General features: G+C 71.3%; 206 protein-coding genes, 6 tRNA genes and 2 pseudogenes (2 of these 214 running past the window's edge). 126 read left to right on the top strand and 88 right to left on the bottom strand.

The features are described from left to right. On the top strand, positions 1 to 1,193 hold the 3' portion of the coding sequence (gene clpX / locus JO379_RS11685; protein ID WP_130877734.1) for an ATP-dependent Clp protease ATP-binding subunit ClpX. It extends 94 nt beyond the left edge of the window; the window shows 1,193 of its 1,287 coding nt (coding positions 95-1,287); its start codon lies off the left edge, out of view; the stop codon is at positions 1,191 to 1,193. Between the two features lie 71 nt (positions 1,194 to 1,264). On the opposite strand, the gene JO379_RS11680 is transcribed toward clpX, so the two are convergent. The 3 genes from JO379_RS11680 to JO379_RS11670 all read right to left on the bottom strand — a co-directional run bounded on the left by JO379_RS11680 (position 1,265) and on the right by JO379_RS11670 (position 3,872). Continuing rightward, a complete protein-coding gene (locus tag JO379_RS11680; protein WP_209514864.1) occupies positions 1,265 to 1,867 on the bottom strand; it encodes a hypothetical protein in 603 nt (200 codons plus the stop codon). A 4-nt stretch (positions 1,868 to 1,871) separates the two neighbouring features. Further along, entirely contained in the window at positions 1,872 to 2,843 is a 972-nt protein-coding gene (locus JO379_RS11675) for a hypothetical protein (RefSeq protein ID WP_130877732.1), read from the bottom strand. A 117-nt stretch (positions 2,844 to 2,960) separates the two neighbouring features. Further along, entirely contained in the window at positions 2,961 to 3,872 is a 912-nt protein-coding gene (locus tag JO379_RS11670) for a hypothetical protein (RefSeq protein WP_209514863.1), read from the bottom strand. Positions 3,873 to 4,017: 145 nt separating this feature from the next. On the opposite strand from JO379_RS11670, the gene JO379_RS11665 reads away from it, so the two are divergent. Further along, positions 4,018 to 6,681, top strand: coding sequence for a valine--tRNA ligase (locus JO379_RS11665; RefSeq protein WP_130877730.1), 2,664 nt, complete (start codon positions 4,018 to 4,020; stop codon positions 6,679 to 6,681). Here JO379_RS11665 and JO379_RS11660 read toward each other — a convergent pair. From JO379_RS11660 to JO379_RS11640, 5 genes are all read right to left on the bottom strand, one after another. After that, positions 6,647 to 7,834, bottom strand: coding sequence for a hypothetical protein (locus tag JO379_RS11660; protein ID WP_209514862.1), 1,188 nt, complete (start codon positions 7,832 to 7,834; stop codon positions 6,647 to 6,649). The two genes, JO379_RS11665 and JO379_RS11660, sit on opposite strands and share 35 nt — an antisense overlap. 170 nt (positions 7,835 to 8,004) lie before the next feature. Continuing rightward, positions 8,005 to 9,369 (bottom strand): XrtP-associated glycosyltransferase, encoded by a 1,365-nt coding sequence (locus JO379_RS11655; RefSeq protein ID WP_130877728.1) that lies wholly within the window; start codon positions 9,367 to 9,369, stop codon positions 8,005 to 8,007. Positions 9,370 to 9,463: 94 nt separating this feature from the next. Further along, a complete protein-coding gene (wecB, locus tag JO379_RS11650) occupies positions 9,464 to 10,588 on the bottom strand; it encodes a non-hydrolyzing UDP-N-acetylglucosamine 2-epimerase (protein WP_307841962.1) in 1,125 nt (374 codons plus the stop codon). A gap of 162 nt (positions 10,589 to 10,750) precedes the next feature. After that, on the bottom strand, positions 10,751 to 11,479 hold the full coding sequence (locus JO379_RS11645; RefSeq protein WP_130877726.1) for a response regulator transcription factor: 729 nt from the start codon (positions 11,477 to 11,479) through the stop codon (positions 10,751 to 10,753). After that, on the bottom strand, positions 11,476 to 12,654 hold the full coding sequence (locus tag JO379_RS11640) for a PAS domain-containing sensor histidine kinase (protein WP_209518653.1): 1,179 nt from the start codon (positions 12,652 to 12,654) through the stop codon (positions 11,476 to 11,478). Before JO379_RS11640 ends, JO379_RS11645 begins: the two co-directional genes overlap by 4 nt. 251 nt (positions 12,655 to 12,905) lie before the next feature. Here JO379_RS11640 and folC point away from each other — a divergent pair, with 251 nt between their 5' ends. From folC to obgE, 15 genes are all read left to right on the top strand, one after another. Further along, positions 12,906 to 14,444, top strand: a complete 1,539-nt coding sequence (gene folC / locus JO379_RS11635) for a bifunctional tetrahydrofolate synthase/dihydrofolate synthase (RefSeq protein ID WP_130877725.1) — start codon at positions 12,906 to 12,908, stop codon at positions 14,442 to 14,444. Between the two features lies 1 nt (position 14,445). Next, entirely contained in the window at positions 14,446 to 14,778 is a 333-nt protein-coding gene (locus JO379_RS11630; RefSeq protein ID WP_209514861.1) for a DUF4233 domain-containing protein, read from the top strand. 240 nt (positions 14,779 to 15,018) lie between these two features. After that, positions 15,019 to 15,432, top strand: coding sequence for a nucleoside-diphosphate kinase (gene ndk, locus JO379_RS11625; RefSeq protein ID WP_130877723.1), 414 nt, complete (start codon positions 15,019 to 15,021; stop codon positions 15,430 to 15,432). Positions 15,433 to 15,717: 285 nt separating this feature from the next. Beyond that, entirely contained in the window at positions 15,718 to 16,737 is a 1,020-nt protein-coding gene (locus JO379_RS11620; protein WP_130877877.1) for a rod shape-determining protein, read from the top strand. Between the two features lie 260 nt (positions 16,738 to 16,997). Beyond that, entirely contained in the window at positions 16,998 to 17,930 is a 933-nt protein-coding gene (mreC, locus tag JO379_RS11615; protein ID WP_130877722.1) for a rod shape-determining protein MreC, read from the top strand. A gap of 5 nt (positions 17,931 to 17,935) precedes the next feature. Beyond that, a complete protein-coding gene (gene mreD, locus JO379_RS11610; RefSeq protein WP_130877721.1) occupies positions 17,936 to 18,595 on the top strand; it encodes a rod shape-determining protein MreD in 660 nt (219 codons plus the stop codon). A gap of 40 nt (positions 18,596 to 18,635) precedes the next feature. Next, positions 18,636 to 20,912: a penicillin-binding protein 2 gene (gene mrdA / locus JO379_RS11605; RefSeq protein WP_130877720.1), complete on the top strand. Its 2,277-nt coding sequence runs from the start codon at positions 18,636 to 18,638 to the stop codon at positions 20,910 to 20,912. Then, complete coding sequence (gene rodA / locus JO379_RS11600) at positions 20,909 to 22,108, top strand: rod shape-determining protein RodA (protein WP_130877719.1); 1,200 nt, start codon at positions 20,909 to 20,911, stop codon at positions 22,106 to 22,108. The genes mrdA and rodA overlap by 4 nt, the downstream gene beginning before the upstream one ends. Positions 22,109 to 22,147: 39 nt before the next feature. Then, entirely contained in the window at positions 22,148 to 23,692 is a 1,545-nt protein-coding gene (locus JO379_RS11595; RefSeq protein WP_209514860.1) for a CYTH and CHAD domain-containing protein, read from the top strand. Between the two features lie 98 nt (positions 23,693 to 23,790). Then, the gene (locus JO379_RS11590) at positions 23,791 to 25,716 is read left to right on the top strand and encodes a TIGR03960 family B12-binding radical SAM protein (protein WP_209514858.1); all 1,926 of its coding nucleotides are present in this window, start codon (positions 23,791 to 23,793) and stop codon (positions 25,714 to 25,716) included. Between the two features lie 177 nt (positions 25,717 to 25,893). Further along, entirely contained in the window at positions 25,894 to 26,670 is a 777-nt protein-coding gene (locus JO379_RS11585) for a TIGR03936 family radical SAM-associated protein (protein WP_130877716.1), read from the top strand. A 221-nt stretch (positions 26,671 to 26,891) separates the two neighbouring features. After that, the gene (locus JO379_RS11580; protein WP_209514856.1) at positions 26,892 to 30,872 is read left to right on the top strand and encodes an Rne/Rng family ribonuclease; all 3,981 of its coding nucleotides are present in this window, start codon (positions 26,892 to 26,894) and stop codon (positions 30,870 to 30,872) included. Positions 30,873 to 31,097: 225 nt separating this feature from the next. Further along, positions 31,098 to 31,418 carry a 50S ribosomal protein L21 gene (rplU, locus tag JO379_RS11575; protein ID WP_130877714.1) on the top strand — a complete coding sequence of 107 codons (321 nt, stop codon included), beginning with the start codon at positions 31,098 to 31,100 and terminating at the stop codon, positions 31,416 to 31,418. Between the two features lie 11 nt (positions 31,419 to 31,429). Continuing rightward, positions 31,430 to 31,687, top strand: coding sequence for a 50S ribosomal protein L27 (gene rpmA / locus JO379_RS11570; protein WP_116211787.1), 258 nt, complete (start codon positions 31,430 to 31,432; stop codon positions 31,685 to 31,687). A 127-nt stretch (positions 31,688 to 31,814) separates the two neighbouring features. Beyond that, on the top strand, positions 31,815 to 33,251 hold the full coding sequence (obgE, locus tag JO379_RS11565) for a GTPase ObgE (RefSeq protein WP_130877713.1): 1,437 nt from the start codon (positions 31,815 to 31,817) through the stop codon (positions 33,249 to 33,251). 112 nt (positions 33,252 to 33,363) lie between these two features. Here the strand turns inward: obgE and JO379_RS11560 are convergent, their stop codons facing one another. Continuing rightward, entirely contained in the window at positions 33,364 to 35,427 is a 2,064-nt protein-coding gene (locus tag JO379_RS11560) for a hypothetical protein (RefSeq protein ID WP_209514854.1), read from the bottom strand. A 304-nt stretch (positions 35,428 to 35,731) separates the two neighbouring features. On the opposite strand from JO379_RS11560, the gene proB reads away from it, so the two are divergent. The 5 genes from proB to JO379_RS11535 all read left to right on the top strand — a co-directional run bounded on the left by proB (position 35,732) and on the right by JO379_RS11535 (position 41,147). Then, complete coding sequence (gene proB / locus JO379_RS11555) at positions 35,732 to 36,811, top strand: glutamate 5-kinase (RefSeq protein ID WP_242626054.1); 1,080 nt, start codon at positions 35,732 to 35,734, stop codon at positions 36,809 to 36,811. 370 nt (positions 36,812 to 37,181) lie between these two features. After that, on the top strand, positions 37,182 to 37,667 hold the full coding sequence (locus JO379_RS11550) for a DUF8830 family protein (protein WP_130877710.1): 486 nt from the start codon (positions 37,182 to 37,184) through the stop codon (positions 37,665 to 37,667). A 203-nt stretch (positions 37,668 to 37,870) separates the two neighbouring features. Beyond that, positions 37,871 to 39,157 (top strand): glutamate-5-semialdehyde dehydrogenase, encoded by a 1,287-nt coding sequence (locus tag JO379_RS11545; protein ID WP_130877876.1) that lies wholly within the window; start codon positions 37,871 to 37,873, stop codon positions 39,155 to 39,157. A 50-nt stretch (positions 39,158 to 39,207) separates the two neighbouring features. Continuing rightward, complete coding sequence (locus tag JO379_RS11540; RefSeq protein WP_130877709.1) at positions 39,208 to 39,870, top strand: SCO2584 family spore wall biosynthesis protein; 663 nt, start codon at positions 39,208 to 39,210, stop codon at positions 39,868 to 39,870. 164 nt (positions 39,871 to 40,034) lie between these two features. Further along, positions 40,035 to 41,147, top strand: coding sequence for an SCO2583 family membrane protein (locus JO379_RS11535; protein WP_209514852.1), 1,113 nt, complete (start codon positions 40,035 to 40,037; stop codon positions 41,145 to 41,147). Between the two features lie 197 nt (positions 41,148 to 41,344). Here the strand turns inward: JO379_RS11535 and JO379_RS11530 are convergent, their stop codons facing one another. Then, positions 41,345 to 42,496 (bottom strand): M48 family metallopeptidase, encoded by a 1,152-nt coding sequence (locus tag JO379_RS11530; protein ID WP_242626029.1) that lies wholly within the window; start codon positions 42,494 to 42,496, stop codon positions 41,345 to 41,347. A gap of 91 nt (positions 42,497 to 42,587) precedes the next feature. Between JO379_RS11530 and JO379_RS11525 the strand changes: the two genes are divergently transcribed. The 8 genes from JO379_RS11525 (at position 42,588) to JO379_RS11490 (ending at position 47,353) form a co-directional block, all read left to right on the top strand. Next, on the top strand, positions 42,588 to 42,758 hold the full coding sequence (locus tag JO379_RS11525) for a hypothetical protein (protein WP_165451509.1): 171 nt from the start codon (positions 42,588 to 42,590) through the stop codon (positions 42,756 to 42,758). A 109-nt stretch (positions 42,759 to 42,867) separates the two neighbouring features. After that, on the top strand, positions 42,868 to 43,029 hold the full coding sequence (locus tag JO379_RS11520; protein ID WP_184729837.1) for a hypothetical protein: 162 nt from the start codon (positions 42,868 to 42,870) through the stop codon (positions 43,027 to 43,029). 55 nt (positions 43,030 to 43,084) lie between these two features. Further along, positions 43,085 to 43,696, top strand: coding sequence for a nicotinate-nucleotide adenylyltransferase (gene nadD / locus JO379_RS11515; protein ID WP_130877707.1), 612 nt, complete (start codon positions 43,085 to 43,087; stop codon positions 43,694 to 43,696). Positions 43,697 to 43,737: 41 nt separating this feature from the next. Further along, positions 43,738 to 45,417 (top strand): LCP family protein, encoded by a 1,680-nt coding sequence (locus tag JO379_RS11510; RefSeq protein ID WP_209514851.1) that lies wholly within the window; start codon positions 43,738 to 43,740, stop codon positions 45,415 to 45,417. Between the two features lie 121 nt (positions 45,418 to 45,538). After that, positions 45,539 to 45,979 carry a ribosome silencing factor gene (gene rsfS / locus JO379_RS11505; protein WP_130877705.1) on the top strand — a complete coding sequence of 147 codons (441 nt, stop codon included), beginning with the start codon at positions 45,539 to 45,541 and terminating at the stop codon, positions 45,977 to 45,979. Continuing rightward, positions 45,976 to 46,653 carry a histidine phosphatase family protein gene (locus JO379_RS11500; protein ID WP_130877704.1) on the top strand — a complete coding sequence of 226 codons (678 nt, stop codon included), beginning with the start codon at positions 45,976 to 45,978 and terminating at the stop codon, positions 46,651 to 46,653. The genes rsfS and JO379_RS11500 overlap by 4 nt, the downstream gene beginning before the upstream one ends. A 126-nt stretch (positions 46,654 to 46,779) precedes the next feature. Beyond that, positions 46,780 to 46,852 (top strand) — tRNA-Ala (locus JO379_RS11495). Positions 46,853 to 47,119: 267 nt separating this feature from the next. After that, positions 47,120 to 47,353, top strand: coding sequence for a hypothetical protein (locus JO379_RS11490; protein WP_130877703.1), 234 nt, complete (start codon positions 47,120 to 47,122; stop codon positions 47,351 to 47,353). Here the strand turns inward: JO379_RS11490 and JO379_RS11485 are convergent. Beyond that, a complete protein-coding gene (locus tag JO379_RS11485; protein WP_242626028.1) occupies positions 47,332 to 48,603 on the bottom strand; it encodes a glycosyltransferase 87 family protein in 1,272 nt (423 codons plus the stop codon). The two genes, JO379_RS11490 and JO379_RS11485, sit on opposite strands and share 22 nt — an antisense overlap. Before the next feature lie 166 nt (positions 48,604 to 48,769). On the opposite strand from JO379_RS11485, the gene JO379_RS11480 reads away from it, so the two are divergent. From JO379_RS11480 to JO379_RS11450, 7 genes are all read left to right on the top strand, one after another. Then, positions 48,770 to 48,842 (top strand) — tRNA-Ala (locus tag JO379_RS11480). A gap of 538 nt (positions 48,843 to 49,380) precedes the next feature. After that, complete coding sequence (gene leuS / locus JO379_RS11475) at positions 49,381 to 52,227, top strand: leucine--tRNA ligase (RefSeq protein ID WP_209514850.1); 2,847 nt, start codon at positions 49,381 to 49,383, stop codon at positions 52,225 to 52,227. A 155-nt stretch (positions 52,228 to 52,382) separates the two neighbouring features. After that, a complete protein-coding gene (locus JO379_RS11470) occupies positions 52,383 to 53,114 on the top strand; it encodes a hypothetical protein (protein WP_130877700.1) in 732 nt (243 codons plus the stop codon). Between the two features lie 62 nt (positions 53,115 to 53,176). Continuing rightward, positions 53,177 to 54,022: a DegV family protein gene (locus JO379_RS11465; protein ID WP_130877699.1), complete on the top strand. Its 846-nt coding sequence runs from the start codon at positions 53,177 to 53,179 to the stop codon at positions 54,020 to 54,022. A 461-nt stretch (positions 54,023 to 54,483) separates the two neighbouring features. After that, complete coding sequence (locus JO379_RS11460) at positions 54,484 to 55,176, top strand: ComEA family DNA-binding protein (protein ID WP_307841959.1); 693 nt, start codon at positions 54,484 to 54,486, stop codon at positions 55,174 to 55,176. 248 nt (positions 55,177 to 55,424) lie between these two features. Next, a complete protein-coding gene (locus JO379_RS11455; protein WP_130877874.1) occupies positions 55,425 to 57,806 on the top strand; it encodes a ComEC/Rec2 family competence protein in 2,382 nt (793 codons plus the stop codon). Positions 57,807 to 57,891: 85 nt separating this feature from the next. Further along, on the top strand, positions 57,892 to 58,662 hold the full coding sequence (locus tag JO379_RS11450) for an arylamine N-acetyltransferase family protein (protein ID WP_130877697.1): 771 nt from the start codon (positions 57,892 to 57,894) through the stop codon (positions 58,660 to 58,662). 37 nt (positions 58,663 to 58,699) lie between these two features. Here the strand turns inward: JO379_RS11450 and JO379_RS11445 are convergent, their stop codons facing one another. Then, positions 58,700 to 58,975 (bottom strand): hypothetical protein, encoded by a 276-nt coding sequence (locus JO379_RS11445; protein ID WP_242626027.1) that lies wholly within the window; start codon positions 58,973 to 58,975, stop codon positions 58,700 to 58,702. A gap of 71 nt (positions 58,976 to 59,046) precedes the next feature. Between JO379_RS11445 and holA the strand changes: the two genes are divergently transcribed. Further along, entirely contained in the window at positions 59,047 to 60,033 is a 987-nt protein-coding gene (gene holA / locus JO379_RS11440) for a DNA polymerase III subunit delta (RefSeq protein WP_165451526.1), read from the top strand. Between the two features lie 374 nt (positions 60,034 to 60,407). Here the strand turns inward: holA and rpsT are convergent, their stop codons facing one another. Further along, on the bottom strand, positions 60,408 to 60,674 hold the full coding sequence (rpsT, locus tag JO379_RS11435) for a 30S ribosomal protein S20 (protein WP_087928167.1): 267 nt from the start codon (positions 60,672 to 60,674) through the stop codon (positions 60,408 to 60,410). 203 nt (positions 60,675 to 60,877) lie between these two features. On the opposite strand from rpsT, the gene lepA reads away from it, so the two are divergent. The 3 genes from lepA (at position 60,878) to hemW (ending at position 66,238) form a co-directional block, all read left to right on the top strand. Further along, positions 60,878 to 62,749, top strand: coding sequence for a translation elongation factor 4 (lepA, locus tag JO379_RS11430; protein WP_130877695.1), 1,872 nt, complete (start codon positions 60,878 to 60,880; stop codon positions 62,747 to 62,749). A 307-nt stretch (positions 62,750 to 63,056) separates the two neighbouring features. Further along, entirely contained in the window at positions 63,057 to 64,946 is a 1,890-nt protein-coding gene (locus tag JO379_RS11425) for an AMP-dependent synthetase/ligase (protein ID WP_130877694.1), read from the top strand. 59 nt (positions 64,947 to 65,005) lie between these two features. Continuing rightward, a complete protein-coding gene (gene hemW / locus JO379_RS11420; protein ID WP_130877693.1) occupies positions 65,006 to 66,238 on the top strand; it encodes a radical SAM family heme chaperone HemW in 1,233 nt (410 codons plus the stop codon). 91 nt (positions 66,239 to 66,329) lie between these two features. On the opposite strand, the gene JO379_RS11415 is transcribed toward hemW, so the two are convergent. Next, positions 66,330 to 67,151, bottom strand: a complete 822-nt coding sequence (locus tag JO379_RS11415; RefSeq protein ID WP_209514848.1) for a DUF3097 domain-containing protein — start codon at positions 67,149 to 67,151, stop codon at positions 66,330 to 66,332. A 100-nt stretch (positions 67,152 to 67,251) separates the two neighbouring features. Further along, positions 67,252 to 67,989, bottom strand: coding sequence for an MBL fold metallo-hydrolase (locus JO379_RS11410; protein ID WP_209514847.1), 738 nt, complete (start codon positions 67,987 to 67,989; stop codon positions 67,252 to 67,254). Positions 67,990 to 68,163: 174 nt separating this feature from the next. Between JO379_RS11410 and hrcA the strand changes: the two genes are divergently transcribed. The 8 genes from hrcA (at position 68,164) to JO379_RS11370 (ending at position 75,686) form a co-directional block, all read left to right on the top strand. After that, positions 68,164 to 69,180, top strand: coding sequence for a heat-inducible transcriptional repressor HrcA (gene hrcA, locus JO379_RS11405; RefSeq protein ID WP_130877872.1), 1,017 nt, complete (start codon positions 68,164 to 68,166; stop codon positions 69,178 to 69,180). Further along, complete coding sequence (gene dnaJ / locus JO379_RS11400; RefSeq protein WP_130877690.1) at positions 69,181 to 70,317, top strand: molecular chaperone DnaJ; 1,137 nt, start codon at positions 69,181 to 69,183, stop codon at positions 70,315 to 70,317. Positions 70,318 to 70,691: 374 nt separating this feature from the next. Further along, the gene (locus JO379_RS11395) at positions 70,692 to 71,798 is read left to right on the top strand and encodes a nitronate monooxygenase (protein ID WP_130877689.1); all 1,107 of its coding nucleotides are present in this window, start codon (positions 70,692 to 70,694) and stop codon (positions 71,796 to 71,798) included. Continuing rightward, positions 71,795 to 72,547, top strand: a complete 753-nt coding sequence (locus JO379_RS11390; protein WP_209514846.1) for a 16S rRNA (uracil(1498)-N(3))-methyltransferase — start codon at positions 71,795 to 71,797, stop codon at positions 72,545 to 72,547. Before JO379_RS11395 ends, JO379_RS11390 begins: the two co-directional genes overlap by 4 nt. Before the next feature lie 169 nt (positions 72,548 to 72,716). After that, a complete protein-coding gene (locus JO379_RS11385) occupies positions 72,717 to 73,481 on the top strand; it encodes a helix-turn-helix transcriptional regulator (RefSeq protein ID WP_165451525.1) in 765 nt (254 codons plus the stop codon). Between the two features lie 192 nt (positions 73,482 to 73,673). Beyond that, positions 73,674 to 74,240 carry a hypothetical protein gene (locus JO379_RS11380; protein ID WP_209514845.1) on the top strand — a complete coding sequence of 189 codons (567 nt, stop codon included), beginning with the start codon at positions 73,674 to 73,676 and terminating at the stop codon, positions 74,238 to 74,240. Positions 74,241 to 74,375: 135 nt separating this feature from the next. Next, positions 74,376 to 74,735 (top strand): histidine triad nucleotide-binding protein, encoded by a 360-nt coding sequence (locus JO379_RS11375; RefSeq protein WP_130877685.1) that lies wholly within the window; start codon positions 74,376 to 74,378, stop codon positions 74,733 to 74,735. Between the two features lie 42 nt (positions 74,736 to 74,777). Continuing rightward, the gene (locus JO379_RS11370; RefSeq protein WP_209514843.1) at positions 74,778 to 75,686 is read left to right on the top strand and encodes a ribonuclease Z; all 909 of its coding nucleotides are present in this window, start codon (positions 74,778 to 74,780) and stop codon (positions 75,684 to 75,686) included. 25 nt (positions 75,687 to 75,711) lie between these two features. On the opposite strand, the gene JO379_RS11365 is transcribed toward JO379_RS11370, so the two are convergent. Further along, the gene (locus JO379_RS11365) at positions 75,712 to 76,536 is read right to left on the bottom strand and encodes an HAD family acid phosphatase (RefSeq protein WP_209514841.1); all 825 of its coding nucleotides are present in this window, start codon (positions 76,534 to 76,536) and stop codon (positions 75,712 to 75,714) included. A 191-nt stretch (positions 76,537 to 76,727) separates the two neighbouring features. Here JO379_RS11365 and JO379_RS11360 point away from each other — a divergent pair, with 191 nt between their 5' ends. Further along, positions 76,728 to 77,813 (top strand): S-(hydroxymethyl)mycothiol dehydrogenase, encoded by a 1,086-nt coding sequence (locus tag JO379_RS11360; protein ID WP_209514839.1) that lies wholly within the window; start codon positions 76,728 to 76,730, stop codon positions 77,811 to 77,813. 203 nt (positions 77,814 to 78,016) lie between these two features. Here JO379_RS11360 and JO379_RS11355 read toward each other — a convergent pair whose 3' ends face one another. Then, positions 78,017 to 79,342 (bottom strand): family 4 glycosyl hydrolase, encoded by a 1,326-nt coding sequence (locus tag JO379_RS11355; RefSeq protein ID WP_209514837.1) that lies wholly within the window; start codon positions 79,340 to 79,342, stop codon positions 78,017 to 78,019. Between the two features lie 72 nt (positions 79,343 to 79,414). Between JO379_RS11355 and JO379_RS11350 the strand changes: the two genes are divergently transcribed. The 7 genes from JO379_RS11350 (at position 79,415) to era (ending at position 86,003) form a co-directional block, all read left to right on the top strand. Beyond that, entirely contained in the window at positions 79,415 to 80,572 is a 1,158-nt protein-coding gene (locus JO379_RS11350; protein ID WP_130877680.1) for a PfkB family carbohydrate kinase, read from the top strand. Positions 80,573 to 80,780: 208 nt separating this feature from the next. Beyond that, positions 80,781 to 81,773 carry a PhoH family protein gene (locus JO379_RS11345; protein WP_130877679.1) on the top strand — a complete coding sequence of 331 codons (993 nt, stop codon included), beginning with the start codon at positions 80,781 to 80,783 and terminating at the stop codon, positions 81,771 to 81,773. Between the two features lie 12 nt (positions 81,774 to 81,785). Continuing rightward, on the top strand, positions 81,786 to 82,283 hold the full coding sequence (gene ybeY, locus JO379_RS11340) for an rRNA maturation RNase YbeY (protein WP_130877678.1): 498 nt from the start codon (positions 81,786 to 81,788) through the stop codon (positions 82,281 to 82,283). Next, on the top strand, positions 82,280 to 83,587 hold the full coding sequence (locus JO379_RS11335; protein WP_130877677.1) for a hemolysin family protein: 1,308 nt from the start codon (positions 82,280 to 82,282) through the stop codon (positions 83,585 to 83,587). The genes ybeY and JO379_RS11335 overlap by 4 nt, the downstream gene beginning before the upstream one ends. 209 nt (positions 83,588 to 83,796) lie before the next feature. Next, positions 83,797 to 84,573: a hypothetical protein gene (locus JO379_RS11330; RefSeq protein WP_130877676.1), complete on the top strand. Its 777-nt coding sequence runs from the start codon at positions 83,797 to 83,799 to the stop codon at positions 84,571 to 84,573. Positions 84,574 to 84,659: 86 nt separating this feature from the next. Beyond that, positions 84,660 to 85,013, top strand: a complete 354-nt coding sequence (locus JO379_RS11325) for a cytidine deaminase-like protein (RefSeq protein ID WP_130877675.1) — start codon at positions 84,660 to 84,662, stop codon at positions 85,011 to 85,013. A 48-nt stretch (positions 85,014 to 85,061) separates the two neighbouring features. Continuing rightward, positions 85,062 to 86,003, top strand: coding sequence for a GTPase Era (gene era, locus JO379_RS11320; RefSeq protein WP_130877674.1), 942 nt, complete (start codon positions 85,062 to 85,064; stop codon positions 86,001 to 86,003). Positions 86,004 to 86,167: 164 nt separating this feature from the next. Here era and JO379_RS11315 read toward each other — a convergent pair whose 3' ends face one another. After that, complete coding sequence (locus tag JO379_RS11315; RefSeq protein WP_130877673.1) at positions 86,168 to 86,440, bottom strand: protealysin inhibitor emfourin; 273 nt, start codon at positions 86,438 to 86,440, stop codon at positions 86,168 to 86,170. Between the two features lie 29 nt (positions 86,441 to 86,469). Then, positions 86,470 to 87,528 carry a M4 family metallopeptidase gene (locus JO379_RS11310; RefSeq protein ID WP_209514835.1) on the bottom strand — a complete coding sequence of 353 codons (1,059 nt, stop codon included), beginning with the start codon at positions 87,526 to 87,528 and terminating at the stop codon, positions 86,470 to 86,472. 327 nt (positions 87,529 to 87,855) lie between these two features. Between JO379_RS11310 and leuA the strand changes: the two genes are divergently transcribed. From leuA to JO379_RS11290, 4 genes are all read left to right on the top strand, one after another. Further along, entirely contained in the window at positions 87,856 to 89,619 is a 1,764-nt protein-coding gene (gene leuA, locus JO379_RS11305) for a 2-isopropylmalate synthase (protein ID WP_245381441.1), read from the top strand. A 245-nt stretch (positions 89,620 to 89,864) separates the two neighbouring features. Beyond that, positions 89,865 to 90,602: a TerB family tellurite resistance protein gene (locus JO379_RS11300; RefSeq protein ID WP_130877871.1), complete on the top strand. Its 738-nt coding sequence runs from the start codon at positions 89,865 to 89,867 to the stop codon at positions 90,600 to 90,602. 243 nt (positions 90,603 to 90,845) lie between these two features. Continuing rightward, complete coding sequence (gene recO / locus JO379_RS11295) at positions 90,846 to 91,592, top strand: DNA repair protein RecO (RefSeq protein WP_130877670.1); 747 nt, start codon at positions 90,846 to 90,848, stop codon at positions 91,590 to 91,592. Positions 91,593 to 91,617: 25 nt separating this feature from the next. After that, positions 91,618 to 92,454, top strand: coding sequence for an isoprenyl transferase (locus JO379_RS11290; protein WP_209514831.1), 837 nt, complete (start codon positions 91,618 to 91,620; stop codon positions 92,452 to 92,454). A gap of 72 nt (positions 92,455 to 92,526) precedes the next feature. Here the strand turns inward: JO379_RS11290 and JO379_RS11285 are convergent, their stop codons facing one another. The 4 genes from JO379_RS11285 to JO379_RS11270 form a co-directional block, all read right to left on the bottom strand. After that, positions 92,527 to 92,946, bottom strand: coding sequence for a Fur family transcriptional regulator (locus JO379_RS11285; RefSeq protein WP_130877668.1), 420 nt, complete (start codon positions 92,944 to 92,946; stop codon positions 92,527 to 92,529). Positions 92,947 to 93,075: 129 nt separating this feature from the next. Then, the gene (locus JO379_RS11280; RefSeq protein WP_130877667.1) at positions 93,076 to 93,966 is read right to left on the bottom strand and encodes a metal ABC transporter permease; all 891 of its coding nucleotides are present in this window, start codon (positions 93,964 to 93,966) and stop codon (positions 93,076 to 93,078) included. Further along, positions 93,966 to 94,775 (bottom strand): metal ABC transporter ATP-binding protein, encoded by an 810-nt coding sequence (locus JO379_RS11275; protein ID WP_130877666.1) that lies wholly within the window; start codon positions 94,773 to 94,775, stop codon positions 93,966 to 93,968. Before JO379_RS11275 ends, JO379_RS11280 begins: the two co-directional genes overlap by 1 nt. Before the next feature lie 26 nt (positions 94,776 to 94,801). Continuing rightward, positions 94,802 to 95,818, bottom strand: a complete 1,017-nt coding sequence (locus tag JO379_RS11270) for a metal ABC transporter substrate-binding protein (RefSeq protein ID WP_209514829.1) — start codon at positions 95,816 to 95,818, stop codon at positions 94,802 to 94,804. 154 nt (positions 95,819 to 95,972) lie between these two features. Here JO379_RS11270 and JO379_RS11265 point away from each other — a divergent pair, with 154 nt between their 5' ends. Then, positions 95,973 to 97,355, top strand: coding sequence for a glycine--tRNA ligase (locus JO379_RS11265; protein WP_130877664.1), 1,383 nt, complete (start codon positions 95,973 to 95,975; stop codon positions 97,353 to 97,355). Between the two features lie 65 nt (positions 97,356 to 97,420). On the opposite strand, the gene JO379_RS11260 is transcribed toward JO379_RS11265, so the two are convergent. The 4 genes from JO379_RS11260 to JO379_RS11245 form a co-directional block, all read right to left on the bottom strand. Further along, entirely contained in the window at positions 97,421 to 98,041 is a 621-nt protein-coding gene (locus JO379_RS11260) for a Uma2 family endonuclease (protein WP_242626026.1), read from the bottom strand. 111 nt (positions 98,042 to 98,152) lie between these two features. Further along, entirely contained in the window at positions 98,153 to 98,734 is a 582-nt protein-coding gene (locus JO379_RS11255; protein WP_130877663.1) for a TetR/AcrR family transcriptional regulator, read from the bottom strand. A gap of 272 nt (positions 98,735 to 99,006) precedes the next feature. After that, positions 99,007 to 100,011, bottom strand: coding sequence for an aldo/keto reductase (locus JO379_RS11250; protein ID WP_130877662.1), 1,005 nt, complete (start codon positions 100,009 to 100,011; stop codon positions 99,007 to 99,009). A 146-nt stretch (positions 100,012 to 100,157) separates the two neighbouring features. Beyond that, positions 100,158 to 101,678 carry an MFS transporter gene (locus tag JO379_RS11245; protein ID WP_307841957.1) on the bottom strand — a complete coding sequence of 507 codons (1,521 nt, stop codon included), beginning with the start codon at positions 101,676 to 101,678 and terminating at the stop codon, positions 100,158 to 100,160. A 152-nt stretch (positions 101,679 to 101,830) separates the two neighbouring features. On the opposite strand from JO379_RS11245, the gene JO379_RS11240 reads away from it, so the two are divergent. The 4 genes from JO379_RS11240 (at position 101,831) to JO379_RS11225 (ending at position 108,541) form a co-directional block, all read left to right on the top strand. Next, complete coding sequence (locus JO379_RS11240) at positions 101,831 to 102,721, top strand: helix-turn-helix transcriptional regulator (RefSeq protein WP_443742808.1); 891 nt, start codon at positions 101,831 to 101,833, stop codon at positions 102,719 to 102,721. Between the two features lie 78 nt (positions 102,722 to 102,799). After that, positions 102,800 to 103,930, top strand: coding sequence for a tRNA dihydrouridine synthase DusB (gene dusB / locus JO379_RS11235; RefSeq protein ID WP_130877661.1), 1,131 nt, complete (start codon positions 102,800 to 102,802; stop codon positions 103,928 to 103,930). A 381-nt stretch (positions 103,931 to 104,311) separates the two neighbouring features. Continuing rightward, positions 104,312 to 107,026 (top strand): pyruvate, phosphate dikinase, encoded by a 2,715-nt coding sequence (gene ppdK / locus JO379_RS11230; RefSeq protein ID WP_130877660.1) that lies wholly within the window; start codon positions 104,312 to 104,314, stop codon positions 107,024 to 107,026. 450 nt (positions 107,027 to 107,476) lie between these two features. Continuing rightward, positions 107,477 to 108,541 carry an ArsR/SmtB family transcription factor gene (locus tag JO379_RS11225; RefSeq protein ID WP_130877659.1) on the top strand — a complete coding sequence of 355 codons (1,065 nt, stop codon included), beginning with the start codon at positions 107,477 to 107,479 and terminating at the stop codon, positions 108,539 to 108,541. A gap of 256 nt (positions 108,542 to 108,797) precedes the next feature. Here JO379_RS11225 and JO379_RS11220 read toward each other — a convergent pair whose 3' ends face one another. The 3 genes from JO379_RS11220 to JO379_RS11210 are packed head-to-tail and all read right to left on the bottom strand — an operon-like array spanning position 108,798 to position 111,881. Then, positions 108,798 to 109,634 carry a carbohydrate ABC transporter permease gene (locus tag JO379_RS11220; RefSeq protein WP_209514825.1) on the bottom strand — a complete coding sequence of 279 codons (837 nt, stop codon included), beginning with the start codon at positions 109,632 to 109,634 and terminating at the stop codon, positions 108,798 to 108,800. Continuing rightward, the gene (locus JO379_RS11215) at positions 109,635 to 110,582 is read right to left on the bottom strand and encodes a carbohydrate ABC transporter permease (protein WP_245382001.1); all 948 of its coding nucleotides are present in this window, start codon (positions 110,580 to 110,582) and stop codon (positions 109,635 to 109,637) included. Between the two features lie 39 nt (positions 110,583 to 110,621). Further along, positions 110,622 to 111,881, bottom strand: coding sequence for an ABC transporter substrate-binding protein (locus JO379_RS11210; RefSeq protein WP_209514822.1), 1,260 nt, complete (start codon positions 111,879 to 111,881; stop codon positions 110,622 to 110,624). Here JO379_RS11210 and JO379_RS34105 point away from each other — a divergent pair. Further along, positions 111,765 to 112,055: pseudogene (locus JO379_RS34105) on the top strand (hypothetical protein); the annotation flags it as partial. The gene JO379_RS11210 and the pseudogene JO379_RS34105 sit on opposite strands and share 117 nt — an antisense overlap. Here JO379_RS34105 and JO379_RS11205 read toward each other — a convergent pair. Then, complete coding sequence (locus JO379_RS11205) at positions 111,978 to 113,948, bottom strand: APC family permease (RefSeq protein WP_209514820.1); 1,971 nt, start codon at positions 113,946 to 113,948, stop codon at positions 111,978 to 111,980. The pseudogene JO379_RS34105 and the gene JO379_RS11205 sit on opposite strands and share 78 nt — an antisense overlap. Before the next feature lie 277 nt (positions 113,949 to 114,225). On the opposite strand from JO379_RS11205, the gene JO379_RS11200 reads away from it, so the two are divergent. Beyond that, positions 114,226 to 114,834 (top strand): hypothetical protein, encoded by a 609-nt coding sequence (locus tag JO379_RS11200; protein ID WP_245381438.1) that lies wholly within the window; start codon positions 114,226 to 114,228, stop codon positions 114,832 to 114,834. A 58-nt stretch (positions 114,835 to 114,892) separates the two neighbouring features. Here JO379_RS11200 and JO379_RS11195 read toward each other — a convergent pair whose 3' ends face one another. After that, positions 114,893 to 115,810, bottom strand: a complete 918-nt coding sequence (locus JO379_RS11195; RefSeq protein WP_209514818.1) for an oxidoreductase — start codon at positions 115,808 to 115,810, stop codon at positions 114,893 to 114,895. Between the two features lie 218 nt (positions 115,811 to 116,028). Here JO379_RS11195 and JO379_RS11190 point away from each other — a divergent pair, with 218 nt between their 5' ends. Both JO379_RS11190 and JO379_RS11185 read left to right on the top strand, forming a co-directional pair. Further along, complete coding sequence (locus JO379_RS11190) at positions 116,029 to 116,814, top strand: sulfite exporter TauE/SafE family protein (RefSeq protein ID WP_242626023.1); 786 nt, start codon at positions 116,029 to 116,031, stop codon at positions 116,812 to 116,814. 126 nt (positions 116,815 to 116,940) lie between these two features. Continuing rightward, entirely contained in the window at positions 116,941 to 117,915 is a 975-nt protein-coding gene (locus JO379_RS11185) for an LPXTG cell wall anchor domain-containing protein (protein WP_209514816.1), read from the top strand. Positions 117,916 to 118,234: 319 nt separating this feature from the next. Here the strand turns inward: JO379_RS11185 and JO379_RS34100 are convergent, their stop codons facing one another. Beyond that, positions 118,235 to 118,579 (bottom strand): ATP-dependent DNA ligase, encoded by a 345-nt coding sequence (locus tag JO379_RS34100; RefSeq protein WP_209514814.1) that lies wholly within the window; start codon positions 118,577 to 118,579, stop codon positions 118,235 to 118,237. Positions 118,580 to 118,819: 240 nt separating this feature from the next. On the opposite strand from JO379_RS34100, the gene JO379_RS11175 reads away from it, so the two are divergent. The 3 genes from JO379_RS11175 (at position 118,820) to JO379_RS11165 (ending at position 120,755) form a co-directional block, all read left to right on the top strand. Further along, positions 118,820 to 119,662, top strand: a complete 843-nt coding sequence (locus JO379_RS11175; RefSeq protein WP_209514810.1) for a hypothetical protein — start codon at positions 118,820 to 118,822, stop codon at positions 119,660 to 119,662. 218 nt (positions 119,663 to 119,880) lie between these two features. Beyond that, positions 119,881 to 120,174 carry a hypothetical protein gene (locus tag JO379_RS11170; protein WP_209514808.1) on the top strand — a complete coding sequence of 98 codons (294 nt, stop codon included), beginning with the start codon at positions 119,881 to 119,883 and terminating at the stop codon, positions 120,172 to 120,174. Between the two features lie 260 nt (positions 120,175 to 120,434). Then, positions 120,435 to 120,755 carry a hypothetical protein gene (locus JO379_RS11165; protein WP_209514806.1) on the top strand — a complete coding sequence of 107 codons (321 nt, stop codon included), beginning with the start codon at positions 120,435 to 120,437 and terminating at the stop codon, positions 120,753 to 120,755. 18 nt (positions 120,756 to 120,773) lie between these two features. On the opposite strand, the gene JO379_RS11160 is transcribed toward JO379_RS11165, so the two are convergent. Beyond that, on the bottom strand, positions 120,774 to 121,625 hold the full coding sequence (locus JO379_RS11160) for an LLM class flavin-dependent oxidoreductase (protein ID WP_209514804.1): 852 nt from the start codon (positions 121,623 to 121,625) through the stop codon (positions 120,774 to 120,776). Between the two features lie 376 nt (positions 121,626 to 122,001). On the opposite strand from JO379_RS11160, the gene JO379_RS11155 reads away from it, so the two are divergent. Then, complete coding sequence (locus tag JO379_RS11155; RefSeq protein WP_209514802.1) at positions 122,002 to 122,613, top strand: hypothetical protein; 612 nt, start codon at positions 122,002 to 122,004, stop codon at positions 122,611 to 122,613. Positions 122,614 to 122,688: 75 nt separating this feature from the next. On the opposite strand, the gene JO379_RS11150 is transcribed toward JO379_RS11155, so the two are convergent. Then, positions 122,689 to 123,066, bottom strand: coding sequence for a peptidoglycan-binding domain-containing protein (locus tag JO379_RS11150; protein ID WP_130877646.1), 378 nt, complete (start codon positions 123,064 to 123,066; stop codon positions 122,689 to 122,691). A 542-nt stretch (positions 123,067 to 123,608) separates the two neighbouring features. On the opposite strand from JO379_RS11150, the gene melC1 reads away from it, so the two are divergent. From melC1 to JO379_RS11135, 3 genes are read left to right on the top strand one after another with little or no spacing between them, the layout of a single operon-like run. After that, entirely contained in the window at positions 123,609 to 124,025 is a 417-nt protein-coding gene (gene melC1, locus JO379_RS11145) for an apotyrosinase chaperone MelC1 (protein WP_307841955.1), read from the top strand. 40 nt (positions 124,026 to 124,065) lie between these two features. Further along, entirely contained in the window at positions 124,066 to 124,884 is an 819-nt protein-coding gene (gene melC2, locus JO379_RS11140; RefSeq protein ID WP_209514799.1) for a tyrosinase MelC2, read from the top strand. A 37-nt stretch (positions 124,885 to 124,921) separates the two neighbouring features. Further along, positions 124,922 to 125,845 (top strand): aminoglycoside phosphotransferase family protein, encoded by a 924-nt coding sequence (locus JO379_RS11135; protein WP_209514797.1) that lies wholly within the window; start codon positions 124,922 to 124,924, stop codon positions 125,843 to 125,845. 18 nt (positions 125,846 to 125,863) lie between these two features. Here JO379_RS11135 and JO379_RS11130 read toward each other — a convergent pair whose 3' ends face one another. From JO379_RS11130 to JO379_RS11115, 4 genes are all read right to left on the bottom strand, one after another. Next, on the bottom strand, positions 125,864 to 126,766 hold the full coding sequence (locus JO379_RS11130; protein ID WP_209514795.1) for a hypothetical protein: 903 nt from the start codon (positions 126,764 to 126,766) through the stop codon (positions 125,864 to 125,866). 305 nt (positions 126,767 to 127,071) lie between these two features. Next, positions 127,072 to 127,215: a DUF397 domain-containing protein gene (locus JO379_RS11125; protein ID WP_307841953.1), complete on the bottom strand. Its 144-nt coding sequence runs from the start codon at positions 127,213 to 127,215 to the stop codon at positions 127,072 to 127,074. Between the two features lie 40 nt (positions 127,216 to 127,255). After that, the gene (locus JO379_RS11120) at positions 127,256 to 127,450 is read right to left on the bottom strand and encodes a DUF397 domain-containing protein (RefSeq protein WP_307841952.1); all 195 of its coding nucleotides are present in this window, start codon (positions 127,448 to 127,450) and stop codon (positions 127,256 to 127,258) included. Further along, complete coding sequence (locus tag JO379_RS11115; protein WP_209514793.1) at positions 127,451 to 128,302, bottom strand: helix-turn-helix domain-containing protein; 852 nt, start codon at positions 128,300 to 128,302, stop codon at positions 127,451 to 127,453. Between the two features lie 188 nt (positions 128,303 to 128,490). Between JO379_RS11115 and JO379_RS11110 the strand changes: the two genes are divergently transcribed. From JO379_RS11110 to JO379_RS11100, 3 genes are all read left to right on the top strand, one after another. Continuing rightward, complete coding sequence (locus JO379_RS11110) at positions 128,491 to 128,934, top strand: ATP-binding protein (RefSeq protein WP_209514790.1); 444 nt, start codon at positions 128,491 to 128,493, stop codon at positions 128,932 to 128,934. A gap of 78 nt (positions 128,935 to 129,012) precedes the next feature. Next, entirely contained in the window at positions 129,013 to 129,900 is an 888-nt protein-coding gene (locus JO379_RS11105; RefSeq protein ID WP_307841951.1) for a trypsin-like serine peptidase, read from the top strand. Positions 129,901 to 130,168: 268 nt separating this feature from the next. Then, positions 130,169 to 130,492 carry a hypothetical protein gene (locus JO379_RS11100; protein WP_130877640.1) on the top strand — a complete coding sequence of 108 codons (324 nt, stop codon included), beginning with the start codon at positions 130,169 to 130,171 and terminating at the stop codon, positions 130,490 to 130,492. A gap of 50 nt (positions 130,493 to 130,542) precedes the next feature. Here the strand turns inward: JO379_RS11100 and JO379_RS11095 are convergent, their stop codons facing one another. From JO379_RS11095 to JO379_RS11080, 4 genes are read right to left on the bottom strand one after another with little or no spacing between them, the layout of a single operon-like run. Then, the gene (locus JO379_RS11095; protein ID WP_209514788.1) at positions 130,543 to 130,869 is read right to left on the bottom strand and encodes a YqfO family protein; all 327 of its coding nucleotides are present in this window, start codon (positions 130,867 to 130,869) and stop codon (positions 130,543 to 130,545) included. A gap of 10 nt (positions 130,870 to 130,879) precedes the next feature. Then, on the bottom strand, positions 130,880 to 131,905 hold the full coding sequence (locus JO379_RS11090; RefSeq protein ID WP_130877638.1) for a bile acid:sodium symporter family protein: 1,026 nt from the start codon (positions 131,903 to 131,905) through the stop codon (positions 130,880 to 130,882). Between the two features lie 3 nt (positions 131,906 to 131,908). Beyond that, positions 131,909 to 132,307 carry a hypothetical protein gene (locus JO379_RS11085; RefSeq protein WP_130877637.1) on the bottom strand — a complete coding sequence of 133 codons (399 nt, stop codon included), beginning with the start codon at positions 132,305 to 132,307 and terminating at the stop codon, positions 131,909 to 131,911. Beyond that, entirely contained in the window at positions 132,304 to 133,167 is an 864-nt protein-coding gene (locus JO379_RS11080; protein ID WP_130877636.1) for an isocitrate lyase/PEP mutase family protein, read from the bottom strand. Before JO379_RS11080 ends, JO379_RS11085 begins: the two co-directional genes overlap by 4 nt. A 299-nt stretch (positions 133,168 to 133,466) precedes the next feature. Here JO379_RS11080 and JO379_RS11075 point away from each other — a divergent pair, with 299 nt between their 5' ends. Then, complete coding sequence (locus JO379_RS11075) at positions 133,467 to 134,447, top strand: adenosine deaminase (RefSeq protein ID WP_245381996.1); 981 nt, start codon at positions 133,467 to 133,469, stop codon at positions 134,445 to 134,447. A 191-nt stretch (positions 134,448 to 134,638) separates the two neighbouring features. Here JO379_RS11075 and JO379_RS11070 read toward each other — a convergent pair whose 3' ends face one another. Next, a complete protein-coding gene (locus JO379_RS11070; RefSeq protein WP_209514786.1) occupies positions 134,639 to 135,337 on the bottom strand; it encodes a SanA/YdcF family protein in 699 nt (232 codons plus the stop codon). A 278-nt stretch (positions 135,338 to 135,615) separates the two neighbouring features. On the opposite strand from JO379_RS11070, the gene JO379_RS11065 reads away from it, so the two are divergent. The 6 genes from JO379_RS11065 (at position 135,616) to JO379_RS11040 (ending at position 142,901) form a co-directional block, all read left to right on the top strand. Further along, positions 135,616 to 135,780: a hypothetical protein gene (locus JO379_RS11065; RefSeq protein ID WP_209514785.1), complete on the top strand. Its 165-nt coding sequence runs from the start codon at positions 135,616 to 135,618 to the stop codon at positions 135,778 to 135,780. A gap of 112 nt (positions 135,781 to 135,892) precedes the next feature. After that, entirely contained in the window at positions 135,893 to 137,236 is a 1,344-nt protein-coding gene (locus tag JO379_RS11060) for a deoxyguanosinetriphosphate triphosphohydrolase (RefSeq protein ID WP_130877632.1), read from the top strand. A gap of 206 nt (positions 137,237 to 137,442) precedes the next feature. Next, positions 137,443 to 138,705, top strand: a complete 1,263-nt coding sequence (locus tag JO379_RS11055) for an NAD(P)/FAD-dependent oxidoreductase (RefSeq protein ID WP_130877631.1) — start codon at positions 137,443 to 137,445, stop codon at positions 138,703 to 138,705. Between the two features lie 44 nt (positions 138,706 to 138,749). Further along, entirely contained in the window at positions 138,750 to 139,208 is a 459-nt protein-coding gene (locus tag JO379_RS11050; RefSeq protein WP_209514784.1) for a GNAT family N-acetyltransferase, read from the top strand. 40 nt (positions 139,209 to 139,248) lie between these two features. Then, positions 139,249 to 141,153 (top strand): DNA primase, encoded by a 1,905-nt coding sequence (gene dnaG / locus JO379_RS11045; RefSeq protein ID WP_130877629.1) that lies wholly within the window; start codon positions 139,249 to 139,251, stop codon positions 141,151 to 141,153. Between the two features lie 536 nt (positions 141,154 to 141,689). Then, the gene (locus JO379_RS11040) at positions 141,690 to 142,901 is read left to right on the top strand and encodes a sigma-70 family RNA polymerase sigma factor (protein WP_372449066.1); all 1,212 of its coding nucleotides are present in this window, start codon (positions 141,690 to 141,692) and stop codon (positions 142,899 to 142,901) included. Positions 142,902 to 142,917: 16 nt separating this feature from the next. Here JO379_RS11040 and JO379_RS11035 read toward each other — a convergent pair whose 3' ends face one another. Both JO379_RS11035 and JO379_RS11030 read right to left on the bottom strand, forming a co-directional pair. Then, complete coding sequence (locus JO379_RS11035; protein WP_130877628.1) at positions 142,918 to 144,354, bottom strand: FGGY family carbohydrate kinase; 1,437 nt, start codon at positions 144,352 to 144,354, stop codon at positions 142,918 to 142,920. A gap of 42 nt (positions 144,355 to 144,396) precedes the next feature. Continuing rightward, complete coding sequence (locus JO379_RS11030; protein ID WP_130877627.1) at positions 144,397 to 144,684, bottom strand: YtxH domain-containing protein; 288 nt, start codon at positions 144,682 to 144,684, stop codon at positions 144,397 to 144,399. A 264-nt stretch (positions 144,685 to 144,948) separates the two neighbouring features. Here JO379_RS11030 and JO379_RS11025 point away from each other — a divergent pair. From JO379_RS11025 to JO379_RS11015, 3 genes are all read left to right on the top strand, one after another. After that, a tRNA-Asn gene (locus JO379_RS11025) sits at positions 144,949 to 145,021 on the top strand. A gap of 5 nt (positions 145,022 to 145,026) precedes the next feature. Beyond that, positions 145,027 to 145,099 (top strand) — tRNA-Asn (locus tag JO379_RS11020). 179 nt (positions 145,100 to 145,278) lie between these two features. Continuing rightward, a tRNA-Ile gene (locus JO379_RS11015) sits at positions 145,279 to 145,355 on the top strand. A 130-nt stretch (positions 145,356 to 145,485) separates the two neighbouring features. Here the strand turns inward: JO379_RS11015 and JO379_RS11010 are convergent. After that, complete coding sequence (locus JO379_RS11010) at positions 145,486 to 147,150, bottom strand: APC family permease (protein ID WP_242626019.1); 1,665 nt, start codon at positions 147,148 to 147,150, stop codon at positions 145,486 to 145,488. A gap of 535 nt (positions 147,151 to 147,685) precedes the next feature. Between JO379_RS11010 and JO379_RS11005 the strand changes: the two genes are divergently transcribed. Both JO379_RS11005 and JO379_RS11000 read left to right on the top strand, forming a co-directional pair. Next, complete coding sequence (locus JO379_RS11005; protein ID WP_209514783.1) at positions 147,686 to 149,305, top strand: FAD-binding oxidoreductase; 1,620 nt, start codon at positions 147,686 to 147,688, stop codon at positions 149,303 to 149,305. Positions 149,306 to 149,461: 156 nt separating this feature from the next. Further along, on the top strand, positions 149,462 to 151,918 hold the full coding sequence (locus tag JO379_RS11000) for a tetratricopeptide repeat protein (protein WP_209514782.1): 2,457 nt from the start codon (positions 149,462 to 149,464) through the stop codon (positions 151,916 to 151,918). Between the two features lie 300 nt (positions 151,919 to 152,218). Here JO379_RS11000 and JO379_RS10995 read toward each other — a convergent pair whose 3' ends face one another. Beyond that, positions 152,219 to 153,964: a hypothetical protein gene (locus tag JO379_RS10995; protein ID WP_209514780.1), complete on the bottom strand. Its 1,746-nt coding sequence runs from the start codon at positions 153,962 to 153,964 to the stop codon at positions 152,219 to 152,221. 348 nt (positions 153,965 to 154,312) lie between these two features. Here JO379_RS10995 and trxA point away from each other — a divergent pair, with 348 nt between their 5' ends. From trxA to JO379_RS10980, 3 genes and pseudogenes are all read left to right on the top strand, one after another. Next, a complete protein-coding gene (gene trxA / locus JO379_RS10990) occupies positions 154,313 to 154,723 on the top strand; it encodes a thioredoxin (RefSeq protein ID WP_130877623.1) in 411 nt (136 codons plus the stop codon). After that, positions 154,716 to 155,303: pseudogene (locus tag JO379_RS10985) on the top strand (histidine phosphatase family protein); the annotation flags it as partial. The gene trxA and the pseudogene JO379_RS10985, both read left to right, overlap by 8 nt. 235 nt (positions 155,304 to 155,538) lie before the next feature. After that, the gene (locus tag JO379_RS10980; protein ID WP_209514778.1) at positions 155,539 to 155,964 is read left to right on the top strand and encodes an OsmC family protein; all 426 of its coding nucleotides are present in this window, start codon (positions 155,539 to 155,541) and stop codon (positions 155,962 to 155,964) included. 75 nt (positions 155,965 to 156,039) lie between these two features. On the opposite strand, the gene JO379_RS10975 is transcribed toward JO379_RS10980, so the two are convergent. Further along, a complete protein-coding gene (locus JO379_RS10975; RefSeq protein WP_130877620.1) occupies positions 156,040 to 156,606 on the bottom strand; it encodes a class F sortase in 567 nt (188 codons plus the stop codon). 161 nt (positions 156,607 to 156,767) lie between these two features. After that, positions 156,768 to 157,376 (bottom strand): hypothetical protein, encoded by a 609-nt coding sequence (locus JO379_RS10970; RefSeq protein ID WP_130877619.1) that lies wholly within the window; start codon positions 157,374 to 157,376, stop codon positions 156,768 to 156,770. Between the two features lie 228 nt (positions 157,377 to 157,604). Between JO379_RS10970 and JO379_RS10965 the strand changes: the two genes are divergently transcribed. Next, complete coding sequence (locus tag JO379_RS10965) at positions 157,605 to 158,120, top strand: isochorismatase family protein (protein ID WP_209514776.1); 516 nt, start codon at positions 157,605 to 157,607, stop codon at positions 158,118 to 158,120. A 51-nt stretch (positions 158,121 to 158,171) separates the two neighbouring features. Here the strand turns inward: JO379_RS10965 and JO379_RS10960 are convergent, their stop codons facing one another. Continuing rightward, a complete protein-coding gene (locus tag JO379_RS10960) occupies positions 158,172 to 158,621 on the bottom strand; it encodes a MarR family winged helix-turn-helix transcriptional regulator (protein ID WP_130877617.1) in 450 nt (149 codons plus the stop codon). An 88-nt stretch (positions 158,622 to 158,709) separates the two neighbouring features. Here JO379_RS10960 and JO379_RS10955 point away from each other — a divergent pair, with 88 nt between their 5' ends. Next, positions 158,710 to 159,729, top strand: a complete 1,020-nt coding sequence (locus tag JO379_RS10955) for an NADP-dependent oxidoreductase (protein WP_130877616.1) — start codon at positions 158,710 to 158,712, stop codon at positions 159,727 to 159,729. 129 nt (positions 159,730 to 159,858) lie between these two features. Then, complete coding sequence (locus tag JO379_RS10950) at positions 159,859 to 160,659, top strand: EI24 domain-containing protein (protein WP_209514774.1); 801 nt, start codon at positions 159,859 to 159,861, stop codon at positions 160,657 to 160,659. On the opposite strand, the gene JO379_RS10945 is transcribed toward JO379_RS10950, so the two are convergent. Both JO379_RS10945 and JO379_RS10940 read right to left on the bottom strand, forming a co-directional pair. Further along, positions 160,652 to 161,377 carry a carbon-nitrogen hydrolase family protein gene (locus JO379_RS10945; protein ID WP_130877614.1) on the bottom strand — a complete coding sequence of 242 codons (726 nt, stop codon included), beginning with the start codon at positions 161,375 to 161,377 and terminating at the stop codon, positions 160,652 to 160,654. The genes JO379_RS10950 and JO379_RS10945 overlap by 8 nt on opposite strands. 7 nt (positions 161,378 to 161,384) lie before the next feature. Then, the gene (locus JO379_RS10940; RefSeq protein WP_245381437.1) at positions 161,385 to 162,695 is read right to left on the bottom strand and encodes a PA0049 family protein; all 1,311 of its coding nucleotides are present in this window, start codon (positions 162,693 to 162,695) and stop codon (positions 161,385 to 161,387) included. A 90-nt stretch (positions 162,696 to 162,785) separates the two neighbouring features. Here JO379_RS10940 and JO379_RS10935 point away from each other — a divergent pair, with 90 nt between their 5' ends. The 3 genes from JO379_RS10935 (at position 162,786) to JO379_RS10925 (ending at position 165,554) form a co-directional block, all read left to right on the top strand. Next, positions 162,786 to 163,550 (top strand): MgtC/SapB family protein, encoded by a 765-nt coding sequence (locus JO379_RS10935; RefSeq protein WP_130877613.1) that lies wholly within the window; start codon positions 162,786 to 162,788, stop codon positions 163,548 to 163,550. A gap of 94 nt (positions 163,551 to 163,644) precedes the next feature. Next, positions 163,645 to 164,454, top strand: coding sequence for a VOC family protein (locus tag JO379_RS10930; RefSeq protein ID WP_130877612.1), 810 nt, complete (start codon positions 163,645 to 163,647; stop codon positions 164,452 to 164,454). A 128-nt stretch (positions 164,455 to 164,582) separates the two neighbouring features. Continuing rightward, the gene (locus JO379_RS10925) at positions 164,583 to 165,554 is read left to right on the top strand and encodes an AraC-like ligand-binding domain-containing protein (RefSeq protein ID WP_242626017.1); all 972 of its coding nucleotides are present in this window, start codon (positions 164,583 to 164,585) and stop codon (positions 165,552 to 165,554) included. 233 nt (positions 165,555 to 165,787) lie between these two features. Here the strand turns inward: JO379_RS10925 and JO379_RS10920 are convergent, their stop codons facing one another. Continuing rightward, the gene (locus JO379_RS10920; RefSeq protein ID WP_130877611.1) at positions 165,788 to 166,072 is read right to left on the bottom strand and encodes a DUF6355 family natural product biosynthesis protein; all 285 of its coding nucleotides are present in this window, start codon (positions 166,070 to 166,072) and stop codon (positions 165,788 to 165,790) included. 254 nt (positions 166,073 to 166,326) lie between these two features. On the opposite strand from JO379_RS10920, the gene JO379_RS10915 reads away from it, so the two are divergent. Then, entirely contained in the window at positions 166,327 to 168,741 is a 2,415-nt protein-coding gene (locus tag JO379_RS10915; protein WP_209514771.1) for a glycoside hydrolase family 3 protein, read from the top strand. 56 nt (positions 168,742 to 168,797) lie between these two features. On the opposite strand, the gene JO379_RS10910 is transcribed toward JO379_RS10915, so the two are convergent. After that, positions 168,798 to 169,670: an SGNH/GDSL hydrolase family protein gene (locus tag JO379_RS10910; RefSeq protein ID WP_130877609.1), complete on the bottom strand. Its 873-nt coding sequence runs from the start codon at positions 169,668 to 169,670 to the stop codon at positions 168,798 to 168,800. Between the two features lie 330 nt (positions 169,671 to 170,000). On the opposite strand from JO379_RS10910, the gene JO379_RS10905 reads away from it, so the two are divergent. Together JO379_RS10905 and JO379_RS10900 are read left to right on the top strand one after the other, a co-directional pair. Then, positions 170,001 to 170,495 (top strand): DUF3145 domain-containing protein, encoded by a 495-nt coding sequence (locus tag JO379_RS10905; RefSeq protein WP_130877608.1) that lies wholly within the window; start codon positions 170,001 to 170,003, stop codon positions 170,493 to 170,495. Between the two features lie 98 nt (positions 170,496 to 170,593). Continuing rightward, the gene (locus JO379_RS10900) at positions 170,594 to 172,096 is read left to right on the top strand and encodes an outer membrane protein assembly factor BamB family protein (protein WP_130877607.1); all 1,503 of its coding nucleotides are present in this window, start codon (positions 170,594 to 170,596) and stop codon (positions 172,094 to 172,096) included. Positions 172,097 to 172,193: 97 nt separating this feature from the next. On the opposite strand, the gene fabF is transcribed toward JO379_RS10900, so the two are convergent. From fabF to JO379_RS10875, 5 genes are all read right to left on the bottom strand, one after another. Continuing rightward, the gene (gene fabF / locus JO379_RS10895) at positions 172,194 to 173,456 is read right to left on the bottom strand and encodes a beta-ketoacyl-ACP synthase II (RefSeq protein WP_130877606.1); all 1,263 of its coding nucleotides are present in this window, start codon (positions 173,454 to 173,456) and stop codon (positions 172,194 to 172,196) included. A gap of 67 nt (positions 173,457 to 173,523) precedes the next feature. Further along, positions 173,524 to 173,772, bottom strand: coding sequence for an acyl carrier protein (locus tag JO379_RS10890; RefSeq protein ID WP_130877605.1), 249 nt, complete (start codon positions 173,770 to 173,772; stop codon positions 173,524 to 173,526). A 102-nt stretch (positions 173,773 to 173,874) separates the two neighbouring features. Next, positions 173,875 to 174,879 carry a ketoacyl-ACP synthase III gene (locus tag JO379_RS10885; protein WP_130877604.1) on the bottom strand — a complete coding sequence of 335 codons (1,005 nt, stop codon included), beginning with the start codon at positions 174,877 to 174,879 and terminating at the stop codon, positions 173,875 to 173,877. A 13-nt stretch (positions 174,880 to 174,892) separates the two neighbouring features. After that, a complete protein-coding gene (locus tag JO379_RS10880) occupies positions 174,893 to 175,846 on the bottom strand; it encodes an ACP S-malonyltransferase (protein WP_207303888.1) in 954 nt (317 codons plus the stop codon). 89 nt (positions 175,847 to 175,935) lie between these two features. Then, the gene (locus tag JO379_RS10875) at positions 175,936 to 177,120 is read right to left on the bottom strand and encodes a PucR family transcriptional regulator (protein WP_130877602.1); all 1,185 of its coding nucleotides are present in this window, start codon (positions 177,118 to 177,120) and stop codon (positions 175,936 to 175,938) included. Between the two features lie 56 nt (positions 177,121 to 177,176). On the opposite strand from JO379_RS10875, the gene JO379_RS10870 reads away from it, so the two are divergent. After that, positions 177,177 to 177,860 carry a pirin family protein gene (locus tag JO379_RS10870; RefSeq protein ID WP_130877601.1) on the top strand — a complete coding sequence of 228 codons (684 nt, stop codon included), beginning with the start codon at positions 177,177 to 177,179 and terminating at the stop codon, positions 177,858 to 177,860. Positions 177,861 to 177,896: 36 nt separating this feature from the next. On the opposite strand, the gene JO379_RS10865 is transcribed toward JO379_RS10870, so the two are convergent. Then, on the bottom strand, positions 177,897 to 178,715 hold the full coding sequence (locus JO379_RS10865; protein ID WP_209514769.1) for a serine hydrolase domain-containing protein: 819 nt from the start codon (positions 178,713 to 178,715) through the stop codon (positions 177,897 to 177,899). Positions 178,716 to 178,861: 146 nt separating this feature from the next. Between JO379_RS10865 and JO379_RS10860 the strand changes: the two genes are divergently transcribed. Continuing rightward, complete coding sequence (locus JO379_RS10860; RefSeq protein ID WP_130877858.1) at positions 178,862 to 179,332, top strand: MerR family transcriptional regulator; 471 nt, start codon at positions 178,862 to 178,864, stop codon at positions 179,330 to 179,332. After that, the gene (locus JO379_RS10855; RefSeq protein ID WP_209514767.1) at positions 179,329 to 180,345 is read left to right on the top strand and encodes an aldo/keto reductase; all 1,017 of its coding nucleotides are present in this window, start codon (positions 179,329 to 179,331) and stop codon (positions 180,343 to 180,345) included. The genes JO379_RS10860 and JO379_RS10855 overlap by 4 nt, the downstream gene beginning before the upstream one ends. A gap of 75 nt (positions 180,346 to 180,420) precedes the next feature. Here the strand turns inward: JO379_RS10855 and JO379_RS10850 are convergent, their stop codons facing one another. The 4 genes from JO379_RS10850 to JO379_RS10835 all read right to left on the bottom strand — a co-directional run bounded on the left by JO379_RS10850 (position 180,421) and on the right by JO379_RS10835 (position 184,677). Next, positions 180,421 to 181,113, bottom strand: a complete 693-nt coding sequence (locus JO379_RS10850) for a response regulator (protein WP_130877598.1) — start codon at positions 181,111 to 181,113, stop codon at positions 180,421 to 180,423. Further along, positions 181,110 to 182,378, bottom strand: coding sequence for a sensor histidine kinase (locus tag JO379_RS10845; RefSeq protein ID WP_209514763.1), 1,269 nt, complete (start codon positions 182,376 to 182,378; stop codon positions 181,110 to 181,112). The genes JO379_RS10850 and JO379_RS10845 overlap by 4 nt, the downstream gene beginning before the upstream one ends. 98 nt (positions 182,379 to 182,476) lie before the next feature. Next, positions 182,477 to 183,349, bottom strand: coding sequence for a DUF4429 domain-containing protein (locus JO379_RS10840; RefSeq protein ID WP_130877596.1), 873 nt, complete (start codon positions 183,347 to 183,349; stop codon positions 182,477 to 182,479). A 110-nt stretch (positions 183,350 to 183,459) separates the two neighbouring features. Then, positions 183,460 to 184,677, bottom strand: coding sequence for an alpha/beta hydrolase (locus JO379_RS10835; protein WP_242626016.1), 1,218 nt, complete (start codon positions 184,675 to 184,677; stop codon positions 183,460 to 183,462). A gap of 375 nt (positions 184,678 to 185,052) precedes the next feature. Between JO379_RS10835 and JO379_RS10830 the strand changes: the two genes are divergently transcribed. After that, positions 185,053 to 185,451, top strand: coding sequence for a peptidase inhibitor family I36 protein (locus tag JO379_RS10830; protein ID WP_242626015.1), 399 nt, complete (start codon positions 185,053 to 185,055; stop codon positions 185,449 to 185,451). Between the two features lie 105 nt (positions 185,452 to 185,556). On the opposite strand, the gene aceE is transcribed toward JO379_RS10830, so the two are convergent. After that, on the bottom strand, positions 185,557 to 188,289 hold the full coding sequence (gene aceE, locus JO379_RS10825) for a pyruvate dehydrogenase (acetyl-transferring), homodimeric type (RefSeq protein WP_130877595.1): 2,733 nt from the start codon (positions 188,287 to 188,289) through the stop codon (positions 185,557 to 185,559). Between the two features lie 470 nt (positions 188,290 to 188,759). On the opposite strand from aceE, the gene JO379_RS10820 reads away from it, so the two are divergent. From JO379_RS10820 to JO379_RS10795, 6 genes are all read left to right on the top strand, one after another. After that, positions 188,760 to 189,182 (top strand): DUF3052 domain-containing protein, encoded by a 423-nt coding sequence (locus JO379_RS10820; protein WP_130877594.1) that lies wholly within the window; start codon positions 188,760 to 188,762, stop codon positions 189,180 to 189,182. 185 nt (positions 189,183 to 189,367) lie between these two features. Further along, positions 189,368 to 189,826: a peroxiredoxin gene (locus JO379_RS10815; protein ID WP_130877593.1), complete on the top strand. Its 459-nt coding sequence runs from the start codon at positions 189,368 to 189,370 to the stop codon at positions 189,824 to 189,826. Positions 189,827 to 190,056: 230 nt separating this feature from the next. Continuing rightward, a complete protein-coding gene (locus JO379_RS10810) occupies positions 190,057 to 190,632 on the top strand; it encodes a TerD family protein (RefSeq protein ID WP_130877592.1) in 576 nt (191 codons plus the stop codon). A gap of 138 nt (positions 190,633 to 190,770) precedes the next feature. After that, entirely contained in the window at positions 190,771 to 191,346 is a 576-nt protein-coding gene (locus JO379_RS10805; protein WP_130877591.1) for a TerD family protein, read from the top strand. A 49-nt stretch (positions 191,347 to 191,395) separates the two neighbouring features. Next, positions 191,396 to 192,538: a DUF475 domain-containing protein gene (locus JO379_RS10800; protein ID WP_130877590.1), complete on the top strand. Its 1,143-nt coding sequence runs from the start codon at positions 191,396 to 191,398 to the stop codon at positions 192,536 to 192,538. Between the two features lie 115 nt (positions 192,539 to 192,653). Next, complete coding sequence (locus JO379_RS10795) at positions 192,654 to 193,397, top strand: TerD family protein (RefSeq protein WP_130877589.1); 744 nt, start codon at positions 192,654 to 192,656, stop codon at positions 193,395 to 193,397. 66 nt (positions 193,398 to 193,463) lie between these two features. On the opposite strand, the gene JO379_RS10790 is transcribed toward JO379_RS10795, so the two are convergent. Further along, a complete protein-coding gene (locus tag JO379_RS10790) occupies positions 193,464 to 194,582 on the bottom strand; it encodes a TerD family protein (RefSeq protein WP_130877588.1) in 1,119 nt (372 codons plus the stop codon). A 206-nt stretch (positions 194,583 to 194,788) separates the two neighbouring features. On the opposite strand from JO379_RS10790, the gene JO379_RS10785 reads away from it, so the two are divergent. From JO379_RS10785 to JO379_RS10770, 4 genes are all read left to right on the top strand, one after another. Then, positions 194,789 to 195,982 carry an HpcH/HpaI aldolase/citrate lyase family protein gene (locus JO379_RS10785; protein ID WP_130877587.1) on the top strand — a complete coding sequence of 398 codons (1,194 nt, stop codon included), beginning with the start codon at positions 194,789 to 194,791 and terminating at the stop codon, positions 195,980 to 195,982. A gap of 35 nt (positions 195,983 to 196,017) precedes the next feature. Continuing rightward, on the top strand, positions 196,018 to 198,597 hold the full coding sequence (locus JO379_RS10780) for a phosphoribosyltransferase (RefSeq protein ID WP_209514761.1): 2,580 nt from the start codon (positions 196,018 to 196,020) through the stop codon (positions 198,595 to 198,597). Next, positions 198,594 to 199,415, top strand: a complete 822-nt coding sequence (locus tag JO379_RS10775; RefSeq protein ID WP_130877585.1) for an HAD family hydrolase — start codon at positions 198,594 to 198,596, stop codon at positions 199,413 to 199,415. Before JO379_RS10780 ends, JO379_RS10775 begins: the two co-directional genes overlap by 4 nt. A 107-nt stretch (positions 199,416 to 199,522) precedes the next feature. Beyond that, complete coding sequence (locus tag JO379_RS10770) at positions 199,523 to 200,179, top strand: O-methyltransferase (protein ID WP_130877584.1); 657 nt, start codon at positions 199,523 to 199,525, stop codon at positions 200,177 to 200,179. A gap of 112 nt (positions 200,180 to 200,291) precedes the next feature. Here the strand turns inward: JO379_RS10770 and JO379_RS10765 are convergent, their stop codons facing one another. The 3 genes from JO379_RS10765 to JO379_RS10755 form a co-directional block, all read right to left on the bottom strand. Then, on the bottom strand, positions 200,292 to 200,510 hold the full coding sequence (locus JO379_RS10765; RefSeq protein WP_130877583.1) for an FmdB family zinc ribbon protein: 219 nt from the start codon (positions 200,508 to 200,510) through the stop codon (positions 200,292 to 200,294). 75 nt (positions 200,511 to 200,585) lie between these two features. Then, entirely contained in the window at positions 200,586 to 201,845 is a 1,260-nt protein-coding gene (locus JO379_RS10760; protein ID WP_245381983.1) for a hypothetical protein, read from the bottom strand. Positions 201,846 to 202,036: 191 nt separating this feature from the next. Beyond that, a complete protein-coding gene (locus JO379_RS10755) occupies positions 202,037 to 202,816 on the bottom strand; it encodes a DUF4097 family beta strand repeat-containing protein (protein WP_130877581.1) in 780 nt (259 codons plus the stop codon). Between the two features lie 170 nt (positions 202,817 to 202,986). On the opposite strand from JO379_RS10755, the gene JO379_RS10750 reads away from it, so the two are divergent. Beyond that, positions 202,987 to 203,058: transfer RNA gene (locus tag JO379_RS10750), tRNA-Val, on the top strand. 89 nt (positions 203,059 to 203,147) lie between these two features. Here JO379_RS10750 and JO379_RS10745 read toward each other — a convergent pair. The 6 genes from JO379_RS10745 to JO379_RS10715 all read right to left on the bottom strand — a co-directional run bounded on the left by JO379_RS10745 (position 203,148) and on the right by JO379_RS10715 (position 210,445). After that, positions 203,148 to 204,770: an alpha/beta fold hydrolase gene (locus JO379_RS10745; protein ID WP_245381435.1), complete on the bottom strand. Its 1,623-nt coding sequence runs from the start codon at positions 204,768 to 204,770 to the stop codon at positions 203,148 to 203,150. 13 nt (positions 204,771 to 204,783) lie between these two features. Next, positions 204,784 to 206,316, bottom strand: a complete 1,533-nt coding sequence (locus JO379_RS10740; protein ID WP_209514757.1) for an alpha/beta fold hydrolase — start codon at positions 206,314 to 206,316, stop codon at positions 204,784 to 204,786. A 180-nt stretch (positions 206,317 to 206,496) separates the two neighbouring features. Beyond that, positions 206,497 to 207,078 (bottom strand): hypothetical protein, encoded by a 582-nt coding sequence (locus JO379_RS10735; protein WP_209514755.1) that lies wholly within the window; start codon positions 207,076 to 207,078, stop codon positions 206,497 to 206,499. Further along, entirely contained in the window at positions 207,075 to 207,452 is a 378-nt protein-coding gene (locus JO379_RS10730) for a DUF6415 family natural product biosynthesis protein (protein ID WP_130877578.1), read from the bottom strand. The genes JO379_RS10735 and JO379_RS10730 overlap by 4 nt, the downstream gene beginning before the upstream one ends. A gap of 107 nt (positions 207,453 to 207,559) precedes the next feature. Then, complete coding sequence (locus JO379_RS10725) at positions 207,560 to 208,783, bottom strand: helix-turn-helix domain-containing protein (RefSeq protein ID WP_209514753.1); 1,224 nt, start codon at positions 208,781 to 208,783, stop codon at positions 207,560 to 207,562. 699 nt (positions 208,784 to 209,482) lie between these two features. Further along, a complete protein-coding gene (locus JO379_RS10715; RefSeq protein ID WP_130877575.1) occupies positions 209,483 to 210,445 on the bottom strand; it encodes a helix-turn-helix transcriptional regulator in 963 nt (320 codons plus the stop codon). A gap of 63 nt (positions 210,446 to 210,508) precedes the next feature. Here JO379_RS10715 and JO379_RS10710 point away from each other — a divergent pair, with 63 nt between their 5' ends. The 4 genes from JO379_RS10710 (at position 210,509) to JO379_RS10695 (ending at position 215,043) form a co-directional block, all read left to right on the top strand. Then, positions 210,509 to 212,020: an MFS transporter gene (locus JO379_RS10710; RefSeq protein ID WP_209514751.1), complete on the top strand. Its 1,512-nt coding sequence runs from the start codon at positions 210,509 to 210,511 to the stop codon at positions 212,018 to 212,020. A 139-nt stretch (positions 212,021 to 212,159) separates the two neighbouring features. Continuing rightward, positions 212,160 to 213,005: a VOC family protein gene (locus tag JO379_RS10705; protein WP_209514749.1), complete on the top strand. Its 846-nt coding sequence runs from the start codon at positions 212,160 to 212,162 to the stop codon at positions 213,003 to 213,005. Positions 213,006 to 213,080: 75 nt separating this feature from the next. Next, positions 213,081 to 214,025: a Gfo/Idh/MocA family protein gene (locus JO379_RS10700; protein WP_209514746.1), complete on the top strand. Its 945-nt coding sequence runs from the start codon at positions 213,081 to 213,083 to the stop codon at positions 214,023 to 214,025. A gap of 178 nt (positions 214,026 to 214,203) precedes the next feature. Beyond that, positions 214,204 to 215,043, top strand: coding sequence for a M23 family metallopeptidase (locus tag JO379_RS10695; protein ID WP_209514744.1), 840 nt, complete (start codon positions 214,204 to 214,206; stop codon positions 215,041 to 215,043). On the opposite strand, the gene JO379_RS10690 is transcribed toward JO379_RS10695, so the two are convergent. The 10 genes from JO379_RS10690 to JO379_RS10645 all read right to left on the bottom strand — a co-directional run bounded on the left by JO379_RS10690 (position 215,031) and on the right by JO379_RS10645 (position 225,045). After that, positions 215,031 to 215,879: a nuclear transport factor 2 family protein gene (locus JO379_RS10690; RefSeq protein ID WP_130877570.1), complete on the bottom strand. Its 849-nt coding sequence runs from the start codon at positions 215,877 to 215,879 to the stop codon at positions 215,031 to 215,033. The genes JO379_RS10695 and JO379_RS10690 overlap by 13 nt on opposite strands. Beyond that, complete coding sequence (locus tag JO379_RS10685) at positions 215,876 to 217,360, bottom strand: phytoene desaturase family protein (RefSeq protein ID WP_209514742.1); 1,485 nt, start codon at positions 217,358 to 217,360, stop codon at positions 215,876 to 215,878. Before JO379_RS10685 ends, JO379_RS10690 begins: the two co-directional genes overlap by 4 nt. Beyond that, positions 217,357 to 219,087, bottom strand: a complete 1,731-nt coding sequence (locus JO379_RS10680) for an ABC transporter ATP-binding protein (RefSeq protein ID WP_209514740.1) — start codon at positions 219,085 to 219,087, stop codon at positions 217,357 to 217,359. Before JO379_RS10680 ends, JO379_RS10685 begins: the two co-directional genes overlap by 4 nt. Further along, positions 219,084 to 219,839 carry a class I SAM-dependent methyltransferase gene (locus JO379_RS10675; protein WP_130877567.1) on the bottom strand — a complete coding sequence of 252 codons (756 nt, stop codon included), beginning with the start codon at positions 219,837 to 219,839 and terminating at the stop codon, positions 219,084 to 219,086. Before JO379_RS10675 ends, JO379_RS10680 begins: the two co-directional genes overlap by 4 nt. Positions 219,840 to 219,889: 50 nt before the next feature. After that, positions 219,890 to 220,468 carry a hypothetical protein gene (locus JO379_RS10670; RefSeq protein ID WP_130877566.1) on the bottom strand — a complete coding sequence of 193 codons (579 nt, stop codon included), beginning with the start codon at positions 220,466 to 220,468 and terminating at the stop codon, positions 219,890 to 219,892. Beyond that, positions 220,465 to 222,198 carry an alpha/beta fold hydrolase gene (locus JO379_RS10665; RefSeq protein WP_209514738.1) on the bottom strand — a complete coding sequence of 578 codons (1,734 nt, stop codon included), beginning with the start codon at positions 222,196 to 222,198 and terminating at the stop codon, positions 220,465 to 220,467. The genes JO379_RS10670 and JO379_RS10665 overlap by 4 nt, the downstream gene beginning before the upstream one ends. A 344-nt stretch (positions 222,199 to 222,542) precedes the next feature. Further along, positions 222,543 to 222,734: a hypothetical protein gene (locus JO379_RS10660; protein ID WP_130877564.1), complete on the bottom strand. Its 192-nt coding sequence runs from the start codon at positions 222,732 to 222,734 to the stop codon at positions 222,543 to 222,545. 38 nt (positions 222,735 to 222,772) lie between these two features. Continuing rightward, positions 222,773 to 222,964, bottom strand: a complete 192-nt coding sequence (locus tag JO379_RS10655; protein ID WP_130877563.1) for a hypothetical protein — start codon at positions 222,962 to 222,964, stop codon at positions 222,773 to 222,775. Between the two features lie 651 nt (positions 222,965 to 223,615). Further along, the gene (locus JO379_RS10650; protein ID WP_130877562.1) at positions 223,616 to 223,876 is read right to left on the bottom strand and encodes a DUF6332 family protein; all 261 of its coding nucleotides are present in this window, start codon (positions 223,874 to 223,876) and stop codon (positions 223,616 to 223,618) included. Between the two features lie 128 nt (positions 223,877 to 224,004). Beyond that, positions 224,005 to 225,045 carry a LysR family transcriptional regulator gene (locus tag JO379_RS10645; RefSeq protein WP_209514735.1) on the bottom strand — a complete coding sequence of 347 codons (1,041 nt, stop codon included), beginning with the start codon at positions 225,043 to 225,045 and terminating at the stop codon, positions 224,005 to 224,007. Positions 225,046 to 225,252: 207 nt separating this feature from the next. On the opposite strand from JO379_RS10645, the gene snpA reads away from it, so the two are divergent. From snpA to JO379_RS10630, 3 genes are all read left to right on the top strand, one after another. Continuing rightward, positions 225,253 to 225,909 (top strand): snapalysin, encoded by a 657-nt coding sequence (gene snpA / locus JO379_RS10640; RefSeq protein ID WP_130877560.1) that lies wholly within the window; start codon positions 225,253 to 225,255, stop codon positions 225,907 to 225,909. Positions 225,910 to 226,174: 265 nt separating this feature from the next. Beyond that, positions 226,175 to 226,399 (top strand): hypothetical protein, encoded by a 225-nt coding sequence (locus JO379_RS10635; RefSeq protein ID WP_130877559.1) that lies wholly within the window; start codon positions 226,175 to 226,177, stop codon positions 226,397 to 226,399. Positions 226,400 to 226,407: 8 nt separating this feature from the next. Further along, positions 226,408 to 226,932: a DUF1990 domain-containing protein gene (locus JO379_RS10630; RefSeq protein ID WP_307841947.1), complete on the top strand. Its 525-nt coding sequence runs from the start codon at positions 226,408 to 226,410 to the stop codon at positions 226,930 to 226,932. 407 nt (positions 226,933 to 227,339) lie between these two features. Here the strand turns inward: JO379_RS10630 and JO379_RS10625 are convergent, their stop codons facing one another. Together JO379_RS10625 and JO379_RS10620 are read right to left on the bottom strand one after the other, a co-directional pair. After that, positions 227,340 to 227,981, bottom strand: a complete 642-nt coding sequence (locus JO379_RS10625; RefSeq protein ID WP_130877558.1) for a DedA family protein — start codon at positions 227,979 to 227,981, stop codon at positions 227,340 to 227,342. A 257-nt stretch (positions 227,982 to 228,238) separates the two neighbouring features. Continuing rightward, on the bottom strand, positions 228,239 to 228,535 hold the 3' portion of the coding sequence (locus tag JO379_RS10620; RefSeq protein WP_130877557.1) for a DoxX family protein. The gene runs 183 nt beyond the window's last position; 297 of the gene's 480 nt are visible here — the last part of the coding sequence; the start codon falls outside the window, past its right edge — the gene reads right to left on this strand; it ends in the stop codon at positions 228,239 to 228,241.

The raw sequence follows: 228,535 nt of genomic DNA, 5'->3' as shown, positions 1-228,535 counted from the left end.
TGTACATCTGCGACGAGTGCATCGACCTCTGCAACGAGATCATCGAGGAAGAGCTCGCGGAGACCTCCGAGGTGCGCTGGGAGGAGCTCCCCAAGCCCCGCGAGATCTACGAGTTCCTCGAAGGCTATGTAGTGGGCCAGGAGGCCGCCAAGAAGGCCCTCTCCGTCGCGGTCTACAACCACTACAAGCGCGTGCAGGCCGGCGAGAACGCCGGAAACCGCGACGACGGCATCGAGTTGGCGAAGTCCAACATCCTGCTGCTCGGCCCCACGGGCTCCGGCAAGACCCTGCTCGCGCAGACGCTCGCCCGGATGCTCAACGTCCCGTTCGCCATCGCCGACGCGACCGCGCTGACGGAGGCGGGCTATGTGGGCGAGGACGTCGAGAACATCCTGCTGAAGCTGATCCAGGCCGCCGACTACGACGTCAAGAAGGCCGAGACCGGCATCATCTACATCGATGAGATCGACAAGGTCGCCCGAAAGAGCGAAAATCCGTCGATCACACGAGACGTCTCCGGCGAGGGCGTCCAGCAGGCCCTGCTGAAGATCCTGGAAGGCACGACGGCCTCCGTCCCGCCGCAGGGCGGCCGTAAGCACCCGCACCAGGAATTCATCCAGATCGACACGACGAACGTCCTGTTCATCGTGGGCGGCGCCTTCTCCGGCCTGGAAAAGATCATCGAGTCGCGGGCCGGCGCCAAGGGCATCGGCTTCGGCGCCACGATCCGCTCCAAGCGCGAGATCGAGGCCAGCGACCAGTTCCAGGAGGTCATGCCGGAGGACCTGGTGAAGTTCGGGATGATCCCCGAATTCATCGGCCGCCTCCCGGTCATCACCTCCGTCCACAACCTGGACCGCGAGGCGCTCCTCCAGATCCTCGTCGAGCCGCGCAACGCCCTGGTGAAGCAGTACCAGCGCCTGTTCGAACTCGACGGCGTGGAGCTCGACTTCGACCGCCCGGCCCTCGAGGCCATCGCCGACCAGGCCATCCTCCGTGGCACGGGCGCGCGAGGCCTGCGCGCCATCATGGAAGAGGTCCTGATGTCGGTGATGTACGAGGTCCCGTCCCGCAAGGACGTGGCCCGCGTCGTCATCACCGAAGACGTCGTCCACTCGAACGTCAACCCCACCCTGGTGCCGCGCGAGCCGCGCATCGTGGGCAAGGACGAGCGACACGAGAAGAGCGCGTAGCGCGCGCTGCTTTCCGCATACGTGAAAGGGGGCGGCCCGGCCAACCGGCCGGGCCGCCCCCTTTCGTTGCCTCAGGCAGGCTTGCGTACGTCCCGGTAGATGCCTGCCGTGGTCTTCGCGAAGGCCGCGAGGTCCACGGAGTCCGTCGAGACGCGTCCGGGATCGAAGTCGATGACCAGCATCACGTCCGACGTCTCCGCCCACGCGCAGGCCGGGGCGTAGGCGCGGTCGTACATCTTCACCAGCTCACAGGTGATGGCCGGACCGTCGGGGCCCTCGGGCACGAACGTGCGTCGCTCGCCCGCCACGGACGGTTTCCCGGGGCCGCTCTCGAAGCCCTTGAACATGCCGTCCAGGACGGCGTCCGGCTCCCCGATACCGCCGTACGCGCCCGACAGCGACAGCGTCACCGCGTGGTCGGACACCCGCTGGTAGCGGCCCAGTACGGAAACGGCGCCCTTGGGCATACCACCCTGGACGCCGATCCCTTCCTTCTCCAGTTCCTTCGTCCCGGCGTCGAGCCGGTACGCCCCGCCGACCAGCGTCGGCGGGGTGACGAGCGCGACCCCCGGGCCTTCGTCGCCCGGGACCAGCAGCAGAACGGCCGCGACGACGGCCGCCGCGACGCCGAGTGCGACGGCCGCGGCGGGCAGCAGGAGCCGGCGCCCGGTCAACGGACTAGTTCTTGAGTTCCTTGCGCGAGTCCGTGCGCACCTTGGCCGTGGCCTCGGACAGCTCCTTGGGGGTCATGACCGGCCCGGTGGCGCCGCTGGAGCCGGTCATGCCGCCTTGGGCCTTGGTGACCTGGTGCTCGATGATGCCGATCGCGCTGCTGTCTCCCCAGACGCAGTAGCTGGTCTCGGAGGTGGTCTGGATGGTGCCCATGTCCACGTTGGCCTTCTGGGCCTCGCACTTCATCACCGCGCCGTCGAAGCCACTGGGGTGGTACTCGGTGACCTCGGAGACGGTTTCCAGCTTGGCCTTGCCCTTGTACCGCTCCTTGGCCTTCTCCTGGTTCTCCTTGATCTTCGCGATCATCGCGTCGACCGACTTGTTCGGATCGGCGACATCGCCGTAAACGGCCGTCACGCGCATGTTCTGCTTCTCGGGGCTGGAGTAGGCCCCCTTCACGCCCGTGCCGTTGACGATGCCCATCGCCTTGGCGTCCTTGTCGTTGGCGAGGTTCTCTTTCTCCTTGGCCGAGCCGAGCGACGACTTGGTGTACTTCCCGTCGAGCAGGGTCTGCGGCAGTACGACCTCGTACGGCGCCACCTTCCCGTCGCTCCCGCTCCCACCGCTCCCGCCCATGAAGAACACCGCGCCGCCCACGATCGCGCCCACCACGACCAGCGCGCCGATCACGATGCCGACCGTCTTGCCCTTGCCGCCGCCCTGCGGGGGCATCGGCGGCGGGTACTGGCCCGGGACGCCCGGCTGGCCGTACGGCGGCTGCTGGCCGTAGGGGCCCGGCTGCTGGGGGGCGCCGTAGGGGGCCTGGGGCTGGCCGTAGGGGGGCTGCTGGCCGTACGGGGCCGCGGGGGGCTGCTGGGGGTAGCCGTAGCCGGGCTGTCCGGGGGCGCCGCCCTGGCCGTAGGGGTTGGGCTGCTGGGGCGGCTGCTGGCCGTAAGGGCCCGGCTGGGGGTAGCTCATCGTGTCTCTCTTCGAATGCGGGGGGACTCTCGCGTCAGATGCCCGTCATCCTTCCCGATGACTTACCCACGCTTTACCGCGGGGCCGCAACGGTTTCGGAACAGTTGACGTCCGCCCTCACCCGCCGGTCTCGACACGTACGTCCTGGCGGAGCCTCGCCGTCCGGGTTGCCGCCTCCTCCAGGCCGAGGTCCTGGCCGCTCGCGAGCAGCGCCGCGTCCATGGCGAACACGGTGCCGACCGTGTGCTTGTCGGCCCAGATGCACAGCGGCATCCTGATGGTCCGCGCGCCCTCGTTGCTCCACTTGCTCATCTGGCACTTCATCACGGCGCCGGCGTCGGCGCCGAGCCCGGCCGGCGACATCCGCTGCGGCGTGCCCTCGAACTCGGTCTTCGCGTCGGGGTTCTTCTCGTTCACGGTCGCCCGGGTCACGCTCAGGAACAACCCGTCCACCATCACCTCGGGGCTCCGTACCTCATCGCCCCACGCGCCGGTGAACCGGAGCAGCTTCTGGGAGAGTTTGTCCTCACCGGACTTGTACGCGCCCGTGACGCTCCGCGGGTTGGTGATTCCCAGGAGCTTGAGATCCTCCAGCTCCTTCGAGCCGAACCCGCCCCCGGACTCGCTGAGGTCCTTCTTGTACTCGCCCGCGACCGTCTCGGGCGCGATGAGCTTGTAGCTCTTCCCAGCCGGGGTCGCGGAAGCGCTGGGGGAGGGGCTCGCCGGGGCGGTGGGCGAGGCCTGGCCGTCCGCCTTGTCGCTCTTCTCCCGTCCGCTTCCCGTGAGGAGGACGATGCCGCCCACGATCGCGCCGACCAGGACGACCGCGCCGACCGCGAGGACGACCGCCTTGCCCTTGCCGCCGCCCCGCGGAGGTATCGGCGGCGGGTACGGGGGCGGCATGCCCGGACCCCAGCCGCCCGGCTGCTGGGGCTGGTACGGCGGCTCGCCGTAGCCGTACCCCGGCCGGCCGTACGGATCCGGCTGCTGTGGTGGTGTCCCGTACGGGCCGGGCTGGTGCTGGGTCATCGTCGTCCCCTGCGTCTACGGATGTGTCTACGGATGCGGCTGTGGAAGATCGGTTCGCGACATCCTTACGGATCGCCCCGCCGCGCCCCGCCCCGGGGCGTAAACGGGTTCGTGAGCGGGCGGCGCGGCCCCGTAGAATCTCCCCGTGACCGAGAACACTCAGCAGAGCCCCGACCGCGGGCCGACGAACAGCAACCCCGAACTGCCGACCCAGTACGCGCCGGCCGAGGTAGAGGGGCAGCTGTACGAGCGCTGGGTAGAGCGCGGTTACTTCACCGCCGACGCCAAGAGCGAGAAGCCGCCGTACACCATCGTCATCCCCCCGCCGAACGTCACGGGCTCGCTGCACCTGGGCCACGCCTTCCAGCACACCCTGATGGACGCCCTCACCCGGCGTAAGCGCATGCAGGGCTTCGAGGCGCTGTGGCTGCCCGGCATGGACCACGCCGGCATCGCCACCCAGAACAAGGTGGAGCAGCAGCTCGCCGAGGAGGGCAAGTCCCGCCACGACCTGGGGCGCGAGGAGTTCGTCTCGCGCGTGTGGAAGTGGAAGGAAGAGTACGGCGGCAAGATCCTGGGCCAGATGCGGCGGCTCGGTGACGGCGTCGACTGGTCCCGTGAGCGCTTCACCATGGACGAGGGCCTGTCCAAGGCCGTCCAGACCATCTTCAAGAAGCTCTACGACGACGAGCTGATCTACCGCGCCGAGCGCATCATCAACTGGTGCCCGCGCTGTCTGACGGCCATCTCGGACATCGAGGTGGAGTACCAGGAGGACGCGGGCGAGCTCGTTTCCATCCTGTACGGCGAGGGCGAGGAGACGCTGGTCGTCGCCACCACCCGTGCCGAGACGATGCTGGGTGACACCGCCGTCGCCGTCCACCCGGACGACGAGCGCTACCGGCACCTGGTCGGCAAGCAGATCAAGCTGCCGCTGACCGACCGGACCATCCCGGTCGTCGCCGACACGCACGTCGACCCCGAGTTCGGTACGGGCGCGGTCAAGGTGACCCCGGCCCACGACCCGAACGACTTCGCGATCGGCCAGCGCCACGGCCTGCCGTCGCTGACGGTCATGGACGAGCACGGCGTCATCACCGTCCACGGCCCGTTCCTCGGCCAGGACCGCTTCGAGGCCCGCTCCGCGGTCGTCGGCGCGCTGCGCTCGCAGGGCCGCATCGTCGCCGAGAAGCGCCCGTACACGCACTCCGTCGGGCACTGCTCGCGCTGCAAGACCACCGTCGAGCCGCGCCTGTCGCTGCAGTGGTGGGTCAACGTCAAGCCGCTCGCGCAGGCCGCCGGTGACGCGGTCCGCGACGGCCGGGTCGCGATCCACCCCGAGGACATGTCGAAGCGCTACTTCGACTGGGTCGACAACATGCACGACTGGTGCATCTCGCGCCAGCTGTGGTGGGGTCACCGCATCCCCGTCTGGTACGGCCCCGACGGCGAGGTCGTCTGTGTCGGCCCCGACGAGCAGCCGCCCGTCGGCGAGGGCTGGCACCAGGACACCGACGTCCTGGACACCTGGTTCTCCTCCGGCCTGTGGCCCTTCTCGACCCTCGGCTGGCCGGAGCGCACCCCGGACCTCGAGAAGTTCTACTCGACCGACGTCCTGCTCACCGGCCACGACATCATCTTCTTCTGGGTCGCCCGGATGATGATGTTCGGCCTGTACGCGATGGACGGCGAGGTCCCCTTCAAGACGATCTCGCTGACCGGTCTCGTCCGCGACGAGCGCGGCAAGAAGATGTCGAAGTCCTTCGGCAACGTCGTCGACCCGCTGGACTGGATGGACAAGTACGGCTCCGACGCCGTCCGCTTCACCCTCGCCAAGGGCGCCAACCCCGGCACCGACGTCCCGATCGGCGAGGACTGGGTCCAGGCGTCCCGCAACTTCGCCAACAAGATCTGGAACGCCACGCGCTTCGCGCTGATGAACGGCGCCACGGTCGAGGGCGACCTGCCGCCCGTCGAGCAGCTGTCGGCCACCGACCGCTGGATCCTGTCGCGGCTGAACAAGACGGTCGCTCAGGTCGACGCGTACTACGAGGACTTCCAGTTCTCGAAGCTCAGCGAGGCGCTCTACCACTTCGCGTGGGACGAGGTCTTCGACTGGTACGTCGAGCTCTCCAAGACCACGTTCATGGCGGGCGGCGAGCAGGCGAAGGTCTCCGGCCGCGTCCTCGGCGAGGTCCTCGACGTCCTGCTGCGCGTGCTGCACCCGGTGGTCCCCTTCGTCACCGAGACGCTGTGGACGACGCTCACGGGCAAGGAGTCGGTCGTCGTCGCCGACTGGCCGAAGGCTGTCTTCGTTCCTGGGGCGGACGCCCCGGGCGGCTTCCGCGACGCCGACGCCGAGCGGGAGATCGAGAACCTCCAGCAGGTGATCACCGAGGTCCGCCGCTTCCGCTCCGACCAGGGCCTCCAGCCCGGTCAGCGGGTCCCGGCGCAGCTCGACCTGAGCGGTACGACCCTCGCCGCCCACGAGGGCGCCATCCGCCAGCTGCTGCGGCTCCAGCCCGCCGGGGACGGTTTCCACGCCACCGCGACCCTGCCGGTCGCCGGCGCCACCGTCGCCCTCGACCTCTCGGGCACCATCGACGTCGAGGCCGAGCGCAAGCGGCTGACCAAGGCGCTGGCCGCGGCCGAGAAGGACAAGGCGCAGTGCACGGCGAAGCTGGGCAACGAGGCGTTCCTCGCCAAGGCCGCCGACGTGGCCGTGGAGAAGATCCGTAAGCGGCTGGAGACGGCCGAGGCCGACATCGAGCGGCTCACCGCGCAGCTGGCGGGCCTGCCCACGGCCTAGTCCGGTCCGGGTCCCACATGGGACCCCACGGCCCTTCCACAGGCCCCTCTTCCATCCGGTCGAGGGGCCTGTTCCGGTTCCGTCGGTCGCGCATAGGCCAGAACAGCACGTACGCCGTCGACACGGCCACGAAGCCGAGCCGGACGAGGCCCTTGGCCGACTCGTCGGGCACGACGAACACGCTGCCGTAGAGCGTGATCAGCGCGATCCAGCTCCACCACGGCACCAGCCGCCGTTGCCCGCACACGTCCCACAGCAGGGTGCCGAGCAGCACCGACGCCGTGTAGTAGGTGTAGACGCTCGGGTCGAGGACGATCCGGGCGTTCGCGCCCAGCAGCACGACCCCCGCCCAGCGGCCCCGCCACACCGCGACCGCGCCGAGCGTGAGACCGAGCGCGGCCTGGGCCGGCCGGGCCCAGTCGGGCGTCTCCGGATCGTTCGCCCCCAGCCAGCGCAGCGCGGACGCCGGGTTGTTGGGGATCGTGAACTTCGCGGCGGCGAAGGACTGCGGGTCGGCGAGGAAGAACGGCAGCCAGGCCACCGCCACCAACCCCGCGCACCACAGTCCCGCACGCAGCCACTGCTGCTTCGGCAGGGTGAGGATCAGCGGCAGGAACGCCAGCGCGGTCGGCTTGGAGTCCATGGCCAGCGCCAGACAGGCGCCGCCGGCGGCGGCGTTGCCCCGGGTCAGGAACCACACGGCCAGCGCGGTGAAGAACAGCGCGAGCACGTCGTCGAGGTGGCCGAAGCGGACCGAAACCTCGATCCACATGGGGATGAAGGCGAGCCCCGCGATCAGGACGCGCTGCCGCAGCCGCTGGTGGTTGGTGCCGGTGCCGAGGAAGTACGTCGCGGCACTGCGCCCGGCGAGCACCAGGATCACCAGGCCCAGCAGCGACATGAACGCCGCCGCCAGGAACTGGCCCGTGTGCTCCGAGAAGGGGTTGAACAGGCCCGCCACCAGGAAGCTGATAGGCCCCATCTGGAGCTCGGGGTGGTGGGCGTAGAGATTGAGCCCGCCGGTGCCGTCGCCCGACGAGCCCTGGTAGATCAGCTCGCCGCCGGTGCGCAGGTAGTGCCAGGAGAACCCGCCGTTCGGCTCCACCACCGCGAACCACAGGACGGTCCACGCGGTGAGCAGCAGCAGGTGCATCCTTGTGCTGACTTCAGGTATCCGCACAACGCTCCCGTGTCCGCCGCCCGGAACGGCTCCGGGCATGAGTCCCCGGCCGTCAGATGGCTACGGGGGACGGGAGGTTGTGCTGTGCGCGGGCTGTGTGACCCACCTCATGGTTTGCCGGTGACGGTCCGCAGAACGGTTCGTCAGCTCTCCACGGCCACCGGGCCGGAGAGGACCTGCTCGGCGTTGCGACGCGTCTTGGCCCAGCCGTTGCGCCCCCGCAGCATCCGGACGAACCCCCGGGCGGACGCCGGGAACAGGTGGTACGCGTACAGCCACAGCGCGAGGCCCCACAGCAGCGCGACGAGCAGCGAGCGGCCCGGCGCGCGGTCCCGGCGGTAGACCGGGCCCCACAGCACGAACGGCAGCACGGAGACGACGGCCAGGGCGAGCACGAGCGGCCACAGCGCCAGAATGCCGCCGAGCGTCTCGCCCGCGCCCTCGTCGGCGATGGACAGGCCCAGGAAGACGAACATCACCGCGCACAGGGCCAGCGTGACCAGGTGGGCGACCGGCTGGAGGAAGGTGTAGAGCGTCTCCAGGACGCCCTTGCCGCTGTAGTGGCGCGAGGAGACGATGCGCGGCGCGTAGCGGACGCACTGCAGGTTGCCCTGCGCCCAGCGGGTGCGCTGGGTGAGGAACCGGCGGCCGTGCGGCAGCCCCTCCTGGGAGACCCAGGTGTCGGCTATGTGGGCTATCCGGTCACCGTTGAGGATCATGTGCAGACCCAGCTCGTAGTCCTCCAGCAGGGCACCGCGCTGCCACGGGCGGCGCTCGGCGGCCGCGATGCGGTCCAGGGCCGAGAGACGGGTGAACTGGCCGTTACCGCCGAGACCGACGGAGCCGGTGCGGCCGCGCAGCAGCTGCATCCCCGCGTTGGACACGGAGAACTCCATGTCCTGCATGCGCACCAGCAGCCGGGCGAAGGCATTGCGGACGCGACCGCGGTCGGGCAGCGGGCGCGGGTCCTCGGTGTTCCGCATCCGGACGCTGACCTGCACGCCGCCGATCTCCGGGTCGCCGAAGCCGCTCGGGCCGCTGACCCGGGCCAGGGCCTGCGGGTCGAGCTGGCCGTCGGCGTCGATGACGCACACGACGACCCGCTCGCGGTCGGCGTCCTCGCCCAGGAACTGGTTCAGCTCGTCGTACGCGGCGTTGAGGGCCGCGCCCTTGCCGGTACGGGCGTTCGGGCGGTGCCGGCGTACGAGGTGGACCCGGCGGTCCGTCTCGGCCAGCTCCGCGACGATGGAGCCGGTCCGGTCGTCGCTGTCGTCGTCGATGACCCAGACGTGCGCGCCGGGGAAGTCGCTCCGCATCCGGCCGACGGTCGTGGCCACGACGGCCTCCTCGTCACGGCACGGCACGAAGAAGTGCCAGTCGTGGCTCGCGGGGTCGCCGATGCCGGCCTCGGCGCGGCGCGTGTACGCGTGCCGCGCGCCGGCCCAGTACAGCAGGAAGCAGAGCAGGAGGAAGAAGGGGAAGACGAGCAGGAAGGGACTGTCGAACATGAGGGGAAGCTCCTGAGGGATCCAGCCCGTCCGGCGATTGAGGACCGGGGTCCGGGGCGGAGCCCCGGTTACGGGAAGGGGCGGGGGAGAAGGCCTAGGCCGCGGCGGCGAGCTGACGCGGCGCGGTGACCGCCGCCAGCAGCGCGACGATCCGCTCCGAAGCCGACCCGTCCCCGAAGGGACTCGGCAGGGCCGCCAGGCGCGCAAGGCCCGCCGGGCCCTCCGCCAGGCGGCGCCGGGCGACGCGCCCGATCTCCGCCCCCGGCTCGACGAGGTCCGCGAAGTCCGCCATCGCCTCCGGGCGCTCGGTCGAGCGGCGGACGACCACCAGCGGGCGGCCGAGGACCGTGCACTCCTCCTGGATGCCGCCGGAGTCGGAGACGAGCAGCGCGGCGTGCGCGGCCAGCGCCAGGAACTCGGCGTAGCCCAGCGGCGCGGTCACCAGCAGCGGGGCCAGCAGCTCCGCCAGCCCGGCGGAGGCAATCCGGGCCCGGGTGCGCGGGTGCAGCGGCAGGACGACCGGGGTGTCGGCCGCGAGGGCGCCCAGCTCACCGAGGATCGCGCGCAGCGCCTCGGGGGAGTCGGTGTTCTCCGGGCGGTGCACGGTGGCCAGGACGTAGCCGTCGGGGCTCAGCCCGTGGCGGGCCAGGAGCGCGGCCCGCTCGGGGCCGTCGGGGAGCTGGTTGCGCACGGCCTCGACGACGGTGTTGCCGGTGACGGCGATCCGCTCGTCGGCGATGCCCTCGGCGAGCAGATTGGCGCGGTTGTCCCCGGTGGCCGCGCACAGCACGTCCGCGATCCGGTCGATGAGGACGCGGTTGTGCTCCTCGGGCATGTTCCGGTCGTGGCTGCGCAGCCCGGCCTCGACGTGCAGCAGGGGAATGTTCCGGGCGTTGGCGGCGAGCGCCCCGGCGAGGGCGGCGTTGGTGTCGCCCTGCACGACGACGGCCAGCGGCGGCTCGGTGGTGAAGAGGGTGTCGAGCTGAGCCAGCGCCGCGGAGATCTGCACGGCCCGGGGGCGGCCGCCGATGCCGGTCAGGAAGGTCGGCTCGGGCAGGCCCAGCTCGGTCAGGAAGCGGCCCGACAGCTCCTCGTCGTAGTGCTGCCCGGTGTGGACGAGGTGCGCGGCGGGGCCGAGGAGGCGCACGAGGTCGGTGAGCTTGACCAGCTCGGGGCGGGTACCGAGGACGATGGCGATGCTGCGCGGGGGCAGGGACACGAGAGAACTCCTGGGGCTGTCAGGCGGTGACAGCTCCAGAGCCTGTGGTGCGTCGGTTGCGCGTCGGGACGGTCGTCGGTTGCCGGACGGTTGCGAGTGCCGCGGGGGAGGCGAGTGGTGACTTCGGGCCCCCACGGGCCCGGGACGTACGGCCCGCGGCGGTCAGGGACCTTCGGCCCCCTCCCGGTCCGGGTCGCCCTCGCCCTCCCCGTTCGCGCGGTAGCGGTAGCCGAGCCCCCGGACGGCCTCCAGCGGGTCCGCCGCCTCGTCCCCGGCCGCCTGGCGCAGCTTCCGCCGCAGTCGCAGCACCGCGAACTTCACCCGCTCGCGGCCCGTGCCCTGCGGGTCGTCCCACACCCGGTCGAGCAACTGATCGGTGGTGATCACCCGGCCCCGGTTGCGGACGAGCACCTGGAGCAGCCGGTACTCGATGTCGCTGAGCCGTGCCTCGTGGCCCTGCCAGACCGCCGAGCGGCGGTCCGGCACCAGCCGCAGCCCGTCGTCGAAGGAGTCGCCGGCCCAGCGGGTGGGCGCACTGCGGCGCAGCAGCGCCTCGACGCGGGCGAGCAGCTCGTCGTTGCCGAAGGGCTTGGGCAGGTAGTCGTCGGCGCCCGCCCGCAGGCCCCGGACCCGGTCGCTCTCGGCGCCGCGGGCGGTGAGCAGCAGCACGGGCAGATCGCTCAGGTCCCGGGTGCGCTCCAGCACCTCCCAGCCGTTGAGCTGTGGCAGCCCGATGTCCAGGACCATCAGCGCGGGCCGCTCGGCGAAGAGCAGCCGCAGCCCGTCGCGGCCGTTGTCGGCGTGGATGACCTCGTGGCCGGCCTGGGTGAGGAGGGTCCGCAGGGCGAGTGCGAGGTCGGCGTCGTCCTCGACGACGAGTACGCGGGTCATGCCGGTGCCTCTCCGGTAGCGGCCCCTCCGGCGGCAGCCCCTCGGGCGGCGGCCGGGGCGGGGCCGGGCCCGGCGACGGGCAGCCGGATCAGGAACGCCGCCCCCTCGCCCTCCCGGCCCCCCGCCGTGATCGTGCCGCCGTGCAGCTGGACGATGGTGCGGCTGATGGCGAGCCCCAGGCCCGTGCCGGGGTAGCCGCCGTGCTGCGCGTTGGGGGCCCGGACGAAGCCGGTGAAGATCTCCTCCCGGTACTGCTCGGGAATCCCGATGCCGGTGTCGGCGACCTCGATCTCCCAGTGGTCATCCCGGGGGGCCGCCGTGACGGTGATCCGGCCGTCCGGCGGGGTGAATTTCGCGGCGTTCTCCAGCAGATTGACGAGCACGTGCCGCAGCCGGTGCCGGTCGCCGCGGAGGGCGGGGCCCGGGGCGCAGTCCACCACGGTGAAGACGCCGGGCCCCGCGCCCGTGCCGATCCGGTCCAGCACGGCGTCCTCCAGCATCCGGTCCACCTCCACGGGGCCGAATTCCAGCTGCGGCCCGGCGGCCCGCATCCGGGTCGTGAGCAGCAGATCGGAGATCACCCGCTGCATCCGCTCGGCGTTGCGCCCGATGGCGTCGAGGAAGGAGCGCTGGTCCTCGGTCAGTTCCCCGAAGGCCGGGTCGGTGAGCAGCTCGCAGAAGCTGCTGATGGAGGAGAGCGGGGTGCGCAGTTCGTGGGAGGCGGCGGCGGTGAAGGCGTTGCGCTGCCGGGCCAGCTCGGTGAGGGCCAGATTGTCCCGTTCGAGATCGCGTTCGCGCCGCTTGCGTTCGCTGATGTCGTCGAAGAGCCACAGCGCCCCGAGGTAGGCACCCTCGTGGCGCAGCGGTTCGACCTCGCGGCGGATGACGCGTCCGTCGTCGAGGGGGATCTCGGCCACCCGGTGGATGCGGCGGTGCGCCGGCAGCCCGTCGAGGGCGCGGGGGCCGGTGTGGTCGGCGGTGAAGAAGGCCCGTACGAGGGGGAGGAGCGGGCCAAGGGGGGCGCCGGGGGAGAGGTCGGCCCGGCCCGCCAGGTCGAACATGCGGACGAACTTCTGATTGACCGCGAGCACCCGGTCGTCCGGGCTCTGCAGCAGCGCGCCCGGGGGCAGCGCCTCCAGGACGGCCCCGAGCCGCTCCCGGTCCTCGGACGCCATGTCGCTCACCCAGCTCTCAGCGCCGCTCGCTGATCCACTAAGACCGCGGACAGGCCCTGGCGGGGGCCCGCACTGCGGTCTCCGGAGATTTCGGGAAAACCGTATGTCACGGATCCCGGCCCCGCTTGGCGTGAACCGGCCCCCGGCGGCGGCCAGTCGGGGGGCGCGGGGCGCTCCCGGCGAGTGTGACCCCTGCCGCGCCAGCCCGTCCCCGGCCCCGCGCGCCGCCCCGGCTCCGTAGACTGGTCGGCGTGAGCGAGCGCCCCCTGAACGACGACCATGGCGACACGGAACCCGGTGAAACTGGCGGAAACGACCAGTTCGCCGAGATCGTCGAAGCCGAGACCGACCGCGACCCCGACCTCGCCGTGATCGAGGCGGGCAGCCGTACCCTGCGCGCCCAGGGCGGGCAGCCGCAGGGCGACGGCGTACCGGCCCGCCCGGCCGACCCGGAGGTGGACCGGGAGCTCCGCGAGGTGGAGGCCGAGCTGGCGGGACGCTGGGGTGAGACCAAGCTCGACCCGTCACGGGTGCGCATCGAGGCCCTGATGGACATCCTGGGCCAGCCGCAGCGCGCCTACCCCTCGATCCACATCACCGGCACCAACGGCAAGACCAGCACCGCCCGCATGATCGAGGCCCTGCTGGGCGCCTTCGATCTGCGGACCGGCCGCTACACCAGCCCCCACGTCCAGTCCGTCACCGAGCGGATCAGCCTCGACGGCGCACCGATCGCCGCCGAGCGCTTCATCGAGACGTACCGCGACATCCAGCCGTACGTCCAGATGGTCGACGACCGCGAGGAACACCGGCTGTCCTTCTTCGAGGTGCTCACCGCGATGGCCTACGCGGCCTTCGCCGACGCGCCCGTGGACGTGGCGGTCGTCGAGGTCGGCATGGGCGGCACCTGGGACGCGACCAACGTCATCGACGCCGGTGTCGCCGTGGTCACCCCCATCTCCCTCGACCACACCGACCGGCTCGGATCGACCCCCGGTGACATCGCCGAGGAGAAGGCCGGGATCGTCAAGACCGACGCCACCGTCGTGCTGGCCCAGCAGCCGGTCGACGCGGCGCAGGTGCTGCTCAAGCGCTCGGTCGAGGCGGACGCCACGGTCGCCCGCGAGGGCATGGAGTTCGGCGTCACAGCCCGCGAGGTGGCGGTCGGCGGGCAGCTGCTGACCCTGCGCGGCCTGGGCGGCGAATACCCGGACGTCTTCCTTCCGCTGTACGGGGCACACCAGGCGCACAACGCCGCGGTCGCCCTGGCCGCGGTGGAGGCCTTCTTCGGGATCGGTTCCCAGCACGCCCGCACGCTCGACGTCGACACGGTCCGCCGGGCCTTCGCCTCGGTCACCTCGCCGGGCCGCCTGGAGGTCGTGCGCCGCAGCCCCACCGTCGTGCTGGACGCCGCGCACAACCCGGCGGGCGCGCGCGCCGCGGCCGAAGCGGTCACCGAGGCGTTCGGATTCAGCCGACTCGTCGGGGTGGTCGGCGCCAGCGCCGACAAGGACGTCCGGGGTCTCCTGGAGGCCTTCGAGCCGATCTTCAACGAGGTCGTGGTGACCCGGAACTCCACCCCGCGCTCCATGGATCCGGACGAGCTGGCGGGCGTGGCCGTCGAGGTCTTCGGCGCGGACCGGGTGCAGGTCGAGCCCCGGCTGGACGACGCGCTGGAAGCGGCGATCACCCTCGCGGAGGAAGAGGCCGAGTACGCCGGCGCCGGTGTGCTGGTGACCGGCTCGGTGATCACGGTCGGCGAGGCCCGGCTGCTGTTGGGAAAGGGCTGACATGAGAACGCTCTGCGCGAGCACCCTGATCGGTGAATTCTTCGTCATCGGTTTCGCCGGTCTGGTCGCCATGCAGACCTCCGACCTGTCCACCGGCACGGTCTGGGCGGTCAGCGGCACCGCGATGCTGCTGAGCGTGCTGCTCTGCGGCATGCTCACCCGGCCCGGCGGCGTGCAGCTGGGCTGGCTGCTGCAGATCGGCCTGATCGCGAGCGGTTTCGTGGTCCCGACGATGTTCATCCTCGGGGTGGTCTTCGCCGGTCTGTGGTGGGCCTCGGTGCATTTCGGCCGCAAGGTCGACGAGGCGAAGGCCCGCTTCGCGGCGCAGGCCTGACCGGCGGATCTTCAGCTACGGGCCGTAGGTGCCGCCTGCGGCGGCGAGCGCCCTGCGGGCGCGTCCTCAAGCGCCGGACGGGCTTGATGTGGCTGAGCTCAGCCGATTCGAGCCCGTCCGGCGCTTGAGGACAACGCCAGCCGCCGGCCGGCACCCGGGCAGGCCCGGGCCTGGTTCGGGAGCGCTCCCGCGCCCCTGTACTCTCTGCCGCACCACACCCTGCCTGCAAGGAGCCGCATTATGAGCCAGCGCACCCTCGTCCTTCTCAAGCCCGACGCGGTCCGCCGCGGCCTGATCGGCGAGATCGTCGGCCGGATCGAGCGCAAGGCGAACTGGACGATCAGCGCGCTGGAGCTGCGGACCCTGGACCGGGCGACGCTGGAGCAGCACTACGCCGAGCACGTCGGCCGTGAGTTCTACGAGCCGCTGATGGGCTTCATGGCCTCCGGCCCGGTCGTCGCGCTGGTCGTCGAGGGCGAGCGGGTGATCGAGGGCGTGCGCGCGCTGGCCGGTCCCACCGACCCGATCGCGGCGGCCCCGGGGTCCATTCGTGGTGACTTCGGCACCATCACCCGGGAGAACCTCATCCACGCCTCGGACTCCGAGGAGTCCGCCCAGCGGGAAATCAAGATTTTCTTTCCCGGCCTCGCCTGATACCGCATCAGGCCCGCGCCCATTCTGATCAGGGGCGACCGATTTCTTTTCGGTCGCCCTCTGGCATATGCGCGGCGAACGAGGGAACCTCTCACTCCGACACGACGTCACCATTACGGGGGCGCGCTCGTGTTCCGCCGACAATGGCGGAGGAACCCTCGCACCGCGTTCGAGCGGTCGAGACTACGATGAAGCTTCCGCGCCCCGCAGCGCACCACACCTGCCGACCTCAAGTAAGCATTCGCTCCAGCTGGGAAGGCCAGACGTATCCTCATGGGGAACAACATGTCGTTCATCGGCCGTGACATGGCTGTCGACCTCGGGACCGCCAACACGCTGGTGTACGTCAGAGGCCGCGGAATCGTCCTCAACGAACCGTCCGTCGTCGCCATCAATACCAACACCGGCGGTATCCTCGCGGTCGGCTCCGAGGCGAAGAAGATGATCGGCCGCACCCCGGGCAACATCGTCGCCGTCCGCCCGCTGAAGGACGGCGTCATCGCCGACTTCGAGATCACCGAGCGCATGCTCCGGTACTTCATCCTCAAGATCCACAAGCGGCGCTGGATGGCCCGCCCGCGCGTCGTGGTCTGTGTGCCCTCCGGCATCACCGGCGTCGAGCGGCGCGCCGTCATCGAGGCCTCCACCCAGGCCGGCGCCCGGCAGGTGCACATCATCGAGGAGCCCATGGCCGCCGCGATCGGTTCCGGCCTGCCGGTCCACGAGGCCACCGGCAACATGGTCGTCGACATCGGCGGCGGCACCACCGAGGTCGCCGTCATCTCGCTGGGCGGGATCGTCACCGCGCAGTCCATCCGCGTCGCGGGCGACGAGCTGGACAACGCGATCATCCAGCACATCAAGAAGGAGTACAGCCTCCTCCTGGGCGAGCGCACCGCCGAGCAGATCAAGATCACCATTGGTTCGGCGTACGACCTGGAGCAGGACGAGCACACCGAGATCCGTGGCCGCGACCTGGTCAGCGGGCTGCCGAAGACCGTGGTGATCTCCGCCGCGGAGGTCCGCAAGGCCATCGAGGAGCCCGTCAACTCCATCGTCGACGCGGTCAAGACCACCCTCGACAAGTGCCCGCCCGAGCTGTCGGGTGACGTCATGGACCGCGGCATCGTTCTCACGGGCGGCGGCGCCCTGCTGCGCGGCCTCGACGAGCGGCTGCGCCGGGAGACCGGCATGCCGATCCACATCGCCGAGGACCCGCTGGACTCCGTCGCTCTCGGCTCCGGCAAGTGCGTCGAGGAGTTCGAGGCGCTCCAGCAAGTGCTCGACGCCCAGCCGCGCCGCTGACGCCCGGCTGAGACCTCCCCCGCCCGGGAGCGGGGGAGGAACGTTGCTCCGCCCCTCGGAGCGGCTTCCCGGACCCCTCTGCCGGGGGCCACCGGGGACCCCCGGGGGATTCGCCCCGAAGGCGTCGGCGGTCTTTGGCCGACCGCGCCCCGGCGCACCGGCACCGCCGGGAAACAACCTGATATACAGGCAGAACGCTCCCGATGACCGGCCCGGACCCGCAGCCCGGCCGGTCCGATGAGAAGGGCACGCCGCCGCACGTGAGGGACACACGAGAGAGCCGGCTGCTGCTGGTGCTGCTGGTCGCCATCGCTTTCGCGCTGATCACGGTGGACATCCGTGGTGGCGAGCGGTCCCCGCTCGACGGTGCCCGGCATGCCGCCGCCTCGGTCTTCGGCCCGGTCGAGGAGGGCGTCGCCTCCGCCGTCGACCCGGTCGGCAACGCCGTCGCCGCCGTCCGCGACTCCGGTGAACGCCACACCAGGATCAGCGAATTGGAGCGCGAGAACACCGCCCTGAAGCAGCGGCTCGGCAGTGACGACCGCAACCGCGGGCGGGTCCGCGACCTGGACGCCATGCTCAAGACCGCCGGAGCCGGCCAGTACGGCATCAAGGGCGCCCAGGTCATCGCCATAGGAGCGGCCCAGGGCTTCTCCTGGACCGTCACCATCGACTGCGGCGCCCACGACGGCATCAAGCGCGACATGACCGTCCTCAACGGCGACGGACTCGTCGGCCGGGTCACCACCGTCGGCCCGTCCACCGCGACCGTCCTCCTCGCCAGCGACCCCAAGTTCACCGTCGGCACCCGGATGGAGAAGACCGGCGAGATCGGCTTCGCCAACGGCCAGGGCGACCGTTCCCTGCGCGTCGAACTCCTCAACGGCAAGGCCGCCGTGCGCGAGGGCGACCGCCTCGTCACCTTCGGCTCCAGCAAGGACAAGCCCTTCGTGCCCGGCGTCCCCGTCGGCGAGGTCACCCGCGTCGAGCCCGCCGGCGGCGGACTGACCCGCACGCTCCAGGTGAGGCCCTTCGTCGGCTTCAGCAAGCTCGACGTCGTCGGCGTCGTCGTCCAGCCGCCCCGCACCGACCCGCGCGACACCGTCCTGCCGCCCAAGCCGGAAGCCCCCAAGCCGGCCCCCACGGTGACCGTCACGGTCACCCCCTCCGCGAGCGCCAAGCCCAGGGACTGAAGACGATGCGCCTCAACCGGATCCTGCTCTCCACCGTGCTCGTGGTGGTCGCCCTCGTCGTCCAGGTCAGCGTCTTCGCCCGGCTCCACCTGCCCGGAGCCGTCCCCGACCTGCTGCTCCTCGTCGTCATCGCCCTCGCCCTGGTCTACGGCCACACCAGCGGCGCCCTCATCGGCTTCTTCGCGGGCCTCCTCGCCGACCTCGCACCGCCCGCCGACCACGCCACCGGCCGCTACGCCCTCGTGCTGTGTCTCGTCGGCTACGTGGTGGGCCTCGCCCGGCCCGAGAACGGCCGGATGCGGTCGGCCACCGTCCCGATGCTCGTCGTCGTCGCCGCTGCGGTCGGCTCCACCCTGCTCTACGCGGGCGTCGGCTCCCTCGTCGGCGACACCGCCGCCCGCCACGTGGGACTGACCGGCCTTGTCCTCACCGCCGCCGTGTACGACCTGCTGCTCGCGCCCTTCACCGTGCCGCTGATCATGGCGCTGGCGCGCCGCACCCACAACGACCCGCTCGCCGGCGACGGCTCCCCCGCGGGCGGCGAGGGCTCCTACGGCTGGCTCTCCGGCGGCCGCGCGAACCGCATCGGCAGCCAGCGCGGCGGTCTGCTCACCAAGTCGGCGAAGAACAAGTCCGGACGCATCAAGGGGGTCAAGCGACTGTGACGCAGCGATTCACCGGCAGCCGGCGGGAGGCGGGGACCCCATGAGCAACCTCCCCGAGACCGGGCGCACCTCGCGCGTCACCATCCGGCTCATCGTCATCCAGGTCCTCGTCTTCTCCCTGCTGTTCACCCTCGGCGGGCGCCTCTGGTACCTCCAGATCCGCAGCGGCGACCAGTACACGGCCGAAGCCGCCAACAACCACATCCAGCAGGTCGTCGCCCCCGCCACCCGCGGCTCGATCCTCGACGCCCGCGGCGTGCCGCTCGCCGACAACGAGACCCGCCTCGTCGTCTCCGCCAGCCGCACCGACCTGATGAAGATGAAGGACAAGGGCAAGGGCGTCCTCACCCGCCTCGCGGGCATCCTCGAACTCAAGCCCGAGGACGTCGCCGCCAAGGTGCGGCTCTGCGACGCCAAGACCCCCCAGCCCTGCTGGGCCGGCTCGCCCTACCAGCCCATCCCCATCACCGACGAGGCCACCACCCAGCAGGCCCTGCAGATCCGCGAGCGCGCCGAGGACTTCCCCGGCATCACCGCCGAGCCCACCGCCGTCCGCCGCTACGCCGGACCCGGCGGCTCCAACACCGCCCAGGTCCTCGGCTACCTCTCGCCCGTCACCGACGACGAGATCACCAAGGCCAAGGACAGCCGCTCCCCGCTGCTGCGCTCCGACCAGATCGGCCGCTCCGGCCTGGAGCGCCAGTACGACACCGAGCTGCGCGGCAAGGCCGGTGTCACCCGCTACGAGGTCGACAACCTCGGCCGTGTCATCGGCAAGGCCAAGAGCGACAAGGCCGAGCCCGGCGCCAACATCGTCACCAGCGTCGACGCCCGCGTGCAGGCCATAGCGGAACGAGAACTGGACCAGGCGATGAAGGACGCCCGCAAGGAGATGGACCGCAACACCGGCGTCAACTACAAGGCCGACGCGGGCGCCGTCGTGGTGATGGAGTCCAAGACCGGCCGCGTCGTCGCCATGGCCTCCAACCCGACCTACGACCCCAACGCCTGGGTCGGCGGCATCTCCGCCAAGGACTACCAGGGGCTCACCGGCAAGGACTCCAACTTCCCGCTGCTCAACCGGGCGATCCAGGGCCAGGCCGCCCCCGGCTCGGTCTTCAAGGTCATCTCCGCGACCGCCGCCGTCAACGCCGGCTACTCCTTCACCGACAACTACAACTGCTCCAGCTCCTACAGCATCGGCAACCAGGTCTTCAAGAACTTCGAGTCCAAGGGCTACGGCCCCATCGACCTCGGCCGGGCCCTGGAGGTCTCCTGCGACACCGTCTTCTACGACCTGGCCTACCGCCAGTGGCAGAAGGACGGTGGCAACAACCCCAAGCACCCGGCGGACTGGTTCTACAAGACCGCCCACCAGTTCGGCCTCGGCAAGCAGACCGGCATCGACCTGCCCAACGAGGTCCGCGGCCGCGTCCCCGACCGCGACTGGAAGAAGAACTACTGGAAGTCCAACAAGGACTCCTGGTGCAAGCAGGGCAAGAAGGACGACAGCTACGCCGGGAAGATCGCCAAGGAGAACTGCGAATCGGGCATGCGGATGCGCGCCGGTGACTCCGTCAACTACTCCATCGGCCAGGGCGACACGCTCGTCACCCCCGTCCAGATGGCCACCATCTACGCCGCGATCAGCAACGGCGGCACCCTCTACAACCCCACCGTCGGCAAGGCCATCGTCAGCCCCGACGGCAAGCGGGTCGAGGAGATCAAGCCCCGGGCCCACGGCAAGCTGCCCTTCGACCGCAAGACCCGCGACCAGCTCGACCGCGCCCTGGCCGGCGTCGCCACCCAGGGCAGCGCCGCCTGGCGGTTCGGCGGCTGGCCGCAGAAACAGATCCCGATGCACGCCAAGACCGGTACCGCGGAGGTCTACGGCAAGCAGACGACCTCGTGGTTCGCGACGTACACCGAGGACTACACCATCGTCATGACGATCTCCCAGGGCGGCACCGGCTCCGGCGCCTCCGGCCCGGCCGTCCGCAAGATCTACAACGCGCTCTACGGCGTCGACGAGAAGGGGAAGATCGACGCCAAGAAGGCGCTGCTGCCCAGGCCCGAGGCGAAGCTCCCGAGGATCCAGAAGGACGGCACCATCGAGGCCCAGGCGATCCCGAGCCCGCCCGCCCGCAAGGAGGACCAAGAGGACCAGGCGGCCCAGGAGAGCGCCGGCGCCCGGCAGCCCGGCACGGCGGACTCCTCCGGGAAGCCGGACGACCCGGACTCCACGGAAAAGCCGGACGGCGGCCCCGACTCCACGGAGAAGCCCGACCCGGCAGCGGCAGGGGGGCAGGACGAGTGACCACCACCGACGGCTACAAGGTCCGCCGCTACAGCCCCGAGCGCGGCGCCTGGGGCAAGCTCACCGCCCGCGACTCCGTCGTCCGCAGGCTCGACTGGGTCATGCTCTTCGCCGCCCTCGCCCTGTCCGGCATCAGCACCCTGCTCGTCTACTCCGCCACCCGCGGCCGCACCGAGCTCAACCACGGCGACCCGTACTACTTCCTGCTGCGCAACATCCTCAACACCGGCATAGGGCTCGCGCTCGCCGTCGGCGCGGTCTGGCTCGGCCACCGCGCCCTGCGCGGCGCCGTCCCCATCCTGTACGGCATCTCCGTGCTGCTCACCGCCGCCGTGCTCACCCCGCTCGGCGCGACCATCAACGGCGCCCGGTCCTGGATCCAGCTCGGTGGCGGCTTCTCCATCCAGCCCTCCGAATTCACCAAGATCACCATCACGCTCGGCATGGCGATGCTGCTGGCCTCCAAGGTCGACGCCGGCGACCGGCTGCACCCCGACCACCGCACCGTGATGGAAGCCCTCGGCCTCGCCGCGCTGCCCATCGTCATCATCCTGCTGATGCCCGACCTCGGCTCGGTCATGGTCCTCGTGGTGATCGTGCTCGCCGTGCTGCTGTCCTCCGGCGCCTCCAACCGCTGGATCGCCGGACTGCTCGGCACCGGCGTCGTCGGCTGCGTCCTCATCTGGCAGCTCGGCGTGCTGGACGAATACCAGATCAACCGCTTCGCCGCCTTCGCCAACCCCGCCCTCGACCCGGCGGGCGTCGGCTACAACACCAACCAGGCCCGCATCGCCATCGGCTCCGGCGGCCTCACCGGCTCCGGCCTCTTCCGCGGCAGCCAGACCACCGGCCAGTTCGTCCCCGAACAGCAGACCGACTTCATCTTCACCGTCGCGGGTGAGGAGCTCGGCTTCGTCGGCGCGGGACTCATCATCGTCCTGCTCGGCGTCGTCCTGTGGCGCGCCTGCCGCATCGCCCGCGACACCACCGAGCTCTACGGCACGGTCGTGGCCGCCGGCATCATCGCCTGGTTCGCCTTCCAGTCCTTCGAGAACATCGGCATGACGCTCGGGATCATGCCCGTCACCGGCCTGCCCCTGCCCTTCGTGTCCTACGGAGGCTCGTCCATGTTCGCCGCCTGGATCGCCGTCGGACTCCTGCAGTCCATCAAGGTGCAGCGCCCCGTGTCCGCCTGAGGTCTGTCGGCCCGGCCATCCGCGCATTAGATTCGCTTCATGGCGGAAACCGTGCGAGAGATCGAGCGGAAATACGAAGCCGGAGACAGCGCGGACGCGCCCCCGCTGCCCGACCTGAGCGGGGTGGCGGGCGTCGCGAGCGTCGCGGACCAGGAACCGGCGGAGCTGGACGCCGTCTACTACGACACCGCCGACCACCGGCTGGCCGCCGCGGGCATCACCCTGCGCCGCCGCACGGGCGGCACCGACGCGGGCTGGCACCTCAAGCTCCCCGTCGCCCCCGGCACCCGCGACGAGATCCGCGCCCCCCTGTCACCCGACGTCCCCCGCACCCTCGCCGCCCTCGTCCGCTCCCGGACCCGCCACGCCCGGCTCACCCCGCTCGTGCGGATCGTCTCCCGCCGCGAGGTCCACCTCCTCCTCGACGAGCACGGCGGAGTCCTCGCCGAGGCGAGCACCGACGAGGTCACCGCCGACCGGCTCACCGACGGCGGCCGCACGGCCCACTGGACGGAATTCGAGCTGGAGCTCGGCAAGGACACCGACCCCGGCTTCCTCGACACCGTCGAGCCCCATCTGCGCGCCGCGGGCCTGCGCCCCTCACAGGCCCCCTCCAAGCTGTCCCGCGCGCTCACCGAGACCGACCCCGAGCCCGCGGGGCGCGGGAAGCGGAAGCGGCGCCGGGCCGGGCCCGGCAAACCCACCGCCGGCGAACACGTCCTGGCCTACGTCCGCGCCCAGGCCGAAGCCGTCGTCACGGGCGACCTCGACGTCCGGCGCGACGTCGACGACTCCGTCCACCAGATGCGCGTCGCCACCCGCCGGCTGCGCAGCGCCTTCCGCACCTTCGGCAAGGTCCTCGACCGCGAGGTCACCGACCCGATCGGGGCCGAGCTCAAATGGCTCGCCGGCGAACTGGGCGTCGACCGGGACCGCGAGGTCCTCTCCGCCCGCCTGCGCGCACGCGTCGACGAGGTCCCGGACACCCTCGTCCTCGGCCCCGTCCGCGCCCGGCTGCGCCGCTGGGCCGCCGCCCGCCACGCGGGCGCGCGCAAACGCCTGGTCTCCGTCCTCGACAGCGAGCGCTACCTCACCCTCCTCGACACCCTCGACGCGCTCCTCGCCGACCCGCCCCTGCTCCCCGCCGCCGCCGACACCCCGCGCAGGACCATCGCCAAGGCCGTCCTGCGCGACTACCGCCGCCTCGCCCGCCGCCTCGAGAGCGCCCTGGCCACCGAGGCCGGCCCCGCCCGCGACACCGCCCTGCACGAGGCCCGCAAGGCGGCCAAGCGCGTCCGCTACGCCGCCGAGGCCGCGAAACCGGCCCTCGGCAAGCCCGCGAAGCGCTTCGCGCGGCGGATGAAGTCCGTCCAGAGCCTGCTGGGCGAACACCAGGACAGCGTCATGGCCCGCGAAGCCCTGCGCGCCCTCGCGATCCAGGCACACGCCGCGGGGGAGAGCACCTACACGCTCGGACTGCTGCACGGCCGCGAGGAAGCCCTCGCGGCCGCGTACGAACGCGAGCTGCCGGACGTGTGGGAGAAGGCGTCCGCGAAGCGGCACCGGACCGCGCTGCGGGGGTGAGCCCCTCCCGAAGTGCCGTCCGAATTCGCCGTGGGACAGGGGACGGCCCTCCTCGCGTACGCTAGAGAGTCGCCCCCTGCCAGCTCCCGAAGGTCGAGATGTCTGTCGAGTCCGTCTTCCCACAGCTCGAAGCGCTGCTCCCGCACGTGCAGAAGCCCATTCAGTACGTCGGTGGAGAGCTGAACTCCACCGTCAAGCCTTGGGACAGCTGTGACGTCCGGTGGGCGCTCATGTACCCCGACGCCTACGAGGTCGGACTGCCCAACCAGGGCGTCATGATCCTTTACGAGGTCCTCAACGAGCGCGAGGGCGTGCTCGCCGAGCGCACCTACAGCGTCTGGCCGGACCTCGAAGAGCTGATGCGCGAGCACAAGGTCCCGCAGTTCACCGTGGACGCGCACCGCCCGGTCAAGGCCTTCGACGTCTTCGGCCTGAGCTTCTCCACGGAGCTGGGCTACACCAACATGCTCACCGCCCTGGACCTCGCGGGCATCCCGCTGGACGCCAAGGACCGTACCGTCGACGACCCGATCGTCCTCGCGGGCGGCCACGCGGCCTTCAACCCCGAGCCGATCGCGGAGTTCATCGACTGCGCGGTCATCGGCGACGGCGAGCAGGCCGTCCTGGAGATCACCGAGATCATCCGGGACTGGAAGGCCGAGGACCGCCCCGGCGGCCGCGAGGAGCTGCTGCTGCGCCTCGCCAAGACCGGCGGCGTCTACGTCCCGGGCTTCTACGACGTGGAGTACCTGCCGGACGGCCGCATCGCCCGTATGGTGCCCAACCGCTCCGGCGTGCCGTGGCGGGTCTCCAAGCACACCGTCATGGACCTCGACGAGTGGCCCTACCCCAAGCAGCCGCTGGTCCCCCTCGCGGAGACCGTCCACGAGCGGATGTCGGTGGAGATCTTCCGCGGCTGCACCCGCGGCTGCCGTTTCTGCCAGGCCGGCATGATCACGCGTCCCGTGCGGGAGCGAAGCATCACCGGCATCGGCGAGATGGTCGAGAAGGGCCTGAAGGCGACCGGCTTCGAGGAGGTCGGCCTGCTGTCGCTGTCCTCCGCCGACCACACCGAGATCGGTGACATCGCCAAGGGCCTCGCCGACCGGTACGAAGAGGACAAGATCGGCCTCTCCCTGCCGTCGACCCGCGTGGACGCCTTCAACGTCGACCTCGCCAACGAGCTGACCCGCAACGGCCGCCGCTCGGGCCTCACCTTCGCCCCCGAGGGCGGCTCCGAGCGCATGCGCAAGGTCATCAACAAGATGGTCTCGGAAGAGGACCTGATCCGTACGGTCTCCACCGCGTACGGCAACGGCTGGCGCCAGGTGAAGCTGTACTTCATGTGCGGCCTGCCCACCGAGACCGACGAGGACGTCCTCCAGATCGGTGACATGGCGGTCAACGTCATCGCCGAGGGCCGCAAGGTCTCCGGGCAGAACGACATCCGCTGCACGGTCTCCATCGGCGGCTTCGTGCCCAAGCCGCACACCCCCTTCCAGTGGGCGCCGCAGCTCTCCGCCGAGGAGACCGACGCGCGCCTGGCGAAGCTGCGCGACAAGATCCGCGGCGACAAGAAGTACGGCCGCTCCATCGGTTTCCGCTACCACGACGGCAAGCCCGGCATCATCGAGGGCCTGCTCTCGCGCGGCGACCGCCGCGTCGGCGCCGTGATCCGCGAGGTCTACGAGTCGGGCGGCCGCTTCGACGGCTGGCGCGAGCACTTCTCCTACGACCGCTGGATGAAGTCCGCCGAGAAGACGCTGCCCCCGCAGGGCGTCGACGTCGCCTGGTACACCACGCGTGAGCGCACGTACGAGGAGGTCCTGCCCTGGGACCACCTGGACTCCGGTCTCGACAAGGACTGGCTCTGGGAGGACTGGCAGGACGCGCTCGACGAGACCGAGGTCGAGGACTGCCGCTGGACGCCGTGCTTCGACTGCGGTGTCTGCCCGCAGATGGACACCTCGATCCAGATCGGCCCGACGGGCAAGAAATTGCTGCCGCTGACGGTCGTCAAGTAGTCCCCGCAAGCACCCTGTGAAGGCCCCGCCGCCCCGGCGGGGCCTTCACGCGTTCCGACCCACCGGGGCGCGCTCCCGCGCGGGGCACGTACTCTAGGTAGCAGTACGACCGCTCTCACGAAGGACTGAACGACACTGGGCAAGCGACAGCCCGAAGGTCCGCCGCCCGCACCTGTGGTGCAGCGCATTCGTCTGCGCTACACCAAGCGCGGCCGCCTTCGGTTCACCAGCCACCGCGATTTCCAGCGCGCCTTCGAGCGGGCCCTGCGCCGCGCCGACGTCCCCATGGCGTACTCGGCGGGCTTCTCCCCGCACCCCAAGGTGTCGTACGCCAATGCCGCACCCACCGGCACGGGCAGTGAGGCCGAGTTCCTGGAGATCCAGCTCGCCGAGTTCCGCGACCCCGGGCAGCTCAGGGAGCTGCTCGACGAGTCGCTGCCCGACGGGCTCGACATCACGGACGCGGTGGAGGCCCACACCTCCTCGTTCGCCGACCGGCTGCAGGCCTCCCTCTGGGAGCTGCGGCTCGACGGTGTCGAGGTCGCGGACGCCGAGCGGGCCGTGGCGGCCTTCCTCGCCGAGGAGACCGTCGAGGTCCAGCGCCGGACGAAAAACGGGTTGCGGACCTTCGACGCCCGTGGCGCGGTGGCCCGACTCGAAGCGCGTCAGGCCCCGGCCGATAGGCCCGGCGACGGTCCCTGTGCGATACTGCGGCTGGTTGTTCGGCATTTGACACCTGCCGTGCGACCCGACGACGTCCTGTCCGGTCTCCGCGCTACGGCCGACCTGGCGCCGCCGGTCCCCGCTGCGGTGACCAGGCTGGCGCAGGGGCTGCTCGATGAGGAGTCCGGCACGGTGACCGATCCGCTCGCGCCCGACCGCGACGCCGCCCCGGCCGCTCCATCCACGGCCGCCGGGCCGAGCGCCGCGAAGGTGCCGGAAGGTTCCGCGTAGGACGGCCGTCGTAGCGCCGCCGATCCACCAGGGAGCCACCCGGGTCCGGCAGGCGCACTGACCAGGAGACTTTCGCCGGTGCCGACGACTCGGCCCCGGCGAGCGAGACGACAGCTCCCGTGCGGCGACCGCGCCCCGGACGGCGGTACCGCGCACAACACGCGGACCGCCGGGTCGGATCACGACGCGGCGCCCGGGAGCGTGACGGGAGAACCGCCCGCATGCTCGAATCTATTGAGCCCACCGAGCCCGAGAACGCGCCCAGCGCACCCGGGAACAACTCCGACGCAAGCCCCAGCGACACGCTGCCGCCGCGGCGCCGCCGCCGTGCGGCGTCCCGCCCGGCCGGTCCGCCGGTGGCGGAGACCGCCGCCGCGCAGCCGGCCGTGACGGCCGCCGCGCCCGAGGCCGCTCCGGCCGAGGCCGCGCCCGTCGCAGAGACCCCCGCCGCCACCGAGGCGGCACCCCCGGCGCGTCCCCGCCGCCGTGCGACCCGCAAGGCGACGGCTCCGGCCGGTTCGCCGCGTACCGCCGCAGCCGCGGAGACCGCCGCACCCGAGGCCGCTCCGGCCGCCGCCGTCACCGAGGCCCCGGCCGAGGCTGCGCCCGTCGCCGAGCCCGTCGCCGAGGTCTCCGACAGCAAGCCGGCCCGTACGCGTCGCCGCGCGGTCCGCAAGGCCACCGCCCCGGCGGGTGCCCCGCAGACCGCCGAGACGCCCGCCGAGCCCGTCGTTCTCGCCGAGGTCCCCGTGCCGCTGGCCATGGACGCCGCCGCCGAGTCGGCCGCCCTCGCCGAGGAAGCCCCGGCCGAGGAGGCCCCGGCCACGAAGCCGGCCCGTACGCGCCGCCGCGCCACCCGTAAGGCCGGCTCCGCCGCCGCACCGGAGGCGCAGCCCGCCGAGGCCGTGGCCCCGGTCGTGACCGAGGAAGAGGCCGAAGAGGCCGAGGAGACCGAGGAAGCCGCCGTGGAGGCGGCCGCCCCGGAGGCGCCCGCCAAGCCGGCCCGTGCCGCCCGTGGCCGCCGACGCGTCGCCCCCGGTGACGCCGAGGCCGCCACGCAGGCCCTCGAGGCCGCGAAGGCAGAGAGCCGCCGCGCCGCCGAGGCCGCGGAGCCCGCCGCCGAGCAGGCCGAGCCCGCCGCCACCGGTGGCCGCCGTCGCCGTGCCGCCGCCGCGGACGTGGAGCCGGAGGCTGCTCCCGCGCGGGGCCGTCGCCGTGCCGTGCGCCCGCCGACCGCCGTGTTCCAGGCGCCGGTGTTCGCCGAGCCCATGTTCCAGACCCCGGAGACCGCCGCCGCGGCCGCCGCCGCCTCCGTCCCCGCGGAGGAGCAGCCCGAGGAGGAGCCCGCCGAGGTCGAGCGGCCCGCCGCCGACCGTGGCCGCCGTCGTCGCCGCCGTCGTGGTGAGGCCGCCGAGGCCGAGCCGGTCGTGGCCGAGGAGCGCGCTGCCGTCGTGGAGCCGGCGGAGGACGTCCAGGAGGCCCCCGAGGCCCATGACGTCGAGGCTGGCGAGGACGCCGAGGACGTGGCGCAGGACGACGAGGAGTCGGGCGACCGCCCCTCGCGCCGTCGCCGGCGCGGTGGCCGTCGCCGCCGTCGTGGTGAGTCCGCCGAGGGCGAGGGCGGCGAGGAGGAGACCGAGCGCCGCGCCGAGGCCGATCAGGAGCCCGAGTCCGAGCAGGAGGCCGAGTCCGCCGAGGCCGAAGCCGAGGACGAGGACGCGTACGGCTCGTCCAGCAGCCGCCGTCGCCGTCGCCGCCGTCGCCGCAGTGGTGACGCCGCGGAGGCCGAGGTCACCGGTGACGACCCGGAGCGCACGGTCGTGAAGGTCCGTGAGCCGCGCGAGTCCCGCAAGCGGGAGGAGCGCGAGCCCGGCACCGGTTTCGACGAGGTGCAGTCCATCAAGGGCTCGACCCGCATGGAGGCCAAGAAGCAGCGCCGCCGTGAGGGGCGTGAGCAGGGCCGCCGTCGTGTGCCGATCATCACCGAGGCCGAGTTCCTGGCCCGCCGTGAGGCCGTCGAGCGCGTCATGGTCGTGCGCCAGAGCGGTGAGCGCACCCAGATCGGCGTGCTGGAGGACAACGTCCTCGTCGAGCACTACGTGAACAAGGAGCAGGCCACCAGCTACGTCGGCAACGTCTACCTGGGCAAGGTCCAGAACGTGCTGCCGTCGATGGAGGCCGCGTTCGTCGACATCGGCAAGGGCCGCAACGCCGTCCTGTACGCCGGTGAGGTCAACTTCGAGGCGCTCGGCATGGGCAACGGCCCGCGCCGCATCGAGTCCGCGCTGAAGTCCGGCCAGTCCGTGCTGGTCCAGGTCACCAAGGACCCGATCGGTCACAAGGGTGCCCGCCTGACCAGCCAGGTCTCGCTCCCCGGCCGCTACCTGGTCTACGTGCCCGAGGGCTCGATGACCGGCATCAGCCGGAAGCTGCCCGACACCGAGCGCGCGCGGCTGAAGCAGATCCTCAAGAAGGTCGTCCCCGAGGACGCGGGCGTGATCGTCCGTACCGCCGCGGAGGGTGCGAGCGAGGACGAGCTGGCCCGTGACGTGCAGCGGCTGCAGGCGCAGTGGGAAGAGATCCAGAAGAAGGCGAAGAGCGGCAACGCCCCGACGCTGCTCTACGGCGAGCCGGACATGACCGTCCGGGTCGTGCGCGACATCTTCAACGAGGACTTCTCGAAGGTCATCGTCAGTGGTGACGGTGCCTGGGAGACCATTCACGGCTATGTCGCGCACGTCGCCCCGGACCTTACCGACCGGCTGCAGAAGTGGACGTCGGACGTCGACGTCTTCGCCACGTACCGGATCGACGAGCAGCTGATGAAGGCGCTGGACCGCAAGGTCTGGCTGCCGAGCGGTGGCTCGCTGGTGATCGACCGGACCGAGGCGATGGTCGTCGTCGACGTCAACACCGGCAAGTTCACCGGCCAGGGCGGCAACCTGGAGGAGACGGTCACCAAGAACAACCTCGAGGCGGCCGAGGAGATCGTGCGTCAGCTGCGGCTGCGCGACCTCGGTGGCATCGTGGTGATCGACTTCATCGACATGGTGCTGGAGGCCAACCGGGACCTGGTGCTGCGGCGTCTGCTGGAGTGCCTGGGCCGGGACCGTACGAAGCACCAGGTCGCCGAGGTGACCTCGCTGGGTCTGGTCCAGATGACCCGTAAGCGGGTCGGCCAGGGCCTGCTGGAGTCCTTCTCCGAGCCGTGTGTGCACTGCAACGGCCGCGGTGTGATCGTTCACATGGACCAGCCGACGTCCGTCGGTGGCGGCGGCGGTGGCAAGCGCGGCAAGAAGAAGGGCAAGGCCGGTGCCGGTCAGCCCGAGCACGACCACGTCCACGAGTACGCGGTGGAGGAGCCGGCCGAGCCGGCCCCGTCCGCCCCGGCCGAGGTGGAGGCCGAGCTGCCCGAGCTGGAGCCCGTCGCGGTGACCGAGGCGGAACTCCAGCCGGCGGTCGGTGGTGACGAGGAGTGGTTCGGCAGCCCGACCGAGGCGAAGGCCGCGGCTTCGCGCGGTGGTCGTACGCGCCGTCGTGCGGTCCGCAAGGCGTCCGCTCCGGCGGGTTCGCCGAAGGCGGCCGAGCAGCCGGAGCCCGAGATCGTCGTGGAGCCGGTCGCGCCGGTCGCGGCCCCCGAGGCGATCGTGGAGCCCGTCGCGGAGCCGGTCGTGGAGCCGGCCCCGGAGGCTAAGGCCGAGGTCCCGGCGGAGGCCGTGACGGAGGCCGCCCCGGCTGCTCCCGTCCGTACGCGCCGTCGTGCGGTCCGCAAGGCGACGTCCCCGGCGGGTTCGCCCAAGGCGGCCGAGGAAGCGGCCGTGATGGTCGTGGAGACGCCCGCGAAGGCCGTGGCCGAGCCGGAGCCGGAGCCCGTCCGGGCCGAGGAGCCCGCGGCCCCGGTCGAGCAGGCCGAGCCGGTCGAGCCGATTGAGCCGATTGAGGCAGCCGCGTCTGCTGAAGAGGCCGAGGCGGCGGCGCCCGCCAAGAAGACGGCCCGTAAGACGGCCGCCAAGAAGGCACCGGCGAAGAAGGCCACCGCCGCGAAGAAGGCGACGGCGGCCAAGAAGACGACGACCGCCAAGAAGACGACTGCCAAGAAGGCCACGAAGGCCGCCGCCACGAAGACGGCGACGGCCAAGAAGGCCCCCGCGAAGCGGGCGGCGAAGAAGACGGCAGCCGCCGTCTCCTCCGCCGAGGACTGAGTGATCCGTGGTCCGGGCCCCTTTACGGGGCCCGGGCCCCGGTTTGACCCCCTGGACAGGGCCCCGTAACCTTGTCCTTCGGCGTCTGTACGCCAACCCCTGAGCACATCCCTTCCGGTGAATTCCGGGAGAGGCCGCTCGTCCATTCGGATATGCGCGGGCTTTACGCCCGCGTGAGCGGCTGGCATCAGAGGTCCCGATTACCAGCGAGAGAGTGAGATCCGCGTGTACGCAGTTGTGCGTAGCGGTGGTCGCCAGCACAAGGTTGCTGTCGGCGACATCGTCGAGGTTGACAAGATTTCCGACGGCAAGGTGGGCGACTCTGTCGAGCTCTCCACGCTGCTCGTGGTCGACGGCGAGTCCGTCACCAGCGACCCGTGGGTGCTGGCCGGGATCAAGGTCCAGGCCGAGATCGTGGACCACCACAAGGGTGCCAAGATCGACATCCTGAAGTACAAGAACAAGACCGGCTACCGCAAGCGCATTGGTCACCGCCAGCAGTACACGGCGATCAAGGTCACCGGCATCCCCACGGCTGCGAAGTAAGGGACTGAGACATGGCACACAAGAAGGGCGCATCGTCCACTCGGAACGGTCGCGACTCCAACGCTCAGCGGCTCGGCGTCAAGCGCTTCGGCGGCCAGGCCGTCAACGCCGGTGAGATCCTGGTCCGCCAGCGCGGCACCCACTTCCACCCGGGCACGGGCGTCGGTCGCGGTGGCGACGACACCCTGTTCGCGCTGGCCGCCGGTGCGGTGCAGTTCGGCACCCACCGTGGTCGCAAGGTCGTGAACATCGTCCCGATCGCTGAGTAATCAGCTTTTCGGCACGACATAACACCTTTCCGAGGGCGGGCCTGCTTTTTCCGGTGACGGGGAAGCTGGCCCGCCCTCGACGTGTTTAGTAACAGAGACATCCCCGTATTCATCTGGAGGCACCGCAATGACCACCTTCGTGGACCGCGTCGAGCTGCATGTCGCCGCGGGTAACGGAGGCCATGGCTGCGCCTCCGTTCACCGTGAGAAGTTCAAGCCGCTGGGCGGCCCGGACGGCGGCAACGGCGGCCGTGGCGGCGATGTGATCCTGGTCGTCGACCAGTCGGTCACCACGCTCCTCGACTACCACCACAGCCCGCACCGCAAGGCCGGCAACGGCGCGCCCGGTGCCGGTGACAACCGCTCCGGCAAGGACGGCCAGGACCTGATCCTGCCCGTGCCGGACGGCACCGTCGTCCTGGACAAGCAGGGCAACGTCCTCGCCGACCTCGTCGGCCAGGGCACCACCTTCATCGCCGGCCAGGGCGGCCGCGGCGGCCTCGGCAACGCGGCGCTGGCCTCGGCCCGCCGCAAGGCCCCCGGCTTCGCGCTGCTCGGCGAGCCCGGCGAGTTCCGCGACATCGTCATGGAGCTCAAGACCGTCGCCGACGTGGCGCTGGTCGGCTACCCGAGCGCGGGCAAGTCCTCGCTGATCTCGGTGCTCTCCGCCGCCAAGCCGAAGATCGCGGACTATCCGTTCACGACGCTGGTCCCGAACCTGGGCGTGGTGACGGCCGGTTCGACCGTCTACACCATCGCGGACGTCCCCGGTCTGATCCCGGGCGCCAGCCAGGGCAAGGGCCTCGGCCTGGAGTTCCTGCGGCACGTCGAGCGCTGCTCGGTGCTCGTGCACGTCCTGGACACGGCGACCCTGGAGTCCGACCGTGACCCGGTCTCGGACCTGGACGTCATCGAGGCCGAGCTGAAGCAGTACGGCGGCCTGGACGACCGGCCGCGCATCGTCGTTCTCAACAAGATCGACATCCCGGACGGCCAGGACCTCGCCGACATGATCCGCCCGGATCTGGAGGCCCGCGGCTACCAGGTCTTCGAGGTGTCCGCCGTCGCCCGCACGGGTCTGAAGGAGCTCTCCTTCGCGCTGGCCGGCATCATCGGCGCGGCGCGCGCCGCGAAGCCGAAGGAGGAGGCGACCCGTATCGTCATCCGCCCGAAGGCCGTGGACGACGCCGGCTTCACCGTCACCCTGGGGGACGACGGCCTGTACCGCGTGCGCGGCGAGAAGCCGGAGCGCTGGGTCAAGCAGACCGACTTCAACAACGACGAGGCCGTCGGCTACCTGGCCGACCGGCTCAACCGTCTCGGTGTCGAGGACGCGCTGCTCAAGGCCGGTGCCCGGTCCGGTGACGGCGTCGCCATCGGCAGCGAGGAGAACGCGGTCGTCTTCGACTGGGAGCCGTCGATGGCCGCCGGTGCGGAGATGCTGGGCCGCCGTGGCGAGGACCACCGTCTGGACGCCCCCCGTCCGGCCGCCGTCCGCCGTCGCGACCGCGACGCGGAGCGGGACGAGGCGGACACGGAGTTCGAGAAGTTCAAGCCGTTCTAGCCGGTCGGCGGTACGGGCCGGCCCGAACGGCCTGTACCGCCCCGCTGAGCGCATGGGGAAGGCCCCGGGAGGATTTCCTCCCGGGGCCTTCCCCATGCGCTGTACGGGCGGCTCAGACCGCCCCGACCGCCGGCCCCGCGGCGAGCGTCTCGCGCTGGGCCGGGATCTCGGCGGCCATGCGGGCCTCCATCCGGGCGCGGCGCTCGTCGGCCTTCGCGCAGAGAGCGAGGGACGCCTGGTTGAAGCGGACCAGCGACGGCGGGTCGGACGGGCCGAGCAGTTCGACCTTCAGCTCCGCACGGGCCGCCGCGAGGGCGTCCTGGCCGGGGGCGCGGACGGCCGCGAGCAGCGCCCGGACGCCTTCCGCCTCGGGGCTGAGGATCGTGGCCGCGCTGACCGTCGGGAAGCCCGCGCGGAACTCCTCCTCGGTCATGCCGCTGGTGTTGGCCACCGCGTACGGCTTCTCACTGATCAGGTAGTCCGAGACCACGCTGGAGACATCGCTGATCAGCAGGTCGGACTCGTTGAAGCAGGTGTAGAGGGCGGGCCGGGCGGCCGTGATGATCTGGTGCTCCCAGACCGGCAGCGAGTCCCAGTACGCCGCTTCCCAGGCGGCGGTGGCGTCCGCCACGGTCGCCGCGCGGCCCTTCTCCGGAGTGCCCTGGAGGAGCATCCGCTCGACCTCGTCCGCGCTGGGGCGGAAGGTGCTCGTGGTGAGCCGCTCCAGCTCGACCGTGCGGCGCGCCAGCTCGGCGGCCGCCTCGGGTCCGGGGCGGGGACCGCTGCGGCGGGCGTTGGCCTCGCGGATCATGGCCTGGATGCGCTCGTTGGCACGGCCCGCGCGCGGGTCGACGGAGCCGGTCATCGGGTGCGGCTTGTAGAGCAGCCGGACCTTGGGGTCGGCGAGCAGCTCGCGGACGATGTTCTCGCCGGCCAGCATCACCGAGGTGTTGCCGGGCTGGCCGTCCCAGCCTTCCCAGGTCGGGGCGTACAGCACGGTGGTGAAGCCCTCGGCGGCGGCCTTGCCGCGCGGCGCGGTGTACGGCTGGATCGGCGCGAGCTGCGGGCGGCCGACCTCGACGACGTCACGGTCGTCGACGCCGATGTCGGCGAGCTGGTAGCGCTCGCGGGCGGCGGGGCCGGCGACCCAGATCTCGTCGTACGCCTTGGAGTACGGGTTGCAGCTGGAGAGCTTGTCGCTCTCGCCGTGGTTGGTGAAGGCGTGCTTGATCGACGGCATGCGCAGGACCTGCGAGGTCTTGCCGGAGTTCGCCGGGTGCAGCAGCATCTTCAGCGACGACTTCTCCAGGGCCATCAGGTGCACGACCTTGGGGATGCACACGATCGGCACGTCGGTGGCGTCGATCTTCTGCACCATGAAGCGCTCGCGGAGCACGATGACGGGGTTGCCGTCCAGCTCGGCGAGGGTCGAGAGCCACATGTTGGCCTGGTAGGCCGAGCTGGTGCCGCCGGAGAAGTACATGCCGACGGTGGGCTTGTAGCCGGTCAGCCAGGCGTCCAGCCACTCCAGGGCCTGCTGCTCGTTGGCGATGCGCTTCTTGGGGCGCAGCCAGGTGGCCAGGTACAGGGCGCCGCCGAGGGACAGCGCGAAGGCGATGCCGACGCCGATCTCGCCCCACAGGGCCTTCTCGGTGCCCGCGGTGATCAGCGTGCCCGCCGTGGCGGGGACGGCGAAGCGCAGCAGCCGGCGGCCCTGCTGGCGGGCCAGCAGACGCGGCGGCGCGGCCGACAGGCGCAGACCGGAGGTGTCGACGTTCCGGGTCAGGAACGGCAGGGTGCGGCTGCGGCGCACGAGGATCGCGACGGCCTGGCAGCCGAAGTGGGCGCCGTAGAAGAGCAGCAGTCCGATGAACAGCGGGGTGTACTCGTGCAGCGGGCCGTCGCCGTGCACGCGCAGCAGCCCGACCATGATCAGCATGTCGCGCAGCAGCTGACGCACGGTGACGTCGAAGCGGACCTTGCCGAGCAGCGAGAGCAGACCGGGGTCTCGGTGCTGGAGATAGAGATCGAGCGCGAGGCCCGCCGCCGAGGCGGTGATGAAGAGCGGCACGTTGGGCAGCAGGGCGCCCACGAGCTGAGCGGCGAAGAACGCCAGCATCGCGAGCAGCGCCGCGAGCTGTACGACTCGGCGGGAGACGGATCCGGCAGAAGGCACTGGGCGGGCTCCTGGCAGGAGGGCTAGGGGGTGAGGGAGACCGCGATGGACAACGGTCGGCTACCGACCGTATGACGGCGGCTGGGCCAGGAGCAATCTTCCCCGACGGCAATCATCGCAAAATAGGGCCGAACGACCACATTCCTCAGGCGGTAGATTTGCGGGCCGGAAGCAGGCGGACCAGCGGCGATCACAGGGGTGTACGGACGTGACAGGGGCAGGGACACGGCAAGAGGCCGGTCGGGCGGTCGGCCGGGAGGCCGGTCAGGAGCTCCGGCGGGAGGTCGTGGAGGCCCGCAGGATCGTGGTCAAGGTGGGATCCTCCTCACTCACCACCGCGGGCGGGGGGCTGGACGCCGACCGGGTTGACGCGCTGGTCGACACGCTGGCCAAGGCCGGCGGGGAGAAGGAGATCGTGCTGGTCTCCTCCGGCGCCATCGCCGCCGGTCTCGCCCCCCTCGGCCTGGAGCGGCGCCCCCGCGACCTGGCCCGTCAGCAGGCCGCCGCCAGCGTCGGCCAGGGCCTGCTCGTCGCCCGCTACACCGCCTCCTTCGCGCGCTACGGCCGCCGCGTCGGCCAGGTGCTGCTGACCACCGACGACACCAGCCGCCGCGCGCACTACCGCAACGCCTACCGGACGCTCGACCAGCTGCTCGCGATGGGCGCCGTCCCGGTCGTCAACGAGAACGACACCGTGGCCACGGACGAGATCCGCTTCGGTGACAACGACCGCCTGGCCGCCCTCGTCGCCCATCTCGTCCGGGCCGACCTGCTCGTCCTGCTCTCCGACGTCGACGCCCTCTACGACGGCGACCCGAGCATCCCCGGCACCACACGGATCGCCGAGGTCACCGGGGAAAAGGACCTCGACGGCGTCTCCGTCGGCAGCGCCGGCAAGGCGGGCGTGGGCACCGGCGGCATGGTCACCAAGGTCGAGGCGGCCCGGATCGCGGCCGCCGCCGGCATCCCCGTCGTCCTCACCTCCGCCAGCCGGGCCGCCGACGCCCTCGGCGGCCGGCCGGCCGGCACGTTCTTCCACCGCACCGGCCGCCGCTCCGCCGACCGGCTGCTGTGGCTCGCGCACGCCTCCACCCCCCGAGGGGCCCTGACGCTGGACGACGGCGCCGTGCGGGCCGTGGTCGACGGGCGCGCGTCGCTGCTCCCGGCGGGCATCGCGTCCGTCGAGGGTGAATTCACCGCGGGCGACCCCGTGGAGCTGCGGGACTCTACGGGGCGGGCCGTGGCCCGGGGGCTGGTCAACTTCGACGCCCGGGAGATCCCCCGGCTGCTCGGCCGCTCCACCCGTGACCTGGCCCGGGACCTCGGACCCGCGTACGAGCGCGAGGTCGTCCACCGCGATGATCTGGTCGTGCTGCGCCCCTGACGGCCGTCATCCCGGGGCGAGAGTGTGAGGTAAGTCCAGCCTTTCCATGGAGACCTTCGGCAAAACCGCCACACGGCCGCCTGCGGACTGGTCAACTTTGAGCATGGGGGCCGTCGCGGACGGGCGGTGCCCGCGGGCAGCACGTGGCCCGCACCACCGGACACGGTGAGCACCACCCGCACCAGCAGCAGACAGCGAACCAGACGAGCAAACGGACGAGCACCGGACCGGCGGACGAGCAGCGGGCCGGCACCAGGACCGGCGGCAGCACCGGCAGCCGGACCGGCACAGCGGGACCCAGAGCGGGAACCGGCACCACACCGCTCCGCCGCGCGTGCGCGGAGCAGCGATCAACAGGAGGCCGTCGGTGGTGAGACGAGGGCGCCCCGGGGCGCTGCCCCGGGGGACGGCGGAGCGGACACTGACCAGCGTCGGGACGGGCGACGCGGTGGACGGGACGGCGGGGCCCGTGGGGCCGGACGGGGCGGGCGAGACCGTGCGCGACCGCGGCGAGGTTTCCCGGCTGTGGCACGTCACGCTCAGCGTCTCGGGGACCGAGGCACCGCTGGGGGAGGTGCGGCGGGCCCTCGAGCAGCTCGCCCACGACCACCCTTTCCTGCTGACCAGCCGCTACGCCAACGACCACGCCGAGATCCGCTACTGGGAAGAGGCGCGTGATCTGCACGACGCGGCGGCCGTGGCGCTGCGGCTGTGGGGCGAGCACCGCTCGACCGCCCGGCTGCCTCCCTGGGAGATCGTCGGCCTGGAGGTCATCGACCGCGAGACCTATCACCAGCGCATCGCGGAGGGCTACGGCCCGCTGCCGGCCACCCCGGTGGGCGTCCACCCGTTCTAGGGGCGCCGGACGGGCTTGAGGTGGCTGAGCTCAGCCGAATCAAGCCTGTCCGGCGTTTGAGGACACTGCCGCGCAGCGGAGGTGCACCCACCACAGCCCGCCGGAGGCGTCCCGCACTGTGGAATACAGGTGGCTCCCGCGCGCGGCGGGGCTAGGCTGCCGCCATGAGCAGCAGTGTCTTCCCCTCCCCCCTCGCCGACCCGATGCCGCAGTCCCCGGTGCTGCGGGCCGCCTACCGCGCCCGTGCCGCCGCCGCCGATCTGGCGCCACTGCCGCGCTCGGCGAAGGACGAGGCGCTGCTGGCGATCGCCGACGCGCTGGAGGTCCGCACCCGGGAGATCGTCGAGGCCAACGCCGAGGACGTCGAGAAGGCCCGGGCCGCCGGGACGAGCGAGACCGTCATCGACCGGCTGACCCTCACCCCCGAGCGCGTCCGGGCCATCGCCAAGGACGTCCGGGACGTCGTGGCCCTGCCCGACCCGGTCGGTGAGGTCGTCCGCGGTTCCACCCTCCCCAACGGCATCGACCTGCGCCAGGTGCGGGTGCCGCTCGGTGTCGTCGGGATCATCTACGAGGCCCGGCCGAACGTGACCGTGGACGCCGCGGCCCTGTGCCTGAAGTCCGGCAACGCCGTCCTGCTGCGCGGCTCGTCCTCCGCGTACGCCTCCAACACCGCCCTGGTGCGGGTCCTGCGCGACGCCGTCGGCGGTGCCGGGCTGCCGGCCGACGCCGTGCAGCTGGTGCCGGGCGAGAGCCGGGAGTCCGTCCGGGAGCTGATGCGCGCCCGCGGCATGGTCGACGTGCTGATCCCGCGCGGCGGCGCGTCGCTGATCCGTACGGTCGTCCAGGAGTCCACGGTCCCGGTGATCGAGACCGGCACCGGCAACTGTCACGTCTACGTCGACGCCGAGGCCGACCTCGACATGGCCGTGGACATCCTCGTCAACTCCAAGGCGCAGCGTCCCAGCGTCTGCAACGCCGCCGAGACGCTGCTCGTCCACCAGGACATCGCGGAGCGGTTCGTGCCGCGGGCCGTGGCCGCCCTGGCCGAGGCGGGCGTGACCGTGCACGCCGACGAGCGCTTCCAGGCGCTGGCGGAAGGGGGGCCCGCGACCGTCGTGCCCGCGACCGTCGAGGACTGGGAGACCGAGTACCTCTCGTACGACATCGCCGCCGCCGTCGTGGACTCCCTCGACATGGCCGTGCGGCACATCCGGTTGTGGTCCTCCGGCCACACCGAGGCGATCGTCACCACCTCGCAGGCCGCGGCCCGCCGGTTCACCCAGCTGGTGGACTCCACCACGGTCGCGGTCAACGCCTCGACCCGCTTCACGGACGGCAGCCAGTTCGGCTTCGGCGCGGAGATCGGCATCTCCACGCAGAAGCTGCACGCCCGGGGTCCGATGGGGCTGCCGGAGCTGACGTCGACCAAGTACATCGTCACGGGTGACGGTCATGTACGCGGCGGCGCCGGACCCGTCGCGTCCTGAATTCCCGTAGCGGCTGCGCGGATTGAGCGGTTCGGGTCTAATCTGGACGGGTGCCGGACGATGTGGGGGGCAAGCCGTTCCCGGACGGCGAAGAGCCCGACAGCCACCGCCACGGAGGCGCGGACGATGAGTTCGCCTCCGTGGTCTTCGATGAGGAGTTCGTGCGGTCCGCCGCGGTCCACGAACCCTCCGCGGCCGAGCGGATGCTCGCCGCCGAGCGGGCGCGCGCCGAGGCCGACGCCGCCCGGGCCCGGGCGGGCGGCGGCCCCGCCGACGACGATCCCCGCGACGATGTCTTCGAGGGCTACGAGGGTCCCGACGGCTACGAGGGGCACGGCCCCGACGGCCGTCCCCCGACCGGCCAGCCCTCGGCCCGGCCGGGGGAGTGGCACGGTCTCGCCCACGACCTCGACCCGGACGACGCCTACGGCCCGTACGGGCGCTACGGCACGGCCCGGGGCCCCTATCGCGGCCATGCCCGCTGGCACCGCCCGGTGGCCTGGCTGCTGGCCGTGCTGATGGGCATCGGCGTGGTCGCCCTGGCCTTCGCCGCCGTCTACCGCGGCGCCTCCTCCGGCGACCGGGGGGACCCGGCGCCGCCCCCGGCGACCACCGGCGTGGACGCTCCGGCGGCCGGGCGGCCCGGCCCGTTGCCCTCGGTGTCCGCCGATTCCGAGCCACCGGTGGCCTCCGCCGCGCCGGGCCGGAGCTGACGCCTCCGGCCGGTCACCCACCGTGACCGACCGGCGGGCGGTGACCGGTCGCCGAAGCGTGGGCCAAGGCATGGGGCGCCGGCTGCCCGGCGATCCGAACGATCCGAGGAACTTGTCGTGTACCAGGGCGTTTACCAAGGCCCCGGCGGACCTACTCTTGGAGTATGGACGGGCCGCGAGACCCACCCGAGGGGCCGCCCGAGGGCGCCCCGGGCAGCGGGGACGACGAGTACCGATCGGTCGTCTTCGACGAGTCCTTCGTGCGCGCTGCCAGGCTCCAGGAGTACTCCGCGCAGGAGCGGATGGCCGACCACGCGCACCCCGTCCGCAGCCGCCACGTCTGGGCGCGCATCGGCGCCTCCCGGCAGGTCCTCGTCCTGATACTGCTGATCACCATGGCCTTCGGCACCGCCGTCTACATGGGCCTGCGCCACCCGTACGAGGAGCCCAGGCCGCCGACGGCCGAGGCGCTGCGCACCACGCTCGTGCCGCTCGCGCCCCGCGACCCCGTACCGGGCGGCATCTCGGCACGGGAGCTGCTCGACCACAGCCCGGCGGCGCAGTTCCGCGACGGCGAGGAAGGGATCAATCTGCCGCCCGCCCGGCGCACCCGGCACTTCTCCGAGAGCCTGGTGATGACCGCGCTCGCCACCGCCAAGGAGTACACGCTGAAGTCGGCGCTCGACCGCGCCACGCTCACCGGCGGTGCCCAGCGCGGCGTCCGGCTGCTGCTCGACCCGTCCCAACTCGACCAGTTCGACCGCAGCTTCACCAAGCCCGTCGACGACGGCCGGCATGCCGCCACCGGCTGGCTGGTGCGCTTCGACCCCACGCAGATCGCGCTCGCCGATGTGCCGGTGCGGACCCAGGGCACGTTCTCCCTCACCGAGACGACGCCCGGCACGCTGGAGGTCGCCGCCGACCACACCTTCGTCTACGCCGTGCACGCCGTGCGGGCCGGCGGCGGGCAGCACGCGGGCGAGCCGGGGCAGGGCGAGGACCGGGCGTCGCTGTTCACCGTGCGGCGGCAGATGCGCTTCCGCTTCGACCGTGACGATCTGCAGGGGCACCACGTGGAGGTCCTGCAGAGCCACGTCCAGGCCGGACCGCAGTCCTGCTCGGCCGACGACGCCGGCTATCTGCGGCCGCTGCTGGCCGGGCAGCGGGCCACCGACCGGCCGGCCGACACCGACCCGTACGCGACGGGCCGCGAGCCGGCCGCCCTGTGCGGCGTCATGGCCCCCAGCGCCCAGCCGAGCCTGCCGAAGGCGTCCTGAGCTGGGTCGTGACAGGTGCACCTCCGCTGCGCGGCGGTGTCCTCAATCTCCCCCGGCTACCGCTGGGAGGTGCCCCCAGCGGGCTTGTTGTGGCTGAGCTCAGCCGAATCCAGCCCGTCCGGCGTTTGAGGCCGCGCCCGCAGGGCGCCCGCCGCCGCAGGCGGCAAGACGGCCCGACGGCCCGCCGTCGGCAGGGCTTACGGTCGCGGATCCTCGGACGTGTCCTCGGGGCCCTTCCCCGGCGTGCCGGGCCCGCCCTTGGGCGGGGTCCCGCCACCGCCGAAGGCGTCCCGCAGCCGGCCGCCCAGGTCGGACGCCCCGCCCGCGATGTCCCGCACCAGGCCCATCAGCGGGTCCTTGCTGGAGCGCACCGTGTCGGCGTAGTGGCTCGCGGACTCCCGGAAGGAGTCGGACACCGAGGTGTCCTTGTCCTCCGCGCGGCGCGGGTAGTGGCCGTCCATGATCCGCTGGTAGTCGCGGCTCTCGGCCCACTTCTTCAGCTCGGCGGCACGCACGGTCGTGAAGGGATGGGTGCGCGGCAGCACATTGAGGATCTTGAGCACGGAGTCGCGCAGATCGCCGCCCGCCTCGTACTCCTCGGCCTGGGCGAGGAACGCGTCCACGTTCATCTCGTGCAGGTGGTTGCCGCCCGCGATCTTCATCAGGCCGCGCATGGAGGCCCGCAGATCCTGCCCCACGAGCAGGCCCGCCCGGTCCGCCGACAGCTCCGACTTGCGGAACCACTCGCGCAGCGCCGTCACGATCGCCATCACCGCGATATTGCCCAGCGGAATCCAGGCGATCTTGAGGGCGAAATTGGTCAGGAAGAGCAATATCGTCCGGTAGACCGCGTGCCCGGACAGCGCGTGGCCCACCTCGTGGCCCACGACGGCCCGCATCTCCTCCTCGTCGAGCAGCTCGACGAGGCCCGTGGTCACCACGATGATCGGCTCGTCCAGGCCGATGCACATGGCGTTGGGCTGCGGGTCCTGGGTGACGTACATCGGCGGGACCTTGGGCAGGTCCAGGATGTAGCAGGCGTCCAGCAGCATCGCGTGCAGATGCTGGAACTGCTGGTCGCTCACCCGCACCGAGTCCGACAGGAACAGCAGCCGCAGACTGCGCTCGGGCAGCAGCCCGCTGAGCGCCTTGAAGACGGTGTCGAAGCCGCTTAGCTTGCGCAGGGCCACCAGGGCCGAGCGGTCCGCCGGGTGCTCGTACGCCCGCGAGGAGATGTCCGGAAACCGCCGGCGCTCGCGGCCCGGCAGCCGCTTTCCGCCCTCGGCCCGGCCGTCGGCGCCGTGGCCGGCCTTGTCGTCGGAGCTGTTGTCGGAGCTGTTGTCACTCATCGAGACCCCCTCAATGGGCTGATCATGGCCCGTCCCCCGGCTTGCCGGACCCCACCTTAGGCCGTGGCACCGGCATGGCTACCGTGGGGACATGCCGCATATCAATGGTTTCGCCACGCATCCCGGATTCACCGAGCTGCTCGCCGTGTCCAAGGGTGACGAGGGCCCGGGCGCGCTGCTGCGCACGGTCATCGTCGTCGGCGTGGTGGGCATCGCCCTCCTCGCCTGGTTCCTGCTGCGTGGTTACGGCAACAAGGACTGACGCGCCGGAGTCGGCGTGGGGTTGCGAACGGCCCCCGCATACGATGTGGCAGAAGTCTCCACCCGATCCGGCGATCCCCGGATCCCATCCCGGATAGGTCCTGCCGACGATGAACCTCATCACCGCCCACGCCGCCGTCGCCACCCTCGCCTCCGAGGGCGAGCACGTCGACACCCACGAGAGCATCAGCCCGTACATGACCGGTGGCGCCGCCCTGGTCATCCTGCTGCTCCTGCTCTGGATCACCACCCGCTTCAACCGCGACCGCTGACCCCACCGGTCCCTGGCGGCTCGGCGCCGAGCCGCGCCCAGTAGGGTCTGCACGCATGGGAGAGCAGACAGGGCCCGTGAAGCGGCGGCTCGGCGTGATGGGCGGGACCTTCGACCCGATCCACCACGGCCACCTGGTCGCCGCCAGCGAGGTGGCTTCGCAGTTCCACCTGGACGAGGTGGTCTTCGTACCGACCGGGCAGCCGTGGCAGAAGAGTCACCGGGCGGTGTCACCGGCCGAGGACCGCTATCTGATGACGGTCATCGCCACCGCGTCCAACCCGCAGTTCTCCGTGAGCCGGATCGACATCGACCGCGGTGGCCCGACGTACACCACCGACACGCTCCGCGACCTGCGTGCCCTCAATGACGACTCGGACCTGTTCTTCATCACCGGCGCCGACGCGCTGGCGCAGATCCTGACCTGGCGGGACACGGACGAGCTGTTCTCCCTCGCCCACTTCATCGGCGTCACCCGGCCCGGCCACATACTCGCCAACCCGGGGCTGCCCGAGGACCGGGTCTCCTTCGTCGAGGTGCCCGCGCTCGCCATCTCCTCCTCCGACTGCCGCGCGCGAGTGGCGCAGGGCGAGCCGGTCTGGTACCTGGTGCCCGACGGTGTGGTGCGCTACATCGACAAGCGCAAGCTCTACCGGCACAGCGGCTGATCCGGATCGACCCCGGATCCACAGGGCACTGAGGGGCACTGGTGAACGACCGACAGGACCCGTACGCGCACGACCCGTACGCACAGCAACCGCAGGTGTACGGCTACGACGCCTACGGACAGCCGGTGTACCAGCCGAACGCCCCGGAGCGCGTGTACGACCAGTACGGCCAGGCGCTCCCGCAGCAGTACGGGCACGACAGCCAGGAGTACGGGCAGCAGTACGGGCACGACGGCGGGTACGGCGCCGGTGCGACGGGGCCGCAGGGACAGCAGCAGGGCTACGGCCATGACCCGTACGGCGCAACGGGGCAGCAGAGTTACGACGCGTACCCGGCCGCACAGCCGCAGACCCGGCAGCAGGAGTGGATCCCCCGGCAGGCGGGTGCCCCCGTCCACGAGGAGCCGGCCCACCGGGCGCCGGAGCCGGTGCCGATGCCGGAGCCGCGGCGGGCCCCGGACGCCTCCGACGCCCCGGCGGCGCCGGACTACCGCACCGAGCAGTTCTCCTTCATCGAGGAGCCGGACGAGGACTCCGAGGACGTCATCGACTGGCTCAAGTTCAGCGAGAGCCGCACCGAGCGCCGCGACGAGCGCAAGCGCAAGGGACGCAACCGCGTCGTCGCCCTCGTCGTCGCGGTTGTCCTCGCGCTCGGCGGCGGGATCGGCTACCTCCTGCTCGGTGGTTCCGACGCGAAGAAGGGCACCACGGCGAGCGGCGGCGGGCAGAAGCGCGACGTGATCGTGGTGCATCTGCGGCAGACGAAGGGCGGGCTCAGCTCCACCGCCCTGCTCGTCGACAACGAGACCACCAAGAAGGGCACCACGGTCCTGCTGCCGAACGCGCTGGCCGTCTCCAAGGAGGGCGGCGGCTCCACCACGCTCGGCAAGTCCGTGCAGGACGAGGGCACCGGCGCCACCCGGGACGCCCTGAACGCCCTGCTCGGCGCCGACATCAAGGGCAGCTGGCGGCTGGACACCCCCTACCTGGAGAACCTCGTCGACCTGGTCGGCGGCATCGTCGTCGACACCGACGCCACCGTGCCCGGCGCGAAGTCCGGCGACCGCCCGCTGGTCCGCCAGGGCAAGGGGCAGGACCTCAGCGGTCAGATGGCCGTCGGCTACGCGACCCACCGCGCGCCCGGCGAGAGCCCGGACAAGCAGCTGGTCCGGTTCGGCCAGGTCATGCGGGCCGTGCTGAAGAAGATGCCCGACGACCCCGGCCCCGCCACCACCACGGTGGACTCCCTCGCCCAGATCCCCGACCCGTCCCTGTCGGTCAAGGAGCTCGGAGCCTCGCTGGCCCAGCTCGCGAAGCAGGCCAAGAACGGCTCGTACGACACGGCCGTGCTGCCCGTGCAGAAGGACGGGACGCTCAGCGCGCAGGCGACCGACAGCGTGGTCAAGAACGTGCTCGGCGGCACCGTCCGCAACACCGCCCCGGACGCGACGCCCCGGGTCAGCGTGAAGAACGCCACCGGAGGGAAGACAGCCACCCAGTCCGCCCAGGTCACGCTGGTCAACAGCGGCTACACCCACGTCGACGCCGGCACGGCCGCGGCCGCCGCCGCCTCGACGGTGACGTACGCGGACGACAAGCGGGCGGCCGACGCCAAGGAGGTCGCCAAGACGCTGGGTCTGCCGGCCGGCGCGGTGAAGAAGGCGGCGGGCGCGCCCAACGCGGACATCACCGTCACCCTGGGCAAGGACTACAAGGGCTGAGCCGCAGCTCCGGGCCGTTTCGGCGACCGGGCCCCGGGCCCGTCCGAAACGGCCCGGAAAGCGGTTGGCGGGTCGTGAGACCCTTGAGAGGTACTGACCCTCTTTATCGAAAGCATGGCTTGTGACCGCCACGGACCGCTCCATCGAGCTGATCAAGGCCGCCGCCCAGGCGGCCGCCGACAAGCTCGCGCACGACATCATCGCGTACGACGTCAGCGACGTGCTGTCGATCACCGACGCCTTCCTGCTCGCCTCCGCCCCCAACGACCGCCAGGTCAAGTCGATCGTCGACGAGATCGAGGAGCACCTCAACAAGGAGCTCGGCGCCAAGCCGGTCCGCCGTGAGGGCGACCGCGACGCCCGCTGGGTGCTGCTCGACTACGTCGACATCGTCGTCCACGTGCAGCACAGCGAGGAGCGCGTCTTCTACGCCCTGGAGCGGCTGTGGAAGGACTGCCCCGAGATCGAGCTGCCGGCCGACGCCGTCGCCACCCGGGGCAAGGCCGCCGAGCACGCCGAGAGCCAGGCCGCAGCGGCCGACCTGGACGGTGAGCTGAGCTGAACGGCGCGGACACCGGCACCACCGCACCCGCCCCGGCCGGCCGTGGCCGCCGCATCGTCCTGTGGCGGCACGGGCAGACCGCCTGGAACGTGGAGCGCCGCTTCCAGGGCTCCACGGACATCGAGCTGACGGACACCGGTGTCGCCCAGGCGCGCCGGGCCGCCCGGCTGCTGGCCGCGCTGCGGCCGGACGCCATCGTCGCCTCGGACCTGCGACGCGCCACGGCGACCGCCGCCGAGCTGGCCGCCGTCACGGGCCTGGAGATCGCCTCCGACGCCGGGCTGCGCGAGACGTACGCGGGAGCCTGGCAGGGCCTGACGCACGACGAGATCATCGCGGCCTACGGCGAGCAGTACGCGGCGTGGAAGCGCGGCGAGCCCGTGCGGCGCGGCGGCGGCGAGCTGGAGACCGAGGTCGCCGACCGGGCCGCCCCGGTCGTGCTCGGCGCGGCCGAGAAGCTGCCGGACGGCGGCACGCTCGTCGTGGTCAGCCACGGCGGCACGATCCGCACCACCATCGGACGGCTGCTCGGCCTGGAGCCGGGGACCTGGGAGGCGCTCGGCGGCCTCACCAACTGCTGCTGGTCGGTGCTGGGCGAGGGCGCGCGCGGCTGGCGTCTGCTGGAGCACAACGCCGGCACGCTCCCCGAGCCGGTGCTCGGCGACGACGTCTGAGCGGGTCCGGAGGACCGACGCCGGCGGCCTGCCGGGACCGGATTTCACATCTGGGCAGGTCGCAGGCTAAAGTTCTTCTTGTTCGCGGGAAACGCCGGGGGAAACGCCGGAAGACCTGAGAACAGCGGGGCTATAGCTCAGTTGGTAGAGCGCCTGCATGGCATGCAGGAGGTCAGGAGTTCAATTCTCCTTAGCTCCACAATCCGGACGATCCCGTCTCCCTCTCAGAGGGAGGCGGGATTGTTTGCTGTTGCGGCACGTTCCCATGGCAGAATCGGACGGCCGGGTGCGGACGGGGCCGAAGGGGAGGGAAAGCGCCATGTCGCTGTGCGTCCTCAAGGGGGTCGACGTTCCTCGCGGCGCGGCTTCCCGCCACGGGCACGACGCGCGCAGACGCGTTCACGGGCGCGTTCACAGCTGCGATTCCTCGCTCCGCACGGCCCGCCGCCACAGGGGGAGCTGACCGATGGGTGCACACAGCCGGAAGTGCGACTGGTGCGGCAGCGGAACGCCGATCGTCCGCGACATGGAGCCGCTCAACTCCGCGTACCAGTACTGGTGTGTGGAGTGCGCGCGGGCGCTGATCATAAAAGGCGACCCGATCGAGACCTACCGTGAGCTCGAGGGCGAGCCGATCTACGGCCGGCTGCTCGACGAGCACTGCGCGCTGAAGCGCTTCTACTCCTTCGCCAGGGCCTGACGCTCCGCCGCCGGGGCCTGAGGCTCCGCCAGCGGCGCGTCCTGCGGCCGCGGGTGCCCCCGGCCGGTGAGCCCCACGACGGCCGCCAGCACCAAGAAGGCCGCGCCGAACGCCGGATAGCCGGCGGACAGCAGCATCTGGGCGCCGTTCTGGTGCAGTTCGAGCCGTTCCTCCGCGACGTGCGGGACCCACCACAGGGCGTACGAGAAGAAGAGCGCGCCGGTGCCCGCGGCCACCGCCCACCACGCGGCGCTGCGCCGGAGGGCCGCCTCCGAGACGAGCAGCAGCGTCATCGGGACGCACCACACCCAGTGGTGCGACCACGAGACGGGGCTGACGATCAGCGCCGTCGCGGCGCAGGAGAGCGCGCCCCAGGCCGGCGCGGTCCGCGCGGGCCCGTACAGCCGGGCCCCGACCGCGATCCCGAGGCCGAGCAGGGCCACGGCCGAGGCGACGACGAGCCACCACGGGCCGGGGTCGCCGGTGTGCAGCAGCCGGGCGAGGACGCCCCGCAGCGACTGGTTGGCGGTGTCCTCGGCGGGCCCGGCCCGCCCGGCGGCGAACACGGTGCCCGTCCAGAAGCGGTGCGCGTCGTAGGGCAGGGCGAGGGCGCCCACGGCCACCGTGCCGGCGAAGGCGGCGGTGGCGACGAGGGCCTGTCGCAGCCAGTGGCCCGCCCCGGGCCGCCGCGCCAGGCCCGAGAGGGCCAGGAAGACCACGAAGAGCGCCGGGGTGAGCTTGATGCCCGCCGCGAGGCCGGTGCCCACGCCCGCCCATCGGTGGGCCGCCGGCCGGGTCAGATCCCACAGCACCAGCACGGCCAGCAGCAGATTCACCTGCCCGTAGCGCAGCGTCGTCCACACCGGTTCGCACCAGAGGCACAGGGCGGCGGCCGCGAGGGTCAGGGCCGCCCGCGGCGGGCGGTGGCCGATCAGCCGCAGCGAGAGGTGGACGAGCGAGATGAGCAGCCCGAGGTTGGTGAGCGTCGCGAGAACGCGCAGCGGGGCGGTGGCGAGCAGGGTGAGCGGGGTGAACAGCAGAGCCGCGAAGGGCGGGTAGGTGGCGAGGAGGCGCGCGTGGGTGGCGCGCATCGCGTAGAGATCGCCCCCGTTCCGTACGGTCCAGCCCTCCGCCCGGTAGACCAGCAGGTCGATCATCGAGACGTGGGCGAGGTACTGGGCCGGCCAGAGGCAGCCGAAGGAGACCAAGCAGCCCGCGGTGGCGAGCAGCGTGCCACGGCGGGCTGTCACGAGGCTCGGCTCCGGGAACCTCCGGGACAAATCGTCATCAGACGGACGACGCTACCCTGTGCGGGCTCGTTTCAAGCGCTGACGGGCCATCGATTTGGCAGATGGCGGGGAGGTCCGTGTAATGTAGTCGATGTCGCCGGGGGAACCGGGCGGGAAAACAAAACAAGGGGCTATAGCTCAGTTGGTAGAGCGCCTGCATGGCATGCAGGAGGTCAGGAGTTCAATTCTCCTTAGCTCCACAGTGAATGAACGGGTCGTCCGAATAGGGCGGCCCGTTCGGCTTTTCCGGACCGTCGGCCGGACCGCCCGCTCGGCCGGACCGCGGACGCGGGTCGCTGTCGCGCGGGCCGCCCGCGTGGACGGGACGGGCAGCAGCGCGGCAGGGCCCACCCGGCCACCCGCCACCTTGAGCGGGACGTGTACGAGGAGGAAGTCGGTCGCGCAGACTCCGGTCGCGCGGTGCACGCCCTGGGCGAGCAGCCGGTCGCGTGGGGACAGCAGCAGCCGGTCGGCCTCGGTCCGTTCTGCGGCGGTCGCCGGATAAACCCGGCCACCCGCCCGGAGGGCCTCTCGCTGCGGCCGTCCGTGCGGGCCCTTCGGCCGCTGCGGTAACCTGACCCCATGCGTGCCGTACGCCTTCTGCTTAGCGGGCCGCGCTGATCAAAGCCGACCGGTGACAGTCCGGTCGGCATCGGCGCGGCGTCCCCTCCTGTGCGAGGGGCTTTTTCATTTCCCGGACCGCATGCAGAGACGACGATCGATGGAGCTTTGAGGACGATGAGCGAGACCACTTCCGCCGCCGAGCCGGCTGCCCCGCACCGCTACACGGCCGCGCTGGCCGCTGACATCGAGGCACGCTGGCAGGACTTCTGGGACGCCGACGGCACCTACGAGGCGCCCAACCCCACCGGTGACCTGGCGGGCGACCCCGAGGTCGCCGCCCGGCCCAAGAAGTTCATCATGGACATGTTCCCGTACCCCTCGGGTGCGGGCCTGCACGTCGGCCACCCGCTGGGTTACATCGCGACCGACGTCTACGCGCGCTACCACCGCATGACGGGCCACAACGTCCTGCACACCCTCGGCTTCGACGCCTTCGGCCTGCCCGCCGAGCAGTACGCCGTGCAGACCGGTACGCACCCCCGGGTCTCCACCGAGGCCAACATCGACAACATGAAGGCACAGCTGCGCCGGCTGGGCCTGGGCCACGACAAGCGCCGGTCCTTCGCGACGATCGACCCGGACTACTACAAGTGGACCCAGTGGATCTTCCTGCAGATCTTCAACTCCTGGTACGACGAGGACGCGAAGAAGGCCCGCCCGGTCAGTGAGCTGGTCGCTCAGTTCGAGTCCGGCGAGCGCGCCGTCGACGGGGGGCGTGCCTGGAGCGAGCTGAGCGAGGCCGAGCGCGCCGACGTCCTGGGCGAGTACCGCCTGGCCTACGCCTCCGACGCGCCCGTCAACTGGTGCCCCGGCCTGGGCACCGTCCTGGCCAACGAGGAGGTCACCGCCGACGGCCGCTCCGAGCGCGGCAACTTCCCCGTCTTCAAGTCCAAGCTGCGCCAGTGGAACATGCGGATCACCGCCTACGCGGACCGCCTGATCGACGACCTGGACGCGCTGGACTGGCCCGAGGCCATCAAGCTCCAGCAGCGCAACTGGATCGGCCGCAGCGAGGGCGCCCGCGTCGCCTTCCAGGTCGCCGGCCGTGACGAGAAGATCACCGTCTTCACCACCCGTCCCGACACCCTCTTCGGCGCCACCTACATGGTGCTGGCCCCCGAGCACGGGCTGGTCGACACCGTCGTCCCGGCCGAGTGGCCGCAGGGCACCAAGGACGCGTGGACCGGCGGCGCCCGCACCCCGGCCGACGCCGTCGCCGCCTACCGCAAGCAGGCGCAGTCGAAGACCGACGTGGAGCGCCAGACCGAGGGCAAGGACAAGACCGGCGTCTTCACCGGCGCGTACGCCCTCAACCCGCTGACCGGCGAGCAGATCCCCGTCTTCGTCGCCGACTACGTCCTGATGGGCTACGGCACCGGCGCCATCATGGCCGTCCCCGGTCAGGACGAGCGCGACTGGGAGTTCGCGACCGTCTTCGACCTGCCCATCGTCCGCACGGTCCAGCCCCCCGAGGGCTGGGAGGGCGAGGCCTACGGCGGCCAGGGCCCGGCCATCAACTCCGCCAACGCCGACATCGACCTCAACGGCATGGACGTCGACGAGGCCAAGCGCACCGTCATCGCCCACCTGACCGAGCGCGGCATCGGCGAGGGCACCATCAACTTCCGGCTGCGCGACTGGCTGTTCAGCCGGCAGCGCTACTGGGGCGAGCCCTTCCCGATCGTCTACGACGAGGCCGGCGTCGCCCACCCGCTGCCCGAGTCGATGCTGCCGCTGGAGCTGCCCGAGGTCGAGGACTACTCGCCGCGCACCTTCGAGCCCGACGACGCGGACACCTCCCCCGAGACCCCCCTGTCCCGCAACGAGGACTGGGTCAACGTGGAGCTGGACCTCGGCGACGGCGTCAAGCGCTACCGCCGCGAGACCAACACCATGCCCAACTGGGCCGGTTCCTGCTGGTACGAGCTGCGCTACCTGGACCCGCGCAACAGCGAGCAGCTGGTCTCCGCCGAGGCCGAGCAGTACTGGATGGGCCCGCGCGAGGGCCAGCCGCACGGCGGCGTCGACCTGTACGTCGGCGGCGCCGAGCACGCCGTGCTGCACCTGCTGTACGCCCGCTTCTGGTCGAAGGTCCTCTTCGACCTGGGCCACATCGCCTCGAACGAGCCCTTCCACAAGCTCTACAACCAGGGCATGATCCAGGCGTTCGTCTACCGCGACAGCCGGGGCATCGCCGTGCCGGCCACCGAGGTGGAGGAGCGCGACGGGAAGTTCTACTACCAGGGCGAGCCGGTCAGCCGGGTCCTGGGCAAGATGGGCAAGTCCCTGAAGAACGCCGTCACGCCGGACGAGATCTGCGCCGAGTACGGCGCCGACACCCTGCGCCTGTACGAGATGGCCATGGGCCCCCTGGACGTCTCGCGCCCCTGGGACACCCGCGCCGTCGTCGGCCAGTACCGGCTGCTGCAGCGCCTGTGGCGCAACGTGATCGACGAGAACACCGGCGAGGTCACCGTCGTCGACGCCGAGCCCGACGAGGCGACGCTGCGCGCCCTGCACAAGGCCATTGACGGCGCCGGCCAGGACATGGCGAACCTGCGGTTCAACACCGCCATCGCCAAGGTCACCGAGCTGAACAACTTCGTGACCAAGCTGCCGGAGGTGCCCCGCTCCGTCGCCGAGCGGATGGTGCTGCTGGTCGCGCCGCTGGCCCCGCACATCGCCGAGGAGCTGTGGCGCAAGCTGGGCCACTCCGGCTCGGTCGTGCACGAGGCCTTCCCCGTGGCCGACCCCGCGTACCTGGTCGACGAGGCCGTGACCTGCGTCGTCCAGATCAAGGGCAAGGTCAAGGCGCGTCTGGAGGTCCCCCCGGCGATCTCCGACGAGGAGCTGGAGAAGGTCGCGCTGGCGGACCCTGCGGTCGTCGCGGCGCTGGGCGGCGCGGGCATCCGCAAGGTCATCGTGCGGGCGCCGAAGCTCGTGAACATCGTTCCCGCGTAACGGTCCTTCCGGACGGTCCACAGCCGTCACGGGCGGTCTGAGGGTTTGTCCCTACGGGCAGGTTGGGGGTTCCGCTGGAACCCCCGGCCTGCCCTTTCCGTTTACGGTGGAGGGGTAACGCAGATCGGTCGGACCGACCCCGCTGAGGAGCGCTCATGGAAGCCGTGGCCGTGATCGTCGCGCTGATGTTCGCGGTCTTCGTCGCGCTCGGGGTGATCGCCGTGGTGAGGTCGGTGCGAGCCGTCAAGCGCGGCGTGGACCGTACCGTCACCCAGGCCCGCCGCACCGTCGAGGACACGCGGCTGAAGGCCAAGCAGTACGTGCAGCCCGGGGCGCCCGGCGAGGTCGCCGAGCTGCGCCTGTCGCTGCGGACGTCGATGCGCGCCACCCAGGAGGCCCTGCGGGCCGCCGCGCCGGACGACCCGTCGCTGTCCGAGGCCCTGGCCCTCTTCAAGCGGCTCAGCACGCACGGCCAGGAGATCGACGCCGACCTCAAGCGGCTGGAGGCCGAGCCGGACAAGGCCCGCGTCGCCGGGAGCCTGCCCGAGCTGCGGGAGCGCGTGGAGCGCGTCACGCACTCGGCGGATTCGCTGCGGTGGGCGGCACAGGACCGGGCGCGGCAGTTCGCCGACGACGATCTGGCGATGCTCAGCGAGCAGATCCGGATGGAGGCCGGCGCGCTGCGGCACTGGACGACGGAGGAGGAGCCGCAGGCCGCTCCCACGGGGGCCGGAGCCGGTGCCCCGACGCCGGGCGCGGGCGTCGGCGCGGAGGGCGTGGCAGCGCCCGAGGCGGAGCCGGAGCGGCCCGCGATCACCGCGCGGGACGCGTGGCGGCAGCCAGGGTACTCCTGGCAGAAGACCCGCAGGCCCGAGAGCACGACCTGAAGTGATCGCGGGTCCCCGGCCCGCACTGCCGTCCATGGGTCCCTGCGGGTAATCTCCGGAGCATGCCCCGCCACGTCGCGATCGTCACCGACTCAACGGCCTACCTGCCGCAGGAGGCGATGGAGCGGCACGGCATCACCGCCGTCCCGCTGGCGGTCGTCCTGGGCGACCAGGTACTCGAAGAGGGCACCGAGATCTCGGCCCGCTCCGTCGCGCAGGCGCTCCAGAAGCGCAAGCCGGTGACCACGTCGCGGCCCGGCCCCGAGGTCTTCGCCGCCGCCTACCGCGCTGCGGCCGACGCGGGCGCCACGGGGATCGTCTCCCTCCATCTGTCCGCCGAGTTCTCCGGCACCTACGACGCGGCCGTCCTCGCGGCCCGTGAGGCGCCCGTACCCGTGCGGGTCGTGGACACCGGGATGGTCGCCATGGCTCTCGGCTTCTGCGCCCTGGCCGCCGCGGACACCGCCGCCGCCGGCGGCACGCTCGACGAGGCGGTGGCCGCCGCCGAGAAGCGCGCGCAGGGCACGGCCGCGTACTTCTACGTCGACACCCTCGACTACCTGCGCCGGGGCGGCCGTATCGGGGCCGCGCAGGCGCTGCTGGGCTCGGCGCTCGCCGTGAAACCGCTGCTGCAGCTGGACGGCGGCCGGATCGAGTTGCGGGAGAAGGTCCGTACGGCCTCCAAGGCCATCGCCCGCCTCGAAGAGATCGCCGTGGAGCGGGCGGCCGCCGCTCCGGTCGATGTCGCGGTCCACCATTTGGCCGCCCCCGAGCGTGCGAACGACCTCGCGGACCGGCTGCGCGAGCGGGTGCCGGGACTGGTGGACCTGCACGTCAGCGAGGTCGGAGCGGTCATCGGGGCACACACGGGGCCGGGGCTGCTCGCCGTGGTGGTCTCGGCGCGGTAGCGCCGGGGCGCGGCCGGGCCGGGCCCCTGTTCGGGTGGCGGAGTTTTCCACAACCGGCGGGTTATCCACGGGATTTGGGCTGTCGGAGCGGGTTCGCGCGAAGGCGTCTACGGTCACGTTCCATGACGACTCGATCACGTGCCGTGCCTGCTGATGCTTCTGCTTCTGCTCCCGCTCCGAGCCTACGGGCGGCGGCGCTGTTCGCCGGGCCTGGCTCTGACGCGGCGTCCGATGCGGGGAGTGGGGACGTGGTTTCCGGTGTGCGCCCGGCGGTGGGGGTTTCACGCCGCGTTTCCTCCGGCGGGGACGGTGGTGGTGGCGTAGCAGGGGTCGGTGCGGGTGCGGGGTCGGGGAGAGGGGCGGGTGGGCCGGCCGGGGCGCGGCCTCCGGGGCGCGGCAGCCCGGATCCGCCCGATCCCGCCCGGCGGCGGGCCGGTTGGCGGGTCGCCGTGGGGGAGCGGATGCCGCTGTGGGTGCAACTGCGGTGCGGGCTCGAGCCCAGGACCCTGGCCGCGCTGACGGTCGTCCTGATCGCCGCGAGCGTCTTCGCCGCGTATCACTTCTGGACAGGGCGCCCGCAGACCGTGCGGGCACCCGTCCGGGAGATGCCCGCGGCGGTGGCGGCCCCGACGGCGGCGGTGATGCCGACGGCCGCAGCGGTACCGACGGGGGTTCCGGCGAGCGTTCGCCCGAGCGGTGTCGTGGTGGTGGATGTGGCGGGCAAGGTGCGCAGGCCCGGCATCCAGCGGCTGCCGTCCGGATCGAGGGTCGTCGACGCGCTGAACGCGGCGGGCGGATCCCGGCCGGGTACGGACACCACCGGCCTCAACCGGGCACGCGTCCTCACGGACGGCGAACAGATCCTGGTCGGCGCCACCGCGAGCCCTCCGGCGGCCGGGGCGGCGGGGAGCGCGGCCGGGCCGGGCAGTCCGGGCGGGCCGGGCGGCTCAGGGGTCCCGAGCGGCCCCATCAGCCTCAACGCCGCCACGGTCGACCAGCTCGACACCCTCCCGGGCGTGGGGCCCGTGCTCGCCCAGCACATCATCGACTACCGCACCCGGCACGGCGGCTTCCGCTCCGTCGACGAACTCCGCCAGGTCAACGGCATCGGCAACCGCCGCTTCACCGACCTCCGCCCCCTGGTCCAGCCGTGAGCCCGCCCACTCGCTACGACCCGGGAGCCGCGCCTGTGGCGGTAGGGCCCGGTGGCGCGTCCGGCGCGTCCGGCGCGCCCCAGCCGGGCGGGACGGCTGCCTTGCCTGCCGCACCCACCGGCTCCGGCGGCGGTCCCGCCCGGGGCGCACCGCCCCGGCCGTCTCGCGCCCGGCCGACCGGGCAGGGCCCTTTCCCCGTCGCCGGGCAAGCCCGCGCCCGTCCGGACGGCCCCGCCGATCTGCGGCTGATGGTGCCCGCCCTCGCGGCATGGGCGGCCGCGGCGGGCGCGCTGAGAGCGGACGGGAGCGTGGTCGCCGTCGCCTGCGGGGCGGCGGTGGTCACCGCCGGGGTGCTGGTGGCGGTGGCACGGCGACGGCCGGCCGCGCGCGTGGGCGCGGCGGTCGCGGTGGCGGCCGTGCTGCTGTGTGCCGCCGCCGGAGCCGCGGCGGCAGCCCTGCGGGCGGCCGATACGCACCGGGGCCCGCTTCCGGAGCTGGCGCGGCGGTACGGGGAGGCCACCGTCGAGCTGACGGTCGGTACGGACCCACGGCCCGTCCGCCCGCACGTGCGCGGAGCGGCCCGCACCATGCCCGCCGTCGTGTTCGAGGCCGAAGCGACCCGCGTCGTCACCCCGCACGGCACGGTTGCCACCCGCACGCCCGTCCTGCTGATCGCGCCGCGTTCCTGGCTCGGGCTGCTGCCGTCGACGCGGCTCCGCGTCGACGGCAGACTCGCCCCGCCCGCCCGGGAGGGCGACCGCGTCGGCGCCGTGCTCCGCGTCGGAGGCCACCGGCCCCCTCGGGTCGTCGCACCCCCCTCCACGCTCCAGGTCACCGCCGCCCGGCTGCGATCGGGCCTGCGCGAGGCCACGGACGGACTCGCCCCGGATGCCCGCGCGTTGCTCCCCGGACTGGTCGTCGGCGACACCTCCCGCGTTCCGCCCGATCTCGAGGACGCCTTCCGCGCCACCGACCTGACGCACCTTCTGGCGGTCTCCGGCAGCAACCTCACGATCCTGCTGGTCGTGCTGATCGGGCCGCCGCACCTGGCCACCCGTGCCGAGCGCCGTGGGGTCGCCGCCCGGCTCGGGGTGCCGCTGCGGCTCACGGCGGTGCTGGGCGGTGCGCTCGTGCTCGGCTTCGTCATCGTGTGCCGCCCCGAGCCGAGCGTGCTGCGGGCCGCCGCGTGCGGTCTGATCACACTGCTGGCGATCGGGACGGGCCGGCGCCGCAGCCTGCTGCCCGCGCTGGCGGCGGCCGTGCTGCTGCTCGTGCTCTACGACCCCTGGCTGGCCCGCAGCTACGGCTTCCTGCTCTCCGTCCTGGCCACCGGGGCCCTTCTGACGCTCGCTCCCCGCTGGGGCGACGCGCTGCGACGCCGGGGCGTCCCGGCCCGCATCGCAGAGGTCCTCGCGGCGGCGGCGGCCGCGCAGGCCGTGTGCGCGCCCGTGATCGCCGTGCTGGCGGCGCGCGTCAGCCTGGTGGCCGTCCCGTGCAATCTCCTGGCCGAGCCGGCTGTCGCGCCCGCCACCGTCCTCGGCTTCGCCGCACTCGCCGTGGCCCCGCTCGCGCCGCCCGTCGCCGAGGGGCTCGCGCAGGTCGCCGGCTGGCCCGCGTCCTGGATCGCCACGGTGGCCCGCACCGGCGCGGAACTGCCCGGCGCAGAGCTCGGCTGGCCGGGCGGGTGGCCGGGCGGACTGGCGCTGGCCGCGGCCACCGCCGTCGCCGCGCTCGCCGCCCGCCGGCTGATCCGCCGCCCCTGGGCGTGCGCGGGCTGCGCCCTGCTCCTGCTGGTCGCCATCGTCCGCCCGGCCCCGCTGACGCGGGTCGTCACGGGCTGGCCGCCGCCCGACTGGCGGCTGGTGGCCTGTGACGTGGGCCAAGGAGACGCGCTGGTCCTCGCCGCGGGCAGCGGCACCGCCCTCGTCGTGGACGCCGGGCCCGAGCCACGGGCCGTCGACCACTGCCTGCGCGCGTTGGGCGTCGAGAAGGTGCCGCTCCTGCTGCTGAGCCACTATCACGCCGACCACGTCGACGGGCTGCCCGGCGTGCTGCGCGGCCGCGCGGTCGGCGTGATCCAGGCGACGCCGCTGGCCGAGCCGCCGGGCCAGGCCGCGTTCGTACGCCGCGAGGCCGCGCGGGCGGGGGTCCCCGTCGTCGCCGCGGTGCCGGGGGAGCGGCGCCGGCTGGGAGACCTGTCGTGGGAAGTGCTGTGGCCACCGCCCCGGGGCACGTCCTTCGTGGCGGAGGAAGGGCCCAACGACGCCAGCGTCACCCTCCTCGTCCGTACCGCCGGGCTCACTGTCCTTCTGCTCGGCGACCTCGAACCACCCGCCCAGCAGGCCCTGGCGGAAACCCACCCGGAGCTGCCGCCGGTGGACGTCCTCAAGGTCGCGCACCACGGATCCGCCTACCAGGACCCGCGGTTGATACGCGGGCTCCGCCCACGGCTGGCACTGATCTCGGCGGGCGCCGGCAACCCGTACGGCCATCCGGCGCCCCGCACGGTCGCGGCCCTGCGCTCCCAGGGCGCGGTGGTCCTGCGGACCGATACCGACGGCCCGGTCGCGGTGACGGGAGCGGCCACCGCCGTCGCAGGGGGAAAGGCGAGGTCGGCGGCGCGGAGATGACCCGAGGGCGCCACGGGGGGCGACTTTCTCGGACGTAGGTCTGTGGGCTGATGCCCAATCAGCTCACGTGAGGCATAACTGATCCATGGATGCCATCAATACTGACGCCTACCTCCGCCGGATCGACGCGACCCGGCCCACCGCCCCCGACGCGGACGCCCTCCACGACCTGTGCCTGCGGCATCTGAGAGCGGTGCCCTTCGAGAACCTGTCCATTCACCTCGGCGAGGAGATCGTCCTCGACGGCAAAGCCCTCGTCGACAAGATCGTGCACGGCCGGCGGGGCGGCTTCTGTTACGAACTCAACGGTGCCTTCGCCGAGCTGCTGACCGCGCTCGGCTACCCGGTGACGCTGCTCGCCGGGCGGGTCATGGGGGAGGAGGGGCTCGGTGTGCCGTACGACCATCTGGTGCTGCGCGTCGAGACACCCGAGCCCTGGCTCGTCGACGTCGGCTTCGGCCGCAACAGCCACTACCCCTTGAGCCTCACCGAGCGGGGCGACCAGAGCGACCCGGCAGGGGTGTTCCGGATCGCCGAGACCGAGGAAGGAGACCTCGACGTCTTCCACGACGGCGCACTCCAGTACCGGATAGAGCAGCGCCCCCGGCAGCTGGCCGAGTTCGAGTGCGCCTGCTGGTGGCACCGCACCTCGCCGAAGTCCCACTTCACCCAGAACCTGGTCTGCTCCCGGCTCACCGAGAACGGGCGGGTCACGATCAGCGACCGTACGCTCGTGATCACCGGCGCCTCGGGCAAGCGGGACCGGACGCTGACCGAGGACGAGATCCTGCCCGCCTACCGGACGCACTTCGGCATCGACCTGGACGAGGTGCCCGAGCTCCGCGCCATCCGGTAGGCCCGTCGGGCCGGGGCTACTCCACTTCAGGCCGGGGCTACTCCGCTTCCAGCCAGCCCTCGTACTCCTCGGCGAGCGCGCGCAGCGCGGCGGGGTCCAGGGCGCCGCGCGGGTCGTCGACGACGACGATCCACTGGGCGTCCTCGGCGTCGTCCTCCCCGGCGAGGGCGTCACGCACGACCTGGGGCTCCTCCGTCAGACCGAACCGCTGCACGGTCTCGACGGCCACCTCCTCGGCGGCGTCGCGGTCGGGGAGCACCAGCAGGTGCCGGACGGGATCGGAGGCTTGGAAAGAGATGGGAGTGCTGCTCACCCGCCCATTGTGCGTCATATCCGGTCCGCCGCACGGGGAGCGTGTCAGTGGCGCGTGGGATGCTGGACGCGATGGCCAGGAAGACTGCAACCGACGACCCGCTCGCTCCCCTCACGATCGCCGTGGGCCAGGAGGATCTGCTCCTCGACCGCGCGGTGCGGGAGGTGGTGACGGCGGCCCGCGCCGCCGATGCGGACACCGATGTGCGCGACCTCATGCCCGAGGCGCTCCAGCCCGGCACGCTCGCCCAGCTGACCAGTCCGTCGCTGTTCGCCGAGCGCAAGGTCGTGATCGTGCGCAACGCCCACGACCTGTCGGCGGACACGATCAAGGACGTGAAGAATTACCTCGGCTCGCCCGCCGAGGAGATCACCCTGGTGCTCCTGCACGCCGGTGGCGCCAAGGGCAAGGGCCTGCTGGACGCGGCGCGCAAGGCGGGGGCCCGGGAGGTCGCCTGTCCGAAGATGACCAAGCCGGCGGACCGGCTGGCGTTCGTCCGGTCGGAGTTCCGGGCGACGGGCCGCTCCGCGACGCCCGAGGCCTGCCAGTCCCTGGTGGACGCGATCGGCAGCGATCTGCGTGAGCTGGCGAGCGCCTGCGCGCAGCTCGTCGCCGACATCGAGGGCACCATCGACGAGGCCGTCGTCGCCCGCTACTACACGGGCCGTGCCGAGGCCTCCAGCTTCACGGTCGCCGACCGTGCCGTGGAGGGCAGGGCGGCGGAGGCGCTGGAGGCGCTGCGCTGGGCGATGTCCACCGGCGTCGCCCCGGTGCTGATCACGAGCGCGCTCGCGCAGGGTGTGCGGTCGATCGGCAAGCTGGCCTCCGCCCCGCGCGGTGCCCGCCCCGCCGATCTGGCCCGTGAGCTGGGCATGCCGCCGTGGAAGATCGACCGGGTGCGCCAGCAGATGCGCGGCTGGTCGGCGGACGGCGTCGCGGCGGCCCTGACCGCCGTCGCCGAGGCCGACGCGGGTGTCAAGGGCGGCGGGGACGACCCGGAGTACGCGCTGGAGAAGGCCGTCGTGGCCGTCGCCAGGGCGGCCCGCAGCCGTTCGTAAGGGGAGACGCTCTACGGCTGGGCCGGCCGGCCGTCAGTCGGCAGTGATGGATCCGTCGTCACCCGGCCCCCCCGGCCGGCCCCTGGGCAGCCGCCCGTCGACGCCCGCCCCGGCCGAGGGCGGGCATTCCCCCGAACGGCGCCACACCGCCCCGAACGGCCGAAGGCCCCGTGCCGCCCTGGGGAAGGGCAGGCACGGGGCCTTCGATATCGAGCCGTCGAGCCGTGAGGCTCAGTGCGCCGCACCCGCGTGGCGAACGCAGGCCGCGTGCGGCGCGCATCGCAGCCTGGCTGCGATGGGGTGCCGGGACGGCGCGGTAGAGAGGGTCCGCGGAGTCCGTACCGACGGGGTGGGGCTCACGCCCCGGAATGACTTCAGGCCTTGAGCGCAGCAGCCTGCTTGGCCAGCGCCGACTTCTTGTTGGCGGCGGCGTTCTTGTGCAGGACACCCTTGCTGGCGGCCTTGTCGAGCTTCTTGCCGGCCGCGGCAACCGCGGCGGTGGCCTTCTCGACGTCACCGGCGAGCAGGGCCTCACGGGCCGCGCGGACAGCGGTCTTGACCGAGGACTTGACGGCCTTGTTACGCAGGCGCGCCTTCTCGTTGGTCTTGTTCCGCTTGATCTGGGACTTGATGTTCGCCACGAAAGAGCCTTTTCAGCTTCGTCGGATTTCGATGAGCACCCCGGCCCGAGAGGGCACGAGGCACAGTGGACCAGGTTACCAGCAGCCACGACGGGCTCCCAAACCGGACCGAGGTCGCCGGTCATGGGACGATGGGGGGACGTATAAACCGCGACTCCCGCCGAGACCGCGTTCAAACGCCGAAGTCACCGAATGGACCTTGCGTGCCCGCGACCCCTACCAACGTGCCGGAGCCGAGCCGTACCGACCCGGCTCTGATCCGTAACTTCTGCATCATCGCGCACATCGACCATGGCAAGTCGACGCTCGCCGACCGGATGCTCCAGCTGACCGGTGTGGTCGACTCGCGGCAGATGCGCGCACAGTATCTCGACCGGATGGACATCGAGCGCGAGCGCGGCATCACGATCAAGTCCCAGGCGGTCCGGCTGCCCTGGGCGCCCACCGAGGGTGAGGACACGGGGCAGACCCACATCCTCAACATGATCGACACGCCGGGCCACGTGGACTTCACCTATGAGGTCTCGCGTTCGCTCGCCGCCTGCGAGGGCTGCATCCTCCTCGTGGACGCGGCCCAGGGCATCGAGGCCCAGACCCTCGCCAACCTGTACCTGGCGATGGAGAACGACCTCACGATCATCCCGGTCCTCAACAAGATCGACCTGCCGGCCGCGCAGCCCGAGAAGTTCGCCGCCGAGCTGGCGCACCTGATCGGCTGCGACCCCTCCGACGTGCTGAAGGTCTCCGCGAAGACCGGTGTCGGCGTCGACGAGCTGCTCAACGAGGTCGTCAAGCAGGTCCCGCCCCCGGTCGGCGTCAAGGACGCCCCGGCCCGCGCGATGATCTTCGACTCGGTCTATGACTCCTACCGCGGCGTGGTCACCTACGTCAGGGTCGTGGACGGCGAGCTGAAGAAGCGCGAGCGCATCAAGATGATGTCGACCGGCGCCACTCACGAGCTGCTGGAGATCGGTGTCTCCTCGCCCGAGATGACGGCCTCCGACGGCCTCGGTGTCGGTGAGGTGGGTTACATCATCACCGGCGTGAAGGACGTCCGGCAGTCCAAGGTCGGTGACACGATCACCTCCCTGCACAACGGCGCCACCGAGGCCCTGGGCGGCTACAAGGACCCCAAGCCCATGGTGTTCTCGGGCCTGTACCCGCTGGACGGCTCGGACTACCCCGAGCTGCGCGAGGCCCTCGACAAGCTCCAGCTCAACGACGCCGCGCTCGTCTACGAGCCGGAGACCTCGGCCGCCCTCGGCTTCGGCTTCCGCGTCGGCTTCCTCGGCCTGCTGCACCTGGACGTGATCCGCGAGCGGCTGGAGCGGGAGTTCGGCCTCGACCTCATCGCGACCGCGCCCAACGTGGTCTACCGGGTCAACATGGAGGACGGCACCGAGCACATCGTCACCAACCCGAGCGAGTTCCCTGAGGGGAAGATCGCCGAGGTGCACGAGCCGGTGGTGAAGTCCACGATCCTCGCGCCCAATGAGTTCGTCGGCGCGATCATGGAGCTCTGCCAGTCCCGCCGCGGCTCGCTGCTGGGCATGGACTACCTCTCCGAGGACCGTGTCGAGCTGCGCTACACCCTGCCGCTCGCCGAGATCGTCTTCGACTTCTTCGACCAGCTGAAGTCCAAGACCCGCGGTTACGCCTCCCTCGACTACGAGCCCACCGGCGAGCAGCAGGCCAGCCTGGTCAAGGTCGACATCCTGCTGCACGGCGACAAGGTGGACGCGTTCTCCGCGATCACGCACAAGGACAAGGCGTACGCGTACGGCGTGCGGCTCGTCGCCAAGCTGCGCGAGCTCATCCCGCGGCAGAACTTCGAGGTGCCGATCCAGGCCGCCATCGGCTCGCGGGTCATCGCCCGTGAGACGGTCCGCGCGATCCGCAAGGACGTCCTCGCCAAGTGCTACGGCGGCGACATCTCCCGTAAGCGCAAGCTGCTGGAGAAGCAGAAGGAAGGCAAGAAGCGGATGAAGATGGTCGGCAGCGTGGAGGTCCCGCAGGAGGCCTTCATCGCGGTGCTGTCCTCGGACTCCGACGGCGGAGAGAAGGGCAAGAAGTAGCCTCCGCGTGAACGGAAAGTAGCCGTGGCGGCTCCCGTCGCCCGGCCGGAAGGCGCCCGCCCCCTGGAGGGGACGGGCGCCTTTTCGTGCGCCCGCGCCCCGGTACGGACCGGATTCCGTGCCCGATTCGGACCGGAAAAGGGCTGCTCCGGAGTGGTGCATGCATATGACACTTACCACTGTGGTCACAGCTTGAACCCGTCGTCCACAGCCCCTTACGTGGTGGCGACGCGGGCTCTACTCTGATCACAGTTTGGAAGGTTACTCACGAGTCACCACAGCGAAGTGCGGGCCCCCGGAGGATGCCGTGACCGAGACACAGACCTTGATCGAGAGCCGGCCGCCCTCCGTGGCGACCCTTTTCCTCGACCGTGTCGGGGCGACCCCGGACGCGGAGGCGTACCGCTACCCGGTGCCCGCCGCCTCCGGCGACGGCCCCGACACCTGGGCCTCGCTCACCTGGGGCGGCGCGGCCGAGCGGGTCTTCGCCATCGCCGCCGGCCTCCTCGGCCTCGGGGTGCGCCCCGAGGAGCGGGTCGCGCTCGCCTGCTCCACCCGGGTCGAGTGGATCCTGGCGGACCTCGGCGTGCTCTGCGCCGGCACCGCGACCACCACGATCTACCCCAGCACCAACGCCGACGAGACGGCCTTCATCCTCTCCGACTCGGAGAGCCGGGTGCTCATCGCCGAGGACGCCGCACAGCTCGCCAAGGCCCGGCAGCGGCGGGCCGAACTGCCCGCCCTCGCCCATGTCGTCGTGATCAACGCCGAGGACGCCGTCCCCGCCGACGGCGACCCCGAGGGCTGGGTGCTCTCCCTGGCGGAGCTGGAGCGGCGTGGCGCCGAGCATCTGCACAAGCACCCCGACGCCGTGCGGGAGAGCATCGGCGCCCTCCGCGCCGACCAGCTCGCCACCCTCATCTACACCTCCGGCACCACCGGCCGCCCCAAGGGCGTACGGCTGCCGCACGACTGCTGGTCGTACATGGCCCGGGCCATCCAGGCCACGGACCTGGTGCTCCCCGATGACGTGCAGTACCTGTGGCTGCCGCTCGCGCACGTCTTCGGCAAGGTGCTGACCGCCGGGCAGATCAGCGTCGGACACGTCACCGCCGTGGACGGCCGGGTCGACAAGATCATCGAGAATCTGCCGATCGTCCGCCCCACCTACATGGCCGCCGTGCCGCGCGTCTTCGAGAAGGTCTACAACGGCGTCGCGGCCAAGGCCCGCGCGGGCGGCGGTGCCAAGTACAAGATCTTCCAGTGGGCCGCCGAGATCGCCCGCGAGTACGCCAAGGTCTCGCAGGACAATTTCCGCCGCACCGGGAGCAAGACCGCCCCCTTCGGGCTCACCGCCAAGCACAAGGTCGCGGACGCCCTCGTCTACTCCAAGATCCGTGAGGCGTTCGGCGGGCGGATGCGCGCATGCGTCTCCGGCGCGTCCGCCCTCGCCCCCGAGATCGGCTACTTCTTCTCCGGCGCCGGCATCCACATCCTGGAGGGCTACGGCCTCACCGAGACCAGCGCCGCCAGCTTCGTCAACCCCGGCGAGGCCTACCGCACCGGCACGGTCGGCAAGCCGCTGCCCGGCACGGAGGTCCGCATCGCCGACGACGGCGAGATCCTGCTGCGCGGCCCCGGCGTCATGGAGGGCTACCACGGCCAGCCCGAGAAGACGGCGGAGGTGCTGGAGTCCGACGGCTGGTTCCACACCGGCGACATCGGCGAGCTGTCCCCTGACGGCTTCCTGCGGATCACCGACCGGAAGAAGGACCTGATCAAGACCTCGGGCGGCAAGTACGTCGCGCCGGCCGAGGTGGAGGGCCAGTTCAAGGCCGTCTGCCCGTTCGTCTCCAACATCCTGGTGTACGGGGCGGACCGTAACTTCTGCACCGCCCTCATCGCGCTCGACGAGCCGACGCTGATGTCCTGGGCCGCCGAGCACGGCCTGGAGGGCAAGTCGTACGCCGAGGTGGTCGCCACCAAGGAGGCCGAGGAGCTGATCGACGGCTATGTGCGACGGCTGAACGAGGGCCTGCAGCGCTGGCAGACGATCAAGAAGTTCCGGCTGCTGCCGCGGGACCTGGACGTCGAGCACGGCGAGCTGACACCGAGCCTCAAGCTCAAGCGGCCGGTGGTGGAGCGGGAGTACAAGGCCCTGATCGAGGAGATGTACGAGGGGGCCAGGGAGGGCTGACGAAAAGGCCCGCCCTCGCCGCGGGCGGGCCTACCGGCGGCATGCCGGACAATGGACGCATGCCTTCCGTACTGCCTGATGGTGAGCCCATGCCCGAGGACGGGGCCCTGCCCCGGCACGCCCTGGAGGGCGCGGGAGCACGGCCGCTCGGGTTCTATCTGCACGTGCCGTACTGCGCGACACGCTGCGGGTACTGCGACTTCAACACCTACACCGCCAGTGAGCTGCGCGGCTCCGGCGGCGCGCTGGCCTCCCGGGACAATTACGCCGACACCGTCGCGGAGGAGATCCGGCTCGCACGGAAGGTACTGGGCGACGACCCCCGCCCCGTGGAGACCGTCTTCGTCGGCGGCGGCACCCCGACCCTGCTGCCCGCCGCCGACCTCGTACGGATGCTGGCCGCGATCCGTGACGAGTTCGGCTTCGCCGAGGGCGCGGAGATCACCACCGAGGCCAACCCGGACTCCGTCGACCCGCGCTATCTGGCGGAGCTGCGCGAGGGCGGCTTCAACCGCATCTCCTTCGGCATGCAGAGCGCCCGCCCGCACGTCCTGCAGATCCTGGACCGCACACACACCCCGGGCCGCCCGGAGGCCTGCGTCGCCGAGGCCCGGGCGGCCGGCTTCGAGCACGTCAACCTGGACCTGATCTACGGCACGCCGGGCGAGTCCGACGACGACTGGCGCGCCTCACTGTCCGCCGCGATCGGCGCGGGCCCGGACCACGTCTCGGCCTACGCCCTGATCGTCGAGGAGGGCACCCAGCTCGCCCGGCGCATCCGCCGCGGCGAGGTCCCGATGACCGACGACGACGTCCACGCCGACCGCTACCTCATCGCCGAGGAGATGCTCACCGCCGCCGGCTTCGACTGGTACGAGGTCTCGAACTGGGCCACCACCGAGGCCGGCCGCTGCCGCCACAACGAGCTGTACTGGCGCGGCGCCGACTGGTGGGGCGCGGGCCCCGGGGCGCACTCGCACGTGGGGGGCGTGCGGTGGTGGAACGTCAAGCACCCGGGCGCGTACGCGCAGGCGCTGTCCGAGGGACGCTCCCCCGGCGCGGGCCGCGAGGTCCTGCCGGAGGAGGACCAGCGGGTCGAGCGGATCCTGCTGGAGCTGCGCCTGCTGGACGGCTGCCCGCTGTCCTTGCTGAAGCCGGCGGGCGCGGCGGCGGCTGCGCGCGCTCTGGCGGACGGCCTGCTCCAGGCGGGCCCGTACGAGGAAGGGCGCGCGGTACTGACGCTGCGGGGTCGGCTGCTGGCCGACGCCGTGGTCCGGGACCTGGTGGACTGATGCGAGTACCGGGGCGCTGCCCCGGACCCCGGTCCTCAATCGCCGGACGGGGCGCTGTGCCGTGTCCACGATCACCGGACGGGCTGAGACATCAGGGCGCCGTCACGAAATCGATCAGTTCCTCCACCCGCCCCAGCAGCTGCGGCTCCAGGTCCTTGTACGAACGCACCGACCCCAGGATCCGCTGCCAAGCGGCCCCCGTGTTCTCCGGCCAGCCCAGTGCCCGGCACACGCCCGTCTTCCAGTCCTCGCCGCGCGGCACGCGCGGCCAGGCCGTGATGCCCACCGAGGACGGCTTCACCGCCTCCCACACGTCGATGTACGGGTGGCCGACGACCAGCACGTCCTCGCCCGTGACCTGCGCCGCGATCCGCGATTCCTTGGAGCCCGGCACGAGGTGGTCCACCAGGACCCCCAGGCGGGCGTCGGGGGCGGGGGCGAAGGAGCGGACGATGGCGGGGAGGTCGTCGATGCCCTCCAGGTACTCCACGACCACGCCCTCGATGCGCAGGTCGTTGCCCCACACCCGCTCCACGAGCTCCGCGTCGTGCCGCCCCTCCACGTAGATGCGCCCGGCCCGGGCCACCCGTGCCCGGGCCCCGGGCACGGCCACCGAGCCCGAGGCGGTCCGCTGGGGTGCGCGGGGGCTCAGGGGGCCCGGGCGTACGAGCGTGACGACCCGGCCCTCCAGGAGGAAGCCGCGCGGCTCCATCGGGAAGACCCGGTGTTTGCCGAAGCGGTCCTCCAGGGTGACCGTCGGGCCCTGCGCCGTCTTCTCGCAGCGGATCACCGCCCCGCAGAAGCCCGTGGTGACCTCCTCGACCACCAGATCGGGCTCGGCCGGGACCTCCGGAGCGGGGGTGGTCTTCTTCCACGGAGGGGTCAGGTCGGGGCCGTACTGTCTGCTGCGCATGGAGCCGTTCCGGTCAGGGGATCCGGGGCCGGGGGTGCCCGGCAGCGCACGACCTCTGCCGCGCACCAGCCCGACCATAGGAAAAACCGCGCTACCGGCGTTACGACACGCCGAAACGCACCGCGAGCGCGTCACGCTGCGCCCGGACAAACCCGGCATCCACCACCGCGCCGTGCCCCGGCACGTAGATCGCGTCCTCGCCGCCGAGCACCAGCAGCGCGTCCAGCGCCGCGGGCCACTGCTCGGGGAGGGCGTCCGAGCCCGCCTGCGGTTCACCGGACTCCTCGACCAGATCACCGCAGAAGACGACCTCGGGAGCGCCACCGGCGTCCGTGACCAGCACCGCCAGGTCGTGCGCCGTGTGCCCGGGCCCCACGTCGGCGAGCAGCACCCGACGGCCGCCGCCCAGGTCCAGGGTCAGCTCGCCGGAGACCAGATGGTGCGGGCGGACGAGCAGATCGGCCGCCTCCTCGGCGGCATCGGGGTCCACCCCCTCCCGCACCGCGCTCGTGCGCACCTCTTCCCCGTCGCGGAGCACCCTGTCGATGCCCATCGCCCCGTACACCTGCACACCCGCGAAGGCGGCGGTGCCCAGCACGTGATCGAAGTGCGCGTGGGTGAGAGCGATATGCGTCACGCGGCGGCCGAAGAGTTCCTCGACCTCCCGACGGATCTCCGCGCCCTCCCGCAGGGACGAGCCGGTGTCCACGAGCAGCACCCCGTCAGGCCCGGAGACGGCCCCGATCGTGCAGTCCCAGACCGGCATCCTGCGGCGCGCGATCCCCGGCGCGAGCGGCTCCCAGCGCTCCCGCGCGCCCCGTTGCCCATGATTTTCCATACCGAGACGCTAGCCGGAGCACGGTACGGTTTGCCCGCCAGGGAGGCGCGCGGCGGGACGGCCCTTGCCCTGGCCGTAGTACCCGGCCGTACACTGGCGGGAGGGATTTGGCACTCGTGACCTTCGAGTGCCAGGGACGACCCCGTGAGACGGCTGGACAGGGAGGTGCGCGCGGTGCTGAGCGAACGAAGGCTCGAGGTGTTGCGCGCCATCGTCCAGGACTACGTGGGCACCGAGGAGCCCGTCGGCTCCAAGGCCCTCACCGAGCGGCACCGGCTGGGCGTGTCCCCGGCCACCGTGCGCAACGACATGGCCGCGCTGGAGGACGAGGGCTTCATCGCCCAGCCCCACACGAGCGCGGGCCGCATCCCGACCGACAAGGGCTACCGCCTTTTCGTCGACAAGCTGGCCGGTGTCAAGCCGCTGTCCTCGCCCGAGCGTCGCGCGATCCAGAACTTCCTGGACGGCGCCGTCGACCTGGACGACGTCGTGGCGCGCACGGTCCGGCTGCTGGCGCAGCTGACCCGTCAGGTCGCCGTGGTGCAGTACCCGTCGCTGACCCGCTCGACGGTGCGGCATGTGGAATTGCTCTCACTCGCCCCGGCCCGTGTGATGCTCGTGCTGATCACGGACACCGGCCGCGTCGAGCAGCGCATGGTCGACTGCCCGGCGCCCTTCGGTGAGACCTCGCTCGCGGACCTGCGGGCACGGCTCAACAGCCGGGTCGTGGGGCGGCGGTTCGCGGATGTGCCGCAGCTGGTGCAGGACCTTCCCGAGTCCTTCGAGCAGGACGACCGAGGAACCGTTTCTACGGTGCTCGCGACCCTGCTGGAGACCCTGGTCGAGGAGACCGAGGAACGGCTGATGATCGGCGGCACCGCCAATCTCACCCGCTTCGGGCACGACTTCCCGCTGACGATCCGGCCCGTGCTGGAGGCGTTGGAGGAGCAGGTCGTGCTGCTCAAGCTCCTGGGTGAGGCCAAGGACTCGGGCATGACCGTCCGTATCGGTCATGAGAACGCTCACGAGGGACTGACCTCCACATCGGTCGTGGCCGTCGGCTACGGTTCGGGCGACGAGGCAGTCGCCAAACTCGGCGTGGTCGGACCGACCCGCATGGACTACCCCGGAACGATGGGAGCGGTACGCGCAGTGGCACGTTACGTCGGACAGATCCTGGCGGAGTCGTAAGTGGCCACGGACTACTACGCGGTCCTGGGCGTACGGCGTGATGCCTCGCAGGACGAGATCAAGAAGGCCTTCCGCCGACTCGCCCGCGAGTTGCACCCGGATGTGAACCCGGACCCGAAGACCCAGGAGCGGTTCAAGGAGATCAACGCCGCTTACGAGGTGCTCTCCGACCCGCAGAAGAAGCAGGTCTACGACCTCGGCGGCGACCCGCTGTCCTCCTCGGGCGGCGCCGGTGGCGCGGGTGGCTTCGGCGCGGGCTTCGGCAACTTCTCCGACATCATGGACGCCTTCTTCGGGCAGGCCTCACAGCGCGGCCCCCGGTCGCGCACGCGGCGCGGCCAGGACGCCATGATCCGGCTCGAAGTGACCCTCGACGAGGCGGCCTTCGGGACGACCAAGGAGATCCAGGTCGACACGGCCGTCGTCTGCACCACGTGCAGCGGCGAGGGCGCGGCCCCCGGCACGTCCGCCCAGACCTGTGACATGTGCCGCGGTCGCGGTGAGGTCTCGCAGGTCACCCGGTCCTTCCTCGGCCAGGTCATGACCTCCCGGCCGTGCCCGCAGTGCCAGGGCTTCGGCACCGTGGTGCCGACCCCGTGCCCGGAGTGCGCCGGCGACGGCCGCGTCCGGTCGCGGCGGACCCTGACCGTGAAGATCCCGGCCGGTGTCGACAACGGCACCCGCATCCAGCTCGCGGGCGAGGGCGAGGTCGGCCCCGGCGGCGGCCCGGCCGGTGATCTGTACGTGGAGATCCACGAGATCCCGCACACCACCTTCCAGCGGCGCGGCGACGATCTGCACTGCACGGTCACCATCCCGATGACGGCCGCGGCCCTCGGCACGAAGGTGCCGCTGGAGACGCTGGACGGCATCGAGGAGATCGACATCCGGCCCGGTACCCAGTCCGGCCAGTCGATCCCGCTGCACCAGCGCGGTGTCACGCACCTGCGAGGCGGCGGCCGCGGTGACCTCGTTGTGCACGTCGAGGTGACCACCCCCGCCAAGCTCGACCCGCAGCAGGAGGACCTCCTGCGACAGCTCGCGAAGCTGCGCGGCGAGGAGCGGCCCATGGGCGAGTTCAAGCCGGGGCAGCAGGGGCTGTTCTCGCGGTTGAAGGATGCGTTCAACGGTCGGTAGGCGTCCGGCTGGGGGTTCCGGGGGTCGTCCCCCGGGCCTGCACAGTAAGCCGGGGCAGCAGGGGCTGTTCTCGCGGTTGAAGGATGCGTTCAACGGGCGGTAGGCGTCTGTCGCCAAGCTTGATCGACGCGTTCAACGGGCGCTGACAAACGCCGCTCAGTCGTCCGAACGTCGGGCCGGGGCCTTCGCCCCGGCCCGACGCGCGTTTCCGGGGCCCGCGTCAACGCCCCTTCCCCGCAAGCCGGTACGCGGTGTGGCCGGCGGCAGCCGACAGGCCTCCACCCGTACGGGTGGAGTCGAGGGGGCGCCCTCGGCGCGGACTCCACGACCGGGTTCGATTCGGCGCCGTGCGCGGGGCGTGACACGATGTGGTCATGGCTTTTGAATCCAGGGGGGCCTCGGCGCTGACGGGCCTGTTCCGGTATCCGGTCGTGCAGGCCCCCATGGCGGGCGGCACCTCGTGTCCGTCGCTCGCCGCGGCCGTGTCCGAGGCCGGTGGCCTCGGATTCCTCGCCGCCGGGTACAAGACGCCGGCGGCGATGCGCGAGGAGATCACGCGCACGCGCGCCCTGACCGACCGCCCCTTCGGTGTGAACCTCTTCATGCCGCAGCCGCCCGTGACCGACCCGGCCGCCGTGGACGCGTACGGGCAGCGCCTTGCGGGCGAGGCCGCCCGGTACGGGGCGCCGCTCGGTGATCCGGACCGGAGCCGCGACGACGCGTACGAGGCCAAGCTCGCGATCCTCCTGGAAGATCCCGTTCCGGTCGTCTCCTTCCACTTCGGCTGCCCGGCCCCCGAGGTCCTCGCGGCACTGGCCCGGGCCGGCACGCTGACGGTGGTGACGGCCACCTCCGCCGCCGAGGCGCTGGCCGCGCAGACGGCGGGCGCGGACGCGGTCTGCGTCCAGGGCGTCGAGGCCGGTGGCCACCAGGGCACCCACCACGACGACGCGGGCGCGGACGGGACGGGCGTCGGACTGCTCACCCTCCTCGCGGAGGTCCGCGACGCGGTGACCGTCCCGCTGATCGCGGCGGGCGGCCTGATGCGCGGCGACCAGATCGCGGCCGTCCTCGCGGCGGGCGCCTCGGCGGCGCAGCTCGGCACGGCGTTCCTGGTCTGCCCCGAGTCGGGCGCCCATGACCTGCACAAACGGGCCATGACCGATCCGCTGTTCCTCCGCACCGAACTGACCCGGGCCTTCTCCGGCCGCCCCGCGCGCGGTCTGGTGAACCGTTTCATCCGCGAGCACGGCCCGTACGCCCCGGCCGCGTACCCGCAGGTGCACCATCTGACGTCCGGCCTGCGCAAGGCCGCCGCGCAGGCGGGAGACCCGCAGGCCATGGCCCTGTGGGCGGGCCAGGGCCACCGTCTGGCGCGGGAGCTTCCGGCGGGGCGGCTGGTGGAGGTCCTGGCCGCCGAACTGGACGCGGCACGGGTGTCGTTGACGCGAGGCAGTGAACTGCGAGGGAGCGAGACATGACAGCACCGGTCTTCCTGGTCGAGGAGGACTCCCTGACGGGCGTCTTCCCCGGTACGGTCTTCCCCCTCGACGGCCCGGAGGGGCGGCACGCGGTCTCGGTCCGCCGGCTGCGGGTGGGCGAGGAGATCGTCCTGACGGACGGTGCGGGCACGGGCGCGTTCGGCACCGTCGCCGCCGTCGAGGGCAAGGACCGCCTCGACGTGGCGGTCACCTCGGTGCGCGCCGAACCCCTGCCGCAGCCGCACATCACGGTCGTCCAGGCGCTGCCCAAGGGCGACCGGGGCGAGTTGGCTGTCGAGACCATGACCGAGACGGGCGTCGACGGGATCGCGCCGTGGTCGGCGTCCCGGTGCGTCACGCAGTGGAAGGGCGAGCGCGGGCTGAAGGCGCTGGGCAAGTGGCGCGCGACGGCCCGCGAGGCCGGGAAGCAGTCGCGCCGCCTCCGATTCCCGCCGGTGTCCGACCTCCTGACGACGAAGCAGGTCTCGACCCTGCTCGCGGACGCCGCGTTCGCGGCGGTCCTCCACGAGGAGGGCAGCAGCGCCCCGCTGGCCACGGCCTCGCTCCCGCAGACGGGCAATATCGTCCTGGTCGTCGGCCCGGAGGGCGGCGTCTCCCCCGAGGAACTGGCCGCCTTCGCCGAGGCGGGCGCCAAGCCGTACCGGCTGGGCCCGAGCGTGCTGCGCACGTCGACGGCGGGCACGGCGGCGACGGCACTGCTGCTGGGCCGCACGGGCCGCTGGTCCTGAAGGTCCTTCCCCCGCGCCGCACATCCGCGTGACCGGCTGTGCGGCGCTCAGCGTACCCCCCGACGCACCCCGGCGCCCGGCCCCGCCGGGCGGCCCGATGTGACCGAAAGTCGATCACCGTCGTGCCCCGGTCTCGCCCGGAATCCGTCCGGCCGGGATGCTTGCAGCCATGGCACAGCTCAGCTCCCGGGATTACGAGCGCATGCTCGACCTTGTCGTCGCGGTCCTCGAGAACGACGACCCGGACGCGTTATGGCATCTGGTCGCCGGCCACCTCCACGAGACCCTCGGCTGCGACACGGTGCTGTTCGCGGGGGTCGACCTGGCGGAGCGGGCCGGACAGGCCGAGGGGTGGGCGCCCGAGCGGATCGGTCCTGCGGTGGAGGACCTCATCGCGCGGCGCATTCGCCAGCAGCACCCGCTGATCCCCTATCTCAGGGCGGGGGAAAGGCAGCCGGTGACCATGAGCCAGCTCTGCGAGCGGTGGCGCCACTCCCGGTGGCGCAGCGAGGCGCTGCGCGACTTCGGCACGACGCATCAACTGGGGCTGCCGATGCCCGGCCGGGCGAACGTGCTGCGCACCGTCTCCCTCGGGCGCAAGGGGGAGTTCACCGAGGAGGAACTCGCCTTCGCCGCTCGGATCCAGCCACTGCTCGGCAGCGTCGACAGCCATGTGCGGGAGCTGCGCCGACTGCGTGAGGCCGCCGGCCGGGGGCCCGGGGGCGCTGACGCGGGCGGGCACGGCCTGACTCCTCGTGAGTTCACCGTCCTCGGCCTCCTCGCGGAAGGACACACGGCCGATGTGATCGGCCGTCGGCTGACCATCTCCCGGCACACGGTCAACCGGCACCTGGAGAAGATCTACCGCAAGCTCGGCACCAACAACCGCGTCTCCACGGTATCGCTGGCGAGGCGGACCGGCCTCGTGGTGTGAGTAGGAAGTTCTTCCTATGGCGGCGCCTCGGGGGCGTGGTCATGCTCGGAAGCAGAGGGAGCCGACGTCGGCCGCGGGGGAATCGGCGTCGGCCGGGGCCCGGCTGCCGGGCCCCGGGGCGGGTCGGCCGTCGGCCACTGGAAGGCCTGACGCGTTCTTCCGCGCCGCCCGCCCGAGTGGGAACCTCCCTCTATGAGGGCATTGAGGCGACTGCGGGGTCGGCGGGTGCTGTCCGCGGCGGGTGCCGCGGCGTTGACGGGTACGGCGGTTGTGGCGCTCGCCGCCTGCCAGCCCTCCGACGCGCTCGACACGGCGACCGTCTCCGTCGCCACCGATCAGCTGGCCACCCGGCAGCTGGAGCGGGAGCACATCCCCGTGCGCTGGCTGACCTGCACCGGGAAGGCGGAGTACGACGGCAGCACGGACAAGGACGGCAAGCGCAAGGTCACGGCCGTCGGCGTCGACTGCCAGGGCAGGACCGACAAGGACAAGAAGATCATCGCCTTCGGCAGGGTCACCGGCATCAACGGCCACGCGTGCGTCACGGGCTCGCTGACCGTGAAGGTCGACGGGCGGACCGTCTTCTCGGGCGGCGTCCTCGGCGACTGCGGGCAGGCCGGCGGCGGCCAGGGCAAGCCCCCGCCGCACCCGTCCCCGACGTGCACCGACAAGAAGGGTGACGGCGGGCACGGCGATCACCACGGCGGCGGCCAGGGTGGCAAGCACGGTGGGAACGAGGTCTCCCCGCAGGGGAAGTAAGGCCCGGCAGGCCGGGCGGCGGTATCGGCTCCGCCGACGTCGGCACGTCCGCGCCCGGCCCGGGGCCGTCGTCGTCCGAGGGCGGCCCGGTAGCATCCGGACCGTACGAGCCGACGACCCGGGAGGAGCCCACCGGTGGCGGGAGAACCGCAGGCCGATTGCCTGTTCTGCAAGATCGTGGCGGGGGAGGTGCCGGCGACCGTCGTACGGGAGTCCGAAACCGCCGTCGCGTTCCGTGACATCAACCCCCAGGCGCCCACCCACGTCCTGGTGATCCCCAAGGTGCACTACCCGGACGCCGCTTCCCTGGCGGCGGCCGAGCCGCAGATCGCCGCGGACATACTGCGTGAGGCCGGTGAGGTCGCGGCGCAGGAGGGCGTGGACCAGAAGGGCTTCCGCATCGTCTTCAACACCGGTGCCGGTGCCGGGCAGACCGTCTTCCACGCGCACGCCCACGTGCTGGGCGGCCGGGGCCTCAACTGGCCCCCCGGCTGACCGAAGCACCCCGCACCACACCGCACACACGAAAGCAGCCCCTTGTCCGTACGTGAACTCGTCGTCCTCGGCACCGCCAGCCAGGTGCCCACCCGGCACCGCAACCACAACGGCTACGTTCTGCTCTGGGACGGCGAGGGGCTGCTCTTCGACCCCGGTGAGGGCACCCAGCGGCAGATGCTGCGCGCCGGAGTGGCCGCACACGACCTGAACCGGCTGTGCGTCACCCACTTCCACGGCGACCACTCCCTCGGCCTCGCCGGGGTGATCCAGCGGATCAACCTCGACCGGGTGCCGCACCCGGTCACCGCGCACTACCCCGCGAGCGGTCAGCGGTTCTTCGACCGGCTGCGGTACGCCACCGCCTACCGCGAGACGGTGAAGCTGAGCCAGGAGCCGGTGTCCGGGCCCGGCGGGGTGCTGGCCGCGGCCCCCTCGTACACGCTGGACGCGCGCAGGCTCTCGCACCCCGTCGAGTCCTACGGCTACCGTCTGGTCGAGCCCGACGGCCGGCGGATGCTGCCCGCGCTGCTCGCGGAGCGCGGCATCGGCGGGCCGGACGTCGGCCGGCTCCAGCGCGAGGGCGCGGTCGGCGGTGTGACGCTGGACGAGGTGAGCGAGGTACGGCCCGGTCAGCGGTTCGCGTTCGTCATGGACACCCGGCTGTGCGACGGCGTGTACGAGCTGGCCGAGGGCTGTGACCTGCTGGTCATCGAGTCCACGTTCCTCGACGAGGACGAGGGGCTCGCCGTCGAGCACGGCCACCTGACGGCCGGCCAGGCGGCCCGGGTCGCGGCGGAGTCGGGCGTCCGGCATCTGGTGCTGACGCACTTCTCGCAGCGGTACAGCGACCCCGCGGTCTTCGAGCAGCAGGCCCGGGCAGCGGGCTTCGAGGGCGAGCTGACGGTCGCCCGGGACCTGATGCGCGTGCCCGTGCCGAAGAGGCGGTGACCACCGCCCCCTCGGCCGCGGGGACCTACGGGAGGTAGTACATCGGGTTGGGGAGCTTGAAGGTGCGGTCGGCGTAGCCGCCCTTCAGGTCGCTGTACTGGTCGCCGAAGTTGGCGACGATGTCGTACCCCTGCGACTCGATGTGCTTCCGCGTGCCCGCCTTGTACTCGACCGTGGTGCAGGTGGCACCGCAGGGCAGATAGGCCGGCGGGTTCTTCTTGTTCTTCAGGAAGAAGTGCGCGGGGTCGGCGACGGGCTTGTAGCCGACGTTCTTGAGGTTCCGCGCGCTCCACTCGCGCTGGTGCTCTGCGCGCCCGGTGACGTAGAAGACCTCGATCCCCTTGGCCTTGGCCCAGTTGACGAGCTTCGGCATGCCGAAGACCGGGGACATGTCGGTGGACTTCAGATAGGCGTCCTGGGACTCGGGCGTGAAGTGGAAGCCGACCTGGAGCTCGTAGTTGTACGACAGCAGGGTGGTGTCGTCCAGGTCCAGGACGATGGCGGGCTTGGCCTTCTTCCCCTGGGTCACCGGGCCGTTCTTCGCGTTCTTCTTCACGACGCCCTCGAGGTGGGCCTTGGCCTTCTTCTCGATGTCCGCGACCTGCTTGGCGTAGTTGCTGTCGGGCGAGGCGTAGTGCTGGCCCGCCGCGTCGACCGTGTCGCCGTAGTAGGCCTTGATCTTGTCGGTGACCTTGGTGAGGTTCGGGATCTCCTTGTCCGTGCGCGGCGCGGCGTGGTCGGCGGAGGCAGCACCGGCCGCGAACAGACCGGCACCGACGGCCACGGCCGCGGTGGCGGCCGCTATGCGGACGCGCTTCGAGGAGCGCTCGGGGGAGGAGGAGAGGGTCACGTGCGGGCTCCTGGGGAACAGGGAGGAGAGGCGGTCGGAACAGTTGTCTACGCGCGCAGACCGGCGCCGTCAATCTACGCGCGGAGACCGGGCCCGACAGGCGGTGATGACGGCACGTCAGGCCTCGTCCGGCGGACCGCGTCCGCTGCGCGTACGGTGTGGACTGACCAGCGATGAGAAGGGGACCCGCCATGGCGCAGGAAGTACGTGGAGTGATCGCACCCGGCAAGAACCAGCCGGTGCGGGTGGAGACGATCGTCGTGCCGGACCCGGGGCCCGGCGAGGCCGTGGTGAAGGTGCAGGCGTGCGGCGTCTGCCACACCGATCTGCACTACAAGCAGGGCGGCATCAACGACGACTTCCCCTTCCTCCTCGGCCATGAGGCGGCGGGTGTCGTGGAGGCCGTCGGCGAGGGCGTGAGCGAGGTGGCCCCCGGCGACTTCGTCATCCTCAACTGGCGGGCCGTCTGCGGCCAGTGCCGGGCGTGTCTGCGCGGGCGCCCGCAGTACTGCTTCGCCACGCACAACGCGAAGCAGAAGATGACCCTGACCGACGGCACCGAGCTGTCCCCGGCGCTCGGCATCGGTGCGTTCGCCGAGAAGACGCTGGTCGCCGCCGGGCAGTGCACGAAGGTCGACCCCGCCGTCTCCCCGGCGGTCGCCGGGCTGCTCGGCTGCGGCGTCATGGCGGGCATCGGCGCGGCGATCAACACCGGCCAGGTGGGCCGTGGCGACTCCGTCGCCGTCATCGGCTGCGGTGGCGTGGGCGACGCGGCCATCGCGGGCTCCCGGCTGGCGGGGGCGGCCCGGATCATCGCCGTCGACATCGACGACCGCAAGCTGCAGACGGCCCTGACCATGGGCGCCACCCACACGGTCAACTCGCGCACCACGGATCCCGTCGAGGCGATCCGCGAGCTGACCGGCGGTTTCGGCGCCGATGTCGTCATCGAGGCCGTCGGCCGCCCCGAGACGTACGAGCAGGCCTTCTACGCCCGCGACCTGGCCGGCACCGTCGTCCTGGTCGGTGTGCCCACCCCCGAGATGAAGCTGGAGCTGCCGCTGCTCGACGTCTTCGGCCGCGGTGGCGCGCTGAAGTCCTCCTGGTACGGCGACTGCCTGCCCTCGCGCGACTTCCCGATGCTCATCGACCTGCATCTGCAGGGCCGGCTCGACCTCGGCGCGTTCGTGACCGAGACGATCGGGCTGGGCGACGTGGAGAAGGCGTTCGAGCGGATGCACGAAGGGGATGTGCTGCGCTCGGTCGTGGTGTTCTGACCGTCGTCGCGCTGACGCCGGACGGGCTGCTGTGCTTGTGTCCTCAAACGCCGGACAGGCTGCTGTGCTTGTGTCCTCAAACGCCGGACAGGCTGAATGGGCCCAGCCCAGTCAAGCCCGTCCGGCGATTGAGGACGCGCCCGCAGGGCGCCCGCCGCCGCAGGCGGCAAGACGGCCCGTAGTCGAAGATCCGCCGGACAGGCCTACGCCGGGCAGGCCCGGTCCAGGATGCGCGCCGCGACGGCCGGCGAGTCGACCAGGGGATGCAGGGCCATGGCGCGCAGCGCCGCACCGTGGTTCTCACCCACGGCCGCATCGATCGCGGCCCGTTCGACGGCCTTGAGCTGGAGCATCAGCCCCAGCTGGTCCTCACGCAAAGGGGCGCACGGCAGCGGCCGTGCGCCCCTCGCGCTCACCTCGCAGACCGTCTCGATGATCGCCCCGGGGTCCAGCGCCGGCACCGTCGTGCCGTTGCGGACGTTGAGGATCAGCCGGGTGCGTTCGTCCCGGGCGACCGCCCGCATCAGGGCCAGGGCCACCTGGTCGTAGCCGCCGCCGTCCAGGTCGCAGGAGTCGCGCTGCCAGCCGCCGCTGGCCGCCCGGCTCTCGGCCATGTAGGTCTCCTCGCGGTGCAGCCGCGTCCGCTCCCACAGCGCGTACGCCCGCTCGGGCTCGGCGGCGGCCGCCGCGAAGAAGCCGCCCTGCTGCTGGTCGAGGAACTCGCCCCGGGTCTCCGGCGACTCCAGCACCGCGTGCAGGGTCTCGCGGCGGAAGTAGTAATAGTGCAGATACTCGTTCGGCAGCGAGCCGAGCGCCTGGAGCCACTGGGCGCCGAAGAGCTTGCCCTCCTCGAAGGAGGACAGGGCCGCCTCGTCCGCCAGCAGCCCCGGCAGCAGGTCCCGGCCGTCCTGCGTCAATGACCTCAGCCAGCCGAGGTGGTTGAGGCCCACGTAGTCGAACCCGACCCGGTTCGGGTCGGCGCCCGCCGCCCGCGCGGCGCGCCGCACCAGCCCCACGGGTGAGTCGCAGATGCCGATGACCCGTTCACCCAGAACGGCCGACATCGCCTCGGTCACCATGCCCGCCGGATTGGTGAAGTTGATGACCCAGGCGTCCGGGGCGACCGCCGCGACGCGCTCGGCGATGTGCAGCGCCACCGGGATCGTCCGCAGCCCGTAGAGCACGCCGCCCGCGCCGACGGTCTCCTGCCCCAACACGAGCTCGCCGAGCGGAATCCTTTCATCACGCACCCGTCCGGCGGTGCCGCCCACCCGGATCGCGGAGAAGACGAAGTCCGCCCCGCACAGGGCGTCGTCCAGGTCCTCGACGGCCGTCACGACGGGGGCGCCCGGGATGCCCTCCGCCTGCTCGGCCAGCACGTTCGCGATGACCTTCAGTCTCGCGGAGTCGGTGTCGTACAGCGTGAGTTCGGTGCAGCGTCCGGGTGCCTCGCGTCGCGCGTCGTCCAACAGGGCCCGGTGCACCAGAGGCACCCGGAAACCGCCACCGCCGAGAATCGTCAGCTTCATGGCCCGGAACGTATCGCAGCATCGGGCACACTGTCGGGACCCGCACCCCGTGTAGAGGAGCAGCGAGCGAGCATGACGATTTTCTCGCCTCATGCGGCACCGCAGACGGCACTGTCCGGCGAGCGTTCCGAGGTGTTCGAGGGCGCCGCGCCGGTCCTCGACCCGCTGGCCGAGGTCCGGGCGGAGGGCGACCCGGAGACGGACGTCTATCTGACCGGGACCGTCTTCCTCGACATCATCTTCACCGGCCTGGACTCGGCCCCCGTGCGCGGCACCGAGTCCTGGGCGCGCGGCATGGGCTCCAGCCCCGGCGGCATCGCCAATATGGCCACCGCCCTCGCCCGGCTGGGCCTGCGGACCTCCCTCGCCGCCGCCTTCGGCGACGACATGTACGGGGAGTACTGCTGGGAGGCGCTCTCCCGCGGCGAGGGCATCGACCTGGGGCTCTCCCGCACGGTTCCCGGCTGGCACTCCCCGGTGACGGTCTCGATGGCCTACGAGGGCGAGCGCACGATGGTCTCGCACGGTCACGAGGCCCCGCCGCCCGGTGAGGGCGGCGCCCCCGCCCCCGAGTGCCCGCCGCCCGCCCGTGCCTGCGTGGCGCTGCTGGTGCCCGGCCGGCAGGAGGAGTGGATCGGCACCGCGGCCCGGCGCGGCAGCCGGGTCTTCGCCGACGTCGGCTGGGACGAGACCGGCCGCTGGGACCCCTCGGACCTGGCCGATCTGGAGCACTGCGAGGCGTTCCTGCCCAACGCCGAGGAGGCCATGCGCTACACCCGGACCGACTGCCCGCGCGCCGCCGCCCGGGCCCTGGCCGAGAAGGTGCCGCTCGCCGTCGTCACGATGGGCGAGCGGGGCGCCTTCGCGGTGGACAGCCGCACCGGGGAGAGCGCCGAGGTGCCGGCCATCGCCGTCGAGGCCCTCGATCCCACCGGCGCCGGGGACGTCTTCGTCGCGGGCTTCGTGACCGGCACCCTGGCCGGCTGGCCGCTCGCCGACCGGCTGGCCTTCGCGGGCCTGACCGCCGCCCTGTCCGTACAGGAATTCGGAGGATCACTCTCCGCACCCGGCTGGGTGGAGATCGCCGCCTGGTGGCAGCACGTGCGGTCCTACGACGACTCCCCGTCCGCCCCGCGCCGCTACGCCTTCCTCGACGGCATCCTCCCCGCCGCCGCCCGCCCCTGGCCGCTGCGCCGGGCCGTGCCGACGCTCGGATTCCGCCAGCCGTGACCGGCCGCCACCGGGCCCGGCCCCACAGGCCTGTCCCCGCGGGCCTGCCGGGTCTGCCGGGCCTGCCGTAAAACCCCTCGGGCCGACCGGCGCCCCGTCGTACCCTTGATATCCCAAGGATGTCCGGAGACATCGGGCGGATTCCGCTCCCTCCGGGCACGTCGGAACGCAGGAAAAGAGGGGATGAGCAGGCCCGAGTGGCCGGCCCATGACTCAGACACCCACACGACCGCAGGCGACAGCCCGGTTCACGGTCCCGGCCAAGCACCCCATGGTGACGGTCCTGGGCTCCGGGGACGCGCTCCTGCGCGTGATCGAGAAGGCCTTCCCCCACGTGGACATCCACGTCCGGGGCAATGAAGTCAGCGCCGCCGGGGAGCCGCGGGAACTCGCCCTCGTGCAGCGCCTGTTCGACGAGATGATGCTGGTGCTCCGCACCGGACAGCCGATGACGGAGGACGCGGTGGAACGCTCGATCGCGATGCTGCGGGGCGAGGGCGACGGGGACGAGACCCCGGCCGAGGTCCTCACACAGAACATTCTCTCCAGCCGCGGTCGCACGATCCGGCCCAAGACGCTCAACCAGAAGCGCTACGTCGACGCCATCGACAAGCACACGGTCGTCTTCGGCATCGGCCCCGCCGGCACCGGCAAGACGTATCTGGCCATGGCCAAGGCGGTCCAGGCCCTGCAGTCCAAGCAGGTCAACCGGATCATCCTGACCCGGCCTGCCGTCGAGGCGGGCGAGCGGCTCGGCTTCCTGCCCGGCACGCTCTACGAGAAGATCGACCCGTATCTGCGGCCGCTCTACGACGCCCTGCACGACATGCTCGACCCCGACTCCATCCCCCGGCTGATGGCCGCCGGGACGATCGAGGTCGCGCCGCTGGCCTATATGCGCGGCCGGACGCTCAACGACGCCTTCATCATCCTCGACGAGGCGCAGAACACCAGCGCCGAGCAGATGAAGATGTTCCTCACCCGCCTCGGATTCGACTCCAAGATCGTCATCACCGGTGACGTCACCCAGATCGATCTCCCCGGCGGCACCAAGAGCGGTCTGCGGCAGGTCGTGGACATCCTGGAGGGCGTCGAGGACGTCCACTTCTCGCGGCTCACCAGCACGGACGTCGTCCGGCACAAGCTGGTCGGCCGTATTGTCGACGCGTACGAGCAGTTCGACGAGCGCAACGGAAAGTAAGTAATCGAAGCGATGGCAATCGACGTCAACAACGAATCCGGCACCGACATCGACGAGCAGGCGATCCTCGATGTCGCCCGCTACGCCCTGGCCCGGATGCGTATCCACCCGCTCTCCGAACTCTCGGTCATCGTCGTGGACGCCGACGCCATGGAGCAGCTCCACATCCAGTGGATGGACCTGCCCGGGCCCACCGATGTGATGTCCTTCCCGATGGACGAGCTCCGCCCGCCGGCCAAGGACGACGACGAGCCGCCGCAGGGCCTGCTCGGCGACATCGTGCTCTGCCCGGAGGTCGCGAAGAAGCAGGGCGAGGAGGCGCCGACCGGGCACTCCATGGACGAGGAGCTCCAGCTCCTGACCGTCCACGGCGTCCTCCACCTCCTGGGCTACGACCACGAGGAGCCGGACGAGAAGGCCGAGATGTTCGGCCTCCAGGCGGCGATCATCGACGGCTGGCGTACCGAGCGCGGGATCGAAGGAGCCTCCCCGGCTCCCACGATCACGTGACCGGGCAGCTGATCGCCGCGGCGGTCCTGCTCCTCGTCGTCGCCTGGCTCGCCGCCTGCGCGGAGGCGGGCCTGGCGCGCACCACCCGGTTCCGTGCCGAGGAGGCCGTGCGGGCGGGCCGTCGCGGCAGCGCCAAGCTGATGGCCGTCGCAGCCGACCCGACCCGCTACCTCAATGTGGCGCTGCTGGTGCGCGTCGCCTGCGAGATGGCGGCCGGCGTCCTGGTGACGTACGTGAGCCTGCGCGAATTCGACAAGACCTGGCAGGCGCTGACGGTCGCCATCGCGGTGATGGTCCTCGTCTCCTACGTGGCCGTCGGCGTCTCCCCGCGCACCATCGGCCGCCAGCACCCGCTCAACACCGCGACCGCGGCCGCGTACGTGCTGCTGCCGCTCGCCCGGATCATGGGCCCGGTGCCGCGGCTGCTGATCCTCATCGGCAACGCTCTTACCCCCGGCAAGGGCTTCCGCATGGGCCCGTTCGCCTCCGAGGCGGAACTGCGGGCCATGGTCGACCTGGCGGAGAAGGAGTCGCTGATCGAGGACGACGAGCGCCGGATGGTGCACTCCGTCTTCGAGCTCGGCGACACGCTCGTCCGCGAGGTCATGGTGCCCCGCACGGATCTCGTCGTCATCGAGCGCGGCAAGACCATCCGCCAGGCGCTGACCCTGGCGCTGCGCTCGGGCTTCTCCCGGATACCCGTCACCGGCGAGAGCGAGGACGACATCGTCGGCATCGTCTACCTCAAGGACCTCGTCCGGAAGACGCACATCAGCCGCGACGCCGAGTCCGAGCTGGTCTCGACGGCGATGCGCCCCGCGGTCTTCGTGCCCGACACCAAGAACGCGGGCGACCTGCTGCGGGAGATGCAGCAGCAGCGCACCCACTGCGCGGTCGTCATCGACGAGTACGGCGGCACCGCCGGCATCGTCACCATCGAGGACATCCTCGAGGAGATCGTCGGTGAGATCACCGACGAGTACGACCGCGAGCTGCCGCCCGTGGAGGAACTCGACGACGACCGCTACCGCGTCACGGCCCGCCTCGACATCGGCGACCTCGGCGAGCTGTACGGCCTGGAGCTGGACGACGAGGACGTGGAGACGGTCGGCGGCCTGCTCGCCAAGTCCCTCGGCCGCGTCCCCATCGCGGGCGCCACGGCCGAGGTCGACCTCACCGCCGACACCACCGACCCCACGCTGCGGGCCCTGCGCCTGACCGCCGAATCCGCGGCGGGCCGCCGCAACCGCATCGTGACGGTCCTGGTCGAACCGGTACGCGTGCCGGAGCCGGCCGAGGACTGAGCCGAGCGGGACACGGCGCCACAGCGACACAGCGACACAGATGCCCGGCTGCGCCTTGAGGCAGCCGGGCATCCGCGTCCGCCCGTCCGCCCGGACGCCCGTCCGGACGCCCGGTCGCCCGGAGCTCCCGCGGAGGCTGACCGCGTGGGCGGAGGACCGCCGGTCTACTCTGACGGGCCTGCTCCCCTTCGCTCACCCCGGGAATCCCTGTGCGTCCTCACCCGCGCCGTGGCGCGTCCGCCGTCCTCGCCGCCTCGGCCCTGCTGCTCGTCTCCGCCTGCGGCGGGGCACCCGGCCGGGAGAGACCCGCCGATCACGGAAGCCGCCCGGAGGCGACGCGCGATGCCGCCGGCGGTCAGGCGAAGGGGACGCCACAGGCGAAGCCCCTCACGCCCCTCACCGGCGAGCAGGCGAAGGCCGCTGTGCTCACCGCCGGTGACCTGCCCTCCGGCTGGAAGGTCATGGGTGACGCGAGCGACGTCTTCGGCCCGGGGCTGCTGCAGATCGGCACGACGGAGAAGAAGCCGTGCCAGCCGCTGCTCGATGCCTTCGTCGGCCGGAGCGACGGCCCGAAGCCGGCGGCCCACGCCATGGCCGAGCTGGTGCAGAGCGGCGACGCGGGCTCCATGCTGGTCAACGGCGTCACCGCCTACCGCGAAGCCGACGCGGTGAAGATCATGCGGGGCACGCTGGACGTCGACGCCTGCGAGAGCTTCAGCGGCAAACTGGGCGACGACCGCAAGGCCGACTTCACGGCCGAGCGACTGGACGTCCCCAAGACCGGCGACGAGTCGCGCGCCGTCCGCGTGACCGTCGCGGAGACCGCGAACGAGGTCAGCATGCAGCACGACATCGCGGCCGCCCGGGTCGGCGCCACGATCGTGACCGTCGTACGGACCAGCTTCAGCACGGCCGACAGCTCCAGCTTCGAGGACGCGCTGGCCAAGGTCGTCGAGAAGGTGAAGAAGACGAAGCAGGCGAAGTAGGCGAAGTAGGCGGAGCAGGCCGCTCGCCGGCAGGGCGTCCCGGCCCGGCGGCCGGGGCCGGTGCGCCGTTCAATATGCTCCGCCGTATGACGGACAACGCCACGCTGGACCCCGAAGACCGCAAGCTGATCACGCTCGCCCGATCCACGCGCGCCCGTAACGCCGTGGCCGAGGGCGCCGCCGTGCGTGACGAGAACGGCCGGACGTACGTCGCCGGGACCGTCGACCTCGATTCGCTGAAGCTCAGCGCCCTCGCCACCGCCGTCGCGATGGCCGTGGCCAGTGGCGCGAAGTCGCTGGAGGCCGCCGTCGTCGTCTCCGAGGCCGAGGCCGCGTCCGACGCGGACCGCGCGGCCGTCCGCGACCTGGGCGGGCCCACCACCCCCGTACTCCTCGCGGGCCCGGACGGGACCGTGCGCGCCGCCCTCACCGCGGGGTAGCCGGGCCGCTGGTCGGCGGGGGGCCGGGGATCGGGGAGAATACCGAGTATGGACAGTGCTGCCTCCCCCTCCCAGGCCCCTCACCGCGCGGGCTTCGCGTGCTTCGTCGGCCGCCCCAACGCGGGCAAGTCGACCCTGACCAACGCACTGGTGGGGACGAAGGTCGCGATCACCTCCAACCGGCCGCAGACCACCCGCCACACCGTGCGCGGCATCGTGCACCGCCCCGACGCCCAGCTCGTCCTCGTCGACACCCCCGGGCTGCACAAGCCCCGCACGCTGCTCGGCGAGCGGCTCAACGACGTCGTGCGGACCACCTGGGCCGAGGTCGACGTGATCGGCTTCTGCCTGCCCGCCGACCAGAAGCTCGGCCCCGGTGACAAGTTCATCGCCAAGGAACTCGCGGGGATCAAGAAGACCCCGAAGATCGCCATCGTCACCAAGACGGACCTGGTCGACTCCAAGCAGCTCGCCGAGCAGCTCATCGCGATCGACCAGCTCGCCGTGGAGCTCGGCTTCGAGTGGCAGACGATCGTCCCCGTCTCGGCGGTGGGCGACAAGCAGGTCTCGCTGCTGGCCGACCTCATCGCCCCGCTGCTCCCGGAGAGCCCGCCGCTCTACCCCGAGGGCGACCTCACCGACGAGCCCGAGATGGTCATGGTCGCCGAGCTGATCCGCGAGGCCGCGCTGGAGGGTGTGCGCGACGAACTGCCGCACTCCATCGCCGTCGTCGTGGAGGAGATGATCCCGCGCGAGGACCGGCCGGAGAACAAGCCGCTGCTCGACATCCACGCCAACGTCTACATCGAGCGGCCGAGCCAGAAGGGCATCATCATCGGCCCCAAGGGCGCGCGCTTGAAGGAGGTCGGCATGAAGTCCCGCAAGCACATCGAGGCCCTGCTCGGCACGCCGGTCTACCTCGACCTGCACGTCAAGGTGGCCAAGGACTGGCAGCGGGACCCGAAGCAGCTCCGGAAGCTCGGCTTCTAGCGGACGCCCTCGGCCGGCCGGAGGACGGCGCAGTCGTCCGAAGCCCGGGAGGCCCCCTGGGGCCGAGCGGTGCGAGGGCGGCAGAGGGGGGAGGTCCCGAAGCAGCTCCGGAAGCTCGGCTTCTAGTCCCTACCGCATGCGGTATGCAGTCCCTACCGCATGCGTTACGCGCCTTCCTTCAGGACGTATCTGATCAGCTCCCGCTGCTCGTGCGTGACGTGCGGGTCGGCGCAGTGCACCGTCCGGCCGTCCACGGTGATGTCGTAGTGGAAGCCGTCCGGCACCCCGGGCGGCGCCGTGGCCCCCGGGGCGCACGGGACGAGTGCCCGGTGCGCGAGAGCTTCCAGGTGGGTCGCGTCGGGCCGGCCGGTCGTGTCCAGCTCGGCCCGGCGCTCGATACCGGCGAAACCGCCGGTACGGGTGATGGCAATCCGCATAACGCCATCCTTACCCCGTCGGCTCGTCTCTACGAGGTGGGAACTCCCACCGACGACCACGCCTTGAGCACGGCTTCGAGCTCGGCGCCCTCGCCGAACCGGGCCCGGGCCGCCTCCACGGTCAGCCGCGCGAAGTCCTTGAAGTCGGCGTCCGAGGCCAGCTCGCCGCCGGTCAGCGTGTCGTACCAGATGTGACCCGCGCGCTCCCAGGCGTTGCCGCCGAGGGCGGTGGCCAGCAGATAGAAGGCGTGGTTGGGGATGCCGGAATTGATGTGCACGCCGCCGTTGTCGCGTGAGGTGCGGACGTAGTCGTCCATGGTGGCGGGCTGCGGGTCCTTGCCGAGGATGTCGTCGTCGTAGGCGGTGCCGGGTGCCTTCATCGAGCGCAGGGCCTCACCACGGTCCACATTGGGCCCCAGCAGACCCGCCCCGATCAGCCAGTCGGCCTGGTCGGCGGTCTGCCCGAGGGCGTACTGCTTGATGAGGGAGCCGAAGACGTCCGCGACGGACTCGTTCAGCGCGCCCGACTGGCCGTAGTACTCCAGATTGGCCGTGTGCTGTACGACGCCGTGGGTCAGCTCGTGGCCGATGACGTCGACGGGGATGGTGAAGTCGAGGAAGAGGTCGTTGTCCCCGTCCCCGAAGACCATCCGCTCGCCGTCCCAGAAGGCGTTGTCGTAGTTCTCGCCGTAGTGGACCGTCGCGTTCAGCGGCAGCCCGGCGCCGTCGATGGAATGCCGCCCGTAGACCTTGAGGAACAGCTCGAACGTCGCGCCGAGCCCCGCGTGCGCGCGGTTGACCGTGGCGTCCTGGGCCGGCTGGTCGCCCTCGGAGTGCACCTTCCGGCCCGGGAGCGTCTCCTGGTGCTCGGCGTCGAAGATCGTGCGCTGTGGTGTGTCGGAGGGGGTGCCGAGCGGGGCCGCGGCACCGCGCAGGGCGGTGATCCGGCGGCGGGTGCGCTGGAGGGAGTCGTGCTCCAGGGTGCGCCGGGCGGGCCCGGAGAGCCGCTCGTCCTCGGACTGCGCGAGCCTGTCCAGCACGTGGGGCGGAACGATGGTGCAGAAGACCTTGTGAGATGTGGCGTCCATGGCCTGAATGTGGCACTGGGTTTCCGTCGTGTCACTCCTTGCGGTCATGATTAATGAAATCGAGTGGTTGGGCTCCTTTTGGGTGGCAGGCGTTCCGGATCCGGTCCGTATGACACACCGCATCCCGCATGCTGATACGGGGCCTGTCCGGACCGGCCATCTCGGTTAGTGTGCTGTGCATCATGCGTTACGGGCTGCTTCTTCTTAGCTGCCGCGGCGAGGGTCTGTAAGTCGTAGGCCGACCCCCTCCCCGCGGAGTTCGGTGGTGCGCCATCCCGCCCCCCGTCGGCCGCTCGTTGCAGCGGACACATGAGGAGCCCTACGCAGATGACCGAGATTTCCGTCGGCAGGCCCACGCCCGTCACCGCGGCCACCGTGACCCAGAAGCCGTCCGGGATGCCGATCCACAAGTACGGCCGCTACGAGGCCGTGCACATCCCCGACCGCACCTGGCCGGACAACCGCATCACCGCCGCCCCCCGCTGGCTCTCCACCGACCTGCGCGACGGGAACCAGGCGCTGATCGACCCGATGTCGCCGGCCCGCAAGCGCGAGATGTTCGACCTGCTGGTCCGCATGGGCTACAAGGAGATCGAGGTCGGCTTCCCCTCCTCCGGGGCCACCGACTTCGACTTCGTACGGTCGATCATCGAAGAGGGCGCGATCCCCGAGGACGTGACGATCTCCGTCCTGACCCAGGCGCGCGAAGAGCTGATCGAGCGGACCGTCGAATCGCTGCGCGGGGCGCACCGCGCGACCGTGCACCTGTACAACGCCACGGCGCCCGTCTTCCGCCGCGTCGTCTTCCGGGGCTCGCGGGAGCAGGTCAAGCAGATCGCCGTGGACGGCACCCGGCTGGTCATGGAGTACGCCGACAAGATCCTCGGCGACGGGACCGCGTTCGGCTACCAGTACAGCCCGGAGATCTTCACCGACACCGAGCTGGACTTCGCCCTGGAGGTCTGCGAGGGCGTCATGGACGTCTGGCAGCCCGAGGCGGGCCGCGAGATCATCCTCAATCTGCCGGCCACCGTGGAGCGGTCGACCCCCTCCACCCACGCCGACCGCTTCGAGTGGATGTCGCGGAACCTGTCGCGGCGCGAGTTCGTGTGTCTGTCGGTGCACCCGCACAACGACCGGGGCACGGCCGTCGCCGCCGCCGAGCTGGCGGTCATGGCCGGGGCGGACCGGGTCGAGGGCTGCCTGTTCGGGCAGGGCGAGCGGACCGGCAACGTCGACCTGGTCACCCTCGGCATGAACCTGTTCAGCCAGGGCGTGGACCCGCAGATCGACTTCTCGCAGATCGACGAGATCCGTCGCACCTCCGAGTACTGCAACCAGATGGAGGTCCACCCGCGCCACCCCTACGCGGGCGACCTGGTCTACACCGCCTTCTCCGGCTCCCACCAGGACGCCATCAAGAAGGGCTTCGACGCCATGGAGGCCGACGCGGCCGCCCAGGGCAAGACCGTGGACGACATCGAGTGGGCCGTGCCGTACCTGCCCATCGACCCCAAGGACGTCGGCCGCAGCTACGAGGCCGTCATCCGCGTCAACTCGCAGTCCGGCAAGGGCGGCATCGCCTACGTCCTGAAGAACGACCACAAGCTGGATCTGCCGCGCCGGATGCAGATCGAGTTCTCCCGCACCATCCAGGCCAAGACCGACGCCGAGGGCGGCGAGGTCACCCCGCAGCAGATCTGGTCGGTCTTCCAGGACGAGTACCTGCCCACGCCGGAGAACCCGTGGGGCCGCATCGCCCTGCGCGACACCCAGACCTCGACGGCCGGCGACGGCGTCGACTCGCTGACCGTCGAGGCCGTCCTGGACGGCCGGGACACGGTGCTGACCGGTACGGGCAACGGCCCGATCTCCGCGTTCTTCGACGCGCTGGGCTCGGTCGGCGTCGACGCCCGTCTGCTGGACTACTCCGAGCACACGATGAGCGAGGGCGCCAGCGCGCAGGCCGCCTCGTACATCGAGTGCGTGATCGACGGCGTGGTGCTGTGGGGCATCGGCATCGACCCCAACACCACCCGCGCCTCGATCAAGGCCGTCGTCTCCGCGGTCAACCGCGCGTACCGGAACTGACCTTGGCCTGATCCCTTCTCGACTCCCTTCTCGACCGGGCCCGGCACCGATGCGGTGCCGGGCCTCCGTGCATGCCCGTCGTCAATCAAGGGCTGCCGAAACCACCGGTTCTGATGGAGTCGGTGGCATGTTCGGCCTGCTCTTGCCGGAAGACCCCCCGCAGGAGGTGCTGACGGACATCACCGATGTGGCTAACATCACGTCAACGCGGCGACGAGGCCGTGGCGTTATGGAGGTGCGCCGTGATGCACGCGCAAGGCCGACACAGCCCGGACCGGTGTGTGGTGGGCGTACGCACCGTATGGCGCACCGTCGGGGACGGCGAGTTCTTCTGCCCCGGCTGTGGCGGTGACCGCAACTACCGGCGCCGCACGGGCCACCGTCGCCTCGTCGCCTTCGGGGTGCCCCTGCTGCCGCGCGGCCCCGTCGGGCCGATCGTCGAGTGCGCGGCCTGTCACGCCAGGTTCGGCATGGACGTCCTCGACCACCCCACCACCACCCGCTTCTCCGCGATGCTCCGTGACGCCGTGCACACCGTGGCCCTCGCCGTCCTCGCCGCGGGCGGTACCGAGGCCCGTACGGTCCGCAGGGCCGCCGTCGGCGCGGTGCGGGCGGCGGGCTTCGCGGACTGCAGCGAGGAACAGCTGATCACCCTGATCGAGGCGCTCGCCGCGGACACGGGGCGGCTGCCCGGCATGTACGCCGGCGGCGCGTTCCCGGCCGGCACCGGGGGAGGCCGGGGCGGCTTCGACCCGTGCGGCACGGCGCTGGCCATCGAGCTCCACGAGGCCCTGGAGCCCCTGGCCCCGCACCTCGCCCCCGCGGGACGCGAGGCGATCCTGCTCCAGGGCGCCCGTATCGCCCTGGCGGACGGCCCGTACCGGCCGGCGGAGCGGGAAGTCTTGTCGACGGTGGGGCGGGCGTTGCTGATCTGCCCGGAAGACACGGATCGCCTGCTGGCGGCGGCGCGGATGCCTACGTAGTTCGTTTTGCCCTGAGCTGTCCTCAAGCGCCGGACGGGCTGTGTTGTCCTCAAGCGCCGGACGGGCTGGAAATCCAGCCCGTCCGGCGCTTGAGGACACCGGGCCGCAGGCCCGGCCCCGGTGCGGCCAGGGGCCAGGGGGCCTGGGGGCCCGCCCCCAGTTCGGGAAGGGGCGGGTAGGGGAGAAGTCCCGCCGGAGGCGCCCGCGGGCCACGGCTCCTCGCCCGTACGGGACAATGGCTCCATGAGTCTCTTCCGCGACGACGGCATCGTGCTGCGCACGCAAAAGCTCGGCGAAGCGGACCGCATCATCACTCTGCTCACCCGCGGTCACGGCCGCGTACGCGCCGTAGCGCGCGGCGTGCGGCGGACCAAGTCGAAGTTCGGGGCGCGCCTGGAGCCGTTCTCGCACGTCGACGTGCAGTTCTTCGCGCGCGGCAGCGAGCTCGTCGGGCGCGGGCTGCCGCTCTGTACGCAGAGCGAGACCATCGCCGCGTACGGCGGCGGGATCGTCACCGACTACGCCCGCTACACCGCCGGCACCGCCATGCTGGAGACCGCCGAGCGGTTCACCGACCACGAGGGCGAGCCCGCCGTGCAGCAGTATCTGCTGCTGGTCGGCGGACTGCGGACGCTCGCCGCGGGCGAGCACGCCCCGCACCTCATCCTGGACGCCTTCCTGCTGCGCTCCCTCGCCGTCAACGGCTACGCGCCCAGCTTCGAGGCGTGCGCGAAGTGCGGTATGCCCGGGCCGAACCGATTCTTCTCGGTCGCGGCCGGCGGGGTCGTCTGCGGGGAGTGCCGGGTGCCCGGAAGCGTCGTACCCTCCTCGGAGTCGATCGAACTCCTCGGCGCGTTGCTGACCGGGGACTGGGCGACGGCGGACGCGTGCGAGCCGCGCCATGTCCGGGAGGGCAGCGGCCTGGTGGCCGCGTATCTGCACTGGCACCTGGAGCGGGGGCTTCGCTCCCTCCGCTACGTGGAAAAGTAACTGGTATCGAGGAGAAGTGGCACGCATGGCACGACGCGGGATTCTGGGCCGTTCCCGACGCGAGTACCTCACCCCTGAACCGCACCCGTCCGGGGCGCGGCCGCCGAAGATCCCGGGCGAGCTGGTCCCGAACCACGTGGCGATCGTCATGGACGGCAACGGCCGCTGGGCGAAGGAGCGCGGGCTGCCGCGCACCGAGGGGCACAAGGTCGGCGAGGGCGTCGTCATGGACGTCCTCAAGGGCTGCCTGGAGATGGGCGTCAAGAACCTCTCCCTGTACGCCTTCTCCACCGAGAACTGGAAGCGCTCGCCCGAAGAGGTGCGCTTCCTGATGAACTTCAACCGGGACGTCATCCGCCGCCGCCGCGACGAGATGGACGAGCTGGGCATCCGGGTGCGGTGGACCGGCCGGATGCCGAAGCTGTGGAAGTCGGTGGTCGAGGAGCTCCAGGTCGCCCAGGAGCAGACCAAGAACAACGACGCCATGACCATGTACTTCTGCGTCAATTACGGTGGCCGCGCGGAGATCGCGGACGCTGCCGCGGCGATCGGCCGGGACATCGCGGCGGGCCGGCTGGACCCGTCGAAGGTGAACGAGAAGACGTTCGCCAAGTACCTCTACTACCCCGACATGCCGGACGTGGACCTCTTCGTACGGCCCTCCGGCGAGCAGCGCACGTCCAACTATCTGATCTGGCAGAGCGCTTACGCCGAGATGGTCTTCCAGGACGTGCTGTGGCCGGACTTCGACCGCCGTGACCTGTGGCGCGCCTGCCTGGAGTACGCACAGCGCGACCGCCGCTTCGGCGGCGCGATCCCGAACGAGGACGAGCTCGCCAAGGACCCCGCGCCGAAGGCGTGAGACCCACGGATACAGCACTGCTCCGGGCATCGGCCGACGCCCGGAGCAGTGCTGTATCCGTCAGTGCTTCCGTCAGCTCCGGGAGCGCGCGGCGGCGCAGTCCCCGCAGGTGCCGAAGATCTCGATGGTGTGGGCCACGTCGACGAAGCCGTGGTCGGCGGCGATGGAGTCCGCCCACTTCTCCACGGCCGGGCCCTCGACCTCGACGGCCTTGCCGCACACCCGGCAGACCAGGTGGTGGTGGTGCCCACTGGAGCAGCGGCGGTAGACCGCCTCGCCCTCGCTCGTGCGCAGCACGTCGACCTCGCCGGCGTCGGCGAGGGACTGCAGCGTGCGGTAGACGGTGGTCAGGCCGACCGAGTCGCCGCGGTGCTTGAGCATGTCGTGGAGCTCTTGCGCGCTGCGGAACTCGTCCACCTCGTCGAGCGCCGCCGCGACAGCGGCCCGCTGCTTGGTGGACCGGCCGCGTACCGGGGGACCCGCGGTCGCCACAGTTGCCTCCTCAAGCTCGCCTGAACACGCATCCGTACGTAGTGCCCGGCCAATTGTGCCAGGCCCGGCGTCATCTCCCGTACGACTGAGCGTCCCCGGCCTCCTGCGGGCGGCCGCGGGCGGGGCCCGTCAGGCCTCCACCCGTACGTCGTCCGCGGGGGTGCCCGGCACGTCCAGTGTGCAGTGCTTCTCGCTGTCGGCGGCGTGCCTGGCCCGTTTGCGGGCCAGTGGCGCGGCGAGCGCGGTCAGGGTCAGGAAGACGCCGATCGCGAGCAGCACGATGGTCGCGCCGGAGGGCACGTCCACGTAGTAGGAGGTGGCGGTCCCGGAGACGGTCACCAGGACGCCGATGGTGACGGCCAGCGCGAAGGTGGTCGCGAAGCTGCGGGCGATGGCCTGCGAGGCGGCCACCGGGATCACCATCAGGGCGCTCACCAGCAGCAGGCCGACCACGCGCATCGCGACGGTGACGGTCAGCGCGGCGGTGACCGCGACCAGCAGGTTCAGCAGCCGCACCGGCAGCCCGGTGACGCGGGCGAACTCCTCGTCCTGGCAGATGGCGAACAGCTGCTTGCGCAGCCCCACCGTGGTGAGGATCACGAAGGCGGCCAGCACGCAGATCGCGAGGATGTCCTCCTCCGCGACGGTGGTGATCGAGCCGAAGAGGTAGCTGATGAGATTGGCGTTGGAGCCGCCGGACAGATGCATCAGCATGACGCCGCCGGCCATGCCGCCGTAGAAGAGCATGGCGAGCGCGATGTCGCCGCGCGTCTTGCCGGAGGAGCGGATCAGCTCCATGACCACGGCGCCGACGACGCACACGGCGGTGGCCACCCACACCGGGCTGGTGTTGAGCAGGAAGCCGAGGCCGACGCCGGTGAGCGCGACGTGGCCGATGCCGTCGCCCATCAGCGCCTGACGGCGCTGGACGAGGTAGATGCCGATGGCGGGGGCGGTGATGCCGACCAGCAGGGCGGCGAGCAGCGCCCGCTGCATGAAGGCGGGATTCAGGATGTCCATCAGGTGAGCAACCCCGTCCGGATCGGTTCGGCAGCCGGGTCGGCGTGCGGGTGGACATGGTCGTGGCCGGGCAGCGCGTGCTGGCCCACGGCCTCCGGCGGCGGGCCGTCGTGGACGACGCAGCCGTCGCGGAGCACGACGGCGCGGTCGATGAGCGGCTCCAGGGCGCCCAGCTCGTGCAGGACGAGCAGCACGGTGGCGCCCCGGGAGACCTGCTCGCGCAGGGCGCTCGCGAGGACCTCCTGGCTGGCCAGGTCGACGCCGGCCATCGGCTCGTCCATGATCAGCAGCTCGGGTTCGCCGGCCAGCGCGCGGGCGATGAGCACCCGCTGGTGCTGGCCGCCGGAGAGCGCGTTCACGGAGTCCTTGATCCGGTCGGCCATGCCGACCAGCTCCAGGGACCGGACCACGGCCTCCCGGTCGGCCTTGCGGGTCAGGCCCAGCCTCGTACGGGCCAGCCGCCCGGCGGCGACGACCTCGCGCACGGTCGCGGGGACCCCGCTGGCGGCGGTGGTGCGCTGCGGTACGTACCCCACGCGGGCCCAGTCGCGGAAGCGGCGCTTGGGGGTGCCGAACAGCTCCAGCTCGCCGCCGGTGAGCGGCACCTGGCCGACGATGGCCCTGACGGCCGTGGACTTGCCGGAACCGTTGGCACCGAGCAGCGCGACGACCTCGCCGCGCCGCACGGTGAGGTCCACACCGCGCAGCACGGGGCGGGAGCCGAGCGAGGCGGTGGCCCCGCGCAGCGCTATGACGGGCTCCGCCCCTTCACGCGCTCGGCTCGCCTCCGGGCGCTTCGATCCGCTCATGTCGGCCTCCGCCGGGTTCGTCTGACTCACTTGGTGCCGAGTGCCTTCCGCAGGGCGGCGAGGTTGGACTCCATGACCTCGAAGTAGTCGTCGCCCTTGGACTTGTCCGTGATCCCCTCGAGCGGGTCGAGCACGTCCGTCTTGAGCCCCAGGTCCGAGGCCAGGGTCTTCGCCGTCTTCGGGTCGGCGAGGGTCTCGAAGAAGATCGTGGAGACGTGGTGCTTCTCGGCGACCTCGTGGAGCTCCTTCATCCGGGCCGCGCTGGGCTCGGACTCCGGGTCCAGCCCGTTGACGGCCTCCTCGGTGAGGCCGTAGCGCTCGGCGAGGTAGCCGAAGGCGGCGTGGGTGGAGATGAAGGTGTCGGAAGCCCGGTTCTTCAGGCCCGCCTCGAACTTCTTGTGCAGCCCGTCCAGCTTATGTGCCAGCGCGTCGGCGTTCTTCTCGAAGTCCGCCTTGTGGTCGGGGTCGGCCTCGGCGAGGGTCTTGGCGACACCCTTGGCGACCTCGGCGTACTTCACCGGGTCGAGCCAGATGTGCGGGTCGCCGCCCTCGTGCTTGTGCTCGTGGCCCTCGTGCTCGTCCTCGTGCTTGTCGGCGTGCTTGTCCTCGGACTCGTGCTTCTTGCCGTCGACCTCGTCGCCGTGCTCTTCCAGCTCGGTGAGGGAGGCCGCGTCGACGACGTGCTTGGCGTTCGACTGCTTGATCGCCTTGTCGACGCCGGGCTGGAGGCCCTTGAGGTAGATGATCGCGCCCGCCTCGTCGAGGGAGGCGGTCTGCTTGGGGGTGAGCTCCAGCTCGTGGGGCTCGACGCCGGGCTTGGTCAGGGCGGAGACGCTGACGTGCTCGCCGCCGATCTCCTTGGCCAGGAACTCCATGGGGTAGAACGACGCCACCACCTTGAGCTTGCCCTCCGAATTTTTTCCGTCCGTCTCCGAGGAGCAGGCGGTGAGGGAGAGCAGCCCGAGGGCGGCGAGCGCGGCGATCGTGCCGGTGGTTATTCGGGCGGATCGGGCGGATCGGGGAGAGGTCGGGCGTACGTTCATGACACTCATTTTCAACAAAAGTGGAAACGATTGTCAACAAGGCGTTCGCTCGGGGGTCCGGGTGAAGCCCAGGCCAGTGCCGATTTGATTAGGGGGGTGGCGCCGCCGGTAACCTGAAGCATTCGCTGTTCGTCGTCGCAATGAAGAGAGCACCGTGGCCGCCGACAAGATCGACACCATCGTCAGCCTGAGCAAGCGCCGTGGCTTTGTCTATCCGTGCAGTGAGATCTACGGCGGCCAGCGTGCCGCCTGGGATTACGGACCCCTCGGCGTGGAGCTCAAGGAGAACATCAAGCGCCAGTGGTGGCGCTCCATGGTCACCTCGCGCGACGACGTCGTCGGCCTCGACTCGTCGGTGATCCTGGCCCGTGAGGTGTGGGAGGCGTCCGGTCACGTCGCCACCTTCTCGGACCCGCTGACCGAGTGCACCTCCTGCCACAAGCGCTACCGCGCGGACCACCTGGAGGAGGCGTACGAGGCCAAGCACAACAAGCTGCCCGCGAACGGCCTCGCCGACCTCAACTGCCCCAACTGTGGCAACAAGGGCGCCTTCACCGAGCCCAAGCAGTTCTCCGGTCTGCTGGCCACGCACCTCGGCCCGACCCAGGACACCGGTTCGGTCACCTACCTGCGCCCCGAGACCGCGCAGGGCATCTTCACCAACTTCAGCCAGGTGCAGCTGACCTCGCGCAAGAAGCCGCCGTTCGGCATCGCCCAGACCGGCAAGTCCTTCCGCAACGAGATCACGCCGGGCAACTTCATCTTCCGCACCCGCGAGTTCGAGCAGATGGAGATGGAGTTCTTCGTCAAGCCGGGTGAGGACGAGGAGTGGCACGAGTACTGGATGGCGCAGCGCTGGAACTGGTACACCGGCCTCGGCATGCGCGAGGAGAACATGCGGTGGTACGAGCACGCCGCTGAGAAGCTCTCCCACTACTCGAAGCGCACCGTCGACATCGAGTACCGCTTCAACTTCGGCGGTTCGGAGTTCTCGGAGCTGGAGGGTGTGGCCAACCGCACCGACTTCGACCTCAAGGCCCACTCGAAGGGCTCCGGCCAGGACCTGTCGTACTTCGACCAGGAGGCCGGCGAGCGCTACTTCCCGTACGTCATCGAGCCGGCGGCCGGTCTCAACCGCGCCATGCTCGCCTTCATGCTCGACGCGTACAACGAGGACGAGGCGCCCAACGCCAAGGGCGTCATGGAGAAGCGCACCGTCATGCGCCTCGACCCGCGCCTCGCCCCGGTGAAGGTCGCGGTCCTGCCGCTGTCCCGCAACCCGCAGCTGTCCCCCAAGGCCAAGGGCCTCGCGACGGACCTGCGGAAGAACTGGAACATCGAGTTCGACGACGCCGGCGCCATCGGCCGCCGCTACCGTCGCCAGGACGAGATCGGTACCCCGTTCTGCGTGACCGTCGACTTCGACACCCTCGACGACAACGCCGTGACCGTGCGCGAGCGCGACACGATGAAGCAGGAGCGGGTGTCGCTCGACCAGATCGAGGCCTACCTGGGCGCGCGGCTGCTCGGCTGCTGACCCCTGCCTGACACAGCCCGAAGGCCCCGGACCCGCCACGGCGGGGACGGGGCCTTCGGGCTGTGTCAGGCCTGCCAGTCGGCGGTGTCGAGCTCGCAGTCGAAGGGGGCCGGGATCTGGACCTTGTCGCCGAACTTGATCAGTGTGTGCCTTCGGTAGCCACCCTCGGCCGGGGACGAATAGACGGTGACGGTCTCGTTGAGCACGTCTACAAGGACGTAGACCGGCACGCCCGCTTTGCCGTAGACCTCGACCTTGTCGAGGCGGTCGAAGTCCGCGGTCGACTTGGAAGTCAGCTCACCCACCAAGGAGAGAGCTTCGCCAGGGAGGTAGATGCTGTCGACATCCGTCAGTTCGGCGTCCGAGACGTGGATATCAGGCCCGAAGCCTCTGCTGTGGCTCGGGAACACGAAGAGAAACGGAGCCGTGTCCACCTCGTGCCCCTCCGGCGCATGGGGTGTCACTTGGCGGACGAAGCTGCGCATCATCGGGCGGTACTTGCCCTTGGACCACGGCGACACGACGATCCTCCCCCTGATGATCTCCCCTCGGTAGCCGTCAGGGAAGGCCGCGTTGATCTGCTCCAGATCGCGGCGCATCTTGTCGAAGCCGAACTCATCGGAGCCCGGGACTGGGGGGCTTATCGACGACGCAGTCTCGCGCGGAATCTCGACCATGGCTGTCATGATGCGCCTCCTTGCTCGGGTAAGCGGGCTGACACACAGCGTAGTGGCGGCCACTGACACCCCGCCGGTCCTCGCGACCTCCCCTCACGGGAGCAGCCGAGCCGCAGGCGATCAGGCGTGCAGGCCCCGCAGCACCAGCTCGCACACCGCGTCGAACGCGGCGTCGATGCCCGGGCGGGACCAGTCGGCCGCGTAGGCAGGGTCGTGGAAGCGGTTGGTCGCGTCCCAGACCGCTCGGGCCGCCGTCGCCGGGTCGACGGAGCGGAACTCGCCCTGGCTTATGCCGTTCTCGACGATTCCCGCGAGCTGCTCGATCATCGTCTCGATGTGCCGGTCGACGACGCCGCTGTTCTCGCCGACGAGCACCATGTACGTCGCGAACAGCTCGGGGTCGCTGCCCGACTTGCGGCGCTTGGCGGCGAAGAGGGCGGTGAGCCACGCGCGCAGCCGGGGCCCCGCCGGGCCGGCCGCTTCGGCGACGGCGGACAGCTCGGCGTGCGACTGGTCGAGCCAGCGCTCGGTGACGGCCTCCCGCAGGGCGGCCTTGCTGCCGAAGTGGCGGTAGACGCTGCCGTGGCTGACGCCCAGCGCCCGGGCCACGTCGACCACGGTGGCCTTGGCCGGGCCGAAGCGGCGCAGCACGTCCTCGGTGGCCTCGAGGATGCGGTCGGGGGTCAGGGTCTCGGGCGGCATCGCGGGCAGTGCCTTTCGGTCGGGGCGGGGCGGTGGGACGCCCCCTGGTAGAGGACCGTACCCGGCGGTGCCTCGGAGGGCCGAGGAGGCCGGACTGCGTCGGTAGACAGGCCACCGGGCTCCGCTGCGGTGGTTTCCGGCCGTCGCGGCGGAAGCATGTGCCCGCCGGGACCGGCAGCGCCCGCCGCCGCTGCCGACCGGGCTGCCCGGGCAGCGGGCGTCGCCCTCACGTGCCGTCCCGGGGCCCCTTCCCCGGAACCGGCCCGGAGGGCTCACCGCTCGCTGTCGAGGTGCGCCATCTGGTCCGTCGGGTAGCGGTCGCCCGCCGCCGCCCCCGCCGGGACGGCTCGCTCGATGGCGGCGAGGTCGTCCGCGTCGAGGGTGACGTCCAGCGCGCCGAGCGCCTCGGTGAGGCGGTCCCGGCGGCGGGCGCCGACCAGGGGGACGATGTCCTCGCCCTGGGCGAGGACCCAGGCGATCGCCGTCTGCGCGACACTCGCGCCCTTCGACTCGGCGATCTTGCGGAGCGCCTCGACCAGGCCGAGGTTGTGCCGGAGGTTCTCGCCCTGGAAGCGCGGGCTCATGCCACGGAAGTCGTTCGCGGCGAGCTGCCGGCCGGGCGTGAAGTGGCCGCTGATCAGGCCGCGCGAGAGCACGCCGTACGCGGTGACGCCGATGCCCAGCTCGCGGACGGTCGGCAGGATGCTCTCCTCGATGCCGCGCGAGATCAGCGAGTACTCGATCTGGAGATCGGCGATGGGCGCGACGGCGGCGGCCCGGCGGATGGTCTCGGCGCCCACCTCGGAGAGGCCGATGTGCCGGACGTGACCGGCCTCGACCAGCTCGGCGATGGCGCCGACGGTCTCCTCGATCGGCACCTTCGGGTCGAGACGCGCGAGGCGGTAGACGTCGATGTGGCCGGTGCCCAGGCGCTGGAGGGAGTACGCGGCGAAGTTCTTGACGGCGGCGGGGCTGCCGTCGACGCCGGTGAAGCCGCCCTCGACCGTGCGCAGGGCGCCGAACTTGACGCTGGTGAGGGCCTTCTCGCGGGCCCCGGCGGGAGCGGTGCGCAGGGCTTCGTTGATGAGCAGTTCGTTGTGGCCCATGCCGTAGAAGTCGCCGGTGTCGATCAGGGTGACGCCGGCGTCCAGCGCGGCGTGGATCGTGGCGATCGACTCGGTGCGGTCCGCGTCGCCGTACAGGGCGGACATGCCCATCGCGCCGAGGCCGAGAGCGGATACCTGGGGGCCGGTGGTGCCGAGAGTGCGGTGCAGCACGGGGGGCTCCTTCAAAAGAGGCGGAGGAGGGGGCGTCGGAGAGAGGAACCAACCGACACCAGAAGAGTGACACATGGAATGACAGATTTCAATATCTGTCATTCCATGTGTCACCGAAAGGGCCCTCGCCCTCTCCGGCCCCCCGCTCACCCCACCGCGCGCGGCAGCCGCAGGCTCAGCAGCAGCGTCACGGCCACCGCCGCCAACTGCGCCCCGAGCGTGATCGTCAGCGCGTCGCGCATCCCGACCGACGGGGCCAGGGAGAGGAAGAGCGTGCCGAGCGTGGCGACGCCGAGCGCCATGAACGACTGCTGCGTGGTGATCATGACGCCGCCCCCGACGCCCGCCTGCGTCGTCGGCACCTCGCTCAGCACGGTCCGCAGGGTCAGCGGCAGCAGCACCCCCTGGCCCAGCCCCAGCAGGGCGAGCCCCGGGGCCGGCCCCAGCGCGCCGAGTCCGTCCCAGCCCCAGTGGAAGGTCGCCACCAGGGTGATCAGCCCGGTCGCCTGGATCAGCGTCCCGGCCGTCACCGCCCGCCGCCCGTAGCGCGCGCCCAGCCGGGGACCGACCGTCGAGCCGAGCAGGAACGTCAGGCACAGCGGCACCAGCGCCACCCCCGCCGCGAGCGGGCCCAGCCGGAGTCCCTCCTGCAACGCCACCGCGATCACGAACATGAAGCCGCCCCAGCCGATGGAGAACGGCACGAGGAGTGCCAGCCCGCTGCGCACCGAGTGGATCCGCAGCAGCGACGGCGGCACCAGCGGCGTCCGCCCGGCCCGCTCCTCACGCCGCTCCACCACCACGAACGCCACGGCCGCGAAGGGGAACACCGCCAGCAGCACCCACGACCACACCGGCCACCCCGCCGAGCGGCCCTCCGTCAGCGGCAGCAGCAGGGACACCAGCGTCAGCGACAGCAGCACCGTGCCGCGCCCGTCCACCCTCGTCGGGTGCTCCGAGCGCGTCTCGGGCACCGCGCGGACCGTCAGCAGCAGCACGAGCGCCGCGACCGGCGCGTTGACCAGGAAGATCGAGCGCCAGCCGGTACCGAAGAGGTCGACGGAGACCAGCACCCCGCCCAGCACCTGGCCGACCGCGCTCGCGACCCCGGCCGTGCCGCTGTACATGCTGAGCGCCTTGGTGCGGCGCGCACCCTGGGTGGTGGCCTGGATGGTCGCCAGCACCTGCGGCATCATCAGCGCGGACGCCGCGCCCTGCGCGACCCGCGCCGCGACCAGCGTCCAGGCGTCGGGCGCGAGCCCGCACGCCACCGACGTCACACCGAAAGCAGCCGTGCCCCACAGGAACAGCCGCCGCCGGCCCACCATGTCGCCCAGCCGCCCGCCGAGCACCAGCAGCACCGCGTACGCGACGCCGTAGCCGCCGACCACCATCTCCAGCATGGCGGGGCCCGCGTGCAGATCGTGGTCGATGGTGGGCAGCGCGACGTTGACGATGAAGAAGTCCACCATCGGCAGCGCCGCGCCCATCAGCACGGTGAACAGCCCGAGCGGGCTCAGCGCTGTCCCGCCCGCCGATGAGGCCGGGGAAGCGGGGGAGGAGGGGGAGGAGGGGACGGTGGAGGCGTCAGCGGCAGAGGGGACGGACGAGGTGGAGGGGATGGACGGGGCAGGCGGGGCTGTCTTCGGTATCGGGATTCGACTCACGGATACGACGATGACGGCTCGCGGAGCCGGGTACCAGAGTGCCTTTATCCTGGTACAAGCAGTACCTGGCAACCGACTGGGGCGTCCCGCACCCTTGGAGAATGACCACGATGGTGCAGGAGACCCCGGCAGTCACGACGGCCGCGTCAGTCATGCCGGCCGCGACAGCCCCGGCGGCCATGTCGGCCGGGTCGGCCATGACCGCCTCGGACGTCCGCCGCAGCGAACTCGCCGCCTTCCTGCGCAGCCGCCGCGAGCGCATCTCCCCCGAACAGGTGGGCCTCCCGCGCGGCCGCCGCCGGCGCACCCCCGGACTGCGCCGCGAGGAGGTGGCGCAGCTCGCCGCCGTCGGCGTCACCTGGTACACGTGGCTGGAGCAGGCCAGGGCCATCCAGGTGTCCGCGCAGGTCCTCGACTCCATCGCCCGCGCGCTGCTCTTCGACCCCGGTGAGCGCGCCCACCTCTTCGCCCTGGCCGGTACCGCGGACCCCATGCCCGACACCGCGTGCACGGGCGTCTCGCCGGCGCTCCGGCAGATCCTGGAGCGACTGGACCCCTTCCCCGCCTGTGTGCAGAACGCGCGGTACGACATCCTCGCCTACAACCGCACCTACGCGACGCTGATGTGCGACCTCGACGCCCTGCCGCAGGAGGAGCGCAACTGCCTGTGGCTCACCTTCACCAACCGCGACTGGGCCGCGAGCGTCGTCGACCGGGAGGAGCAGATGCGGGCCATGGCCGGCAAGTTCCGGGCCGCCATGGCCGAGCACATCGCCGAACCCGCCTGGAAGTGCCTGCTCAAGAGGCTGCTCGACGCCTCGCCCGAGTTCCGGCAGATCTGGGCGCGACACGAGGTCGTCCAGCCCGTCGGCCATCGGACGAAGACCTACCAGCAGGCGCGCGTGGGCCTGCTGCGCCTGGACCACAACGGTCTGTGGACCGGCCCCCACCCCGGCGCCCGCGTGGTGACCTTCACCCCCGCCGACGAGGAGACCCACGAGCGCCTGCGGCGACTGCACGCCCTGGCACTCGCCGAATCCTGACCCGAATGGGGGAGGGAACCGCATGGGGGACAATGGACGGTCGACCCCCTCCGCACGAGCCCGAGGAAACCCGCTTTCATGACGCAGCTCCAGATCGGCCCGCACTCGGTGCAGCCGCCGGTGGTCCTGGCCCCGATGGCCGGGATCACCAACGCGCCCTTCCGCACGCTGTGCCGTGAGTTCTCCGGCGGCAAGGGGCTCTTCGTCAGCGAGATGATCACCACCCGGGCGCTCGTCGAACGGGACGCCAAGACCATGCGGCTGATCCACTTCGACGGCACCGAGAAGCCGCGCTCGATCCAGCTCTACGGCGTCGACCCGGTCACCGTCGGCCGGGCCGTCCGCATGATCGTGGACGAGGACCTCGCCGACCACATCGACCTGAACTTCGGCTGCCCCGTCCCCAAGGTCACCCGCAAGGGCGGCGGCTCCGCGCTGCCCTTCAAGCGGAACCTGCTGCGCTCGATCCTGCGCGAGGCGGTCGGCAACGCGGGTGCGCTGCCCGTGACCATGAAGATGCGCAAGGGCATCGACGACGACCACATCACCTACCTCGACGCCGGCCGGATCGCCGTCGAGGAGGGCGTCACCGCCATCGCCCTGCACGGCCGCACGGCCGCCCAGCACTACGGCGGGACGGCCGACTGGGACGCCATCGCCCGCCTGAAGGAGACCGTCCCCGAGATCCCGGTGCTCGGAAACGGCGACATCTGGTCGGCGGACGACGCCGTGCGCATGATGCGCGAGACCGGCTGCGACGGTGTCGTGGTCGGGCGCGGCTGCCTGGGCCGCCCCTGGCTCTTCGGTGACCTGGTCGGCGCCTTCGAGGGCGGCGGCGCTGCCCCTGCCGCGCCCACCCTCAAGGAGGTCGCCCGTGTCATGCTGCGCCACGCCGAGCTGCTGGGGGAGTGGCTGGAGAGCGAGGAGCGCGGTGTCATCGACTTCCGCAAGCACGTCGCCTGGTACACCAAGGGCTTCTCGATCGGCTCGGACATGCGACGGAAGCTCGCTATCACCTCATCCCTGGGCGAAATGGACGCTCTTCTGAGCGAGCTGGACCTGGACCAGCCCTGGCCGGTCGGCGCCGACGGCCCGCGCGGGCGGACCTCGGGGCGGAACCGGGTCGTCCTCCCGGATGGCTGGCTCAACGATCCCTACGACTGCGCGGCCGTGAGCGCGGACGCCGAGCTCGACACGTCCGGCGGCTGAGGACGGCGTGATTCTCGCCACCACTGATCGAGTGTCCGCTCAGATGAGCGGTTGAGGCGAGGGTCAATCTTCTGAGGGGTGGCACTGCGTGCCACCCCTCTTGCGTTCACTTTCCGACGGCGAATGGCTCGATTTCTCGACACCCTGTGATGGTGCGGATGGTATCCGTGAGGTTGGGTTCAAGCTTTGAAGTTGACCCCCTTCGTCGCCCGCCAGATGGATCACTTTCGATCTGTTGGCGGACGGGTGGTTACAGCCGTATGACGGCGGAGTGGACCTGCCCAGAAGCCTTCGATCTGGGTAGGCTCCCCGCCGTCAGCACGTTTGAGCAGGCCCTCCCCCATCTGTGTACGGGGGGACCCCAGTGAGGAGTCGAGTCCCGTGCCGGAAACCACAGATCGCCAGAAGTTCGTCTACGACTTCACCGAGGGCAACAAGGACCTCAAGGACCTGCTCGGCGGGAAGGGCGCCAACCTCGCCGAGATGACCAACCTCGGTCTGCCCGTTCCTCCCGGCTTCACCATCACCACCGAGGCGTGCAAGGTCTACCTCGCCAGCGGCGCCGAGCCGCCGGAGATGCGTGACGAGGTATCCGCCCACCTCGACGCCCTCGAGGCGGGGATGGGCAAGAAGCTCGGCCAGGCCGACGACCCGCTGCTGGTCTCCGTCCGCTCCGGCGCGAAGTTCTCCATGCCCGGCATGATGGACACGGTCCTGAACATCGGCCTCTCCGACGCCTCCGTCGCCGGCCTCGCGGCCCAGGCGGGCAACGAGCGGTTCGCGTGGGACTCCTACCGCCGCCTCATCCAGATGTTCGGCAAGACCGTCCTCGGCGTCGACGGCGAGCTCTTCGAGGAGGCCCTGGAGGAGACCAAGCGCGCCAAGGGCGTCACGACCGACGTCGACCTCGACGCGGCGGACCTCCAGCGCCTGGTGGAGGAGTTCAAGGGCATCGTCTCCAAGGAGACCGGCCGGGACTTCCCGCAGGAGCCGCGCGAGCAGATGGACCTCGCCATAAGGGCCGTCTTCGAGTCGTGGAACACCGACCGCGCCAAGCTCTACCGCCGCCAGGAGCGCATCCCCGGCGACCTCGGCACGGCCGTCAACGTCTGCTCGATGGTCTTCGGCAACCTCGGCCCGGACTCCGGCACCGGCGTCGCCTTCACCCGCGACCCCGCCAGCGGCCACGCCGGCGTCTACGGCGACTACCTCCAGAACGCGCAGGGCGAGGACGTCGTCGCGGGCATCCGCAACACCGTCCCGCTCGCCGACCTCGAACAGCTCGACAAGGCCTCGTACGACCAGCTGATGCAGATCATGCAGACGCTGGAGACGCACTACAAGGACCTGTGCGACATCGAGTTCACCATCGAGCGCGGCAAGCTGTGGATGCTCCAGACCCGCGTCGGCAAGCGCACCGCGGGCGCGGCCTTCCGCATCGCGACGCAGCTGGTGGACCAGGGCCTGATCGACGAGGCCGAGGCGCTCCAGCGCGTCTCCGGCGCGCAGCTCGCCCAGCTGATGTTCCCCCGCTTCGACGAGAAGGCCGCCACCGAGCTGCTGGGCCGGGGCATCGCCGCCTCGCCGGGCGCCGCGGTCGGCAAGGCCGTCTTCGACTCCTACACCGCGGTGAAGTGGTCGCGCTCCGGCGAGAAGGTCATCCTGATCCGCCGTGAGACCAACCCCGACGACCTCAACGGCATGATCGCCGCCGAGGGCATCCTGACCTCGCGCGGCGGCAAGACCTCGCACGCGGCCGTCGTCGCCCGCGGCATGGGCAAGACCTGTGTCTGCGGCGCCGAGGAGCTGGAGGTCGACACCAAGCGCCGCCGCATGACCGCCCCCGGTGGCGTGGTCATCGAGGAGGGTGACGTCGTCTCCATCGACGGCTCCTCCGGCAAGGTCTACCTCGGCGAGGTCCCGGTCGTGCCGTCCCCGGTCGTCGAGTACTTCGAGGGCCGCATGCACGCGGGCGCCGACGACGCCGACGAGCTGGTCCAGGCCGTGCACCGGATGATGGCCTACGCCGACCGCACCCGCCGCCTGCGGGTACGCGCCAACGCGGACAACGCCGAGGACGCCGCCCGCGCCCGCCGCTTCGGCGCCCAGGGCATCGGCCTGTGCCGCACCGAGCACATGTTCCTCGGTGAGCGCCGCGAGATGGTCGAGCGGCTCATCCTGGCCGACACCGACGCCGACCGGGACGCCGCGCTCGACGCGCTGCTGCCGCTGCAGAAGGCCGACTTCGTCGAGCTGTTCGAGGCCATGGACGGCCTGCCGGTGACCGTGCGGCTGCTGGACCCGCCGCTGCACGAGTTCCTGCCGGACATCACCGAGCTGTCGGTGCGCGTCGCGCTCGCCGAGGCCCGCCAGGACGCCAACGAGAACGACCTGCGCCTGCTCCAGGCCGTGCACAAGCTGCACGAGCAGAACCCCATGCTGGGTCTGCGCGGCGTCCGCCTCGGCCTGGTCATCCCCGGTCTGTTCGCCATGCAGGTCCGGGCGATCGCCGAGGCCGCGGCCGAGCGCAAGAACGCCAAGGGCGACCCGCGCGCGGAGGTCATGATCCCGCTGGTGGGCACCGTCCAGGAGCTGGAGATCGTCCGCGAGGAGGCCGACCAGGTCATCGCCGAGGTCGAGGCCGCCACCGGCACGAACCTCAAGCTGACGATCGGCACGATGATCGAGCTGCCGCGCGCCGCGCTGACGGCCGGCCAGATCGCCGAGGCCGCCGAGTTCTTCTCCTTCGGCACGAACGACCTCACCCAGACCGTGTGGGGCTTCTCGCGCGACGACGTCGAGGCCAGCTTCTTCACCGCGTACCTGGAGAAGGGCATCTTCGGCGTCAGCCCCTTCGAGACCATCGACCGTGACGGCGTGGGCTCGCTCGTCCGCGAGGCCGTGAAGGCCGGCCGGGCCACCCGGCCCGACCTCAAGCTCGGCGTCTGCGGCGAGCACGGCGGCGACCCGGAGTCGGTGCACTTCTTCCACGAGGTGGGCCTGGACTACGTCTCCTGCTCCCCCTTCCGCATCCCGGTGGCCCGCCTGGAGGCGGGCCGCGCCGCGGCGATCGGCGGGGGCAGCGACAGCCGCTGACGCGGCGCTGTGCCGGACGCCGGGCGGGCTGGGAAATCCAGCCCGCTGGGGGCACCTCCCAGCGGTAGCTGGGGGAGTTTGAGGACCGGGGTCCGGGGCGGAGCCCCGGGAGCGTGACCGGCAGGTGACAGGTCGGTTTCATCCGGCGTCAGAGCACGGCGAAGGGGCGGCGCCCGTGCGGGAGCGCCGCCCCTCTTTACTCCCCCACCGGGAGTTGTTGCCGCCCGCATCGGCTCGGGCGGCAACTCGCATACTCAGCGACCGCTTTTTCGCTCGCCACCCCCCACGGGAACGAGCGGGTGCGGCCCTGAGTGCGTGAATAGCATTTCGCTTCTGCGATGTTCGCCGCGACTCCTTTCAACTGTGGCCAAAAGGGCGTGGTAACACCTCGTATCGGTGTGCATACTCAGTGAGCGGGGGGTGGTTGCGGATGTCTCATGTGGGGGTTTGGTGCTGCGTGTCCATTTCACTGGACTCGATCTGGCCCGGTTGCGCCTGGCCGGAGACCCGGACGCACTCTGGGAAACCGTATTGAGCTTGCACCGACTTCGGGACAAACAAGGCGAGTCGATCTTCGGGGATTGGCGCTCGGAAACCCGCACTCGGTTGAATGGTGAAACTCGGCTTCTCGCGCCGCTGGTACCCTCGCGCGGATATTTCCCCGACTTCTTGACCCCGCCCGAAGGCGTACTCGGGCTCGAGTCGGGGATGCAGGCGCTGCGGGCCACGCCCGCCGACCGGGTCCACCAGGAGCTGGGCCGGGTGGCCGGCGCGCGGACGCTGCCCGCTTGGATACGATCGCTCGCCGAGGGCGACGCCCGGGCGTTCGGCAAGCTGATCGGCGCGCTGCACGCCTATCACCAGGCGGCCATCGAGCCGTACTGGCCGCACATCCAGGCGCAGATCGAAGCCGACCGCGCGGTGCGCGGCCGGGCGCTGCTGGACGGCGGAGCCGACGCGCTGCTGTCCTCGCTGCCGCCGATGATGCGCTGGCGGGCACCGGTGCTGGAGTGCGACTACCCCGTGGACCGCGATCTGCATCTGAACGGGCGGGGGTTACTCCTCCTGCCGTCGTTCTTCTGCCGACGCACCCCGGTGGCCTTCCAGAACCCCGAGCTCACCCCGGTGCTCGTCTACCCCGCCCGGCACATGTCGGAGTCCGCGCCCGCGGTCACGCACGCCCCGCGCTCGCTGGGCAAGCTGGTCGGCCACACCCGCTCGGCGGTCCTCGGTTCGATAGGGGGCGGCTGCACGACGAGCGAACTCGCCCGCCGGGTGGGCGTATCGGCGGCCTCGGCCAGCCAGCACGCCGGCGTGCTGCGCGAGGCCGGGCTGGTGCTCACCCTGCGCAACGGCAGCGCGGTGATGCACACGCTGACACCACTGGGCGCGGCCCTGCTGCGCGGTGGCCACCGCGGCACCCAGCTGTGCCCCAAGGACCGGTCGGCGAGGGTCCAGTCATCGATCCCCGAGCGCCCGACCCCGGCCACGATGCTGCAGTCACCCGGGGGGTGACCCGCAGCCCCTTTCAATCCGGCCGCCGCTTCAGTCGTCGATCCCCGACCGCTCCGCCCCCGCCACGATGCTGCACTCTTCCGGGGGACGACCCCCGGACCCCCAGCCGGGCCGTGGCGGGGGCCGTCGCACCGGCCGCCGCTTCAGTCGTCGATCCCCGACCGCTCCGCCCCCGCCACGATGCTGCACTCTTCCGGGGGACGACCCCCGGACCCCCAGCCGGGCCGTGGCGGGGGCCGTCGCACCGGCCGCCGCTTCAGTCGTCGATCCCCGACCGCTCCACCCCCGCCACGATGTACCGCTGGAGCACCAGGAACACGAGCAGCAGCGGGACGATCGAGACGGCGGCCGCGATGAACAGCTCGTGGATGTTCACGACCTGCGCGGTCGTGAACGTGGACAGGGCGACCTGGACGGTCCACGCGTCGCGGTCCTGGCCGATGACCAGCGGCCACAGGAACGCGTTCCAGGCGCCGATGAAGACGATCGTGCCGACGGCGGCGAAGACCGGGCGGGAGTTGGGGACGACGACGCGCCAGTACGTGCGCCAGTACCCGAGCCCGTCCACCTGCGCCGCGTCCTCCAGCTCCCGGGGGAAGCCCAGGAAGTACTGCCGGAAGACGAAGCACGCGAACGCGCTGAACAGCGTGGGGATGATCAGACCGCGCAGCGTGGAGACCCAGCCGAGCGAGGAGACGAGCACGAAGGTCGGCACGAACGTGACCGCCGCCGGGACCATCAGGGTGCCGAGGATCGCGTAGAAGACGGCGTTCGCGTGGCGGTAGGGGATGCGGGCCAGGCCGTAGCCGGCCAGGGAGGCGAGCAGCAGGGTGCCCACGGTCGTCGCCACCGCGATGAGCGTGGAGTTCAGCAGCGCGTGCGCCATCGGCACGTTCGGGTCGGCGAAGAGCTCGCGCAGGTTCGACCAGCGCAGTTCCCCGGGGAAGAACGTCCACCCGGGCGCGGTGATCTCCTCCTCCGACGCCAGGCCGTTGCGCACGAGCAGATAGAAGGGGATCAGGAACAGCGCGGCCAGCGCGATCAGCAGCACCAGCCGCAGCGCCCGGCCGGCCCGTACCAGTGCGTCGTTCATCTACACCGCCTTCTCGTCTTTGCCGCCGAGCCCGAACCAGCGCGCCTGCGCCACCGTCACCACCGCGATGATCAGCGCGAGGATGACCGCCCCCGCGCTGCCGAGGCCGAGGTTCTGCCCCTGGCCGAGGGCCGTGTAGTAGAGGTAGACCAGCGGCGGCCGGGCGTAGGGCGGGTAGCCGCGCGCGTCGGAGAGCAGGTTGTAGAACTCGTCGAACGCCTGGAACGCGCCGATGACCAGCAGCAGCACCACCGCGACGGAGGTCGCGCGCAGCGCGGGGAAGGTGATGTACCGGAAGGTCTGCCACCCCGGCCGCGCCCCGTCCACGGCGGCGGCCTCGTACAGCTGGGGCGGGACCCGCTGGAGCCCGGCGAGGAAGAGCACCATGTAGAAGCCCGCCTGGAGCCAGAGCCGGACGGTGACGATGACCAGCCAGTACCAGGGCGGGTCGGTCGTCGACAGCCAGGCGATCTGGTCGGCGCCGAACCAGCCGAGGACGGTGTTGGCCAGTCCGAACCGCACCCCGTTGAAGATCGACAGCTTCCAGACCAGGGCCGCGACGACATACGAGCAGGCGGTCGGCAGGAAGAAGACCGACCGGAAGAACGCCTGGGCGAACCGCAGCCGGTTGACCGCCAGCGCGAGGCCGAGCGACAGCGCGTACGTGGCCGGGACGATGAAGGCGGTGAAGACCGCGAAGGTCAGCAGGGCGGCGCGGAAGGACGGGTCGCCCAGCATCGCCGTGTAGTTGTCCAGGCCGACGAAGTCCGTCGGGGAGACGGTGTTGTGGGCGTCGAAGAAGCTGAGGTAGACGCTCCAGGCCAGCGGTACGTACGTGAAGAGAATGAGCCCGGCCGCGAACGGGCCGACGAAAATCCAGAACCAGAGGGTACGGTTCCGCTGCCGCGCCGGGCGGGGTGACGCGGGTGTCGCGGCACCGGGTGCCATGCCGCGAGGCGCCGTTTCGGCCTTGCTCCGCGTCGCCATTCAGGACGTCTTCTTCACGCGTCGCAGCTCGGCCCCGGTCGTGCGGACGGCCGCCTTCAGCTCGCGGTCGGGGTCGGCGCCGTCCTTGATGATGCGGCTGAGAGCGTCCTGATAGGCGGTTTGGCTCGCGACCGTCCACAGAAGGGGCTGCGCGTAGCCGTGGTCGACGGTGAAGCGCACGATGTCGGCCGCCGCCCCCGATCGCAGCCTGTCGGCCTTCTTCGCCAGGGAGACACGGGCCGGGATGTGGAAGCCGTAGGAGAGCGCGAAGTCCTGCTGGAAGTCCGTGCGCTCCACCCACAGCCACTTCACGTACGCCTTGGCCGCCGCCTTGCGCCGGCTGCGGGCGCTGACCGCGCTGCCGTACGCGCCGACGGGCACGGCGGGCCGCCCGCTCGGGCCGTCGGAGGGGAAGGGCAGCACCCCGAAGTCGTCCCCGAGTGCCTTCTTGATCTGCGGCAGCGCCCACAGCCCCGACCACTGCATGGCCGTCAGCCCCTGGACGAGGGCGGAGGGGTCGGACCAGTCGGCGGGGGCGCCCAGCAGCAGCGACTTGTCGGCGTAGAGCCGACGGATCTTGCCGAGCGTACGGGCGGCGGCCGGGTCGTCGAAGCCGACCTTGCCGTCGGCGGTGACCAGGCTCAGGCCCGCCGCGTGCAGCGGGGTGCCGCCGAGGACGCCCGCGCCGCCGTCGTTGCCGAGGAAGAGCCCCTTGGTCCGGGCGTCGGTGAGCTTTTTCGCGGCGTCGACCAGCTCGTCCAGCGTCCGGGGCGGCTTCACCCCGGCCTTGTCCAGCAGGCTTCTGCGGTAGTAGAGCACCTGGGTGTCGATGACCTGAGGGACGGCCCAGATCCGGCCGTCGTGGGTCTTGGGAGCGAGGGCCGCCGGATGGAAGTCGTCCTTGACGCCCTGCACGAGGTCGGTGAGGTCGACGATCTGTCCGCCCCGGATCTGGTCCAGCGTCGGGCCGTTGACCTCGAAGACGTCCGGCCCCGAGTCGGTCAGCAGGGCGGCCGCGGTCTGCTGGTCGTAGTTTCCGGGCCGCCACTGCACCCGGACGTCCGCGTTTTTATAGGCCTTCGCGTACCGCCGCACGGCCGGTTCGGTGCCCGCCTCGCCGTACTGGTGGTACCACTGGGACAGTTGGGACCGGGAACCGCTGTCTTCGCGCCCGGTGTTGGAGCCGCAGGCGGCGGCGAGCCCGCCCGCCAGGGCGAGCCCGCCACCGGTTGTCAGGAGTCGTCTGCGGCTGATCGGCATGTCGCGTCCCCTCGCTGCGTTGACGTCGGCGTGTCACTGAGCGCCTGGATCGTATGGCTCAACGATCAACGATGGAGGGGGAACGCAACAGAGGGGTTACCGCCGCGTGTCGGCCTTTCCGGCCGGTTCGCCACCTTGCGCCGCGCCACTTTGCGCCGCGCCAGCTTGCGCCGCGCCAGCTTGCGCCGCGCCACTTTGCGCCGCGCCGATCCGGAAGCGCAGCCGGCAGATCACCGCGTCGGTGTCCCGGCGCACCGCGTGCGCGACGACCGCGCCGCGCTGGTTCTGCAGCAGCCGCTGCCAGACGTGCGCGGGCTCGACCTCCGGGATGAGGACGGTGACGCGGTTGTCCGGGTGCCGGTCCGCGATCTCACGTACGTAGTCCACGATCGGGCGGCCCAAGGAGCGTGACGGGGCGGGCAGTTCGACGAGGTCGACACCGGGCCGCCACAGCTCCCAGTCGCGGCGCAGCGACTCCGCCGCCGCCCGCCCGTCCGGGTCGGCCTGGGTGACGGTCACCGCCACGACCTCGTCGCCGAGCGACACGGCGGCGGTCAGTGCCTTGCTGGTCAGCCGTGACAGCGAGGAGACGGGCACGACGACCACGGAGTGGCAGCGGCGGGGCGCCTCGGGCACCCGGCCCAGCTCCAGGCGAGCCCCGATCCGCCCGTACGCGCCGTGGACGGTCTCGAACACCAGGACAAGCAGCGGCAGCGCGACCACGATCAGCCACGCGCCCTCGGTGAACTTCGTCGCGGTGACGACGACGGCCGACACGCCCGTGAGCACCGCGCCGAAGCCGTTGAGGAGCGCCTTGCCCAGCCAGCCGGTGGAACGTTCCTGCCGCCAGTGCCGGACCATGCCGACCTGGCAGATCGTGAAGCCGACGAACACCCCGATCGCGAACAGCGGCACCAGCGTGTTGACGTCACCGCCGGAGAAGACCAGCAGCAGCGCGGAGACGGCCGCGAGCGCGAGCACACCGTGCCGGTGGACCTGCCGCTCGGCCTTGAGACCGAACACGTGCGGCAGGTAGTTGTCCCGGGCCAGCAGCCCCATCAGCACCGGCAGCCCGCCGAACGAGGTGTTCGCCGCCAGCGCCAGCAGCACCACGGTCGCGAACTGCACGACGTAGAACGCCCAGTTGTGCCCGAGCGAGGCGTCCGCGAGCTGCGCGAGGACGGTGACGCCCTCGACCGGCTGGAGATGGAAGCGGCCGATGAGGACCGACAGACCGATGAGCATGACGCCCAGCAGCGCCCCCAGCGCGACCTCCGTGCGCTGCGCCCGCCGGGTGGCCGGCGCACGGAAGGACGGCACGGCATTGGCCACGGCCTCGACACCGGTCAGCGCGGAGCAACCGGCGGCGAACGCCTTCAGCAGGAGCAGCGCCCCGACGGTCGTGGCGTTGTCGGACAGCACGGACGCATGACCGGCGGCGGCCTCGGTGCTGGCAGGCGCGTCCCGGAACAGCCCCACGACGATCACAGTCATGATCGAGCCGACGAAGACGGCGGTCGGAATGATGAAGGCCTTGGCCGAGTCCACGATGCCGCGCAGATTCACGGCCGTGACCAGCGCGAGGACGCCCAGGCAGATCCACAGCCGGTCGTCGTAGAGAGAGGGGACGGCGGAGGTGAGCGCCGCGACGCCCGCGGTGACGGACACCGCGACGTTCAGCACGTAGTCCAGCACCAGGGAAGCGGCGGTGAACAGACTGGTGCGCCGCCCCAGATGGCGCTTGGCGACGGCATAGCTGCCGCCGCCGTCCGGGAAGGCCGCGATGACCTGCCGGTAGGAGGCGACGAGCACGGCCAGCAGCGCCGCGATCGCGAGCGTCACCGGCAGCGTGAAGCCGAGCCCGTGCGCGCCCGCGGCGGCGAGTACGAGGACGATCGCCTCGGGCCCGTACGCGACGGACGCCATCGCATCCAGCGACAGAGCCGCCAGGCCCTGCGTCGCGGTCAACCGGTGCCGGTCGTCCGCCGCGGGCCCGGCGGCCCCGGTATCAGGCGGCTGCTCGCCGGTCCCGGCGGGCCGGTCGTGCTTGTTGGCCAGCATGGACATGAGTGGTCGTACCTCCGTGACGATGGGTCGCCGGGACCGGCGAGCAGCCGCTTGGCGCGAGTCGCCGCTTGGCGTCCCGGAGGCTCAGGTTGCGCCTGTGATGCCACGGAGGAGCCGGGCCTTGGCGGTGCCTTGGCGCGTTTTGGCGGTTTCTTCACGCGTCCTTGACGCCGGGGGAGGGGCGGCCGTCAGCGCGGCGTCAGGGTTGCCGGGCCCGGCGTCAGTGCCGCGTCAACACCGCACATGGGGCGGACGCGCCGGTTCTAGCGTCAGGACCATGGGACGCCGACAGGCATTACGGTCGCGGGTGCACGGGTCGCTGGCGCATGGCCGCGGGGCCGTTTACGGGCGGGAGGCGCGTCCCTCGGCGGGCGGGGTGCTCGCCTGGGACCGTGGCTGGCGGCGCGAGGCCCGGTCGGCCTGGCTGTGCGGCCTGGCGCTCGCCGGCGTCCTCACCGCCATCGACCTCGGGCGGGGCGGGCTCGACGGGCCGCGCGGCTGCTTCTGGGCGGCGCTCGGCGCCACGCTCGTCCTCGTCCTGCGCCCGGCCCGGATCACCGCCGGCGACGGCTGGCTGGCCTCGAGCGGCCTGCTGCGCGAGCGGCGCGTACGGACGGACCTGCTCACCCGGGTCCGGCGGGAGGACGGCATGACACCGCGCCTGGTCCTGCGGGACATCAAGGGCGGCCGCGTCGAACTCGCCCCCCAGGTCCTCGCCGACAACCCCCTGCTCTGGCACCACCTGGACACCGGAGCCCGCCGCGCCCGCGAGCGCGGCGTGCTGGTGGAGGGAGCGGGGGTGCTGACCGCTCTGGCGGAGCGGATCGACGGGGAGGGGGCGCGGAGGCTGTTGAGCTCAGCCGAATTCAGCCCGTCCGGCGATTGAGGACGGCGCTTGAGGACACCGCCGCGCAGCGGAGGTGCACACCAATCCGCCGGACAGGCTATCCGTACGTCACACCCGTGAGACGCTCCGAGGCCGCCCACAAACCCGCACTCGCCTTGTCGCTCAGCGTCCACTTCGCGCGGGCGGAGCGCGTGGGGGAGCCACGCCAGAGCTGCACGCGGGGGCCGAAGAAATCGTCCTGGCCGACGTCCGGCGCGGTGGCCGCGTAGAGCGAGGGAAGTGCGCCCTCCTCGGCGCTCTGCGCGAGGAACCGGTTGAGGAGCTCGGCGCCGCGCTCCATCCAGGCGCGCTCCTCCATCCGCGCCCCCGTGGTCTGGAGGTTGGTCGCCGCGTACCCGGGGTGCGCGGCGACGGCCACGACCCGCGAGCCCTCGGCGGTCAGCCGGCGCGCCAGCTCATGAGTGAAGAGGAGGTTGGCGCTCTTGGAACGCCCGTACTGGATCCAGCGGTGGTAGCGGTGGTCCATGTTGAGATCACGCGGGTCGACCGTGCTGAGGAAGTGCAGCCCGCTGGAGACGGTGACCACCCGCGCCCCGTGCCCGGCCTCCCGCAGCCGGGGGAGCAGCAGCCCGGTCAGCGCGAAGTGGCCGAGATGGTTCGTACCGAACTGCATCTCGAAGCCGTCGACCGTGCGGCGCTGCGGCAGTGCCATCACGCCCGCGTTGTTGATCAACAGGTCCACCCGGTCGTCCGTGAGATCCGCCGCGAAGGCCCGTACGGACGCGAGGTCCGAGAGGTCCAGCGGCGCGAACACCACGTCCGCACCGGGCGCCTCCGCCCGTACCCGTTCCTCCGCAGCCTTGCCGCGTGTCGCGTCGCGGCAGGCCAGCACCACCCGCGCGCCGCGCCGGGCCAGCTCCCGGGCGGTGATGTAGCCGATGCCGCTGTTGGCACCGGTCACCACGGCGGTACGGCCGCTCTGGTCGGGGATGTCGTGCGCGGTCCAGCCAGTCACGTCTGCTGTGCTCCTCTGCTCGGCGAACCACGGGGGCCGCTACGCGTCAGTAGCTTGCGTGCGTTCCAGCGTAGGCGAGGAGGGGCGCGCGCGGGCAGCCCGGGTGCCTATTAGTGCGCCGTCCGCGCCCCGTTGAGCCGAACGGGTGCCGATGGCTCATGGCCGACGCCCACCGACTTGTGCGGGTGCGACCCCGCGCTGCCCGTACGATCGCGCCGGTGAGCCCCGACATATCGCTGACCACGCTGCTCCTGCTCTGCCTGGCCGCCGCCGCGGCCGGGTGGATCGACGCCGTCGTCGGCGGGGGCGGCCTCCTCCAACTCCCGGCGCTGCTGGTCGGCCTGCCGCATCTGCCGCCCGCGCACATCCTCGGCACGAACAAGGCCGTCGCCATCTGCGGCACGACCGCGGCCGCCGTCGCCTACACCCGCCGCGACCCCATGACACTGCGCGCGGGCCTGCGCATCGGCGCCGCCGCCCTCGTCGGCTCCCTGGCCGGCGCCTTCTTCGCCTCCGGCATCAACAGCGCCGTACTGCGCCCCCTGATCATGGTCGTCCTGCTCGCCGTCCTCGCCTTCGTTCTCCTCCGCCCCACCTTCGGCGCGACGGCACTTCCCTCCGGCCCGGTCACGCGCCGCCGCGTGCTGACCGCGATCGCCGTGGCGGGCCTGGGTATCGGCTTCTACGACGGCCTCATCGGCCCCGGCACGGGCACGTTCCTCGTCATCGCCCTCGCGGCGATACTCCACATGGACCTGGTGACGGCCTCCGGCACGTCCAAGGTCATCAACGTCTGTACGAACGTGGGCGCGTTGGTGACCTTCTCCCTCCAGGGCGCCGTGCTGTGGCAGGTAGCGGCCCCCATGGCCGTCTTCAACCTCGTGGGCGGCGCTACAGGCGCGCGGATGGCACTGAAGCGGGGGAGCGGGTTCGTGCGCGGGGTGCTGGTCGTGGTGGTGGTGTCACTGGTGTGCAAGCTGGCGTTTGACCAGTGGGGCTGGTGAGACGTTCCGTCATAGGGCTGCACAGGAGCCCGAGATGGGCGATATTTAGCTGCTCATACAGTTAGCACTGCTTTGCAGGGCTCAATCTGCCGGTTCCTGACCGGTTCCTGAACAGAGGTTGCCTAGATGAAGTTGTCACGGATCACCGCGGTCGTAGCCGCCGCCTCCATAGCCCCGGCCGTCTTCCTCACCACGCCGGCGGTCGCCGACGGTGCCGATTCCAAGCCGCCGGTGACGGCGGGCTCTGAGCAGAGGCCGGGCCCTGCCGGGGGCGAGAAGTCCTCGGCGGAGGAGCCGGACGCGACTCAGCCCGGACGCGCTGTGGACGTCATTAACTTCCCCGAGAAGCTCACGGCGGGTGGCGACTGGACAGAGTTCTCGTTCGTCCTAGACAACGAGAACGCTGAGGAAGTCAAGGACTTCTCCTTGAGCTTCTGGCTTAGCAGCACGGGCAAGAGCACCGGGCAGCTCGATCCGGAGGACCCCCGAGCCACCAAGCTGAAGTACCGGACGCGCAGCGGCTCCGCCACCTCGAAATGGGAGTCGATGGTCGACGTCGTCACCAACGTCGGCGTACAGGGCAAGAGGCAGTTCGGCAAGATCCCCAAGGGGGAGAAGCTCACCGTCGACCTGCGTATCCGCCTGGGTGACGCCTTCCCGGCAGGGAAGGCGGGGCCGATTGTGAACACCCCCGAAGGTGTCGAGGCGCCGTCGCTGTCGGATATCACCGTCATGGCCAAGGACGGCGGCAAGACGGATCCCACGGGCGACCCGAAGCCGACGGCCACGGCGACCACGGGCGGCGGAACCAAGACCAAGGACCCCAAGACCGGGCCCAGCCCGAAGGCGTCCGCCACCGCAACCCCGACGACGAGCGCCACGGCCACCGCCACCGCTACCGCCACGCCGTCCGCGAGTGCGTCTTCGACGTGGTCCGCCGCGGGCAGCAGCACCGGCACCACCACCGGCGGCAGCGGTGAACTCGCCAAGACGGGCGCCGGCTCCTCCACCCCCTGGGCCGTCGCAGGCAGCGCGGGTGCGCTCGCACTGGGCACCGGCCTGGTAGTGACGGCCCGCCGCCGGGGCTCGCACGAGGGCTGACCAAGCACAGCTAAGGTCGAGACAAGGCCAGGCACTGTATTCCCTGGCCTTGTCAGTTGCGGAGACGGTTTGGGTCACAGGAGCTAGACCGTGTCCGGCGGATCTTGGCTGCGGGCCGTCTTGCCGCCTGCGGCGGCGGGCGCCCTGCGAGCGCGTCCTCAATCCCCCCAGCTACCGCTGGGAGGTGCCCCCCAGCGGGCTGCATGCGCAGCCCGTCCGGCGATTGAGGACACCACCGCGCAGCGGGGTGCGGCCGACACGGCCCACAGCCCCCGGCCCGCATGATCCGCCGGACATGCCATAGGCCGGTAGGAGCTGCTCATGGGCTTGAGGGCAACTCCCTCGACGCCTCTCTCCGCCCACGGATCCGACAGCCACTCCTGACCTGGTCTGCTGACGTCGTCATGGGGCACGACATCCACGGCGGGCCGAGCTGAAGGTCCCGAAAGAGCTGTTCCAGGATGGCCCGGCGCTCCCGGTAGGGCAGAGCAGTAACGTCTCCCGAACCAGTGTGAATCACATCGAAAACTACATAGTGGGCGGGTTCTCTTAATGCCAGTCGGGCCGCAGCCGCAGCACCGCTGCGTGTCCGCTGCCGAAGCCGGTCGAACGCAAGCCTCTGGCCGACCCACACGACCAGCTCGCCATCCAATAGCAGCCCCACCGGCAGGTCCCGGACGGCTGCTGCGGAAACGGAATTAGAGATTCTCGCCGATATATAATCAACAAGCCTTTGAATTCCTCGATGCGGGGTGAGAATCGCCCGGAAGATCCATTTTTATGCCCGCGGCCCCTGCGAGGTCAGCTTGTTTGTAGGTTGCACGTGCTCGATCGTTCCCTTTATGATCCGGCGTGGGGATCGGGGTGACTTCCCGAAATGCACCGAACTTTATATGGGGGAACAATGCGTTCACTGCACCGCAGTCGAAAACTGCTTGCCGGTACGGTGGTATCTGCTACCGCGCTGCTGGCCACACTCACTCCGGCTGTGGCGGCGGACAATCCGGCGCAGGATGCCGCCAAGAAGGCCCAGCTGCATGCGCTGCTGGCGGCGATCGATATGACGGGTTCGGCCCTGGATTCGGGCCAGGAATCCGCGATCAGCAGACACTACGCCCTCCTCGACCTCCTCCGGCAGCAATTCCCCGAGGTGGCCCGGAAGGTGTCCGATCCTCGGCAGTTGGAGGTGACCGCGAAGGAGGCGGTCGTCACCGAGGACGGGGAGATCGTGTCCCCGGAAACCGGAAAGCCGCTCGGCAAGGACGAACTCGCGGCGATCGAGCCTCCTGCAGACGCCCAGGCGAGCGAGCCCTCCGAGGAGCAGGAGACGCCCGAGGAGACGGATGCCGATCCGAACGCCCCCGCGGAGGGCGATGCCGCGCTCGCGGCGGCCGCCGTCCGGGGTGGCAAGTGGAAAATGACCCACATCACCTACACCCATCGCAGCTATTTCGGTAACACGATCTTCAAGTACCACACGTATGCGCGCTTCAATTACAAGGGCGGCAAGGTGCGCGCCTGGGGCAAGCGGTACGACAACACCAGCAATGAGGACAGCGGGGTCGACGTCGGCGGCAGAATGATGAACCGCAAGTCCAAGGTTCCGGCGTCCTCTGCTACTTCCATCATGAAGCGCAAAGTCACGTTCAAGATCCCGATCTACGGCGAATATGCGACCGTCTACCCCTGGGCCAAGGTGAAGGTTTACGGCTCCGGCCGGACGAAGATCGCGGGCACCGGCGCCTGACGCGGGAAACGCACCTCTCCTCAATGGCGTGAGCCCTCTACGACACGTATCGACATCGTGCCGTAGAGGGCCGCTTTTGCCACCGACGTTCCGGAATCCGCCGCGCCGGTTCCTGCGCCCCGGGTCATCGCTGACAGCGGGCCGCCCACGGGCTGGCGCCGACTCGGGATCCGGCGCGACCCACACGCCCGCCCTGTAGAAGCTGCATAGTGAACTCCGTGGCAGCGAAGAGAATTCAGGTTTCCCGAGAGACTCGGAATCACCTCGCCGAGCTTGCTGAGCAGCGCGGCCTGAGCATCGGGCAACTGGGCAGGGCATTGGTGGCCGAGCACCCCACGGCCGCGCAGTGGGCGGAGCGGCTTGCTGCCGACCGGGAGGTCGTGCGCCGGGTGATCGGTGTCGGGATCAGTGATGAGGAGTTCGATCAGGCTCCTGACGTGCGGGGCAATCTTTGCGAGATCGCGGCGGACAAGGCTTGTGATCACCCTCGACGGCAGCGCCGTCAGCCATGAGTTCCGGGGCCCAGTTCTCTCTCCCCTGACAGGTCCCACTCGCCGCAGAACGGCCACGCCCCTCGGTCGGGTGGTTTGGGACGCACCTTTCGCTCACCCGTCGAACCGGCCGGAAGAATAGGTCTGTTGTAGCCGTCGGGAGGGATATTCGGATGGGAACGAAGTGGTCTGCCGGTCCGTGGGGAATGGGGCTGGCCTTGGTAGCCGTCTTGGCATCAGTCGCAGCGCCAGCGGCCGCTCATGGCCAAGCATCGCATCAGTTGGCCAAGCGCATCGTGCTCACGAACCCGGACAGCGGCCGGTCCGTGTCCGCGAGCACGGGTGATGATATCGAGGTCCGCCTCACCCACTACAGGGAACGCGGTCTCAACTACAGCTGGGACGTCCCGCAGTCCAGTGACTCCGCGGTGCTCCGACGAACGTCGGGTGGTAGCACACCGGCCGGCGACGCGACAGCGATCTTCACCGGGGAAAAGGCCGGCACTGTCACCCTCAGCGCGGCTCGCCGTTGCCGCCCCGATCCGGGCAACATCTGCCCCCTGGTCATTTCGCCTTGGCGCGTCACGGTGACCGTGCAGTGACCTGACCCGTCGACAGCCCTAGAAGAGAACGTCAGCGAGGCGGTCGACCTGGTCGATGTCCGAGGACCAGCAGTAGAGGATGACCTCGTCGGCGCCGATCCCGGTAAAGGCCGCGGCCGCGTCGCGGATGGCCTGCGGTGTGGTGAGAAGGCCGTTCGCCACATGGTCCGCGCGCCCGGTGAAGTCGTAGTAGCTGCGGATGTTACGCAGGGCCTGCTCCACCGTGCTCTGCGAGCCAAGGGCGACGTTCACCTGGGCGACCAGGCGTGGGCTGCCGGAGCGGTCGTACTTCTCCCAGACCGCCTCGACGCTGCGGTACAGGTCGGCCATGAACGGCGGTGGAAGCGCGGCACCGAGGAACCCGTCCCCGTACTGGCCGACGCGCTCGATCGCGGCCGGAGAGAAGCCTCCGAACAGCACTTCCGGGCCGCCAGGCGTCGAGGGCGCAGGGCCGATCGGCCCGGCATCCGCGCCGTACGGCTCGCCGGCCCAGGTCCGACGCAGCAGCGGCATCTGCTCGTCGAGGCGGCGGCCCCGACGGCGGATGTCGATGCCCGCGGCCAGGCAGTCGTCCTCGCGACCGCCGACGCCGATGCCGAGCGTGAAGCGGCCGCCCGACAAGCGGTCGAGGGTCGCTGTCTGCTTTGCGAGGATCGCGGTGTTGTGGACGGGCGCGATCAGCACCTCGGTCTGGAGGCGGATGCGGGACGTGGCACCAGCAAGGGTCGCGAGGGTGATGAGGGGCTCGGGGTTGTCGAAGACAAGCCGGTCCAGCAGGCCGAGCGTGCTGAACGGGCTGGCGTCGGCACGCTGCGCCCAGCTCAACAGCAATGCGGGGTCGTCAATGGGAAGGCCAAGGCCGATTTTCATGGGGAGGATCCTCCGGAGGGCATGCCAAATCAGGTGCCGCCCCTCCGTGGCTCCGCGCATGTGCGCGGGCTCGCTCCCGTTCTGCGACGTGGTTCCAGAGAGCGTGATCTTTAGAGTGCGGTGACCGTAACGCGGTCATCCAGGCTTGAGCAACACCTTTTCTGGCACGCACCCCTGGGCACTTCTCGATGGCCGAATGATCGAGACCGCCCTCACGCGGGTGGGACGGGCGCCCATCCGTCCCGTGTATCACTGGTGCTCCGCCGCACGGCGGATAGGGACCGGCCTCTGGTGTGATGTGTGGGCGCCGGCACCGGCGGCATCGTGGTGGGAGGTGGTCAGCACGTCGCTGGCGCCGCTCATCCAGGAGGAAGCAATGTCCCGTGTTCGCCGTCCCTTTGGTGCCGCCGTCGCCCTCGCCGTATGCGCGGCCGCTGTGCTGATTTCAGGGGCGAGCGGGCCGGCTGCGGCGGCCGGGAGTGACACCCGGGTCGCCGTCCGGCAGACGCCGGACGAGCCCTCGCTCACCGGGTCCGCCAAGCTCAAGCGCAAGCCGGGTGACGACGTGCACTTCTCCTTCAACGCCCGCGGCTTCGCCGACAAGGCGCGCGGCACGTTCTACGTCAGCCACCACATGGGCAAGGACTGGGGCGGCTATTTCAAGGGGCGTATCGACTGCCTGCTGACCGGCGGACCGGTCGCCGTGGCGACGGGCATCGTGACCGAGTCGCACTTCGAGGCCGCGCCCGGTCTGCCGCAGATTGGGGATCTGAAGGGCAAGCGATTCGGATTCACCGTGCTGGACGACGGCAAGAAGGGTGACCGGCTGGGTTACAGCTGGGCGCTCGACGGGCTGCCGAAGAAGAGCGTTGGCCCCTGCCAGGGCAGCGCCCCCTTCGAGACCCTGGAGAAGGGCAACTTCAAGGTCCACCACTGGATGCCGTCACGGGAAGCGGAAGCCACCAAGGCGACGACGACGAAGGACTGATCGGAGCCGGTCGTAAGGGGGGAGCTGTGGGGCCCGGCCGGAGCGCGGCCGGGCTCCACTGCGTTGCCCCCCCGGTCAGCGCCGAGTGCTCGGTACGTGGTCGTAGCAGTAGCCGCGGTGGTGGCCGGCGTTGTCCAGGACGCTGTTGCCGGTCTTGGGGCCGACGATGCCGTCCGCCCCGAGCTTGGACGCCTTCTGGAACTTCACCACCCAGGTCTTCGTGGCGGACCCGAACTTGCCGTCCTCGCCGATCGGGCGCCCCTTGCCCGTTCGCTCCGCCCAGTTGTTCACGGCCCGCTGAACACACCACACGCCGTGCGAGTTGCCGGACCCGACGGAGATGTTGGCTATACCCGGCTTGGCGTTCGCCGTACCGGCCAAGCCGCCGCCCACCATGCCTGCCGCCGCGGCCATGATGCCGATCGTGCATACGGTCTTCTTGATGCCTGCCATGAGCGCATGTCCTTCCCGAGGATCGTGCCGCCGGTCGTCGGCGCGTTGGAAAAGTTATGCGCGGCGGGGCCATGACCGCGTCCCGCAGGTGTTTGATCTCTGCCGTCCATCCGCTGCGGTACGCCGCGATCACCTCAACCCCGTGCGGTACGACGGCACGCCGCGCCGCATCCAAAACCACACCGTCTACCCCGCCCCCTGATCAATGCGCCTGCATTCGGGTCGAGTTGGCGGGTCGGTCGGGCTACGGTCCGACAGTCATCCACCGGAAGATCTACGGGTGGAGGCGGTAATCCGGCTCGAGTTTCCACCTGCTCCCGGACGGCAGCAGGCTTTCCGAGAAGATCGCCGCCATTGAACAATGCACTATCCAGATGGAGTTGGCTCCTTCATGACCCACGCCCGTCCGGGCCCCTCTGCGGGATCGTCCGCCGCTGTCAGCATGTGGCGGCACAGGCGGACGGGACGATCTCGTTCCGCCTCGTGAAGAAACGTTCCTGCTGCGGCCTTCCGGCCGCGCTGGACAGACGAGAGGAGAGACCGTGCAACGTCTCACCCGACGCGACATGGTTCGACGGTCCATGCTGGTGGTGGCCGGTACCGCGCTCGCCGGTCAGACCGCCGTCACCACGGCGAACGCCTCGCCCCTGAGCCCGCATACCGCGCGTGCCGCCGACGTGCCGGCCGCATTCGACGAGACGTATCTCGGTCGGCACATCGAAGGCTGGCCCGCCGATGAGGGGCATGGCGGCCACACCGGTCATGGCGGAGCCGACGGCCATGGTCTCGTCGAGTTCGTCGTCCGCATCGACAACGACGATCTGCACGTGATGCAGAACGCCGACGGCACCTGGATCAGCGTGATCGACCACTACGAGACGCACCCCACCCCCCGCGACGTGGCCCGCGCCGCCGTACGGGACCTCGACGGGGCATCACTCGTGCCCCTCGCCGTCTGACATCGCGCTCGGCACCCCCGCACCGAAAGGATCCGTCGTCATGGCAGACCGCAAGAACCAGGCAGACCTGTCGGCCGCCGAGAAGCGGAACTTCATCGACGCCGTCATCGCCCTCAAGCGCCAGGGCCGCTACGACGAGTTCATCACCACGCACAACGCCTTCATCATGAGTGACACCGATGACGGCGAGCGAACGGGGCACCGTTCACCGTCGTTCCTGCCCTGGCACCGCCGGTTTCTGCTCCAGTTCGAGCAGGCGCTCCAGAGCGTCAACCCTTCCGTCATGCTGCCCTACTGGGACTGGACGGTCGACCGTTCGCCCAGCAGCTCGCTGTGGGCGGACACGTTCCTCGGCGGTGACGGCCGCAGCGGAGACGGGCGGGTCACCTCCGGAGCGTTCGCCTTCGGAGGCGGTAATTGGCCCATGAACATACGGGTCGACGGCAGGACCTTCTTGCGGCGAGCCCTGGGCGTCGGCACCCGCGAACTCCCCACTCGGGCGGAGGTGGACGCCGTGCTGGCCATGCCCACGTATGACGCCGCCCCGTGGAACAGCAGGTCCGAAGGCTTCCGCAACCACATCGAGGGATGGCGCGGCCCCAACCTGCACAATCGCGTCCACGTCTGGGTCGGCGGTCAGATGACGAGCGGGGCTTCGCCGAACGATCCGGTCTTCTGGCTGCATCACTGTTTCATCGACAAACTGTGGGCCGACTGGCAGAGGCTGCACCCCTCCTCCGGCTACGTGCCCGTCTCGGCCCCGCGCAATGTGATCGGCCTCCGCGACACGATGAAGCCCTGGAACGACGTCACGCCGGAGGACATGCTTGACCACACGAAGTTCTATACCTACCGCTGACCAGGCGGGGGGCTTGGTGGGCTGAGAGGAAGTCGGCATGAGCGTGGTGGAGGCTGTAGATGTCCCGCAATCCCTGGCGTCGTCGTACGCCAGAAGTTTCGGCGAGCAGGGGACGGCCTGGATCACCGCGCTGCCGGCTCTCGCCGCGGAATTCCTGGACCGCTGGGAGCTGAAACGGGACGGCGTCGCCGGAGCGGGGGAAGCCTCGCTGGTGTTGCCGGTGTCGGGCAAGGACGGCACGCGCGCGGTCCTCAGACTCCAGATGCCCAGGGAGGAGACAACCGCCGCGCTCATCGGTCTGCGCACCTGGAACGGTGACGGGATGGTACGGCTGCTCGACCACGATCCCGACAGCGGCACCATGCTCCTGGAGCGGCTGGACGGTGCCCGCACGCTGGCATCGGTCGAGGACGACGACGCTGCGATGGGCATCCTGGCCGGGCTTCTGGCCCGGCTGGTCCGCGTTCCCGCGCCGCAGGGGTTGCGCAGCCTCAAAGTCATCGTCAACGAGATGCTGGAGCAGGTTCCGCAGGTGGTCACGGCACTGGCCGACCCGGCCGACCGGCAGCTCCTGCGCGGCTGGGCGTCGGCGGTGGCCGAGCTGATCGACGAACCCGGCGACCGGCTACTGCACTGGGACCTGCACTACGACAACGTGCTCGCCGCGTCGCGCGAGCCGTGGCTCGCCATCGACCCCGAGCCGCTCGCCGGGGACCCCGGCTTCGACCTGTGGCCCGCGCTGGACAGCCGGTGGGACGACGTCGTCGCGAAGGGCGACACTCCGCGCATTGTGCGGCGCCGCTTCGACCTGCTCACCGAGGCCCTGGGCCTGGACCGCGCACGGGCGACCGGCTGGACGCTGGGGCGGCTGCTGCAGAACTCCCTATGGGACATCAGCGACGGAGAGACCGCGCTCGCCCCGTCGTCCATCGCTGTCGCGGAGTCGCTGCTGAAGCGGTGACCTCTTGTGAACTGGGTATCAGAACGGGCCCTTCTCCAGCTTGAGGGGCTGGAAGGGGTTCCCTGGTCCGCGAAGCTTGTTCTGGACGGGGTCCTCCGGGGCGGCGTTCGTCGGTAGCACCACCGACTCGTAGCGTTTCGCCTGGCCGGCGACCCTCATCTTGTCCCCGCCACTCAGCTTGACGGGGTACCACCCGTCACTCGTTCCGCTGGTGACGTTGACCTCGACCCCGAATTCACAGTCCTTGTTTCCCGTGAAGAAGTAGAGGTCGAAGGAGCGGGCATCGGCTTGCTTCCCGCCGTCGAGGTAGATGCCCTTCGAGAAGGCGTTTCCCTTGATTCGCCAGACTTCCGCCTTCGCGGCCGGGTCGGAAACGACTCTTCCCTCGTGTTGTCTCGGCCGGGGGACGGGCTCCGTGAGATCGAAAGCGATCTCCGTCGGCGGCATTTCCTCCCCGCCGTCCCCGATCGGCGGCGGAACCACAGCGGTCCCCGCGTACCGTGTCGGCTGGCACTTGAGACCGGAGAGCCGCATGTTCTGGACCACGACGGTTCCCTCGTGGAGGGGAGACAGGGTGACTCTGGTCGCGGCCACCCCGACGGGAGCGACTCGGTTCTTCTCGAACCATGTCGAGTACGCCTCCGTCCCGTAGAGGGCCGATTTTCCTTCCCCCAGATCGGCGGTGCGATCAGGGAAGGCGAAGCGTGAGCCGTAGAAGCCAGGTGCCCCCGCCACGCTCGCGATCGGCGGGCCCGCTTCCTTCTTCTTGTCCTCTTCCACCTCCCCCTTCTCCCGGTCTTCCGCTTCCCGCGCGATCTTCACCGAGTCCTCGCCGGACTTCGTGCTGCGATCCTGGTACCACACGCCGAGAATCGCTCCGGGCACCCCGATCAAGGCGCTTAAGCCGCCGATCACGGCCATGACCTTGACCGTCTTCTTCCAGCGCGGGGTTTCCTGGTCCGGTCCGTCGTTCTGTGGAGGCGGCGCCGCCGGAGGTGGAGGCGGAGATGCGGTCATCGTTTCCCCCGGTTCTTCTGCGGTTGTCCGAGGCCGACGTTCTAGCAGAAGGTGTGGGCCCCATCAACTCAACGCGTGATCAATTGAGTTGGCGGCCGTCTGGGGGTGGCTGGAAGTGCGTCACTCTGTGGAGTGAACCCCTCAGTGACTGAACGCGCCCGTCACGAGGGCCTCACGGAAGGTGGTCCAGGGGCTAGGGGAGAAGCGGATCACTGGGCCGTGGGGCTCTTGGAGTCGCGTATCGCCACGATGGCGGGGACGTTGGTGGCTATCTCCACGCATTCGTGGTTGGGGTCGCTGAAGCTCGACTTGCGGAACCGGATGCTTGACTGCCCCCACGCTTCCTTGCTCATGCAGATACCCCCAGCCCCTGGACTCAGCGCGCTCGTTGACTCAACGGTCGAACGTTCCTGTCACGAGTGCTTCACGGAAGGCATCCCAAGGGGCCGGGGAGACTCTGAGGATCGGCCCGTCGGGGACCTTGGAGTCGCGCAACGCCACGATGTCTGAGATGTTCAGGGCTACCTCCACGCATTCGGCTTCGTCGTTGCTGAAGGTCGATTTGCGGAACTGGAAATCTGGCAGCATTTACAGTTCCTTGCTCATGGTGGTGATGAAGGCCCGGGAGTCTTCCGGGCTCAGTGCCTGCGCGGCTACGTCCGCGAAGAGCGCAGCATGTTGTGAGGCTTCCTCGCCGCCTTCCACCCAGCGCTGAGTGAGCGGCACCTCCATGAACACCACGTCCATCGCGCCAGGATCAGAGAACGACAGGATGTTGAACGAGGCGCCCAACGCTCGGTGAGAGCCGGCCTTAAAGGGCAGCACCTGGAGGGTGATGTGCGGCTTCTTGGAGATGCGGCGCAAGTGCTCCAACTGGCCTCCCATCACGTCGCGTCCACCTACAAGGCACCGTAGCGCGGCTTCGTGCACGACGGCCCAGAAGGAGAGTGGGGGATTGTCGGCAAGCCGCTGTTGCCGGTTGATTCGAGTCTGGACAAACTGGTCGTCGGGTCGCAGGGCGCGGACGTAGGCAGGGGTTTGCAGCAGCCCCGGAACGTAGGACACCTGCCATGACTTGACCGAGGTTGCCACGCTCTCCAGGGACACGTACTCCTTGAGCGCTGCGATGAGGGGCAGATCGTTCCACCAGCCCTTCACCTTCCGCCGCTCGCGGTCGATCCGTGCCAACTCCAGGAGCCCGCCTACCACGGTCGGCTCGGTCGCTCCGTACAGCTCGCACAGCGCCCGGATGTCCGGATCCCGCATCGGGACCCAGCCGCGTTCCATCTTGGCGACCTTCGCCGTCGACGAGGTCAGCGCCTTCGATGCCTGCCCTTGGGTGAGGCCAGCCTTGGTGCGGAGCTGGAGCAGCTCACCGCCGAGCCTGCGACCGAGGACGGTTGAGACGCGGTTGTCCTGGGCGGATTGATCCTCTGTCACGTTCCCAACTCCTCGCGTTTGCGCGCCCAGTCTGGATCTCGCGGGACCGTGCTCGCAACACGTTGGGATAATTTTCCCCGGGATCGGTTGAACGGATCACCTCGACAGTCGTACCGTCCGTAACGAACCGATCGCGCCACGCAAATCAGCCACGCGCGCCGATCCCCCACGCCCGGAGGAGACCGAAAATGCTCGCTCCCGAGGAACTCCCCAGCCCCCTCCAGTACGACCGCATGAACTACCCGTCGAGCCTTCAGTGCGTCACCATCGCCCGCCGCCACATCGCCCGTCTCGTCGACGTCTGGGGCTACCCCGAGGCCGCCGATGACGCTGCCGCCCTGCTGTCCGAGCTGGCGGGCAACGCCGTGCAGCACGGGCGTCTGCGGGGGCGGCTCTTCCAGGTGGAGCTGACGGTCACCCAGGCCGTGACCAGGGCAGAAGCCGTCACCCTGCGGATCGCCGTCTCCGACGCCCGGGGCGAGACTCTCCCCAGGCCACGGCACGCCACGCCGGAGGACGAATTCGGCAGGGGTTTGTTGATCATTCGTACGCTGGCCACGCGCTGGGGAGTGGCTCGGCGGACCGTAGGAAAAACGGTCTGGTGCGAGTTGGATCTTGGCGGATGCGGTTAGCCTGTCGATTACCTTCCTGACGTGGTGGGGGTTCTTGTGCGTTTCTCCCGGTGGAGCCGTGGTCCGTGGGTTCGGGCCGTGCTCGCGGGGCTGTATGTCGTCGCGCTCGCCGCTGCCGTGCCGCACGGGGCCGGTGGGCACGGGCGGGACGGCGACTGGTCGAGCGAGGAGGCCCAGCGGTTCTGGGGGCCCTCGCGGATGTCGGCGTCGACGACGGCCGGGGACGGTGAGGACGACGACGCCGAGTCACCTGCGCAGCGGATGACGGGGAGCGCGCGGCACTTCGACGGGGTTCCGTCGGTGGGGGTGCTGTTCTATGTCGGCGAGGACATGAAGGACCATCACTGCACGGCCAGCGTGGTGCACAGCCCCAAGGGGAATCTGCTCATCACCGCCGGGCACTGTTCGGTCGGCGAAGACGCGGCCTTCGTGCCGGACTACCAGCGCGGCAAGGACACGCAGCCCTACGGGGTGTGGGCGGTGGACCGCACGTTCGTCGATCCCCGGCGTGAGGACTACGGTGAGGGCTCCGATCTGGACTTCGCCTTCGCCACCGTGAAGCCTGATGGCCGGGGGCGGCAGATCGAGCGCGTGACGGGCGCCAACCGGCTGACCCGTACGCCCGGGTACGTCAACCGGGTGACCGTCATCGGCTATCCGAACTCCGATGACGACCCCGCCGACCAGGCCATTCGCTGCACGACCCTGACATCCCGGCTCGATGACCGCAAGCAGCTGCGGATGCGCTGTGACGGCTTCTACTCGGGCACGTCAGGGAGCCCCTGGCTTGCTCACTTCAACGAGAAGACGAAGACGGGCGAGCTGATCGGGGTGCTCGGCGGGCTCAACGGCGGCGGTCCCGACGGTGACGACGCCGATCAGCTCTCGTACAGCCCGGTCAACGACGAAGAGATCTTCAAGCTCTACCTGGATGCGATCAACGGCCGCGAGCCGCGCCGCTCCTGAAACCCACGGCCCGTCTCCGGATCGGGCCGCCGCGCCCAGCGGTCTTCCCGCCCCGCTGCGGGCCGACAGGCCGCCCGCGTCGGCGACCGCAGCGGGGGTCCACCGGACACAGGCGCCCTCGAAGCCATAAATGCGATTGCCGAGTTATTCACTCATTCGGGCAAGTGGGCGGCGAAACGTTCTGAATTACCCCCATACGGAGGACCCTGTCCCTTGGGGCGCCGAAACGTCGGGAACCGGCGCCGCACAGGGAAGGGAGACCTCTCTCATGCTCGCACTCGCACATCTGGGCAGGCTCGGTCTGGCAGTCGGCATGGCGGCCGTGCTGGCCACCGGCCTGGCCACCAGCGCGCAGGCCGCCACAGGAAGGATCCAGTACTTCGATGTCAACGGTCAGGAGTTCCTGATCACCGACCCCCCGGACAACGTCTGTCTCACCCTCCAGGCGCGGGCGTCAACGATCGACAACGAGACGAACAAATCGGTCAACGTCTACCTCGGCACGGCCTGCAATACGTTCGTCACGACCTTGGAACCCGGCCGCGCGGTGGCCCATGTCGGAGGCCCCCAATCGGTGCGGGTCATCGGCTGAGACGCACCGGCCGCGGGTCCGAGTGCCTGCGGCGAAGGCGTCCGAGGTCCTCAGTCCTCGCCTGCCTCGTACAGGGGGAGGAAATGGATGACCGGTTCCTCGTAGGGATGGGCGGCGCGGACCGCGCGAAGGACGGCGGCGGCCTGGTCCGTGTCGCAGAAGGACTCGATGCGGGTCTCCGCGCCGTGTTGCAGGACGCCGACCTCCCCGTCGTACGGGTCGGCGCCCGGCAGCGGCTGCCATGTGCCGTCGATGCGCCAGACGCTGGTGCAGCGCTCGTAGGCGCCGACCCGTCCCGCGCCGGAGGCGTGCAGGGCGGCTGCGACCTTCTCCACGTGGTCGTCCGGAACCGATATCTCGATCTTCAGGCGTGCCATGTCCCGGACCCTAACAAGCGCGCTGGGTTTCCTCCCTGCGTGCCGATTCAGGAGCCGGTGACGTCGCGGCGTCCCGCGACCACCGGTTGGCGATGACCGCGCACACCATCAACTGCACCTGGTGGTAGAGCATGAGCGGCAGGATCACCGGGCCCGCCGACGCGCCGAACAGCACGGCCGCCATCGGCAGTCCCGTCGCGAGGCTCTTGTTGGAGCCGCAGAAGACGATGGTGATGCGGTCCTCCCGGCTGAATCCCAGCCGCCGGGCGGCAAGGGACGTCGTGGTGAGTGCCAGGGCCAGGAGGGTCGTGGCCACGCACAGCAGGGACAGCAGCCGGATGGGTGTGACCTGCTGCCAGATGCCTTCCGCCACTCCTCTGCTGAACGCGGTGTAGACGACGAGGAGGATGGAGAGCCGGTCCAGGAGGCCGAGGGGCTTCTTGTGGCGGGTGAGGAAGCCGGTGAGTGGGCGGCGGGCCAGTTGGCCGGCGAGGAACGGGGCCAGCAGCTGGGTGGTGATGGTCAGCAGGCCGTCGGCCGAGAAGCTGACGGCGGAGCCGATCAGCCAGGCGGCGAGGAGCGGGCTCACGGCCATGCCGAGCAGGCTGGAGTACGTACCGGCGCAGATCGCGGCGGGGACGTTGCCCCGGGCCGTGGAGGTCAGGGCGATCGATGACTGGATCGTCGAGGGGACGAGGCAGAGGAAGAGCAGACCGGTGTGGAGGTCCTCGGTGAGCAGGTACGGGACCAGGCCGGCGGCTGCCAGTCCCAGCAGCGGGAAGAGGACGAACGTGCTCGTCGCCACCACGGTCTGCAGCCGCCACTGGCGCAGGCCGTCCACGGCCTCGCGGGTGGAGAGCCGGGCGCCGTAGAGGAAGAAGAGCAGGCCGATGGCGGCATCGGCCGCCCAGCCGACGGCCGTGGCCGTCCGGCCCGTCGCGGGCAGCAGCGTGGCCAGGGCGACCGTGCCGAGGAGGGCGGCGACGTAGGGGTCGACCACCCTCCTCAGCCGGCCCGGCCGGAAGACCGGGGCCATGGGTCAGTCCCCGTCCTGCCCGGGGTCACCGCTCTGGGCGGGGGAGTTGCCGGTGCCGGACACGTCCCGGCTGCGTACGTCGATGGCGCCGCCGCCACCGTCGTGGTCACTGCCTGCGGTGCCCTTGCCGGCGAACAGCGTGTTCAGCGTCCGGTCGACCTCCAGCCATGAGTCCGCGTTCGAGTTGTCGATGAACAGGACCCCGGTGCGTGGTCCGCTGAAGGAGGACGGTTCCGGGTCGTCGTCCCCCGGGAGGGCGACGAGCGGTACCGGTGCCGCGTATGCCGCTCCCGCGCAGAAGAGGACGGCCGCGGCGATCATGAGGGTGATGCCCGCCGTGGAGGACCACAGCAGGCGGGGTGCATTCCATGGTGTGCCGAGGCGGCTTTCCACGCTGCTCACGTCGCGGACTGCTCTCGCGTCGGGCGGTGCCGGCCGAGGTTCTTCGTCAGAAGTTCCGTGGCGTCCCCGACACCGATCGATTCGGTCAGCCGGGGGTCCGGCAGCCGTCCGTCCGTTTTCCTCAGTTCCGACAGGGCGCTGTCGATCGCGTGGTGCGCGGCGAACAGGCAGGGCGTGCTGTAGATGGCGACGTCCACGCCCAGGTCCGCGAGCTCCGACAGGGAGAGCCGCGGTGATTTACCGCCCGCGATCTGATTGAACAGCAATGGTTTGGTGCCGATGACCGAACGAATCTTTTGAATGCTTTCGACGCTTCTCACTCCGTCGACCAGGACGACGTCCGCCGCGGTCTCCGCCAGCGCCGCCGCCCGGCGCATGATCTCGGCCTCCTCGGTGGCGTCCGTACGGGCCACGACGACCAGATCCTGTCTGCTGTCGAGGACCCTGTGGAGCTTTTCCAGATACTCGTCCAGCGGCAGGATCAGCTTGCCGTCCAGATGTCCGCACCGGCGGGGGCGCTTCTGGTCCTCCAGGATCACCCCGGAGGCACCCGCCAGCTCCAGTCTTCGCACGACGTGGGCGGCGACCTCCGGGTCCCCGAAACCGTCGTCGACGTCCACCAGCAGGTGGTGGCCGGGGAATGCCGCGCGCAGTCGTTCGGTGAAGGCCAGCAGGTCCGGCCAGGCGATGAAACCGATGTCCGGAAGGCCGTAGTGCGAGGCGGCGAAACCAAATCCGGATACGAAGAAGCCGTCGTAGTACCGAGCCGCCAGTGAGGCGGAGTACATATCGTAGATTCCCAGGAGCGGCGTGGTCCGGGGAGCCGCGATCGCTTCACGTAAGGCGTTTCCGTGCAGCATGTCTGTCTTCTCCTTGCGGTGAATTCGCAGAGGCAGCCAAGGCAGCTACGCGCGGATGCTTTCCGGGTCGCCAGTGGTGCAAACCGGTCTGCACTCCCCTTTTGTGGTCGAATATGTAAAAACAGAACACGAGTGTGGAAGCCGGGGGAGGGAACCGGGCGGCTCCTCAAGGGCCCGGACGGCGCCTCAAGGGTCCGGACGGCCCGGACGGTATGCGGCCCTGCCGGGTTTACGCTGGCAGGAGGTACACAGCAGGTACAGAGCAGTTTCAGGAACAGGAATCAGGTCCCACCGTGTCGCTGCCCCCGATACCCAAAGCAGAGCTGCACCTCCACATCGAGGGCACGCTGGAGCCCGAGCTGGCCTTCGCGCTCGCCGCGCGCAACGGCGTCGAGCTGCCGTACGCCACGCAGGACGAACTGCGAGCCGCCTACTCCTTCTCCGACCTCCAGTCGTTCCTGGATCTCTACTACGCGCTGATGACCGTCCTGCGCACCGAGGACGACTTCGCCGACCTCGCCGACGCCTATCTGGCCCGCGCGCAGGCGCAGGGCGTGCGGCACGCCGAGATCTTCTTCGACCCGCAGGCCCACACCGCGCGCGGTGTGGAGATCGACACCGTCATCGAGGGCCTCACGCGCGCGCTCGACGCCGCCCCGGCGAAGTACGGCATCAGCACGCGCCTGATCATGTGCTTCCTGCGTGACGAGAGTGCGGAATCCGCGCTCGCGACGTTCGAGGCCGCCCGCCCCCAGCTGCACCGCATCGCGGCCGTCGGCCTGGACTCGGCCGAGGTCGGCAACCCGCCGTCGAAGTTCCGTGAGGTGTACGCGCTCGCCCGCGAGGCCGGGCTGAAGTGCGTGGCTCACGCGGGGGAGGAGGGCCCGCCCGCGTACGTCTGGGAGGCGCTCGACATCCTCGGCGTCGACCGGATCGACCACGGGGTGCGCGCCATGGAGGACGACGCCCTGGTGGCCCGACTGGTCGCCGACCAGGTGCCGCTGACGCTCTGTCCGCTGTCGAACGTACGGCTGCGCGTCATCGACGAGCTGGCCGACCACCCGCTGCCCGCCATGCTCGACGCCGGACTGCTGGTGACGGTCAACTCCGACGACCCCGCCTACTTCGGCGGCTACGCGGACGACAACTTCACCGCCGTGCGGGACGCTTTGGGTCTGGACCTGGAGACGCTGCGCACGCTCGCCCGGAACTCCTTCCTGGCCGCGTTTCTCGATGACGAGACGCGGGCGCTGTACCTGAAGGAAGTTGACGTGTATTAGGCGTTGGCCGGCGGTTTGTCCTGCGGACTGCGGACTGCGGGCCGTCTTGCCGCCTGCGGCGGGGGGCGCCCTGCGGGCGCGTCCTCAATCGCCGGACGGGCTTGATGTGGCTGGGCTCAGCTCAGCCCATACTCAGCCCGTACGGCGGCGGGCTTGATGTGGCTGAGCTCAGCCCATTGGGCTGCAAGGCCTCAGTCCCGCTCCGCCGCCGACAGGGCCCGCTCGACACCCGGCTCGTGCGGGCCCAGGAACGTGGGGCTCGGGCGGACGACCGCGTCCAGCGCGGCCTTGGCCGCGGCGAGGACCTCGCGGGCCCCGCCCCCGTACCAGGTGACGTCGTGCACGGCGTCGACCCCGACGCCGTACGCGTCGATGCCCGCTGCCCCGCACAGCGCCAGCGCGCGGCGGATGTGGAAGCCCTGGCTGATCAGCACGGCCCGGTCCACCCCGAATATCCGCTTGGCGCGGGCGCAGGAGTCCCAGGTGTCGAAGCCCGCGTAGTCGCTGACGACCCGGCTGTCCGGCACCCCGTGATCGGTCAGGTAGCGGCGCATCGCGTCCGGCTCGTCGTAGTCCGTGCGGCCGTTGTCACCCGTCACCAGGATCACCCGGACCTTGCCCGCGCGGTACAGCTCGACCGCCGCGTCCAGGCGGTGCGCCAGATACGGGGACGGCTTGCCCTGCCACAGGCCCGCGCCGAAGACCATCGCGACCGGCGCCGACGGCACGTCGCGCACCTCCCGCAGCCGTGGCTCCGCCGCCGCGTACACCCACGTGACGGGCAGCAGTGCCAGCACACAGCCCGCCACCACGGCCCACAGCGCGCGCCGGCGCCCGCGTCTGGTCGCCGGCAACCGCAGGCGCTGCCGCAGATTTCGCGCCAACCTCATGTCGTTGTCCCCCGTTCGCCAAAGCATCAACGCCCCGACACCCGGTGCGGTTCCCGCCGCGGACGCCCCGCCGGAGGGCTGACGAACCATGGGAAACGAGCCGTCACCGGGACGCAACGACACGGCAACTCCGGGTCGTCAGACTCGGCACCATGAAGGCGTCGACAGCCACCACCCCTACAGCTTCCGCCCCCACCGGCCCGACCGGTCCCCGCACCGCCGAATCCGCAGGCGCGGGCCCATCGGACTGCCCGGGTGATTTAGCGCGCGCCGGCGATTTGGCGTGCGCCTGCGACTCGGCGGGCCAGGGCGACGACTTCGGTTTCGCGGACTTCTCCGGCCCCGCGCAGCTGCTGAAGCTCATCAGCGCCCAGCTCGCCACCCAGCTCGCCCGGCTGCCCCCGGCCGGCCCCGTACCCCACGACCCCGCCCCCTACGGCTGAGCCGCCCGCCGTCCCGCCGCCGTCCCGCCCGCCCGGCTCGTTCCGCACCGGTCGGCCGACAGCACGGCCGCACGCGGGCGCAGCTGTCAGACCCGGCGGCTACGGTCGGAGTATGAACGGCACAGCACGGACCGCAACGGAACAGCCCGGCATCGCCGGATACGACGCGCCGGACCTGGAGCGATGGGCCACCGAGCCCGACAAACGCCCTGGTCGCACCGCCTTCCAGCGGGACCGTGCGCGGGTGCTGCACTCCGCCGCGCTGCGCCGCCTCGCGGGCAAGACCCAGGTCGTCACGCCGGGCGTCAGCGGCCAGGCCTGGGACGCCAGCCCCCGTACGCGCCTCACCCACTCCCTGGAGTGCGCCCAAGTGGGCAGGGAGCTCGGAGCCGCCCTCGGCTGCGACCCCGACCTGGTGGAGGTCGCCTGTCTGGCCCACGACCTCGGCCACCCGCCCTTCGGGCACAACGGCGAGCAGGCGCTGAACGAAGTCGCCGAGGCCTGCGGCGGCTTCGAGGGCAACGCCCAGTCGCTGCGCCTCCTCGCCCGTCTGGAGCCCAAGCGCTTCGTGCCGGAGAAGCTCGACGGCGCCCCGACCGGGCGGCTGGTGAGCGTCGGCCTCAACCTCACCCGCGCCGCCCTCGACGCCGCCACCAAGTACCCCTGGCCGCGCGGCGGGCACCCCACCGACCCGGGCTCCCGGAAGTTCGGGGTCTACGCCGACGACGTGCCCGTCTTCGAGTGGTTCCGCCAGGGCGCCCCCGAGCACCGCAAGAGCTTCGAGGCCCAGGTCATGGACTGGGCCGACGACGTCGCCTACTCCGTGCACGACGTGGAGGACGGGCTGCACGCCGGCCACCTCGACCCCAACATGCTCCAGGCCGACCCCGAGCGCCGCGAGGTGTTCGCCGTGGCCGCCGGCCGCTACGCCCCGGGGGCGGAGGAGGCCGCGCTGGCCGAGGCCCTCGACCGCCTCCTCGACCAGGAGTGGTGGCCGCACGGCTACGACGGCTCGGCCGTCGCCCAGGCCCGCCTCAAGGACGCCACCAGCCAGCTCATCGGCCGTTTCTGCCTCGCCGCCGAGTCCGCCACCCGCGCCGCCTTCGGGCCGGGCCGGCTGACCCGCTACCACGCGGAGCTGGTCGTCCCCCGCGAGACCCGCCTGGAGTGCGCCGTGCTGAAGGCCGTCGCCGACCGCTACGTCATCCAGCGCGAGGACCAGGAGAAGCTCCGCGCCGACCAGCGGATCGTCATCGCCGAGCTGGCCGAGGCGCTCATCGCCCGCGCGCCCGACGGGCTCGACCCGCAGTTCCGCTCCCTCTTCGCCGAGGCCGACGACGACGCGGGGCGGCTGCGTGCCGTCATCGACCAGATCGCCGCGCTCACCGACGCCTCGGCCCGCTCCCTGCGGGCTCGCCTCGCGGCGGGGCGGTCGGGGGCCAGGGCCGGGGGGTGAGCCGGGCGTCGGGGGCCGGGCCGGGTCACTGCCGTGGCTCCGCCCCGGACCCCGGTCCTCGAACGCCGGACGGGCTGAGACGGTCTGACCCGTCCGGGGTAGTCCCTCTTCCGGCGGCAGGCTCCGTGCGGGACGCTCGGCACTGCTGATTTTACGACCGGGGGCGGTTAACGCAGACGTTCTGCGTGGCATCGAGGAGGCAGCAAGTGGTCGACGCACACCAGACGTTCGTCATCGTCGGAGGGGGCCTGGCCGGCGCGAAGGCCGCCGAGACCCTCCGGGCGGAGGGCTTCACCGGGCGGGTGATCCTCATCTGTGACGAGCGCGACCACCCCTACGAGCGGCCGCCGCTCTCCAAGGGCTACCTCATCGGCAAGGACGAGCGCGAGAGCGTCTTCGTCCACGAACCCGGCTGGTACGCCCAGGCCGACATCGAGCTGCACCTCGGCCTGCCCGCCGTCCACCTCGACCGCGAGGCCAAGTCCGTGCGCCTCGGCGACGGCACCCGGATCCACTACGACCGGCTGCTGTTGGCCACCGGTGCCGAACCCCGCCGCCTCGACATCCCCGGCACCGGCCTCGCGGGCGTGCACCACCTGCGCCGCCTCGCCCACGCCGAGCTGCTGCGCGGCGTCCTCGCCTCTCTCGGCCGCGACAACGGCCACCTCGTCATCGCCGGCGCGGGCTGGATCGGCCTCGAAGTCGCCGCCGCGGCCCGCAGTTACGGTGCCGAGGTGACCGTCGTGGAGTCCGAGCCCACCCCGCTGCACACCGTCCTCGGCCCCGAGCTGGGCCAGCTCTTCACCGATCTGCACTCCGAGCACGGCGTCCGCTTCCACTTCGGGGCCCGCCTCACCGAGATCACCGGCCACGACGGCATGGTCCTGGCCGCCCGCACCGACGACGGCGAGGAGCACCCCGCCCACGACGTCCTCGCCGCGATCGGCGCCGCCCCGCGCACCGCCCTCGCCGAAGCCGCCGGCCTCGCCCTCGTCGACCGCGCCGACGGCGGCGGCATCGCCGTCGACGCCTCGCTGCGCACCTCCGACCCCGACATCTTCGCCGCGGGCGACGTCGCGGCCGCCGAGCACCCGTGGCTCGGCACCCGGCTGCGCGTCGAGCACTGGGCCAACGCCCTCAACGAGGGCCCCGCCGCCGCCCGCGCCATGCTGGGCCAGGAGGTGTCCTACGACCGGGTGCCCTACTTCTTCTCCGACCAGTACGACGTGGGCCTGGAGTACTCCGGCTACGCGCCCCCCGGCTCGTACGACCAGGTCGTCTGCCGCGGTGACGTCGGCAAGCGCGAGTTCATCGCCTTCTGGCTGGCGGAGGGCCGGCTGCTCGCCGGGATGAACGTCAATGTGTGGGACGTCACGGACACCGTCCAGAAGCTGATCCGCTCCGGCCACCGGCTCGACCCGAACGCCCTCGCCGACCCGGCCGTCCCCCTGGAGTCACTGCTTCCGTAGGCGGGGCTTCCACGGGGTGCCCCGCCGGACGTAGCGTGATCCGTATGACGACCTCACCGGCCCGTACGGCCGTGGTACCCGTGGCGGAGATCTTCGAGCTGCGCCGGTCGGTGCTGCGGCCGGGCCTGCCCGCGGAGGCCGCCGTCTTCGCGGAGGACGCGGCCCCGGGCACGTTCCACATCGCGGCGTACGACGAGCGGGGGGCGGTACGGGCGTGTGTCAGCTTCTTCCCGGAGGCGCTCCCCGGGGAGGCCGGGGACGCCGCGTACCGTTTCCGGGGCATGGCCAGCGACCCGGCCGTCCGGGGCCTCGGCTACGGCGTCGCCGTCCTGCGGGCCGGGCTGGACCAGGCCGCCGCCCGCGGCGCCGGGCTCGCCTGGTGCAACGGCCGCACCTCCGCCCGGGGCTTCTACGAGCACCAGGGCTTCACCGTCACCGGCGAGGAGTTCGTCGTGGAGTCGGTCGGCCCGCACTACCTCTTCACGATCAAGCTCCCGGGGTGAGCGGTCCGGACTGTCGTACCCCGGCCGTAGAATTCACGGCGTGGCAGGCAGGATCAACGATGACGACGTGAAGGCGGTCCGGGACGCGGTCCCGATCGACGCCGTCGTTTCCGAGTACCTCCAGTTGCGCAACGCGGGCGGCGGAAACCTGAAGGGCCTGTGCCCCTTCCACGACGAGAAGTCCCCGTCGTTCCAGGTCAGCCCCGCCAAGGGACTCTTCTACTGCTTCGGCTGCCAGGAGGGCGGGGACACCGTCGACTTCGTCATGAAGATCGACCACCTCTCCTTCGCCGAGACCATCGAGCGGCTCGCGGGCCTCGCCGGCATCACCCTGCGGTACGAGGAGGGCGGCTACACCCCCGGCCGCCAGCAGGGCGAGCGCATCCGCCTCGTCGAGGCGCACAAGCACGCCGCGAAGTTCTACGTCGAGCAGCTCGACAGCCCCGAGGCCGAGATCGGCCGCGCGTTCCTCGCGAGCCGCGGCTTCGACCAGGCCGCCGCCCAGCACTTCGGCGTCGGCTACAGCCCGGCCGGCTGGGACCACCTCACCCGCTTCCTGCGCGGCAAGGGCTTCAGCGACAAGGAGCTGATCCTCTCCGGCCTCGCCCAGGACAGCCGCAACGGCCGGCCCATCGACCGCTTCCGCGGCCGGCTGATGTGGCCCATCCGCGACATCACCGGCGAGGTCATCGGCTTCGGTGCCCGCAAGCTCCGCGACGACGACAACGGCCCGAAGTACCTCAACACCCCCGAGACCCCGCTCTACAAGAAGTCCCACGTCCTCTACGGCATCGACCTCGCCAAGAAGGACATCGCCAAGACCAGCCGCGCCGTCGTCGTCGAGGGCTACACCGACGTCATGGCCTGCCACCTGGCCGGGGTCACCACCGCCATCGCCACCTGCGGTACCGCGTTCGCGGGCGACCACATCAAGATCCTGCGCCGGCTGCTGATGGACAACTCCGGCGCGGAGGTCGTCTTCACCTTCGACGGCGACGCGGCCGGGCAGAAGGCGGCCCTGCGCGCCTTCGAGGACGACCAGAAGTTCGCCGCCGAGACGTCCATCGCGATCACCCCCGGCGGCATGGACCCCTGCGAGCTGCGGCTCGCCGAGGGCGACGCGGCCGTCCAGGCCCTGGTGGACACCCGCACCCCGCTCTTCGCGTTCGCCATCCGGCAGGTCGTCGCCCGGCACAACCTGGACACCGCCGAGGGCCGGGCCGCGGCCCTGGAAGCCGCCGCGCCCATCGTCGCGAACATCAAGAACGGCTCCATCCAGCACGAGTACGCCGTGCAGCTCGCGGGCATGCTCGGCATCCTCGACACGCAGTTCGTCGTCCGCCGCGTGGGCCAGCTCGCCCGCTGGGCCCGCGAGCGTGGTGTCCGCCCCGGCGAGGGGCAGGGCGGGGCCCGGCAGCACCGTGCCGCGTCCGCCGCCCCCCAGCAGGCCCCCGCGCGCGGCGGCCCCGCCCTGAACCTCCGCAGCCCCGCCCACCGCACGGAGCGCGAGCTGCTGAAGCTCGCCCTCCAGCGCCCGGAGCTGGTCGCCCCCGCCTTCGACGCCTACGGCGAGGACGAATTCACCGCCCCGCCGTACGTCGCCGTGCGCCGCGCCATCGAGCAGGCCGGGGGAGTCACCCAGGCCGCCGAGGACTACCTCGCCCGCGTCCGCGACGTCGCCCCCGACGACACGGTCCGGGCCATGGTCACGGAGCTGGCCGTGGAAGCCATCCACAACAAGAACGTGGACGAGATCTACGCGGGCGTGCAGCTCGTCCAGGTCCGCCTGCGGGCGGTCGAGCGCCGCATCGAGGAAGTCCAGGGCAACCTCGTCCGCCTGGGCGCGCAGGCAGCCCCCGAGCACCTGACCGCCGTGCAGAACGAACTGTGGGTCCTCGAGCAGTACGGCCGCTCCCTCAAGGACCGCGGCGCGGCTGCGCTGTAGCGCGGTGTCTTTGGCCTGGCCGGGCGGTGGCTCGGCCAGGCTCCTGCCGCGACTGCGGCGTCCGCCGCGTGACGGCTTTCGCTGAGCCGAGCTCGTGAGCCGCTGCTGGCGCGGCATCCGCCTTTGCCCTGGCCGGGCGGTGGAAGTCTCGGCGGTGCCGGCTGACCCGCCCCCGCGGGGTGGTGGGCCGCTACCGGTGCGGACACCGGACCGCGCCCCGGCCGGGCGCTGCCCTGCGGGTGAGACGGCCCGTCCCGCCGGGCCACCGACCGTTCTGGCCGGTCCGGCGAGGCCACCCGCTCGTCCCGCAGGGACGCCTGCCCCGGCCGGTCCGGCCGGAACACGGCCCCGTCCGGCGAGGAAACCGTCCGTCCGCCGACGGAACCGCCCGTCCCGCAGGGACCCCGTCGCCCCGGCCCGCCCGGCGAGGACACGGCGAGGGACTCGTTCAGTAATCGGCCGGTCACCGTGCGGGCTCAGAAAATGCCCGCACGCCCCTCGTGGCGGGACTGTGTCGTACCCCACACTGGTGGGCGGTGCCTGAGTCCTCGGAGCGCGGCAGGTCCGGGCGACTGGACCCGGAGCCCTTCGCGAAGTCGCTCTTGATCCCCGGGACGGACGGCGGCCCGGCCGTCTCCGTCCCTCCTGCGCATGCCGCCCCCGAATCGGCAGCGATCACCCTGGAGGTCGCCCCCGTGCAGACCCGGACCCCGACCCTGCCCCAGGCCCCGGCCGAAACGGCCCCGGCCGTGCCACGGCAGTCCGAGCCACCCGTGTCCGAGAGCTTCGCCGACGAGCCGCCCCCGGAGCCGGCGGTGCGGGCAGCCGACACCGGCGGCCCGTCCTCCGACCTCTTCCGCCAGTACCTCCGCGAGATCGGCCGCATCCCCCTGCTCTCCGCCGCCGAGGAGGTGGAGCTGGCCCGCCGTGTCGAAGCCGGGCTCTTCGCCGAGGAGAAGCTCGGCAGCACCCCCGACCTCGACTCCCAACTAGCCCTCGACCTCGACCGCTTGGTGGTCCTCGGCCGGATGGCCAAGCGCCGGCTCATCGAGGCGAACCTGCGCCTCGTCGTCTCCGTGGCCAAGCGCTACATCGGCCGCGGGCTGACCATGCTCGATCTCGTGCAGGAGGGAAACCTCGGGCTGATCAGGGCCGTTGAGAAGTTCGACTACGCCCGGGGCTACAAGTTCTCGACGTACGCGACCTGGTGGATCCGCCAGGCCATGTCGCGGGCGCTGGCCGACCAGGCCCGCACGATCCGGGTCCCCGTCCACGTCGTGGAGTTGATCAACCGCGTGGTGCGGGTCCAGCGCCGGATGCTCCAGGAGCGCGGCTACGAACCCACCGCCGAGGAGGTCGCCGCCTATCTCGACCTCTCCGAGGAGCGGGTCAGCGAAGTCCTGCGCCTCGCCCAGGAACCCGTCTCGCTGCACGCCCCCGTGGGTGAGGAGGACGACGTCGCGCTCGGCGATCTGATCGAGGACGGCGACGCCGCCTCACCCGTCGAATCGGCCGCGTTCCTGCTGCTGCGCGAGCATCTGGAAGCCGTCCTTTCCACGCTGGGCGAGCGCGAGCGCAAGGTCGTGCAGCTGCGCTACGGACTGATGGACGGCCGCCCCCGCACCCTGGAGGAGATCGGCCGGATCTTCGGCGTCACCCGCGAACGCATCCGCCAGATCGAGTCCAAGACCCTCAACAAGCTTCGCGACCACGCCTTCGCCGACCAGCTCCGGGGCTACCTGGACTGACCCGGCCGGCCGGACCTCACGCGCCGCCCTGGAAGGCCCCGGGGTGGGTCTGCTCGCGCACGGTCACGTACTGCTGCCGCACGGCCTGCCCCACCGCCAGATCCTCACCCGGCTCGAAGACCTGGCTGGCCGCGGCCGGCCAGCGCGGCGGCTCCAGGTGCGACAGCACGCCCTGCTGGACGCCCAGCGCCCACGCGGCCTGCCGGGCCGCGCCCAGCGCCGCGTAGTCCGCCGCCTGCGGGACGACGACCTGCGCGCCGAACAGCGCCGGCGCCACGGCCTGCACGGCCGGCAGCTCGGCCGCCGCACCCAGCAGGAAGACCCGGCGCACGTCGACGCCGCGCCCGCGCAGCACGTCCAGGGCGTCCGTGAGCCCGCACAGCATGCCCTCGAAGGCGGCCCGCGCCAGATGCTCCGGCTTCATGCTCTCGCGGCGCAGCCCCGCCAGCGTTCCGGCGGTGTGCGGCAGGTGCGGGGTGCGCTCGCCCTCCAGATACGGCAGCAGCACCAGCCCGTACGCGCCGGGCGTGGACCGCAGCGCCAGCTCGGACAGCCCGTTCAGATCCGTACCGAGGATCTCGGCCGTGCCGCGCAGCACCCGTACCGCGTTGAGGGTGTGCACCACCGGCAGATGCCGCCCGGTCGCGTCCGCGAAGGAGGTGATCGTGCCCGTGGGGTCCACCAGCGCCTCGTGGTGCACGGCGAAGACCGAGCCCGACGCGCCGAGCGAGATCACCGCGTCGCCGGGGCCGACGCCCAGCCCGAAGGCCGCCGCCATCGTCTCGCCCGTACCGGCGGAGATCAGCAGGCCCTCGGGGGTGTGCCCGGCGGGCTCGGCGGGGTGCAGCACGTCGGGCAGGGCCGCCTGGCGGCCCAGTGCCAGCTCCACGAGATCCGGCCGCCAGCTGCCGGTCGCCGCCGACCAGTAGCCGGTCGAGGACGCGGCGCCGCGGTCGGTCGTGCGCCGTACGGGGCGCCCGAGCAGCTGCCACACCAGCCAGTCGTGGGGCTGCATCAGCGCGGCCGCCCGCGTCGCCGACTCCGGTTCGTTGCGCGCCAGCCACCGCAGCTTCGCCACGGCCTGCCCGGCCTGCGGCACCGACCCGACGGCCTCCGCCCACGCGGCCCGGCCGCCGAGCGCGTCGGTCAGATCGGCGGCCGCCGCCTGTACGCGCCGGTCGTTGCCCAGCATCGCGGGCCGGACGAGCACCCCGCCGGCGTCCAGGACGAGCAGCCCGTGCTGCTGCGCGGACACGCCGATGGCCTGCACGCCTTCCAGCAGTCCGCCCGCGGCGGCCTCGCCCAGCGAGACCAGCCACGCCTGCGGATCACCCTCGGGGCCCGTCGTCGGATGCGGGGCGTAGCCCTGCCTGAGCACGGTGCCCGTCTCCGCGTCGCAGACGACGATTCTCGTGCTCTCGGTGGAACTGTCCAGCCCCGCGACTATGCCCATGCGGAGGATGATGCCAAATCCCCGGCGCGTGTCCGTCATCGGTCAGGTGTTGCTGGTGCCCCAGTCGTCCTCGGCCCCCTGGCCCTTCTCGCGCAGGCCGCGGATCCGGTCCGAGACCGAGGCGGGCATCCGCTCGCCGAGGCTGTGGAGGGCCTTGCCGGTCATGGCCCGGCCGTTCTGCGCGGCGGACTCCGCCGTATTGCGCACCGCGGGGTTCTGCGCGACCCGCTGCGCGCCCTTGCGCAGCTGCTCGTAGCGCTCACGCCCGGCTCGCGCGCCGAGTACGTACCCGACGGCCGCACCCATGATGAACGTCAGTCGGTAGCGCATCGCGCTCCACCTTCCCTCGGACTTCCCTCGGATCCCGCAGACCCTGACGACCGTGACGACCCTCATGACCCTTGAGCCCTGCCGGTCCCCGCGCGTGTCGGCGGGGGCCGTTCGGGGCTGTGCACCGCCTACCCGGCGGACCCGAAGGTCACTCACGGGATACCGATTGGCGGAGCACCCCCCAGCTTGCGCTAATGTATGTGTCGCAGCGAGCGCACGCCGCCCGGGAGACCGGAGGGCAGAGCATTCGAGGCACCGCAGCAATCCCCTGTAGCTCAATTGGCAGAGCAGCCGACTGTTAATCGGCAGGTTACTGGTTCGAGTCCAGTCGGGGGAGCGCAGTCCCCTGTAGCTCAATTGGCAGAGCAGCCGACTGTTAATCGGCAGGTTACTGGTTCGAGTCCAGTCGGGGGAGCAGTGGAGGAAGGGCCCCTTGAGGGCCCTTTTTTCATGCCCGGAGGGAACCATCCATGCGTGATCGAAGTCCTCATGGGCAGGCTGGTCACGCAAAGCGGACCCTCAGGGGCAGCAGATCGTATGAGCAGCTATGCTGCGGCAGACGGCGCGCACAGATGTGCGCGACGCGCCGTGAATGGGGCGGTAGCTCAGCCGGTTAGAGCAGCGGACTCATAATCCGTCGGCCGTGGGTTCGAGTCCCACCCGCCCCACCACACGGTTACTTCGAAGAAACGTTTGACCTGTGTGCTTGTACAACCAAGGGCCGCCACATCTTGATGTGGCGGCCCTTGGTCATGGGCGCGTCCGCGCTGGTGAGGCCGGGGTGGGGCCGGGCCGTCGGGGTCAGGAGGCGACGGTCCCGACGGGCTCGGGCCGGCGCTGTCCGGGCACGGGCCCGGCGGCGGGGGCGCCGAGGACGGGGTCGGGGCCCGGCAGGCCCGCGCGGTGGGCCTGGACGCCGGCGCGCACCGCCCAGAAGTAGAAGCCCACGGCCGAGACGGCGACCAGCGTGATGTCGAGGCCGCCCGGGATGACGCCGTGGCCGCCGAACTCGGCACTGCCGAGGGCGGACAGCAGCGACAGCCACAGCAGGAACGCGACCATCCACCACGCCGGTGCGAACTGCCGGCGCAGACTCGTCCCGCCGCGCCTGCGCAGCACCACCGCGGCGATGGGCACCGAGATCAGGGTGAGCACGGCGACCTTGCCGGTGTTGGGCCACTTCGACCAGTACAGGGCGCAGGCCGCGAACGCGAAGGTGACGGGGCAGAGCACCGAGGCGGCGGGGAGGCGGAAGGGGCGGGGCAGATCGGGCTTGGTCTGCCGGAACACGCCGACCGCGATCGGGCCCATGAGGTAGGAGACGACCATCGCGGCGGAGACCACGCTCGCCAGGGCCTCCCAGCTGTGGCCGACGGTGAGGAGCAGCAGCACGGAGAAGCCCAGGTTCAGCCACATGGCGGGGCGGGCGACGCCGTAGCGGGGGTGCACCTCGGCGATCTTCTTGGGGAAGAAGCCGGTGTCGGCGAGGTTCTGGGCCAGGTACGCGGCCGAGGCGACGTTGCCGATGTTGGCGCCGTTCGGTGAGATGAAGGCGCCGAACTGGAGCATGGTGACGACCCAGTGCAGCATCAAGAGCTTGGCGAGGTCGGCGAAGGGCGACGCGAAGTTGATCCCGTTCCAGCCGCCCGCCTCGGCGAGCCGCTCCGGCGGTACGGCGCCGAGGAAGGCGATCTGGAGGGCGAGGTAGATGACCAGGCCGAGGGAGAGCGCGCCGACGAGGGCGAGCGGGATGGCCCGGCCGGGGTTCTTGGCGTTGCCGCCGAGGTTGACGACGGCCTGGAAGCCGTTGAAGGCGAAGACGACGCCGGAGGCGGTGACGGCGGTCAGGACGGCGGACCAGCCGTTCGGGGCGAAGCCGCCGTGCGCGGTGAAGTTGTCCGTGTGGAAGCCGGAGGCGATGAGCGCGCCGACCGCGAGGACCGGAATGGCGAACTTCACCAGGGTCAGGAGATTGTTGGCGCGGGCCAGCAGCTCGACCGACCAGTAGCAGGCCAGCCACAGGGCTACGGTCAGGAGCAACGCCGTCACCATGCCGGTGCCGGTGAGGCTGCCGTCGGCGACCAGGCCCCGGGCCCAGCCGAAGCTCCAGGACGACATGTACTGGGTGCCGGCGATGGCCTCGATGGGGATCAGGGAGGCGGTCGCGATCCAGACCGCCCAGCCGGTGACGAAGCCCAGCACCGGGCCGTGCGAGATGGAGCCGAACCGGGCCATGGCGCCGGGCAGCGGGTAGGCGGCGCCGACCTCGGCGTAGGTCATGGCGATCATGCCGATGAAGACGGCGCCGATCACCCAGGCGACCAGCGCGGCGGGCCCGGCGACCTGGGCCGCCTGACCGGCTCCGAAGAGCCAGCCCGAGCCGAAGATCGACCCCAGTCCGATCATTATCAGGGCGAAGAGGCTGAGGCCTTTTCGATTGGCCGCGCTCATGTCCACGACGTGCATTTCCGTTCTGTCCGGAGCCCGAGGGAGCGCCTCCGCGCCTCTCGGCCATCCGGTTGCCGGGCCTGCTCCGTCGGCGCGCACCGACCGGTGACGCCGTCTGCGGGCTGGGCGGAAAGCAGCCGCCCGCACTGCGTGCCGGCCCCATGGGCTCCGCCGAATCGGCCCCCGGGAGCGGACACCGGGTATGGCGCGAACGAGTCCGGTGGGCCGTGAATCAAGATCGACGGCTGTTCGGGCTCGATGGCGACGGGATGGCCGAGGACGCAGTAGCGACGCCGGACATACTACGCCAACCGGGGGTAACGGCTACATTCGGCCCCGACGGTGGCGATGTCATGCTCGCATCGCCCACGACTACGGAGCGTACGCCCCGGACGCGGAGTGACCCCCTCCGGGCCCCTAGGGGAGCCCCTACTCCCTTCGGTGGAGGGGCAGTTGGTCATTACGGACGATGTTCCCCCTGATCGCGGCGCCCATCGTGGGAGGAGATCTTTTCCGGCAGCAAGCGGCAACGAGGCGACAAGGGGAGCGGGCCATGGCGGAAGTGACACGACGCGGCGTACTGGCAGGAGCGGCGGTGCTCGGCGGAACGGCCGCCGCGGCGGCCGCACAGGGCGTCACCGCCCCGGCCGCCCTCGCCGCGCCGCCCACCGACGGCCCGCCCCCGCCGGCCCCGGTCACCGTCGCCCCCGGGGACCCGCGCTACCGCTCCCTGACCCATCGCGGCTCCAACGCCCGCTTCGTCGGAAAGCCCGACTACGTGCGCGTGGTGAACACGACCGCTCAGGTCGTGGGCGCGGTGCAGCAGGCGGTGCGGGAGGGCAAGCGCATCGCCGTGCGCAGCGGCGGGCACTGCTTCGAGAACTTCGTCGACGATCCCTCGGTCCGTGTCGTCATCGACGTCTCCCCCATGAGGGCGGTCTCCTACGACGCCCGGCGGCGGGCGTTCGCGGTCGAGCCCGGCGCGTTACTCGGCGAGGTGTACCGCACACTGTTCCTCGGCTGGGGCGTGACCATCCCGGCGGGCGCGACCGCCGAGGTCGGCGTCGGCGGCCATGTCCTGGGGGGCGGGTACGGCTCCCTGTCGCGCCGGTACGGGCTGTCCGTGGACCACCTCCACGCCGTGGAGGTCGTGGTCGTGGACGCCTCCGGGAAGGCCTCCGCCGTGGTGGCCACACGGGAGCCCTCCGATCCGCACCACGACCTGTGGTGGGCGCACACCGGCGGCGGGGGCGGCAACTTCGGCATCGTCACCCGCTACTGGTTCCGCGACCCGGCGGCCAAGGGCTCGGACCCCGCGCACCTGCTGCCCAGGGCCCCGGAAGCGGTCACCACCTTCTACGCCACCTGGTCCTGGAAGGATCTCGACCAGCGCTCGTTCAGCGAACTGGTGCGCAATCACGGCACCTGGCACGAGCACGACCGCGCGCCGCACTCGCCCTACGCGGGGCTGTTCAGCGTCCTGATGCTCAACAGCCGCAGGAAGGGAACCGTCAGCCTCGTGGGGCACCTGGACTCCACCGGAGAGGGGGCGAGGCGGCTGATCGACGACTACGTCGCCGCGGTCGGCCGCGGGGTGGGGGCACGGCCCGACCGGGGGCAGGAGGAAGAGTCGTGGCTGCAGTCCGAGGCCAGCGTGCAGGAGACGGCCCCGGCTTCCTTCAAAGCCAAGGCCGCCTATCTCCGCAGGCGCTTCACGGACCGGCAGATCGCCGCCGTCCATGACCATCTTTCGAGCGAGACGGAAGGTGATGTGGACGGCTCCCTGTGGCTGATCTCCTACGGCGGGAAGGTCAACACGGTTCCGGCCGGGGCGACGGCCGTCGCCCAGCGCGACTCGATCCTCAAAGCGGTCTACATGAACAGCTGGGAGGCCCGGCGAGGGAACTCCGAGGTGTGCCTGGCGTGGGTGCGCGACCTCTACCGGTCCGTGTACGCCGACAGCGGCGGCGTACCCGTGCCGGGCACGGTGAGCGACGGTTCCTTCATCAACTACCCGGACACCGACCTCGCCGACCCCGCCCTCAACACCTCGGGCACCGCATGGCACACCCTGTACTACAAGGACAACTACCCCCGTCTGCAGCGCGTCAAGGCGCGGTGGGACCCGCGTGACGAATTCCGGCACGCCCTCTCCATCCGCCCGCCGAAGTGACGTGATTTCCGGGCCTCTCCGGGGCCCTTTCGCGCCGGTGTGGCGCACATCGCACCACCGTCCGCCGTCGGCTTGGCACACTGAGTCCGCGAGATCACGACATCGTGGGGGCCCGGCACGGGCTGGTCGTGGCCGGAACGACGACGGGCGGGGTGCGTGGACTTCATCGGCAACGACATTTCCGGTGGCACCTTCACGGGAACGGTCATCCAGGCGCAGAACGTGCACTGGGGGCAGGCGGCTCCCGTCCGCACGCCCCGCATGCTGCTGCCCGAGCCGGAGGAATTCGTCGACCGCGCCGCTCCCCGCGCGAAGCTCGACGCGCTGCTGGCCGGACGGGAGGGCCGCAGAGCCCCGCGGCTCGTCGTCATCACCGGCATCCCGGGCATCGGCAAGACCGCCGTCGCGCTGCGCTGGCTGTACGACGTGCGCGACGACTTCCCCGGCGGCCAGTTCTACGCGGACATGAGCCCCCAGGGCCCGCGCTCCCCGGTCGATCCGGTGAGCGTGCTCGAGACCTTCGTCGGGCAGCTGGGCACCCCGCGCGAGGAGCGGCCCGCCGGTCTGGCCGAACTGTCGGCGTACTTCCGGTCCCTGACGGCCGACGAGCCGAGCCTGATGCTGCTCGACAACGTCGTCGTCCCCGCCCAGGTCCGCCCGCTGCTGCCCGGGGCGCCCGGCAGTGTCGTGGTCGTCACCAGCCGCAACCGGCTCACCGGCCTGAGCGTCACGCAGCCCGGCCCGGACTACGTGACGCTCGACGCGCTGGACGACGACGCCTGCGCGCAGCTGTTCGGCCCCGTCGCCGAGGACGGCCCGGACGGCGGCCACGAGGGCGGGCACGACGGCGGGCAGGCGCTCCGTGAAGTGATCCGCGCCTGCGCCGGGCTGCCGCTGGCGGTGCGTATCGCGCGCGTGCGCGCGGCGGAAGGGGCGGAGGCGCTGCGCGAGCTCGCCGACGAGCTCACTGATCCGCAGACCGTATGGGAGGCGCTGTCCGTGGCCGACGAGATCCCCTACCCCAAGGTCCTCGACGTCGCCTACTCCGGCCTGGACGAGAGAGCAGCGGCGGTCTGGCGGATGCTCGGCGCACACCCCACCGGCGAGTTCGCGGGCGACCTGGTGAAGCGGCTGGGAGGCGACGGGCGCGAGGGGGCCAAGGCATTACGGACCCTCGTCCACGAACGGCTGCTGGAGCCCTCCACGGCCGGCCGCTACCGCATGAACGGCCTGGTCCACGCCTACGCGCGCAGGCGGCTGGAGGAAACGCCCCCGTCCGGCACACCGTCGTCCGGCACGCCCTCGTCCGACACGCCCTCGTCCGACACGGCCGCCGACGTGATCATCGACTGGTACCTGGAGCGGGCCGCGGCGGCCGAGGCCCTCGTCTCCGACCGTTGGCGCTTCGGTTCCCGCTTCGCCCCGGGCGGCCTGCCGACCGCGGTCTTCGAGAACGAGGGGGCGGCCCTGGACGCGCTGGAGCCGGACGGGGAGAACGCGGCCGCCGTGGTCGCGCTCGCCGCCCGCACCGGCCGTGACCGGCTCACCTGCGAACTCGCCGAGGCGCTGCGGGGCTTCTTCTTCCGCCGGAAGTACCACACGCGCTGGATCGGCGTGTGCGAGCAGGCCCTCGAAGCGGCCGGGCGGCTGCGCGACGACCTCGTCCTGGCCCGGATGCACTACGAGACCGCCTTCGCGCTGTACGACCGCGCGGGCGACGGCGACAACGCGGCCGCGCGGCACCACTACGAGCGGGCGCGCGCCCTGGCGGCCGGCATCGGGCACGCGCGCACCGCGTCCTCCGCGCTGGAGGGCCTGGGGCAGCTCGCGCTCCGGGAAGGCCGCCCCCACGACGCGATCGCCCTGTTCCGGGAGGCGACCACCGCGCTCGGCGACATCGAGCACCCACGGGGGCGCGCGCTGCTGGAGTACCACCGGGGCCGCGCCCACAGCGCCGCCCGCGACCACGCGGAGGCGGCGCGGCTGCTGCTGAACGCCCGCCGCCTGTTCGCCGCCCTGACCGACCGCCACGACCCCGCAGTCCCCCGCCCGGACCGCTACAACGAGGCGCGCGCCCTCACCCGCTACGCGGAAGCCCGCCTGCGGGCCGACCGCCCCGACGAGGCGCTGGCGGGCCTCGACGAGGCGATGACCCTGTTCCCGCCCCGCGTCGCCCCGAAGGAGCGGGCGGACGCGGTGCTGCTGCGGGGCGACGTCCTGGCCGCGAGCGGCGACCCCGAGGGCGCCCGCTGGGAGTGGCGCGTGGCGCTGGAGACGTACAGGGGGATCGGCAGCGTGAAGGCGGCGGCAGTGCGTTTGCGACTGGCCGCGCGGGACGACGATGGTGGGGCGGCTGGCGGCGGTGCGTCTGCCGGTGGTGGGGCGCCCACCGGTGGGACGTCTGCCGACGGGACGGCTGCTGGTGGGACGACTGCCGCTGACCCGGCAGCCGCTGACACGGCCGGCGATGGGATGGCTGCTGGTGACGAGCCCACTGGTGAGGCGAGCGCCGACGGGACAGCCGCTGACGGGACAGCCGGCGGCGGTGCGGCCGCCGGAAAAGCGTCCGCTGATGGGGCCTCTGCCGGCGGCGCGACTGACGCCGGTTCGTAGAGGGCGTGGGTGCTGCCGGCGCCGACCGGGGCCTCGCCTCGAGCGGTGAGGCGCCTTCGCGTCGGCCACGCGGGCTCGGCGTTTGCTCACCCGGCAGCCCTGCCGGGCGTCGGCTTCGCCTCGGCCACGCGGGCTCGGCGTTTCGTCACCCAGCAGTCCTGCCGGGCGGCCGCTTCGCGCCGACCACGTGGTCACGGCATTTCCGCACCCGGCAGCCCTGCCGGCGGCCGCCTCCGCGCGGCAGTCCGGCCGGTGGCGCTTCCCCCGGAGAGGCCGCCGCCCCCGCCGGGCCCGGCCCCGTCAGCTGCGGTGCGCGGCGGCAACCGTCAGCACGGCGGGTGGCAGGTGTTCTCCCGTGCGGACGGTGATCCCGCCCTCCCAGGCCGGGCCGAACCGGGACAGGCAGGCGTGGGCGGCCGCTGCCGCCGTCTGCGGTGTCGTCCACCACTGCGCGTCCCGCCAGCGGGCCGTGAGCTCCGGGCCGTCGCGCAGGGCGAGACCGCAGTCGCCGTTCAGCCCGTCCGGTCCGGGGACGGCGACCACCCCGCACCCCGGATACCGGTCGAACAGCGGCCCCGCGACCTCCCTCGTCGGCCGTTCCGTCGCGGCGGGGCGGGCCAGGAGGATATCCGCCGTGTGCAGCCAGCGGACGTCCGGTTCTCCCTCGGCGGCCACGAGGTGGGGGTCGGGAAGGTGCCCGGCCTCGGCGCCCTGCACCGCCGCGGGGTAGCGGCGGACCGTGACCGTCGGCGCGCCCACGCCGTGCTCCTCGAAGTGAGCCGTCACGAACACCGGGGGAGGGGCCGGGTCCCGGCGCCGGTCGTGCGGGCGGCGGGGGACGGCGACGGGCCGGACGACTGCCGGATCGGCCGGTTCGGGCAGCCCGAGGTGTTCGTAGAACAGGCCGCGCAGCAGGGCCATCGACCGCATCGGACGGGACGTCACCAGGCCGCCCACCTCGGCCAGCCGTGCGTCGCCGGGCTGTGTGGCCGCGGCGTCGGCCAGTTGCCGGGCCAGCGGACGTCCCGCCGTGACGCGCGGCAGCAGCCCGCCCAGGAGGGCCATCGGCGAGCCGGGTGCCACGACGCCCTCGTCGAAGGCGCCCAGAAGGCCGGGAAGGCCCAGCGCGACGCCGTAGAGGGTGACCGAGCCGTGGTCGCCGATGAACGCGTCGGCGGCGGTCAGGGCGGCCTTCCAGGTATCCGTCTCCGGGACGGGCAGGACGAGCCCGGCGCGGACGAACGGCGCGAGCCACGTGTGCACCTGCCAACCGCCGTGGCCGTGCCAGGCATTGGGGTGTACTGCGGCCACCACGCGGTATTCGTCCCGCGGCAGCTCGGCCAGCGCCCGGCGTACCGTGTCGCCGCCGTGTCCGAGGAGGGAACGCCGGCCCCAAGTCGACGTCAGGACCAGGAGCTTCTGGCCGGGGCGTACGCCGAGGGCCGTCCGGTAGGCGTCCCGGAACGGCGTGGAGGCCCGCAGCTGGTCGGCGCACGGATCGCCGACGACGGTGGCGAAGGGCACCGCGTCGGGGCAGCCGTCGCGCAGGCGTTCGCGTTGTTCGTCGTGGGACAGGACGATGGCGGAGGGGATCAACCGGCCGTCATGGACCAGCCATTCGTCCGTCAGGCCGAAGGCTCCCGGCTCCCGGCTCCCGGCTCCCGGCTCCCGGCTGAGTGTTTTATTGTATCCGGCACCGTGCGGGGCGCATATGAGTGGTGCGGAAATATCCTGCAACTCCCCGCCGCGGCTGCTGCTGACCGCGAGGTCGAATTTCAGCTCGCACGCCTCGCCCCAAGGAATGCACGGCATTTCCCTCGCGGCGATGAATTCCCGCATTCCCCCGTCGAACGCCGACGAACCCGTGCACGTGAAATGCACCTGTATCCGGGTATCGCCCTCGAAGACGGAGAGGAGATCGAGCAGGCGGGTCGCGGAGGTGACGTTGTGGATGACGCCGAGGACGTGGTGGGTCGTGCCGATCGTGCGCCAGCGCTCCGGCCCGCCGGGCGCGGCGAGGTGCGTCTGCCCGGGCGGCACCGGCACCGCGTCCTCCCCATGACGATCGCGTCGGCCGTGGCTCTCCCCGGACGGCCCCGGCCGACGATACCTTGCGCCTGGCCGGCGGATCGTTCGACTGCAGGCCCGTCTTGCCGCCTGCGGCGGCGAGCGCCCTGCGGGCGCGTCCTCAATCGCCGGACGGGCTTGATGTGGCTGGGCTCAGCCCAGAACCAGCCCGCTGGGGGCATCTCCCAGCGGTAGCCGGGGGAGCTCGAGGGCACCGCCGTGCAGCGGAGGTGCACCCGCCGGGCCAAGGCCCAGGAATACGACGCAGCATCGCCCTGTTGCCGCTGCCGGGGGCCCTGGACGACGAGCGGAAGAGGCAGGCACGCGATGAGCGGCAGCACGGTGGAGCTCACCAAGGACAACTTCGACGAGATCGTCTCCGACAGCGGATTCGTGCTCATCGACTTCTGGGCGGAGTGGTGCGGGCCGTGCCGGAAGTTCGCGCCCGTCTACGAAGGAGCGGCCGGGCGCCATGACGATCTGGTTTTCGCCAAGGTCGACACCGAGGCGCAGCCGGAGCTGGCCGCCGCCTTCGAGATCCAGTCGATCCCGACGCTGATGATCGTGCGCGACAACATCGCGGTGTTCGCCCAGCCCGGCGCGCTGCCGGAGGCCGCGCTGGAGGACGTCATCAAGCAGGCCCGCGCGCTCGACATGGACGAGGTACGGGCCTCGGTCGCGCAGGCCCAGGCGGACGCGGAGGCCGGTCAGGGCGGCGAGCGGCGCGACGGTGAGTGAGCTGCTGCTGGTCCGGCACGGCGAGACCGAGTGGAGCCGTTCCGGGCGGCACACCGGGCTGACCGATGTGCCGCTGACCGAGGTCGGCGAGGGGCAGGCGACGGCCCTACGGCCGTTGCTCGCGGAGCGCACGGTGTCCCTGGTGCTGGCGAGCCCGCTGGGGCGGGCCGTGCGGACCGCCGAACTGGCCGGGCTCACGGACATCCACACCGACCCCGACCTGCGGGAATGGGACTACGGCGGCTACGAGGGCGTGACGACCCCGGAGATTCAGCGCACCCGGCCCGACTGGTATCTGTGGGACGACGGGGTGATCCCCGGGCCCGCCGGGCATCCCGGGGAGACGCTCGAAGAGGTGGGCGCACGGGCCGACCGCGTGCTGGCACGGATCGCGTCGCGGTTGGAGCCGGCGGACGACGGCGATGTGGTGCTGGTCGCGCACGGGCACTTCCTCCGGGTGCTGACCGCTCGTAGGCTCGGGCTGCCGCCCGCGGCCGGCGCGCTGTTCCGGCTGGACACGGCGACGGTCAGCCGGATCGGCACCGAGCACGGGCGCCCGGCGCTCGTGGCCTGGAACACGCCGTCCGCCGGGACGTCCGGGAAGGCGGGAACGTCTGGGACGTCCGGGAGCTCCGGGGCGTCCGGGAGCGGAGCCTCCGCCGTCGCTATACCCGACGGCGCTCCCGAAACCGCGTCCGATGCGTCTCCCGGGCGTGTCGGAACCGGGGCGGGGGCCGCGTCGGCACGATGATCGGGACGTTGGGTCCCGATCTTCATATGACTCGTTTGAACCGTTCTTGCAGGAGGAAGCCAGTATGGCCACGAACCGCACCGCGCACACGGTCTGGGAAGGCGAACTGCTCAAGGGCAGTGGCACCGTCACTTTCGACTCGTCCGGCATCGGCGACTACCCGGTCTCCTGGCCGTCCCGCGCCGAGCAGGCCAATGGCAAGACGAGCCCCGAGGAGCTGATCGCGGGCGCTCACTCCAGCTGCTTCTCCATGGCCCTCTCGCACGGGCTGACCGGCGCCGGCACCCCGCCGACCCGCCTGGAGACCAAGGCCGAGGTCACCTTCCAGCCGGGTGAGGGCATCACCGGCATCCACCTCACCGTGCGCGGCGAGGTGCCGGGCCTGGACGAGGAGGGCTTCGTCGCGGCCGCCGAGGACGCCAAGAAGAACTGCCCGGTCAGCCAGGCGCTCACCGGTACGACGATCACGCTCTCGGCCGAGCTGGCCTGACCGCCGAGCGACTGCGGACCAACCGCTCCCGGCCGCCGCACGGCGGCCGGGAGCGGTTGGTCCACCCCGGCCGTCTCACGACCGCAGGGACGCGTAGACGATCAGGTTCTGCACGGGGTGTCCGTCGGGGGCGCGGTCGTCCGCGCAGGTGACCAGGCGCAAGGCCCGCTCGGAGGTCTTGCCGTAGACCTTCTTCACCGGGAACGCCTTTTTGCCGACCTTCTCGGTGCCGGTCACCGCGAAGTGGAGCACCTTGCCGTCGCCGCGCTCGATGTCGATGACCGTGCCCTTGCCGACCTTGTCCAGGTCGTGGAAGACGGCTTTTCCGTCGCGGGCGTCGTTGTGGCCGACGATGACGGCCGCCCCGGACTCGCCGGGCCGGGCGCCGCCCGTGTACCAGCCCGCGGTCATGCCCTTCTCCCGCGGCGGGACCCGCACGGTCCCGTCCTTGTCCATCCCCAGGCGGATCAGCGGGCTCCGCACGCCGATGGCGGGGATGGAGACACCGGCCGGTTCCTCGGCCGAGGCGGGGGTGCCGCTGGCCTTGTCGTCGGCGGTTCCGCCCAGGGAGCAGGCGGTCAGCAGCGCGACCGCCGGCATCAGCAGGGCGAGGACGAGGGCGGACAGGCGGGTGCGGGGCATGGGTATCCATCCGGGGTGAGGAAGCACCGCCCACGCTAGGCAGTGGCTCCGCGCCCGTGCCTCGGATGAATGGCCACTTCGCCATCCCCCTAAAGGACGAGACGCGGGCCCTCGCACGGGCGGGGCCGTGTCGCGCGCCCCACCGCTTCGCGGCGGTGTCCTCAGACGGCGGGCGGGTCGCTGGGTGTGACGCGCTGCAACAGTCCCCAGCTGAATTCCGCCACGTACTCCGCGCGCTTCCCGGCGGCGTCCGGTGCCGTGAACGACAGCCGCCAGCGGGTGGGCGCCGTGCCCTCCATGGGGCGTGCGGGCGGGAAGGCACGCGCCACCTCGTCCACGGTGCACGCCCAGGGCCGCAGGTCACGGACCGTACGCAGCGCCGGGCCGGGCAGGCCGGGGGCCCGGATCAGCCATTCGTTCCAGACCGCGCCGCCGGGCGCGGTCAGCACCTCGAACCTCAGATCGGGCCAGAGCGGCACGCGCCACGTCAGGGCATCGAAGGTCAGGTCGCCCACGCGGCGCTCGGAGACCGTCTCGGGCGGGCCGAGCGCGGAACGGTAGCGGGCGCCCGCCGCGCGGCGGCGCGGGGAGTGCGCCATGGCCTGCCAGCGGCGGTTGGCCTCGCGCATCTGCGCGCGGTCGACGCCCAGTTCGCGCAGGGCGTCCTCGACCAGGCCCGGCTGGTGGTCGGCCATCCGGCGCAGCAGCACGAGCTGGAACGCGAGCGGGTCGAAGGCGGGGGTGGCGGAGGGGCCGGGCGCTGAGCTCATGGAGGCATGGTCGCGCACCCCGTCCGGATCCCGGCGCCGGTCGACGGTCTTCGTCGCCGAGCGCGGCGGTATCGCGACACCGACCGCCGGGAACCAGCCACGCTGACGGGTGATCAGGACCGGGGCCGGGCAGCCCGTCCGCGGATGTCGTCGAAGCTTTACCCGCCGTCACCCCGGAGCTGGCCCGTGGGCCGCCTGCGTCACCGGCCCGGCCGGTACGGTCTGGACATGACCGAAATCGACCCGCAGCGAACCGCCTTGGTGATCGTCGACCTCATGGAGCGCATCGTGGCGCTTCCGCTCGCGCCGCGCTCCGGCGACGAAGTGGCGGAGAGATCCGTGGAGTTGGCGCGGGCGTTCCGCAAGGCGGGGGCGCCGGTCGCGGTCGTACGGGTGGAGCGGCCGGGGGTGGTGGAGCAGCCGCCGGGCAGCGCGCTGCTCGAGGGTGTCGCCGAACCGGGTGACATCGAGGTCGTCAAGGGGGCCGTCGGCGCGTTCCACGGCACCGGGCTGGACGCGCGGCTGCGGGAGCGCGGGGTGCGGACGCTCGTCCTCACCGGGATCGCCACCAACCTCGGCGTGGAGTCCACCGCCCGCGCCGCCGCCGATCACGGCTATGAGCTGGTGTTCGTGGAGGACGCGATGAGCGCCCTGACCGAGGCGGAGCACCGGGCGTCGGTGACGCTCGACATGCCCCGGCTGGGCACCGTCGTCACGGCCCGCGATCTGCGCCTGACCGGCTGAGCGGGCATAGACGCGGGCACAGAGCGGCACCCGGCGGGCCGCGGTGACCGCTCAGAGGCGGGTGTACGGGTCGTCGGGGTCCTCGCCGAGCATCCGCTTGAGCAGGTCGCGCAGCACCGCGCGCTCCTGGGTCGACAGCCCCGCCAGCGGTTCGCGTGCGAAGTTCAGCGACTCGCGCAGCCGGCCGGAGACCTCCCGGCCCGTTTCGGTGGCCGCGGCGAGCTTCACCCGGCGGTCAGCGGGGTCCGGCCGGCGTTCGACCAGGTCACGGGCCTCCAGACGGTCGATGATGCCGGTCACGTTGGACGGCTCGCACTTCAGCTGCTGCGCGATGCGGCGCATGGGCTGCGGCTCGCCGGCCAGCAGCGCCAGCACCCGCGCCTGGGCGCCGGTCAGGGAGTGCTTGGCCGCCGCCTCCTCGTACTCCTCGTGGTAGCGCGCCACGACGGTCGCGATGAGTTCGACGACTTCGAGGGTCAGGGCATCCGTTCGGTGGACCATACGGCTCAGGCTACCCGGTTGCTTGACAACATGAAATATCGAGGCGCATGGTTGTTTTAGTTGGTGAACCATTAGGAGGCTTCGTTTCATGTCCGCAACGCCCACCACCGGCCGTGAATGGCACCTCGTCGCCCGCCCGCAGGGCTGGCCGAAGCCCGAGGACTTCGCGCTCCGTGAGGTCGCGGTCCCCGAGCCCGGCGAGGGCCAGATCCTCGTCCGCAACGTCCACATGTCCGTGGACCCGTACATGCGCGGCCGGATGAACGACGTCAAGTCGTACGTACCCCCCTTCCAGCTCGACCAGCCCATGGACGGCGGCGCGATCGGTGAGGTCATCGCCTCCCGCGCCGAGGGCTTCGAGGTCGGCGACCACGTGCTGCACGGCCTCGGCTGGCGCGAGTACGCGGTGGTCGACGCCCGGCACACCGCCAAGGTCGACCCGGAGCTGGCCCCGCTCTCCACCTACCTCGGCGTGCTCGGCATGCCGGGCCTGACCGCCTACGCGGGTCTGCTGGAGGTCGCCTCCTTCAAGGAGGGCGACGCGGTCTTCGTCTCCGGCGCGGCGGGCGCGGTCGGCAGCCTCGTCGGCCAGATCGCCAGGCTCAAGGGCGCCTCGCGCGTCATCGGCAGCGCGGGCTCGGACGAGAAGGTCCGGATCCTCACGGAGGAGTACGGCTTCACCGCCGCCTTCAATTACAAGAACGGCCCCGTCGCCGAGCAGCTCAAGGAAGCCGCCCCCGACGGCATCGACGTCTACTTCGACAACGTCGGCGGCGACCACCTCGAAGCGGCCATCTCCTCCCTGAACGTGCACGGCCGCGCCGCGCTGTGCGGTGCGATCGCCCAGTACAACGCCACCGAGCCGACGCCCGGCCCGAGCAACCTCGCCCTCGTCATCGGCAAGCGGCTGCGCCTGAACGGCCTGCTCGTCTCGGACCACCAGGCGCTGCGCCCGCGGTTCATCGAGGAGGTCTCGGCCTGGGTGCGCTCCGGCGAGATCAAGTACAACGAGACGGTCGTCAAGGGCATCGACCACGCCGTGGACGCCTTCCTCGGCATGCTCCGCGGCGAGAACACCGGCAAGATGATCGTCAGCTTCGAGGGCTGAGGCGGCATCCTCAAGCGCCGGACGGGCTGCTTGTGGCCCGTCCGGCGCTTGAGGACGCGCCCGCAGGGCGCCCGCTGCCGCAGGCGGCACAGGTCAGGGCGCTCGCGGCAAGCGCTACGCTTTGCCGCCATGCGAGATCTTGTAGCGGGCATGACCTACCTGGCCAAGGGCCAGCGCTGGGTGGGGCGGAACCGGAAGCAGTGGGGGTTCGGACTGCTGCCCGGGCTGATCACGCTCGTGGGATACGCGGGCGCGATGGTCGCGCTCGTCCTCTACGCGGACGACGTCGTCGGCTGGGCCACGCCCTTCGCCGACGGCTGGGGCTCGCCCTGGCTCGGCCTCTTCCGGGGCGGCCTGACCGTCCTGTTCTTCGGCGGCAGCCTGCTGCTCGCGCTGATCTCCTTCACCGCCGTCACGCTGCTCGTCGGCCAGCCCTTCTACGAGTCGCTCTCCGAGAAGGTCGACCTGTCCGAGGACGGCACCGTCCACGAATCCGGGCTGCCGCTCTGGCGCGAGCTGTGGATCTCCGCCCGCGAGAGCCTCGCCGTGCTCCTCAGGGTGGCCGTCTGGGGCGTGCTGCTCTTCGCCCTCGGCTTCGTGCCCGTCATCGGGCAGACGGTCATTCCGGCGATCGGCTTCTGCGTCTCCGGGTTCTTCCTCACCGAGGAACTCACCGCCGTCGCCCTCCAGCGCCGTCGCGTCCCCCTGCGGGAGCGCCTGCGGTTGCTGCGCTCCCGCAAGCTCCTCGCCCTCGGCTTCGGTGTGCCCCTCACCCTGCTCTTCCTGGTGCCGTTCGTCGCGGTGTTCGTCATGCCCGGCGCGGTCGCCGGCGCGACGCTGCTCGCCCGCGACCTCACGGGCGAGGCGGCCCCGGAGGACGGGAATGACGGGGACGACGACCGTCGGGTCTCGGACCGCGCCGTCAGCTGAGCACGTCCGCCGACACCAGCCCCGGCGCGGTGGCCGGGGCCTCGGCCAGTACGCCGCCGTCCGGGGACCACACCGCACTGAGGCCGCAGGCGTCGTACGGGCCCGCGGGGCCCGTGTGGTTGGCGAGCAGGACGTGCAGGCCGTGGTCCCTCGCCAGCGCCGGGAAGACCGCCACGCGTTCCTCGGCGCCGACGCCCTTGGAGTACAGCGAACTCGCCAGCAGCACCCGGCAGCCGTCGGCCGCCGCGCGGGCCGCGAGCTCGGGGAAGTGCGTGTCGAAGCAGATGGCCAGCCCGAACGCGACACCGCCCAGCGTGAACCGGCCGTCCGCCGTGCCGGGGACGAAGCCCGCGGCCCGCTCCGTATCCGTCACGTGCCGCTTGTCGTAGCGCGTGAGCAGCGCGCCGTCCGGCCCGTACACGTACGAGGTGATCGTCGGCCCCGCCGCCGTGCGCCCCGCGCAGTTGACCACCGCGGCGACCCCCGCCGCCGCGCAGGCCTGCCGCACCGGGTCCAGCCGGGGATCGTCGGGGGCGAAGGCGAGCCGGTCCGGATCGGCGACGATCTCCGGCAGCTCGTAGCCGGTGACGGCCAGCTCGGGGAAGACGACGAGCGCCGCACCCCGCTCCGCCGACTCGGTGACGAACCCGGCCATGCGCGCGACATTGGCGTCGACGTCGCACGGCCGGGCGGTGAACTGCGCCGCTGCGATGATCATGCGTTCATCATGACCGAGGGGCGCCACCCGCCGCCACGGTGATCAAGGCCCGGATCTGCGCGGTGATCGCCTGCCGGTCCCGGACGAAAGAGGGGTCCGTGATCCGCCCGGTGGCGGGATCGGTGTTGCCCGCGCCGAACCGCAGCACCGGCGTGTGCAGATGGCCGCCCGGGAGGTACGGGCGCAGCGCGTCGCGCAGCAGCGTCGCCCGGTAGGCGATCTCGTTGGAGAGGTAGTCGCCCCCGCCGCCCTCGCGGGCCGTCGAGCCCGGCGTCGGCCCGGCGGGCCGGTGCACGGGCCCGGTGCCGCCCGCCGGGATCTCCGTGACGGCCGTGTTGTCGTACACCGGGTACGGGCCGGTCTTCGCGGCCAGGATCGCGTCGTAGGGCAGGGTCGTCGACGTCCACTGCGGCTGCGGGTGGACGGTCGGCACGCCCGGCGGCACGGGGACGGTCCCGGTGCGGGACGCGCCCACGTTGTCCGGGTAGCCGCCGCGCCAGGCGCCGTTGGTGTGCTCCAGGTCGAAGCGGCCGTCCCGCCCCTGGCTGATCGTCGTGAACAGGTCCGCCTCCCGCTGCCCGGACTCGAAGTGCGGCAGCAATGTGCGCTCGACGTCACCGGCCGTGAAGTCCGCCCAGCGCACCGGGAAGAGCGCCGCCTCGATCCGTGCCGGACCGGTCGGCGTGTTCACGGTCGTGCCGTCCAGGGCGAGCGCGGCAGCGCCCGAGGGGTTGGAGCGGCGGATGTCGGAGTCCAGCTGGAAGGGGTCGAAGCCGGTGATCACGACGCGCTTGATGCCCCGGTCGCCCCGGGGCAGCTCGATGGAGTCCTGCCCGCGCGAGCCGCGCTCGACCTTCGCGACCAGCTTCCCCACCAGGGCCGTCCGCCGCGCGTCCGTCATCGCGAACGCCGGCTTCCAGTCGCGCAGCGCCCGAGTCATCCCGAGGCGCGCCCAGTACAGCGGACGGTCGTCGTCCTGGCTGAGGTCCCCGGAGCGGCCGGCCGCGCGCCCCTGCGCGCGGTCCACGGCCCGCTGCCACAGCCGCCGCCCCTCGGCGGTCGCGAGCCGCTCGGCCTCCGCCGCGGTGCGCGTACGGGCCAGGGCGCGGGCGAAGCCGGGCGCCACCCCGTCGAACCCCGAGCGGCGCAGGACCTCCTGCGGCACGGGGCCGGTGAGCCGCTCCTCCTCGGCAGTGGGCGACGTGGCCGATGGCTCCGATGACGCGGCGGGAGCCGCGACGGCAGGGGTGGGCAACAGGGCGGCGCACGCGAGCAATGCGATGCCGAACGACATCCGGGCCTTCTCAATGGGTCTCATGAGCCGGAAGGAAATCATTGTGCGTGCATAGGCGGAAGGGAAGCACTCAACACCCGTTACGTACAGTCGAGTTCAGGCCACAATGGCGGGATGCGAATAGCCGAGTACGCCGCCCCGCTGTTCTCACCCGGGAGCGGTCAAGGGACCCGTCAGTTCGCCGAGTTGGGCATCGCGCTCCTGCTCGCGTCGCTCATCGGCCTCGAACGCGAGTTACAGCAGAAGAGCGCCGGCCTGCGCACGCACACCCTCGTCGGTGTGGGCAGCGCGCTGTTCATGGAGGTGTCGGCCCACGGCTTCGGCGTGGTCGAGCTGGCGGGTGTACGCCAGGACCCGTCACGGGTGGCCGCACAGATCGTCTCCGGCATCGGCTTCATCGGCGGCGGCCTCATCTTCGTCCGCCGCGACGCGGTGCGCGGCCTGACGACCGCGGCCACGATCTGGCTGACCTGCGCCGTCGGCATGGCGTGCGGCGGCGGCCTGCCGCTGCTCGGTGCGGCGGCCACCGTGGTGCACTTCCTGGTCGTCCGCGGCTTCCCGATGATGACGCGGCGGATGACGGTGACGCCCGTGGCGGAACAGGTGGAGCTGAGACTGTCCTACCGCACGCGCAGCGGGCTGCTGGGACGGGTGCTGGAGCTGTGCACGAAGCGAGGCTTCCGGGTCACGGACGTACAGATCGACGCCGATACCGCCCCGTGCGGGGACGGCAGCCGTGAGAAGGGCAGACACAAGGAGGCGGGCCTGGTGCTGAGCCTGGAGGGCAAGGGATCCGCCCACCCTCTCGTGGAGGAGCTGACGGACTGGGACGGCATCCGCTGCGTGGGCCTGAGCGCGCATCGCGACAGCACGGAGTGACGGCGGCGCGGGGCGCCCCGGCGGCGTTGTCGGGAGGCGGGTGCCGGTGACGGGTGTCAGGCTGGCTGGGAAGGCATCCGCGAAGGGAACTTCCATGATCACCACAGACTTCGTCCACGGCTCACCCTGCTGGCTCGATATCGGCGCTCCGGACGTCCCCGCCACGTCCCGCTTCTACCGTTCGGTCTTCGGCTGGGACTTCCAGTCCATGGGTTCGGACCCGGAAGTCGGCGAATACGGTGTCTTCCAGCTGGACGGCAAGGGCGTCGGAGGCATCGGGCCGCTCACCGAGCAGGGGGCCCGCTCGGCCTGGATGATCTACTTCAGGACCGACGACGCCGATGCCACGGCCCGGGCCGCGGAGCAGCAGGGCGGCACCGTGCGAGTGGCACCGTCCGACGCGGACGAGTGGGGGCGGATGGCCCAGCTCACCGACCCCCAGGGCGGGCAGTTCGCCGTCTGGCAGGCGGGGGAGAAGGCCCTGGGCGGCCTGGAGGCCGCCGACCGGCCGGGCGCCCTGTGCTGGACCGAGCTCTACACCACCGACGCGGCCGCGGCGAAGGCCTTCTACGGCAGCGTCTTCGGCTGGACCACGCAGGACATGCCCCTGCCCGGCGACGGGGACGGCACGTACTCCCTCATCACCCCGGCGGACCAGCCCGAGGAACGCATGCACGGAGGCCTCATGCAGCTCCCGGCCACGGACCTGTCCCTGAACGGCGGCCGCCCCTACTGGCACCCCGTCTTCGCCACGGCGGACTGCGACGCCACGGTCGCCAAGGTCACCGAGAACGGCGGCAGCGTCCAGATGGGCCCGGAGGACGCGGAGGGCGTGGGCCGCCTGGCCGTCTGCGTCGACCCCAACGGCGCAGACTTCGTGGTGCTCAAGCCGAGCGAGATGTGAGCGCGGGCGGAGCGCGGCCGGTCGACCTCCCCGCACCGGCGCGGGGAGGTTGACCGACAACACGGTTGTCGTTGGTCCCTCCGCTTCGGCAGGGTCGTCCCCGTGGTGGTTCGGCGGGGGGTGGGGACGTGTCCGCGCAGCAGAGTGAGCCCGTGGCCCCTTCGGTGACGCTGAATGCCGAGGCGTGGGCCGAAACCACCGCCCTTGCCGTGGGGCCCGCGAAGTTCAGGTTCGCCGATCCCATGGCCTTCCGGGCGCATATCGACGTGATGCCCTTCGCGGGGGTGCGGCTCTCGTTCATGCGCTACTCGGCGTTGGTCTCGCAGAGAACCCCGGATCTCATCAGACGCTCGGACCCGGAGCTGCTCCAGGTCGCTCTCATGCTGTCGGGGCGGCAAGGTATCGAGCAGAACAGGAACAACGTCCTGATCTCCCCGGGCGACATGGTGCTGTTCGACAGTTCACGACCGTTCGAGGGCTGTCTCGCCCCGGGGGAGGACGGCGGCTCGTCGGTGATGCTCCAGTTCCCCCGGCATCTGCTGCCCGTGCCCGAGCCGCAGATCGCGAAGCTCTGCGCCGCGACGCTGCCCGGCACACGAGGTGTCGGTCGCCTGCTGCGGCAATTCCTGCTGGGGCTGTCCGAGGAATACCGGCACTGCACACCCCACGACCGGCTGCGGCTGAGAAACACCACCCTGGACATGGTGACCGCCATGCTGGCGCAGTACACGGACGCCAAGGCGCCCCTGTCCCCGGAATCCCGCCGGCACCTGCTGTTCCGGTCCCTCAGCTGCTTCATCATCGAGAACCTGGACGACCCGGACCTGTCACCCGACAGCATCGCCCGGGCCCACCACATATCCGTCCGCTACCTGCAACGCGTATTCCAAGAAGAAGGCAGCACCGTCACGACCTTCATCAAGCAACACCGTTTGGACCGGTGCCGACACGATCTGGCCGATCCGGACCTGGCCGGGACGGCGATCAGCGCCATCGGCAGCCGCTGGGGTTTCGCCCACCCCTCCGACTTCTCGCGCGCCTTCCGCGCCTACATGGGAATGACGCCACGCGAATACCGTCAGGCCGCCCTCGCGGGCTGACGGCCGAGCCCGGTACGGCCGCTCCGTACCCGGCGGTGGCCGGGCACGGAGCGGGGACTCGGCTCACGGGGATGCGTCCCCCCGTAGCGCATCCGGTGAGCCGGCTCCGCCAGTAAAACTAGCGACAGTTGCCGCGCCTCATATATGCGCTGCGCGCACACCCCTTGACGGGCACCGCACATCGGCCGCGGGCCCGGGACGAGTGGTGTCCCGGGCCCGCCGTCATACGGTGATCAGCAGGTGCGCCCCACGTAGTGCGCGCCGTTGATCTTGTCGGCGGACCCCAGCCAGACGGTGCCGGGAGCGACGCAGCGCTCGTGGTCGGGGCCCCAGGCCACATCGACCTTGATGACGACGCGCGAGCCGTCACCGGTGCAGTGGTTGTAGAACGCGTCACTCCCCGTCTCGTAGAACCCGCAGGGGTTCAGAGCCGCGGGAGTGGCGGAGGCCGCCGAGGCCAGGCCGAGGGTGAGAGCCACGGCGCCGACGGCGGCGGTCAGGGAGCGGCGAACGTTCACAGGTATCTCCTCATGGGTACGCGATGCCCGGGGTGTGGTGTCCCGGGTGCACGGAGAGCGTTGCGCCGTTCGCGGGGGCCGTCACGTGATCTCGCTCGGACGAGTGGCGGAGTCCACCGGTTCGAGTGCGGAACGGGCGCGCGCGGTCCGAATGTCACCGGGACGGGGACGCGACGTGAGAAGTACCGTCTTCGTCACGGCGGTTGGCAGGCGCCGGGAGATCGCGCACACCGGCTCCAGGGGAGGAACCGCCCATGCCCGACGACCCGGTCGACGTACTCGACCTCGACACCAAGGCCCGGCTCCTGTCCGGGCAGGACATGTGGTCCCTGCCCGCCGTCCCCCGTATCGGGCTGCGTTCGATCGTCATGTCCGACGGGCCCGTCGGCGTGCGGGGCGTCCGCTGGACCGCCGACGATCCTTCGCTCGCGCTGCCCAGCCCCACCGCGCTCGCCGCCACCTGGGACCCGGCGCTCGCCCGTCGCGTGGGCCGACTCCTCGCGGCGGAGGCGCGGCGCAAGGGCGTGCACGTGCTGCTCGCGCCGACCGTCAATCTGCACCGGTCCCCGCTCGGGGGCCGGCACTTCGAGGCGTACAGCGAGGATCCTTACCTCACGGCGCGCATCGGCACCGGCTATGTGCGGGGCGTGCAGGACGGCGGGGTCGCCGCCGTGGTGAAGCACTTCGTGGCCAATGACGCCGAGACCGAGCGGTTCACCGTGAACAACAAGGTTTCCGCCCGCGCCCTGCGCGAGCTGTATCTGGCCCCCTTCGAGGCCATCGTCAAAGACGCCCGGCCGTGGGGCGTCATGGCCGCGTACAACCAGGTCAACGGCGTGACCATGACCGAGCACGGCCACCTCCAGAACGACGTCCTGCGCGGGGAGTGGGGCTTCGACGGCATCGTCGTCTCCGACTGGCTCGCCGCCCGCGACACCGTGCGTGCCGCGCTCGGCGGGCTCGATGTGGCGATGCCGGGGCCGGTGACGGTCTACGGTCCGGCGCTCGCCGCCGCCGTGCGGGCCGGGGACGTGCCCGAGTCGGTGGTCGACGACGCCGTGCGCCGCGTGCTGCGGCTCGCCGACCGGGTCGGCGCCCTGGGCGAGGCGACCCGGGCGCGCCCGTCCGCCCCGGACGGCCGCGCCCTCGCCCGCGAAGTCGCCGCCCGCTCCTTCGTGCTCGTACGCAACGCGCCCGTCCGCGGCGCCCCCGCCCTGCCCCTCGATCCCGCGCCGGGCCTCCGGGTCGCGCTTCTCGGCGGCGCCGCCCGTGATGCCCGCATCCTCGGCGGCGGCTCCGCGCAGGTCTTCCCCGCACGGGTCGTCTCGCCGCTGGACGGGCTGCGTGCCGCGCTTCCCGAGGGCGCGGTCACCTACGCCGTCGGCGCCGAACCCGGCGACGAACTCCTTCCCGCAGGTGCGGGGTTCACGCTGCGGGCCGTGTGCCGGGATGCCGCCGGGCGGATGCTGGGGGAGGAGCGCATGCCCAGTGGCATGGTGCAGTGGCTCGGTGATCTGCCCGCCGGGGTCGGTTACGAGGCCCTGCGCACCGTCGAGCTGACCGGCACGTTCACCCCGCGCGAGAGCGGTCCGCACGTCTTCGGCACGAAGGGGGTCGGTGCCTTCCGGCTCGTTGTCGGCGGGCGGACGCTCTTCGACGGGGAGCAGGGCGCCGACCACGCCGATCCCTTCGAGGCCTTCCTCGGCTCGCCCGTGGAACGCGGCCGGGTCGTACTCGCAGCAGGCACGGCCGTCGAGGTCTCCCTCACCTGCGTCGTCGCCGAACCGGACGGCGCACCCATCGAGGCCGTCGGCTTCTGCCTGCTGCACCGCGAACCCGAGCGCGACGCGGAGGAACTGCTGGCCGAGGCGGTCGCCGTCGCGGCCTCGGCGGACGCCGCCGTCGTCGTGGTCGCCACCACCGAGCGCGTCGAGAGCGAAGGCTTCGACCGCACCACCCTCGCCCTCCCCGGCCGCCAGGACGAGCTCGTCGCCCGGGTGGCCGCCGTCAACCCCCGCACCGTCGTGGTCGTCAACTCCGGCTCACCCGTGGAGCTGCCGTGGCGCGACGACGTCGCCGCCGTGCTGCTCGGATGGTTCCCCGGGCAGGAGGCGGGCGGGGCCCTGGCGGACGTGCTCCTGGGCGGGCGCGAGCCCGGCGGCCGTCTTCCCACCACCTGGCCGGTACGGCTCGCGGACGCGCCCGTGACGCGGGTCGCCCCGGTGGGCGGCGAACTCGCTTATGCGGAAGGGCTGTTCATCGGCTACCGTGCGTGGGAGAAGGTGCGGGCGACCCCCGCGTACGCCTTCGGCCACGGCCTCGGTTACACCGACTGGTCGTACGAGACCCTCGACATGGGCGGCACAGGAACAGCGCGTGTTCGCGTACGCAACACCGGCAGCCGCCCCGGCCGCGAGGTCGTCCAGGTCTATCTGGCCGTCCCGCCCGGTGACAGGGCCGGGCGTCCGGTCCGGCGGCTGGCCGGCTTCGCCTCCGTCGAGGCGGGGCCCGGCGAGACGGTCGAGGCGGTCGTCGCGCTGGACCCCCGGGCCTTCGAGGTCTGGGACGACGAGGCGGCCGGCTGGCGTCGGATCCCCGGCACCTACACCGCCGAGGCCGGCCGCAGCATCGCCGACCGCCGGCTGACCGCACCGGTCGAAGTGGCATGAGGGAGCGGTCGGCCCAACAGACCGGGGCGGGGCCACCTGACAGGCCCCGCCCCTCCTCACCGCGCGGTGATCGTGCGGTACGCCATGTCGGCCAGCGTCCGCTGTCCCCTCTTGTTGGGGTGGAACCAGTCCCACTGGCTCAGCTCCTGGCCGGTGAAGGCGTAGCCGCTGACCGCGGTGTCGTAGCGGCACAGCTTGTCCCGCGCGCACGCGCTCTTGAGCACGTGGTTGTACGCGGCGACCCGCTGGGCGACCTGGTCGCGGCGGGCCACGGCGGCCGCGTCCACCGCCTCGGAGTCGCCGAGCATCGACGGGCAGATCCCCAGCTTCCAGACCGTCTTCGCGTAGCCGTTCGTCCGCCCCTGCGACCACAGCCGCTTGAGGTCCGGCACGCCCGCCACGTACACCTGGGCCTTGGGCAGGGAACGGCGGAGCTCCTTGAGCGAGGACTCGAAGTCCTCCCGGAACTGCTCCACCGGTGTCATGTCGGCCACATTCTTGCGGCAGGCGTCATTGGCCCCCAGCAGCACCGTCACAAGCTGCGGCTTCCGCGCTATCGCCGACCGCATCTGCGCCGGCAGGTCCGCCATCCGCGCGCCCGTCCTCGCGTAGTTCCAGCTGCTCGTCTGCGGATACGGCAGCAGCCGTTGGGCCAGGCTGTTCACGGTGCTGCCAGTGGCCCAGGAGGCCTCGGGGCAGTCGGCGAGCACGCCACAGGCGTCGAAGCCCCGGGTGATGGAGTCGCCGAGCGAGGCCATCGACGCGGGGCGGGCGTTCCAGGCGGGCTCGGGTGCGGCGCTGGGCTTCGCGGCCGCCTTGGCCGAGCCACTGTTCGTACCGTCGTCGCAGCCCGCGACGAGGAGCGCGGCCGAGAGCGCCGCCACCGCGGCCCGTACCATCCGGGGCCGCCGCCCCGTGCTGCTGCGCATCGTGTTTCCCCCATCCGGCCGGGTGATATCTGTCCTGGTCCGACGGTACGTCACCCCGTGGGTGCCCACGCACGGTAGCTTTTCCCGGGAGTGAGGAGGCGCGCCGGGCACAGTCCGGCGATTTTCGCACTCCGGTGCCAACGATTGGCAACACGTCACGTCCTGTCCCTTTTCAGGAGAATTGCTCCCGATGGTGTTTACTGTTGGTAACCTCGTGGGCTGGTACGGGAGTGGTCATTGGGGCGAAAAGCCCCAAGCTGTCCCGGGTGGGACCGATATGTGCGCGAGGCCGCTGGGGAAGGCGAACCTCGAACCGCACTGGAGGTCCCGGTGACGACACGTGGAGTTCTGTACGTCCACTCCGCGCCCCGCGCGCTGTGCCCGCACGTCGAATGGGCCGTCGGGGGCGTGCTCGGCGTGCGCGTCACCCTCGACTGGATCCGACAACCCGCCGCGCCCGGCACCTGGCGCGCCGAGTTCTCCTGGCAGGGTCAGCCCGGCACCGCCTCCAAGCTCGCCTCCGCGCTGCGCGGCTGGCACCTGCTGCGCTTCGAGGTGACCGCCGAGCCCTGCGCCGCGGCGGAGGGCGAGCGCTACAGCTCCACCCCCGACCTGGGCATCTTCCACGCCGTCACCGGCATCCACGGCGACATCCTGATCCCCGAGGACCGGTTGCGGGCGGCGCTCGCCCGCGCGGGACGGGGTGAGACCGCGCTGGAGGCCGAGGTGGCGAAGCTGCTCGGCAAGCCCTGGGACGACGAGCTGGAACCTTTCCGCTACGCGGGCGAGGGCGCTCCCGTCCGGTGGCTGCACCAGGTGGTCTGAGCCACACGATCGAACGTCCGTCTGCCACTGGCCGAGTGAACCCGGCTACATTTCCCCCGTGATCCACACAGGATCCAAGCCATTCGCGGGGGGTAGTGGTGAGTTTCGTCAGCGTGGCCAAGGCGGTCGCGATCGGCCTGGGAGGATTGCTGCTCGGCTGGGGCGTCCTGTTCATCTTCCTCAACATGGGCGGCCGCTCCTACTGCCCCGGCGGCGCCTGCGCGACGGGCAAGGACGCCGCGCTCGGCCTCACCATCACGTTCCTCATCGTCGGCCTCATCGCCCTGATCACCGCGCTCGCCGTCGCGGCGAACACCGAGTCGTGGCGCAAGCGGAGCCGGTTCGCCTTCGCCACGACCGGGCTGGTCGTGGGCCTGCTGCCCGGCTGGCTCTGGCACGACTCGCTCATCGGCCAGCGGGTGCGGCTCGACTGGCACGCGCCGACCGACCGCCCCGAAGCCGTGCGCGGCGTCGGCAATTGGAGCGTCGGCAGCACCGTCGTCCGGGCCCGTACCGACGGCCTCACCGCGTACGCCGGGCGGGACGGCCAGGTGCGGTGGGAGCTGACCGCCCCCGTCCGGGAGTCCGTCTGCGCCATGAGCGCCCGCACCAGCAAGGGCACCGGCCTGGTCGCCTTCAGCGGGTACCTCAAGCCGTGCACGACCCTCACGCTCGTGAACCTCTCCACCGGCAAGAGCGTGTGGCAGCAGAAGACCAAGGGTGACGAGTCGTTCCCGACCGCGACGGACGGGCGGGTCGCCCTCGCCGACGGCACGGCCGTCGTCCTGGAGGAGGAAGCCGTGCGCGGCCTCGACGCGGAGAACGGCAAGCAGCGGTGGAAGCGCCCGGTGCCGCGCGACTGCCAGGCCGTGACCGTCGAAGCCTCCGCGGCCCGGCTGCTGCTCGTCGAGCAGTGCCGCAAGGGCCGCGTCGGCGACATCACCATGCGGCTGACCTCGCTGGACGCCGCTACGGGCAAGCAGCGGTGGAGCAGCCCGCTGCCCGTGAAGTCGGGCTACTCGTCGCTGTACACGCTGTCGGTCGAGCCGCCCGTCATCGCGCTCAAGGAGAGGGACGAGCGCGGCACCGCCGCCGTGCTGTCCTTCGACGACACCGGCCGTGCCCGGGCGACCGTCCCGTTCTCCGGCCGGACGGAGACCCTGGCCATCGGCAACGGCGGTTTCAAGGCCAGGCCCGCGCTGACCGCCCTCGTCGTCGGCGACACCCTCGTCACGGCGGCGAAGGACCGGGGTGACAACGTCTACGTGCGGCGGGTCAGTGGCTACTCCCTCGCCGACGGCCGCCCGCTGTGGAGCAAGAAGTACGGCTCGGGCAAGGGGTACAGGGACGAGGTCGAGGCGCTCGCGGTGCGGCCCCGCGGACGGCTGGCCGTCCTGACGAAGACCTTCACCGACGGCACCATCCGCCCCCTCGACCCCCGTACCGGACGCCAGGCCGGGGACATCGAGCCGGTCAGCGGACGGGACGACCTGGTGGGAAGGGGCGGGGCGGAGCTGCTGCCCGACGCCGACCGGGGCTACGTCGTCGTCAACCAGGACGGCACCGACGACGCCCCGCCCGCCTGGGGCGCCTCGCGCTGAGCCACTCGGGCCACCGGGCCACCGGATCGAGGGAATGCGAAGGCCCGCCCGGTCGGGACGACCGGGCGGGCCTTCGTCATGCGTTGACGTGCGGTGATCAGACCGAGCGGAGCGCGAGGACCACGTTGTGGCCGCCGAAACCGAAGGAGTTGTTGATCGCCGCGATGGAGCCCTCGGGGAGCGGGCGGGGCTCGCCACGGACGACGTCCGCGTCGATGTCCTCGTCCATCTCCTCGATGTTGATGGTCGGCGGCGCCATCCGGTGGTACAGGGCGAGGACGGTCGCGACCGTCTCGATGCCGCCGGCGCCACCGAGCAGGTGACCGGTCATCGACTTGGTCGCGGAGATCGCGACGTGGTCGAGGTCGTCACCGAGGATCTTGCGGAGCGCCTTGACCTCGGCCGCGTCACCCTGCGGGGTGGACGTGGCGTGCGCGTTGAGGTGGACGACCTCCGACGGCTTGAGGTCGGTGGAGTCCAGCAGGTTCTGCAGGGCGGCGGCGATGCCGCGGCCCGTCGGCTCGGGCTGCGCGATGTGGTGGCTGTCCGCGGACAGACCCTGGCCCAGCACCTCGCAGTAGACCCGGGCGCCGCGCTTCGCGGCGTGCTCGGCCGACTCCAGGATGACGACGCCCGCGCCCTCGCCGAGGACGAAGCCGTCCCGGCCCTTGTCGTACGGGCGGGAAGCCTTCTCGGGCTCGTCGTTGTTCTTCGACATTGCCATCATGTTGGCGAACGCCACGATGGGGAGGGGGTGGATGGCCGCCTCGGTGCCGCCGGCGACGACCACGTCGGCACGGCCGGTGCGGATCATCTCGACGGCGTAGCCGATCGCCTCGGCGCCGGACGCGCAGGCGCTGACCGGGGTGTGCACACCCGCCTGGGCGCCCACCTCCAGGCCGACGTTGGCGGACGGGCTGTTGGGCATCAGCATCGGCACGGTGTGCGGGGAGACGCGGCGGACGCCCTTCTCCTTGAGCACGTCGTACTGGTCGAGCAGGGTGGTCACGCCGCCGATGCCGGAGGCGATGACCGTGCCGAGCCGCTCGGGGGCGATGGAGGCGTCGTCACCGGCCTTGGCGGTGAAGCCCGCGTCGGCCCACGCCTCACGCGCGGCGATCAGCGCGAACTGCGCCGACCGGTCCAGCTTGCGGGTGAGCGGGCGGGGCAGGACGTCCTCGGGGTCGACGGCCACCCGGGCGGCGATACGGACCGGGAGGTCGGCGAAGCGCTCACCCACCAGGGGCTTGACGCCGGAACGCCCGGCGAGCAGCCCTTCCCAGGTCGATGCGCTGTCGCCACCCAGCGGTGTGGTTGCGCCGATACCGGTGACGACCACGGTGCGATTGGTCGAGTTCACAGGAATTCTGTCTCCACGTGTAGAGGTGCTGGAACCGCCACCGCCGGGGTGGCGACGAACGCTTGGATCAGTCCTGGTGCTTCAGGATGTAGTCGGCAGCGTCACCGACGGTCTTGAGGTGCTTGACGTCCTCGTCGGGGATCTTCACGTCGAAGCGCTCCTCGGCGGCAACGACGACCTCGACCATGGACAGCGAGTCGACGTCCAGGTCGTCGGTGAAGGACTTGTCCAGCTGGACGTCCTCGACGGGGATGCCGGCGATCTCGTTGACGATCTCCGCGAGACCCTTGAGGATCTCTTCCTGAGTGGCGGCCATGGTGGCGCTCCTTCGATATTGCGGTGGAACTGCGATGTGAGAACTGCGTATGTGGTGAGGGACCGCGGCGGCCGGTGGAAGCCGGTCCGGCGCGGAACTCGCCTAGGGGAGGGTAACGACCGTCGCGGCGTACACGAGACCCGCCCCGAATCCGATGACGAGCGCGGTGTCCCCGCTCTTCGCCGCTCCTGTCGCCAGGAGCCGCTCCATGGCCAGCGGAATGGAGGCCGCGGAGGTGTTGCCCGTGGTCTCCACGTCGCGGGCGACCGTGACGGTGTCCGGCAGCTTCAGCGTCTTGACCATCGAGTCGATGATCCGCATGTTGGCCTGGTGCGGGATGAAGACGTCCAGGTCCTCCGGGCTGACGCCGGCGTCGTCCAGCGCCTGCTGGGCGACCTTCGCCATCTCGAAGACGGCCCAGCGGAAGACCGCCTGGCCCTCCTGGGTGAGAGCCGGGAAGCGTACCTCGGTCTCCTCGCGGTAGGCGTCCCAGGCGATGGTCTGCTTGATGGTGTCGGCCTTGTCGCCCTCGGAGCCCCACACGGTCGGGCCGATCGCCGGCTCCTTCGAGGGGCCGACGACGACGGCGCCCGCGCCGTCACCGAACAGGAAGGCCGTGGAACGGTCCTCCAGGTCGGTCAGGTCCGAAAGTCGCTCGACACCGATGACCAGCACGTATTCGGCGCTGCCGTCGGTGACCATGCCCTTGGCGAGGGTCAGGCCGTAGCCGAAGCCCGCGCAGCCGGCGGAGATGTCGAATGCGGCGGGCTTGCCCGCCCCGATCTTGTGCGCGATCTCGGTCGCGATCGCCGGGGTCTGCTTGAAGTGCGACACCGTCGAGACGATCACGCCGCCGATCTGCTCGGGGGTGATGCCGGAGTTGGCGATGGCCTTGCCCGCGGCCTCGACCGACATCGCGGCCACGGTCTCCTCCGGGCCGGCCCAGTGACGGGTGGCGATGCCGGAGCGCGAGCGGATCCACTCGTCGGACGAGTCGATGTGCTTGAGGATCTCCTCATTGGGCACCACCCGGACCGGACGGTAGCCGCCGACGCCGAGGATGCGCGCGTACGGGGTGCCCTTGGCGGGCTTGATCTTCGCGGTCATACTCTCGGGCTCCTTATTCGGCCGGGGTCTCGGCGGCGGCGGTGTGCTCGGCGATCAGCGCACGGGCGGCGTCGAGGTCGTCCGGGGTCTTGAGAGCGAGAGTCTTCACACCGGGCAGGGCGCGCTTGGCGAGGCCCACGAGGGTGCCGCCCGGGGCAACCTCGATGATCGCCGTGACGCCCAGCTCCTTGAAGGTATCCATGCACAGGTCCCAGCGGACCGGGTTGGCCACCTGGCCGACGAGCCGGGAGACGACCTCCTGGCCGGTGGCCACGGTCCGGCCGTCCTTGTTGGAGACGTAGACCGTGTGCGGATCGGTGACGGTCAGCTCCGAGACCGCCGACTCCAGCGCGGTGACGGCCGGGGCCATGTGCGGCGTGTGGAACGCGCCGGCCACCTTCAGCGGGACGACCCGCCGGGTGCCCTCGGGCTTGTCCTCGGCCAGTGCCGCCAGCTGCTCCAGGGTGCCGGCGGCCACGATCTGACCCGCGCCGTTGACGTTCGCGGGGATCAGGCCGAGCTTCTCCAGATGCGGCAGGACCACCTCGGGCTCACCGCCCAGCAGGGCGGACATGCCGGTCTCGGCGGCCGTCGCCGCCTCGGCCATGGCCAGGCCGCGGCGTCGTACGAGCGTCATGGCGGCGTGCTCGGACAGCACGCCGGTGAGCGCCGCGGCGGCCAGCTCGCCGACGCTGTGGCCGGCGGCGGCGCCGACGAGGCGCGTGAAGTCCCCGGGCGCCGGGAACAGCTGACCCGCGGAGACCAGGGCCGCCGCGACCAGCAGCGGCTGGGCCACCGCGGTGTCGCGGATCTCGTCCGCGTCGGCGTTCGTGCCGTAGTGGACCAGGTCCAGGTCGATGGCAGCCGACCACTCCCGGAGGCGGTCTTCCGCGCCGGGGAGGTCGAGCCAGGGGGTCAGGAAGCCGGGCGTCTGAGCGCCCTGGCCGGGAGCGACGAGTACGAGCACCCTCACACTCTCTCTCGTGGACGGCATCGGCCACCCGTGGGGACAGGGACGAAGAACCGTCAGGGGAATTGTTGACGTCTGACAAAAGACTAAGACTGCGACTCCGCGTCGGCCAGACGCCCCAGGATCAGCGCCACCCGCAGGGTAAAGGCGGAGCGCACATCGGAGGGTGACCATCCGGTGACGTCCGTCACACGTCGAAGGCGGTATCGCACGGTGTTTGGGTGGACGAACAACATCCGTGCCGCGCCCTCCAGGCTGCTCGCCTGCTCCAGGTACACGCTCAGCGTCTCCAGCAGCGCGGAGCCCGCTTCCTCCAACGGTCTGTAGATCTCCTCCACCAGCTGCTCACGGGCGTTCGCGTCACCGGCCATCGCCCGCTCCGGCAGAAGATCATCGGCCAGTACCGGCCGGGGCGCGTCCGGCCAGGCCGCGCACGCCTTGAGCCCGGCGGCCGCGGCCTGCGCGGAGCGCGTCGCGGCCAGCAGGTCGGAGACCACCGGTCCGGCCACCACGGGCCCGGCCGCGAAGGGGCCGATCAGCGCCTTCGCCGTCTGCAGCGGATTGTCCGAGCCGCCCGCGATCACCACCAGCCGGTCCCCGAGCACCCCCGTCAGCACCTGGAGCTTCGCGTGCCGCGAGGCCCGGCGGATCGCCTCGACCGTCAGCTCGCTGTCACCGTTGGGGGCGGTGCCCAGCACCACGCAGACGTGCGCGGGCGAATTCCAGCCCAGGGCGGCGGCGCGGGAGAGCGCCCCCTCGTCGGCCTCGCCCGAGAGCACGGCGTTGACCACCAGCGATTCCAGCCGGGCGTCCCACGCGCCGCGTGCCTCGGCGGCCTGCGCGTACACCTGGGCCGTGGCGAAGGCGATCTCGCGGGCGTAGACGAGCAGCGCCTCGCGCAGCACCGACTCGTCGCCCGGGGCCGCCACCTCGTCGATGGCCGACTCCATGACCTCGATGGTCGTGCGGACCATCTCCACGGTCTGGCGCAGCGTGATCGCCCGGGTCAGCTCCCGGGGAGCCGTCCCGAAGACATCCGTGCTGATCGCCTGCGGAGTCTCCGGATGCCGGAACCACTCCGTGAAAGCCGCGATGCCGGCCTGGGCGACCAGGCCGATCCAGGACCGGTTCTCCGGGGGCATGGCCCGGTACCACGGCAGCTGGGCATCCATGCGGGCGATGGCGGCGGCGGCCAGAGTGCCGGAAGACTTCTCCAGGCGGCGGAGGGTGGCGCTGTGCGGATGCGGGGTGTTAGCGGCGGGTTCAGGCACGGGACAAGCCTGCCTTATTCGGGTGCGGAGCGGGGTCGCCGGGCTACCGTAGCCCGATGACGCACGGACGACCGATCATCCAACGGGCGGAGGAACGCTTCCGCGGCGGGGACCTACCGGCCGGTATCGAAACGTGGCACGCCTTCTCGTTCGCCGGCTTCTACGACCCGGACAATGTGCGCTTCGGTCCGCTCTCCGCCTGCAACGAGGAGCACCTGGCACCGGGCGCCGGCTTCGCGGAGCACCCGCACCGGGACACGGAGATCGTCACCTGGGTCATCGAGGGCGAGCTCACCCACGAGGACTCCACCGGCCATGTCTCGGTGGTGCGCCCCGGCGACGTCCAGCGCCTCAGCGCGGGCGCGGGCGTGCGGCACGTGGAGCGCAACGCGGGCGCCGCCCCGCTGCGGTTCCTGCAGATGTGGCTCACCCCGTCGGAGTTCGGCGGGGATCCCTCGTACGAGGTCGTGCGCGGCCTCGCCGACGGCACGCCCTACGCCCTGACGCGGGCGGACGCGAGCCTGCGCGTGTGGCGGCTCGGCCGGGGCCACGGCGCCGACCTGCCGGCCGCGCCGTGGCTGTACGCGCACGTGGTGCGCGGAGCCGTCCGCCTCGCGGGGGAGGAGCTGCGGGCGGGCGACGCGGCGCGCGTCGTGGACGCGGGCCGGCTGCGCGCCGAGGCGGTGGACCCCGCCGAGCTGCTCGTGTGGGAGATGCACGCCGAGCCGCACTTCGGATGACCCCGGCGCGGGGGCCCGTGTTCGTGGCCGGACGGGTCACGCCCCGCGCAGCTCCGCGAGGACCGCGTCGGTGAGCGGGGGCCAGGCCTCGATCGCCCAGTCGCCGAAGGGCCGGTCCGCGAGGGCCACGCACGCGGCGTTCGCGTCCGGGTCCACCCACAGGAACGTGCCCGACTGGCCGAAGTGACCGTACGTGCGGGGCGAGGACGAAGTGCCCGTCCAGTGCGGGGACTTGCCGTCGCGGATCTCGAAGCCCAGGCCCCAGTCGTTCGGCCGCTGGTGTCCGAAGCCCGGCAGCACCCCGGGCAGCCCGGGGAAGACCACCGACGTGGCCTCGTCCACGGTCTGCCGGGACAGCAGCCGCGGCGCCTGGAGTTCGGCGGCGAAGCGCGCCAGGTCGGCCACCGTCGAGACGCCGTCCTTGGCGGGGGAGCCGGGCAGGTCCGTCGCCGTCATGCCGAGCGGCTCCAGCACCGCCTGCCGCAGATACTCCGGGAAGGGGATGTCCGCGGCCTTGGCGAGATGGTCGCCGAGCGTCTCGAACCCGGCGTTGGAGTACAGCCGCCGGGTGCCCGGCTCGGCCATCGTCCGCTGCTCGTCGAAGGCCAGCCCGGACGTGTGCGCGAGCAGATGACGGACCGTGGAGCCGGCGGGACCGGCCGGCTCGTCCAGCTCGATCGCGCCTTCCTCGACCGCGACCAGCACCGCGTACGCGGCCAGCGGCTTGGTCACGGACGCCAGCGCGAACCGGCGGTCGGTCGGCCCGTGCGACCCCGCCCAGCTGCCGTCGGCACGGACCACGGCGGCCGCGGCGTGCTCCACCGGCCAGTTTTCGATCTTGCGCAGGCTCTCCATGGCGACGAGCCTAACCCGGTGCCCCGCCAGGACAGGATTGCCTCAAGTCTCCGCTTGCCTGGAGTGCACTCCAACTCTCTAGCGTTGAGTCCGTCGCAAGGGCACAGACCGTGCAGCCATGCGGAGGGGTACTGATGGGGACTGCGATGACCGTGACCGAGAACGCGCCGACGGGAGTGCGGGCGTGCGGCGCGCTGGAGCGCGAACGGCACCGGCGCCCGGAGGGGCGGGACCGCTTCACGATCAGTGAAGTGGCCGACTACACCGGCCTGTCCGCACACACCCTGCGCTGGTACGAGCGGATCGGGCTGATGCCCCTGGTGGACCGCTCGCACACCGGGCAGCGCCGCTACGGGCCCCGCGACCTGGACTGGCTGGACCTGGTGGGCAAGCTGCGGCTGACCGGCATGCCGGTGGCCGACATGGTCCGCTACGCGGAACTGGTGCGCCAGGGCGAGGAGACGGTTGCCGAGCGCGAGCGGCTGCTGTGCGCGCACCGGGAGGACGTGCGGCGGCGCATCGCCGAGCTGCGGAGCACGCTCGACGTCCTCGACTACAAGATCGATATCTATGCCGACGCCCGTCGCAGGGCGTCCGAAGGAGCCTCACGCACATGAGCAATGACAGGATCGACACCGTAGGTCTCGGCACCGGCGGCCCGCTGGTCGGCGTGCAGGGGCTCGGCTGCATGGGCATGAGCGCCTCCTACGGGCCGACCGACGAGACCGAGGCCCGGGCGACGCTGGAGCGCGCCCTGGAGCTGGGCGTCACGCTGTTCGACACCGCCGACATCTACGGCTTCGGGCGCAACGAGGAGTTCATCGCGCCCTTCGTCCGGGCCAACCGGGACCGCCTCACCCTCGCCACGAAGTTCGCCATCGAGCGCCGTGAGGACGACCCGTCGTTCCAGGCGATACGCAACGACCGCGCCTACATCCGCGCGTCCGTCGAGGGCAGCCTGCGCCGCCTGGGCGTCGACCACATCGACCTCTACTACATGCACCGCCGCAACGTGGACGTGCCGATGGAGGAGAGCGTCGGTGCGATGGCCGAGCTGGTCGCGGAGGGCAAGGTCCGCCACCTCGGCCTCAGCGAGGTCTCCCCGGGCGAACTGCGCGCCGCCCACGCCGTGCACCCCATCGCGGCGGTGCAGTCGGAGTGGTCCCTGTTCAGCCGGGACGTGGAAGAGGGCATCGTGGAGACGGCCAAGGAGCTGGGCGTCGCCTTCGTGCCCTACTCGCCGCTCGGCCGCGGCTTCCTGACCGGCTCGTTCGTGAGCGCGGACAAGGAGCTGGACAGCAAGGACTGGCGGCGTACGCAGCCCCGTTTCACGGGCGACAACGCGGCGGCGAACGCGGCCCTGCTGGAGCCGGTGCGGAAGATCGCCGAGGCGCGCGGCGTCTCCCTGGCGCAGATCGCGCTGGCCTGGGTGCAGCAGCGCGCGGAGGTCCACGGCCTGGCCGTGATCCCGATCCCGGGAACGCGCAAGCGCACCCGCCTGGAGGAGAACCTCGCGGCGACGCGCATCGCGCTGGACGCGGCGGAGTTGGCACAGCTGGAGCCGATCGCGACCAAGGTCGCGGGGAACCGCTACACGGACATGTCCTTTACGGCGGTCGGTCGGGAGTAGCGGTTCGCCCCGGCGGGGTCTTTCGGCCGCGGGCCGTCCTGCCGCCTGCGGCGGGGGCGCCCTTCGGGCGCGTCCTCAATCGCCGGACGGGCTTGATGTGCCCGGGGCTACCAGGCCCGACTCGTAGGCGTAGATCACCGCTTGGGCCCGGTCGCGCAGGCCGAGCTTGGCGAGGACGCGGCCGATGTGGGTCTTCACGGTCTGTTCGGCCAGGATCAGCGAGCCCGCGATCTCCTGGTTGGACAGGCCCCGGGCGATCAGTTCGAGGACCTCGGTCTCACGGGGTGTCAGGCCGCCCAGGCGCAGGGCGGGGTTCTTGCGCGGCGCGGGGCGTTGCCTGGCGAAGTCCGCGATGAGGCGGCGCGTGACCGAGGGGGCCAGCAGGGCCTCGCCGGCGGCGACGACGCGGACGGCCGAGATCAGGTCGGCCGGCGGGGCGTCCTTGAGGAGGAAGCCGGAAGCGCCCGCGCGCAGCGCCTCGTAGACGTAGTCGTCGACGTCGAACGTGGTGAGCATCAGCACCTTCGGACGGTGCGTCACCCCCGTCGGCGGGTCGAGGAGCTGCCGGGCGGCCTCCAGGCCGTCCATCTCCGGCATGCGGACGTCCATCAGCACCACGTCCGGGTGCGTGCGGCGGCTCACCTCCACGCCCTGCCGCCCGTCCGGGGCGTCGCCGACGACGTCGATGTCGGACTGGGCGGCGAGCAGGGCGGCGAAGCCCGCCCGCACCATGGCTTGGTCGTCGACGATGATCACCTTGATGGTCATGCGGTGAAGAGTTCCTCTGCTGAGTTCGTGGTGAACGGGAGCCGGGCAGCCACCCGGAAGCCGCCGCCCGGCAGCGGGCCGGTGTCGAGGGTGCCCCCGACCAGGCGGACGCGTTCGCGCATGCCGACCAGGCCGTGGCCCGTGCCGCTGGTCTCCAGGGGCGGCGCGTCCGCGTCCGGGGCGGTGGCGTTGACGACCAGGACCATCAGACCGCTGCCGTCCGCGTCGACGGTGACCGACACCCGCGTCCTCGCGCCCGGGGCGTGCCGGACGACATTGGCCAGGGCCTCCTGCGTGATGCGGTAGGCGGACAGGTCCACGGTCTGCGGCAGCCCGGTGGGCAGCGGGTCCGGCATCGACAACTCCACCGGCAGCCCGGCCCGTACGGTCGCCTCGACCAACTGCGGGATCCGCTCCACACCCGGCTGCGGCGCACGCTCCGACCCGCCGCCCTCGCCGGAGGCGTCCTCGCTGCGCAGCACGCCCAGCAGCCGGCGCATCTCGGTCAGCGACTCGCGGGCCGTCGCGGCGATCGAGGCGAACTCCTCCCGGGCTTCCGGCGGCAGGCCGTCGAGACGGTAGGGGGCGCTGTCGGCCTGCACGGTGATCACCGACATGTGGTGGGCCACGACATCGTGCAGCTCGCGGGCGATGCGGGTGCGCTCCTCCAGGAGGGTGCGGCGGGCCCGTTCGGCCTCGCTGATGGTCTCCTGTTCGGCCAGCGCCCGCTGGGCGTCGCCCCGTTCGCGCAGCGCGCCGCCCACCACGAGCAGCACGCCGCTCAGGACGACCAACGCCCCCCAGGTGCCGTTGTCCCGCTCGGGGGAGACGCTCCGGAGGACGACGCTCGCCGAGAGGAGCAGCAGCCAGACCGCCAGGAGCGTGCGGCGCCGCTCGCGCAGGCCGACGGCGAGGGTCAGCAGCAGCATGTCGATGATCGACATCGGCGTCCACGGCCAGGGCCGGCCGTCCTGCGCGGGGACGGTCAGCAGCGCCACCGCGCACCCCACGTCGGCGGTGAAGACGATCGCCCAGGCCCGCAGCGGACGGCGGACGGCCATCAGCAGGGGCAGGGTCTGCAGCACGGCGAGCGCGACGGCGAGGTCCGGGTGCAGCCCGTAGTCCTGCGAGAGGACCATGCCGGTGACCGGCAGCAGGACGGCGATGAAGAGGATCGCGACGCCGTACGGCAGCCGCCGCACCCAGCGGCGCCGGGAACGGCCGAACAGGGGCGCCGGTGGTGTGGTGTTACGTGACTTGGACATGGCCTGCTCAGCCTAGGCGGCCGGGACCGGCCGGACATCACACCGAGGTGCCGACCCCGGTGTCATACCCGGGTATCACCCGCCCCGGCCGGGTGCCGTCAGAGCTCGGCCAGCAACTGCGCCTTTTTCGCGCTGAACTCGTCATCGGTCAGCAGCCCCGCCTCGTGCAGCGCGCCCAAGTGGCGGATGCGGTCGGCGATACCGCCCGGGTCGGGGCGGTAGGCGGGCACGCGGCGCGGGGCGGGAACGGGGGCGCTGCGGCCGGACCGGTCCCGCACGGCCTGAAGGACCGCCGCCGCGAAGGGCAGCGACTCGTGGACGAGGCCGTACCCCATACCGAAGACGACGGCCGCCGGGTCCTGGTCGGTATCGCCCGGCCGGCTGTCCTCGGTGCCGCGCGGGACGAGCCGCAGATGACCGCCGAGGACATCCGGGGAGCGCCACTCGACGCCCGCCAACTCCTCGACGGGGAACCGCTGGTCGCCGGCCTTCCACTTGGCGGAGGAGGCGCCGGTCCAGAACCAGCGGAAGGAGACGGCCCTGCCGTCGAAGGACGCCTTGCCGTCGTAGGCCTTGAAGGACAGCGGGGGGACGGGCGCGGCGACCAGATGCCGCTCGGCGGGCTCGGCGGCACGCGGGCCGAGCCTGGCCCGTATCTCGTCGGCGTAGTACTCCGCGAGCAGCTCGCGCTCGGCGGGCAGCACCAGCCGGTACGGGTCGCAGCTCTCCTTGAGCTGCCCGTCCGCCGCGTCGATCAGCGGATCCGCGCCCGGTCTGGGCACAGCACGCAGGACCACCGTGCCGCGCTTCCCCGAGGCCGGCTCGACGGCCGCGAGCGCCTCGTAGGGGATACGTCGCTCGCCGAGCGCCTGGAGCAGCTTCGGCGTGCGGATCCCCCGTTCGAAGCGGATGAGCACGGAGTCGGTGTCGAACTCCCAGGCGGCATGGAAACCGGCCAGCACATCACCCATGCGCTTCATCGTATGCGGCGGTCGCCCGCCCGTCCCCCCTCCCGGCGCTACGCGCGTCAAACCGATGGCCTGAAGGGGCCGGTGACCGGCCGGACCCGGCCGGTTCCGGCTCAGGCCGCGGAGCAGTCGGCGTCGTCCTTCGCGCAGATGACGGAGGTGACGGCGCCGACGCCGATGCCGGCGAAGTTGGCGAGACTGACGGTGCCGGGTTCGAAGTAACCGGCGTGACCCTTCGCGTCCCGGGCCGACAGCAGCCGGGCCCCGAAGGCCGCGGAAACCGGGTCGGCACCGTGGCCGAGGCCCCCGACGGCCAGGTGCGGAACGTCCTGAATCCAGTCGTCCGCATCGCGCATCGCCCAGATCCGGGCGCTGGTGCCCAGCTCGGAGACCCGCTCGGCCCGCATGCCGGGGCTGCCGGCCACCGCGACGTCCGTGACCCGGGAGGGCAGCTCGCGGGCGGCGACACCGCAGACGACCGAGCCGTAGCTGTGACAGAACAGCGAGGCCCGGGAGGTGCCGGGCAGCGCCCGCACCATCGCCCGCAGCCGCAGCGCCCCCTCGGCGGCGAGCTTGCCCGTCGCGGCGTCCATGCCGACGCCGTTGGGCGAGGTGTAGTCGGCCCAGGCTATGACGGCGGTCCTGGTGCCGGGGGCCGCCTTGCGCTCGGCCGCGTACAGCGAGCGGGCCATGCCCACGGGCGCGGTGTGGGCGCGCTGGGTCTTCTCGAAGGTCAGCACATTGGTGTCGACGCCGGGCACCACGACCGAGACCCGGTCGGCCCGGTCGAGGTCGCCGAAGACCTCGGCGACCCGGCCGGAGCCGCTGGGGTCGAAGGCGAGGATCTGCCGGCCGTCGGCCATCAGCGAGGTGAAGCGGTGCATGCGGCGCCCCGCCTCGTGGCGGCCGGAGGGGGTCAGCCCGCTCGCGTGCCGACGGCGCTCCTCGACGGCACGGGCCTTGGCGAGGGCGATCCGGTTGGCGCGGTAGCGCAGCTCGACCGGGGCGCCGTCGAGATTGCCGACGACCAGGGGATAGCGCTCCGCGAGCCGGGTCCGCTGACCGCCGGAGAGTGAGCCGAGGAAGCGGGCCACGACGGCGGACCCCGCCTGGGGGGCGGGCAGCGGACGACCCGCTATGGAGTCGTGCAGCCAGGCGCTCAGCGAGGCCGCTCTCGGGTCGGAGTTCCCCTGATGACCTCTGACCGCCGTCCAGCCGGTCGTGGCGAGCATGACGAACACCACGGCCAGGGCGAGCAGCGCGCGCATGGCCGTGGTCGAGTTCGTCCAGGGCAGGGAGGAGGGAGAGCCGAGCTCCGGGAAAGAAGTCACCGCGAGACACCCTAGGAGAAACCTGTGGCCATCCGGGAAGCCGGTGAGCTATCTCACGTTTGATGAAGGGCAATTACGCACACTCGTGCCCACCCCGCTCAGTTACGCCAATTTTCCGCCAACACGGGTCCGATCCGGACGAGATGCGGGGGCGTCGGCGGCTGTGGCGATGTCCCCGGGCCGCACCTTCGGGTGACCGGCATCACCCGGACCGGCGACGCGGCGCACGACTCCTCCGTCCGCGCGACCCGTTTCCCCTATCAGGGCCCTGCCCGCTTTTCGCTCTTGGCAGCGGTGATCACCGGCGAGGAGGATCGGCGTGCGTCATTCCGATTCATCCGATTCAGGTTCTTCCGATTCAGGGGAGTGATCCATATGCGGACGATCCGCACCGCGGCCCTCGCCATGAGCTTCGCTGCCCTCGCCGGGACATGGACCGCCACGAGCGCGCAGGCCGCGCCCGCGCCGTCCCCGGCCCGCACGGCCCGCGTCGCGACCGGCGACTGCGCCGCCGGGCAGCTGTGCCTGTGGCAGAAGACCGGCTTCCGCGGCGGCCGGGCCACGAGCGAGCTCGCGGACATCGACATCGAGAGCTGCGTGACCTTACCGGCGGGCAGCAGCGCGGCCTCCCTCGTCAACCGCACGGGACGCCCCGTCACCACGTACCAGAGCGCGACCTGCGGGGAAACGGGCGAGTTCGCCACGTATCCCTCCGGGAGCTGGGTGCCGGAGTCGCCCTATCAGGTGAGGGCGTACAAGGTCTGGGAGAGCTGAACGCCGAAGCGGCCACCACGCGCCACAACGGCCCGTGCCCCCGACCAGCGAACGCTGGTCGGGGGCACGGGCCGTAGCTGTCGGTTCCCGCCGTCGCGCGAGCGACTACGCGTCGCCGCCCGCGGCGCCCGGGTCGGCCGCCGCGACGTCGAGGAGCTGGTAGCGGTCGATCGCCTGCTTCAGCGCCGAGCGGTCGATCTTGCCTTCCTTGGCGAGCTCGGTGAGCACGCTGAGGACGATCGACTGCGGGTCGATGTGGAAGAAGCGACGGGCCGCGCCACGCGTGTCCGCGAAGCCGAAGCCGTCCGCGCCCAGCGAGGTGTACGTGCCCGGCACCCAGCGCGAGATCTGGTCCGGAACCGCCCGCATCCAGTCGGACACGGCCACCTTCGGGCCCTCGGCGCCCTGGAGCTTGCTCGTCACGTACGGGACGCGCAGTTCCTCCTCCGGGTGCAGGAGGTTGTGCTCCTCCACCTCGATGGCGTCCTTGCGCAGCTCGTTCCAGGAGGTCGCCGACCAGACGTCCGCCTTGACGTTCCACTCCTCGGCCAGGATCCGCTGGGCCTCGAGCGCCCACGGAACCGCCACACCGGAGGCGAGGATCTGCGCCGGGATGGCGCCCTGCTCGCCCGTCCTGAAGCGGTAGAGGCCCTTGAGGATGCCCTCGACGTCCACGTCCGCCGGCTCGGCCGGGTGCTGGATCGGCTCGTTGTAGACGGTCAGGTAGTAGAAGACGTCCTCGGCGTTCTCGCCGTACATCCGGCGCAGGCCGTCCTTCATGATGTGCGCCATCTCGAAGCCGTACGCCGGGTCGTAGGAGACGACGGCCGGGTTCGTGGACGCCAGCAGCTGCGAGTGACCGTCCGCGTGCTGCAGACCCTCACCGGTCAGCGTCGTACGACCGGCGGTCGCGCCCAGCACGAAGCCGCGCGAGAGCTGGTCCGCCATCTGCCAGAACTGGTCACCGGTGCGCTGGAAACCGAACATGGAGTAGAAGACGTAGACCGGGATGAGCGGCTCGCCGTGCGTCGCGTAGGCCGAGCCCGCCGCGATCAGGGAGGCCGTGCAGCCCGCCTCGGAGATGCCGTCGTGCAGCATCTGACCGGTCGGGGACTCCTTGTACGCGAGCAGCAGCTCGCGGTCCACGGCCTCGTACTGCTGACCGAGCGGGTTGTAGATCTTCGCGGACGGGAAGAACGCGTCCATGCCGAAGGTGCGGTACTCGTCGGGGGCGATCAGCACGAAGCGCTTGCCGATCTCCTTGTCCCGCATGAGGTCCTTCAGGATGCGGACGAAGGCCATGGTGGTGGCGATCGACTGCTGTCCCGAGCCCTTCTTCGCGGTCGCGTAGGCCTTGTCGTCCGGGAGGGCCAGCGGCTTCGCGCGCACGACGCGGGTCGGCACATAGCCGCCCAGCGAGTTGCGGCGGTCGTGCATGTACTGGATCTCCTCCGAGTCGCGACCCGGGTGGTAGTACGGCGGCAGGCCGGACTCCAGCTCCTTGTCGGCGATCGGGATGTGGAGACGGTCCCGGAAGCGCTTGAGGTCGTCGACCGTCAGCTTCTTCATCTGGTGGGTCGCGTTGCGGCCCTCGAAGTTCGGACCGAGCGTCCAGCCCTTGACCGTCTGGGCGAGGATCACGGTCGGCTGGCCCTTGTGCGCCTTGGCCGCCGCGTACGCCGCGTAGATCTTCTTGTGGTCGTGACCGCCACGGCCCAGGTGCAGGATCTGGTCGTCGGACATGCCCTCGACCATCTTCCGCAGACGCTGGTCGTCGCCGAAGAAGTGCTCACGGATGTACGCACCGGTCTCGGTCGCGTACGTCTGGAACTGGCCGTCCGGGGTGCTGTTGAGCTTGTTCACCAGGATGCCGTCGCGGTCCTGCGCGAGCAGCGGGTCCCAGGAGCGGTCCCAGACGAGCTTGATGACGTTCCAGCCGGCGCCGCGGAACTGCGACTCCAGCTCCTGCATGATCTTGCCGTTGCCGCGGACCGGACCGTCGAGACGCTGCAGGTTGCAGTTGACGACGAAGGTCAGGTTGTCCAGACCCTCACGGGCGGCGATCGACAGCTGGCCGAGCGACTCCGGCTCGTCCATCTCGCCGTCGCCCAGGTACGCCCACACGTGGGACTTGGAGGTGTCGGCGATGCCGCGCGCCTCCATGTAGCGGTTCATGCGGGCCTGGTAGATCGCGCCGAGGGGGCCGAGGCCCATCGAGACGGTCGGGAACTCCCAGAAGTCCGGCATGAGCCGCGGGTGCGGGTAGCTGGACAGGCCGTAGGGGGCCTTGGACTTCTCCTGGCGGAACGCGTCGAGCTGCTGCTCGGACAGTCGGTCCAGCAGGAAGGCACGGGCGTAGACGCCGGGGGAGGCGTGGCCCTGGAAGAAGATCTGGTCGCCGCCGTCGCCTTCGTCCTTGCCACGGAAGAAGTGGTTGAAGCCGACGTCGTACAGCGACGCGGAGGAGGCGAAGGTGGCGATGTGGCCGCCGACGCCGATGCCCGGGCGCTGGGCGCGCGACACCATCACGGCCGCGTTCCACCGGGTCGCGTTGAGGATCTTGCGCTCGATCTCCTCGTTGCCGGGGAAGAACGGCTCGTCCTTGGTGGCGATGGTGTTGACGTAGTCCGTGCTGCGCATCTCGGGCACGGCCACACGCTTCTCACGCGCGCGCTCGATCAGGCGAAGCATGAGGTAGCGGGCACGTTCCCGGCCTCGCTCATCGACGGCTGCGTCGAGCGAGTCGAGCCATTCCTGGGTCTCTTCGGGATCGAAGTCCGGGACCTGGCTGGGAAGGCCGCCAATGATGATCGGGTTGCGATCGGATCCGGGAGCCACGCTGTTCCTTCGCTGTTCGGGTCGTTGTGCCCTGCACGCAAACGATGCTGCGCACGCGGTCACATACGGTCTTTGCTTATGTCGCGCCGTCCCATCGTGGACCGCGGCGGCGCAAACGTCATCTCTACCGATCGGTAACCACCGCTCGCGAGATGAAGCGCCGAAGGCCGACCGACGCGCGGCAGCCAAATCGCAACCATACGCCCCCTATGGGGGTCGTCCGCGTACGGCCGTTCGGACCCGATTGCCGTAATCGTGCGGTGCAACTTCACAAAACCGACAGAACGCTGTGTCATGAATCACTCGCCCGTGCTCTTCCATGGTTGGAGTTGAGGCGAGACGTCAACGTTTGGGCGGGGTGGAGGGCCGGGTACTTGCGCGAACCGCCCGTCACGTGTGGACTACCGCCAATGCCTCGCGTAAAGCGAGGAACACAAGACATTTTCTCGAAACAAGACAGGAGGCAATCCGTGAGCGCGACCGCGGACCACGCGGAGGAGCGGACCAACCCTGCCGCCAGGCTGGGTTTCCAGCCCGGACAGGTGGTCCAGGAGATCGGCTACGACGACGATGTCGATCAGGAGCTCCGCGAGGCCATTGAGGAGACCACCGGCCAGGATCTCGTCGACGAGGACTACGACGACGTGGCCGACGCCGTCGTCCTGTGGTTCCGCGACGAGGACGGCGACCTGACGGACGCGCTCGTGGACGCCATCGGCCTGCTCGAGGACGGTGGGATCATCTGGCTGATGACGCCCAAGACCGGCCGCGAGGGCTACATCGAGCCGAGCGACACCAGCGAGGCGGCCCAGACCGCGGGTCTGAGCCAGACCAAGACCGTCAGCGTGGCCAAGGACTGGTCCGGCGCCCGCCTGGTCGCCCCGAAGCGCTAGCCCCTTCCGGGCCGGCCTTCTCACCGCCGAGCACGACCACCGCGCCCCCCGGCAGCACCGCTGCCGGGGGGCGCGCTGTATCGCGCGGGGGGCGCAGTGACACACTGGCCGCAACCCGCCGGCGGGTGAGGCCGTGATCGACCGAACCGTGGCCGGCATTTTGTCGAGACGAGGGATGCGAACCCATGGCGATTGAGGTCGGCACCAAGGCCCCGGACTTCGAGCTGAAGAACCAGCACGGCGAGACCGTCCGGCTCTCCGACTTCCGTGGTCACAAGAACGTCGTACTGCTCTTCTACCCCTTCGCGTTCACCGGTGTGTGCACCGGTGAGCTGTGCGCCCTGCGCGACGAGCTCCCGCAGTTCGCCAACGACGACGTGCAGCTGCTCGCCGTCTCCAGCGACTCCCCCTTCTCGCTGCGCGTCTTCGCCGAGCAGGAGGGCCTGGAGTACCCGCTGCTGTCCGACTTCTGGCCGCACGGCGAGGCCGGCCGCGCCTACGGCGTCTTCGACGAGGAGAAGGGCTGCTCGGTCCGCGGCACCTTCATCATCGACAAGGAGGGCGTCGTCCGCTGGACGATCGTCAACGGCCTGCCGGACGCGCGCGACCTGAACGAGTACACCAAGGCGCTCGCCGCCCTCTGACCCGGCCGGTGATACGTCCGGCGGGCGACTGGTATGCGCCCGCCGTCCGTTTCGCTGTAGTTTGAGTCACTCCGAGGGTGATCCGAGCGCTCTCCGCGCGCCCTTGAGTGCAAGACCCTGTAATCGGTGGGAACCGGTCACTAGGATCAAAACGTTGATCGGATGCCATCGCACAACGGGGGCGCAGGTCTCGCCGAGTGGTTCCGGCCCCCTCAACCAATGGAGGACTCGTGGGAGTCAGTCTCAGCAAGGGCGGCAACGTCTCGCTGACCAAGGCGGCCCCGAACCTGACCGCGGTCATCGTCGGTCTCGGCTGGGACGCCCGTACCACCACCGGTACGGACTTCGACCTGGACGCCAGCGCCCTGCTGGCGAACGACCAGGGGAAGGTCACCAACGACCAGAACTTCGTCTTCTTCAACAACCTCAAGAGCCCCGACGGCTCCGTCGAGCACACCGGTGACAACCTCACCGGTGAGGGCGAGGGTGACGACGAGGTCATCAAGGTCAACCTGGCCGGCGTCCCGGCCGACGTGCAGAAGATCGTGTTCCCGGTCTCCATCTACGAGGCCGAGTCGCGCACGCAGAGCTTCGGCCAGGTGCGCAACGCGTACATCCGCGTGGTGAACGCCGCCGACAACAACGAGCTGGCGCGCTACGACCTGAGCGAGGACGCCTCGACGGAGACCGCCATGGTCTTCGGCGAGCTGTACCGCAACGGCGCCGAGTGGAAGTTCCGGGCCATCGGCCAGGGCTACGCCTCCGGTCTGCGCGGCATCGCCCAGGACTTCGGCGTCAACGTCTGACCCGGTCGGTCGCACACGGCCGATCCTGTTCGCGCCCGGCGCCGCACACCCGCCCCAGGTCTTCGCCATGGGCCGGGAGTGCGGCGCCGGACGCGCATGGACACCCATCTCGTTTCATCCCGGGGAGGAATCAAGATCATGGGCGTAACGCTCGCCAAGGGAGGCAATGTCTCCCTCTCCAAGGCCGCACCGAACCTCACCAACGTGACCATCGGCCTCGGCTGGGACGCGCGCTCCACCACCGGAGCCCCCTTCGATCTCGACGCCAGCGCGCTGCTCTGCGCGAGCGGCCGGGTGCTCGGCGACGAGTACTTCGTCTTCTACAACAACCTCAAGAGCCCCGAGGGCTCCGTCGAACACACGGGCGACAACCTCACGGGTGACGGCGACGGCGACGACGAGTCGATCATGATCGACCTCACCCAGGTGCCGGCGTCCTGCGACAAGATCGTCTTTCCGGTCTCCATTCATGACGCCGACGCGCGGGGCCAGAGCTTCGGCCAGGTCAGCAACGCCTTCATCCGCGTGGTCAACCAGGCCGACGGCGCCGAGCTGGCGCGTTACGACCTGAGCGAGGACGCCTCCAGCGAGACGGCAATGATCTTCGGTGAGGTCTATCGCTACGGCGGAGAGTGGAAGTTCCGCGCGGTCGGACAGGGGTACGCGTCGGGGCTGCGGGGCATCGCTCTAGACTTCGGGGTCAACGTTTCGTAAAGCCGCGCCACGGCGCGGGGGACCTCGTACTTACACGATTGGGTAGCCAGTGGTTCTGAAAACCTTCGGTTGGTCCTTCGGCATCACCGCCCTGGGACTGGTCGCAGCGTGGTTCTACGGCGGGTGGGAAGCGTTCGGGATCGTCGCGATCCTGTCCGTCCTCGAGATTTCGCTGTCGTTCGACAACGCCGTGGTCAACGCCGGAATCCTGCAGAAGATGAACGCCTTCTGGCAGAAGATCTTCCTGACCATCGGTGTTCTGATCGCCGTCTTCGGCATGCGGCTGGTCTTCCCCGTCGTCATCGTGGCGATCAGCGCCAAGGTCGGCCCCGTCGAGGCGGTCGACCTCGCGCTGAACGACAAGGACCAGTACCAGCAGCTGGTGACGGACGCCCACCCGGCGATCGCGGCCTTCGGCGGGATGTTCCTGCTGATGATCTTCCTTGACTTCATCTTCGAGGACCGCGACATCAAGTGGCTGGGCTGGCTGGAGCGCCCGCTGGCGAAGCTCGGCAAGATCGACATGCTGTCGGTCTGCATCTCGCTGATCGTCCTGATGATCACGGCGATGACCTTCGCGACGCAGGCGCACCAGCACGGCGGCACGCACGTCGACAAGGCGGCCACGGTGCTGCTGGCCGGTGTCGCCGGTCTGATCACCTACCTGATCGTGGGCGGCCTCTCCGGCTACTTCGAGGACAAGCTCGAGGAAGAGGAGGAGCGCGAGCACGAGCTCGAGGAAGAGGCCAAGAAGAGCGGCAAGAAGGCCCCGGCCATCGTGCTCGCCGGCAAGGCCGCGTTCTTCATGTTCCTCTACCTCGAGGTGCTGGACGCGTCCTTCTCCTTCGACGGTGTCATCGGTGCCTTCGCCGTCACCAACGACATCGTGCTGATGGCGCTCGGCCTCGGTGTCGGCGCCATGTACGTCCGGTCCCTCACCGTCTACCTGGTCCGCCAGGGCACCCTGGACGACTACGTCTACCTGGAGCACGGCGCGCACTACGCGATCGGTGCGCTGGCCCTCATCCTGATGGTCAGCATCCGGTACGAGATCCCCGAGGTCGTCACCGGAGGCATCGGCGTGGCGCTCATCGCCCTGTCGTTCTGGTCCTCCGTGCGTCGCAACCGCGCCCTCGCGCGGAACGGCGACCCGGGCTCCGGCGGCAAGGCCGAGGTGCCGTCCGGCGTGTGACCGGGGCATAAACGAGGAACGCTCTAAGCGGGGCGGTCATGAGGCGAGTCCTCGTGGCCGCCCCGCTCGCGGTTTCGGGGTGTGATTCGGGGCGAAACAGGGTGGGGGTTGAGGAATGGAGTTCCGGGACAGGCTTTTCGGCAACTGGGGGCGGGCGAGCGCACGCCAGTTCGACACCAGTGGCACAAACGGATCGGTGGAGCTGACCAAGCGCAATCCCACCTTTTCGCTGACCAAGCAGGGCGCCCTTTCGGGCAATCTGCGGGTCAATCTCTCCTGGCGGATGCGGACCTCGGACTTCGGCGACCGGCCCGCCTTCGGCACCGGGCTGCGTCATCCGTTCCGTAAGTTCCGACCGGAGATGGTGCAGGCGCAGGGTCCCGCCATGGTCAATGTGGACCTGGACCTCGCCTGTATGTATGAACTCCAGGACGGCGCGAAAGGCGTGGTGCAACCGCTCGGCAACATACTGGGCAGTCTCAACAGCGCGCCGTACGTCCAGCTCAGCGGGGACGACCGGTTCGGCTCGGGGTCCGGCGAGACGATCTACGTCAACATGGACCACCGCGACAAGATCAAGCGTCTGCTGATCTTCGTCTATATCTATGACGGCACCCCGGCGTTCGACCGTACGCACGCCCTGGTGACGCTCTTCCCCGGCAACGGGCCCCAGATCGAGATCGCGCTCAACGAACGCGCCCCCGAGGCCCGCTCCTGCGCCGTCGTGATGCTGGAGAACATCAAGGGCGAGATCATCCTGCGGCGCGAGATGAAGTACGTCTACGGCTTCCAGGCGGAGCTGGACCGGCTGTACGGGTGGGGGCTGCAGTGGGGCAGGGGGTACAAGACGAAGGTGTGAGCGGGGGGTTTTGGTCCCCCCGGCTCGTGGTCCCGCTCATGCCTGGCCCGGCCGTTCAGCCGGCCCTCATCGGTTCTGCTGGAACTGCGGGCCCTGCGGCGGCAGCCTGAAGGCCGGGTCGGGGACGGGGCGCGCCTGCGGATATCCGTAGGACGGCTGGTGCGGCTGCTGCTGCGGGTAGCCGTATGCACCCCGCCCCGGCGGCTGCGCCGGGGGCGGGGTCACGGGCGGCGGGGGCTGCTGCGGGTAGCCGTACGCGGGCGCCCCCGTCGCGGCGGGCGCGTGGGCCGGCGGGTGCTGGGGGTAGCCGTAGGCGGGCTGGGCGGCGGGCACCGACGGCGGCACGGGCGGCGGTGCCGCGGGCGGCGGCGGGTAGCCGTAGCCGGGCGCCGACGTGGACGCGGGCGGTGTGGCGGGGGGCTGCGGGGCCGCCGGCTGCGGAACGCTCAGCGGCTCGGAGGCGGGCGCCGGGACGACCGCCTGGGTCGTGTCGTCCGTGGTGGCGCTCTGTGCGCCCTGTGCGCTCTCGGGGGCGTCCGTGGCCCGTGCGGGGGCCGGGACGGCCTCGGGCTCGGCTGCGGGCCCAGGTACGGCCTCGGGTGCGGCTGTGTCCTCGGCGCCCTCGGGCTCCTCCACGGAGATCCCGTACTCGGTGGCCAGGCCGACCAGCCCGGACGCGTAGCCCTGGCCCAGCGCCCGGAACTTCCAACCCTCCCCGCGGCGGTACAGCTCTCCGCAGAGCATCGCGGTCTCGTCGCCCGTCTCCGGCTGCACCTCGAAGACCGCCACGGGGTCCCCGGACGGCGGTGACGGCTGGGTGCCGCCCGCCGTGTCGTACAGCAGCACCCGCAGGTCCCGGACCTGGCCGAAGGAGCCGCCGTCCGCCGACGCGGCCAGGACGACCCGGTGCACCGAGTCGTCCAGCATCGCCAGATCGGCCTCGATCGAGTCCGTCAAGCCCTCGACCAGCCGCTTTTTCGGCAGATGGCGGACCAGTCCGGACGGGTGCCGTGGCTGGTTGTAGAAGACGAAGTCCTCGTCCGATCGCACACGCCCCTCGTCGCCCAGGAGCAGCGCCGAGGCGTCCACGTCCGGGACGCCCGGGCCGGGAGTCCAGCGCAGTACGGCCCGTACGGTCCGGGCCTCCACCGGGATGTTCGACCCCTTCAGCATCGCGTGCGTCATGCCCGCAATCCTGCCCTCCCGCATGGGCCGCGGACAACGTAGGGGGCGGTTACGCCGCCGTCTCGGTAACACTGGACACCGGAAGGACCCACGTGAGTCATGAGATCGTCATGGACTTGGGGAACTCTTGACCCAATGCCGGACGTACCATAATCGGCCATGCTTCCGGCTGGACGGCCGGTGGAGCCGCAGCCACGGGGAGAGCGATGAGGCACTTCGGACATCTTGCGCCTGTGGTGCGGAATGGATTGTTCCACCAGGAGCCCGCGGAATTCGGTGCGGACTCCCCGGCGCGTACGCTCGCCGTCGCCCTCGGCGCCACGCTCTACAGTCCCGCGACCCGGCCCGCGCTCGCCCGGGACATCCTCAAGCAGGCCGAGCGCGGTGTCGTGTCCATGGTGCTGTGCCTGGAGGACTCCATCGGTGACGACGAGGTGGCCGGCGCGGAGGAGAACCTCGTCCGGCAGTTCGCCGAGCTGGCCGCTGCCGGTGCTGCCGCCGGTGCGGCCGGACCGGAGGGCGGCTGTGTGCCGCTGCTGTTCGTCCGGGTCCGTGAGCCCCGGCAGATCACCGACCTCGTGCGACGGCTCGGCCCCGCCGGGCGGCTGCTGTCCGGGTTCGTACTGCCGAAGTTCACCGAAGAGCGCGGGGTGCCTTTCCTCGAAGCGCTGACGGAAGCCGAGAACGCCTGCGGCCGACGGCTCTTCGCCATGCCCGTCCTCGAGTCGCCCGAGCTGCTCCACCTGGAGACACGGACCGAGACGCTGGCCGGGATCGCCCGAACCGTCGAGAAGTACCGGGACCGGGTGCTGGCGCTGCGCCTCGGCGTGACGGACTTCTGCTCCGCGTACGGGCTGCGCAGAGCGCCCGACATGACCGCCTACGACGTCCAGCTCGTCGCCTCCGTCATAGCCGACGTCGTCAATGTCCTCGGCCGCGCGGACGGCAGCGGCTTCACCGTCACCGGCCCGGTCTGGGAGTACTTCCGGGTCCCCGAGCGGATGTTCAAGCCGCAGCTGCGCCGCAGCCCCTTCGCCGGCCCGGCCGAGGCGCTGCGCACCGCCCTGATCCGGCACGACATGGACGGCCTCCTCCGCGAGATCCAGCTCGACCGGGCCAACGGCCTCCAGGGCAAGACCTGCATCCACCCCTCGCACGTCGCGCCCGTCCACGCGCTGTCGGTCGTCAGCCACGAGGAGTTCAGCGACGCCCAGGACATCCTGCGGCCGGAACGCGACGGTGGTGGAGTGCTGCGCTCCGCCTATACGAACAAAATGAACGAAGTGAAGCCGCACCGGGCCTGGGCCGAGCGGACCCTGCTGCGCGCCGAGGTGTTCGGTGTCGCGCGGGAGGACGTGAGCTTCGTGGAGCTGCTGGCAGCGGGTGTGCAGACCGGATGAGCCGGATGAATACGAAGCACGAGCGTAAGGACGGTATGGGGAACGACGGCGTGGTGTGGTCGGGGCAGTGGGTCGCGGACCGGCTCGGGGTCGGGCTGGAGGGTGACGCGGCACTGCCGGAACTGCTGGGGCTCGCGCTGCGGCGCAACCCCAAGCGGGCGCATCTGCTCGTCTCCAACGTGCTGGGCAAGCACGTCCCCACGAGTCCCCGTGCCGTGTACGGGCCCGGGCTCGCTCTCGGCCGGCGGGTGCGGGAGCTGCTGGGCGACGCGGCTGCCGCCCGGGCGGTCGTGCTGGGTTACGCCGAGACCGCCACCGGGCTGGGCCACTCCGTGGCGGACGGCATCGGGCTCGCCCCGTATCTGCACTCCACCCGGCGTCCCGTGCCGGGCGTCCCGCCCGTCGGCGGCTTCGAGGAGGAGCACAGCCACGCGACCTCGCACCTGCTGCTGCCCGAGGACCCGGAGCTGCTGTCGGGCGACGGCCCGCTGGTCCTGGTGGACGACGAGTTCTCCACCGGCCGCACGGTCCTGAACACCATCGCCGCCCTGCACGCGCGCTTCCCCCGTGAGCGGTACGTGGTCGTGGCCCTGGTCGACATGCGGTCGGACGACGACCGGGCGGGGCTGGCGGAGTTCGCGGCCGGGCTGGGGGCGCGGGTGGATCTCGTGGCCCATGCGTCGGGGTCGGTGCGGCTTCCCCAGGATGTGCTGGCACGGGGGCAGGAGCTGGTTGCGGAGTACGAGGCGGCTGCCGCGTCTTCGGAGGCCGAGGCGAGCGAGGTGCGGCGACGCGGCCTCCGGGGTGGGGGTCCGGGGCCGTATATTTACGGGCCCGGCACCCCCGAGCGCGAAGGCGCCCCCACATCGGGCCCGCAAATACACGTCAGCGCCCCGGACCCCCACCCCTCCGACCCCGCCGCCTCCCGTCGTTCTCCGGCCGCCCCCGTGCGTGTCGATCTCGGCTGGCCCGGAGGGTTGCCGGACGGCGGTCGGCACGGGTTCACGCCCGTCCATCGGGAGTTGTTGGAGGCGGCGCTGCCCGAGATGGCCGGTCGGTTGGCTCAGGCCCTGCCGGCCGATGCCTCGCGGGTGCTCGTCCTCGGCAACGAGGAGTTGATGTACGCCCCTCTGCGGCTCGCCGACTCCCTGGAGAGCCTGTCGTCCGACATCTCCGTGAGCTACTCCACCACCACCCGCTCACCCGTCCTCGCCGTCGACGACCCCGGCTACGCGATCCGCACCCGTATCCGCTTCCCCGCGCACGACAACCCCGCCGACGGCCCCGGCGAGCGGTACGCCTACAACGTCGCCGGTGCTCGTTTCGACGCCGTGGTGGTGGTCGTCGACTCCGTTGGTGATTCTGCTGAACTGGCTGCTCCTGGTGGGTTGTTGGATGCCCTCGGTGAGTTCGTTCCGTGTGTTCTGTTGGTTGTTCTTCCCTCTTACGTTCCCGTCCACCGACAGGTGCCGTCCATGCCCGAGCCCCTCCGCGGCCCCGCCTTCTCCTCGTACGCCCCCGACGAGGTCGGCTGGCTCCTCCAGGACCTGTCCGGCGTATCGCTCGAAGCGCCCACCGAGGAGCGCGAGGAGGCGATCCAGAGCGGCGGCGCGCACTACGCGGAGTCCCTGCCGGTCGAGTACCAGCCGAGCGCCGACTACCAGGCGCTCTTCCACTCCGCGCTCGACGCCTCCGCGTCCCGGATGGCGCGGGCGGTCGGTGTGGTCACCGAGACCGTGCTCGCCGAGCGGTCACCCCGCCCCGTGCTGGTCTCGCTGGCCCGTGCCGGTACGCCCGTGGGTGTGCTGATGCGCCGCTGGGCGCGGCACGCCCACGGCCTCGACCTGCCGCACTACGCCGTCTCCATCGTCCGGGGGCGCGGCATCGACACCACCGCGCTGCGCTGGCTCGCCGCCCACCACGACCCGGCCGACGTCGTCTTCGTCGACGGCTGGACCGGCAAGGGCGCGATCACCCGCGAACTGGCCGACGCCCTCGAGGAGTTCGAGGGCTTCGACCCCCGGATCGCCGTGCTCGCCGACCCCGGCCACTGCGTCGAGACCTACGGCACCCGCGATGACTTCCTCATCCCGTCCGCGTGCCTCAACTCCACCGTCTCGGGGCTGATATCCCGGACCGTCCTGCGCGCCGACCTCGTCGGCCCGCACGACTTCCACGGCGCCAAGTTCTACCGCGAGCTGGCCGGCACCGATGTGTCGGGCGCCTTCCTCGACACCGTCTCCGCCCGCTTCGACGAGGTCGCCGAGGACGTCACCGCCGACGTCAAGGAGCTGGCCGCCACCGACCGCACGCCCACCTGGGAGGGCTGGGCGGCCGTCGAGCGCATCAGCGAGGCCTACGGCATCCACGACATCAACCTCGTCAAGCCCGGTGTCGGCGAGACCACGCGCGTCCTGCTGCGCCGGGTCCCGTGGAAGATCCTCGCCCAGCGCGGCGTCGGCGCGGACCTCGACCATGTGCGGCTGCTGGCCGCGCAGCGCGGGGTGCCGGTGGAGGAGGTCGACGGTCTGCCGTACAGCTGCGTCGGTCTGATCCACCCCCGCTACACCCGGGGCGCGACCGGTGCGGACGGCAAGGCGGTGGCGGCCAAGTGACTGTTCTCATCGCCAGCGACCTCGACCGGACCCTCATCTACTCCGCCGCGGCCCTCGCCCTGAGCATGCCGGACGCGCAGGCGCCGCGCCTGCTGTGCGTCGAGACGTACCAGCACAAGCCGCTGTCGTATCTGACGGAGACCGCGGCCATCCTGCTGGACGAACTCGCCCGTACGACCACGTTCGTGCCCACCACCACCCGTACCCGCGAGCAGTACGGGCGGATCCGGCTGCCCGGGCCCGTGCCCGAGTTCGCGATCTGCGCCAACGGCGGGGAGCTGCTCGTCCGGGGCGAGTCCGACCGCGACTGGCGGGCGGGGGTGGAGCGGCGGCTCGCCCACGAGTGCGCGACGCTCGACGAGGTCCGCGCGCATCTGGTGCGGACCGCCGACCCGGCGTGGCTGCTCAAGGAGCGCACCGCCGAGGACCTCTTCGCCTACCTCGTCGTGGACCGGCCGCTGTTGCCGGACGAATGGGTCAAGGAGCTCTCGGTGTGGGCCGAGGAGCGCGGCTGGTCCGTCTCCCTCCAGGGGCGCAAGGTCTACGCCGTGCCGAAGCCGCTGACCAAGAGCGCCGCCGTCGCCGAGGTCGCGCGCCGGACGGGCGCCCGTGAGGTGCTCGCCGCCGGTGACTCGCTGCTCGACGCCGACCTGCTGCTGGTCGCCGACCGCGGCTGGCGGCCCGGCCACGGCGAGCTGGCGGAGGCCGGCTGGACCGCGCCGCACGTCACCGCGCTGGAGACGAAGGGCGTGGCGGCGGGCGAGGAGATCCTCCGGGCGTTCGGCGCGGTGGCAGCCGGTCCGGGATTCCGCCCGTAGGGGAGCGGGGGTACGGCTAGGCTCGCGCAAGGGCTCGGCCGGTGTTGTCCGGCCGGGGCCCCGCTGATGCGTACCTTCTTCTACCGGCAAGGCGAGGAGATCGTCCGATGGAGATCAAGAGGCCACCGCTCACCCCCGAGCTCTACACCTACGTACTCGCCCACAATCCCGCGCTCGACCAGGCGCAGCGTGCCCTGGTCGACATCACGCACAGCGCGCTGCCCGGCGTCGCCGTCAAGCAGATCGCCGAGGAACAGGGCCCGTTGCTGGCCTTCCTCGTACGGCTCACCCGCGCCGAGCACGTCGTGGAGGTCGGTACCTTCACCGGTCTGTCGGCGCTGTCCATGGCCCAGGCGCTGCCCGCCGACGGCACGCTGATCACCCTCGACATCTCGGAGGAGTGGACGGCGTACGCGCGGGAGGCGTGGGACAAGGCCGGGGTGGCCGACCGGATCGACCTGCGCATCGCGCCCGCCCTGGACTCCCTGCGCGCGATGCCCGCCGAGCCGCACATCGACCTCGCGTTCATCGACGCGAACAAGGACGGCTACATCGACTACTGGGAGGAGATCGTGCCCCGGCTGCGCCCCGGCGGTCTTGTCGTGGTCGACAACGTCCTCTTCGCCGGGGAGGTCGTCGCACCGGCCGCCGGGAGCATGGCCGCGTCGGTCGACGCGTTCAACGAGCACGCGGCGGCCGACGCGCGGATGGAGTCGGTCATGCTCACCGTCGCGGACGGGCTGACCCTGGCGCGCCGGGTGTAGTCGTTCAAGCCCGTCCGGCGTTTGAGGACGCGCCCGCAGGGCGCTCGCCGCCGCAGGCGGCAAAGACGGGCCGGCAGCCGAGGATCCGCCGAACGCCGCCCGTCCGGCGCTGTCAGCCGCAGCAGCCGCCCCCGCAGCAACCGCCGCCTCCGCCCCCGCCCGACGGCGGAGCGGACGGCGCGGCGCCGCCGGTCACGGCGACGGTGGACAGCAGCTTCACGGTGTCCGTGTGCCCTTCGGGGCAGCTCGCGGGGGCGCCGGACTCGGCCATGGGCCGGTTGAGTTCGAAGGTGTCACCACAGGCTTTGCAGCGGTATTCGTAGCGAGGCATGCGGGCAGCATAACCAGCCGGTGGGCCGGGGCGGCGGCCGATGGCCACGGTGCCGGCCCTTCCGCCGGACAGGCCTCAGCGGCCCCGCTCCTCGCGGATCTCCTGGACCACACGGGCGACGGATGCCCGTACCGCCTCGGTCTCGGTGAGGAAGTGCCACCAGTCGGGGTGGCGGCCCTCCAGGCCCGCGACCGCCCGGTCCAGCCGGGCCACCGCGTCGTCCAGGGGGCGGGCGTGCCGCGGGTCCGGGGTGCTGCGCCCGGCCATCGCGAGCCGCTGCGCGTCGCGGATCGCGAAGCGGGTCCGGTCGACCTCCTTCTGGTGGTCGAAGGACACCTCGTCCAGCCGGCGCAGCCGGTCGCCCGCCGCCGAGACGGCCTCCTCGGTGGTGTTCAGCAGGGCCCGTACGGTCGCGAGTCTCGCCGTGGCGTCCGGCCAGCGCTGCTCGTCCCGCGCGGTCCGGGCCTCGGCCAGCTTCTCCTCGGCCTGCCGGACGGCGCGCTCGGCCTCCCCCGGCACCTGCTGGAGGTCCTGCCAGCAGGCAGCGCTGTAGCGGCGGCGCAGCTCGCTGAGGACGGGGGCGACGCCTGAGGCGCGCGTGGTGATCGCCTGGGCGCGCGTACGCAGCGAGACGAGGCGTTTGTCGAGGTCAGCGGCCTTCTGCGGCAGGTGGTCGGCCTCGCCGCGGATGGCCTCGGCCTCCCGCAGCACCCGGTCCGCGCGCTGGATGGTCTCCTGCACGCCGTGCTGCCCGGCGCCCTGGTTGAGCCTGGTCAGCTCGGGGGAGAGCGCGGCGAGCCGCGCGGCCAGGTCGTCGGCCTTGATCCCGGCGGCCCGGACGGCGTCCAGCGCGTTACTGGCGGCGAGCAGCCCCTGCCGGGCCCGCTCGACGGCGGGCGCGAGCCGTGCCAGCTGCGTCTCCGCCGTGCCCAGCAGGGGACCGAGGCTCTGCCCGAACCGCTCCAGCTCGGCCTTGACCCGGTCCAGCTCGTCCTTGGCCTTGGTCAGATCGCCCCGCGCGCGGGCGGCGGCCGCGCCGTCGAGGCCCTCGCGGTCCAGGTCGTGCGCGTCGACGGCGGTGATGTAGGCGTGGGAGACCTGGTCGATGCGCCGCCCGAGGTCGGCGAAGTCGCCCGCCGCCTTGCGGGCGGCGGGGGAGGAGTCGACCGCGGTGATCGTCTCGATGGAGATCCGCAGATCGCGCTGCGCGGTGTCCAGCTCGTAGAACGCCGCGGCGGCCGCGTCCTTGGCCGCCTGCGCGTCCGCCCGCTGCTCCTCGCCGCGGCCCCAGCCCCAGCGGCGGGTGCCCCCGCCGGCGAAGGCGGCGGGCGCCATGGCGACCAGCAGGGGGAGCGGCAGCAGCGCGAGCGCCACCGTCTCCCGGGCCACGGCCGCCACAGCGCTGAAACGGCGACGTGCCGGTCGTACGGACTGCGCGAAGGTCGCCGTCACTTGCCCTCTCCCGATGGATCGCCCCAGGCCCGGATGCCATTCTCCCACCCGTTAAGGACGAACACACGGGCCGGTTAGTTCGCGGATCGCACCGTGACTTCGCCGTTCTGGGTGCGCGCGGTCACCTTGCGGGGGCTGGCGCTGTCGCGGGGGACGTCCACGTCGACCTTGCCGTTCTGGCTCTCCGCGATGACGTCGTACGTGGCGCGGGGCAGTTCGACCTTCGTCGCGCCGTTGTCGCTGGAGACCTCCACCCGGTCGGGGACACGGGTCAGCGAGAGGCGGACGGTGCCGTTGGAGGAGACCGCCTTCACCTGCTGGGGAGCGACGCGGGCGGTGACGACATCGCCGTTGGAGGACGACAGATCGAGGTTCCCCTTGGAGTCCGCGATGTCGATCTTCCCGTTGTCGGTGTGGACCTTCAGGTCGGTCTCGAAGCCGCGCGCCCGCACCTTGCCGTTGTCGTCCCGCACGGTGACCTTCACCCCGCGCGGCACCTCGATGCGGTGCTTCGACGCGCAGTTGTTCACCAGCCCGTCGCAGTGCTCCCGCAGCTTGAGCGTGCCGCCCTTCATCGCCCAGGTCGCCTTCGACTCCCCGCCCACGGTCCACCCGTCGAACCACCGGGTGACCTTGAGGTCCTTGGTCTTCGCGTCGACGGTCACCAGCTCGAGCTCGGAGTTGTCCGCGTCCACGGTCAGCTCCCGCCCCTCCAGCGAGAACGTCCGCCGCTCCGGCTCCGCGTCCTCGGCGTTGGCCCCGCCGCACCCGGTCAGTGTGACCCCGGCGGCCAGCACCGTACCGACGACGAGGGACAGACGGACGGCGGCGCGGCGACGAGAGCGGGGAAGCACGTGGGACTCCGTGGGTTCGGCATCGGGACTGCGGGGTGCTCCCCGACTCTAAGCACCGGCGGCCGGTGGGCGGCATGTAGCCCACTCCCTGCTTCGGGGTGGGGTTATCCCCACCCCGACCCGGGTTTGCGGGGATACGGGCCGGGCCATGTAGGCTGTCACCTCGTTCGGGGCGCATAGCTCAGCGGTAGAGCGCTGCTCTTACAAAGCAGATGTCGGCGGTTCAAATCCGTCTGTGCCCACAGATGAAACAGCAGGTGAAAGCCTGTTTCAGGCCCCCGGTCCATGCGGACCGGGGGCCTGTTTCATGAACGTCGTTCCACTCGCCGCTTCACGGGCCGATCTCGAAGCGGGGCGGCTTGAGGCCGGTGAGACAGCCGGTCCTCGGCGCGGTCGGCCTGTCGAGGAACGAAGCGGTGATCTTCTGGGCGCACCGTGACGTCGCGAACACCACGTGGGGCTCGTAGGGGACCTTGACGACGGTCGCGCGGCTCAGCGTACGGGCCACGTACGGCCCGTTGGCCGCCCCCGTCTGGGAGTCGAAGCCGCCCGACAGGGCGAGGGTGGGGATATTGCTCCGCGTGACGTTCCGGATCGAGCGCGGCGCCGGTGGGACGTTCCAGACGTCGCAGTCGTGACGGAGGAAGGTGAGCTGCGGAGCCTGGGCCAGGACCGAGCGGGGGAACGACGGGAACGCGTTCTGCCCGCCCCGGAGGGCCTTGGCCCGGCTCTCGTACGGCGTCCACTCGCTGCAGAAGATGCCGTAGGCGAGGCCGTGCGAAACCACTCCGATGCCCTGGGGGTTGAGCTTCCAGCCCGCCCACTGCCGCGCGATCCGCTGCGGTCTGCCGTGGGCCAGCTCGTCGAGGGAGCGGGGTACGCCCTCCGCGACGTGGGTGGCGGTGGTCATCCAGTTCACCAGGGCTCCGCCGTCCAGGACGACCTTCACCGGCTTCGGCCGGCCGGAGACCTTGACGGTGGTGGTGACCGGGTGGGCCTCGAGTTCACGGACGAGGCGGTTGAAGGTGGCGGACAGGTTCGGATAGCGCTTGTTGCACGCCGACTGCTGCGCGCAGGCCTTGAACAGGCCGTCGAAGCCCTCCCGGGCGCTGCTCCAGGCCAGGGCCGACCCCGCCTTGGACGGCGGCAGGATGCCGTCGATGCCGACCGACCGGATTCCCCGGGGGTGTTGACGCATGTAGACGAGCGCCAGGTGGGTGCCGTAGGAGATGCCGAACACGTTCCACTGCTTGATGCCCAGCGCCACGCGCAGGTCCGCGTAGTCGGCGGCGCTCTCGGTGTCGTTGTAGGCGCCGAGGTCGGTGCCGAGGCCCGCCAGCCGGTCGCGGCAGGCCTTCGTGGCCTTGACGTGCAGGCGCTCGGTGGACGGAGCGTGGTGGACGAGGCCGACCGCGCGTCCGTTGAACCGGTCGATATTGGGGCACAGGAGCGCCGGGTCGGCGGAGTACGTACCCCGCTGGGACATGAGGACCACGTCCCGGTCGCGGTTCAGCCCGCCGTCGATCGCCATCTTCGCCTCCCCGACGGCGTCGTCGCCGGGCCCGCCGGCGAGCCACACGACGGGGTCGGGTCTCGGTCTGGCGGCCGCCGCCGGCACGACGGCGACCCCGAGGGTGATCTTCCTGCCGTTGCGCCTGGTGCGGTTCTCGGGCACGGTGAGCGTCCCGCAGCGGGCCTTCTTGAGCTCGGTGATCGGCGCCGGTGTCTTCGGGCAGGGGCCCGGCTCGAAGCGGGCACCGCCCACCGTCCGGGCGGCTGTGCCGATCGCCGTGCTGGTGCTGGTGCTGGTGCTGGTGCCGGTGCCGGTGCCGTGCTCCGCGCCCGCGGGTGTGGCGAGCAGCCCGGTGACGAGGATGCCGGTCACCGCCGCGGCCGGCGCGGCGTGCAGCCGGCGCACGGTGCGACGACGGCGGGGCATGGGGGTGAGTGCCATCTGCCTCTCCAGGTCACTTCGGGATGATCGTGAACGGTTTCGGGGTGAGCCCGGCCACGCAACGGGTGTCGGGCGCCGCGGTCGGACGGGCGAGGAACGAGGCCAGTACCCGCTGCGCGCAAGGCGATTGCGGGACCACCCAGTGCCCGATCCCGGGGACCTGCACGGAAGTCGAGCGGGAGAGCGTACGGGCCGCGGCCCGGGACCAGCTCGCCCCGACCTTCGCGTCGAACGTCCCGGCGACCAGGAGTGCCGGCACCGGGCTCCTGGTGGCCACCCGGTGGGAGGCGGCGCGGCTGGGAACGTGCCAGATACGGCACACCTCGTGCTGGAAGGGAAGCTGCGGTGCCTGGGCCAGGACCGAGTCCGGCCACCCGGGGAAGGCCCGGCGCCCCGCCTTCAGCACGTCGGCTTTCGAGTGCCCCGGCACCCACTCGCTGCACACCACCGACTCCGTCAGGCCGTGCGCGGTCATGCCGACGACGGCAGCCGAATCGGCCGCGCGGGCCCGCGCGAAGCGCTCCGGACGCCCGTGGGCGAGCTCCTCGATCGCCGCGGGGACGTCGGGGAACGGGATGGCATTGGCGACCAGGATGTTCAGCAGCGAGCCCCCGTCGAGGACGACCTTCACCGGGTCTCCGCCGCGTGGCGGCCGGGCCTTGAGCGTCAAGGGGTGCGCTTCCAGCTTGCGCACCTGCTCGGTGAGGGTCCGACGGAGGTCCGGGTGGCGGCTCTTGCAGCGGGGCTCGGCCGCGCACGCCTTGAAGACGTTCTCGATGCCCTCCCGGGCGCTGCTCCAGCCCCACGGCAGAGTGACGATCTGCGGAGCCGTGGCCGAGTCGAGTGCCACCGCGCGAATCCCCTGAGGGTGCTTGCGCAGGTAGGTAAGGGCGAGGTTGGTGCCGTAGGAGTGCCCGTAGACGTTCCACCGGGGGATGCCCAGTGCCGTGCGCAGGGCGGCGAAGTCCGCGGCGTTTTCCTTGGTGTTGTAAGCGCTCAGATCGATCCCGTCGGCTGCCAGGCGATTCCGGCACTTCTTCACCGCGTCCAGCAGGAGCCGTTTCGCCTGCGGCGAGTCGTAGCCGAGCCCCACGTACCGCGCGTTGAACCGGTCCATCTCCGGGCAGGCGAGATTCGGCTGATCGTAGAGGTTGCCCCGCTGGGCCATGATGATCAGCGGCCGATCCCGGTTCAGGCCGGAGTCGACCAGGAACGGGATGTCGTCGAACGTCTCGCCGCCCGGGCCGCCCGACATGAACACCACCGGGTCCGCGGCGGACTTCGCCGAGGTGGCCGGAATGACCGCCACAGCCAGCCGGATCGTCCGGCTGCGAGGGCGGGCGCGGTTCTCGGGGACTTCCAGGAAACCGCACCGCGCGGTGCTCAGCGCGGCGATCGGCTCGGGCGTCCTCGGGCAGGGACCGGGCACGAACCGCGAGGGGGCGACGGTGTGGCTGTGGGGTGATGCGGTACTGCTGGCCGTCGGTCCGAACGCGAGGGCCGCGGTGGCAGCCACAGTCACCGCGAGGATGCCGTGCTTGGTCATGTGACCCCGTTCCTCTGCAGGCATCCACGGCTGCCCAGCCGGACAACGCCGTAGCAGTTTGGGTGGTTCAGGTGGTTATGCGATTCGGACGCTACCGGGTGGGCCGGAGGGGCGCACGTGGACCGCCGGAGGCGGGTGAATCCCGAGTCCAGCAGTGGCGTCCACCTCCTCCCGCGCTCGTCACCAGCCCGTCTTCGCCGCTGTCCGCTGAGCCCGGATCAGCTCGTGCACCGCGCCCGGATCGCACAGGGTGCTGTTGCTGTCGGGCGCGGCGAGCAGCCAGTAGCTGGCGGGAGGGTCGACACGGTGCGGGGCCGGCACTCCGAGGAAGTGGTGACGCCCCAGGCACTCGGTGCCCCGCACGGTCCAGCCTGCGGCGGTGCCAGGGGGCACGAGGGCGTAGTACCAGTGGCGGGCCGGGTCGGCGATGACCGCGGTGGTGATCCCCGCACCGGCGAGGGCCCGCTCGACGTCCGCCCGGGGCGGGGCCTCGCCGTCGGCTCGACCGGCGTACGCATGGACCGTGTTCGCCCGCAGCCGGACCGCATCGAAGCGTCTGCCGACCCGGAGGAGAGCGGGACGGTCACGGGCCCATTCGGTGTGTGCCTCGGAGCTGGGGTCGGCCGGGGAGACGAGCCAGCGTGCGGCTTGCCACGGCCTGACCGTGGCGAGCGCGCTCTTGACCGCGGAGTTCAGGTGAGCCGGGGGCGTGCTTCTTCCCGACCGGCGCTGAGGCAGGGGCGCCTGCCCGGCGGTGCTCACGGCCGGGCTCCGGGGACATTGCCGAGGAGGCGCGAGCATACGCGGCCGAGGTCGTACACGTAGTCGGCGCGCGCCTGGTCCGTAGTGCCGCAGGGCCCTGCGGCGAGAACCTCGTGGGTCCGATTCACTGCTGAGTCGCACAAGGCGCGCCCGACGGAGTGACGCGGCAGCTCGTCAGCGCGCTGCTCCACGAAGCGCAGCAGTTGGCCGACATGGCGCAAAAGTACGGGCTCAAGGCCTGCCATGCCGGGGAAGGGCGGGGTCACCGTGCGCCACGACAAAGCGCGATCGACGTCGCTTTCGATCTGAGTGATGTCGATGGGCTCGGTGGCTGGAGCGGAGGAGAGGTTGGCCGGGCTGTTGGCGATGGACATGACTCGATCCCCTCATTGCGAGTAGTGAGGGGATCGTGTCGCGGCGGAACGGCTTGGCTACGTACAGTTTGTGCGGATGATTTTCTGTGGATCCGCTTGACGGCGGTTCACATTCCGGCCCAACGGGCCAGCCCCGCAATGGAATCGTCCTGTCCTCGGTCCAGACGCACCAGAGTCGCAGCGGTGGAGCGAAGCGTGGGGTGGAAGCGCGCGTGATTCGGCGAGATCCGCCGCGCCTCCTTGAGGTCCTGGTGCGCACCCACCCGATCGCCCTCGACAAGCCGAGCCGCTGCGACGTCGATGTGATGATGACTCGCCCGCTCGGCCGCGATGGTGTCAGGCAGCTCCCATTCGTCCCGGTCCTGCTCCTCACCCCACTCACTCAACCGAGCGAGAGCCTGCTCGGTGTCGCCGCAGTCGATGAGGGTCGCCACCTCGTGGATACGGACATTCGTCGGCCCGAACGACATCTCGTAGTGAGTGGTGTCGCTGCGCAGAATGGCCGCAGCGGTACGCGCCTCGGCGAGTCGCTGGGCGGCCTGACCGAAATTCCCGTCCCGAGCTTCGAGGACGGCCAACTTCAGGAGAATCGCGCCGTGCACGGCCATGTGCCGGTCATCCATGCTCTGCTCCGGGGCAATCCGCTCCACCTCCTCCGCCAGCCCCTCCAGAACCCGGCGGGCGGAAGCGTACGTGCCCATGCGGACCATCGCGCCGGCCTTGAGGTACGCGGCAGTGACCTGCATGAGACTGTCGCCGGAACGACCAGCGGCCCAGCGGACGCGTTCGATCGCGGTCAGGCTGAGGTCGTGATAGCCGAGCTTGTGGGCAAGGGAGTTGGTCGCGCGGTAGCCGCGGGCCAGCCACCAGAACGCCCGTTCCTGTTCGCGGCCCGAGCTGCCAAGGGCGACATGGGTCAGCTCGGCCAGCAGGCCGGGGAGCAGCGGGCCCATGGGCACGTACTGACCGTTCTGCCGCATCTGGGCCACGTGATCCATCTCCGCCGCGAGCACGGGGAGCGGGCGGGGTGCCACGAGGAGGTCGTCGGGATTGTCGTAGGTGAGCAGCATCTTCCGCAGGTCAGGGATGACGGCTTGGATCTGCTCCTCTGTCTCCACGCCGTTCATGTACGGCTGGCCAGTCAGTTTGTCCGGGCCGACACACAGGGCGCGGGCCAGCTCGGCAACGACCCCAGGCGGAGGGTTGCGATCGCCGGACTCGTACTTCTCGAGCGTGCTCGGGCTGATGTTGACCTTGCCGACGAGTTGCCGCACGGTCATCTGTCGGATCTTGCGGAACTCGCGGATGTGCGCGCCGATGTGGTCAGCCATGTGCCAGCCTTTCGTATCCGGACTGGCTCAGCGTAGGGCGGCTGCCCGACACGCGGGAAGCGGTGGCGGAAACAGTCGGCGCCCGGTCATGCCCGCGCGGACGGCCCTCCGCCCCGCGGCACCTCGCCCTCTCGCCAGGGCAGACTCAACCAGCGCGCATGGCGGATCACTGGTGGTGGCGGCCCGGTTGGCGGCCCGGCCGGAGGTTCTATACCTGGCACTTCACCTTCCAGGAGTCCTCCGACGTCCATCGTCTCGCGGGGGAGTACCGGCAGAGCCTGGCCACGGTCGCCGGGCTGGACCTCGTCCCGGACCGTTGGCTGCACCTGACGATGCAGGGGCTCGGCTTCGTGGACGAGGTGTCCGAGCAGGACGTCAAGGCGATCGTCGGCGGCGGATGCCCTGGCCCGGGTGGAGGCGGAGCCTGCGACGGCGCGGCTGGCGAGTGTGGAACTGATCGTCCTGAACCGCGACCACCGGATGTACGAGTGGGAGCGGTTCGCGCGCGTGCCACTGGGGTGAGCCGACCTGCGGCGGAGCGCCCCGCCCCGGAGGCGCGAAGCCCTCGCCAGCGACAGCGGGAAGCACGTCTCTCCGCGTGACGGCTTCGTGTACCGGCTCATCGGCCGGTGAGGCGTGGCGGCACTGGGCGGGTGTTGCCGCCTTCGGTGGCTCAGCCGGCCCGGCTGTTCGTGGCAGTCATGAGTTGGTGGCGTGTCGCATGCGTGCGGCGGTCCGGTGGAGGTAGGCGGTCACCTCGGGGTCGGCATCGAGGGTGTAGTCGGCGTCGAGGGCGGCGAGGGTCTGGGCGATGCCGGGGAGGTGGTTGCTGGAGCAGTCGACGGTGCAGGTGGCCTCGTCGCGGGGGTGGATGCGGGCGGCCAGGGCCCAGGTGCGGTGGCGGACGGTGTGGGCGGGAGCGTGGACGGTGGCGATGGCGCGGTAGCGGGTCGGCGCGGTGGCGATCTTGTCGGCCACGTAGGCGGCCGGGTCGTCGCCTGGGACGGGCCGGGGGGTGAAGCGGCGGCGGGTGGGTGCTGGGTTGGTGATGCGGTCGAGACGGTAGATACGCCAGTCGTTCTTGTCGGTGTCGTGGGCGAGGAGATACCACAGGCCGCCGGAGGCGATGAGGTGGTGGGGCTCGACGCGGCGGGCGGCGCAGCCGCCGTGGCGGGTGGTGTAGTCGAAGGTGACGCTCTCGTGGTCGCGGCAGGCGGCGGCCAGGCTGCCCAGCAGCTCGGGGTCGACGCGCGGGCCGCGGGTTTCCCAGCCGATGGTGGCTGTCGTCTCCTGCACGGCCGCGACCTGGGTGCGCAGTCGGGCGGGCAGGACCTGCTCGAGTTTGGCCAGGGCGCGCAGTGCGGTTTCCTCCATGCCGGTGAGGTGGCCGGCGGCGGTGCGCAGGGCGACGGCGGTGGCGATGGCTTCGTCGTCGTCGAGGATCAGCGGGGGCATGGCGGCGCCGGAGGCGAGGCGGTAGCCGCCGGCGTGGCCGGTGGTGCCTTCGACGGGGTAGCCGAGGTCGCGCAGGCGGTCGATGTCACGGCGGATGGTGCGGCCGGTGACGCCGAGGCGTTCGGCGAGTTCGGTGCCGGACCATTCGCGGCGGGTCTGCAGCAGGGACAGCAAGCGGAGCATCCGGGCGGGCAGGTCGGTCGTCATGCCTTCCAGATTGCCTCTCTTTACGGACGTGAGATGTCCTAAAAGACCCCTAGCTTGGACGGCATGTCCGAGAACAAACATCCCCGAAACGCCCTGAACACGGTTGATCCGCGCAGGTGGGCGGCGCTGACCGTGGTGCTGATCGCCTCGTTCATGGACGCGGTCGACGTCACCGTCGTCCACATGGCCATTCCGCACATCCAGCAGGACATCGGAGCCTCGTCGGCACAGGTGCAATGGATCACCGGCGGGTACGCGCTGGCGTTCGCGCTCGGGCTCATCACCGGTGGCCGCCTGGGCGACCTGTTCGGCCGCAAGCGCGTCTTCCTGCTCGGCGTCGTCGGCTTCACCGTCACCTCGCTGGTCTGCGGCATCGCCGGCAACGCGGAGATGCTGCTGGCCGGGCGCGTCGCGCAGGGCGCGATGGCGGCCCTGATGGTGCCGCAGGTGCTGTCGATCATCCACGTCACATTTCCCGAGCGGGAGCGCAGCAAGGTCTTCGGCATCTACGGCGCGGTGATGGCGCTCGGAACGATCGCCGGCCCGCTGGTCAGCGCGCTGCTCGTGCAGGGTGATCTGTTCGGGCTGGGCTGGCGGCCGATCTTCCTGGTCAATCTGCCGCTGGGCATCGCGGGGCTGATCGCCGGCAGCTTGGTGATCAGCGAGTCGAAGGCCGAGCGCGCGGCCCGCCTGGACCTGGTCGGGGTGGTGCTGGCCACCGCCGGGCTGCTGGCGCTGGTGCTGCCGCTGACCCAGGGCCGTGAGCTGGGCTGGCCTGCCTGGACCTGTGTATCGATGGCCGCGTCCGTGCCGGTACTGGCGCTCTTCGTTGCCTGGGAGCGGCGTCTGCTGCGGCGAGGTGGCTCACCGCTGGTGGAGCTGTCGCTGTTTGCCCGGCGCAGTTTCGCCGGCGGGCAGGGCGTGCAGCTGATGTTCGGCCTGGCCTCGGGGGTGTTCTTTCTGGCCTGGACCCTCTACCTCCAGCTGGGGCTGGGCTGGTCGCCGCTGAAGGCCGGACTGTCGGGGCTGCCGCTGTCGGCGGCGATGATGGCCGGTGCCGGGATGTCCATGCAGGTCCTGGTGCCCCGCTTCGGTCGCGTGGTCCTGCAGGCCGGCGCTTTGCTGGCGGCTGCGGGGATGGCGCTGTTCGCCTGTCTGGTCCAGCACTACGGCAGCGACATCGCGATGTGGCAGGCCATCGTTCCGCTGATCCCGATGGGCCTGGGCATGGGCCTGATCATCGCTCCGCTGACCGACGTGATCCTCTCCGAGGTTCCCCACGAGCACGCCGGCTCCGCGTCCGGGCTGACCAACACCACCGTCCAGCTCGGCCAGGCCGTCGGTGTCGCCCTGTCCTCGGTGATCTTCTTCGCCCGCCTGGGCCACGGCGACCCCGCCGCCCAAGCCGCGCGGATGCCGCACGCCTTCACCGGCTCCCTGTGGTACGTGGCGGCCGCGTTCGTTGCCGCGTTCGCCCTGCTGTCCGCCCTGCCCCGCACGGCCGGTACCAAGAAGCCGGCTGCCGGCCCGGCCAGGCGGTCCGAGCAGCAGGACAGCACGGTTCCGGTGGCCTGACCTGCCGCGGGCCCGCGCGGGGGTCAATCCTCCGGCTCTGTACGCGAGCCCGCCCCTGAGGGCGAGCCAGGCTCGGCACGAAAGAACCCGACCCCGCGACCCATGCCACGTTCGCGGTCGCACGAAAGGAACAATCCTCATGAGCTTCATGTCTCCCGGCCAGGTCGTCTGGTTCGAGATCGGCACCACCGATCCCCGGGCCGTCACCGACTTCTACGGGTCCCTCCTCGGCTGGACGTTCGAGGCCGATGCGGATTCCTCCATCGACGGCCGCACCTACACCCGCATCCTCGCCCCCGGCGCGCCGTGGCCGATGGGTGCGATCCAGCAGGGCGACACCGGTGACGAGGCGATCAACCTCTCCCTCCTGTCCGCCGACGTCCACGCCGACGTCGACACGCTCACCGGGCTGGGCGCCACGACCGTCGTGCCGGCCACACCGGTGGGGGACGTGACCGTCTTCGCCCGGCTGAAGGACCCGCGCGGCAACCTGTTCTCCCTCTTCTCCCGGACCACCTCCGAACGCTTCGAGGAGCGCATCGCCGGAACAGAGGAGTACATGCAGCAGGCCGCTTTCACCCCGAAGCCCGGGTCGATGGCCGGCTTCGAGATCGGCACCACCGACGTCCGGGCCACCACCGACTTCTACACCCGGGGCTTCGGCTGGCGGTTCGAGCAGGGCGACACCATCGGTGACGTGCCCAGCCTGGCCGTCTTCGGGCCCGGCGCCGAGTACCCCTCCGGCCTCTTGTGGGATCACAGTGGCGAAAACGACAGTGCGGCGGATTACGCGGCGGATTACGTCATGCCCACCTTCCTGGTCGCCGACGTCGCCGCCACCGCCGCAGCGGTGCGGGAGGACGGCGCGCGAGTGGAGCAGCAGCCGCGCTCCGCGCCTGCCGGCCCGGCCCGCGCCCGTATCCGCGACCCCCGCGGGAACCGCTTCGGCCTTCTCTCCCAGCCCACCCCGCCCGCAACCCGCTGAGCCCGCTCCCCGACCACTCCGCCGTGCTACCGGCAGGACCGGCCGGGGCCCCACCCACCGCAAAGGAGACAAGAGATGAAGATCGCACTGCTGGGAACCGGCTTCGGGCAGGCGCACGCCGCCGTCTACGCCGCTCGTGACGATGTGGAAGTGGTGATGTTCGGCCGGGACGCGGCCAAGACCGCGAAGGTGGCGGGCCAGTTCGGGTTCGCCTCCTCGACCGACATGGACGCCGCGTTCGAGGACGGCTCCTTCGACCTGGTGGACATCTGCCTGCCGCTCCCGCTGCACGCCGAGTTCGTGCTGCGCGCCCTTCAGGCGGGCAAGCACGCGCTGGTCGAGCTGCCGCTGGCCGATGACATCGAGGACGCGAAGCGGGTGGCCGAGTCCGCCGCGCACAGCGACAAGCACGTGTTCGTCGACATGTTCGAGCGGTTCATCCCGGCGAACCAGGCCCTCTTCGACGCGGTGAACCAGGGCACCTACGGGCGCCTGGAGCAGCTGACGCTGTGGAACCTGACCGCGCACCTGTGGCCGGGCGTCTCGCTGGGGCTGAAGGTCCTGCCGCTGGAAGCACTGCACAGCGACATGGACATCATCACCCGCACCCTCGGCCTGCCCCGGGCCACCACCGTCACCACCGTGGCGCGCGGCGAGGACTCCGGTGCCATCGAGGCTGCCTTCCGCTTCGACGGCGCGGCGGCCCGCAGCTCCGTCTCCTCGCTGATGCCCCAGGCATGGGGAGCCCGCGGCGGCTACACCGCCACCTTCGAGCACGGCGTACTGGACGCCACGTCCACGATGGGCTTCGACGGCAAACCCTCCGGTACCGTCACCGCCTACACCGCCGACGGCGCGCAGGAGCTCCAACTGCCGGCCGCCGACCAGTACACCGCCATGATCGGTCACGTCCTGGAGGTGGTGCGCGGCGAAGCGGACAATCAGATCGCGCCTGCGAGTGTGCTGGACGCGCTCCAGCTCACCCTCGACCTGGACCGCCAGGTCAACAGCCCCGGCTGAAGCCCTCTCCCGGCTCGGTGCCACTGGCCGGTCGTCGCCCGTAGGACGAGGCGATCAGTGGTGCCGAGAACGAGTGACCACGGATGAGACAGCAGGTTCTTGATCCGGGGCCACCTCCGCCCCTTCCGTATCTGCGAGGCTGGGCCCCCTCTGCCGGTTCGCCTTATGGAAGGCCCCCATGTTGCAGAACGTCTGGAAGCGTCACGGCCTCGTCGTGGCCGCGGGCACCGTGTGCATCGTCGTCAACGCCCAGGGCATCGGGCCGTTATGGTTCACCGGGCTCGGCCTGATCATCATCGGTCTGCTGATGCGCCGGGCGATGTCCCTCGCGCAGCGCCCACCGCGCGATGAGGCCCCGCCGCTGGCGCTCGGCGGGCCGGTGAACGGTCGTTGGATGGCGCGCAACGGGCCGGCCACCAAGGTGCCCAGCCATACTCACAACCTCGCGCAGACCTACGCCATCGACCTGGCCCGCCGCCCGGCGCCGGATCCCGTGTGGTTCTGGCCGGTGGCGCGGCGGCCCGAGGCCTATCCGGCGTTCGGGGAGCCGCTGCTCGCCCCGGCGGACGGCCGGGTGGTGGCCGTCGGGGACGGGCAGCGGGACCACCTGTCGCGCTCCTCGCTGCTCGGAGTGCTCTACGTGGTCCCGGAAGGATTCGTGCGCTCCCTCGGCTCGCCCCGGCATCTGCTGGGCAACCACCTCGTCCTCGACCTCGGGGACGGGGCGTACGCGGTCTTCGCGCATCTGCGGCGCCGCTCGCTGAAGGTGGCCGTGGGCGACCGGGTCACGGCCGGGCAGGTGCTGGCCGAGTGCGGCAACTCGGGGAACTCCACGGAGCCCCATCTGCACTTCCAGCTCATGGACGGACCCGACATCACCTCCGCCCACGGCCTGCGCTTCAGCTGGCGCTACCAGGACGACGACGGCCAGGAGCACGACGGCGTGCCCGCCGACAACACCTGCTTCAGCCCCGCCCGGACCGCCACGACCGGACGGCCGGACCCCTACGCCCCGTAGCCGGGTTGCAGTACGAAGCGGACCAGACGGACGCGGCCGTCGGGGGCGAACTCGCCGAAGGCGAAGACCTCTTGGCGCCGCGCCGGCTTCCCGTCGTGGCTCGTGGTGTAGCGGGCCGCGAAGCGATTGCCCTCACGCAATGTCTCGTGCACCTCCACCGGGTAGGTGTGGCCCAGCTTCCGGCCCTCCTCCAGGGCCTTCAGGATGCCGGAGCGCTGCATCACCTTCCCGCCGACCTGGTGCAGCGCGTCGGGGGTGTGGAAGCGGTCGTGGGCCTCGGCGGCCGGGACGGCCGGGTCGTAGCCGGCGGCGTAGAAGGCCCGCAGGTAGTGCGCCGGGTCCTGGGCCGGTGTCGGCTCGGCGCCGGCGGCGGGGGGCGGCGCCGGGGCGGTGCCCGGCGCGGGGCGGGCCGCCGCGTCGAACGGGTCGTCCTTGCCCGGCCCCGACCAGCCGGCGCGGCCGGCGGAGAAGATGTCGGTACGGGCCACCCGCCCGTCCTCGGCCAGCTCGGCGAAGACGGCCGTGTCGGTGGCGCTCTGGACCTTCCACAGCATGGGCGTGCCGATGGTGTACCGGGCGGCGGCCCGGTTCCCCTCCACGGTCACCTCGTGGATGTACAGCTCGTAGGGCGCGCCGAGGGAGCGCCGGGAGCGGACGCCCCGCAGGGTCTTCTTCCGGTCCCACTCCCGGCCGTTGACCCGGTGGGTGCCGTCGGGCAGGTGGTAGCGGTCCCAGACCTCCTCGACCGGGTCCTGTCCGTCGAAGGCGTCGGCGTGGTAGGCGCGGAGGTATCCGGCGAAGTCCTCCGCGGCGGTGGGGCGGTGCGTGCTGCTCATGGTGCTCTCCTGGTGTTCTCGATGGGGATGGCACCGCCCTCGGGCCCCAGGGGCGGTGCGGTGGTGATGCGGAATTCGCGGCGGAGGGCGGCCCGGGCGGCGAAGTGGCCGCACATGCCGTGCACGCTGGGGCCGGGCGGTGTCGACGCGGAGCACAGGTACACCCCGGGCAGGGGGGTGCGGTACGGGTTCCAGGCGGGCGTCGGTCGCAGGAGCGACTGGGTGAGGGTGATGGCTCCCGCGCCGATGTCGCCGCCGGGGTAGTTCGGGTTGTACCGCTCGTAGTCGGCCGCCGGTATGCCGCGCGCCGCGAGGACCGTGTCGGCGAAACCCGGCGCGTACCGCTCGATGCGGCGGGTGATCAGCGGCACCGGGTCCCGGGTGTCGCCGTTGGGCACGTGCGCGTAGGCCCACACCGGGCGGCGGCCCCCCACGGTACGGCCCGGGTCGGTCACGGCCGGGTCGACGAGCAGCACGTACGGCTCCTCGTCGGCCTCGCCCCGGGCGGCCGCGTTCTCCGCCCTGAGCGTCTCGGCGCGGGTGCCGCCCAGGTGCACGGTCCCGGCCCGGCCCACCTCGGGGTGGGCCCAGGGGATGGGCTCGCTGACGAGGAAGTCGGCCTTCGCCGCGCCCGGCCCGTAGCGGAAGCGCTCCAGCGCCCGGCGGTAGCGCGGCGGCAACCGGTCGCCGGCCAGGGCCAGCAGGCCGCGCGGCGTGGTGTCCAGCATGACCACCCGGGCGTCCAGCTCCGCGAGGTCGGTGACCCGGTGGCCGGTGTGCAGCACGCCGCCGTGCGCCCGCAGGTCGTCGGCCAGCGCTTCGGCCATGCGGACGCTGCCGCCCTGCGGCAGCGGCCAGCCGGTGGCGTGCGCCAGGTGCCCGAGCAGCAGCGAGATGGCCCCCGAGGGAAGGCTGGGCAGCCGGCCCACCGCGTGTGCCGCGACCCCGGTGAGCAGCGCGCGGGCCCCCTCGGTGCGTAGTCCGCCGCCCCGCAGGAGGTGGTCGAGCACGCGCGGGCCGAGCAGCAGCGGGGCCGCCGGGCCGGAGGGCAGGGACCGCTGGCCGGACAGCAGGAAGTCGGTCACCCCCGTGCTGTGCCGCACCAGCGGCTCCATCAGCCGCCGCCAGCGCCCCCCGTCCGGGCCGAGCCGGGCGCAGGTCCGCGCGAGGTCGCGGTAGGCGAACGCGGCGTCGCCGCCGTCCAGCGGGTGCGCGTAGCTGATCGGCGGCTGGAGCAGGCGGACCCCGCGGGCCGCGAGGTCGAACTCGCGGAAGAACGCGGACGCGGCCGCCATCGGGTGCACGGCGGCGCAGATGTCGTGCCACACCTCGGAGTCGAACAGCGCCTCGCCGCGCAGGCCGCCGCCGACCGTGGCGGCCTGCTCGTGGACGTGCACGGTCAGCCCGGCGCGGGCCAGGGTGACGGCGGCGGCCAGCCCGTTCGGGCCGCTGCCGACGACGGCGACATCGGGGCGCGTCATGTGAGCGCGTCCTCGGCCGCGAACTGCTGGGTGGCGAGCCGCCGGTACACCTCGTCGGACGCGATGAGTTCCCGGTGGGTGCCGATCGTCCGCACGCGTCCCTCCTCCATCACGATGATGCGGTCGGCCTGTACGACGGTGGACAGCCGGTGCGCGATGGCCAGCACGGCGCACTCGCCGGCGGCTTCCGCCATCGTGTCGCGCAGCGCTGCCTCGGTGTCGCTGTCCAGATGCGCGGTGACCTCGTCCAGCAGGATCACCTCCGGCCGCTGCAACAACGTGCGGGCGATGGCGAGCCGTTGCCGCTGGCCGCCCGAGAGCCCGGCGCCGCGCTCACCGAGCACCGTGTCGAGCCCGTCGGGCAGAGCGGCGACGAAGTCCTCCAGGCTGGCGAGCCGCAGCGCGCGGGCGATCTCCTCGGCACCGGCCCCGGGGTTCGCATACGTCAGATTCTGGCGGATCGTGCCGCGCAGCAGCGGCGCGTCCTGCTCGACGTAGCCGACCAGCGACCGCAGTTCGGCGAGCTTCAGGGTGGCGGTGTCATGGCCCGCCACATGGATCGTGCCGGAGTCCGGCCGGTGGAAACGCTCGATGAGCTGGAACGTCGTCGTCTTGCCGGCACCGGAGGGGCCGACGATCGCGGTCAGGCCGCGACGCGGCAGGCTGAACGAGACGTCCCGCAGCACCGGGACGTCCTCCTGGTAGGAGAAGCCGACGCCCTCGAAGCGGACCGCGGGGGCCGACTCCGAGGCGGCCGCGCGCTCCCGCGGCTCCCCGGCCTTCTCCTCTTCTTCCTCCTGCGGGATGGCCCCCAGCTCCGTCACCCGCTGGATGGCGGCCCGGCCCTGCTGGATCTGGCCGATCGACATGAAGAGCATCACCAGCGGCGACACCACGTAGAAGAGGTACATCACGAACGAGGTGAGGTCGGCGGGCGACAGCGACCCGGTGGCGACCCGGGCCATGCCCCAGGAGATGACGACGGCGAGCGAGAGCTGCGTGCCGACGTTCATCGCCGGGGTGAGCAGCGAGCTGAACCCGGTGACCCGGATCCCGCTGTGCCGCACCCGGTCGGCCAGCCGCGCCAGCTCCTCGGTCTCGCGCTCCTCGGCGCGGGACGCCTTGACGGTGGTGATGGCGCCGAGCACGCGCTGCAGCCCCGAGCCGAACGCGCCGATGTTCTCCCGGTTCTTCAGGGCGGCGATGCGCACCTGGCGGGCCAGCAGCAGCGCACCACCGCTGGCCAGCCCGAGACAGCCGACCGTGGCCAGCAGCAGCTTCCAGTCGAGCAGGGCCATCAGCACGATGCCGCCGGCCACCATGAAGACCGAGGTGACCACCTGCGCCAGCGCCTGCGCGATGACCAGACAGGCGATGGAGGTGTCGGACACGGTGCGCGCGAAGACATCCCCGTGCTCCAGGCGGGAGAAGGCGGGGAACTGGCTGCGCAGCAGCCGGCCGCCCAGGACGCGCCGGGCGTCGAAGACGATGTTCTCGCCGGCCCGGCCGATCGCGTAGGCGTGTCCGGCGTTCAGCGCCGCGTCCGCGACGAAGAACAGCGCGATGAAGGTGACGGTCCAGGCGATCGGCTCGTCCAGGGCCACCGCCTCGATCAGCCGGCCCAGCATCCAGGGCTGGGCGAGCGTGGCCGCCGCGCCGACCAGGCCCATGCCGACGCCGATGATCAGCAGGGCCCGGTGGCGGCGGACTATCTCCCGGAGATTCATGCGGACTTGGTGTAGGACGCGACGAACAGGCCGGCCGCGGGCGCGTACGCGGTCCGCTGCCAGTCACTGTAGTGACCCTCGGGCCGCAGCCCGGCGTCCCGCGCGTAGCCGTCCACCTCGTCGGGGGTGAGCAGGCGCACGGCCTCGGTGCCGATGCGGTGGGTGCCGTCCGCCTCGAACCACACCGTGGACACCTGCCAGATGCGGTTGTCCATCAGGAGCGTGGCGTGCATCTGGATGCCCGTGTTCGGCTCCGGGTAGGGCACGAATATCGTGGTGCGCGTCTGTCCCTCGTGCTGGGCGACGATGCCCGGCCGGTTGTGCGTCTCGACCACCAGCCGGCCGCCCGGCCGCAGCAGTTCGGCCGCTCGGGCGATGGCCTCCCGCTGACCCTCGGGGTCGAGGATCTGCGCGAGCGTGGAGCAGACGCAGTAGACCAGGCCGTAACTCCGCTCGCCGCGGTAGGTGCGGATGTCGCCGAGCTCGGCGGTCACCTCGCCCTCGTCGGCCTTCTTCTCCAGGGCCGCCAGCATCTCCCGCGAGGAGTCCACACCGGTGACCGGGCCGACGCGGTGCGACAGCGGCAGCGCGATCCGGCCGGTCCCGACGCCGAACTCCAGCGTCCCCGACGCCGGGTCCGGGTGGAACCCGGCCAGGGCCTCGACGGCGGCCCGCGCGGAGGCGTCGTCCTGGAAGATCCGGTCGTACCAGCCCTCGAACTGCTTGCCGTAGCCGATGTCCGCGATCGTCATGGGTTCTCCGTTTCTGTGTGCGTGGAACCCCCGTGGCAGGGGTCCCGGTCTCAGGCGGCCCGCAGGAAGCCCGGTGAGACGGGATTCATCGCCTGATAGGTGGAGACGTAGAGAACCTCGGGATCCTCGCTGTCGTCGTGCCCTCCGGCGCGCACCACGGAGAACTGGAAGCCGCGCACCTCGGAGACGTTCGGGGCGTCCCGGATCTGCTTCCTGATGAACTCGGCGAGGACCCGGAAGGGCGGCGATCCGGTGGGGTCCTCGCCCTTGGCGATGTTCTTGATGATGGCGCTGCAGATGTCGAACACCGCCTTTTCCGTACGGCGGGACGAGAACCAGAAGGCCTGGATCATCCTGCGGTCCTGGATCAGGTCGAGTTCGATCCAGGGCGACGTCTCACGGCTCTCGTCGAGCGTGCGGTAGAGGTAGTGGTAGTCGTGCGTCGCGGGGTTCGGCGCGAAGAACTTCCAGTTCGGCACGAGGGAGAACAGGTCCTTCTCCCGCCCGCGCTCGAAGGCCGGATGCGGATGCTGCGCGGACAGCGTCGTCAGCAGCAGGGCCGCGCCCGCGAGCCTGGTCAGGGCGCCGGGACCGGTGAAGGCGTCCTTCAGCAAGGTGGTGGCGTTCACTTCTTCTCACTCGCCTTTCCCGGGAGTTCCCCGGCCGGGCCCCCGGCGGCCGGCGCGGCCTGGGGCATGCAGTGCCCGTCCACGAAGTCCGCGATGAGGTCCGCCGTGGTACGCGCGTGCCGGGCGTCGGTCAGGATCGTGTCGTGCCCGCCGCGCTCGACGACCGTGACGTCCCCGTGCCGGCCGGCCGTCCGGTGGGCCCGGACGATGTCGTGGTACATCAGCAACTGCTCGGGATCGATGTCGACCGTCACCTGCGCCGCGACGACCAGGCCCGGGGCCGGCACCGGGGGCAGGTCCCCTTCGAAGGACTGGAACTCCTCGCGCACGGCCTTCCACTCCCGGGCCGCCGCCGTCCACAGCCGTGAGTCGGCGTAGAGGGCGAACGCCTTGTCCCGGTAGGCGTAGGGCAGGTGGTCCACCCAGCGGGGGCGTGTCATCAGCGAGCCGAAGCCCAGCTTCGTCCACCGCGCCATGTCCGTCATCGAGTCGGTGAACAGCTCGCTGCCCTTGCGCTGCTTTTCCGACCGGATGAGCTGCCCCGGGTGCGAGGGGTCGAGATAGACGACGCCGGCCACCCGGTCACCGAGCTGCGCCACGGCCCGCCGGTTCAGCTCCGCGCCCAGGGAGTGCCCGACGAGCACCACCTTGCGGTCCTCGGGCAGGGCCTGGCGGATCAGGTCCTCCAGGTCGTCCACGGACTCCTGGATGGTGTACGGGGACTCCTTCACCCGGCGGCTCGGGCCGTAGCCGGCACGGGCGTAGGTCACCACGGGCTGGCCCCGGTCGAACGCCAGCCGCTCCACGATCCACGCGAAGTGCTCGGTGGTCGAGGCGAGGCCGTGGTTGAAGACGAGGACCGGACGGTCGGCGACGTCCCGGCCGCCGGTGTCGTACCGCAGGACATTGCCGTAACGCGTGGTGACGGTACGGGAGTTGGGCCAACCCTCCACGGCGCGGGCACGCCGCTGCGTGGCCAGCACGGCCGACGCGGTGACGCCGCCGGCCAGCAGGACCAGCGCGGTCTTGACCATCCGGTCGTCCCGGCCGGCGACCACCGGCAGCGTCCGGGGCGCGGTGGTGTAGGCGACCATGGGGTGCATCGCGGGGAACGCGGTCATGAAACGGCCCAGGCCCATGACGAACGCGTTGGCGATGTGGAAGCCGCCGGCCGCGCCGATCATCGGCCGGGTCAGCTTCCCGCCCGCCAGATAGACGACGGGGAAAAGACACTCCATCGCCAGGACCGCGTGCTGCGTGAGCTTGCTGGCCCGGGGGTAGCGCTGCGTCAGCCGGTACGCGCGCTCGAAGCCGTAGGTGCGGGTCCGCAGCACGCCGGGCAGGGCCGAGCCGTCACGCCATTTCTTGCCCGCCAGCTTCGCCCAACCGGACGTCGCGTAGGACATGTTGGCCTGGATCGCGAGATACCACATGAGGGCATCCTTGACCTGCGGGCTGTTCGACAGCCGGGCGAGGCCGGTGACCGCCTGCACCTGCGTGGCGACCTGGTCCGAGCCGTCCGTGCCGTATCGGTGGCGGGCCTGGAGCAGCGTGGTGGTGACGCCGAGGTAAAGGTTGCCCGCCGCCCGCCACCTGTTGTTCCCCGGCAGGAGCATCCCCAGGCTGCAGGCGGCGCGTGAGGCGTGCAGGGCCAGCGTGGTGCGCCTGCCGCTCACGGCGTCGGTGAGCCTCTGAACGGCCGGAATCTTGCTCTCCGGCGTCTGCTTCATGATTTCCCAGTCATTGAGCCCGCCGGGGCCCAGATTCCGGTGCTGATGAAGGTATTCCAGAGAAGAAGAAAGAGTGGAAAGGGCCGCAAGTCGTTCCGATATGCCGATTGCCCGGTCCCGGGAAATCGGAATCGGAGAAAATAGCGAAGAATTAAGCTTCTTTATCAGCTGCATGCCGAAAATTTGCTCCGCGTCGAATCGGCTGAGGGTAGAGTCGAGAGGCTGTCGGGCCGCGATTGCGCCGCGGCCCGACAGACCTCTCACCTCCCGGCGGACAGCTCCCGGAAGGCACTCTCGGAAGCCCGCAGGGCTTCCGGTCAGGTGGCGCTCAGTCCGGCAGGACGTCAGTCGTTGGCGCCGGCCTCGTACGCCTGGACGGTGACCCACGCGGCACCGGCACCGCCGGCGAAGCCCACGCCGAAGGCGACCAGGGCCGGGGTGGCCTGAATCGGCATCATCGCGCCGAACTCGCCATGGGTCTCGTCCGTCAGCTTCTCGGGGGTGACGGCGACAACGCTGTCGATAATCTTGCTCATCGCTTGTTTCCCTTCAGTGATGTTTATGGGGTGAAGGCTCAGCCGTTGACGCGGCCGGTGACGTACGCACCGACCACGGCACCGGCGCCGGCCACGGCACCGCCGACGTACCAGCAGGTGGCAACGGCCGCCACGGGGGTGGCCAGGACCGGACCGGCATCGTCCTGGTAGCCCTGCTCCAGCGCACCGAGGTCCTGCTCGTTCATGAACGCGGCGATCTTCTGCTCCATCGTGCTGTCCTCCGTCTCTTTATGGCGAGGTACTGCATACGGGATATTGCGTGGTGTTCCCCGCACCGGGACGCGGATACGGCCTTTCCCGACGGGAGCTGCGGGCAGAATCCCGCAAGGGAATGACGGGGATATCGGACCTTTGGACGCCGCATGCGTCACAGGGAGAATTGAATTCGTGGTGCGCTATCTCGATGGGACATGCGCGGCTTTGGGGTCCGGGTTCGGGGACCGAATCATCCCGGACGTCGGCCGGTAATCCATGCGTCGGGGTGTCAGCGCCTTCGAATAACTATTCGGTGGCGATCACCACACTAGCGGGCTGTGGATCAATGAGAACAGGCCATAAAGATTTCTGGCCGGATCCATAGCGTGCAGGCCGTCGTCGGCGCTACCCCCGGTACGGGCCCGACCTGGGCTTCTGCTGTCGGGGCCCGGCGCGCCCCGCGTAATGCGCGGGTAAAGGAGTGGCCGATTCCGCTCTCCCGAAAGTCTCCGGAATCCCTATTTTTCCAAGAAAACGGAAATATCGCTCGGGGGTGTTCGGGACCCCGAGCAGTTGAACGGGGGGTCGCGCGTCATCTGTCATGGTCGGACCGTGCGCTCACGGTCCGGCCGCCGAGGCGGCGTCGAAGGCGTCCGCCCGTGCCCTCAGCGCGCGTCGGCGGACGCGTCCTGCGCCCGGCGCAGCCTGATCAGCAGGGTCACGGCCCGCATGGTGAAACCGGCGGCCGCCAGGAGGGTCGCGCAGGTGAACAGCGCCGACTCCACACCGCGGCCGAGGTCCAGGAACAGCGCGGGGCTCGCCACGACGAGGAACAGCAGCGCGGCCACGGCGCAGCCGCTGGCGACCGCGTAGCTGATCTCCACCGTGATGGCGTCGCGGCTCTCCTGACGACGTGGTCCGGACATGCGCCGCCTCTCTCCCGGTACCTTCATCCCCGCAGTCTGTCATCCCGCGCGGTGGTGAGCGGGTGCAAGCCCCGATACGGGCGGGGCGGACACGGCCGGCGGCGCGTGGCCGGCGGGGCCTCGCGGCTTCACGCCGCGGGCGGCTCCGTCCTCGGGGACCGGTCGCAGCGGCCTGATTCATCCGGCCGGCCGGGCTGATCCGGCCGGTCCGGCACCCGTAGCAGCGGGCTGGTGTGGCGGCTGAGCCAGGCGCGATAGGCGGGGTTGGCCCGGATCAGCTGCTCGTACGCGTCCTGGAGGTCGCCGAACAGCGCGTCGAGGTCGGCCGGGGGCATGGAGCAGGGTCGCGACGCGAGGAAGAGCCGGGCGGCCAGGGGGTCGCCGTGCAGGGGGCGGAGCACCGTGCCGGGCGCCGGGTCGGCGGTGGGCTGGCAGGGGCGTACGGCCTCGCCGGAGGCGACGAGCTCGGCGGCGGTCGTGCTGTCGCGGACGTGCACGAGGCGGGGGTCGAACCCCGCGGAGGTGAACGCGCGGCGCAGCGCCGCGCACTCGTCGTCGGCCGTCGGGTCGACGATCCAGGGTTCGCCGGCGAGGTCCGGGAGCCTGATCACCGGCCGGTCCGCCGCCGGGTGGCCCGCGGCCAGGGCGACGAACCTCGGCTCGCGCGCGATGAGCATGCGTCGCTCCACCCCGGGCGGGACGGTCAGGGGGAAGCCGTCGAACTCGTGGACCAGGGCGACGTCGAGCTGGTTCGTCGCCAGCAGCTGGAGCAGGGTGTCCGCCGACACCTCTATATGGATCGTGGTGTCCGTGTCGGGGAGACGGGCGTGGACGCGGCCCAGCCAGCCCGTCACGGCACGGCTGCCGATGCTGCCGATCCGCAGGCGCGAGCCCCCCGAGCCCACCGCCGCGTCCCGGGCGGCCGTCACCAAAGCGGTCATCTCGGCCACGATGGGCCGCGCCCGGGACAGCACCGAGTGACCCAGCGGTGTCGGCCGGCTCCCCGTCTGGCCGCGGGTGAAGAGGAGGCCGCCGATGGCCCCTTCGATCCGGCTGAGCTGAGTGGTGAGGGAGGGCTGGGTCATGCCCAGCTGTAACGCCGCTTTCCGCACACTTCCCGCGTCGGCTATGGCCAAAAGCGCACGGAGGTGCCTGACCTCTAGCTCCACGGGGGGAGCATAACCGCGCCTCCTGCGTCACACCAGACACAGCCGGGGCAGGGTAGGTGATTACTCGGTGCTATGGCCACTTGGCATCATCCGCACCATTGATATCTCGTCAGAGACTCTCCGGGACCAAAGAGTTCACCCGACGCACCCCGGCCGCCTGTCCACCCCGTGCGGCCGAAGGTGCTCGGAACGAATGGAGTCCCCCACATGAACCGCTCCACGATGGTGCTCTCGGCAGCACTCGGCCTCGGACTGGCCGCGAGCATGACGGCCGTGCCCGCCTCCGCGGCGACGGCGCACACCGACCGGCAGTTCACGCAGTCCTCGTACGTCGGCTCGGCGGCCGAGGAGGCGAACAACAAGGCCTTCTTCGAGGCCGTGATGAAGTCCGCGAAGGCGAAGCTGGCCGCGAAGCCGGGCCTGCGCGCCGTGACCGTCACCTACGACGCCCGCAGAGCCCCCACCTTCGCCAACCAGATAGCCAGCAGCGCGCGGATCTGGAACAGCTCCGTGAGCAACGTCCAGCTGCGTGCGGGCAGCAACGCGGACTTCACCTACCGCGAGGGCAACGACTCCCGTGGCTCCTACGCGAGCACCGACGGCCACGGGCGCGGCTACATCTTCCTCGACTACCGGCAGAACCAGCAGTACGACTCCACCCGCGTCACCGCCCACGAGACCGGTCACGTCCTCGGTCTGCCGGACCACTACTCGGGCCCGTGCAGCGAGCTGATGTCCGGCGGCGGCCCCGGCCCGTCCTGCCGGAACGCCACCCCGAACAGCGCCGAGCGCAGCCGGGTCAACTCGCTGTGGGCCAACGGCATGACCGCGTTCAACAAGGACGCCTTCACCAAGGCGCACTGACACCGCACTGATCCCCGGGGTCGCGCGGGCGGCCGGCAGGGCGCCCGCAGGGGCGCACGCGCGACCCCGAAAGCGGCTCTCAAGTGGTCTCCCGTCGATCCGGCGGGGGCCCCCGGCGGCTTCTCCGCAAGATCACCAACAGCCCCTGGGTGATCTTCCGGACGATCCCGTGACGCACGACGGCGGCGGCCCGGCTCCTTCCCGGAACCGGGCCGCCGTCCCGTGCCAGCCCACCCGGGTCCGCCGAGGGCGCATACTGAGGCCAATGACGAAGCCAAGAGCGACCCGACGTTACTTGCCCACCAGCCCCTTCAACACCCCGCCCGTGACGCTTCCGGTCGAGCACTTCGCCGTAGGGGACCGCGTCACACACGACCGGTACGGTCTCGGACGGGTCATCGGCGTCGAGGACGGCATCGCCGTGCTCGTCGACTTCGCATCGCGCCAGGAGCGGATTCCGGGGCCCTTCACCAAGCTGACCAAGCTCTGACCGCACCCGTGGCGCCGCGATTCACCTATCCGGAGGTGGGAGCCACCGGGCGCGATCCGCTGCCCGGCGGGTACTCCCACCTCCGCGTCAGCACGCCCACGGGCCACGGCCGGGCCGTCTTCGAGGCGGCCGCCGACGCCGTGCTGACCTGGGGCATGCACCGGGCCGCGGGGGTGCGGATCGCCGACGGCACGCCTCCCGCCGCGTACGGCGTCACCGTGACCCCCGGCGTCGGCATCGGCCCCCTGCGGGTCTACGGCCCCTGCGCGGTGGCCTGGGCGTTACGGGAGGAGCGGCGGGCCGGCTTCGCGTACGGGACCCTGCCCGGCCACCCCGAGACGGGGGAGGAGGCGTTCGTCGTGACGATCGACGACGCGGGGGACGTGACGCTGACCGTCACCGCCTTCAGCTGGCCCGCGCGCTGGTTCACCAGGGCCGCCGGACCGCTGGTGCCCCTCTTCCAGCGGGCGTACGCGCGGGGCTGTGGACGCGCCCTGCGCAAGGAAGCCGCCCGCCGGACGATCCGGGGCTGATCCCGCCCCGCCCCCCTCCGGCCGCCCCCGCGCGCCCGCGTCCCACCGGCGTACGGAATGCCCTGTACCGCTCCACCGGCCCGACTGCGCGGGCCCGCTCGCGCGGCTTCGGTATCCGCGCGCTACCGCGACCGGACCCACTTCGTACGGCCGGCGCCGAAGCGGGCGCGCAGGGGTACGTAGCCGGTGCGTATGGCTCCGCCGGATACGCAGGGTGTGTCGGGCCGTGCCCGGTGTGTACGGGACCAGGACGTGTCCGCATAGTCGCGGCGTACGCCCGGAGGGCCGTGGCTCGCGGCGTCTGGTGCGTGCCGGGCGGTAGCCCGGTCACCCCCAGCGGGACCGGGCCTGGGGGTATTCCCACGGTGGCTGGGGAGCGTCGTGGGCCAGGACTTTGCGGACACACCCTACGGAGTCGTCGGTGCCTCGGCGGGCTGTGGGCGGCTCATGAGGAACGCCGCACCCGAGCCGGCGGCGAAGAGCGCGAAGACCGAGACGGCCGTGCCGAACCAGGTCGCCCCCAGCCATTGGCCGCCGAAGTAGCCGAGGCTCACGCTGTACGCCGCCCAGGTCAGACCCGCCAGCGCGGACCAGGGGAGGAACTCGGCGACCCTGCGGTGCATCACCCCCGCGCCGAGGCTCACCACGGAGCGCCCCGCGGGCGCGAACCGGGCCAGGACGACGAGCGGGCCGCCGCCGCGCAGCAGCGCCGTGCCCAGCTTGGCCTGGGCCGCGGTCAGCCGGCGGGAGCGGGAGATGGCGCGGTCGAAGCGGTCGCCGCCGCGCCAGGCGAGGCGGTAGGCGACCAGGTCGCCGAGGACGGAGGCGGTCGCGGCACACATCACGAGCGCGAACATGTCGGCGAATCCCGCGTGGCCCCGGGCGGCGTCGGCCGCCGCGTCGGCGGCGGTGCCCGCGGCCGCGGTGGCGGCGGTGATCACCAGGACCCCGCTCGGCAGCACCGGGAGGAAAACATCGAGGAGAACGGACAAGCCGACAATCACATAAATCCATGGCGTGGTGGCCAACGCCCCCAGCTGCTCCAGCACGTCCTGATCTCCCGGTACGGTCCCCCGCCGCGACGTCGCAGGGGAGCGGCAGGGGCGGCCTTCACAACCGTACAGCGTACGCCTGGGGCTCCTGAGGCGTGGGATCGGGGGGTTGTGATGTTGTGAAAGTCACGGGCCGTGAGTGGCTCCGGGTGCTCGCCGGAAGGGGGCCCGGTCATGCGCCAGGAGGGGTCCGGCGGTGCCGGACCCCTCCTGATGACGGGCGGTGCGGACGGCCCGGGGCCGCCACTGCGCGGTCAGACCGCGCTGGGGGTGCGCTGCGGAGCGGACGCCTGGGCGTCCTCGCCACCGGAGCGGGAGAACAGACGGTCCAGCGAGAGGGCGCCGGGACCGGTGAAGACGAGCAGGAAGAAGGCCCAGCAGAACATCGCCGAGGCCTCGCCACCGTTCTGTATCGGCCACAGGGCGCTGCTCTGGTGCATGTCGAAGTACGCGTACGCCATGGAGCCGGAGGCGATGAAGGCCGCGCTGCGGGTGCCGAGGCCGAGCATCACCAGGCCGCCGCCGACGAGCTGGATGACGGCGGCGTACCA

It is taken from the genome of Streptomyces syringium, from assembly GCF_017876625.1.
GTDB classification, from domain to species: domain Bacteria; phylum Actinomycetota; class Actinomycetes; order Streptomycetales; family Streptomycetaceae; genus Streptomyces; species Streptomyces syringius.
This window is presented reverse-complemented; position numbering and strand designations above follow the sequence as displayed.

Bases quoted from the DNA above. Each gene is read 5' to 3' on its own strand.
- JO379_RS11675 (WP_130877732.1), bottom strand. From the start codon at position 2,843: ATGAGCTACCCCCAGCCGGGCCCTTACGGCCAGCAGCCGCCCCAGCAG.
- JO379_RS11670 (WP_209514863.1), bottom strand. From the start codon at position 3,872: ATGACCCAGCACCAGCCCGGCCCGTACGGGACACCACCACAGCAGCCG.
- JO379_RS11660 (WP_209514862.1), bottom strand. From the start codon at position 7,834: ATGCACCTGCTGCTGCTCACCGCGTGGACCGTCCTGTGGTTCGCGGTG.
- JO379_RS11655 (WP_130877728.1), bottom strand. From the start codon at position 9,369: ATGTTCGACAGTCCCTTCCTGCTCGTCTTCCCCTTCTTCCTCCTGCTC.
- JO379_RS11645 (WP_130877726.1), bottom strand. From the start codon at position 11,479: ATGACCCGCGTACTCGTCGTCGAGGACGACGCCGACCTCGCACTCGCC.
- JO379_RS11640 (WP_209518653.1), bottom strand. From the start codon at position 12,654: ATGGCGTCCGAGGACCGGGAGCGGCTCGGGGCCGTCCTGGAGGCGCTG.
- JO379_RS11630 (WP_209514861.1), top strand. From the start codon at position 14,446: ATGAGAACGCTCTGCGCGAGCACCCTGATCGGTGAATTCTTCGTCATC.
- ndk (WP_130877723.1), top strand. From the start codon at position 15,019: ATGAGCCAGCGCACCCTCGTCCTTCTCAAGCCCGACGCGGTCCGCCGC.
- JO379_RS11620 (WP_130877877.1), top strand. From the start codon at position 15,718: ATGTCGTTCATCGGCCGTGACATGGCTGTCGACCTCGGGACCGCCAAC.
- mreD (WP_130877721.1), top strand. From the start codon at position 17,936: ATGCGCCTCAACCGGATCCTGCTCTCCACCGTGCTCGTGGTGGTCGCC.
- mrdA (WP_130877720.1), top strand. From the start codon at position 18,636: ATGAGCAACCTCCCCGAGACCGGGCGCACCTCGCGCGTCACCATCCGG.
- JO379_RS11595 (WP_209514860.1), top strand. From the start codon at position 22,148: ATGGCGGAAACCGTGCGAGAGATCGAGCGGAAATACGAAGCCGGAGAC.
- JO379_RS11590 (WP_209514858.1), top strand. From the start codon at position 23,791: ATGTCTGTCGAGTCCGTCTTCCCACAGCTCGAAGCGCTGCTCCCGCAC.
- JO379_RS11580 (WP_209514856.1), top strand. From the start codon at position 26,892: ATGCTCGAATCTATTGAGCCCACCGAGCCCGAGAACGCGCCCAGCGCA.
- rpmA (WP_116211787.1), top strand. From the start codon at position 31,430: ATGGCACACAAGAAGGGCGCATCGTCCACTCGGAACGGTCGCGACTCC.
- obgE (WP_130877713.1), top strand. From the start codon at position 31,815: ATGACCACCTTCGTGGACCGCGTCGAGCTGCATGTCGCCGCGGGTAAC.
- JO379_RS11545 (WP_130877876.1), top strand. From the start codon at position 37,871: ATGCCGCAGTCCCCGGTGCTGCGGGCCGCCTACCGCGCCCGTGCCGCC.
- JO379_RS11535 (WP_209514852.1), top strand. From the start codon at position 40,035: ATGGACGGGCCGCGAGACCCACCCGAGGGGCCGCCCGAGGGCGCCCCG.
- JO379_RS11530 (WP_242626029.1), bottom strand. From the start codon at position 42,496: ATGAGTGACAACAGCTCCGACAACAGCTCCGACGACAAGGCCGGCCAC.
- JO379_RS11525 (WP_165451509.1), top strand. From the start codon at position 42,588: ATGCCGCATATCAATGGTTTCGCCACGCATCCCGGATTCACCGAGCTG.
- JO379_RS11520 (WP_184729837.1), top strand. From the start codon at position 42,868: ATGAACCTCATCACCGCCCACGCCGCCGTCGCCACCCTCGCCTCCGAG.
- nadD (WP_130877707.1), top strand. From the start codon at position 43,085: ATGGGAGAGCAGACAGGGCCCGTGAAGCGGCGGCTCGGCGTGATGGGC.
- JO379_RS11490 (WP_130877703.1), top strand. From the start codon at position 47,120: ATGGGTGCACACAGCCGGAAGTGCGACTGGTGCGGCAGCGGAACGCCG.
- leuS (WP_209514850.1), top strand. From the start codon at position 49,381: ATGAGCGAGACCACTTCCGCCGCCGAGCCGGCTGCCCCGCACCGCTAC.
- JO379_RS11470 (WP_130877700.1), top strand. From the start codon at position 52,383: ATGGAAGCCGTGGCCGTGATCGTCGCGCTGATGTTCGCGGTCTTCGTC.
- JO379_RS11465 (WP_130877699.1), top strand. From the start codon at position 53,177: ATGCCCCGCCACGTCGCGATCGTCACCGACTCAACGGCCTACCTGCCG.
- JO379_RS11460 (WP_307841959.1), top strand. From the start codon at position 54,484: ATGCCGCTGTGGGTGCAACTGCGGTGCGGGCTCGAGCCCAGGACCCTG.
- JO379_RS11455 (WP_130877874.1), top strand. From the start codon at position 55,425: ATGGTGCCCGCCCTCGCGGCATGGGCGGCCGCGGCGGGCGCGCTGAGA.
- JO379_RS11450 (WP_130877697.1), top strand. From the start codon at position 57,892: ATGGATGCCATCAATACTGACGCCTACCTCCGCCGGATCGACGCGACC.
- holA (WP_165451526.1), top strand. From the start codon at position 59,047: ATGGCCAGGAAGACTGCAACCGACGACCCGCTCGCTCCCCTCACGATC.
- hemW (WP_130877693.1), top strand. From the start codon at position 65,006: ATGCCTTCCGTACTGCCTGATGGTGAGCCCATGCCCGAGGACGGGGCC.
- JO379_RS11415 (WP_209514848.1), bottom strand. From the start codon at position 67,151: ATGCGCAGCAGACAGTACGGCCCCGACCTGACCCCTCCGTGGAAGAAG.
- JO379_RS11410 (WP_209514847.1), bottom strand. From the start codon at position 67,989: ATGGAAAATCATGGGCAACGGGGCGCGCGGGAGCGCTGGGAGCCGCTC.
- JO379_RS11395 (WP_130877689.1), top strand. From the start codon at position 70,692: ATGGCTTTTGAATCCAGGGGGGCCTCGGCGCTGACGGGCCTGTTCCGG.
- JO379_RS11390 (WP_209514846.1), top strand. From the start codon at position 71,795: ATGACAGCACCGGTCTTCCTGGTCGAGGAGGACTCCCTGACGGGCGTC.
- JO379_RS11385 (WP_165451525.1), top strand. From the start codon at position 72,717: ATGGCACAGCTCAGCTCCCGGGATTACGAGCGCATGCTCGACCTTGTC.
- JO379_RS11380 (WP_209514845.1), top strand. From the start codon at position 73,674: ATGAGGGCATTGAGGCGACTGCGGGGTCGGCGGGTGCTGTCCGCGGCG.
- JO379_RS11360 (WP_209514839.1), top strand. From the start codon at position 76,728: ATGGCGCAGGAAGTACGTGGAGTGATCGCACCCGGCAAGAACCAGCCG.
- JO379_RS11355 (WP_209514837.1), bottom strand. From the start codon at position 79,342: ATGAAGCTGACGATTCTCGGCGGTGGCGGTTTCCGGGTGCCTCTGGTG.
- JO379_RS11350 (WP_130877680.1), top strand. From the start codon at position 79,415: ATGACGATTTTCTCGCCTCATGCGGCACCGCAGACGGCACTGTCCGGC.
- JO379_RS11345 (WP_130877679.1), top strand. From the start codon at position 80,781: ATGACTCAGACACCCACACGACCGCAGGCGACAGCCCGGTTCACGGTC.
- ybeY (WP_130877678.1), top strand. From the start codon at position 81,786: ATGGCAATCGACGTCAACAACGAATCCGGCACCGACATCGACGAGCAG.
- JO379_RS11325 (WP_130877675.1), top strand. From the start codon at position 84,660: ATGACGGACAACGCCACGCTGGACCCCGAAGACCGCAAGCTGATCACG.
- era (WP_130877674.1), top strand. From the start codon at position 85,062: ATGGACAGTGCTGCCTCCCCCTCCCAGGCCCCTCACCGCGCGGGCTTC.
- JO379_RS11315 (WP_130877673.1), bottom strand. From the start codon at position 86,440: ATGCGGATTGCCATCACCCGTACCGGCGGTTTCGCCGGTATCGAGCGC.
- JO379_RS11310 (WP_209514835.1), bottom strand. From the start codon at position 87,528: ATGGACGCCACATCTCACAAGGTCTTCTGCACCATCGTTCCGCCCCAC.
- leuA (WP_245381441.1), top strand. From the start codon at position 87,856: ATGACCGAGATTTCCGTCGGCAGGCCCACGCCCGTCACCGCGGCCACC.
- JO379_RS11300 (WP_130877871.1), top strand. From the start codon at position 89,865: ATGCACGCGCAAGGCCGACACAGCCCGGACCGGTGTGTGGTGGGCGTA.
- recO (WP_130877670.1), top strand. From the start codon at position 90,846: ATGAGTCTCTTCCGCGACGACGGCATCGTGCTGCGCACGCAAAAGCTC.
- JO379_RS11290 (WP_209514831.1), top strand. From the start codon at position 91,618: ATGGCACGACGCGGGATTCTGGGCCGTTCCCGACGCGAGTACCTCACC.
- JO379_RS11280 (WP_130877667.1), bottom strand. From the start codon at position 93,966: ATGGACATCCTGAATCCCGCCTTCATGCAGCGGGCGCTGCTCGCCGCC.
- JO379_RS11275 (WP_130877666.1), bottom strand. From the start codon at position 94,775: ATGAGCGGATCGAAGCGCCCGGAGGCGAGCCGAGCGCGTGAAGGGGCG.
- JO379_RS11270 (WP_209514829.1), bottom strand. From the start codon at position 95,818: ATGAACGTACGCCCGACCTCTCCCCGATCCGCCCGATCCGCCCGAATA.
- JO379_RS11260 (WP_242626026.1), bottom strand. From the start codon at position 98,041: ATGACAGCCATGGTCGAGATTCCGCGCGAGACTGCGTCGTCGATAAGC.
- JO379_RS11255 (WP_130877663.1), bottom strand. From the start codon at position 98,734: ATGCCGCCCGAGACCCTGACCCCCGACCGCATCCTCGAGGCCACCGAG.
- JO379_RS11240 (WP_443742808.1), top strand. From the start codon at position 101,831: ATGCCGGCCGCGACAGCCCCGGCGGCCATGTCGGCCGGGTCGGCCATG.
- dusB (WP_130877661.1), top strand. From the start codon at position 102,800: ATGACGCAGCTCCAGATCGGCCCGCACTCGGTGCAGCCGCCGGTGGTC.
- JO379_RS11220 (WP_209514825.1), bottom strand. From the start codon at position 109,634: ATGAACGACGCACTGGTACGGGCCGGCCGGGCGCTGCGGCTGGTGCTG.
- JO379_RS11215 (WP_245382001.1), bottom strand. From the start codon at position 110,582: ATGGCACCCGGTGCCGCGACACCCGCGTCACCCCGCCCGGCGCGGCAG.
- JO379_RS11210 (WP_209514822.1), bottom strand. From the start codon at position 111,881: ATGCCGATCAGCCGCAGACGACTCCTGACAACCGGTGGCGGGCTCGCC.
- JO379_RS11205 (WP_209514820.1), bottom strand. From the start codon at position 113,948: ATGTCCATGCTGGCCAACAAGCACGACCGGCCCGCCGGGACCGGCGAG.
- JO379_RS11200 (WP_245381438.1), top strand. From the start codon at position 114,226: ATGGGACGCCGACAGGCATTACGGTCGCGGGTGCACGGGTCGCTGGCG.
- JO379_RS11185 (WP_209514816.1), top strand. From the start codon at position 116,941: ATGAAGTTGTCACGGATCACCGCGGTCGTAGCCGCCGCCTCCATAGCC.
- JO379_RS11175 (WP_209514810.1), top strand. From the start codon at position 118,820: ATGCGTTCACTGCACCGCAGTCGAAAACTGCTTGCCGGTACGGTGGTA.
- JO379_RS11160 (WP_209514804.1), bottom strand. From the start codon at position 121,625: ATGAAAATCGGCCTTGGCCTTCCCATTGACGACCCCGCATTGCTGTTG.
- JO379_RS11155 (WP_209514802.1), top strand. From the start codon at position 122,002: ATGTCCCGTGTTCGCCGTCCCTTTGGTGCCGCCGTCGCCCTCGCCGTA.
- JO379_RS11150 (WP_130877646.1), bottom strand. From the start codon at position 123,066: ATGGCAGGCATCAAGAAGACCGTATGCACGATCGGCATCATGGCCGCG.
- melC2 (WP_209514799.1), top strand. From the start codon at position 124,066: ATGGCAGACCGCAAGAACCAGGCAGACCTGTCGGCCGCCGAGAAGCGG.
- JO379_RS11135 (WP_209514797.1), top strand. From the start codon at position 124,922: ATGAGCGTGGTGGAGGCTGTAGATGTCCCGCAATCCCTGGCGTCGTCG.
- JO379_RS11130 (WP_209514795.1), bottom strand. From the start codon at position 126,766: ATGGCCGTGATCGGCGGCTTAAGCGCCTTGATCGGGGTGCCCGGAGCG.
- JO379_RS11125 (WP_307841953.1), bottom strand. From the start codon at position 127,215: ATGAGCAAGGAAGCGTGGGGGCAGTCAAGCATCCGGTTCCGCAAGTCG.
- JO379_RS11120 (WP_307841952.1), bottom strand. From the start codon at position 127,450: ATGCTGCCAGATTTCCAGTTCCGCAAATCGACCTTCAGCAACGACGAA.
- JO379_RS11110 (WP_209514790.1), top strand. From the start codon at position 128,491: ATGCTCGCTCCCGAGGAACTCCCCAGCCCCCTCCAGTACGACCGCATG.
- JO379_RS11100 (WP_130877640.1), top strand. From the start codon at position 130,169: ATGCTCGCACTCGCACATCTGGGCAGGCTCGGTCTGGCAGTCGGCATG.
- JO379_RS11095 (WP_209514788.1), bottom strand. From the start codon at position 130,869: ATGGCACGCCTGAAGATCGAGATATCGGTTCCGGACGACCACGTGGAG.
- JO379_RS11090 (WP_130877638.1), bottom strand. From the start codon at position 131,905: ATGGCCCCGGTCTTCCGGCCGGGCCGGCTGAGGAGGGTGGTCGACCCC.
- JO379_RS11080 (WP_130877636.1), bottom strand. From the start codon at position 133,167: ATGCTGCACGGAAACGCCTTACGTGAAGCGATCGCGGCTCCCCGGACC.
- JO379_RS11070 (WP_209514786.1), bottom strand. From the start codon at position 135,337: ATGAGGTTGGCGCGAAATCTGCGGCAGCGCCTGCGGTTGCCGGCGACC.
- JO379_RS11060 (WP_130877632.1), top strand. From the start codon at position 135,893: ATGAACGGCACAGCACGGACCGCAACGGAACAGCCCGGCATCGCCGGA.
- JO379_RS11050 (WP_209514784.1), top strand. From the start codon at position 138,750: ATGACGACCTCACCGGCCCGTACGGCCGTGGTACCCGTGGCGGAGATC.
- JO379_RS11035 (WP_130877628.1), bottom strand. From the start codon at position 144,354: ATGGGCATAGTCGCGGGGCTGGACAGTTCCACCGAGAGCACGAGAATC.
- JO379_RS11030 (WP_130877627.1), bottom strand. From the start codon at position 144,684: ATGCGCTACCGACTGACGTTCATCATGGGTGCGGCCGTCGGGTACGTA.
- JO379_RS11010 (WP_242626019.1), bottom strand. From the start codon at position 147,150: ATGCACGTCGTGGACATGAGCGCGGCCAATCGAAAAGGCCTCAGCCTC.
- JO379_RS11005 (WP_209514783.1), top strand. From the start codon at position 147,686: ATGGCGGAAGTGACACGACGCGGCGTACTGGCAGGAGCGGCGGTGCTC.
- trxA (WP_130877623.1), top strand. From the start codon at position 154,313: ATGAGCGGCAGCACGGTGGAGCTCACCAAGGACAACTTCGACGAGATC.
- JO379_RS10980 (WP_209514778.1), top strand. From the start codon at position 155,539: ATGGCCACGAACCGCACCGCGCACACGGTCTGGGAAGGCGAACTGCTC.
- JO379_RS10975 (WP_130877620.1), bottom strand. From the start codon at position 156,606: ATGCCCCGCACCCGCCTGTCCGCCCTCGTCCTCGCCCTGCTGATGCCG.
- JO379_RS10970 (WP_130877619.1), bottom strand. From the start codon at position 157,376: ATGAGCTCAGCGCCCGGCCCCTCCGCCACCCCCGCCTTCGACCCGCTC.
- JO379_RS10965 (WP_209514776.1), top strand. From the start codon at position 157,605: ATGACCGAAATCGACCCGCAGCGAACCGCCTTGGTGATCGTCGACCTC.
- JO379_RS10960 (WP_130877617.1), bottom strand. From the start codon at position 158,621: ATGGTCCACCGAACGGATGCCCTGACCCTCGAAGTCGTCGAACTCATC.
- JO379_RS10955 (WP_130877616.1), top strand. From the start codon at position 158,710: ATGTCCGCAACGCCCACCACCGGCCGTGAATGGCACCTCGTCGCCCGC.
- JO379_RS10950 (WP_209514774.1), top strand. From the start codon at position 159,859: ATGCGAGATCTTGTAGCGGGCATGACCTACCTGGCCAAGGGCCAGCGC.
- JO379_RS10945 (WP_130877614.1), bottom strand. From the start codon at position 161,377: ATGATCATCGCAGCGGCGCAGTTCACCGCCCGGCCGTGCGACGTCGAC.
- JO379_RS10940 (WP_245381437.1), bottom strand. From the start codon at position 162,695: ATGAGACCCATTGAGAAGGCCCGGATGTCGTTCGGCATCGCATTGCTC.
- JO379_RS10935 (WP_130877613.1), top strand. From the start codon at position 162,786: ATGCGAATAGCCGAGTACGCCGCCCCGCTGTTCTCACCCGGGAGCGGT.
- JO379_RS10930 (WP_130877612.1), top strand. From the start codon at position 163,645: ATGATCACCACAGACTTCGTCCACGGCTCACCCTGCTGGCTCGATATC.
- JO379_RS10915 (WP_209514771.1), top strand. From the start codon at position 166,327: ATGCCCGACGACCCGGTCGACGTACTCGACCTCGACACCAAGGCCCGG.
- JO379_RS10910 (WP_130877609.1), bottom strand. From the start codon at position 169,670: ATGCGCAGCAGCACGGGGCGGCGGCCCCGGATGGTACGGGCCGCGGTG.
- JO379_RS10890 (WP_130877605.1), bottom strand. From the start codon at position 173,772: ATGGCCGCCACTCAGGAAGAGATCCTCAAGGGTCTCGCGGAGATCGTC.
- JO379_RS10885 (WP_130877604.1), bottom strand. From the start codon at position 174,879: ATGACCGCGAAGATCAAGCCCGCCAAGGGCACCCCGTACGCGCGCATC.
- JO379_RS10870 (WP_130877601.1), top strand. From the start codon at position 177,177: ATGACGCACGGACGACCGATCATCCAACGGGCGGAGGAACGCTTCCGC.
- JO379_RS10865 (WP_209514769.1), bottom strand. From the start codon at position 178,715: ATGGAGAGCCTGCGCAAGATCGAAAACTGGCCGGTGGAGCACGCCGCG.
- JO379_RS10860 (WP_130877858.1), top strand. From the start codon at position 178,862: ATGACCGTGACCGAGAACGCGCCGACGGGAGTGCGGGCGTGCGGCGCG.
- JO379_RS10855 (WP_209514767.1), top strand. From the start codon at position 179,329: ATGAGCAATGACAGGATCGACACCGTAGGTCTCGGCACCGGCGGCCCG.
- JO379_RS10850 (WP_130877598.1), bottom strand. From the start codon at position 181,113: ATGACCATCAAGGTGATCATCGTCGACGACCAAGCCATGGTGCGGGCG.
- JO379_RS10845 (WP_209514763.1), bottom strand. From the start codon at position 182,378: ATGTCCAAGTCACGTAACACCACACCACCGGCGCCCCTGTTCGGCCGT.
- JO379_RS10840 (WP_130877596.1), bottom strand. From the start codon at position 183,349: ATGGGTGATGTGCTGGCCGGTTTCCATGCCGCCTGGGAGTTCGACACC.
- JO379_RS10830 (WP_242626015.1), top strand. From the start codon at position 185,053: ATGCGGACGATCCGCACCGCGGCCCTCGCCATGAGCTTCGCTGCCCTC.
- JO379_RS10815 (WP_130877593.1), top strand. From the start codon at position 189,368: ATGGCGATTGAGGTCGGCACCAAGGCCCCGGACTTCGAGCTGAAGAAC.
- JO379_RS10805 (WP_130877591.1), top strand. From the start codon at position 190,771: ATGGGCGTAACGCTCGCCAAGGGAGGCAATGTCTCCCTCTCCAAGGCC.
- JO379_RS10795 (WP_130877589.1), top strand. From the start codon at position 192,654: ATGGAGTTCCGGGACAGGCTTTTCGGCAACTGGGGGCGGGCGAGCGCA.
- JO379_RS10790 (WP_130877588.1), bottom strand. From the start codon at position 194,582: ATGACGCACGCGATGCTGAAGGGGTCGAACATCCCGGTGGAGGCCCGG.
- JO379_RS10785 (WP_130877587.1), top strand. From the start codon at position 194,789: ATGAGGCACTTCGGACATCTTGCGCCTGTGGTGCGGAATGGATTGTTC.
- JO379_RS10780 (WP_209514761.1), top strand. From the start codon at position 196,018: ATGGGGAACGACGGCGTGGTGTGGTCGGGGCAGTGGGTCGCGGACCGG.
- JO379_RS10770 (WP_130877584.1), top strand. From the start codon at position 199,523: ATGGAGATCAAGAGGCCACCGCTCACCCCCGAGCTCTACACCTACGTA.
- JO379_RS10765 (WP_130877583.1), bottom strand. From the start codon at position 200,510: ATGCCTCGCTACGAATACCGCTGCAAAGCCTGTGGTGACACCTTCGAA.
- JO379_RS10760 (WP_245381983.1), bottom strand. From the start codon at position 201,845: ATGGCGCCCGCCGCCTTCGCCGGCGGGGGCACCCGCCGCTGGGGCTGG.
- JO379_RS10745 (WP_245381435.1), bottom strand. From the start codon at position 204,770: ATGGCACTCACCCCCATGCCCCGCCGTCGTCGCACCGTGCGCCGGCTG.
- JO379_RS10740 (WP_209514757.1), bottom strand. From the start codon at position 206,316: ATGACCAAGCACGGCATCCTCGCGGTGACTGTGGCTGCCACCGCGGCC.
- JO379_RS10730 (WP_130877578.1), bottom strand. From the start codon at position 207,452: ATGTCCATCGCCAACAGCCCGGCCAACCTCTCCTCCGCTCCAGCCACC.
- JO379_RS10725 (WP_209514753.1), bottom strand. From the start codon at position 208,783: ATGGCTGACCACATCGGCGCGCACATCCGCGAGTTCCGCAAGATCCGA.
- JO379_RS10715 (WP_130877575.1), bottom strand. From the start codon at position 210,445: ATGACGACCGACCTGCCCGCCCGGATGCTCCGCTTGCTGTCCCTGCTG.
- JO379_RS10710 (WP_209514751.1), top strand. From the start codon at position 210,509: ATGTCCGAGAACAAACATCCCCGAAACGCCCTGAACACGGTTGATCCG.
- JO379_RS10705 (WP_209514749.1), top strand. From the start codon at position 212,160: ATGAGCTTCATGTCTCCCGGCCAGGTCGTCTGGTTCGAGATCGGCACC.
- JO379_RS10700 (WP_209514746.1), top strand. From the start codon at position 213,081: ATGAAGATCGCACTGCTGGGAACCGGCTTCGGGCAGGCGCACGCCGCC.
- JO379_RS10695 (WP_209514744.1), top strand. From the start codon at position 214,204: ATGTTGCAGAACGTCTGGAAGCGTCACGGCCTCGTCGTGGCCGCGGGC.
- JO379_RS10690 (WP_130877570.1), bottom strand. From the start codon at position 215,879: ATGAGCAGCACGCACCGCCCCACCGCCGCGGAGGACTTCGCCGGATAC.
- JO379_RS10685 (WP_209514742.1), bottom strand. From the start codon at position 217,360: ATGACGCGCCCCGATGTCGCCGTCGTCGGCAGCGGCCCGAACGGGCTG.
- JO379_RS10680 (WP_209514740.1), bottom strand. From the start codon at position 219,087: ATGAATCTCCGGGAGATAGTCCGCCGCCACCGGGCCCTGCTGATCATC.
- JO379_RS10675 (WP_130877567.1), bottom strand. From the start codon at position 219,839: ATGACGATCGCGGACATCGGCTACGGCAAGCAGTTCGAGGGCTGGTAC.
- JO379_RS10665 (WP_209514738.1), bottom strand. From the start codon at position 222,198: ATGAAGCAGACGCCGGAGAGCAAGATTCCGGCCGTTCAGAGGCTCACC.
- JO379_RS10660 (WP_130877564.1), bottom strand. From the start codon at position 222,734: ATGAGCAAGATTATCGACAGCGTTGTCGCCGTCACCCCCGAGAAGCTG.
- JO379_RS10655 (WP_130877563.1), bottom strand. From the start codon at position 222,964: ATGGAGCAGAAGATCGCCGCGTTCATGAACGAGCAGGACCTCGGTGCG.
- JO379_RS10650 (WP_130877562.1), bottom strand. From the start codon at position 223,876: ATGTCCGGACCACGTCGTCAGGAGAGCCGCGACGCCATCACGGTGGAG.
- snpA (WP_130877560.1), top strand. From the start codon at position 225,253: ATGAACCGCTCCACGATGGTGCTCTCGGCAGCACTCGGCCTCGGACTG.
- JO379_RS10635 (WP_130877559.1), top strand. From the start codon at position 226,175: ATGACGAAGCCAAGAGCGACCCGACGTTACTTGCCCACCAGCCCCTTC.